Below are 230,686 nucleotides of genomic sequence, written 5' to 3' on the forward strand. Positions count from 1 at the left end.
GAAGTTGGAAAAGGAAGTAATTTTTGGTTTACTTTCGAAACCAAAATATCTGATGCTATCTCGCAAACAATTGATAAAGTTTTTGATAAAAGTAGAGATCAAAAGTTTAACCTTAATGTTCTATTGGTAGAAGATTCTGAAACAAACATCCTTGTTTCTAAACAAATCCTTAAATATCTAGGTTGCACAGCAGATGTCGCCGAAAACGGAAGAAAAGCTATAGAAATGTTTGAAGAAGGTGTGTACGACCTTATTTTGATGGATATAAATCTTCCGGAATTAGATGGAGTAGAAACTTGCAAATTGATCCGTAAAGGCTATAAAAAAGTACCTCCTGTTATTGCAATTACTTCTAACGCCTTACCCGGTGACGCAGAACGATTTATTGCAAAAGGACTAGATGATTATATAACTAAACCTTTTACTACAGAAATACTTAATATAAAACTTAAAAATTGGTTTGGTGATCATAGTGGATATCATTAAGATCAAAAAAATCCTTTCTTCAATATAAAAGAAAACACATAGTTATAAACACAACCGTTTTAAAACATCTTATTAAAGAAGCATAACATTTCTTTATAGAGAACAAGAAGGCTACCATATTAGCTCATTTTTAACTATTGTATCCTAAAAATCATCTGTAATTTTAGTATCTTGTATAATCGACATTCTACCTCAAAGATTAAAGAATGTAATTATTAATTGAATGAATCTGATATGGACAAGAAAAGTATTTTTTTACGTGAAAATTGTATCACATTTTTACTCTGTATATTCCTAATTATTGGATACTCTAATAGTCTACAAGCATTTAGCTTTTTTCAAGACACCGATATCCAGAACAGTGTAAATTATAATGAGTATAAAGGAATTGTAGTGGATAATAACACTAATGCCCCATTGGTATCAGCCACAATTTTATTGAATGGAACTAACATCTCGACGATCACCAATCGAGAAGGTGAATTTTTGTTAAAGGTGCCAAAAACTGCTACCGATGATAATATCACTGTGTCCTTTTTAGGATATAAAGATAAAGTAGTTTCACTTTCTTCCTTAAAAGGTGACGATACAAAAATCAAATTAGATGCAACAATAACAGAATTATCCGAAGTTAATATTGATCCCACAGACCCAGAAGCTCTTATCAAAGAGGTTATGAAACGACGTGGTGCAAACTACCAAAGCGATAACACCATTATGACAGCTTTTTATCGCGAAACTATTAAAAGAAGGAGAACCTACGTATCCCTTTCCGAAGCTGTAGTTGATGTATATAAAAAGCCTTATGTATCTGGTAAAACTGATATTATTAAGTTATATAAAGCAAGAAAAAGTGCAGATTATAAAAAGTTGGATACACTTACGTTAAAGCTTCAGGGAGGACCATCGAGTACGTTGTTTATTGATGTGATGAAAAATCCTGACCTTCTTTTTACAGAAGATATTTTAAAAATCTATGAGTTTAGTTTTGATAAATCTACTAAAATTAATGATCGGTATATTTACGTTCTTAATTTTAAGCAACGCCCTAATATAGAAGATCTTTATTATTATGGAAAATTATATATCGATTCTGAAACATTAGCATTAACAAAAGCAGTTTTTAGTTTAAATCTAGAAGATAGAAATAAAGCCAGTAAATTATTTGTTAGAAAAAAACCAACAAGAGCCAAGGTGTATCCTACAGTAGCTACCTATAACATGAACTATAGAGAATCTAATGGTAAATGGTATTATGGTTATGGGAAAATTGATCTGGTTTTTAAAGTAAATTGGAAAAAGAAATTATTTAATTCTACTTACAAATTAAATATCGAAATGGCTATCACCGATTGGAAAAAGAACCCGAATAATGAAAACGTAAGACCAAAGGATCGTTTAAAATCATCTGTGGTTATTAGTGACGAGGCTTCAGGGTTTTCTGATCCAGAATTTTGGGGAGAATACAATGTAATTGAACCCGATAAACCTATAGAATCTGCAATTCGTAAAATAAAGAAACAACTACGAAAATTGAATTGATCATATTTCAATTCGTTTTAAAAAAACAGGTGCTATAAAAAGCACCTGTTTTTTTGTTTATAATAATAACTACTTACCTCTATTTTATTACATTTACATCCAGAAAACAAGGGGTTGTCACATCTTTTCTTATAAAAAGTCTTTAAAGATTATATATTAATAATTATCACATGAACCGCATTTTGTGTATTGTAATTTCGATCATCACATCCACTACGCTATTTGCTCAGAAAAACCTAACACTTGAAAGGGCTCAGGAAGATTTTAAAATTTTTGAAAGCATATTAAAAAAAGGACATCCATCACTTTATGAATACATTAGCGAAGGTGATCTGGATTCTGTTATGAGTGTTACCAAAGAATCAATTACAGCAGATATTTCTGATATCGAGTTATTTAAGAAGATGCAACAGGTTACCGACCAGATTAGAGATGGTCATTTATTGCTTTTTGCACCTAATACGCTAAATACTACACAATATTATTTTCCTTTAATACTTAAGATTATACAAGGGGAGTTTTATACCGATACGGATGATTTTAAGATACCCGTTGGATCAAAAATCATTAAAATACAAGGTAAACCGATAGGGCAAATTCTGGAAGCATTAAAAAAATACACTCCTACTGACGGCTATAATCTTACCAGAAAATACAGAGACATCGAATTAAAGTTCGGCCTATTTTATACATACGAATACGGTCTACAAAAAAAATATACCGTTAATTATACGGAACCAAATGGCACAGAGAAAACAATCACACTAGCAGCGGAATCTTTTGTTAATGCAAAACATCGAAATATTAACCGAAACTCTTATTTTTCGAAATATCATCAAGAAAAAGACAAAGTAGCTTTTTTTTCAAAACATATCAATACGAAAGAACCCTTTGTATACTATAAAAAAGATCTTAAAACTGCTGTTTTGGTTGTCAACTCTTTTGGAGTAGATATCAGAGCATTTAAATCTCGTTTGATTAAACTCTTTAAGGAAATTAATAAAAAGAAAATAAAGCATCTCATTATTGACATACGAAACAACGATGGTGGTTTCAGACCTAATTCTGTGAATCTTTTTTCTTTTATTACAAACAAATTATACAAACAAAGAACGAGTGCTTTTGTTTCTTCACTAGAAGTTCCGGAACGAAAATATGTAACCAGAACATATGGCGAAAAAGAGTTTTTAAAAGATAAGTTCTATAATCATCCAAAATATGATGGATGGAAATTAGATTTTGATGATTTAGAAACAATGATGGTTCCTAATAGAGATAGATTTTATGGTAAAGTATATATATTAGCTGCTGGAACTACTTTTTCTGCAGGTTCTGCATTAGCGCTATTAGCTAAAAATGATCCGGATATCCTTTTAGTAGGAGAAGAAACTGGTGGTGGTTATTATTCTCATACAGGTCAATTTCCTGTGTATTATGAACTACCTAACACTAAGATTATTATGGTCATGTCTATGGAAAAAATCACCCATTATGTAAAAGACAAAACAGTTCCTAAAGGCTCTGGTGTGATTCCTGATCGCACAGTACAACTTTCTGTAGAAGATCTAATACAAGGAAAAGATAGTCAGTTAGACTATGTTTTGAGATTGATCAAAGGGTAAGAATCCATAAAAACACCTAACTACAAATACTACTTCTAAACCAGAATTTGGCTTTTAAAAAGATACTAGTCTAATGAATCTAACATCTGCTCATAATCATATTGCAGATCTTCATGTAATGTAGTTATGATTTTTTTGATACCGGCTATTTGTCGCTCATAAAGACCAGACAACACTTTATTGTTTTTAATAGAAGGACGCATATCTTTTAATTCTGAGCAAAAATGAAGTAATATTTCTACCTCTGTTTCTTTTTTACCAGAATATCGGATATACTTTTTACTAATCCGTAGGATTTTACGAACACTTTTTTTGATGTAATAATAACTACTAGTATTGATAAGGCCGAACTCATTGGTCATTTCTTGTCGTACTTCTGCTATATAATTATCTTCATCCGATGCTTCGTAAAGCAAGTAGGTAAGTAGTTCTTTGTTTTCTTTTTTGAACTTAGATAACCGTAAACAAAGTGCTACCAGTTCTTGTTGGGAACAATTGTTTAGTTCTAGTTTTAATTCTCTTACTGTAGCAGCTTTCATCGCAATGTAACAAGTTTATATCTATTGCGAACTTAGGAATAATAATTAAGATGAGTTTTTTATTTGTTATAAAGGCCATGTTCACCCATCGACTTCGCTAGGGTTCGGAATGAAACTGCAATTCGAAGACTGTACTTTGGCTGGCTCAACATGAGATGTAGCCGAAGGCCGATATGCCAAAGGTTCGAGAACACCCTGACAAGTTTTGTATACACTTTACCCTTTGGAATCATATAATGATAATGACCATACTTTAATACTACGCGAGGACTGAGGCTCTCTAAGTCCGTTAATTCAGAGTTCGAGGGCCTCACCCTTCGATAACTTGGATAGTACGGATTTAAGGAACATTTTCGCGCTATCATATCCGAGCGGTCGGGTTTCTCTCACAGCACACCTTCGAAGAGCTGGACTCTTTAAGTTGATTCATCTTTTAAAGAAACAAATAACCAACAATTATTTTCTTTCTTAAATTCAAACTCAACCCTTATACCATTATCTATCCCTAATTGATAATATATATAAGTGTCATTTTCTTTTTTCTCTATTTTTGCTCTAAATCTATCAATATCTCTGTTTGCAGCTTCACTATCGTTGCTTAAATTAAAAAATTGATAATCCTGTTGCTCTATATATTCTTCTTCAGGTGTTGTTGTGTCAGAACTATAAGCATCAAAATATGTCATTTTTAAAGGAAATTTAACTCTACTTTTTTGAAAAACACTATCCTTAGAAAACCTATTGAAAAAAGCTTCAAAATTTAATCCACAATTTTTTGGAACAATAGGATTATCTGAAATAGGTTCTTGCAGAGTATCTAAAACAGGTTCATTTGTTTTCTCCGCTTTAATATCTAAATCTTTACTGTTTGTTTCTTTTTTATCTACGCACCCTGTAGCAAAAGCTACTAAGACTATCAATAATGTTGTTTTAAATAAAGTATTCATTTTGCTCAAATTAAGTTTTAATCCCTAAATATCAGAGGGAGAGGTTTTGGTGCAGGTGTAGGTGCTGGATTTGGTATAGTTCCACCACCAGGAACCGGTTGTGGTGTTGGCAAAGGCGTAATATCATTCGGTGTTATTGGACTTACTGTACTTGCCTTAGGTAAAGCCGGTCTAGAAACTTCAACTTTAGGTGTGTATGTAACACCTGGAAATTTATAAAATGCCCAAAAATCATTATCATTATCATTATCATTATTACTAATACTATAATAAGATTCTGGCCAAGGACCAGCAGATATCCATGTTTGAGGATCTACTACGTTACTTGGAGTTTTAGCTTTACCTTCTGTTGGATTATACCAAGTATTATTTTTTCCTGTTTCAACAAAAGGGGCTTGTATTATACCGTAATGTAAATGAACTTGATATCCTCGTTCTTTTCCTCTACCTGAACCCCCAATAAGACCAATTGTTTGTCCTTCATCTATTTCATCACCTACTTCTACTAAAACAGAACTCATATGAAAATATCTAGTTTGAAATGAACCGTCTGGTGATTGCAAATATACATTTCTTCCAGAACCACTTAAAGTAGCTTTTACAGATACTACTCGACCAGAGTGTGTCGCTAATACAGGTGCTCCAAAATCAGTTGCGCCACCTCCATCAAAATTTATATCTAAACCTCTATGATTTTTACTACATCCTGAACAATTTCTTGGACCAAAATATGAGTCTATTCGTCTCCTCCAATTCTTAAACATTTCAGGAACTGGCCAAGGAATATTTCCTCCGCTATCACTAAAATAAATAGGATTATTAAATCCAAAATTATAAGGAGATTGAGATCTCATAAATTCAGCAAGTGGATCGATATTGAACCATCTTCCTAATTCTGGATTATAATTTCTTTCTCCAAAATCATAAGTAGTTAAACCAAGTTCGTTCTGTTCTTCTTTCCCACCAAAACCGTATTTATGTTCCGATACAATTAGATCATTGTATCCTTTATGTTGTAGTCCAAATGGATAATAATTCTTCTCTTGTAGTATTTCGTGAGCATAATCAGCATCTCCATCAGCATCTGCATTATTTCTCAGCACATCAATTTTTCCATCTTTATCCTTATCAGAAAATGAGAGTCTTATATTTCCCAGATGGTCTTTATATTGGTATACGTAATCAAACTCACCTTCTCCATTAGGTTCTATATACCCTTCTGCATGGTTAAAGAACTTAAGTTGTCCGTTTTCATACACATGGTTACCAGCGTATTCTACTATTAAAGAACTTCCTCCAGAGACAACTTTCTTTTGTTTCGCTCCAGTGGCATCGTAAATATAAGTAATATTTCCTGTTCCTTCACTATTAGAGATCGCAACAGTGTTAGGTAAGTTTAAATGATTATAACTAATACTAGATATTCCTTTATTATGATCCACAGTCATATTACCGTTAACATCATATTGATAATCATCTCCTGCAACTGTGGTATTCTTGGTAAATCCAAAAGGCATTGTTACCTCATCGGTAACTTTTAGTAATCTGTTCCCTGCATCATATTCATAGGCAAGATGATCCATCATGCCAAAATCACCAGATCTATTTCGATCAGGATTGGTAACAATCGCTCCAGTTCTTTGTAAGGTTTCGATATTTCCGTTTTTGTCATAGGATACATTACTTAAGTTATACCTACCATCACTACTCGTTCCGGCAAGAATTCTATTCAATGCATCATACTGGTATCCATAAGCCCGTTTGGTATTATCATTAGCAGTTTTCCAACTAGTTTCACTAATGTTTCCATTGAATAATGGATCAGCACCTAAGTTTTCGCTAGTGGTATTGTAATTAATTACAATACCAAATAAATCACCATTATCGGTAGTACCCTCATTAATTTCTTTTAACCAACCTCTCACATTATATGCGTAATCTACCTTTTGTAGTCCCCCTTCGGCTCCGCTCAAGGATCCTTGGGCACTGATCGACGCAGAAGTGCCTCCAACTGCTTTAGACTCCAATTGCCCTAATGCATCATAGGTGTTATATACGATTCGTTCTTCTGCTTGATTATTAATCGTTTGATTTTGATCTAATAATCTCCCCATATGATCGTAAGTAAAGGTATCAATGGTCACTATCGCAGCATTGCTGCCTTTGGTATGGGATGTTCGGGTTTTTAAAACCTTGCCCACAAAATCCAATTTATTTAAAATCCAATCTTCAGTACCGAGATAATCATTTTTTATATGCGTTTCCCAAGCTCTTCCCTTATTATCATAATAAGTAGCTGTTGTAATCCATTGATCAGTTCCTAACACTCTAACTTGGGATACCGTTGGTAAGCCTTTTACTTCAGCGGTTGCTGTCATACCTTCCCAGGTTCCGGAGCCATTAACTGGATTAAAAGTTACTAGATTTCCAACTTCATAATCATCATAGTAATTGATGGTTAATATTTCATCAAAGCTATTAGGATAAACACTCCCTTTATTATAATATATGGTTGTACCAATGTATATATTGGGTACTGTTGTTCTATTTACAAATTGAGAAGTTCTTTCATCAGCTTCTATTTGTATTTGACTTCTGGTTTTGGTATTATTTTTATCTTTTCCAGTATAAATTACTCTACCAAATGCATCATACGTGGTAAATAACCATTCATTTTTTGTTTTCTGATTTGCATCCTGAGTCATTATAGGTTGATCCAATTTGTTATATATAATATACTCCCATCCTTTTCCTGGTATTTTCTTTTCGATCAATCGGTTTCTGTAATCATATGTATATTGGTAGCACAGTTCGGCAAGTTCTTCTGGAGATACTCCATCTGTAGCACTTAATGTTACTTTTGGAGGAATGACATAGGTAAGATTCCCAAAATCATCGTATACATAATAGGTATCGTGTGCTCCGCCTGCGGCACCTCCCCCAGAGGGAGAGGAGTTAAAAGTACGCTTTAGAATGACTCTGCCAGATTTATCAGTGAATTCCTGTGTAGTGTGATTATCACCATCACCCGTCGTCCAATTCTCATCTTTGGTAATGTTTACAAAGAGTTCATTATCTGGATAATCCCCCACTTTTACCAAGCTAGGCGCTTCGGTATTGCCATCGGTAAAGTTTACTCTAAAATAGACCACATCATCTGCGGCATTATTAGCCCTTCTATCTAATTTTATAGTATGATCATCTCCTGTAGTTTTTGCAATCCAGTCTAATCCCGGTGCAGCCTGTTTTAAAGATCTACTTAATGGGGATTTCTCAAAAATAGTCTCTGAATAAGCATTGACATCAGCTTCTGCCATTCCGATAAAATCATTAGGATATTTTGTTTTATAATAGCTATTAATATCTGTAATAACATCAACGGTATTATAACTTCCTATAACTTCATTTTGTCTCTCGAAAGGCAAATACTGTTTTGCTTGTCTTCCATAAGTATCATATTCCATATAAGTTACAATATCCTTTTTATCAGAAGAGGCTTTAATTCCTATTTGTTGTGTAGCACGGCCTAATCCATCAAAATAGGTAATGCTTTCGATCACATCGCTATTATTGCTAACTTCAGAAAAACTGGTCTTCTCCTTTTGATACACTCGTGTGAATACATAATTCTCGTCAGTGCTTAATAATGGATTTACATAAGGATCTCCAGAAATCGTTGCAGAAAACACAGTTCCTGGTTGTATCCAGGTGGTTGGTTTAATGATAATTTTTTGACCTGCGCTTACATTAAGTAATGCCGGATCGCTAGATGCATTAATGGTTTCGTTTTCTATAATTACTGTATCTGCTCTTTGGGCAGTTACCACTATGCTTACTAAAACTAGCAAGACTGTAGCAATTTGTGTTACAATATTTTTCATCTATTACTAGTTTTTGTAGTTATACTCGTTTTCTGATATCAAATTACCATACTGATCTTTTACCGTTGATAATCGATTAAAACCATCATATTCATAATACATCGTATCTCCTCTGGGATCTGTTATACTAGTCACACCAATCTGTGGATTATAGGTATAACTAATTATTTCTGCATTGGCAAAGAATGTGTGGGATCTTAAGTCCTCGAACTTAGATCGCATAGTAATCTCTTCAGAAGCAGTATCCTCTGCATTAGAGATTGTTTTGATCTGATCAATCAAATCGATTACCTCTGTAGGCATTCCTGTATAGGTAGCGTTGTCAATTTTAGCAATCGGATATCTATCGTTGTATCCCCAAATAAATATAACTGGACTTCCTAAGGTCTGTACAACTTCTAATGGATGTCCTAGATTATCATAATCTACATATCGCATACGCTCTTCCAGCGTTGCATTTCCTTTACTGGTATACACAAATTCTGGAGATACGTGTTTTTCGGTACCCCATAATTTATAATCTGTTCTTTGTTTAGCCAGTAGGATGTTTTCAGTTCCTTGCTTGGTGTACTGCTCTACTTGTAAAGGCATTCCAATACGATGGGTATCTATCATTACATCAATAGCTTTGTTGGCATTAAGAGGTAAAGTACCGAGCGCTGCTCTATCCTGAGGATAATACATTTTAGAGATCCCTATTTCCCCATTGTTTTTGGTGGTTTGCGTACGCGTCATTTGTTTATGAGTATCGTTATCATAGAAGTATTCTGTTTTTTGCTCTATGAGCTGATCCTCAAAAAATTGTTTTTCTGTTTTTGCCTCTAATCGTGTCCATACAGGGGTTAAGCGGTACTTATTAGCAAAATACTTGGTATATGGCCCTAATTCTCCTCCTCCAAAACAACCGCCGACTATAGGGTCAGCAAGTGAGACAGAAATGGTATACGTACCATTTTCGTATATTTTTTTCTTACAGGCCTGGTGTGCAACTGCCTCTGGCATCAAAAAGACTCCGTTGTGTGGCATGGTAGTACTCAGGGTTTGTTGTGAGTACAGCTGTGAGCTTTGCTGCGCAATTTTTCTTTGATCGTTATAATGGATAATGGCTCTCAGTCTTCCGTTTAGATGGTATCTGGGGAAATAAGGGCGGTTTGCCACTGCTACGCCATCATCCTCATTATAAAAACTATAGACAGTATGTCCTTGATATTGATCATTTTTGAATCGTATTTCAGAAACATTCGTATAGGCGATATTGTATTTTGCTTTTGGAGCTAAATTATTGCTATAAAACTTATACAAATTCACATCAGGTACATTGACACCGTCACGCACAAGACCACTATGTATTTCTACATCAGAAAAGAATAGTTTTTGATGCACCACTCCGGAAGAAGCATAGTTACCTTCTATGATATCAGGAGTAATTGCTCCATTTTCAGGCAACGTATTATAATAATAATACTTAGTCAATACATCAGTAGCATTTTCTGAAGGTTTGTCTTCTGTTTTAACCAATCGTAAACCTCCTACCATATTGTTTCTGCTTATCTCCTGTTCTACTAACAAGTCATACTGAACATTCAAAGCTGTATTAGCATTTCCATTGACTAGTAAAATGCGATAATCTCCTTCTTCTAATTGTAAAATAAAATCACTGTCAGGAGTCGTACTGAAGTATACAATCTTTGGGTTGGTAGCAGGATTGCTGGTCATAATATCGCAATAAGTTAGTGGTGCTTCTCCATCATCACAAATCGTATAGGTATCACCCGATACGCTTGTAGAACATCCATTAGGTTGTAACCCAAGATCAGGACAAGGACGTGTCTCACACTGCCCTGTTCCTATTCGAGATTTATACACACAAACAAATGTTACTCCATTATCAGCTAATGGATTGCCGGGATCATAATTATTGAATGTGGCATCAAAAGCAATTGCTTTATTTGCATTTAAAGCATCAATGGTAAACTCCCCATTGGCAATATTCTGAAGATTGTTTAGATATGAAACATCATCAACATTAGGACAATCGTTTAGATCATTGGTACTGGCTATGGGGTTGTCACTTCCTCCCTGAACCGCAGTGGTGTATCTTTGTAGATTCGTATTGGTTTGTTCTTCTAAAGGACCACTATGTCCATTAAAAAAGAATTCCGTGCTTCCTCCAGTAGGATAGGTAATTTTTTGTAGCGTTCCATTGATGGCAAATTCCGGTTTAGATGTACGGTCAGACCCTGGGAAGTCATAATCTAATCGGCTCAATCCATATTGTTGGTTAAAAAGGAACCTGTTCCCCACCACATTGGTGATATGTGCTCCTCCACCATTATAATATCCCCAAAGATCCATATAATGAGAGCTTATGTGAGGAAGTTGTGTCGGGTTAAAATAATCAAAACTATGCGTTTTCTCTTTAGGAGTTGTAGGTGATGTATTAATAGTTCCTTGATTCTGAAACACCTCAATGTCACGAATTGCATCTAGTTTTAGACGTTTATCACCTGCTGGATATATCCCAGAACCGGATTCTGACACGAAATATGAATAATCAAATTCGAAGGCTTTTACAGTTTGCCCTAAAGTGTTGTAAGCATTGATACCGGTAATCGCAGACTGCCCAAGCAAATCTTCTCGCTGCAGACTACTTCCAAAATCTACTGCCAAGGTACCATTATGAAAAATAGCTGTTGGGTTAAATTGTTTGATCTTATAGATTGTTTGCTTATGTTGTTCTACAATTTCTTGTGTAAAAACTGAAGAATTCACGTTTTGATAAAATTGAACAATATGGTCTAAAGGCAACCGCTGATTCTCTGCATAGTAGGCTCCATTACCGTAGTAGTATACGATTGTATCTTCTTTATCAGCAGTTTCTATGTTGGTAACATACCAACTGGAGATATATTCTGCGGTATACTCATTCTGTTGGGTGCTATAGGATGTATGGGTAAATTCTGCTTTAGCAAACTCATAGCGTGTTCCCTGGGTATCCGTAATGATCCAATTGGTGATCTGATCCCCTAACAAGGTATAATCGATTTTGACTTCAGGGTTATCAATACAAAAAATTTGATATTTCCCATTTTCTATCACATCGTAGTTGATCCCAATGGTTCCCGATAGTCCATTAATAGAAAAACTAAAGGTATCTGCCTGGATATCGATATTGTTCATACTATAATTGGTTAATAAAGCATCAGCGGCATCCATCGCTTCTACGGTAGAAAAGGCTGTCATGTGCGCATTATTATATGCCGCATCAAGACCTGCTCGAGTGCCTGGATCGGTAATTTTAGCATAGGTTCCATCCGCTTGATCAGGAAGTCCATGTACCTGACGAGAAACTACCCCACCATAGTTTAGGTTCCACCCTAAACCAACCTTAGTAGCGAGTTGATTTACCTTAATCCCAGAAGCATCATAGGTCATACTAATCGGCATACTGATACTATTCCCTTTGATCTCACAAATCGGAATCGAAATATTAGGAGTACCTGTATATTGGTTTAATGGAACATTCCCATATTTAATAAAAGCAGCTGCTTCTGGAGAGTTAGGAATCGTAACTGCTCTGGAAAGCTCTGCTGTATAATCAAATGCAGTAGTGCCTCCACCGTCATCGCCAGTCTGTGCATATCCCAAACTTGTGATCAAAAAAAGTGTGAGAAATAATGAAATGTTTTTCATAAAAAATACTATTTAATAATTGTTGCCTTACTTAATTTTTTAAATGGATTACCCATCAATCTCTTAATGTGTTTAAGAATACTTCTGAGGTGAATTTTACTTTCCTACTTGTACGTGTCTTGGGAAAGAGAAATGTTACCTCTGTTTTTGATCTTTTTTTGTTTTTTTATTTCACAAAACAATGAAACATCAAAAAAAAGCGCACTAAAACACAAACAAATACTTAATCCAATACAGGAATTGTATTATATTTTAAAAAAAAAATCTGAAATAAAAAAGATCTACTGAGCTACTTCAGCAGGTGGACAGGTGTTCAAACATCCTCTCCCAACCTCTCCTTCAAAGGAGAGGATTACAAACTATTGAAACAGGAACAATTTTTGATGCTTTTTTAACGTATTAACTTTTACATTATGAAAAAATACTATTCAACATTCTTATTAGCTTTTGTCATTATCTTGACATCCTCTTGTTCTAATAGCAATAAAGAACCTTATCAAATTCCTGAAAATTCTACTGAGCTTATTGCTGGAACATCAGGTAAAATCTGGAAAATAGCAAAACGACATAATGATGGTACCAGAATGAATATGGCAGGTTGCTTTTTATCATATAGAACCACCTATAATCCCGATATGACGATGAAGGATAATAATGGTGAACAACATGATTGCGGCCCATCTCTTATTGCTGTTTGGGAAATCACACAAAATAAAGAAGGACACTACTTCATCAAACTAAAAAGTGATCAACTGCCTAAAATGATGAATATAGAAAAAGATTATAAGTATTTTCAGATTACGTATCTCAATAAAGACAGCCTGCAATTACGCTATAGGCATGCTCAATTTTCTGGTCAGGTTCGCACGATTGTAGATCTATATGTGCAAGAAGATGTTGTTGTTAAAAACAGGGATTTTCATAATAGATGATGTTATTTAGTTATCAGCGTTGGTTCCAGTTATAGGAATAAACAGTTTCGATTTTCTTGTAAAAACATCCTCTCCCAACCTCTCCTTCTAAGGAGAGGAGCTAAGAAGTTACTCTTTTGAAAACTTATATAGTATTCTTGCTAAATTGATTATATGTAATTACAACTACAACACTTAGAATCAAAAACATTTCGGCTCCACTCAATATAACAGCGCAGTATCAGGATGTAAAAAAATTCTTGAAATAGACGATCCTCGAGGCAGAGCCATAGAGCTATTTCGCCGATTTCATTTTGGCCTTAGGACCAAAAACCAAAATTTATTATTTTCCCCTCACCCCAGCCCTCTCCCCAAAAGGAGAGGGAGAAAACTGAAACCCCGAGGCACTGTGTCCGCCTATAGAGGAGAGCCTCGAGGAATTCTTCAGATTGAAATATTGATTTATAAAAAACAATAGTATTTGGTCATCTACGTTAGTACTAATAATAATAAGAAGAGTAAAAATCACACCTTCTAAGAAGGTGACTTTATAAAGCCCCTAAAAGGGGCAATGAGCAACATATAAAATTAGGTTCACATTAGGCCAGACCTGTCAGGTTTTGAAAACCTGACAGGTCTAAAACAGGCAAAGCCCCATAACCTGATCACCAGCTAAGCAGGTGGTTTTTTTATAAAAATATCCTCACCCAACCTTTCCTTCTAAGGAGAGAAACTAAGAAGTTACTGGAAAAATCATATAGTATTCTAAGAGGAAGATATAAAGAAATTTGGCATAATTGAACCGTTATAAACTACCCTAAACTACTTCTAAAATCATCTTCTCAAAACTATCTTTACCAGCGTCACATAATGCACATTGATAGGTTTCTGGTAAATCTACAAACTCAGTTCCTGCAGGAATACCTGATACAAGATCGCCTATAGATGGATCATATATCGTTTGGCAATCCTTACATTGAAATACTTCGATCTCCGTTTTCTCATTTTTAGCAGGAATTCCTGCAAAACTTTCTTCGTCTCCTTCTCCCAAATTCTGGAAATAAGCTTTTGTCAATTCTAATAATATTGCGGGCAAATCCATTTGGTCTATATCTTGCGCATATACAATATAATTTCGTGTATTAGGGTCGAATTTCTGAGCATACAGAACATTATAGGTGGGTCTTATAACAAAATCTTTTATAGCCTCTGGTGTTTTGTTTTCTTCTATAACAACCGACGTGAAATATCTTTTTTGATTGCGATTGATACTTATGGTAAACGTCATACCATAGGTACTTATATCATTTTGATCAAAATTCATGACCAAGAATTTTTTCAGATCCAGTGCCTTCTGATTAGCTACCGGCAAATGCCAATTTAACTCTAATGCAGAATGACGTACATTAATCCCTAACTGCCCCAAGAGTTTTTCCAGAGGTAATTTACATTCCTTCGGAATTCCTTTTATTATAAAAGATTTCCAAGGGGTTAAACACATTTTACCTATTCGATATTCTATACAAAACTCACAAAGTGCCTTAAGAAATTTTAGATCATATTGATTATTTCTCCAATACAGTCCTAACCAATATTGATTGATTCCCATTTTATTCATTCCTTCATAATACGGAAATGGCTTAAAACTAACACTTAGTGGCTTTTCTACAACTCGATTATTAGTATCAATACTCTCATTGAGAAACTGAAAAAGCTCATCAACATTATTTACTTTTTGATATATTTTTTCGATTTCCTGAGCTACTTTTGCGATATCCCAAGTAAATATTAAAACCGGGTAAAACACTTCTTCCCAGCCTGGTAATTTTAAGAATAAGTACCAATAATCTTCATTTGCAGAGGCAATAAAATTAAGATCTCCCGAGAATAATGACACCATTTGCTGTTGGGGATCTGATATATTAATTTTCAGCTTAGGTTTATACCTAAATTGCTCAAGAATGTATAAATATGTTGTACCACGCAACCAAACAGTAGAATTAAAAATATCTATAGAAACGTAAGAGCAACTTATATTCTGTTCCGTCTCCGGAGCAAAAAAGTCAGTATTGAATGATTCATGTTCAGTGACCAAATTCCCCTTAGCATCTTTAGATGGAAATATGATATCCTGTCTGGATCCAAAATGGAAAGTTTCTAACCCTAGATCCTCTGCATACCTAATGATTCGTTGCAATTCACTAGGTGATAAAATCCCCCCTTTGATATTTACTCTATGCATAAATTCTTCCATACCTAAGCTAATTGCAATACTTTATTAAATACTTCTTTTACTTCGGGCTTACAACTACCACAACCTAATCCTGCTCCTGTTTTAACACACAACTCTGAGAAATCTTCACAGCCAGATTTTATCGCTTCTTCTAGATTACCCTCACCCACCTGACTGCAAGAACAAATCAGTTTACCAAGCACAGGTTCATCGGGTTGTGATGACCTAAGTAATTCTTCTCTTTTTTCTGATAATTCTATTTTCTCCTCGATCAACCTTTTAAAATCTGCAAACTCGCTCTTATCACCCATCAAAATTGCTCCTACCAACCAATCGTTTTTAACAATACATCTCTTATAAAATCTCTTACCTACGTCCATGAAAACAACTTCTTCATAGGTGGGATCATCTTTTGGCATATCAATATTACCAATACTGCATAAATCCAAATCCTCAAATTTCAGGATATTCATAAATACAGAACCTCTATAAATCGCACTAAAATCTCCTAAAAGATACTTCGCTACTACATCAGCTTGTTGTTCTGCTGCAGCTGTAATTCCGAATAAATTACCTTCAAATTCAGCAATCTCTCCTACTGCAAAAATATCTGGATCACTAGATTGTAAATATTGATTTACTACAATTCCTCGACGACAATTGACACTTTCAGCTTTGGCTAAATCAATATTAGGAATGGTACCAATAGAATAAACAACGGCATTACAGCTAAATGATTTTCCTGATTTCAGGTTTACTAACAATGATCCAGAATCCTGATTAAATACTGTATCCACTTCATTATCAAAATGGATTTGTATTCCTTTTTCGCGTACATCCTCTGCTAACAAACGACTGGCTACAATGTCTAATTGACGTTCCATCAATCGATTTCCTCGCTGTATAATGGTAATTTTCACTTCCTTTTTACGCAGTGCTGCTGCCAGTTCCAGACCTAATAATCCACCTCCTACAATAGTTACATGTTGTTTATTTTCGGGCAAACCGGTATCATCGAGATATGTCTTTAGTTTATCTGCATCACTACGGTCCCTCATGGTAAATCTTCCTGGCAAATGAATCGGCACCTCTTTTGGTACAAAAGCTCGACTACCTGTAGCCATTAGCACCACATCATACTGATGTTTTTTTCCTTTACTATCGATAAGATACTTTTCTTCTCTATTAATCTTAGCAATTGGATTGCTTGTAGACAAGGTTACATTAAGAGATTCCATGCTGCCTTCTCGCATCTTTTGTAATTGCTCCCAAGTAAGTTCTTCACTCACATATTCTGGCAGTAAAACACGGTTATAAAAAGGATACGGTTCTTTAGAAAACACAGTAATCTCATCTTCCATATTATGCTCTCTATACGTTTGTATAAAACGATATGCAGCAGTACCTGCACCAATGATACAAATCTTCTGTTTTTCTTTTACAAATTTTGAAACCTGTACTGCAGAAAACTTAAAATCAGGTTCTTTGGAAACGGGATCAACAATACTAGTTGTTAGATTATTAGCTCTTCCATAATCATTACCTAACACTTTACCCCAATGCATTGGCAGGAATACTACTCCCTTACGGATAGTATTGCTAACCTTTACCTTTACCTGTACTTTTCCTCGCTTACTTTCTACCACAGCAATATCACCATCTTTCATCTTTCTGAGAAAAGCATCTACTTGGTTCATTTCTAAGAAAGGATGTGGAATATGCGTTAATAACCTATTTACCTTTCCCGTTTTGGTTCTGGTATGCCATTGATCACGAACTCTACCAGTCGTTAAAATTAATGGATGCCTCTCTGTTAATAATTCTGAAGTTGGTTTGGTAAACCTTGGAACTATAAACTTTGCGTTACCAGTATCTGTATAAAAACGTTTATCCTCAAATAAGCGTGCAGTTCCCGAATGATTGCTTTCTGGTACTGGCCACTGAAAACTACCTTCATTTTTTAATCGTTCATAATTTAAACCAGCAATATCAATATTTGTATTTTTAGTCAATCGACAATGTTCTTTGTACACCTCTTCTACAGATGAGTAATCAAATCCCCTGTATCCCATTCTTTGTGCAAATTTCCAAAGTATTTCTGAATCAGATAATGCTTCTCCAGGAGGATCAACCACCTTATTCAAATACGTAATACGTCTTTCGCTATTAGTCATTGTACCTTCTTTTTCTGCCCAACCAGCAGCAGGCAAAACTAAATCGGCATACTCTAAGGTCTCGGAACGATGAGAAATATCCTGGACCACAACAAACTTGGCATTTTGTAAAGCTTTTTCTACCTTATTAGCATTAGGGAGACTTACTAAAGGATTTGTACAAATAATCCATACTGCTTTTAGTTTTCCACTTTCTAGAGCCTCAAACATCTCTGTAGCTGTCAATCCTGGTTTCTCAGAGATTTCTTTACCTCCCCAAAAATTAGCGACTTCTGTTCTATGTTCTTTATTACTTAAATCTTTATGGGCTGCCAGTAAGTTAGCCATTCCTCCTACTTCTCTTCCTCCCATCGCATTAGGTTGTCCTGTCAATGAAAAGGGACCAGATCCAGGTTTTCCGATATGCCCCGTAAGTAAGGATAGATTTAAAAGCGCATTATTTTTGTTTACTCCTATAGAACTTTGGTTTAACCCCATCGCCCAAAGCGTTATAAATCCTTTAGCATTACTTATATATGAAGCGGCTTTCTTAATATCAGCAACAGTTATTCCACATACTTTTGCAGCTTCTGTTAATGAAGTGGATTGCAAAGACTCTTTTAACGATTCATAATTATCTGTGTGGTTTGCTATAAAACTCTTATCGATTTTTCTTCGATCAATTAGTCGCTTAGCAATTGCATTAAACAATACCACATCTGTGCCTGGTATAATTTGTAAATGTAAATCTGCAATATCACAGGATTGCGTTTTTCTTGGATCAACTACAATGATTTTGGTATCTGGATTTTGTTCTTTATGTGCTTCAATTCTTCTATATAAAATAGGGTGACACCATGCAGGATTAGCTCCCGCAATCATAAAGCAATCTGCTAATTCTATATCATCATACGCAATCGGCACGCTATCTTCTCCTAACGCTTGTTTGTATCCCACAACTGCAGAACTCATACATAATCTAGAGTTGGTATCTACATTATTAGTACCAATAAATCCTTTGGTCAGTTTGTTTACCAGGTAATACTCTTCAGTAAGACATTGTCCTGAGACATAAAACCCGACACTATCCGGTCCATATTTATCAATAATGGTATTAAAAACTGCCGTTGCACGGTCAAAAGCCTGATCCCAAGATATCCGTTGACGTTCATGTCCTTTACTCCACCTCATCTCTGGGTATAAAACCCTATCACTCTTATCCTGAACTACATGGTGTAAATTCATCCCTTTAGAACATAACATTCCTTTATTCACAGGATGATCAGGATCTCCCTCTACAGTAATCACTCCTTTAGCATCTTTTTTAGCTATTATTCCACAACCAACACCACAATATGAACATGTAGTTTTATAAGATTTAAATGCCGTCATATATCAATTTAAAAATACTCAAGTTTACTCCCAAAACTAAGTATTAATACGTATTAAACATAACTTAAACATCCTTTTCTCTTGTAGATTGGAAAGAATTACGAATTCGATAAAATATCCATAGTTAAAAAATGATTGTAGGATTATAGGACTATAACTTTTATTAACTTACATAAACAAAAAAAGCCGGTTACGACTTCTCGTAACCGGCAACACAAGAAACACTTAAAGCTACTAGTCTTTAAGGTTTCAAACACTAAATTATTTAGAATAAATCCTATATATTTTTATAAATACCAATGTAAATATTGTCTCATAAAATGAGTATAAGTAATTTGTTTCTAGAAAGTATGATTCGTTCTTTAATGAGTTTAAAAAACCATAACTAAAGAAATAAGCTCTGTTTGCGCAAATATTGGACTAAATATACCAATATTCCACAAACAGAGCTTATAACTTATTCCTTTTTGGAAAAATTTATGAACTATAACGTTACAGCTTAAGCAGCCTTTTCAATTTTTCTCAATAAACCGATTTCTATATACTCTTTTATCTTATCCGCTTTTTTAATTTTTCCCGTATCAATAGGTAACCATCCATCAACTTTAATCATATCGTTAGGATTACTACTAAAAAACATTTCATACTCATACGCATCGGAGTTATTATTTACTCCATATGACTCTGGACTATTTTTAACCTTATTTGTGATTCGTTTTTTTACAATTTCGATTTTAGATGCAAAATTCAGGTTACCAGTATCTCCATTTACTTCCACTTCTAAAAACTCTGTAATAGCTTCGGTGATTAATTCATTTACTTTCATAATTCATTTTATTTTTGGGTTCATATTTTATCAACTAAATAAATTGGTTAAACAAACCATGTTATTAACTAAAAATCAATAACTAATGTTTGTTAGCTTAAAGAGCTTCCTATCCTTCTAAGCAATCCAATTTCAATATATTCATCTATTTTATCAGCTTTTTCAATTCTGCTCGTATCAATAGGAATCCATCCATCAATCTTGATCATATCATTAGGGTTACTACTAAAAAACATCTCATATTCATAACCTTCAAAACCATTTACCATACCATAAGCATCCGGACTATTTTTAACTTTATTAGTAATCCGCTTTTTTACAATTTCTATTTTGGATGAAAAATCCAGATTTCCCGTATCCCTATGCACCTCAACATCCAAAAATTCCGTAATTGACACCATTATCAACTCTTCTATATTCATACTCCTTTTTTTAATTCTTCACAAACAACTATCCCCTGTTTTTTTAGGGTTATTTCAATAAAAAAAATAATAAAATTAAAAATAACCCTATAAATATTATACAAATCTATACATAAAACATATAAAAATACAAATGACCCCTAAAAAATTAGGGGTTAAATACAAATTATTGCGTTTTAATAAAAAATATTTAAATAAATTACTTTTTCTGCAATTTGAATTAGTGAAATTTTGAGATTTAGTAAGCTTGGTAGTCAGAATATCATCTTATTTAAGCATTACTATCATAAACTTGAAAATAAAAACACCTTATATCGTCATTTATACCTAAACAACAATATAAGGTGTAATAAGAATTGAATATTTTTCTTTAAAAAACCCTAATGTTCCAGAAAATTTATCAAATGTTCCCTGTATTTATAATAGTCAGGATGTTCTAAAACATCTTTTCTTAAACGAGGGCGTTCAAAATCAATTTCCAATATATCTCCGACTTTAGCTCTCGGACCACTGGTCATCATTATTACTCGATCTGCTAAAAAAATAGACTCATCAACATCATGAGTAATCATAATAGCAGTAATTTTTTCTTGATTCCAAACCTCTATCAACACATCTTGCAATTCTCCCCTGGTAAGAGAATCTAACATCCCAAACGGCTCATCTAACAATAAGACCTTAGGCTTTAATGCAAATGCCCGAGCAATTCCAACACGTTGCTGCATTCCTTGAGATAGTTCTTTTGCCTTCTTATACATAGCATCTTCCAAACCTACTTTTGATAGATAATATTTTACAATATCATCTCTATCTTTTTTTGTTCCGTGTCCAAATACTTGTTTAACACCCAGCATCACATTATCATATGCAGTCATCCAAGGTAACAAACTAGGCGACTGAAATATAACTCCTCTATCAGGCCCAGGGCCTTTGATTGTTTGATTATTAGCTACAATTGTTCCTCTAGAAATAGGATTAAGTCCAGCGATCATAGTAAGTAATGTAGATTTACCACAACCAGAGTGGCCAATAATAGAGATAAACTCTTCATGTTTTACTTTTAAATCAAGATCATCTAAAACTACATAATCCCCTTTAGGAGTTGGATATATTTTAGTCAACTGAGAAATATCCAGCATATATTTATCCTCAAACAATCCATTATCCGATCTTCTTACCTCTTCTAATTCTTTTAATCCTTCCATTTTAGTCTATTTTAGTTAAAACTTATCCTTCTAAAAGGTGGTATTTTAACTATGGGTTTAATATCGGGTAACACGTGATTACTGTCTTTTTTAGAAGCTCTTTGTTCTCCTATTTGAATAAGATATTCCATAATACCATTACGGAGTAGCTTATAATCCTCATTATGATTAAGCGCAGCTTTATCTCTGGGGCGCGCCAGATTAACTTTATACTCAGGTCCAAGTGTAGCTTTAGGACCAGGTTTTAATGGTATAATCCGATCTGCCATTAAGATCCCTTCGTCTACATCATTAGTAATCAACAAAGCTGTTTTTTTATCCTTATTCCAAATATTGAGAATTTCTTGTTGTAAATTACCTCTAGTTAGTGCATCTAAAGCGCTTAAAGGCTCATCCATCAAAATCATATCCGGACTCATAGACAATGCTCTCGTAACAGAAACTCTTTGTCTCATTCCTCCAGAAAGCTCTTTTGGTAATTTACCAATAGCAGGCGAAAGGTTCACCATCTCTACATAATCCTCTACACGTTTATTTCTATCCTTTTTAGACATTTTTCTAAACGCCTCTTTCACTGCCATACCGACATTATTGCGAACATTTAACCAAGGTAGTAATGAATAATTCTGAAAAATAACTCCTCTTTCATGACTTGGTCCTGTTACCCGCTCTCCTTTAAATAAAACCTGACCTTCATCAGGCATTAACAAACCAGATATAAGATTTATCAAAGTAGTCTTCCCACTTCCAGTAAAACCAACAATAGCAACAAATTCCCCTTCTTCGATTTCTAAATTAATATTAGATAATACTTGTGTACGATCTTTTCCGGTTCCAAAAGATTTGGATACATTTCTTAATTCTATATATGCCATAATCTTCTATTTTAAGTTGTTGCTTCTTCAGTAAACGTTACAAACTTTTGTACTGTAAACATTAATTTATCTAACAAAAAGCCAATACCCCCTATTACAAACATTGCTGCAATAATTTTTGCATTAGAATCATTTGCTCCGTTCTGGAATTCTTCCCAAACAAAAGTCCCTAACCCAGGGCTTTGCGATAACAATTCTATTGCGATAAGCACCATCCAAGCTACCGAAACTGTAATTCTTAATCCCGTAAAAATCAAAGGGAAAGATGATGGTAAAATAATTTTAAACACTTTCTGACCTACCCCAAGATTTAACACCTTTGCCACGTTAATATAGTCTTTATCAACTGTAGAAACACCTAAAGTAGTATTCACTAATGTTGCCCACATCGCACACAAACCAACAGCTATAAAAGAGATAATAAAAGAAACATCCCCATCATATTCTAAAGTAAATGTTTTAACGATCATATATACTAGTAAAAACCACACTACTGGAGAAACCGGTTTAAAAATTTGGATTAACCAATTGAAAGAAGATCGTAAAGTACTACTTAACCCCAATACAACACCTATCGGAACCGCTAAAAACAATGCTAGAAAAAACCCAGCAAAAACCGTTTTTAAACTAGTAAATATCTGATCAACAAAAGATGGTCTTCCTGTATATTTTATTGGTTTTTTTTTCGCTGCTATTCCTTCTTTAATTTTATCAGCATTAACTCTATTAAATTCTAAATTCTTTTCATTTAATGGTGCTACTTTGAGAGCAAAAGCTTCTTTTTTTAAATTGATTTCTTTGTGATCTGCTAATAATGTTTTAAAAGCCCCTAAAACAGCAACAGGAGATGGTAAAGAATTAATAGACGATTCTCCTGTTTCAATTCTTTCTAACTCGGTAGTTACCCCACTATTTCCAGATGCTATTCTCGCAGTTTCAATTTTAAAATCTTTTTCTACGTTATACAAATAACTAGATCCAGCATGCCATAGAATCAAAAACAACCCTACTGCCAAAACAGGCAGTAATACCTTTTTAAACAAAGCAATCAAATTCTTCTTTGTTTCCTCTCCAGCTGCTAACCTTATAGCCGGTTCAAAAAAACCTAATCCCACAAAATTGAGAATATGTATAGACCTATCTTTCATTTTATTTCTTTTAAAAACTTATCCGCTCCAGTCGTCATTTTAAAACATATTGCTTCTACACTAGAGACATTAGATTAATTTTGTTCATTATTCACTTGAAGGGTAAACTAAAAGAGAATATTCTCTTTTTACTTCTCAATGCTTGAAACACCTTCTACATTCTCTTTATTCCCAATACCAAAACTGTTGATATACCCTATCGGATCTTTAGCATCATATTTATTACCATCAATAAAATCAGTAGTAGCTGGTTTATAACCATCTGTCTCAGGTAATTCTGAAGCCTCAAGATGACCTTCTTCCACTAACAAATTAGCTGCTTTTTTCCAAATATCAGGGCGATAGATATCTTTAATCGTTTTATCATACCACGCTGCAGGTTTACTATCTGGAATTTGTCCCCATCGTCTCATTTGAGTCAGAAACCATACACCATCAGAGTAAAAAGGATAGGTGGCATCATGCCTGTAGAACACATTAAAGTCAGGCATTTCTCTTTTATCCCCTTTTTCGAACTCAAAAGTCCCTGTCATAGAATTAGCCAATACCACTTCATCCGCTCCAACATATTCTGGCATCGATAGTATTTTTACTGCTTCTGGGCGGTTACCAGGTGCATCCAACCATTTACCTGCTCTAATCAACGCTTTGGTTACAGCAGTAGCTGTATTTGGATATTGTTCTACAAATTTCTTAGTCATCACAAAAACTTTCTCTGGATTATTTTTCCAGATATCATAATTCGTAACTACAGGAACACCTATTCCTTTAAAAACAGCTTGTTGGTTCCAAGGCTCACCTACACAGTATCCATAAATTGTACCTGATTCTAACGTTGCTGGCATTTGTGGTGGTGGAGTTACTGACAACAATACATCCGCATCAATTTGTCCCTGAATATTATTCTTAGAATACATACCTGGATTGATCCCTGCTGCAGCTAACCAATACCTTATTTCATAGTTATGTGTAGACACAGGAAATACCATACCCATTTTGAAAGCTTTTCCATCATTTTTATAAGATTCTATAACTGGCTTCAATGCATCCGCAGAAATAGGATGGATTGGCTTTCCGTCTTCTCCTTTTGGAACGTTAGGCTTCATTTTAGACCAAACATCATTAGAAACGGTTATGCCATTACCATTCAAATCCATAGAAAAAGGAGTTACCAATTCTGCTTGTCTACCAAAACCAGCTCCAGCCGCAATAGGCTGTCCTGCTAACATATGAGAACCATCCAGCTGCCCATCAATAACACGATCTAATACATTTTTCCAATTTGACTGCGCCTCTACTGAAACGAACAATCCTTCATCTTCAAAAAAGCCCTTTTCCTTAGCTATTGCTAAAGGAGCCATATCTGTTAACTTTATAAATCCGAAAGTTAGTTGTGGTTTTTCTATCGTTAGCTTAGACGTTTCTTCTTTTATACTTGCATCACTTGACGCTAGTTCTTTTTTCTTCTCTCCTCCGCAAGATGAAAAAATCATTACGGTTAAAAGCATCCATATTTTAAGATTCATTGTTTTCATAAATTTAATTTTTGAAAGTTTAGCTAATAGAACATTACAAAACTAAGTATTATTACTTATTAACGAATAATAATACACGAAAAAATACGTACTAAAGTAGTTAATTACGTATTCAACAATTTAAGAAGTAACTAATTAGATAATCGATAAAAGAATCTATTGAAAATAGAGATATACAAAATAGTTTGTTAAAAAAAAGCTTAAACAATTGTTAAACAACATTATAACTTTTTTAACGTACTCTTAATATGTGTTTTCCATACTCTTCTAAAAAGACCTTAAAAGAGATTCTAAAACTACGTATCAAATATTTGGTTTTGTCGAAAAAAAATAAGTATTTTGGAAAACGTACCCCGATAAACGTAGATATTTTCTTCATAATTAACCTGTATTAGATCGGCATTTAATACCATCAATCCCAATAAATAATCCAATTATAATGTAAAAACTTACTTATGAAAAAGAAGAGAACCAAAATTTTATTAACTATTTGTGTCATACTTTTTACGTATAATCTTGTAACCTCGCAATCAAATAACTTTGGCGCTATAACTTATGGAAAAGCAATAAATATATCAGGAAAGCAACGAATGTTATCCCAAAAAATGTCTAAAGCTTATTTATTAATTGCAAAAGGAATAAGTGATGCAGCGATAAAGAAAGAATTAAATTCTAGTAAATTTATTTTTGAAAAACAACTGCAAATATTAACCAAAAATGCATCAAGCTCATCAGTTAAGTTATCTATAAAGAAAGTGGAGGAATTATGGGTAGATTTTAAACAGGTTGTTACAAGCACCCCAAATCCTCAAAATTGCTTAAGAATAATGAAAATGAATACATCTTTATTAAAAGCCTGTAATGATGTCGTTGTCAGTATTGAAAATAATTTCAATTATAATAATCAATTTTTCCAAAACAAAAACAAGGAATTGGTAAACACGATAAATGTGTCAGGAAAGCAACGAATGCTTTCTCAAAGACTATGTTTATATTACACAGCCTCTACAATGTTTACACAGGAGAGCACTGAGTATAAAAAAGTATTAAATAGTGTATATACAGAATTTGATACTGTAATAGGAAATTTATTAATTAGTAGTTATAACAGCACTGAAATCGAGGAAGAATTAGGATCTATTATGGCTTTATGGGAGAAATTTCAAACCAATCCGAAAGGCCTATTTAATGGAGACTTTCAATTACAAGAAATATTTGCTACTACTAACCAGCTGACCAAGTCATTCAATAAAATTACTGGTTTATACGAAGGTATTTCTAACAACTAAACACAAAATAATAAGGTCAGGAAATCATATTATATTTTCTGGCTTTTTTACTTAGTTCCAGTACATTTTTAACTACCATTTTCTTCATTAAATTAAATCGATGCACTTCTGTTGTTCGCTTACTAATATTCAATTCTGCTGCAATATCCTTATTAGTCATACCAGAAACAGCTAACTTTAGTACTTGATTTTCTCTTTTTGTAAGATCAAATGGGTTATGAATTAGGTTTTTGCTCTCTGTAGTTTGTTTAACTATTTTTTCTTCACTCCTCTTCTCTGTGCCCTTATTGATCAAATTCTTAACCAATATAGAAGATACATCTCCACTAAAATATTTATTTCCTTTACTTACAGTTGACAATGCTTTAAGAAATTCTTCTTTACCTGCATCCTTCAATAAATACCCATCAGCTCCTGCATTTATGGATTGCAAAATATATTCATCAGAATCGTGCATCGACAACATAATGGTTTTAGACGACACCGATAAAGCTGTAAGCTGCTCTACTGTTTCAATACCAGACATTTCTGGCATTCTTATATCACAAATTACAATATCGGGTTGCAGCACTTGAATCACATCAATAGCTTCTCGCCCATTGGATGCTTCCCCAATCACTTCATATTCTTTTTCATCTTCCAAAAGCGAACGAATACCATCTCTTACTAAAAAATGATCGTCAACCAATACAATACTAACCATATTTCCTAATACCTAATTAAACCGATCTCTCCACTAAAGTTGTTAATCCACCAAATATATGAATAATTCAAAAATAGCTCCATAAAATTAATAATCTTAAAATTATAATTAAGTATTTTTATTTAAAAAAACATTTTAAAATACGTATTAATACTTAGATTTGTTACTCAATTAGTACATAGCTAATAGAACTGATTGAAAAGAACATAGCAATAGTGTAGGTAGGACACTTACACAACAAATGAAAAACTTAAGAGATGAAAAACAAGTTACATTATACTATACTATTATTATTAGTATTAGTATCTAAAGGGAAAGCTCAGGAATTAAGTATTGATTTAGATTTTAGAGATCGATTTGAATATCGTCATGGGTTCAATAACATAGTTCCTCAAGGAGCAGATCCCGCAGCTCTTGTACAACAGAGAGCCAGATTAAAATTTGGATACACTTCAGAAAAGTTCAAAGCACATTTTAGTCTTCAGGATGTAAGAGTATGGGGAGATACTAGACAAATTTTGGATAATGATGCTAATAATAATTTACAAATAGCAGAAGCCTGGGCTTCTTTGGCATTTGGAAAAGGTTGGTCTACTAAAGTAGGTCGACAAATGATCTCATATGATGATCAGAGAATCTTAGGTGGTTTAGACTGGGCATTACAAGGTCGTTTTCACGATCTAGCGTTAATAAAATATGGAAACGAAAAGATCAAATTGGATCTTGGTTTTGCATTTAGTCAAAATGATCTAGATGCACTTCCCAATAATCAATCGGGTACTATTTATAATGTTACTGGTTTTTTTAGTTATAAAGCCATGGAGTATGCACATTTAACCTGGAAGGCTTCAGAAAAAGCTACGCTTAGCTTTTTGGCACTAAATAATACATTTCAGAATATAATAAATGGAACTCCCACAGATGGATTCTATCACACTCATACAATAGGTACACATTCTAAGTTTAAATTTGGAGGAGTCGGTCTCGCTTTAAACGCATACTTGCAAGCTGGTGAAGGACCTGCGGGACCTCCTGAAACACCTTCTACAGATCTTTCTGCATATTTAGTAGGTTTAGAAGTAAATGGAAAAATAGGATCTACCGGAATTGGAGGAGGTTTTGAAATTCAAAGTGGCACAGATCAGAACGAAACAGATGGAAAAAACTATTCTTTCTTTCCTCTCTATGGAACCAATCATAAATTTAACGGATATATGGATTATTTTTATGTTGGAAATCATGCAAACTCTGTTGGTTTAACTGATATATATGCCAAAGCGAATTTTAAACTTGGAAAATCCTCAAGTCTTCTTGTCAAAGGACATTATTTCTCATCAGCAGCTACTCTTATAGATGATACAGATGGATCAGAAGCTGACAAATACCTTGGAACGGAAATGGATATTGTATTTACACAAAAATTACTTCCCTATGCTTCAATAAAAGTTGGATATTCTCAAATGTTCGCTGGAGAAGGAATGGAGTTTCTGAAAAATCAACCCAATCCAAGTGGATTACAAAACTGGGGATGGGTTCAGTTAGTAATTAAACCTAATTTACTTAAATGGAGTCCTAAACCCATACAGTAATCTTCAACTCGCTTTATGTAATAGAAAATCTATTCCACAAAAAAAGTTCAACGTTATATTTCTAAAACCTGCGAAACTAATTTTGCAGGTTTTTTTTGTGAATTATTTTAAAATTCTCAATTTCTAATAGCCATAATTACGTAATTCTTATCAATTAAATACGTATTAATACTTAATTTTGAATTAACAAATACGTAACTCATGAAGAAGGTAGTAGTAATAGGTAATGGAATGGTAGGTTATAAGTTCTGTGAGAAGTTTGTGACTTCAGAAAAATTCAATAATTATAAACTTATAGTTTTTGGCGAAGAACCCAGACGGGCATATGACAGAGTGCATCTAAGTGAATTTTATGATGGCAAAACTGCCGAAGATTTAAGTATGTCATCTGCAAGCTGGTATGAAGATAATAACATCAATCTTCATACATCAGAAATGATTACAGAGATTAATAGAGAAAATAAAACTGTTGCTAATCATCGCGGAGATACATATACTTACGATTATTTAGTATTAGCAACTGGATCTTCTGCATTCGTACCTCCTATTCAGGGCGTTGATAAGGAAGGGGTTTTTGTTTATAGAACTATCGAAGATTTAGAAGCAACAGAAGCTTACGCTAAAAAATTAAAAGCTGCAGGAAAAACTGAAGCAGCAGTGCTTGGAGGCGGATTGTTAGGTTTAGAAGCTGCAAATGCGGTTAAAAATTTAGGATTAAACGCTCATGTTGTAGAATTTGCTCCAAGACTTATGCCCAGACAATTAGATAAAGGCGCGAGCGATATGCTGCAAGCTAAAATAGAAGGTTTAGGATTAAAGGTTCACCTTTCAAAACAAACACAATTTCTGCAAGGAGAAAATTCTATTGAAGGGTTACAATATGTTGATGATACGGAGTTGAAGGTTGACATGCTTGTCGTTTCTGCAGGTATTCGACCTCGTGATGAAGTAGCAAAAGAATGTGGATTAGAAGTTGGAACTCGGGGGGGTATTCTCGTAAATCAGAAAATGCAAACCTCTGATGATAATATTTATGCTATTGGAGAATGTGCTTTACTAAATAAAATGATATATGGTCTAGTTGCTCCCGGATATGACATGGCAGAAGTTGCTGTACAACAAATCATCGGCGGTGATGCCGAAATGCCAGAATCTATAGATATGTCAACTCAATTAAAACTTATCGGTACCGAAGTAGCTAGTTTTGGAGATGCTCTTAACGAAGCCAAAGAAGAAATAGATGAAATAACGTACGAAAATAAACGTAATGGAATTTATAAAAAAATAAACGTTTCTAAAGATGGTAAAAAACTTCTAGGTGGAATTTTAATTGGCGATTCATCTGATTATAATTCTTTATTCCAAATTTATAGTAACGGAATGAAACTTCCAGAAGAACCAGAAGACCTTATATTAGGCAGTCGTGGAGGTGACCAAGGAGGTTTATTAGGTGATGTAATGGATTTGCCAGATGGAGCTCAAATCTGCTCTTGTGAAAGCGTTACTAAAGGGCAAATTTGTAGTGTTATTGAAAATGGAGAAGTTACAGATGTAGCAGGGGTTATTGGCTGTACCAAAGCCGGTACTGGATGTGGTGGTTGCAAACCTATGGTTACAGATTTAACCAATGCAACCTTAAAATCTTTAGGTATTGAAGTTAAAGAAGGGGTTTGTGAACATTTTGATCTAAGTAGACAAGATTTATATAAAATCATTCAGGTAAAAGGATATACAAAATTTAATGAAGTACTAGATAATCACGGAAATAGTGGTCACGGTTGCGAATTATGTAAGCCACTTGTCGCTTCCTTAATGGCTACTATTCATGCCGACACTGCTAATAAAGAATATGCTATTCAGGATTCTAATGATCGTTTCTTAGCAAACATACAAAGAAATGGGACCTATTCTGTTGTTCCTAGAGTTCCTGGAGGAGAAATTACACCTGATAAATTAATTGCACTAGGAGAAATTGCTAAAAAATATGACTTATATACTAAAGTAACTGGTGGTGTCCGTATCGATTTATTTGGCGCCACAGTAAATCAATTACCTTTAATATGGAAAGATCTAATTGACAACGGTTTCGAAAGTGGTCATGCTTATGGAAAATCATTGCGTACTGTAAAAACCTGTGTAGGATCTACTTGGTGTCGCTACGGAATGGACGAAAGCGTAAGTTTTGGTATTGAACTAGAAAATCGATACCGAGGAATTCGCGCTCCGCATAAAATTAAAGGTGGAGTTTCTGGATGTATCCGTGAATGCGCTGAAGCCCGCGGAAAAGATTTTGGTTTAATTGCTGTAGAAGGCGGATGGAACTTATACGTTGGTGGAAATGGTGGGGCCACACCAAGACATGCTGAATTATTTGCAGAGCAAATTAATAACGAAACTGTAATTAAATATTTAGACCGTTACCTCATGTTTTATATGCGTACAGCAAAACCTTTACAAAGAACAGCGGCTTGGCAAGAACGTTTAGAAGGTGGGTTAAATTATTTGAAAGAAGTTATTATTGATGACAAGTTAGGGATTGCTATGGATTTAGAAGAAGAAATGAAAACTTTAGTTAACAAGTTTGAATGCGAATGGACTCAAGCTATTAACGACCCTGAAATAATGAAACGATTTAATCATTTTGTTAATAGCGACGAAGAGGATGATAACATTGCTTTTGTGCCTCTGAGAGAACAAAAAATGCCAGAACCGTGGAAATAACAAAACAGCTTATAATCTAAAATAAAATGGAAGAAATTCTCACAAAATACAAAACTACCAAATTAGAAAATGTAAAAGTTTGGTTTAAAGCTGCATCCGTTAATGCATTTCCAAAAGATGGAGGAGCTTGCATTAAATACAAAGATTTACAAATTGCTGTATTTAATTTCAGTAGACTGAACAAATGGTACGCAAGCCAAAACTTATCACCTGAAAAAAATGAAATGGTACTTAGTAGAGGTATGATTGGCGATCATAACGGAATACCTAAGGTTGCTTGTCCTCTTCATAAAAAAACTTTTTCACTAGAAACTGGTGAAAATCTGAATGGAAACCTTGCAGCAATCGCAACGTATCCTATAAAAATAGAAGATGGTATTGTATATATTGGTTTCGAAGAATAATACCTTTTATTGCTAAAAACCTTAAATTAGCACGTATTATAACATCATTCCTTTTATGCCAACCACAAAATTAACCAAAGCATTTTCTTTTTTTGACAAAGAAAATGCAAAAGACCCTAATAAAGAGGTCGTTAGCGGAGAATCTATTCCGAAAGAATTGATCTACGGTCAACGAATGAGTCAAACTCTTACTAAGTACACCTCTGAAGCGTCAGAAGCATTACAATTGGCAACAAGAGCTCAACATTTATGTAGATGGGAAATTCCTCGAGATACCTACCCAATGGATCGAGTCGGATACTTAAAATGGAGAGAAGAGTTAAAAAAGTTTCACGCAGAAAAGGCTTCAGGGATACTTCAGAAAGTAGGATATAACAAAGAAACTATAAATAGAGTTTCTTTTCTTATACAAAAGAAAAAATTAAAAAAAGACGAAGACACTCAAATATTGGAAGATGTCATCTGCCTTGTATTTTTGGAATTTTATTACTCGGAATTCTATGAAAAACACACCTCTGAAAAAGTGATTGATATTTTACAAAAAACCTGGAGAAAAATGTCTAAGAAAGGTCATCAAGCGGCACTAAAACTATCATATACAAAAAGAGGGCTAGAATTGATTAAACAAGCTATTGCATAATTTATTTGCATTGAACAAATTAACATCACTAGATCATCAAACTTTTAATCGCCTAAGTAAAATTTACATTATTGCTTTAGGAGCTATCGCTTTATTTACTATTGGAGCGCAATTTTTTATTCAGCAATATCTAAGTTCCCAAATTGATGATTCTAAAATTATCAATATTTCAGGTAGGCAACGAATGCTTAGTCAGAAACTGTCTAAAGAAATTTTATTCCTTTCCTATATTAAAAATGACAAATCAAAAAAACGATATCTATCAGAATTAGAAACAACAATAAGCCTTTGGAAATCATCTCATGAAAGACTTAAAAGATACAATGATTCAATACCAAAAGGGAAAAATGATAGCACAGAGATAAAACGAATGTTTTTGGTTTTACAGCCTTACTTCGAAACCATATATGAAAATAGCTTACAAATACTGGCGATCGCAAAAAATGACTCTGTTAATCCTAAAATTCTAAAACCCCATCTTGAAAGTGTAATTTTCAACGAACCTTTTTTTCTTAAACAGATGGATGCCATTGTGTTTAGATATGAAAAAGATGCTCAAGAAAAAATATCTAGGCTTAAAAAGATCGAGTATATCTTGTTTTGTTTAATTATTTTAATTCTGATTTTTGAATTTTTCCTTCTATTCAGACCTGTAGCATTAAGTATCAAAAAAAACATATCTGATCTTCTTTTATCACAAAAAGAAGCTACAGATATGGCTTCTAATGCTGAAAAACTAAGAAAAATTCAGAATAAAAATGTACAAGAATTAGTATCACTCACTAAAGCTTTAGATCAAACTTTATTGTATGCTAGAGTTAATGAACTTGGCATGGTAAAAAGTCTAGGGGAACGTTTTGGAAAAGTACTGCATTTAAACCAAGAATACGATTCAAAAAATCTGGCTGAGTTAATGAATTTAAGTGAACTACAAACAAATAGATTATTACATCTGATTTCTCAAAACAAAGGAGGTGTTTTTAATGAAGAATTTGAATTCACTCCTAATGATGGTAAAAAAATGTGGTTAGACATTTCGATACTGAATGTGTTTAAAGAGTCTGGCAACTCAGAAAGATTAGTACTTTGCTCTGACATCTCTAAAAGAAAAGAAGCCCAACAAGAAATTCAACGATTAAATGACTTAGAATATCAACAAAAGGAGGAATTACAGAAGTCGAACGCAAGTATGATTGTTGAAGCTCAGGAAGAAGAACGAAAACGAATTGCAAAAGAGATCCATGATAGTATCGGACAAATGCTCACAGCCTTAAAGTTCAATATTGAATCCATCAACACCAACAATATTGAAAAGACAAATCAAAAAATTGAAGGCCTTAAAAAGTTATCAAAGGACCTGATATTAGGCATAAGAACAGCCACATTTAATCTCACTCCTCCAGAATTAAAAGATTATGGAATTAGCATTGCACTTCAAAAACTGGCAAAAGAATTGTCTAAATTAACAGGTAAAAATATTGTTTTTGAAAACAAATCCGATGTTGAACCTCGTTTTGATTCTCTAGTAGAGACAAATTTATATCGAGTAACGCAAGAAGCTGTGAACAATGCTATTAAATATGCTAAATCAGATTATATTCTTATTTCCATAAATAGTTCAGAATCAATCTTAAGCATTACAGTAGATGACAATGGTCAGGGATTCAATCTTGATAACATTCCAACTAAACCGAAAAATAATGCAGAGGGCGGAATGGGACTGTTCTTTATGAAAGAACGTATGAATTATATAAATGGTAGAATTTTTATAAGTTCTACTCTCGGCAAAGGCACAAGAATTACTCTAAATTACACCTTATAATACGTAAAATTATATATTTTTGCCGGATTACATCCCCCAAAAAAGTAACGTGAAAACACATAAGGAAAATACAAAATATCTAATGAACTGGGATTCTAAAAAAATCTGGAAAGAAGAAGTCATTAGTAAAAAGTTTATTAAATACCTCAAGGAGGCAGAAGTTAATGAACTTATAAAAAACAAGGATACTCAACTCGGGATTATTTCAGAACGGGATATTATCGATTGGCTCGAAAAAGGAGAAAATGATAATTTCTGGAATAACAAAATGAAGCAGCATATCTGCGAGAAGATCATCAAGGATGATGATGATTATTTCGTAGGTTGTGACTATGAAGATTTCAAGGGAAGATACTTTTTTGTGGCTAGTTTATGGAAAATGGAAAAAGGAGATAACCTGATAATATTAGAACATTATCATTAATTACTCCTTTGTTTTTTTTAAATCTAAACGTTATTTGGTTTCTTTTTCAGTACATCATTTCGATAATAATCGATAATACCATCAATAGGCCTTCTTACAATATTTCCGACAGTTAAATGATATGGCCATACTGCTGCTCTTATAATATCTTCACTAAAATGTGCTATAGATCCAATAAAGTGAACCGGGACGTTCTGAGCTTCAGGAAAACACAACACTCTTGTTTCTACAAATTCCTGAATACCTTCTGTAATAATTTTATAGAAATAACCATTACGTTCGCTAGTAAAAATAAACTCAGCAAAGGATGCCAGATAGGTGTTTGGATTTTCTTTTTTATATAAATTCTCCTTTATAGAATCTGAAGAAAGATCAAAACGTTTCTCGAATTCTCCAGCAACTTCTGGAGGCATTCTCTTGTAGTAGTAATCTCTGATTAAGCGTTTTCCAAAATAGTTACCACTAGCTTCATCCATTAAGATATATCCTAATGAATCTACTGTCATCTTTATTTCATCACCATCAAAATAACAACTATTAGATCCAGTACCCAAAATACACACAATACCAGGTTCGGTAGTAGCGGCATATACTGCTGCGACCATATCTTCTCTTACAAGAATATCATTTGCATTGGTAAAATAGTCTTCAAAAATCTTAGCTAGCATTCTGGTTGGCTTATTGGTACCGCAACCAGCCCCATAAAAATGGACTCTGTCTATTTTATTTCGAAAAGAGGCAAGTTGTTCGTTATCCCTAAGTCTCTCTTCTAATAAAGATTTACTAAATACAGCAGGATTTAAACCTTCTGTACGAGTTTTAAATACAATTTCTCCTTCTTCATTAAGAAGAATCCAATCACATTTAGTAGAACCACCGTCAGCTATTAAAATCATTTGAAAGTTTATTTGTTGTGTGTGTTATCTAAAAAAAAGCCCCGATTTTTTTTATTCCAACCGGGGCAATATAATTTATTACTCTTTAATTATAGATTACCTACATAAGATGATAGGTCTACCAACTTAGAAGAATATCCATATTCGTTATCATACCAAGATACTAACTTAAAGAAGTTATCGTTTAATGCAATCCCTGCACCTGCATCAAAAGTAGAAGTATGAGCTTCTCCTACGAAATCCTGAGATACTACAGGTTCTTCTGTATATGCCAAAACTCCTTTTAATTCATTTTCTGAAGCTTTTTTAACTACCGCTTTAAGCTCATCATAAGATACGGATTTCTTAGTTTTTACAGTAAGATCTACTACAGAAACATCTGCTGTAGGCACTCTAAATGCCATACCAGTAAGTTTACCATTCAGTTCTGGTATTACTTTACCAACAGCCTTAGCTGCACCAGTAGATGAAGGTATAATATTATTTAGAGCAGAACGTCCACCTCTAAAATCTTTTTTTGATGGAGCATCTACTACTGCTTGTGTAGCCGTAGCTGCATGAACCGTAGTCATTAATCCTTCTTCGATTCCGAAGTTATCATTAATAACTTTAGCTAATGGAGCTAAACAGTTCGTTGTACAAGACGCATTAGAAACAACAGTATCAGTTGCTTTAGCATCCAAATGATTTACTCCCATAACAAACATTGGTGCATCTGCTGATGGTGCAGAGATAACAACTTTTTTAGCACCAGCTTTAAGGTGAGCTCCTGCTTTATCTAATGTTGTGAAAATACCTGTACAATCCATTACTACATCAACTCCAACTGCATCCCATTTTAATTCTTCAGGGTTTCTTTCTGCAGTAATACGGATTGCTTTACCATCTACTACAAGACTTCCATTTTCTACAGCTATAGTACCATCATATTTTCCGTGTACGGAATCATACTCTAATAAATAAGCTAAATGATTTACATCTAACAAATCGTTAATAGCTACTATTTCTACATTCTCGCGCTTAGAAGCAATTCTAAAAGCGATTCTTCCAATTCTACCGAAACCGTTAATTCCAATTTTTAACGTACTCATATTTAATAATTTAGTTGTTTTTTATTTAAAAACGTGGTTATATTTATACTGAAGTAATATCAGCAACTTTAATTAATCGATCGTGTTTGTGAGTTCTTTTCTCCAAAGCAGTAGTAAGAGGAACTATAGTCACAGTTTTATGAACAATTCCAATCATTACTTCACTTTTTCCTTCTAATAGCGTTTCTACGGCTCCCACACCTAATTTACTGGCTAATACTCTATCATAACAGCTTGGAGCTCCTCCTCTTTGTATATGCCCCAATACAGACACTCTAACTTCATAATCTTCTAAGTTCTCCTCTACATATTCTCCTAATTCGAAAATATTCTTACCAGATTTATCACCTTCGGCAACGACAATAATACTAGAGGTTTTTCCTGTCTTCTTACTTTTTTTAAGAGATTCTATAAGCCTATCAACTCCCATATCTTCTTCAGGAATTAAGATCTCTTCTGCTCCCGCTCCAATTCCGGCATTTAAAGCGATATCTCCTGCATCTCTTCCCATTACTTCAATAAGAAATAAACGGTTATGAGAACTTGCTGTATCTCTAATCTTATCTATAGCTTCTACTACAGTATTTAATGCAGTGTCATAACCTATCGTATAATCAGTACCATTAATGTCATTATCAATCGTACCAGGGATTCCTACTACCGGAAAGTTATACTCTTCGGAAAGTTTTAATGCTCCGGTAAAACTACCATCTCCTCCAATCACAATAAGAGCATCTATATTATTCTTGATTAAATTATCATAAGCTTTCTTTCTTCCTTCCTCGGTGCGAAAATCTTTGGAACGAGCAGATTTCAGAAAAGTCCCTCCCTTATTTATAATATTTCTTACCGAACGCGCATTTAACTTTTCCATTTCATTATGTATAAGACCTTCATAACCTTTATACACACCAAAACAATCTACTTCATAATAACTACACGCACGAACTACTGCTCTTATAGCGGCGTTCATTCCAGGAGCATCACCTCCTGAGGTAAGTACAGCGATATTTTTAACTTTTTTTGTCATTGAAGCCAAATCTATTGTTATTGACCACAATAACCTAATTTACCAAAAATCTAAAACGTTTTCGGTTAATAAATTCAGTAATTGCTGACAAAAAATGTATGGTTTTAACACATTTTCATGAAATAAGTTAAGAAAAACGTATTATCACAAAATAGTTTATTCCTGATTTTGGTATTCTCAAAACTTAACTTAACCGTATAACATTACTAAGATAGTTTAATACAAACATAAGCTTGATTCATATTTAGTATCTTTGTAGACACAAAATAGTCATAATTCACCCAAATTAATTTCATTATTGATATGAAAAAAAAAACACTAACCATAGCTTTGTCAATGGTAATTTTCATTTCGTTCAAAGTTTATTCTCAGAATCAAAATAACTTAATAGACGCTCCAGGTGATATTGCTTTTGTAGCTTTTCACACGGATAATGGAGGCGCAGACCAGGAAGATGGATTTTCTTTTATTTTATTAGATGATGCCATTGATGGCACTACCATAACATTTATAGATGAAGAATGGAATGGTACTCAATTTTCAAGCCCTGTAAATGAAGGAGATTTAATCTGGACCAATAATACCGGTAGTACTATCGATGCTGGAACGGTAGTTAATGTTACTGATGCAGATGGAAACACAGAAATGGCTTCTATAGGTATTGTTGATGAAATCAATGATGGATTTGATTTAGTAGCTGCAGAAGATATCGTTGCGGTAACCGGAACAAGAACAAGTCCTGGTGTTTTTCTTACTGCAATTGATGGAGACAATGGTTTTCCATTTAATAGTACAAATACAGGATTATCCAGTGCTCAGATCTTACTGATTTCTGATCAAGGTATTTATACTGGCTCAACTACTTGTGATAGTACGATAGGTGATTGCCTAGTTCAGATATATGATTCCACAAACAATTGGAGTTTTGGAAATTATACACATCCCGATAATGTAACTGGAAATTTTACAGGAAATGCTTTTTTAGGAGACCTAACATCCCCTACGGTTACTATTAGTTTGTCAGATACCAGTCTTACAATGGGAGATACTTCTACTATTACCTTTACTTTTAGCGAAGTTCCTGTGGGATTTACAGCAGCTGATGTTACCGTACAGAATGGAACTTTATCTGGATTTATGGTTACAGCCGATCTAACTATATATACTGGATTATTTACTCCTACCCCAAACATACAGGATGCTACAAATATTATTAGTGTAGGAACAGGTTACTCGGATGCTGCTGGAAACCCAGGAATTGCGGTAGATTCTAACAATTACACTATAGATACTACCACTCCTAATTCTGTCCCAAGTTTTTCTATACCTACCAGTCCTGATCAAAACATTGTAGAAGATTCAGGAGTGCAGACTGTAAATGGATTTGCATCTGCTATTGATGATGGAGATGGAAACACGCAAACTCTTACTTTTAATGTAATAAATGATAATAATGCTTTATTCAGTAGTCAACCTGCAATTGATGGAATCACTGGAAATCTTACCTATGCTCCTGCTGCAAACGTTTCTGGAAGCATAATCGTTACCGTAAACCTTTCTGATGATGGAGGAACTGCAAATGGGGGAATTGATACTTCTGCAGATCAAACATTTATGATTACTATTAATGAAGTAAATGATGTACCAAGTTTTTCTATACCTGCCAGTCCTGATCAAAACATTGTAGAAGATTCAGGAGTGCAGACTGTAAATGGATTTGCAGCTGCTATTAATGATGGAGATGGAAATACGCAAACTCTTACTTTTAATGTAATAAATGATAATAATGCTTTATTCAGTAGTCAACCTGTAATTGATGGAATCACTGGAAATCTTACCTATGCTCCTGCTGCAAACGTTTCTGGAAGCATAATCGTTACCGTAAACCTTTCTGATGACGGAGGAACTGCAAACGGGGGAATTGATACTTCCGCAGATCAAACATTTATGATTACTATTAATGAAGTAAATGATGTACCAAGTTTTTCTATACCTGCCAGTCCTGATCAAAACATTGTAGAAGATTCAGGAGTGCAGACTGTAAATGGATTTGCATCTGCTATTAATGATGGAGATGCAAATACACAAACTCTTACTTTTAATGTAACAAATGATAATAATGCTTTATTCAGTAGTCAACCTGCAATTGATGGAATCACTGGAAATCTCACCTATACTCCTGCGGCAAATGCAATTGGTATGACTACCGTTACCGTAAATCTTTCTGACAGTGGCGGAACCGTCAATGGAGGAATTGATACCTCTGCAGATCAGACATTTACTATAACAATTACAAGCGCTAATGATGAACCAACTGTAATTATTACTTCTACAGAAAGTTCTCCAACAGACGCCAATCCTATTCCCGTAATTATAACATTTTCAGAAAGTGTCCTCAATTTTGATATAAATGATATTATTATTACAAATGGATCTCTTACTAATTTTTCTGGTTCAGGTGCTATATATACAGTAGAGGCTATTCCTGCTGCAACTGGAGTAATTACAATAAATATTGATGCAAATATCGCAACTAATGCATCTGGTGATGGAAATTTACCTGCTATAGAATTCAATATTATATACGAAGAATTACTTAGTACTGATGAGTTTGATAATGATACGTTTACTATATATCCAAACCCTACAAAAGGCAATGTATATATAAGCATTCTAATAGATAAAGTGACTGTTTTTGATTATACTGGCAAAAAAGTACTTGAGACTACTAAAAACACTCTTGATTTATCAAGATTAGAATCAGGTATTTATATATTCAATTTACAAACCAAGGAAAAGCAGACTATAAAACGAATAATAAAACTATAAAGATATTATTCGATCGATATTGTTTTACGCTTAAAACTTAAAGAAAAATAAAAAAACGACCTATTTTTATAGGTCGTTTTTAAAATTCAAATACCAAAATTGTATATCTAGCTATAGCGCTATTTTATAAACTGTTTAGTAATCATTTCGCCATTCTTCATATATGTTTTTAATATGTAATTTCCTTTTGGAAATTTTTCAATATTAATAGTATTATTATAATAGCTACCCAACAATCTCGAGTTTAGGTCATAAACTTCATACTTATTTACCTCACCCTTTGATTCTACTTTAATTACTTTATTACCTGGAATAGGAAATATTTTTAAATCATTTTCAGAATGGTTACCTATTCCGTTTTCTATATTATCTTCTGATAATTTATCTCCTTCAGGTCCGAAAGCACCAGAAAATACTTTACTCAATTCGTTATTTTCTAATCTAGAAGAGCTACAATCTTGCATTTCAATAGCTGTCCAACGGATCACCCAATCTCGATCTGTAGCTGTGCTTGCCCTAAGAGGGTTTGGAAAATTTAAAGACCCTACCGTTGATAAATCACTAGGAGCATCCGTCCATCTTAAATACACTCTGAAACCTGTGGAAGTAGGGTTATAAACGGAAGGTGCACCCGAAATATACCAATGAAATCCTTTATTGCTAATAGATTCTAATGTAACCAAATAGTGAGGGGTCGTCGTAAACTCACAAGATTTTGTATCAACATCAACATATATACCTGTAGTATTGTAATCTACCCAATCAGTTGGTGAAGTAACCCCTTGACCAATTTTTATTTGAGCATTGGAAATTGAATAACCTAAAATCAATAAAAAAGATAATAAAAAAGTTTTCATAATTGTGTGGTTTTAAAATTAATTTTAATTAATAAAATATAGATTTAACTAAATTTTTATTCTTTAAAGTTATATAAATCGTCACATATTTACTTATGGAAACACCGTTTAATTAAGGGAATATTCCCTTAATTAACATAGAAATAACATTAAAATAAAAGTTATATCTTTTTATAACCTTCAATTAAAACTCAGTTACCTTACTCATACCCTAAGATTAATCAAATAACCTTTTCACAACTATTTTATAAAAAACAAAAGCAACATATAGTTTTATATATTGCTTTTTGAAATTAAAAATTCTTGAAGTATTTTTATTCCTGAATCAAGATCATATACTGCCAAGGATTTAGCTCATACTCTGTCCCTTTGCTTCTATCAATATACTCTCCTGAAAGGTAGTCTTTAAATTTTCCGTCGTAGTCTGCGGTAAACTTTACGGATTCTTTAGTCATATTGGCAACGAAAACAACTTTATTACTTTCTTTTTCTCTTTTGAACATCAAAACTTTATCATCTGCCGAGGTCTTGATTCTATCATAAGAAGCTGCATTCTTACCTCCATGTAAAGCAGGATTCTCATTTTTTAGCTTTCCTAGTTTCTCATACAACGGAAAGAATACTCCTTTCTTCTTAATAATAGTATCTTTTTCGAAAAAAAGTAATCGCTTATCCATATCATATTCTTGTCCAGAATAAATCAATGGCATTCCCGGTGCTACATACGATAATGCTGCAAATAGTTCTTTAGAATCTCCCATTCTTTCCTGCACTGTACCATTCCAAGAGTTTTCATCATGGTTTGAAGTAAAATTCATTAAAATATCATCGGTAGCATACATTGAATCTATCTGAATCATTCTTTTATCCCAATCTGCTACGGTATTTTCTCCTTTTGCAATATGATTCATTACATGATGTGTATCCCATCCGTATCCCATATCAAATGCGTTCTCCATTAATTCCGGTTCCCAACCTTCAGCCAGCATAAAAACAGGTTTTATTTTCTTAAGTTCGGATGCAGTAGTATCCCAAAAATCAACAGGGACCATTCCTGCTACATCACAACGAAATCCATCAACACCTTCTTCTGTAACCCAATACTTCATAGCATCAAGCATTTCTTTTCTCATATTCTCATTATCGTAGTTAAGATCCGCTACATCAGTCCAATCTGTTCCTACTGTATGTGTAATTTCTCCTTTATCATCCTTAGTATAAAACTCTGGATGTTCTTTTAACCAAACGTGATCCCATCCAGTATGATTTGCAACCCAATCTAATACCACATAAATCCCATTATCATGTGCTGTTTTTACTAATTCCCTGAAATCCTCTATAGTTCCAAATTCTGGATTTACTTTAGTATAGTCTGAAATTGCATAATAACTACCTAGCGACCCCTTACTTTTGGTAGTAGAAATTGGATATATAGGCATCACCCAAAGCACTTTTACTCCCAAATTTTTCAATATAGGAATATCTTTAGTAAACGCTTTGAAAGACCCTTCTTCAGAATACTGACGAATATTTGCTTCGTAAATCACAGCGTTCTCCATCATAGTTCCGCTTACTGGAAGTAATTCTTTACTTACTTCTTCAATAACAGTTTCTACCTTTGCAACTGTTTCTTCTTTTTTTGTCTTTCCGCAGGAAAATACAGCACCCGCTAAAGCAAGACAGAAAATTATTTTTTTCATTATTTTATAATTTAGTTTTTAGTTTTTAGTTTATTGTAATGATATAATCATTGATGTTCTGGCTGGAACTATCATATCCTCAGTGACATCAATTGTACTGTCAGTAAGGATATCTTTTCCTACTTTAAAATCCTTTAACCCTTCTTTAAAACGATTAACATCTAGCTCTTGATCTTCTGAGTTATTATTAATAACAACCATTACACGTTCTTTTTCTGTATATCTAAAATATATGTAGACATTATTAAAAGGTATATATTGTAATAATTTTCCATTATGAACAGCATCACTGTTCTTCCTCCAATTCAGTACTTTTTTAGTAAATCCGTGAAACGCTTCTTCATCTTTAGTTCTTCCTCCAACTTTACTCGAAGCTCCTTCTGTAACAAAAGCACTTCTTTTATCATCAGGCCATCCTCCAGGAAAATCTCTACGAATATCACCATCACCTTTTTTATCACGGTTGCCTAACATTCCTATTTCATCTCCATAATACATTTGCGGAATTCCTCTTGTAGTGAATATCAAGGTCATTGCCATTTTATATTTACTAATATCACTTTGATAGATCTCATTAATCCTATTTGTATCGTGATTACCAGCAAACAGTAGTATATTATTAATATCTGGATACAAGAAGTCATTTGTGAAATTCTCATAAGCTCTAATCATTCCTTTATTCCAAGAATTACCTTCTTCATTAAACATTACCATTACTGCGTCATGCAACGTAAAATCCATCACTGAAGGTAAATGGGAATTATAGTTATCAATAGCTCCAATTTTGCTGTCTTTTTGCCAGTATGCCATTTGTGCTTGGTCATGCATCCACACCTCTCCTACAATATTAAAATTTGGATATTCATCCATAATTGCCTTTGTCCATTTAGCAATTCCATCCTTATCATTATATGAGTATGTATCAACTCTAAAACCATCAAGATCCGCATATTCTACCCACCATATTGCATTCTGTGTAATATAATTAAGAAGTAAAGGATTGCTTTGATTCATATCGGGCATAGTAGTATCAAACCATCCATTCATACACCCTTTAGTATCTATAATTGAAGCGTTTATATCGAATTGTGTTGTCATACGGTAGTTACTTCTTCTAAATCCTTCAGGCCACTGATGTATCCAATCTTTTGTTGGCAGGTCTTTGATCATCCAGTGCTTAGAACCCCAATGATTAGTTACATAATCCATAATTAGTTTCATATCTAATTTATGCATCTCTGAAGCTAATCTTTTATAATCCTCATTGGTACCATATCGTGAATCTATCTTGTAAAGATCGCTTTGTGCATAGGTATGATAAGAATATACGGGTTCGTTATCTTCTAATAAGGGTGTACTCCAAAGTGCAGTCGCTCCCAAATCATTCAAATAATCTAGATGATCAATTACACCCTGAATGTCCCCTCCGTGACGTCCTCCTGGATTAGATCGATCAACTTTTTCTACTGTATCTTCATGAGAATCGTTTGCCATATTACCATTAGCAAAACGGTCTGGCATAATTAAGTACATAACATCACTACTATCGAATCCTTTTCGTTGTGCAGAGCCTTCTTTTCTAGTTTTAAACTCATATGGTTGAGAAAAAACTATTTCATCATTTTCCTTAAAATTTATAACAACTGTTCCTGGCTGAACATCTTCAGTGTCAAGAGTCAAAAAAACATAATTAGGATTCTCTGTCTTAGTTACATCACTAATTGCCATACTATCTATTTCTATATCATACTTGCCTATTTCCTTTCCATAACACATCAATTGTAATTGATTAGATTGCATACCACTCCACCAAAACGGAGGTTCTATTTTATCTATCTGCCCGTAGGTTAATGAAACAAATAACCCAAAAAGCACTATTAACATACTCTTCATAGATCTAATTTTGATTTGTATAATTCGTATTGAACTTTATATTAATTGTATTGAATTAAACACCCCAAAAACAGGAGCTTTTGGGGTGTTTAGTGTCCTATCTGTAAAATGAATTAAACGGTCATTAAACTATTAGGTGAGATCGTAAATTCTTTACCATCTACATATATCAATAACTCGTGTTCACCTTCTAAGTTAAAAGTAGTTCCATCCTGGGAAACATTCACTTTTAGTATACTATTCCTGAAGTTAACATTGAACGTATATCCCTTCCATTCTTTAGGAATTTTAGGAGTAAAAGACAATGCATTATTTTTGACTCTCAAACCTCCGAAACCTTCTACAATACTCATCCAAGTTCCAGCCATACTAGTAATATGAAGACCTTCCTCTACTTCTTTATTATAATCATCAAGATCTAATCTTGAGGTTCTTAGATAAAAAGTATATGCTTGATCCATTCTGTCCAAAGTAGCTGCCTGAATACTATGCACACATGGAGAGAGAGAGGATTCATGAACTGTAAATGGTTCATAAAAATCAAAATGGCGTTCTAATTCTTTTCTAGTAAATTGATCTTCGAACATGTAGAAACCTTGTAAGGTATCAGCTTGCTTTATATATGGAGATCTTAAAATCCTATCCCAACTCCATTTTTGATTAATAGGACGCTGAGAAGCATCGAGATCATCAACTTTAATTAATTCTTTATCTAAAAAACCATCTTGCTGAAGATACACCTGATGTTTTTCTGAATAAGGAAAATACATCTTTTCTGCAACCTCTAGCATTGCACTAATTTCTTTTTGATCTAGTTTAGTCTTTTCTATGATCCTATCATAATCAGCTTTATACTCTGACTTAACTTTTTCTATATTTTCAACACAATAGTCAATACACCACTTTGCTAAATAGTTAGTGTACCAGTTATTGTTAATATTATTTTCATATTCATTAGGTCCCGTAACCCCTAGAATAACGTACTTTTCTTTGTCTGTTGAGAATGTTGCTCTTTGATGCCAAAAACGAGCAATAGCAATCATCACTTCTAATCCCATCTCTGGAATATAGCTGTAATCACCGGTATAGCGCAGATAATTATAAATAGCAAATGTCATCGCACCATTTCGGTGAATTTCTTCGAAGGTAATCTCCCATTCATTATGGCACTCTTCTCCATTCATAGTTACCATTGGATAAAGTGCAGCTCCATTGGTAAATCCTAGTTTTTCAGCATTTTCTATAGCTTTCTCTAAGTGATTATAACGATATTGTAATAAGCTTCGTGCTACGTTTTGGTTTTTGGTAGCCATATAAAAAGGAATACAATATGCTTCGGTATCCCAATAGGTACTTCCTCCATATTTCTCACCGGTAAATCCTTTTGGACCAATATTTAATCTAGCATCTTTACCTAAATAGGTTTGATTTAATTGAAAGATATTAAAACGAATACCTTGCTGTGCCTTTACGTCTCCATCAATCGCTATATCCGCCATTTCCCAGATCTTAGACCAAGCTTTCTTTTGAAGATCTAATAATGCTTCAAAACCTGATTCTGATGCTTGCTTTAATACGGCTGCGTTAGCAGATGCAATATCTTCTTGTTTATGGTTTAGTGAAACGGTATATCCTCCAAACTTATGAATTGCAGCGGTTTTTCCTTTTGCAACTTCTACCTCATAACCAAGACCTGCATAGGTTTTGTTCGTTTCAACCGTTGGGTAAACATCTTGTAATTTTTCGTCGAGATATAATTGATTCAACATTCCTGTACATACATGAAATTCTGTCTTCATTGTTTTAGAAGATATATATGCAGAATTACCTTTATGTGATACTTCGTATGTATCCCAGAATTTATCATCCCAGTTCGTATCCTCATTGGTAATTCCAGAATCTAAATACGGCGTAAATTGAACTACAGCATCTTTATTCACCGGAGTCACTTCATACTTAATAGCACCAACTTCATCTAAATCTAAGCTTAAAAACCTTGTTGATGTAACATTCACTTCGATGTTATTTTGTAAAACTGCATTAAAAGAGCGCTGATACCAACCTTCTTTCATATTAAGTTCCCTACGGAAACTGGATACTGTTTTACATTTATGTAAGTTTAATTTTTCTCCATTAATCTCTACATTAATTCCAATCCAATTAGGAGCATTAAGTACTTTGGCAAAATACTCTGGATACCCATTTTTCCACCAACCTACTCTGGTTTTGTCAGGATAATATACTCCTGCAATATAACTTCCCTGGAAAGTAGGGCCTGTATACGTCTCTTCAAAATTTGCACGCTGCCCCATTGCACCGTTACCTATACTAAAAAGACTTTCTGAGGACTTAACTCTTTCTACATCAAATCCTTCTTCAATTATAGACCAGTTATCTGGTTTAATATAATCCTGATTCATCGGTTCTCTTTTTTTTATTTTTAGTTGTTAGAGGGACTGACCTAAGTATTAAATATTGTATTTACTTAGGTAGTCCTCTATTATTCTCAAACTTTTTCGGTTATCACTAATTGGTTAATAAACTCTTCTGTAATTTCTGTAAAATTATTAAATACATAATCTGCTTCGTGTAAGACATTACCATCTCCGATACCAATACTTACCATATTAGCAATATTAGCAGCCTGAATACCCGCTACAGAATCTTCAAAAACGACACAATCTTTAGGAGCTACTCCTAATTTTTGTGCTCCGATTAAAAACACTTCGGGATCCGGTTTTGCCTTTGAAACATCTGTACCATCTACAATGGTGTGGAATTTCTCTTTCAGTAGTACTTTATCCAAAATAACTCGAGCATTCTTACTAGCAGAACCTAGCGCTATAGCCTGCTCTTTCGTTAAAAGATACTCTAAGATTCTCGGTACGTCTGGAAGAATTTCAGATGTATCCATAGTTTCAATATAATTCAGGTATTCTTCATTCTTTTTAGCCATTAGGGAGGTGAACTCTTCTTTTGAAATGGTTTTATTTCCCCATTCTAAAATTTTCTCTAAAGATCGTATTCGGCTAACTCCTTTTAGTTGTTCATTTTGCGCTTCAGAAAAAGATATATCCAGATCATTGGCTAAATTTTGCCAAGCTAAAAAATGGTATTTTGCTGTGTCTACTATGACACCATCTAGGTCAAATATGAATGCTTTTTTTGTCATTCTAAATTTATTTTGGGTTATATGTTATGGCATCTTTGTTAGTAATCAACAAGTTACAAAAACCTGCAATTATCAAACTAATTCCTGCCACAATCATTGCGTTAATTGTTTCTTCTCCAATGAGCTTATATGCAAAATTAACACCGCCGATGGCGGCTATAATTTGTGGAATTACAATGAACATGTTAAATATCCCCATAATAACTCCCATTTTTTTAGGATCCACTGAGCTCGATAGCATTGCATAAGGCATAGATAAAATACTACCCCAAGCAAAACCTATTAATGTAAAAGAAAGTGCCAACCATTCTGGAGAAGGCACAAAGTACATTGAAATAAATCCGAAACCTCCCAGAATAAGAGATCCCATATGGACAAACTTTCTGTTTATTCTCTTTCTAGATGTATAAAAGGTGAGTATTAAAGCAAATGCCATAGATGACAGTCCATATGTTCCCATATATCTACCTACATCATTTGATGATTTCTGAAAAGCTGTATTTGCCAATTTAAAAGCATTTACAGACTCAGAAACATCCATATTATAAGATGACTCAACAGGTACAGGTGTTTTAAAAACGTGCTCAGTAAGTGCTGGATTCGCTAAACTCCACATGGTAAAAAAAGCAAACCAGCTAAAAAACTGTATCAGTCCTAACTTCTTCATAGTCAAAGGCATATTACCTATATTATTCAAAATATCAGGAATAAACTGATTTTTCTTCTGTTTTTCTCTTTCAAACTCTTCCATATCCTCAGGAGGATATTCAGTAGTAGTAAAAACTGTATACAGAATACTTATTAAAAACACAAAAGCACCTATTGCAAATGCAACTTTCACCGACATTGGGATGACCCCACTAGGAGCAGAATCACTAATCCCCATCTCAGAAACCATCCAAGGTAAATTACTTGCTACCCAGGTACCAATACCTATAATAAGCGTTTGGGTAACAAACCCATACGATCTTTGAGATTCTGGCAACTTATCTGCTACCAAAGCTCTAAAAGGCTCCATTGAAACATTAATAGAAGCGTCAAGGATCCATAAAAACCCAGCCGCAACCCATAAAGCGGGTGAATGAGGAACAATAAATAGAGCAATAGAACTAAGAATGGCTCCAATTAAAAAATACGGTCTTCTTCTTCCCCATCTAGAACTCCAAGTTCTGTCACTCAGATAACCAATTACAGGCTGTACTAATAACCCAGTAAGAGGAGCAGCAATCCATAATAAAGGAATTGCATCCTTTTCTGCACCTAAAGTTTGAAAAATTCTAGACATAAATCCGCCTTGCAGTGCAAAACCGAATTGTATCCCTAGGAAACCGAAACTCATGTTCCATATTTCCCAGAAACTTAGCTTACGCTTGTTCATTAAGTAAATATTTGATTATTACTTGATAAGCGCGTACACTCATCAAAACTTATTTTAGTAGAAAGTGAAAATATAAGTTCTGATAGGGGTCAAATATATTATATTATTTTAAATAAAATAATTTTAGTGTGTTATTTTTTTGTGGATTGTCTTTGGATCAAGCTAGTATCTATAATTACCGTTTTATATTCTTCAGGAACATCTTCTTCTCCTTCAAGCTTATCTATAAGAAGCTTTGCCGCTCTTACACCCATTTCTTCTCCATGCTGACTAATAGTTGTTAAACTAGGGATAAAATGCTTGGATAATATACCATCTGTAAACCCTACAATAGACACATCATCAGGTATTTTTTTACCTTGTTCATTTAAAACTCTTGCAGCTGTTACTGCAAACAATTCATTTACGGCAAAAATAGCATCCACATCCTTATCTTCCAGAAAATCTGAAATTTCCGATTCACAATTATCAATATCCTCTATTTTTAGAATATAGTCTTCGCTAGCAGTAATATCGTAAGCTCTTAGCGCTCTTAAATATCCATTAGTTCGAAGCTTCCCTACACTTATGTAGTCTACAGTAGTAAGAATAGCAATCTTTTTACACCCTAAAGACAATAGATGATTGGTAGCGGTCTGGGCGCCTTTTCCGTCATCAATAATCACCTTGTCACATACAAGTTCATCGATAATCCTATCAAAAAGTACGACAGGCATTCCTTGACTCATAGTCTCTTCTATATGATGATAATCTTTCTTTTGTTGTGTTTCCTTAGCCACAGATAAAATAAAACCATCTGCGCTTCCGCTGGCTAACATTTCCAAGTTAATTACTTCTTTATCAAAGGAATTGTTCGAAGAGCATATAATAACATTATAGCCTTTTTCATTGGCAACCTTCTCTACACCTCCAATTACCGTAGTAAAAAAATGATGGACAATTTCAGGAATTATAACTCCAATCGTTTTTGTTTTTCTGTTTTTCAGGCTAAGTGCAATGTTGTTAGGCTTATAGTTATACAACTTAGCGAAAGCTTTGACCTTTTGTCGAGTATCCAAACTTATCTCTACACTATCCTTTAATGCTTTTGATACGGTTGAGATAGATACATCTAGTTCTTTTGCTATTTGCTTTAACGTAACTTTTTGCTTCATTTCCCTTGAATTTTAATTAAAAGTTAAATTTTGATGCGAAAATATGCGATATGATCACAAATCCCCTTAAAATTTTAACAGAATTTTAAAAGTTATTCACACGCAAACGTTTTCGTAAGGTTACGGCTACACCGTAGCTCAAATTTAACATAGATTTTACATACATTGGCTTTCAGAAAGTGAGAATATAAGGCTAAAAACAATTAAAAACTAATTTAAATTTATATGAAAACATTTACTAAAAGCGCATTGTTTTTATTGTGGTTGATACCAATGAGCTTTTTTGCACAGTCATCAGTAAGTGGTACTGTTACTGATGCTGGAAATGGTCAACCGATTCCCGGTGTTAATATCATTATAAAGGGAACAACAAACGGAACTTCATCAGATTTTGATGGAAATTACGTTTTAAACGGAGTGAACAATGGAGACATTGTTGAGTTTTCTTATGTGGGTTTTATACCTCAAGAATTTACGTATTCCGGAAACGAGAGAATTGATGTTGCATTGCAAGAAGATTCAGCAGAACTAGAACAGGTAGTAGTCATTGGTTATGGTGCTGCCAGAAAGAAGGACTTAACAGGTTCTGTAAGTACAGTAACTGCTGATGATTTTAACAGTGGTAATATTGTGTCCCCAGAAAACCTTTTAAATGGTCGTGTGGCTGGTTTAGTCATTAACACACCAGGAGATCCAGGAGGAAATTCTAATATTCGTATTAGAGGTGGAGGTTCATTAAATGCTTCTAACGATCCACTTATCGTAGTAGATGGTCTTCCGTTAAGTAATGAAAATGCGAAAGGAGCAAGATCTATACTCTCAACAATTAATCCAAATAACATTAAATCTTTTACGGTATTAAAAGATGCATCTGCAACTGCTATCTACGGAAATAGAGCTTCTGCAGGGGTTATTATTATTGAAACTATCAAAGGGAGTAAAGGATTAAAAGTAGATTACAACTTCCAGAGTGGTTTATTTACCTTGCCTAAAACTATAGATGTTTTTTCTGCAGATGAGTACCGAGCTTTAATAGCAGAAAGAAGACCTCAGGATATTGGGCTATTAGGTAATGCCAACACAGATTGGCAAGAAGAAATATATAAAAGCGTAGTTTCTACGGACAATAATCTCTCTGTTAGAGGATCACTATTCGATGTTCTTCCTGTAAGATTATCTCTTGGGCATTTAGACCAGCCAGGATTAAGGTTAACGAGTGAGTTCGAAAGAAGTTCAGCTTCTTTAGTTCTGAACCCAACATTACTTAACGGTAGTTTAAAAATAAACTTGAATGCTAATGCTTCTTGGGAGAAAAACAGATTCGCAGGTGGTCAAGAAAGAGCTGCTATCCGTTTTAACCCAACACTACCTGTGTATGATCCAACTTCGCCTTTTGGAGGTTTTACGGAATATTTTACCGACGATGGTAGTGGTAATATAACTCCTCTTAATGGAACTAGAAACCCGGTTGCTGCTTTATTACAACGAGAGAATCGTAGTGAAGTTCAACGAATTTACGGTAACTTTAAAGTAAGTTATGCTTTGCCTTCATTCCCAGAATTAACCGGTACGGTTAATGTTGGTTTTGACGAAACAGATAGTGAAGAATTTAATGAGTTATCCAGAAAAAGTATTGGGGGTCAACAATTAAATGATAATACATTTGATGGGTCGAGAACAGATGAAACTCAATATAGAAAAAACACTCTTTTTGATGGGTTTCTAAACTATAAGAAAGATATAGGTAGTCTTGGTTTAGATGTAACCGGTGGTTACTCCTATCAAAAATTCGAAGTAGAAGGATTTAACACTTTTGAGCAAAGAGGTGATAATGCTGGTAATACTCCAGATGTATCCACAGATCCTAATCTGGTGCTTCTAGCTTTCTTTGGTAGAGCCAATTTCTCTATAAATGACAAGTATTTACTTACGTTATCGTATAGAAGAGATGGTACTTCTAGATTTAGTGAAGAAAATAGATGGGGTAATTTCCCAGCAGCGGCATTTGCCTGGAACATTTCTGACGAAAACTTTATGGCCGACTCTAACTTATTTAGTAATCTTAAACTACGATTAGGATATGGTGTTACAGGACAGCAGGATATAGGTGGTAGTAAACTATCGTTTGCTTCTAGTGTGGTAAACGGTCAACCTACCTCTCAATACATTATTAATGGTCAATTAGTAACTGTTACAGTGCCTACTGGTATAAATCCTAATTTAACCTGGGAAACTGCTACAACCTATAATGCAGGTCTTGATTTTGGTTTTTTTAACGGAAGAATCAATGGATCTATAGATGTGTTTAAGAAAGAAACTACTGATCTTTTAGTAGATGCTCCTGTAGCTGATGGTAGTAACTTTACGAATGCTATCGAACAAAATGTAGGAGACTTACTAACAGAAGGAATTGAATTCTCTGTAGATGCAGCCATTATTGACAGAAAAAATTTTTCCTGGAATATAAACTATAATATTGCGTATCTAGATCAAGAAATAGAGTCATTAGCACTTGGTGCAGATATCCTAGTGGGTGGTATCGGTGGTGGAACAGGAGGTAATGCTCAAGTACATCGTGAAGGTTTTGCTCCTAATTCATTTTTTGCATTCAAACAAGTCTATGATGCTAATGGAGCTCCGATAGAAGGTGCTTTTGTAGATCTAAATGGAGATAATGTCATCAATGATTTGGATAGATATATTTATAGAAACCCCGTTGCAGATGTTACTATGGGTTTTCAATCAAATTTAAATTATAAAGGGTTTGATTTTTCTTTTAACTTAAGAGCAAGTCTAGGAAATTATCTATATAATAATGTAGACTCTTCGTTAGGTCAGTTTAACCTGTTATCAGATGAAACTCAAATAGGTAATTTACCAACTTCAGTATTAAATAACAACTTTAATAGTACTGCAGGAAACAACATTGTATCAGACATATTTATAGAAAACGCTTCATTTTTAAGAATGGATAACGTAACTTTAGGATATACCTTCAATAAATTTTTAGGAGAGACTTCTTCTTTTAGGCTATGGACAGGAGTACAAAATGTATTTGTTATAACAGAATACAGTGGTCTTGATCCTGAAGTATTTAACGGAATTGACGATACAATCTATCCAAGACCACGAACATTCCTAATGGGTGCTAATGTAAAATTTTAATGCTATGAAAATGAATTTTAAAACAAATTATTTCAAGCATCTTGTATTGATGGCAGCTGTTATCTTTATGAATGCTTGTACGGATGACCTGAATCAATCATTACTTGATGACGATTCTTCTGCAACTGAAGATTTTTATGCAGATCCGGCATCTTATCAGCAAGCTTTGGCTGGTATTTATGGAAACTTAACACTCACAGGTTCTAATGGACCTACATCTTCTAACCTAGATGGAGTTGATGCTGGTACGAGTCAATATGGACGTGGTTTAATGAATCTAAATACGTTTTCTACTGATGAAATCGTTTGGTCTTACATCAACGATGAAGCAGGAAATGTACACGAAATTCAGATACACAGATGGTCAGCGCAAAACACCATTGTAAGAGGGTTCTTTAGTAGAGTTATGTTCTCTGTTGCGTTAGTAAACGATTACCTTCGTCAGACTACGGATGCTCAATTGGATGCTAGAGGAGTTTCTAGTGAGTTAAAAGCTGAGATTGCTACATTTAGAAGTGAAGCTCGATTATTAAGAGCACTTGCCTACTATCATATGTTAGACACTTTCGGAAAAGCACCGTTTATTACAGAAAATGATCCTATTGGAAATTTTGCAGCTCCTCAATATGATAACAACCAACTTTTTACATTTATAGAAACGGAATTAAATGAGATTGAATCTAGTTTAGTGGAGCCAAGACAAAATGTAATCGGAAGAGCTGATAAAGCTCTGGCATGGATGATTCTTGCCAAAATGTATTTGAACTCTGAAGTTTATATTAGCGTTAATAATTATAATAAGTGTATTGATTATACCAATCAAATTATTAGTAGCGGATACACCTTAGCGGATAATTACAAAAACCTTTTTAGAGGCGATAACGATGTAAATCAAGCAGCGAACGAAATTATATTTTCAATTATTTCTGATGGACAGTTTGTACAAAACTTTGGTCCTACCACAGTAATGACCAATGGTGCTGTAGGAAGTATCGAACAAAACGGTGATAACCTTGGTGTAACTACCGGTGGATGGTCTGGAGCCATTAGAATATCTCCTCAGTTTGCTGAAAAATTTGATGGTGATGACTTCATAGATGATGACAGAAATACCATTATTAAAGATCGTAGAACTGCCAACATACTAGATGTAGAAAACAGAGATCAAGGGTATGTATTGGAAAAATACTCTAACCTTACATCTACTGGTGAACCAGGGTCTGACCTTACGTTCTCCGATGTCGATTTCCCTATGTTTAGGTTAGGTGATGTGTATTTAATGTATGCAGAAGCTACCCTAAGAGGTGGTGGAGGTGATGATATGACTGCCTTAGGATATATTAATGATTTGAGAGATAGAGCAAATGCTCCAAATATAGCTTTAGGAGACATGACCTTGGATTTTATCATCGATGAAAGAGCAAGAGAATTATATTGGGAACTTCATAGAAGACAGGATTTAAGAAGATTCGGCCTTTACAGTGGAGGGGCATATAACTGGTCTCTAAAAGGGAATTCCCCAAGCGGAATCGCAATACCAGCGTTTAGAGAATTATATCCTATACCTTTTGCCAGTTTATCCGCAAATCCAAATCTTACCCAGAACGAAGGGTATTAATAAACACATTCTAAAAAAAATCATAAAGTAAAATAGTTACAAAATGAAAAAAATATCAATATTATTATTAGCATTTGTTACTGTAATCAGTTTCAATGCTTGTACAGACGACGATCAATTAGTATTCACTGCACAACCTGATCCAGAAGGAGTTAGTTTTATTAATACATTTTCTTCTCAATATGTATTAACTGATGAAACAGCTAGTAATCTTGCAGAAAGATTTGTTTGGGAATCTCCAGACTTTGGCGCAGATACTCCAGTTACTTATGAATTACAAGGTTCTATTACTTCTACTTTTGATGACATTCAGGTTTTAGGGAGTACACAAGAAAACAACATACCTATTACTGTGTCTAGAATGATTGAATTCGCTAATTCTGCAGGATTAGATAACGACCCAGAAACATCTACTATAGATGAAAATGGAGATCCAGTATTAGATTCAGATGGAGAGCCAATTCCTAATAATGCAGGAGAGCTTTTCCTAAGATTAAGAGCTACTGTTGGATCACAGGGTGGAGAAGAAATTCTTTCTGATGTTCAATCCATCGTTGTTTCTCTACCAGAACCTGTAGTAGAGGAAGTAGAATTTCCTAAATTATATGTAGTTGGAAGCTTCTTAGAAGCAAGTGGATATGGTCCGAACTGGACTGCTTCTGAAAATGCACCAGCTATTATGGCTAGAGACGAAGTAGACACGCAGTATGAAGGTTTTGTCTTCTTTAACGATGCAGCTGCTAATTATAAATTCTTACCTACTACAACTAGTTTTGATGGAGATTATGGTGATGCTGGAGCTAGTGGTGGATCTTACACTGAAATTTTAGTTCAAGAAGGTGAAGTAGATTGTGGTTTACCTGCTGGTTCTGTTGCTGGGTATTATTTAGTAAAAGCCGATCTTACTGATGAGATGAATATTACTTATAGCGTAGAACCTGCAGAATGGGCAATTGTTGGTGGTGCTACTCCACTTGGATGGCCTGCTGGCGGAACCGAAGGTGTGCCTGGAAACGACCATGATATGACTTATGATGCTGCAACACAAGTATGGACGATCACCATTAATCTTACTGCTGGAGAATTTAAATTTAGAGCAAATGATGATTGGGCATTGAACTTAGGAGGAGATGCTGGAAATGATGGGTCTATGGACTTTAACGGACCTAATTTATCCGTTGATGCTGATGGTACGTACGTGGTTACTCTTGATTTAAGTAGTCCAAGAGGATATTCTTATTCCGCAGTATTACAATAATCAAAAACAAATATGAAAAGGCTGTTATTAGATATAACAGCCTTTTTGCTTTAAATACATAACGTCATGAAAAAATTTACTTTAATGTTTCTGTTCTTTCTAGGACTGATGATATCCAATGCACAACAGCAAAATGCGACTTTTACCATTGACCCTCCCGCGTTTAATGAGGGGGATGAGATTACTATTACTGTATCTGGTGTAGATCTTAGTATTTGGGGAACAACAGATCTGTATTTATGGGCTTGGTACTTTGATAGTCCAACGGCAACAGCCGCTATCAATTCTCCTAATAATGGAGATTGGACAGATTCGTCGAATAGTGCTCAACCACAAATATTTACCGATAACGGAAACGGCACATATTCTATTACCTTAACACCGACAACTTTTTATGGTGCTACAGGAATTGATCGAATCGGCATGTTAGCCAAAGCTCAGGATGGTACAGGAGATAATAAAACTCAAGACAATATAGTCGACGTTGGTATCTTTCAGCTGACTTTAGATGCACCTACAGAATCTGTAACTATTATTGATAGTGGAAACGACTTAACAATTACTGCGACTACAACCTTAAATGCAGACTTCGAGCTTTTTGCTAACGGTGCTTCTGTTGATATACAATCTGGTATTACTAACTACACTACTAACTATACTATTACCGAAGGTGTAAGTTTCGAACTTATGGCAACAGAATCAGGAACTTCTAATTCTTTATCAGAGACTTTCTCTGCTATTACAACTCCTGTTAATAATGAAGCGCCTTTACCAATGGGGATGAAAGACGGACTAAATCTAGATGGAACTTCTGCTACTTTAGTGCTGTATGCACCTGGAAAAAACTTTGTCCATGTAAAAGGAAATTTTAACGGAAATGACTGGTCTCTTGATAATACGTATCTGTTAAATAAAGATAGTGCCCAAGATCGATTCTGGATTACATTAGACAACTTGACAAACAATACCGATATATTATATCAATATGTGGTGGATGCATCTATTTCTGTTGCTGACCCCTACTCTACCCTAATATTATCAGAATTTAATGATGGTTTTATTGACGATACTACATTTCCTAACTTACCAGACTATCCTACAGGTAAAACTAATGATGCGGTATCCTGGTTTAAAACTGGTGAAGCTGAATACGTATGGCAAACAACGAATTTCCAAAGACCTGAAGTTACTGATTTAGTAATTTATGAATTATTGATTCGTGATTTTGACGCTTTACATTCATTTGATGCAATGAAAGCAAGACTTGATTATTTACAAGATTTAGGGATTAATGCTATCGAATTAATGCCAGTTTCAGAATTTGATGGAAACAATAGCTGGGGTTACAATCCTTCTTTCCATATGGCATTAGATAAATATTATGGTACTCCTACAGCGTTTAAACAATTTGTAGATGAATGTCACGCTAGAGGAATTGCCGTAATACTCGATGTGGTATATAATCACGCTACGGGTCAAAATCCATACTATAGAATGTGGAACGACTGTAATGGGTGTTATAATGGTCAAGCAACTGCGGCAAATCCTATATTTAGGCAAACTGATTCCAATCCAACTTTTTCGTTCTTTAATGACATCGATCACGAATCTACAGCTACAGAAGATTATATAGACAGGTTGAATGAATACTGGCTAACCGAATACAATGTAGATGGATACAGATTTGATTTTACCAAAGGATTTACAAATACCATTGGTGATGGAGGTGGTTTTGATCAGAGTCGTATCGATATATTAACCCGAATGAATACAGCTATACAAGCTGTAGACCCCAGTGCTTATGTAATTTTAGAACATTTCGCCCCTAATACCGAAGAAACTTTGCTAATTAATGAAGGTATGCTCGTTTGGGGAAATAGCAACTTTAATTATAATCAGGCGACTATGGGTTATGGTGATTCTAATTTCCAATCAGTGTCCTATCTATCACGTGGTTGGACGACTCCATCTAATGTTAGTTATATGGAAAGCCATGATGAAGAACGATTAATGTACAAAAATGTTCAGTTTGGTAATGACACTAGCGCACCAACTTATGATGTAACAAATTTATCTACTGCATTAGACAGAGTAGAACTTGCAGGAGCATTTTATTTCACAATTCCTGGTCCAAAAATGATCTGGCAATTTGGTGAATTAGGATATGGGTTTAGTATCAATAGATGCGAAGATAGTACTATTGATGAATCATGTAGAACTAGTCCTAAACCTATTCGTTGGGATTATCTAAATGTTACTGATAGAACTGATATATATGATGTATATACTAAATTGATTAGATTAAAGTTGAATGAGAAGATATTTAAAACCAATAATTTTACATTATCTGTAGCTTCTGCTACTTCAAAAAAGATTCAACTTACAGATGATTCAGCGACAGGAGATGAAGTTAAGTATGTTACAATTATCGGTAATTTTGATGTTGAACCTATTGATATCAATCCTACTTTCCAAGAAACTGGTACTTGGTATGATTTATTAAGTGACACTGGTGAATCAATCACTGTAACGGATGTAAATGCTCTTATTACATTACAACCAGGTGAATTTAAGGTGTTCGGAAATCAAGAATCTGTTACTTTAGGTGTTCAGGATTTTATTAAGGGTAATAGCTTTAATGCATATCCCAATCCAGCACAAACGGCTTTTAGTATTGATGAATCCGTACAAAAGGTATCCGTATATACGATTACAGGATCCTTAGCCAAAAAATTCGAAGGTGATTTCCAACCAGGAACAACTTTTGAAATCGGAGAACTATCTAGGGGCTTGTACTTGGTACAAATCCAAAACGAAAAAGGAATAGCCACTACTAAACTTAGTTTGAACTAAAGTGTTATAACTTTAGTTATTCTTTTATTTAAAGGGAGTATTCTTTAGAATACTCCCTTTTTTCTTTTTATAAATTTCAAATTATTAAGTTTAGTTTTATAATATATCGGAGAACTTCTAATTATCTGAATCTAAAAAAAAGCTTACTATTTTAAACATTAAATAATATTTAGTAAAGAGTCTTCATAGTTCTAATCATAGGCTTCAATTAGATCTGAAACTAAACAGAGAATTTATTCTTAAATAAAACATAAAATAAATGTTTTATCAACACTACAACGTTGTAGCTGATGCAATCTTGATGATCAAACCTGTAGATTAACTATCTTATTAAAAATCTTAAAATCCTAATAAAATGAAAAAAGACATTTTAAAAAACATCAGAAAAATTGTCCTAACCAAAAAAGAAAAACAAACAATTATAGGTGGTTATAGTGGCCCTTTTACAGGTAATTGCTCTTTTATTTGTTGTGGAGGAAGTCAAAATCAATTGAATCGAATTTCAAATCCTTGCGACTCTAGACCATTGTATGTTTATAGACCTAATCCTAGTTTACATTGCGTATCCACCTGTTAGATTATTTATCAACTAAAAGTATTAAAGGCTGTTTATAATAATCAGCCTTTTTTGTTTCTTTTTTATGAGAATACAAAGCTATTGTTTCTTATACAATGATGATAAATCTAAAGTCGAAATATTATTAATCGTATGATAAAAACCTTCAAAAATTTATTCAATAAAAAAAGATATAGCCCAATACAACCAAATGATGTTATTATTGGAAATAATAACATCATTGAAAAACAAAGCGATTATCTATTTCATCTTAATATTACCATAAATGGCAACGACAATAAAATATTGATAAGAAAGGATTGTAATATTTCTAATATCGTTATTAATATTCAAGGGGATAATCATTACTTAGAAATAGGATCAGGATGTAGAATAAGTGGAGGGATGTTTTGGTTAGAACATACTAATTGCAAAATTATCATAGGAGCAAAAACCACTATTGAATGGGCTCATCTCGCAGCTACAGAAGATAATAGCTGTATTATAATTGGAGAAGATTGTATGCTCTCTGATAACATCTCCATACGCACTAGCGATTCGCATAGCATAATTGATCTAGAGAGCAACAAAAGAATTAATAAAGCAAAAAACGTTAGCATAGGAGATCATGTATGGCTTGGAGCACATGTCAAAATCCTTAAAGGTGTAAACATAGGTAATAACAGTGTTATAAGCATGGGAGCAATAGTCACAAAAGATATTTCTAATAATTCAATAGCAACGGGGATTCCTGCTAGAGTTATCAAAAAAAACACTAATTGGATGAGGGAATTACTATAATTTTATTAAAAAAATCACAAAGTGATATTTATTATCAACACTACAACGTTTACGTGATATTTCCCCACACAACATATTACGGTTTAATCGTATTATAGAGTAATAGTTTGTTATACAAATCATTATTAATTTTAAAAACAATGTTATTATGAAAAAAGACATTTTGAAAAAGATCAAAGCGTCAGTACTTTCTAAGAAAGAAACTAAAACCATCGTAGGAGGATATGACGGATCCTTTGGTGCAGGAAATTGTTCATTTATCATCTGTGGAGGTAATCAAAACAAAGCTGGACGTGCCTACAAACCTGGTTGCCCTACCTCCAACGGAAGCTGGAGCCTTTATGTGTACAGACCAAATCCATCTTTATACTGTTGGGGATAATTAAAATGTATCAAAAAGCAAAGACTCTTCTGTTGAAGGGTCTTTAGTTTTTAAAAAAGATAAAAGTCTACAAACATCAGCAAGAAAATAAAAAAATGAAGGTAATACAAAGTTTCTGGTCAAAACCAAGTAATAATAAATCTGAAGATCCTAACTCTAGATATAAAGGTGGGTGGCTACATCAAAAATATGCCTTTTACAGTCAAGCGCTAAGCTGTCTTACCTTTAAACAATTTTACGATCAAGTAGAGTTGTATACTGATACAGACGGTAAACACTTACTAATAGATATTTTAGGCATTCCATATACCAATGTACATATTACTCTTAATCAAATAGATAAATACAATTCTAAACTATGGGCTTTAGGAAAAATATTTACTTACGCAGAACAGAATGAACCTTTTATGCATTGTGATTCTGATGTATTTATCTGGAAAAAATTACCGGAAACTCTTACTACTTCGCCCCTTTTTGCTCAAAATGTTGAAATAAATTTCCCAGCATATGAAGAAGCTCTCAATGATGTTTTTATCAATTTTGATTGGATACCCACAGAATTAATCAATTCATTATATAAAAATAAAGAAATACACGCGCTCAACGCAGGAATAATTGGAGGACAAGAAATTAACTTTTTTAAAAAACTAAAGGAACAAGTCTTTCAATTCATAGAAAAAAATGAACATCTGCTTGACAAAATTGATGTGGGGATTTTCAATACGATATTCGAACAACAATTAGCGCTCGCTATTGCTGAAAAAAATAGTATTCCAATATCATATTATTTAGAAAATGTAGATTCTGATTTCTCAAAAGTTATCAATTTCCATACTGTACCTTTTCAATCTCAATATGTACATTGTATTGGATACGCTAAAAAATCAATTTTTGCTTGTGAACAAGTTGAGGCTAGATTAAAATATCATTTTCCCGAGTTTTACAGAGCACTTAATAATAGACTCCTTAAATATTTTGATGAAAACTCTTTTAAGAGTGATATAAGTCCTAAAAGAATGGATTTTCTATTTAATATGTATGATTGGTTGTCTAATAAATCTGTTGATGATATTAGTAATACGACTTTTAAACTGAACCCTTCTTGTAAAATAATTGAAGAAAATAACTCCTATTTCTTAGAACATATAGTGCCACAAACAAATAATTTACAAAGAGAAGAGCTTAAAGATTGGAGCATCATCTTGTTGTACTTTGAAGAACCCACAACTATTAATCAGCTATATAGAGATTTATCCGAAGACCAATCTTTCCTTGAAAATACTAATAAAGAAGAATTGAAAGAAAAACTTATTTCTTTTGTTATGGATAAAACAATATTATTAGAAATTCTAATACCTAACATATAAGTAATTCATAAATATTAGTCATCAAATTAAAACAATTGCTTATTGTGAAAGACGCGGTCATACATCTACTATACAAATTCTTAAAAAAACATAAGGTTTCTATAGATGAACAGGAAATTAGATTTCAACTACTAAGTCATCCCACTTATCCCAGTTTACACGCAATTACTGGTGTCTTAGATCATTTTGCTATTGATAATATTCCAGCTACGGTAGCAACAGACCAAGAAACATTATCTCAACTTGGGGCCTATTTTTTTACTCAAATTCAAAATGATACTGGAGAACATTTTGTGATTTTCGAAAAAAAAAAGGAACAAATACATTTAGTTTTTAGTAAAGAATATACCCAAACACTTAAAGTAGAAGAGTTTTTGAAAATTTGGACAGGTGTAATTCTTATTTTAGATACTGAAGAAACGCTTGAAGAGGTTTCTATTAAAAATTTCAATTTAAAAACTTTAGGTATATTTATATTAGGCTGTATTTTCTTAGTAAGTCTAATTATTAAAAGACCGTTGTTATCAGAGATTATATATTTGGTTTCTACATTATTAGGACTCCTAATAAGTATCTTCATAGTTATTAAAGATCTAGGGTTTCATTCTAATTCTTTAGATCGTTTTTGTTCATACGTCCATAAAACTAATAGCTGTGATACCGTATTAAAATCTAATGGAGGCACCTTATTTACAAAGATAAAACCAAGTGATGCGGGGTTCATTTATTTTAACTCCTTACTACTATCATCTGCTTTCTTATTATTGACCGACAAATCATTTTCCATACTATATCTTATCAGTCTCATAGTCATACCTATTACCATATACTCTATAATTTATCAATATCTTGTTATCAAAAATTGGTGTTTTTTATGTATTGGAATTATAGCGACTATCTGGTTACAACTAATACCCTTTTTATTAGAAAGAGTGAGTATATCAAATATTCATATCTCAGAAATTACCATAATAACAACTTGTTTTTTAATTCTATCGTTACTATGGATGCACATAAAAACTTTGATAAAAAAACAAAATGAACTACATAATATAAAAATCGAACACTTAAAGTTTAAAAGAAATTATACTCTTTTTAACACACTGCTTTCGGAGTCTGAAATACTACCAACTAAACTTTTAGATAAAAAAGAAATAATTCTGGGTAACAAAACTGAAAAATCGAAACTATCAATTGTAATAATCACAAATCCTTTATGTGGTCATTGCAAAGAAGTCCATCAATTAATCGATAATATATTGAAGAGCTATAAAAAAGAAGTACAAGTTATCATACGTTTTAATATACCGAACATTGATCCAGACAATGAAAGTACAAAAATAGCTGCACGTCTTACTGAAGTATTTAACGACGAAGGAGAAGAAAGATGCAAACTTGCTATGAACGAGATTTACACTTCTAGTTCACCTAATGATTGGCTAAAAACGTATGGAAATTTCAATAACGATAATTACTTAAGCTTGCTTAAAATACAGCATCAATGGTGTGTAACCTATGATAAAAACTTTACTCCTGAGATATTATTAAACGGGAAATCTTATCCTAATGCGTATAATAGAAAAGAATTACTTTACTTTGTAGAAGATCTTATTACACAAAATTAAAACTCTGAATGCCAAAATTTCCTTTTTATAAACAAGCTGAATCCAAAGATTGTGGACCCACTTGTATTAAAATCATAGCTAAACATTACGGAAAAGTACTGAACACGCAGAAGCTTAGATCTCTAAGTGAAACGACCAGAGAAGGAAGTTCATTACTTGGTTTAAGTGAAGCAGTAGAAAGTATTGGGTTTAGATCATTAGGTGTAAAGTTATCTTTAGATCAATTACTAGAAGTCCCTCTCCCCTGTATTGTTCACTGGAACAAAGTACATTATGTAGTGGTTTATAAAATCAAAACTACCAGAAAAGGTAGTATGACGATTTATGTATCAGATCCTGCCCATGGTCTGATCACTTATACTAAAGAGGAATTTATAAAAGCCTGGATCGGTAACAATGCTGATCAAACCACAGAAGAAGGAGTTGCATTATTGGTAGAACCTACTCCAAAGTTCTATAATGACAACCTAGATGAAAAAGATGAAGAATTTGGATTTAAATTTATCTCTAAATACGTTTTTAAATACAAAAAATTCATCATTCAACTTATACTAGGATTAACAGCTGGTAGTTTATTACAACTTATTACTCCATTTCTAACCCAAAGTATCGTTGATGTAGGTATAGCAAATGAAGATATTGACTTTGTATATTTGGTATTAATTGCACAGTTATCATTGTTTGTAGGACGAACATTAATTGATGTTTTAAGAAGCTGGATTTTGTTGCATTTAAGTACCAGAATTAACATCTCGTTAATTTCTGATTTTTTTATCAAATTAATGAACCTACCTATCTCCTACTTTGATGTAAAAATGACTGGGGATTTATTACAGCGGATAAATGATCACAAAAGAATCGAGCAGATTTTAACGATGTCATCATTAAACGTTTTGTTTTCGATGGTAAACCTAATAGTATTTAGTATTGTTCTGATCTACTATAGCTTCTCCATATTTGCTGTTTTTGCTATTGGTAGTGCATTCTACTTTGCTTGGATTTTAATATTCTTCAAAAAACGTAAAAAACTTGATTATAAGCGTTTCTCTCAGATTAGTGAAGAACAAAGTAAAGTTATTGAATTGGTTAATGGTATGCAGGAAATTAAACTCCATAATGCAGAAAAAAGAAAACGATGGAATTGGGAGTTTGTACAGGCTAAACTCTTTAAAATATCGATAGAAAATCTTGCTTTAGAACAATATCAGAGTGTTGGTTCGGCTTTTATAAATGAACTAAAAAACATATTGATTACTGTTCTTTCTGCCGTACTTGTGATTGATGGAGAAATCACATTAGGTATGATGTTAGCGATTACCTCCATCGTAGGACAACTAAATGCTCCTATAACGCAATTGATTAATTTTCTAAGAGAATTACAAGATGCGCAAATCTCATTAGAACGTCTTGGAGAGATTCATAACAAAGAAGATGAAGAAAAAGCGGGTGATGAAAAACTAAGAGATATTCCGGGAAATTCTGGTTTTGATATCAAAAATCTTAGTTTCAGATATGTAGGATCTGATAAGCCTGTATTACAAAATCTAGATTTGTTGATTCCTGCGAACAAAATAACAGCAGTTGTAGGAGTTAGTGGAAGCGGAAAAACTACACTTATGAAACTCTTATTAAAGTTTTATGAGCCAGATGATGGACAAATATTTATTGGTTCTCATGATTTGCAGAACGTATCGCAAAAAGCCTGGAGAGATCAATTTGGAGTTGTTATGCAAGAAGGATACATATTTAATGATACAATTGCTAATAACATTGCAGTAGGAGAAGATTACGTTGATAAGAAAAAGTTAGCGCACGCAGTCGATGTGGCCAACATTAAAGAATTTGTTGAGTCATTACCTTTATCTTATAATACCAAAATCGGAATGGAAGGTGTAGGACTTAGTACAGGTCAAAAACAACGATTATTTATTGCCAGAGCTGTATACAAAAATCCTAAGTTTTTATTCTTTGATGAAGCCACCTCAGCATTGGATGCTAATAATGAAAAGGTAATTATGGAGAAACTAGACACCTTCTTCAAAGACAAAACTGTTATGGTAATAGCGCATAGATTAAGTACCGTAAAAAATGCAGATCAAATTGTGGTGTTAGATAGAGGGGAAATTATAGAAGTTGGAAATCATGAATCGCTAATTAAAGAAAAAGGAAGTTATTATAATTTGGTTAAAAATCAATTAGAACTAGGTAAATAATATTTAATTAAGAATTAGTGATTACGAATTATCGCCTAAATGAAAAAAGAAAATATTGTTCAGACAAAGAGCTATGATTTTGCTTTATCAGGCATTGAATTATTTAAAAAATTGACAAAAGAACAACACAAATATATTTTATCAAAACAAGTTTTAAGAAGTGATACCTCTATAGGGGCTAATATTGAAGAAGCTATTGGAGAGCAAAGTACTAGAGATTTTTTATCAAAAAAGGCTATTTCATATAAAGAAGCAAGAGAAACTCATTATTGGTTAAGACTGCTAAGAGATAGTAATTATAATAGTAGAGAGGAAAGTAAAAGTCTGATTGAACAATGTGAAGAATTACTTAGAATTATTGGTTCAATACAAAAAACCACTAAATTGAAAACTCGTAATTAATAATTTAAAATTCGTAATTACACAAACCATGCCAGATAATTTAGACGACATACAATTAAGGAGTGAAGAGGTTCAGGAAATTCTTACACGTGTACCACATTGGATGATTAGATGGGGTAACTTACTTATATTAGGACTTATACTACTCTTACTATTTCTATCATGGATGCTTAAATACCCAGATACAATCCCAGCGCAGGCAATCATCACAACTGATATGCCTTTGCAAAAGGAACAGGCAAATGTTAGTGAAAAGATAGAAGCAATTTTAGTAAAAGAAGGAGATACGGTTCCTGAAGGAACTCCCTTAGCTATTCTTCGCAATACAGCAAACTATCTCGACGTTTTTAGCCTTAAAAGAGTAATCGATACTATTACTATTAATAATCGTAGGATTGAATTTCCCTTTAATCAAATGCCGCCAATATTAGAACTAGGAGATATCCAAACAAGTTATGCTACTTTTGAGAACAGTTATATAGAATACACTTTAAACAGAGAGTTAAAACCATTTTCTGATGAAAATATAGCCAATCAGATATCCTTATCAGAACTTTACAGAAGGCAAGAAGGTATTTTAAGTCAGAGAAAAATTGAAGGAAGTGCATTAAACTTTAAGAAAAAGGATTTTGCAAGGCAACAAGAGTTGTATGATAAGGGTAGTATTTCTCAACAAGAATACGAACAAGCAAAAATTGAGTACTTGCAGTTTGAGAATAACTATAAAAACTATGATACCCAACTTTCTCAGATTAAGGAGAGTATTAGTAATGCGCAGAAAACATCCAAAGGAACTGAATTTAATCAGCAAAGAGAAGAAATAAGTCTACGTAATAAAGTGATACAGTCTTTTGATCAATTGAAAAAAAGTATAAAAGATTGGGAATTAAGATATCTATTACAATCGGATATAGAAGGAAGAGTTTCTTTTTCTAATTATCGTTTTGAAAATGAAAATGTAACTGCTGGCGATATTGTTTTTATAGTAATTCCAATACAAGAATCCTCTTCATATGTTGCCAAAATAAAGGCCCCAACGCAGAATTCTGGGAAAATAAAAATAGGACAAAAAGCTAACATTAAATTAGAGAACTTTCCGGACAATGAATTTGGTATGCTACAAGGTACTGTAGATTATATATCAATGTTACCAGATAAAGATGGATTATACCTTATTGACGTAAAACTACCTAAAAGACTAATTACAACATATAATAAAGAAATCCCTTTTCAACAAGAAATGAGAGGTTCTGTAGAAATTATTACAGAAAATCTAAGACTTATAGAAAGATTCTTTTATCAATTTAGAAGTTTGATGGATAAATAAAATTATGCTGCCTTAGGCAGGAAAATAAAAAAGGTGCTGCCTTTTCCAAGAATACTTTCTACCTTTATTTCTCCTTGATTGAGTTCTATTAATTCTTTACATATTCTAAGTCCAAGACCAGTACCTGTTTCATTTTCCGTTCCATTAGTCGTAAAAGTGTCTTCTGCAAATAGTTTATTTAGGTTAGATGGATCAATACCAATTCCAGTATCTTCAAAACAGATTTCATAATGATTTTCTTTTTCTCTGGATATTAAGGCAATAGAATCACCAGGATTACAAAACTTAATGGCATTAGCAATTAGATTCTGAGCTACAATCCCAAACATATCTTTGTCTGCAAAAATCATCGTAGGATCCAACTTGTTAATCAGTCTAATATCTTTCTTCTCAGCTTTAGGTTTAAAAAAAGTAAATTTATTACTGATTACCTCTGTTATATCAAAAGTAGTTGGCTTAGCATTTAGCTCTTTCATTTGTGATTTTGACCAATTCAGTAAGTTATTCAACAAAATAGAAGTTTGATGGGTTCTATTAGCTAATAATGGGACTATTTCTCTAAACTCTTCTGTAGAAATTACATCTTCTTTCATTAAGTTTAGACTACCTTCTAATCCGTGTATTTCGTTTTTTAGATCGTGAGAAATAATAGAAAATAATTTATTCTTAATCTGATTTGATTCGTTAAGCTCTTTTATATACCTCTTTCTCTCTTTTCTGGTTTTAATAAAAAGAATCATAAAAACCAGTATAACAGCGATTATGGCTAAACTAACAAAGGTTAACAATCTATACCTGAACAATTCTTCCTTAGTTATTTGTTCTCGCTTTTCTTGCTCATCAATTAACTTTAGCTGTTTTAATTCTGCTTCGTACCTTGACTTAGCATTTTCAACCTTCTGTGTGGTACTTTCATACATTCTCTTATCCGAAAGTTCTTGATATTCTTTCTGCCATTTTATAGCATTAAGTAGATTACCTCTAGTAGAATCCAGTTTAAAAGAATATTTATAGTTTTTTAATATTAGTGATATCACATTAGCCTTGACAATTTCTTTTCTTGCTTTTTTTAATAACCTTTCTGCTTTTTGGTACTCCCCCTCTTCTAATGCAATAATTCCCAATTGTTGTTTTGCATTTACTACTATTAACTTATAATTAGCTTGGTTTCCTACGCATAATGTAGTGTCATAATATTTTTTTGCTTTCTCATACTCCTTACCATACATTGTGGCCTTTGCCATAATACTATATGATTGGGCAGCATGTCTTAAATCATTTTCTGCTTTGTTAATTTTTAAGGCTTCTCGTAGAATTTTCTTTGCTTCAGAAAGCTTCCCTCCTTCTGTATATAACAAGGCTAAATTATTCATGACCATACCTACACCGTCAATTTTTAGGTTTTTGCGAGTATAAATAGATTTCAAATAAAACTTTTCCGCATTTGGTATATCTTTAAGCTCCTTATAAATGATTGCTAAGTTATTATAGGTTCCGGATAAACCAACACTATCATTTAGCTGTTCCATATATAGTTTGGCTTCCATAAGGTAGGCAGCAGCTTTTTCTAGGTTTCCTTTATTCTGTTCAATTATGAATCTATCATTACTTACAGATGCTAAACCATCTTTATCATCGATTTTTTTGAAATTATATATTGCCTTTTCAAAATTTTTACTAGACTCTATATTTCTTTGAGCCTGATTACAGATAACTCCTTTTAGTCTATAGACAAGACCTAATCCTCTGGTATAACCAATATCGCCTGCCAATTTTATGAGCTGATCAACCATAGGTTCTGCTCTATCAAATTGGTCCTCGTTTACAAACTGTTGCAAATCATTAATTGAATTATTAAACCGTACCGAATCTTTAAGTGTTCTTATTTTAGAAAGATCAACTCCTGATAATCGACTTTGTGAAAAACTAAAGAAGTTCATCAAACAGAGAACTAATAATATATAGTTTGTTTTGTTCATATGTTTTATTTTGGGGATTAAAACAGATAAAAAATATAATTTGATCCACAAAATACATAATTTTAATCAAATTAATATAAATATGTAGTCATATTCTTACTTTTATCTATGGATTTACCATAAATAATCCTCAATTCAGGCTATAAAAAAAGCCTTTCAAATAATGAAAGGCATATAGTATCTATAAATTATTACTAACTAAAGAACTCTATTATGAAGAACTTTCTTCAATTTTAGTAGAATTATTTTTTAATTCTACCCATTCATTCACTAGATCTTCTAAAATAGTAAGTGGCACCGCCCCATTAGTTAAAATAACATCGTGGAATTCTCTAATATCAAACAATTCATTACCAAGTTCCAATCTAGCTTTTTCTCTTAATTCCAAAATCTTATTCATTCCTATTTTATAAGCCGTAGCTTGACCAGGCATAACGATATGTCTCTCTACCATTTTTATAGCATCACTCTCCGCATTTGGTGTATTATCAGTATAATATTTAATTCCCTCTTCTCTTGTCCATTTTTTAACATGAATCCCTGTATCCACAACCAATCTACATGCTCGCCATAGCTCCATCGCTAATCTCCCAAAATCCGAATACGGGCTATTATAAAGTCCTATTTCTTTTGGTAAAAACTCATTATACAATCCCCATCCTTCTACATAAGCTTGGTATCCTCCAAATTTTCTAAACTTCGGTATATCCTCTAACTCTTGCGCAATAGAAAGTTGCATATGATGTCCTGGTATTCCTTCATGATATGCTAGCGCTTCCATTTGATATTTTGGCATAGCTTTCATATCATACAAATTAGCATAATAAGTTCCTGGTCTGGAACCATCCGGAGTCCCTTTCTGATAAAAAGCTTTTCCCGCACTCTTTTCTCTAAAAGGTTCTACCGCTTTTACTACGATATCCGCTTTTGGTTTTGTTATAAAAAGCTCATCTATTCTGGATTTCATATTATCTATTAATCCTACTGCTCTTTCAAGATAAGCTGCTTTACCTTTTTCATCATTTGGATAGTAAAACCTTTCATCTTCTTTCATAAACTTAAAGAAATCCTGAAGGGTCCCTTCATACTTCAGCTCGGTCATGATATCCTTCATTTCCTTATGAATTCTTGCGACCTCATCTAGCCCTAGTTGATGAATTTCTTCTGCAGTCATGCCTGTTGTTGTTGTACGCTTTAAAGCATTATTATAAAATGCACTTCCTTTTGGAAATTTCCAGGCACCATCATCTACTGTAGCTCTTTGTTGTTGATCCTCCAGTATTTCGATTAATTTATCATATCCCGGTTTTACGGATTCCAGTAGTGCTTTTTCAGCTTGAGAGACCAATACTTTTTTTTCTTCATCAGAAAGTTCTAGCTTTTCAACTTTTCCTTTAAAATCAGCTAACAACGTGCTTTCTTTATTCGATTCATCAAAAGGCTTTCCGGTTATTAAATTCCGGCTATCATTGAGCACTTTAGCAAAAACAAACTTAGGAGGAACAATACCGTTCTTCTCTCTGATTTTTACGTTTTCAACTAGTTGTACGAACAATTCATCCATCCCTTCTAGTCTTGAAATATAAGCCTTAGCATCACTTTTGCTTTCAATACGATGCATATTTATCAAAAACGCCGGAATCTCTGACTGCGTTCCGTGCATTTGATTTACAGGATAATTATAAAAACGATATTGAAAATCTTGTATGGTATTTTCTAAATCCATTTTCATTAGCTTAAAGCTTAACAAAGTAGCTTTATTAAGCTTAGAGACTTTAATAGAATCCTTTAAGTACCTAAGTCTTTTTTTTGCTTTTTCCAGATCTTGAACTTCTTTTTTAGACGAAATATTATCCCATTTACTATAATCTTCTGTCTTTATTCCTAAATAGGTCTGCATCATAGGAGAGCCATCAACTTCTTCTTGAAACTGGGCTTCAAACCAATCATTAAGTTTCTTTGAATGTACTTCTATTTGTTCTTCATTAGAAATAATAGTTTCGCTTATTTTATTCTCCTCTTTACAACTAAAAAATATAAGTAGAGAAAAAATAAATACGATGTTTAATTTTACATTATTCATCTTTTTCAGGGTATTAAGGTTTGTTAGATTATTTCAAGACAGAAATTTCGATTGATGAGTCATCAAATACTTTATGGGTCTGCTTTTTAAAATCAGATGCTTTTGCTTTAAAAATATTAGGAACAAATGTTTGTGGATTCAAATCTATATAAGGAAACCAAGTACTCTGCACCTGAATCTGGATTTTATGCCCTTTCATAAACGTATGGTGTATATCCTGAAGTTTAATAGTTACATCTGTTTTCTGATTTGGCTCGAACGGCTCAGGATTACTGAAACTATTTCTAAATCTACCTCGTAATACTTCACTTCGAACCATCATATGGTAATTAGACATTTTTAGATATTCCTGTGTTTCCTCTGTATCTTCCGCATCGGGAGGATACACATCAATTAATTTCACAACCCAATCAGAAGCTGTACCAGTGGTAGCTACTTTTAGTTTTGCTAAAACTTCACCAGAAAGCGTCATATCTTCTGTGAGTACAGAAGTTTCATACACTAATACATCAGGACGTCTTGCAGCAAAACGTTGATCATCTGTCATATACTTTCTTGGTGTAAATACCATTTTTATATCTTCCGAATATGGAACAGGCTTTTTAGGATCACTAATAAATTCTGAAAACCCTTTTCCTGCTGTTTCTGTTAAGTCATCACCTGATAAATACATTGTTTTCTTTTCTACATTTTTCGGTGGCCAGCTATCATAGGTATTCCATTCCTTTTTTCCTGTATCAAAGATCTGCACTTCAGAAAGTCCTGTGTTCTTATCACCATCTCCTTTGAGGAAATTATTAAAGAATTTTGTTTCTATATTTTTTTGAAAATTGAGAGAAATATCGTCTCCAAAATATACATTCCCAATTGCCTGACGTTTTTTATTTCTCGCCCAATCTCCATGACTCCAAGGTCCAAAGACCATAATATTATAGTTCTCACTATATTTTTCTATTTTCTCATACGTTTCGAAAGGTCCATACAGGTCCTCTGCATCAAACAACCCTCCTACTACCATTACTGCAGGCTTAATATCTTTAAGGTGCTGTATGATTCCTCTTTTTTGCCAAAAGTCATCATAATTAGGGTGTTCCTTTAATTGTGTCCAGAAAACATTATCATCTTTATAATATTGATCTAACGAACTAAGCGGACCTGCATCTAGGAAAAATTGATATTGATCTTTAGTTTCCAATTCTGGAAAGGTGTACCAACTTTCTTTTAATGGCGCTGTTTTTTCATAACCAAATACTGCTGTAGCTCTCCAATAACTCAATAAGTATGCTCCATTGTGATGAAAATCATCAAAAAAGAAATCTCCAATACAAGCTTGTGGAGAAACAGCTTTTAATGCAGGATGTGAATCCAGTAAAGAATAGGTAGCATAAAAACCTGGATATGATATCCCCCAAATTCCTACTTTCTTATTTGTATTTTCTACATTATTAACCAACCATTCGATAGTATCATACGTATCACTTGATTCATCAAATTGCTTATCTTTTTTATTAGGAATATACGCTCGCATATTATCATATACTCCCTCACTCATCCAACGTCCGCGAACATCTTGATACACAACGATATTTCCTTCTTTCATCAAGAATTCATTAGGACCTATTTTAGAACGAAACTCATCATTTCCGTATGGTCTGGAACTATAAGGAGTTCTCTGCATTAAAATCGGATATTCTTTACTCGTATCTTTGGGAGAATAAATTGTGGTATGGAGTTTCGTTCCATCTCTCATTACAATATCAACTTCCTGTTTGGTATAATGTTCTTTTACTTGATAAGCATCCTTTTCTTCAGTTACTTTATCCGTTTTTTCTATCTGTGTTTCAGTAGACACCTCTCCTTTTTTAGCGCATGAGGTGATAAAAATCAAAAAGCTAAAAAGAGATAATAATAGTATTCTAGTTGATCGCATTTGTTAGAGTTTAGTTGAATGCTGAAGATAAAAAAATGGAATGCTGACAAGCTTCCTTTTAAGGAGATTTTAACAATCTAGCTTGTATCCAACTAAAAAAAAGTTAACCTTCAGCATTGACTGAAGGTTATTTGATAATAAAATATATGTTATTTGCTTTCGTCTAAATATGCTAAAAACTAAATGAATTTTTTAACACTTGTTTTTTAGCATGATTCTTTAAGCCTTTTTTTAACCATTTTAAATATTCATTCTCATTGGGAGTATAAGATGTAGTAGTATTTAAGAGATTCATTTCTGAGTCTATTAATACGTAGTATGGTTGAGAATTGTTTTCAAAATTTAATGTTTGAAAAGTGGCCCATTTGTCACCAATAGTTTTAATAGATTTTATTTTCCCGGAGGACTTAAAGAATTTAAATTGATCTTCTTCTGCAAGCTTTTCTCGATCATCCACATAAAGTGAGATCAAAATATAATCGTCCTTTAGAATTTTAGCAATTTCTGGATTACTCCAAACCTGTTCTTCCATCTTTCTGCAATTAACACAAGCCCAACCTGTAAAATCGATCATTATTGGTTTGTTTTCCCGCTTAGCGGCTGTTACTCCTTTTTCAAAATCAGTGTACGCATTTAATCCTAAAGGTCCGTGCGTTTCTTTCTCATAGATACTATAAAATAAAGGAGGTGGAAAACCACTTAACAATTTAAGGTTTGCATATGGGGTATTAGTAAGACCCGGAATTAGATATATCACAAAAGCAAGTGTTAGAATTCCAGTTGTGACTCTTACTTTCCCTAACTTTTTAATTGGGCTATCGTGTGGAAAACGAATTTTTCCAAATAGATATAATGTTAATCCTATTCCTATAACAATCCAAATTCCAATAAATATTTCGCGTTTCAGAAATCCCCAATGCTCTACTAAATCTGCATTGGATAAAAATTTAAACGCCAATGCTAATTCAATAAATCCTAAAATCACTTTTACTGCATTAAGCCATCCTCCACTTTTGGGTAGGTTATTTAACCAATTAGGAAATAAGGCAAAAAGCCCGAAAGGTAGTGCTAATGCTAAACCAAATCCTCCCATACCGAAACTTAATTGCATGGCTCCTCCGTCACTACTTAACGAACCTCCTAATAAAGAACCTAAAATTGGACCTGTACAGGAAAATGACACCAATGCTAATGTAAGTGCCATAAAAAATACTCCTAGAATTCCTCCTACACTTGTTGCCTTACTATCCATTTTATTACTCCAGGATGCAGGTAAGGTAATCTCAAAATATCCAAAAAACGATATTGCAAATACTATGAATACAATAAAAAAGATAATATTCAGTGTTACATTAGTCGATATATTGTTAAGAATTTCTGGGTCAAGAGAGTCTAAAAGATGAAACGGAAGACTTAATAAAACATAAATCGCGAATATAAATAGGCCATAAAGTATTGCATTCATCATTCCTTTTCTACGATCCTTAGCTCCTTTTGTGAAAAAAGATACCGTAAGCGGAATCATAGGGAATACGCAAGGTGTAAGCAAGGCAATCAATCCACCTAAGAAGCCTAGCACGAATATTTTTAGATAGCTTTGACTTTTTACATCTTCTTTCGGAAACTTATCCCAGCCTTTGATTCCCGCATCTAATACTTTGGATTTGTTAACATCCTCTGGTGTAATTCCAGCCGCAACGGATTCACCCAAATTTCCTCCAGATAAATTTAGATTAAACTCTACTATATCTGGTGCTAAACATTTTTCTTCATCACATACCCCAAAGAACACTTCTGCTTTAATAGTTTCCAGAGAAGTATCTAATCGCTTTACTTTTTGAGTAAATACAACATTGTCTTCAAAATACTTGATATCCATTTCAAAAACTTTGTCAAACTTCTGGATGCCTTCAGGCTCTGCTGTATTCCCTATTAGCTCATATGCTTTATCTTCATTGTAAAAAGTAAATTCTGTAGCTGTTGGTGCTATTTCATCCGTTTCCACCTCTAGCTGAGAATAGATGTGCCACCCTTTTTCTAAGGTCGCCTCAAAATATAATGTATAGACATTTTCTGATTCTTCCTTGACACTACTTTTCCATTTTATAGGTTCAAATATTTGTGAAAACAAAGTAGTGGAAAACAACAGTGTTGTTACTAGTACTAGAATATTCCTCATTAGGTTATCGTTACTTTTAGTAATTGTTTTGTTTTGGGACTTATTTTAAATCTGTTATCTGCTCTGTAATTTATGATCCAAACAATATCATCTTCAGAACATAATAACCATACTCTTTCTTTGGCCAGCAAAGATAGTTTTTCATCTTTAAAGTATTTGCTCAACTTCTTTTTGCCTTTCATTCCTAAAGGATAAAAATAGTCGCCTTCTCTCCATTTCCTTACAATTAATGGATACTTTAACTTTTCTTTATCTACATAAATTGTTTTCAGATCAGTATTTGATAATTCTGAAGCCTCTTTAAGCGCTATCATTCCTGAAGGGATTATAATCATGTTTTCTTCTTCTGGAATTTTGTAAACACGATCAGAAACCTCTTCAACTATTGGGCAGAGTAATAAATACCCTCTATTTTTCACTAACCTATGAGTGAGCGAAAAAACTTGTTTCCCTGATTGTGCAGTTAGCATTTGTACAATATCATCCCAAGCAGTAAATCCATATTCTTTTAATAAAAAGTATAAATACGTTTTTGGTTCATCGTATTGTTGTAGTTTATGAATAGGTATTTTTATTGTATCAAGTTCTGAATATTCGAACACATCATTTCTAACCTTATCCACTTGGTTTTTAACAAATGTACTGGTCTGTTTCAAATGAGTTAAAGTAGTTTCGAAGTTTTGTAAAAACTGGGGATTTAACGCCAAAAGTTCCGGGATCACATCGTGTCTCAGTTTATTTCTAATGTATTTTGTACTGCGATTACTACTATCTTCTCTCCAGTTAATGGTATTCTTTTCTGCAAACTCTAAAATTTGATTTCTAGAAAATGGTAATAATGGTCGTACATAAATATCATTTATTTCTGGGATACCTGTAAGTCCATCAATTCCAGTACCTCGAGATAGGTTTATCAAAAAAGTCTCTAAGTTATCATCCTTATGATGAGCAGTTAGCACGTAATCATATTGATATTCCAAAACCAACTCCCGAAACCAGTTATACCTTAATTCCCTTGCTGCCATCTGAATAGAAAGCTTATTACTTTTTGCATATTCCTCTGTTGCAAAGTTTGTAATAAAAAAAGGAACTGTCATCTTATTAGCTAATTCCGAAACGAATTCTTCATCACCTTCACTTTCTGTTCCTCGTAATTTAAAATTACAATGTGCAATACCAAAATCTAAACCAAGTAAATGACACATGTGAGTTAACACAATACTATCCAATCCACCACTACAGGCAATAAGCAATTTCTTTTCTCTAAGAAAAGGTAATTTATCCTCGATATGAACTTTAAACTTTCGTGTCAATGCTTTTAAATATTTGTCTTTACAGGTTTCAAATATACGATTTTGTAAAAGTAGACCAACCTTTCCTTTAGCAGTCTTTATGATTTGATTTTCAGGTTTTTAACATAAAAACTGAATCCTTTTTGTTATTTTTAAGCAACTCTTAAAAATTTTGATATTATGAATATGATAGACGAAAAGCCAAAACACCGTGAAGATGATCATAAAAAAGAGTTTAGTAAAAAACTACTATCCGTAGTTCCACATCTACACCCTTATGTTAAACATAGAATATATATTGCAGAAAGCACAGGTATTTTACCTCGAAATATGTATTGTTCTAATGGTATTATTGACGATGCTATTGTACAACTATATGATGAAGATCATCTAGATATAGATATGGACAAGTTATCTCTGGAATTAAAACTTTTTAGGATTGCAGATCATTTAATTGATGAATTATATATTAATGAAGGTTGGCATCAGCGATGTATAAGTACCAATTATTTTTTAAGTGAGGAGCTAAATAAGTTGGAAGAAAACTATACTTCTGAGGCAGATAACGAATTGATTATGAATGAAGAGTTAAACGATATATCCTATCATCAAAACTCGGAAAAAAAGCAATTATTTATTTATGATGATGCAGATTCCGTTATTCTTAAGGTTATTGAATCCGAAGAATCTTCAGAAAACAAAAAACAAAAACTACTAGGCAAATTTTATAGTTGGTTGCCTCTGGAAACTTCTAAAATTATAGATCTCTTCGTTTTCGGGAAATTAAATTTTGAAGAAATAGCAAGAGTTAAAGGTATTACTACACAGGATGTAAAAGCAACCATTATTGATGTTAGAAAAAGTTTTAGAAAGAATCTTATTTAACTGAGTAGTGAGTAGTGAGTAGTGAGTAGTGGAAATTACTAAACTCTAATTTATCAACATACGTACTTATTGTTTAATCAAAATATTTTTAGTATCTGAGTTTCGAAGCTTTCATTTTTTTACATTTCTTGTTGCTACTTTATCTTTATAATTAGTACGCTGTACTTAATACTTTTTACTTCATGAAACTACAATCCTTCTAACACCTCTCTCATTGCCTTTGCCTTAATCAAGCATTCCTCATATTCTTTATCAGGGTCAGATTTAGCTGTAATTGCTCCACCCACTGTATAAGAAACATATTGCTTTCTCTCATTATACAAAATACTTCTGATCACTACATTAAAATCAAAATCTCCTTCCGGTGTAAAATATCCTACTGCCCCACTATATAAACCTCTTTTAGACTCCTCTAAATCTTCTATAATTTGCATAGCAGAAATTTTGGGAGCACCTGTCATACTACCCATCGGAAAAGTCGTTCTGATAACATCCACTGGTGAAACCTCTGAATCAATCTCCGAAACTACTGTAGATATCATCTGATGCACCTGTTTAAATGTATACACCTTGCATAGCTCTTCTACATTGACAGTACCTTTTAATGCCGTCCTAGAAAGATCATTTCTAACCAAATCTACTATCATCACATTTTCTGATTGTTCTTTTGGGTCTTGCTCCAAAATAGAAACTAACTTTTTATCATCCTTAAATATAGTTGATCGTTTTGCAGTTCCTTTTATGGGCTGAGAAATAATTTTGTTCCCTTCTTTTCTCAAGTATCTTTCTGGTGATGCTGACAGCATGTACTGATCATTCATTCTGAAAAATGCAGCAAATGGTGGTTTCGATATTTGATTAAGATGATGATAGGTTTCTAAAGGAGCAATACAACTATTCTCTGCAAAAAACTCCTGACAGAAATTTGCTTCATAAATATCTCCTCGATGAATATGAGTAAGCACTTGTTGGATTTTTTCCTTGTAAACATCCTTGGTTATTCGTAAACTTATTTTAACCTTACCACAATGAGAATTTTCACTAGAAACGGCTATTGAGGATGGAAAATTTTCAATCAATTGGTAATCTTCATCCATTTCATCATCTACCATTCTTAGATATTGAACTTCTAATTTATTATCTTTAAGAAGGAATATTTTCTTAGGTTGAAAAAAATATAAATCTGGAAAATCAAGGTTATCGGTATTTTCGGAAGACAATTTTTCTACATCATTTTTTAAATCATAAGATAAATACCCAAAAATCCAATCTGCAGTTTGTTCCTGGTATTCTTTTAATTTATCGAAAGCAGTATAGTAATCTGTTTTTATCGAGGTAAAAGCATCAACCGCTAGAATTGCATCATAGCTAGAATACTTCTGAGAATATGCATTGGAATCCAGCCATAAGATATCATCAAATTGTTGTGCCCATTGTAATAATTTGATTTTAAATTCTGAAGAATTATCTAAAGTATATGTTCTGGTACTTCGCACGAGCTATTTAATCTGATGCGCAAAAGTACTTAGAACTTCCTTCAATCCCAACAAAAGTGTCTCATCAGTAACCACTTTATCTTCTGAAGAAAAATTTATATGAAATGAAGGAAAACTAAAACTCTCTATAATCTCTCCTCCAAATCTTGGCAAAACATTTTTTGCAAATTCTAAAGAACTTACTCCACCTCGCTGGCCAGGAGAAGTACTCATTAATAATATTTTTTTTCCCTCCAGAAAATTACGATCCAACCTGGATAACCAATCAATGACATTTTTGAAAAAAGCACTCCAACTACCATTATGTTCATTAACCGAAATAATCAAAGCGTCTGCTTCTGATATCTCTTGTTTTAGACCTAATGCCATTCCAGGAAAGCCATTCTCCTTTTCGACATCTTCACTATACATTGGCATTTGGTAATTAGCCAATTTCAGAACTTTAATTTTATGATCCTTTATTTCTGAAGCAACATATTCTACAAGTTTATGATTAATTGAAGAATTACTATTAGAACCAGCAAAGGCTAGAATATTTTTCATTATCAATAATTTTACCGCCAAAAGTAACTAAAATGGAAGCAGCTACAAAAAACATTAATCATTGGATTAAAGTGATCAGATTCAATTTGTCTTTATTTATTCAAAAAAAATGTAAATATTATAGAAAACAAATTTTCTCTAATTGGAATAGTCAATTTTTAAGACAAGGAATTAAAGTGTAAATTTTATACTGTATATATAAAAAAATCTAGAAGGAAATTTAGCTCATCTTACACCTAATTATGATGAGTCGTTAGTTCTTATCTCTAAATATAAAGAATCTACAAACTCTTCAGTACCTATAAATTTAATTACGAGTGTTTATCTTAAATCAAAAAATCCAACCACTTGAGTGATTGGATTTTTTTGTCGGGGTGGCAGGATTCGAACCTGCGACCTCCTCGTCCCAAACGAGGCGCGATAACCGGGCTACGCTACACCCCGAAATAGTTATCCTTTTTGCGGGTGCAAATATAAGCAAACTCTTTTGTTAAAACCTATTATTTATTTAAAGATTTTATTTCAATATTCGTTTTAACTGAAGTTCTAATAAATACCCCAACTTATCATAGCATTCTCTAACTCTTTCTATATCTCCAAATTCTCCGTAAGCATAATTCCCAATTACCTTAGGCGTTTGTGTACTGTATACATATGAATCTGGCTGAGCCGTTTTTACAAATTTTAATGTTACTTCAAGCTTGCCTTCTTCTCTACCCACACTTGAACTACCTCCATATCCTGTATAAATCCAATCTGCTTCAATAATTAATGTATAGTTCGTTTCTTCTTCTATAGTTACGAATTTTAAATCGCTATACCTACTTAGTTTTTCGCTTACTCCTTCAATAAAAGCATTTCGCCAAGTTTCTTTCTTAGCAAACTCGTACGTCTCTAACCATTTTTCACCTTTACGTTTATCAATTTTACCATACTTATTCTTCATGTTTTCAATAAACTCTTTTTCGGGATGAAGACTGTAAACAACAAGATCTTCAGGGAAAGTAAGTTTTACTGCAATCTTTGTTTCATTTTTTAAAAACTCCAGTTTTTTCTTATCGATTTTAATTCTTTGTGCAAAAGAAATTGTACTTACAAAAAGCAGAAAAAGGAAAATTATTTTTCTAAACATTGGATAACATATATAATTGGATTCGATTTTTGATCAGATTACAATTATAAGTTATTTTTAAGAATCGATACCTAATTAGTTTACGATATTTGAGCAAAATTTTACCTTTTGAAAAAAATAATAGTAGTCTTTTTCTTTTTTATCAATTATGTCACCAACGCCCAGTTTAACATTTCTGGATCAGTTATCGACAATACCACATTGACCCCTATAAAAAATGTTACTATAATAGATATAAAGACAGGAAATAAAACAATTTCTAATAATAATGGGAGTTTTAAACTTATAGGTACCGGAACTATTGAAATTTCTTTTTCAGGATATCAAACTAAAAAAATTATAGCCACTAATGGTCAAAACGTTACCATATACCTCATTCCAGACATAAACCTATTACAAGAGGTAATAATCAACAGTCAATCCATTCCATTACAGGAGAAATATGCAACAGGTGCAGTTGCTATTGTAAAAAAACAAGAAATTGAACGCGGTAATACTATTGAGTTATACCCTATTCTAAATAAAGTCCCCGGAGTTTTCATGCAAAACGGTACACTTAATACCAATCGGATTACCATACGAGGAATCGGTGCAAGAAATTTGTTCGGTACAGCAAACATCAGAACATACTTTGGAGATATACCGCTAACCGATGGGAATGGAGAATCATCTATTGAAGATCTGGAACTAGCTTCAATTTCAAGAATTGATATTCATAAAGGACCTTCGTCCAGCAATCATGGCGTTGGTTTAGGAGGAACTATCTTGTTGAAACCGGAATTTATAGATCGCCAAGCTACAGAGGCTTTCTTTTCTAGCTCTTTAGGAAGTTACGGATTAAGCAGAAATATTGCAAAAATTGCTGTTGGAGGAAAAAAATCGACCGTTAATATCATTTATAGTAATAATCATTTTGATGGATATCGAGATAACAACACTTACAATAGAAATACAGTTACAGCTACTTCTTCCATAGATTTAGGAGAAAAAAATAACTTTTCCATTATTGCTAGTTATGTTGATTTAAAGGCGGGGATACCAAGCTCTTTGGATCAGGAAGATTTTGATAATAATCCACGACAAGCTGCATTTACTTGGGGTAGATCCCAAGCATTTGAAGATGTTATCTATGGAGTTTTGGGACTGACCTGGAAACATAACTACAATACTTCTTTTTCTCATCATACCAGTATATTTACTTCTTTTAGAAATAACTATGAACCAAGACCATTCAATATTTTAAAAGAAAAATCCAATACGGTTGGTATTAGAAGTAGAGTTGTTGGTAGTTCCACGCTATTCAAAAAAAACTGGAATTGGACAGCTGGCGGTGAACTTTTTTTAGACTTTTACAATAGTAAAACTTTTGATAATCTATATGAAGATTTTCCTGTCGGCACTGGTAGTGTTTTAGGTAATCAAAGCTCTGATCTTGATGAAAAAAGGAATTATTATAATCTTTTTGTAGAAACTAATGTAAAACTAAGTGATAGACTTCGATTTAATTTTGGAATACATCTAAACCAAACATTTTTTGATATTGATGATGAATTTTTAGATGATGGTAATGATAGTTCTGGAAACTTTGATTTTGATCCAATTCTCTCTCCAAAAGTTGGAGCGAATTACCAATTAAACAATAATTTCATTCTTTTCGGAAACGTAGCTCACGGGTTCTCCACTCCTACTACTTCAGAAACTTTATTACCAGATGGCGAATTCAATCCAGACATACAACCAGAAATCGGATGGAACTATGAAATTGGTACTCGTTATAATTTTTTTAAACACAAATTATACGGCTCCATTGCTGCATACTCCCTGAGAGTTAAAGATTTATTAGTAGCAAGAAGAACTGAAGAAGATAATTTCTTTGCAATAAATGCTGGAAAAACAATTCATAACGGAATAGAAGGAACACTAAACTACAACCTACTTAAATCCAATCAAACACAGCTTAATTTATTTATAAATGCATCTATCAATAATTATAAATTTAATAATTTTATAGACCTAGACTCGGATTTTTCTGGTAACGATATTACTGGTGTTCCTTCTCATACTATTAATTTAGGAATTGACCTGATCACTAAAAAAGGAATTTATGGGAATCTTAATTTTCAGACTGTTGGTAAAATTCCTGCAAATGATCAGAATACTGTATTTAATGACCATTATGAATTATTACACGGCAAGATAGGATACAAAAAAAATATTAGTAAATACATCTCCTATGATATCTTTTTAGGCGCTAATAATATTTTGGACACAAAGTACGCATCACAACTACAGATTAATGCCAGAGGCTTTGGAAGCAATGCTCCTAGGTATTTTTATCCAGGGATACCTTTTAATATATATGGAGGCATTAACATAAAATATAGATTATAAAAAAATTTTATTTGTAATTTTCAGAAGTAAACTCAATGATCACAATGAAGAATTTTGTATTTCTAAAAATAGTACTATTAAGCACCCTACTTTCTTGCGCCCAAGAAAAGAAAAATGATATCCAAATAGATGCTGATCCCAAAAATTATACTACCGAAATTATTGTTCCTGATTTACAAATTCCATGGGGCATGGCCTGGTTACCAGACGGAAGTATACTAATTACAGAAAAAAGTGGTGAATTAATTCATTATAAAGATGGAACAAAAACTCAAATTGGTAACGTACCTGAAGTTTATAATCGTAATCAAGGTGGATTATTAGATATTGAACTTCATCCAAAATACAGTGAAAATGGATGGTTATATCTTACATATTCTTCTAAAGAAGGGACGGAAAAAGGAGGACACACTGCATTAATAAGAGCAAAACTCCAAAATAATCAATTAACTTCTATAGAAAAATTATATAAGGGAACTCCCAATACAACTCGCGGACACCATTTTGGATCAAGAATAGAATTTGATAATGAAGGTTATCTTTATTTTAGTATTGGAGATCGGGGAAATAGAGACGAAAATCCACAAAATATCACCAGAGATGGTGGAAAAGTATATAGATTAAACGATGATGGAAGCATTCCCGATGACAATCCTTTCGTTAACGAAAATGGAGCCAAAAAAGCAATCTTCTCTTATGGACATAGAAACCCTCAAGGCATGGCGATCAATCCTATAGATGGTAGAATATGGGTTCACGAGCACGGTCCAAAAGGAGGAGATGAAATTAATATTGTTAAAAAAGGAATAAACTACGGATGGCCCATTATTACATATGGAATTAATTATAGCGGATCTTCTATTACGGACATAACCAATAAAGAAGGTATGGAACAACCTATATATTACTGGACTCCTTCTATTGCTCCAAGCGGAATGGACTTTATAACTAGTGACAAATATACTGATTGGAAAAATGATCTATTGGTTGGTTCATTAAAATTTCAATATTTGGAATTAGTAGAACTTGATAAAGATCAAGTAATCGGCAGAAAAAAAATAATGAAAGATATTGGCCGAGTACGTAATGTGCGTCAAGGTCCAGATGGGTATATTTATGTTGCTGTAGAAAACAAAGGAATTCTAAAAATTATCCCAAAATCATAATTGATGTTTGTAAAATTAAAGATGAGAAAACGTTTAAAACAAATATTAATCCTAGAAGTTATTTCTATTATATTCTGTATTTCGGTATTAGCAAGACAAGGAAAACCAAACACCGAGTATATTGCGATTCTTCAATCGGGTGATCAAGAAACTGAACTTTCTAAGAGTATCGTTCGTGGTGAAGAGATTTATATTGATTTCTGTATGCAATGTCATTTACACGACGGTAAAGGAACTCCGAAGGTTTTTCCTCCTTTAGCAGGATCAGATTGGTTAGTAAACAAACGTAAAGAAAGTATTCATTCTATAAAATATGGGTTGAATGGCCCTATAACGGTTAACGGAGAATCATATAATAGTGCAATGACACCCTTAGGACTAGAAGACGAAGAAATTGCGGATGTCATGAACTACATTATGAACAGTTGGGGCAACAAACAAAAAAAGATGGTTACTACCGAAGAAGTTACTGCCATTAAGAAATAGTCATAACGACACTTCATTTCTATACTTTTCTCCTATCACATATCTATTGGATCAAAAAAGAGACGTAACAATTGATACATACTTTACGTTATCGTTTATATATTTGTAAAAAACGAAGAAAATTAGTGTGAACTGAGTTTTATGAAATGGTTGCTATTTATTGTTTTATTCTCTATTAGTTATACGGCTTATAATCAGCAAACGGATTATGAATCACCTAACAGATATAGATTTAAATATAAATCCGTTGTATACAAGGGATCTAAAATGGATATAACAGCTCAGCTTAGAAAAATAAAAAACAGTCCTAAATTTTCTGGAATTCCAGAAGAGATACAAACTGGACTTAATGAACTTTTTAAAGACGCTAAAAGTCAATTTTTTCCAAGAGTATATCGGAAAAAGGCAATCATATTCCTTAATGCTTTATATGATTATGAGGAGTTTGTAATTATGTATAACGGAGCTCTTTATGATGTTGTTGAAAAATTAAAAAGAGATATGAAACGTATTGATTTTAAACTTGAAAGGCAATACATCAAAGCAAAAACAGTAGTAGATAGGGCAAAAAAGAAAAACTCCAGAAACACAGAAGAAATTGATTCCTTAGACACTGAACGACAAAAAAGTCTAATAAGATTGGCAAGTCATCGTTGGATGAAGAAAAAATTTGACGGGTATAAAGGCATAAATATTGTTGAAAATCCAGATGAACTTATTACAGAATTCAAAAAAGCTGAAGCTGCATATATATATTCCTTATTTCGAAAAAAAAGTGTAGATGAAATTAAGAAATATCTAGAAAGTGAGATTATTGATTTTTACTACAAAAAAGCAATAGTTGAGATTGATCCAGAAAAACTTGACCTTCAATACATCAATAAATATAACTAAGTAAAAGAATATTGTTAAAAATATTTTACTAGTTTGCATTCATAAATGGCTATCTCTACTAAAACATATAAAATAATAGGATTAATGTCCGGAACCTCATTAGATGGTCTGGATATTGCCTATTGTGAAATAGAAAAACGGCAAGATTCCTGGACTTTTTCTATAGCTAAAACTAAGAACCTAGATTATGACTCAGAACTTAAAAATAAGTTAAAGAATACAATACATCTTGACCCTATTAACTTACTTGTCTTTCATAATCAATATGGAGTCTGGCTGGGTTCTCAGGTGAAACAATTTCTTGAGGAAAACAATTTGAAAATAGATTTCGTTTCGAGTCACGGTCATACAGTTTATCATCAGCCAGAAATAGGATTAACCTATCAGATTGGCTCTGGTCAACATATCGCTAATTCATGTAATCAAAAAGTTATTTGTGACTTTAGAACTAATGATGTTGCACTTGGTGGTCAAGGAGCCCCCTTAGTTCCCATCGGAGACCAGTTGCTATTTAGTAATTATGATTTTTGCCTCAACTTGGGTGGTATCAGTAATATTTCTTTCGAACTTAATAATAAAAGAATTGCTTATGATATTTCTCCAGCTAATATGTTACTAAATCTTATTTGCTCCAAAATAAATCTTGAATATGATGATCGAGGAAAATTAGCCAAAACCGGAACATTAAACAAAAAAGTATTAGAAGATTTAGATGAATTGACATATTACAAAGAACCATATCCCAAATCACTTGGATACGAATGGTTTGCTGAAAAAGTCGTTCCAATTATCAAAAACGCCAATGATTCTATTGAAAATTTATTATACACATCTGTTCATCATATTGCATCGCAAATCTCTAATGCAATAAAAGAAACTGGTAAAAAAAATTCGTCACTCCTCATCACTGGTGGTGGTGCCAAAAATGACTTTTTGATAGAAATTTTACAACAAAAACTGCAAAAATTCTCTACAGTTGTTATACCTGGTACAAAAATCATTGATTATAAAGAGGCTTTAATTTTTGCATTCATGGGAGTATTAAGAGATAGAAATGAGGTGAACTCCTTAAAATCTGTTACTGGCGCAAAAAAAGATTCTTCGTCAGGAGTTATCTACTATCCACATTAATGTTTCAACCCATTCAAACTTTTTATAAAAAACTCTATCGATCAAAAAACTCGATAACTCAATAACTATTTCTAAATTTGTCAAAAAAATAATTGGGAATGCTTATTATTGGTATAGCTGGAGGAACAGGTTGTGGAAAAACTACTGTCGTTAATCAAATTGTTAATGAATTACCTGAAAATGAAGTATGTGTTATTTCACAGGATTCATATTATAAAGACACTAGTCATCTTAGATACGAGGAAAGAACTAAAATCAACTTTGATCATCCACAATCTATAGATTTTGAGCTTTTAGGAGAACATCTTAATGCTTTAAGAAAAGGAGAAACTATTGAGCAACCTGTGTATTCATTTGTCGAACACAATCGAACTAAGGAAACCATAAAAACTGAACCTAGCAAAGTAATTATCGTAGAAGGAATTTTGATCCTTACAAATCCTAAGATTCGTGATATGTTTGACATCAAAATATATGTTCAAACAGATAGTGATGAGCGTCTAATTAGACGATTAAAACGAGATATTGCAGAAAGAGGTCGAGACATGGAAGAAGTTTTAGATCGATACCAAAACACCTTAAAACCTATGCATCAGCAATTTATAGATCCCACGAAGGAGTTTGCTGATTTGATTATTCCAAATAATAATTACAATAATGTTGCCATCGATATTGTTCGTACCATTGTAAAAGAACGCTTGAATTAACTTTTGTACCTTTATAAACTAAAAATTATTTGATTTAAATTGAAGCCAAAACGCTATTTCGAAAAGCTAAAGAACACTCCTGCTCTAATACCTGTTTTTGCCATATTTTTTAATAAATATGTGTTGATAATATTGGTATTTGTGGTATGGATCCTTTTTTTGGATACAAATTCGTGGCTTATTCATAGAGAATTAGATCAGGAAATCAAAGAATTAAACGATAACAAAGAATATTATAAAAAGGAAATTATAAAGGATCAAAAAGATATAAAAATTCTAAAAGACAGTAGTGAACTAGAAAAGTTTGCCAGAGAAGAATATTTTATGAAGCGCGATAATGAGGAGATCTACATTATTGAATACGAAGACAGTATTCCTAAAAAAGAAAAAGATGACTAAAACTTTGTTTGATGGTTTTGATGAAATTTCTGCAAAAGAATGGAAGCAAAAAATTCAATTCGATTTAAAAGGAGCTGATTATAATGAAGCTCTAATATATAAATCATATGAAGGAATTGATGTAAAACCTTTTTATAACGCTGAAGATATTGCCGAGGTGGATAATAACAACTCTCACCCTTCTACGTGGAAAAATTCTCTAAAAATTAAAGTTGACGATGCTATTGCTGGAAATAGTGCCGCCTTAAATGCTATTAAAAAGGGAGCGGAAAGTATTTATTTCATTATCGGGACAGAGAATATAGAACCGCATATACTTTTATCTGATATCTCCCCAGAAATACCTGTCTATATTGAAACTTTATTTTTATCCTCTAATTATACCCAAAAGATAAATACTTATGCTAGTAAATCGATGATTTCTATTCATTTACTAACAGACATCATTGGTAATTTAGCAAAAACTGGAAATTGGTTTAAAAATTTAAAAGAAGACCATCAGGTACTAGAAAATATTGCAAAAGAAACCAGTAATATAAACAACATTATCAGTGTAGACCTTGGTATGCTTCAAAATGCGGGAGCTACTATGATCCAACAATTAGCTTATGGATTAGCTCACGCAAATGAATATCTTAATCACTTTGAAAATCGACAAAATAATCCATTTCAGGAGAAAGCAATAATCTTTAAGGTTGCTATTGGGGGAAATTACTTCTTTGAAATTGCTAAACTAAGAGCTTTAAGGATATTATGGGATTCTTTGTCAGGAGAATATAAAATGTTAAAAAAATGTTATATATTTGCGCATCCTTCACACAGAAATAAAACCATTTTAGATTATAATGTAAATATGCTTCGTACTACCACTGAGTGCATGAGTGCTATATTAGGTGGAGCAGATACGATTCATAATTTGAGATATGATGATGTATATAATCTCGAAAATGATTTCGGAACAAGAATAGCAATCAATCAATTGCTAATTTTGAAAAACGAGAGTTCTTTTGATATTGTAAACAATCCTGCATCTGGATCTTATTATATCGAAAGCTTAACAAATCAGCTGGCTGAAAAAGCGCTGTCCCTATTTAAAAACATTGAAGAAGGCGGAGGCTATTTGAAACAATTAAAATCTGGAATCATTCAGAAAAAAATAAAAGAAAGTTCAGAGAAAGAACAAGAGCTTTTTGACAAAGAAGAAGTTATTTTAACAGGAGCTAATACCTACAGAAATCCTGAAGAAGTAACACCTTCGATGCAGAAAAATCCCTTTCTTGAAAAGAAAGTAAGAAAAACTTTGGTTAGTCCAATTATCAAAAGAAGATTGTGTGAAAAAATCGAGAAAAACAGTATATAACGGAAATAATTCATAATTTATTGTTAACTTTCCAAAAAAAATTAACATTTAACAACAAATAATTAACAAAACTAAATCTTAATCGATGCCCCAAATGATTAGATCTAGAATCATCATAGTAACTTTATTGCTTTTAACATCAATTTGCTACTCTCAAAAAGGTATTAATTGCCTGAGCGTTGATAGTAGTGGACTCTACACTAAAGCATTCAATTCTTTCGAAAAAGACTTATTCGAATACTACAAATTTGGAAATGATTCTATAAAAACATACCGTACATTCTTGGCAGAAGTAGCGAGTTTATCGCTAGATTTGAGAAAATTACCATCGGACAACTCTATCCAATTAGCACGCGTTTTTAAAAAGAAATCGAATGATCCTAATTCTATTTGGGTAAAACTTAGCGAATACGAAAATCACGAAGCAAGTAAAAAACCATCACCATATACGCATCCTTCTAAAAAAGAAGAAGAAGAAATTCTAATTTTTAATTATAGAGGAGGACTTATTCAATGTCTAAAAAATAATAGTGATAGTGATGACTTCCAAAATATCATTAGCACACTTGAACAGGATGGAAATGTAAGCACATCGTTAATCGCACAAAGAATTTATTATATTCCAGACAAAAAATTTCGTTCCTCAGAGATAAAAAAGTTTATTGCTTTTGATATTTATTTCTCTATTCTTATGGTTATCGAAAAAGCATTTGGTTGATCATTATTGCAATATTCTTTATTAACTGACTAACATAATTTATATTTTCTAAAATAGATCACTAATAAAACCGTAATTTTACGTTTTTATTAATGTTTTCTTCAATGAGAATAAAACTATATCTTCTTATTGGTTCGTTATTGATCTTAATTTCGTGTAATACTGTTTTACAGGAAACCCAAAGTTGGATAGAAAAATCAAATAATAATACCAACCAAATATTAGAAGGGAATTACTTTCACCTAGAAAATGGATTGATTAAAACATTTCTTCCCAAAGGATTTAAACAACTCTCATTAGAAAATTATAAATCTATACTTGACTCCTCTATTACCAAGACACAGTTGAGTAATGAAATGAGAAGATTAGAAAGTATGAGGGATATGGAGGGGGATTTTTACTTATTCTTTGACTCTTATGCAAGATCTACATATACTTTAAACACGCTTCCTTATATGAATTTTAGTAAACAAAATGCTGCTATGTTGCTTTCTATTATCAAACAAAAGAACAATCAAGTAAGCCTTGTTACTGATCTAAACTTTAAAAAACTCACTGCTGCTTATGCAAAAAACAAGGATTTTACAATGTTTAGATCTATATTTCAGGTTGATAATTTTGTAGAAAATATTCGGATGTTTAGTAATTTTTACATTATTACAGCTGACAAACAGACATTTATGATCAATCTTACAACTCCGTTTGAAGTAAATTTTGATGGATATATTGAACAAATGAAATTTTAAAAATGACCAGAAAAAATATTCAACATATTACGTTGCGTCCAGAGAGTAAAGCTTCCCATTCATCTTCTGAGAAAGAAATATTTACTACTTCGGAAGGAATTGAAATAAAATCTGAATATAGCAAAGACGATATAAAAAATCTTACCCATCTTAATTTCGTAGCTGGAATACCTCCCTATTTGAGAGGCCCCTACTCTACCATGTATGTCAGAAGACCTTGGACTATTAGACAATATGCCGGATTCTCTACTGCAGAAGAAAGTAACGCATTTTATCGTAGAAATCTTGCGGCAGGTCAAAAAGGACTCTCTGTTGCTTTTGACCTCGCTACACATCGTGGATACGATAGTGATCATGAGAGAGTATTTGGAGATGTGGGCATGGCTGGAGTAGCAATAGACACGGTAGAAGATATGAAAGTACTCTTTGACCAGATACCATTAGATAAAATGTCTGTCTCTATGACAATGAATGGAGCGGTTTTACCAATAATGGCTTTTTATATTGTAGCAGCAGAAGAGCAAGGAGTAGATAAAAAATTATTATCAGGAACTATTCAAAATGATATCCTGAAGGAATTTATGGTACGTAACACCTATATTTATCCTCCTACTCCATCAATGAGAATCATTAGCGATATTTTTAAATATTGTTCTAAAAACATGCCTAAATTTAATCCGATAAGTATTTCCGGATACCATATGCAAGAAGCGGGAGCGACTTGTGATATTGAATTGGCATATACATTAGCAGATGGATTAGAATATATAAGAAAAGGAATCGAAGCAGGTTTGGATGTTGATTCATTTGCTCCTCGTTTATCATTTTTCTGGGCAATAGGAATGAATCACTTTATGGAAATTGCCAAAATGAGGGCTGCGCGTATGCTTTGGGCAAAACTTATTAGACAATTCAATCCTAAAAACCCAAAATCACTGATGCTCAGGACTCACTGTCAGACCAGTGGATGGAGTTTAACTGCACAGGATCCCTTTAACAATGTAGCCAGAACCTGTATAGAAGCAAGTGCAGCAGCTTTTGGAGGTACCCAAAGTTTGCATACCAATGCATTGGATGAAGCTATTGCATTACCCACAGACTTCTCTGCTAGAATAGCCAGGAACACGCAAATATACCTTCAGGAAGAAACTCAGATAACGCGTACTGTTGATCCATGGGCTGGAAGCTATTATGTAGAATCTTTAACAAATGACATAGCAGAAAAAGCCTGGAAACTTATAGAAGAGGTCAAAGAATTAGGAGGAATGACTAAGGCGATAGAAGCTGGAATTCCTAAAATGCGCATAGAAGAAGCTGCAGCTCGTAAGCAAGCTAGAATTGATAGTCAACAAGATTTAATTATCGGGGTTAATAAATTTCAACTAGAAGAAGAAGAATATATCGCTACTCTGAAAGTAGACAATAATGCCGTAAGAAAGCAACAAATTGACGGATTAAAGAAAGTTAAAAATTCTAGAGATGAAAAAGCGGTGCAACAAGCACTACTTAATTTAACAAAAGCAACAAAAGATGATGAGAAAAATTTATTAGCTTTAGCCGTGGATGCTTCACGATTAAGAGCTACCTTAGGAGAAATTAGTGATGCTCTTGAAAAAGAATTTGGAAGATATAAAGCAGAAATTAAATCATTTACAGGAGTGTATGCCAAAGAGATAAAAAATGATAAGTCTTTTGCCAAAGCAAGAGAATTAGCTAACCAATATGCAGATCTCGAAGGTCGAAGACCTAGAATAATGATTGCAAAAATGGGACAAGACGGCCACGATCGTGGAGCTAAAGTAGTCGCTACTAGTTATGCTGATGTAGGTTTTGATGTAGATATAGGTCCCTTATTCCAAACTCCAGAAGAAGCTGCAAAACAAGCTGTAGAAAATGATGTACATATTGTTGGTGTTTCATCGTTAGCTGGAGGACATAAAACTTTGGTTCCTCAGATTATTGCAGAATTAAAAAAATACGAAAGAGAAGACATTATGGTTATTGTAGGCGGAGTCATTCCACCTGATGATTATGAATTTCTATTTCAGGAAGGAGCTGTTGCGATATTTGGTCCAGGAACTAAAATAAGTGACGCAGCCATTACTATTCTAGAAATTTTAATTTCGACATTAGAATAACACTAAAATACTATGCATGCATAGTATTTTAAATATAAATTGTAACTTTCACAAAAATAACGTACGATATTAATACAAAACATATGAGTTATACTGATAAAATGCTTCGTGATGGAGCTTTGGAAGGAAAAAACATTGTAGTTACCGGTGGCGGTAGTGGATTGGGTAAATCAATGACTAAGTACTTTATGGAACTTGGTGCCAAAGTAGCTATTACCTCACGTAATCTCGAAAAACTCCAAGGTACTGTAAAAGAACTTGAAGAAGAAACAGGAGGAACCTGTATACCTGTACAATGTGATGTAAGGCATTATGATCAAGTAGAATCAATGAGAGATCAAGTTCTCGAAGCCTTTGGATCGGTAGATATATTACTAAACAATGCTGCAGGAAACTTTATCTCCCCAACCGAACGATTATCAGCTAATGCCTTTGACACTATAATCGATATCGTATTAAAGGGAACTAAAAACTGTACACTTGCTTTTGGAAAACATTGGATAGATACCAAGTACGAAAATACTAATGTTCTAAATATAGTAACAACATATGCCTGGACAGGTTCTGCTTATGTAGTGCCAAGTGCCACTGCTAAAGCAGGTGTATTAGCTATGACACGATCACTAGCGGTAGAATGGGCTAAATACGGAATGCGATTTAATGCGATTGCTCCTGGACCTTTTCCTACTAAAGGTGCTTGGGATCGACTTTTACCTGGAGATATGAAAGATAAATTTGACCTTTCTAAGAAAGTACCTCTACAACGTTTAGGAGAACATCAAGAATTAGCAAACTTAGCAGCATACCTTGTTTCGGATTTTTCTGCATATGTTAACGGTGAAGTCATCACATTAGATGGAGGAGAATGGCTAAAAGGAGCTGGGCAATTCAACCTGTTGGATCAAGTTCCTGAGCAAATGTGGGATATGCTAGAAGCTGCAATTCGAGCTAAAAAGAGCAAGTAAAAAATCTCTGTTAAAATATTATTACAACTGAATACCAGCTTTTCTGGTATTCAGTTTTTTTTTGAAAATTTTATATAAAAATAGTACCCAGATTACATTTGTATATAAAACAAAAACAACTATAAATTCATAAGAATATTAATCAAACGAATCATCTAGCTAGAAAAGATTTAGTTTGTATTACAAATAAAGCTACATTCAACCAATACTCAACTAAAAAAACAGTTGAATACCTGATTTTTAACTACTTTTAGACTTTATTATATTCAAAAACAAGTTTACACTAATAATTCATCAATGATGATAAAAACAATTTCTAACACACTTATTGGAGCTTTTTTATGTAGTATCCCATTTACTGCAATTGCTCAAACAACTAACAAAGAACTTGAAGTATCTACTAGTTTAGAAAATGAGGCTAAAATCCCAATAGACCCTAACGTAAAAATCGGGAAACTAGATAATGGTCTCACCTATTACATCAGAAATAATGGAAAACCAGAAGATAAAGTAGAGTTACGACTAGTAGTAAATGCAGGATCCATTTTAGAAAATGAAAATCAATTAGGGCTTGCTCATTTTATGGAGCATATGAACTTTAATGGCACAAAGAATTTTAAAAAGAATGATCTGGTTGATTATCTACAGACTATCGGAGTTAAATTTGGTGCTGACTTAAATGCATATACCAGCTTTGATCAAACTGTGTATATTTTACCTATCCCTAGTGATGATCCTGAAAAATTAGAAAAAGGATTCCAAATTATAGAAGATTGGGCTCATAATGCGGAACTTACAGAAGAAGGTATTGATGGAGAAAGAGGTGTCGTGCTAGAAGAATATCGAATAGGTAAAGGTGCTAATGAAAGAATGCTTCAAAAATACTTACCTATAATTGCCTATAATTCTAAATATTCTGAACGTTTGCCTATAGGTACAAAAGAAAATCTAGAAAACTTTAAATATGAAGATGTAAGAAGCTTTTATAAAGATTGGTACAGACCAGATCTAATGTCAGTAATTGCTGTTGGGGATCTAGATGTTGCAACTTTAGAACAAAAGATAAAAAATCATTTCAGTGGTATCCAAATGCCAGAAAATCCTAAAAAAAGAGAAACATATGATACACCAAATCATGAGGAAATTCTTATTGCTGTAGTTTCAGACAAAGAAGCATCCAACTCTATTGTAAGATTAATGTATAAAGACAGAGAGGTTTCAGAACCAATGACTACGATAGGTGATTACAGAAAAGATATTGTAGAGGGCGTTTTTACCCAAATGATGAATAACCGCCTTAATGAACTAAGAAACAAGCCTAATCCACCTTTCGTATTTGCGGGAAGCGGCCACAGTGGTGTTTTTGCAAGAAATAAAAAAGCATATCAGTCATTTGCTTTGACTTCTGAAACTGGGCAACTTAATGCTTTAAAAGTAATTCTACAAGAGAATAAAAGAGTACAACAGTATGGATTCAAAAAAGGAGAACTAGATCGAGCAAAAAAAGATGTTACTGCAAGATGGGAAAAGTTATTCAAGGATAAGGATAAAAGAGAATCTAATAGAATCATAGGACAGTATATTAACAATTATCTGGAACAGGAACCTATTCCAGGAATCGAATGGGAATATCAATATACCATGTCACAATTACCAACTATTAATCTAGAAGAAGTAAATAAATTAATTAAGACCTTTTTACACGATGATAATCGTGCAGTAATAATGACTGGACCAGAAAAAGATGAACTAAAACAGGTAACGAAAGAAGAAATTCTTTCCGTATTAAAAGCAGTAGAAACTACTGAAATAGAAGATTACAAAGATACAGAAGTTCGTAAAAATCTAATCGTGAACATGCCAACTCCTGGAAAAATTCTTTCTTCTAAAACTAATAAAAAATTAGGCTATACGGTTTTAGAATTAAGCAACGGAGCAAAAATCACTTATAAAAAAACTGATTTTAAAAACGATGAAATTTTATTTTCTGCATTTAGCTTTGGAGGAAATTCTTTGTATACCGATGAAGAATATATGCAAATTGCTTTTGGAAGAGGAAGTGTTTCGCAAACTGGTTTAGGTGGACTATCACGTAATGATATGAACAAAGTAATGTCTGGTAAAATCGTAGCATTAAGCCCTTACATCATTAATATTTCTGAAGGCTTTAATGGTTTTACTACGCCTAAAGATATGGAAATACTATTCCAACAACTATACTTATACTTTACGGATGTAAATGAAGATGAAAAAGCATTTAGAACAGAGCTGGAAAAACAAAAAGGGTTTTTAGCGAATTATCTTTCTAATCCACAAAATTATTTCAATGAAGAGTTTAATAAATTTCAATATGGAGAAAGCCCGAGATATACTGGTTTTCCTACCTCAGAAAAATTAGACGCTGTTAACTACGAACTCGCATATCAGAAGTATAAAGAGCGATTTGCAGGTGCGGGTGGTTTCAATTTTTATCTAGTAGGGAATATTGATGATGCTAAACTAAAAGAATATGCAGAAAAGTATATTGCTAGTTTACCTGACACAGGTAAAGAAGAAACCTATAAAGTTTCTGATTTTAGGCCAATATTCGGAGCTCATGAAAAGATAGTATATAAAGGTAAAGATCCTAAAAGCTCTGTTAATATTATTTGGAGAGGCGAAACAGAATACAACAAATCCGAAGATTTGGCCATAAAAGCCCTAGGAGAAATCCTTTCTATTAAATTAATTGAAAAATTGAGAGAAGAGGAAAGTGGTGTATATGGCGTTGGTGCCAGAGGAAAACTGAACAAACTCCCTTATGGAAGTTATAACTTTAGTATTAGTTTTCCTTGTGGACCGGAAAACGTAAAAAAATTAACTGATGCCGCTATTGCCGAATTAAAAAGGATCATAAAAGATGGACCAACCGATAAGGATCTTGCTAAAATTAAAGAATCTAGACTATTAGATTATAAAGAAAAAAGTAAACAAAACTCCTTTTGGTTGAGCAATCTTCAGAGTGCTGATTATAATCAAACACCAATGCAACAAGAAGAAACCTATACTGAAGCTATTACAAAGTTATCCAAACAAGATATTCAGAATGTGGCAAAAAAATACGTAGACACGGGATATATTTTGGGTGTATTAATGCCAGAAAAAGAATAATTTACACTTATTATTCATCCCGAAGGCCATCAGTTTCAGCTAATGGCCTTTTTTATTAAACACTGTTAATATTTTTCATTTTTATAATGTATAATTAATTGTATTTTTATCGCTTAAATCCAAATCTCCCCACATGGGTAAAATAATAGCGATTGCCAATCAAAAAGGTGGTGTTGGTAAAACAACCACTTCTGTAAATTTAGCAGCTTCTCTAGGAGTATTAGAGAAAAAAGTACTACTTATAGATGCAGACCCTCAAGCCAATGCGACTTCAGGACTAGGACTAGATGTAGAAAGTATTGAAAAAGGAACCTATCAGATTCTGGAACATACTATTAAACCTGAAGAGGCAATATTAGAGACTAATTCTCCTAATGTAGATATTATACCAGCACATATTGATCTGGTAGCTATAGAGATTGAACTAGTAGATAAAGACGAACGAGAATATATGCTAAAGAAGGCTATTGAGCATCTTAAATCAGCATATGATTATATTTTAATCGATTGTGCGCCATCACTTGGACTGTTAACACTTAATGCGCTTACAGCATCAGATTCAGTAATTATTCCTATTCAATGCGAATACTTTGCACTTGAAGGATTAGGTAAATTATTAAATACAATAAAAAGTGTTCAGAAAATCCACAATCAACATCTCGATATCGAAGGGTTGTTATTAACAATGTATGATTCAAGATTGCGATTATCCAATCAAGTTGTCGAAGAAGTACAAAAACATTTTAATGAAATGGTTTTCAAAACAATCATTCAACGAAATATCCGTTTAAGCGAAGCACCTAGTTATGGTGAAAGTATAATAAATTACGATGCTTCTAGTAAAGGTGCTAGCAATTACCTAAGTTTGGCGCACGAGATTATAAAGAAAAATAGTTAAGGATTCATGGCGAAGGCAACAAAAAAACAAGCTTTAGGCAGAGGGCTATCGGCTTTACTGAAAGACCCGGAAAATGATATCAAATCGGCAGAGGATAAAAACGCTGATAAAGTGGTTGGAAACATTATAGAATTGGATCTCAATAGTATTGAAGTAAATCCTTTTCAGCCCCGTACAAGTTTTAACGATGAGACACTTCAAGAACTTGCTACTTCTATAAAAGAAATAGGTGTAATTCAACCGATTACAGTTCGTAAATTAGATTTTGACAAGTATCAGCTAGTAAGTGGAGAAAGACGATTTAGAGCTTCTAAATTAGTTGGGTTAAAAACCATCCCTGCGTATATTCGTATTGCTAATGATCAGGAATCGTTGACAATGGCACTGGTAGAAAACATCCAACGTCAGGATCTAGACCCTATAGAAATTTCATTATCGTATCAGAGATTAATTGATGAGATTCAATTAACTCAAGAACAATTAAGTGATCGTGTAGGTAAAAAAAGATCTACAATCGCTAATTACTTAAGATTATTAAAATTAGATCCTATTGTACAAACTGGTATTCGAGATGGGTTTATCACGATGGGTCACGGAAGAGCATTGATTAACATCCAGGATCAGCAACAACAACTGGATATTTACGAAAAAATTATTGGAGATTCGTTATCCGTTCGTAACACTGAAAAATTAGTTAGGTCTTTAAACAATAAAGAAGAAAAACCTACTACTGAAAAATCGGAAAGTAAAGCTCCCCAATATATATTAAAAGGAATCAAAGATTTCTCGGAATATTTTGGAGCAAAGATTGACGTAAAGGTTTCCAGTAACGGACGTGGGAAATTGATTATCCCGTTTTCTTCAGAAGAAGATTTTAAACGCCTAAAGAAACTCATTGACAGTGAAAATTAAGTCCTTTTATATTATTTTATTCTTATTTTTTTGTATTCATCCTATTTTTTCTCAAGAGGAAAATGAAAACGAAGAACTAAAAGTGGTTACAGAAGAAGTAGCTGTTAAAAAGAAGAAAAAAAAGAAGAAAAAAATAATTCCTTATGAACCCTTAGCTCCTGCGAGAGCGGCTTTTTATTCAGCTATCTTACCAGGATTGGGACAAGCACATACCGGAAAATATTGGAAAATACCTATTGTTTATGGTGCGCTAGGAGCCGGAATATACTATTATAAATTTAATAATGATTTGTATATTGAAGCTCGTGACTTTTACAAAGGAAGATTAGCAGGTCTTCCCGACGGAGACAATAGATTATCTATTCTTGATAATGAACAATTAATAGATCGACAACGACGCTTTAGAAAAGATCAGGAATTATCAATAATGATTACGGTAGGTCTGTATGTATTAAATATCATTGATGCAAACGTAACTGCTCATTTACAGCAATTTAACGTTTCTAAAGACTTAACTTTTGAACCAAAAATAAATTTTAACGAATTAGGCGGCAAACCAAATTACGGTATGTCACTAAATTATAGTTTCTAAATTTTATAACCACCATCACCAAAAATATGAAGATTGCGCTACTAGGATATGGCAGAATGGGCAAAACCATAGAAAAAATTGCAACCGACAGAGGTCATACTATTGTACTCACCGTAGACAAAGACGATACAGCATATGATGTATCTGTGGCTGATGTAGCTATTGATTTTAGTATTCCTTCCGCAGCAGTAAATAATATTACTAACTGCTTTAATGCTCATGTGCCTATTGTATCTGGAACTACAGGTTGGTTAGATCATTATGATCATATCATATCATTATGCGAAGAAAAAAAAGGGGGGTTTATTTACGCATCAAATTATAGTTTAGGGGTTAATTTGTTTTTTGAATTAAACAAAAAATTAGCCAAAATGATGAATCCAATAGAAGGATATAACATTCACATGGAAGAAATTCATCATACTCAGAAATTGGATGCTCCTAGCGGAACCGCAATTACCTTAGCAGAAGGTATTATAGAAAACACTGATAAAGATGCTTGGCAATTAGACAAAGGAAACGATAATGAGATTCCTATTGTAGCAAAAAGAATAGAAAACGTTCCGGGTACTCATACTGTTACCTATACATCAGCAGTAGATGATATAGAAATTAAGCATACTGCACATAATCGTCAGGGATTCGCTCTTGGTGCTGTTGTAGCTGCAGAATGGTTATCTGGTAAAACAGGAGTTTTCGGGATGAAAGACGTTTTAGGTCTATAACTAAAAAAAGAAAAAGTGTAACACTTTTGATGTTACTTACACTTATACTAAAAACATATATAGAATGACACTATCAGAATGGTTTATATTTTTCGTGGCGGTACAAGTAATACATTTCTTAGGAACTTGGAAATTATACGTTAAAGCAGGAAGAAAAGCTTGGGAAGCAGGAGTACCAGTATACAATGCAGTAGTATTAATGAAAATAATTAATCGTCCGTGGTGGTGGGTTATATTATTGTTTATCCCTGTGATCAATGTAATCATGCTTCCTGTAATATGGGTAGAAACCATTAGAAGTTTTGGAAAAAACACCACAACAGATACTATACTTGTAATCGTAACATTAGGATTCTATATCTACTATGTAAACTATATGCTAGATGTTAAACACATAGAAGATAGAGATCTAAAACCGAAAACTGGTACTGGAGAATGGATAAGCTCTATTCTTTTTGCAGTAGTTGCAGCTACGCTAGTGCACACATACTTTATGCAACCATATACCATACCAACGGGGTCTTTAGAAAGAACGCTATTAGTTGGTGATTTCTTATTTGTAAGTAAATTTCATTATGGAGCTAGAACACCTATGACTGCGGTTTCTTTTCCTATGGTTCACGATACTATTCCGTTAGTTAGGACTAAATCATATAATAGCGATATACAATATCCATATTTCAGATTACCCGGTTTTCAAAAAATAAAGCGTAATGATATTGTAGTATTTAGCTGGCCAGTGGATACCGTACGCTTTTTTAGAGACCCATCTGGAATCAATGTCTATAAACCTATCGATAAAAAATCAAATTATGTAAAACGTTGCGTAGGTATACCAGGCGACTCCTTATCAGTAGTAGATGGATATGTTCATATTAATGGGAAACAAACCGAATTACCAGATAGAGCCCAATTACAATTTTCATATAGTGGAACTACAAAAGGAAGTCGATTTAATCCTCAAACATTATATGATAGATACAAAATAAAAGCAAAAAACCCTCAAGAATTCGGATATAACGAGGAACGATTTTTTATTAAAGGTATCACTAAGGAATCCGCAAATAAATTTAAAAACCATCCAAACGTTGCTTCTATAAAAAGAGATATTGCTCCTAAAGGGGAAAAAGCTTATGGGGTTTTTCCTAACAACGGAAAAGTAAACTGGAATTATGATAATTTTGGTGCTATTTATATTCCTGAAGAGGGAAAAACAGTAAAAATGGATCTAAAAAGTTTTTCATTATATCGAAGAGTTATCGAAGTATATGAAGGTTCAGAAATGGGAATTGACAATAAGTTATCTGTAAATGGAACTCAGGTATTATTAAATGGAAATCCTATTGATACTTATACCTTTAAGCAAGATTACTACTGGATGATGGGTGATAATCGTCATAATAGTGAAGATAGTCGTGCTTGGGGATATGTACCAGCAAATCACGTTGTTGGAAAACCTGTTTTTATATGGATGAGTTGGGATACCGATGCCAAAGGGCTTTTTAATAAAATAAGATGGGAACGTTTATTTACTACTGTTGGTGGTAGCGGCAAACCAGTATCGTATTTCTATTACTTCTTGATCGCACTGATTGGTTATATAGTTTTCAGTAAATATCGTAAGAGAAAGAAATCAGCGTAATTCATGAACAGAAATGGAAAAATACTTATTGGTGCTAGTATCATAGTAATTGGTTTTTTTCTATTCATAGTTTATGGAACGGATTTATGTCGATATTATCAGAACGCTAGTACTGCAAATGCTCCTACATTACCTATAGGAAGTAGAATGTTAGTTTCATCACTGGTAAAACCTAATCGATTAGATTTTGTAACCTTTAAAATAGGAGATTCTTCGTTTGGAAGAGGCAGAATAATTCAAAGATTAGTTGGCATTCCTAATGATACTTTAGAAATAAAAAATGGAGATTTACATGTCAATGGGGATAATATAGATATTTCTATTAATTTAGCCCACAGGTATAGAATTCCTTTAAAAACAGCTGAATTAATTAAAGAAGATTTATTGTATATGTATGATGGATCACCATATTATTATCCAAATAATGACACTGTCATTTTATTTATTCCAAAGAATATCGCAGCTAGTAATAATCTAGAAAATTATCGTGTTATTGAGAATAAAGATAATTTTGATAGCCACATCTTTTCTGTTTATAATCAGAAATGGAATAAAGATAATTTTGGTCCTCTAATATTGAAAGAGAATGAATATTTTGTTTTGGGAGATAACAGAGATAATTCTAACGATTCTAGATACACTGGACCAATTCTTCAAGAGCAAATTGTAGGAAAAGCTGTTAGATTCTAAACACCATGAAAACCACCCTACTCCATCCTATGTATTTTGGATCCATTGAGCAATATGTTACAATGGCTCAATCAGATTCGATTGTTTTTGAAAATGAAGATAACTATCAAAAACAAACCTATCGCAATAGAACTTACATCTATGGAGCTAATGGTAAACTCTTATTAACCATACCCATAAAACATATAGGTAATGGAACGAAACAATTATATAAGAATGTCCGTATAGAAAATGAATTCCCTTGGCAATTACACCATTGGAAATCCCTTCAGTCTGCTTATAGAACCTCTCCTTTTTTTGAATATTATGAAGATGAATTAATTCATCTTTTCGAAAAAAGAAAAGATTTTTTACTGGATTTTAATTACGAATGTATGGAGGTTATTTTTGATTGCCTTCAATCAAGCACTTCATACTCCAAAACAAGAGATTATCAAAAAGATCATGAAGATCGCAATGATATGAGAATCTTAGTCAGTTCTAAAAAAGAAGATACGTACGAATTAGATACATACATTCAGGTATTTTCGGACAAACATGGTTTTATTCCTAATCTTTCTATTTTGGACCTTTTATTTAATGAAGGAACAAATACACTTACTTATCTAGAAAATCAATCAATTTCTTGATGTTTCGACTAATTATACATTACGGATTTCATTTTTTAATCCCTTTAGCTATTGCTTTACTTTTTTTTCCTAAACATTGGAAAAAAGTATACCTCATTTTTCTTGGAGCCATGTTGATTGATATAGATCACCTCTTAGCAGATCCAATTTTTGATCCAAATCGATGTAGTATTGGATTTCACATTTTACACGGTTTGTATGCCATAATCATATATACTCTTTTATTATTTCCTAAAAAAACAAGAGTTGTGGGTATAGCACTACTTTGGCATATTATTACAGATCAATTAGACTGTTGGATGATGTAAATGTGCTTATTTAGAAAATATTCTTTACATTTAGTACAAAACTAGTTGTACATATTTCTTTTTTAATCCTCTTTACTTATGAATAGATTTCTACTTTTTATCATTTTAATAAGCTTTTTCTCTTGTGGAAAACAAACTAAAGAATCAAAAGAATATTCTAAAAATCAAGCAGAAAATATTAAAGTATTACCCATACAAAAACATGCTTCAATACCAATGGACACAACATTGGCTAGAAAACTTTCTAAAAAAGAGATGAATACTATTTTCTCTAATAGGAGACAAATTCAATTGGGTGTTTCTAACCCATTATATCAAGCATATAATTATAAAGATAGTTCTGGCGAATATTATTTATTACTAACTGATCATAAAAATGTTGTAAACGAAGAAAAAGACACTTTATATGATAATATATATGCATTAAACTTAAGAGTAGAAAAAAATCAGTTTAAGAAAAGATCAACAATCAAAGATGAAATTGATCAAGAATGGGAAGCTTCAATCGGTTTTTGGAATCAATACTCGCAATTATCAGATCTTGATGGTGATGGTGAAATAGATCCTATAATTATCTACGGTACCACGACGCATAGTATGTATGAAGATGGTAGATTGAAAATCGTAGCTTATTATAAAAAAAGTAGAGTAACTATTAAACATCAGAACAGTGAAATTCCCGATGGGAGACTTACAAAAATTAATAAAAAACTCTACACTTTTCCAGTACAAATACAAGAAGCTGTAATAGAAAAAATGAAGTTAATGACGAAAAATGGTCATGCAGTTTTTGCCGAAGACTGGGAGAAAAACATAAAAAACAAAGCTACTCGTTTAGAAAACAAATAATACTATAAAAAACTATAGTTTAATTCTTGAAAATATAGGATAATGATCAGAAAGTTCTTTATCAAAGCTTTTAAAAGCTACTACTTCTGAATCTTCTGGTACTAAAATAAAATCGATTCTGGCAGGAAATAGCTCAAAATTAAAGGTTTTCCCAAACCCTTTCCCTGCCTCTTTAAAGGTGTCCTGAAGGTTTTCTGATTTGATCTTATCATATATATAAGAATACGCTGTATTATTAAAATCACCCATTACAATATTGCGATATGGTGATGATTTCATATGTGCGATAAGCTGTTCTACTTGGCTTTGTTGTTTTTTGAAAGAAACCTGTATCCGTTTGAATAATTTTTGCGAATCTGCTTTTGCTAAATCATCAGTTTTGGTACTAATTCCGTGAGATTGTAGATGAACATTGTACACTCTTATTGTGTCTGAAGATACAGCAATATCTGCGAAAATTACATTATTAGCAGTATTCTCAAAGCTTAAAGAACCTTTATTTACAAAAGGATATTTAGAAAGAATAACCAATGCCAGTTCTTGACTACGGTGATGAAAATGTTCATACTTATGTTCGTATTGGCTAAAATCTATATCTGAATTATTATAAAACTCTTGCGCACAAAATACATCAGGGTTTTCATCTTTTACCAATTTAGAAATTTCCTTTGGTATAACGTCAGAATCAATCCATTTAAACCGATTAAAAGCATGTACATTAAAACTAAACAATGAAAGTGTACCATCAACTGCATCAGAAGATTTTCCTCTTAATTTATACAAGGAAGATACATGAGAAATTCCAAGAACTAGTACAATTAATGACAATAGCATCTTACGTTTTAGGAGTATTGCCCAATACAATAGAAACAGTACATTAATAAGAATTAAAACGGGTACTGTAAGGCTCAACACGGATAACAATGGAAATGTTTGCGGAGAAATATATGGCAATAGATATGACATCAACAAGGCGAAAGCCACTAAAGAATTGATAAAAAATATAATCTTATTAACCAGTTTTCTCATGACTAATCTTTGCCCGCTTTAAACAAAAAGTCTTTTTCTTGTTTGGTTAAACTATCATAGCCGCTTTTACTAATTTTATCAAGTATCGCATCTATCTGAGCTTGATTAGGGTTTTTAGTTGCTGATAAAGTTGTTTTTCTAGTAGTGTTTTTTGATTTCTTAGCTTTATGAACTGTTTTTAAAGGACTTTTCTTTCTAGGCTTAAAAAGACTTATCACTGCATCCATCAATTTCTCAAACCAACTTCCTATATCATTTCCTTTCTTTAGTTGACTAGCATATAAATATCCAAATAATGCTCCTCCAAGATGGGCAATATGTCCTCCCGAATTGTTAGCGGGTATTTGGATTAGATCCATTATTACAAAGAAAGCTGCTATCCACCAGAACTTAATACTACCAATAAACATCAATCTAATGCTCATATTAGGTATATACGTCGCAGTGGCTATTAGTATTGCCATTACTGAAGCTGAAGCTCCTAACAATACAGAATCACCAATATCAGAAAACGCTGGGAACAAATTATACGACAACATATAAAGTAAAGCACCAAAAATTGCTCCTAAAAAATAAACCGTTAACACTCGCTTTCCTGTAAGATAAGAGACAAAATATCTCCCAGAAAAGTACAGAATAATCATATTCGAAGCTATATGCCAAAGACCACTATGTAAAAAAGCATAGGTTATAATTGACCAAGGTTGTGTCAAAAAGCTACCAAACTCTTTTGGGAAAACGAACCAATCCATCAAAAAACCACTGGAAGCATTAAACAAAAATGCGAACGTATTCAGTAGGTAAAAAGATACAAATACAACAATATTGATCACTATTAATTTCTCTACAATAGTAAATCTCTTAAACTTCAATTTTAAATCGTCTATCTGTGACATTAATTCCAACGATTTTGATTAAACGAATTCTTTTTCCAATACCACATAGTAATAAATCCAATTACTGCCCCACCTATATGTGCCCAGTGAGCAATGTTTGTAGCTCCATAAATACTTTGTCCAGTAATTCCACCAAATAAATCTAATACAAAATACCCAGCTACTAAATATTTTGCCTTAATAGGGATAGGAATAAACATTAAATATAATGGTAAATTAGGGTATAAAACTGCAAAAGCCGCTATGACTCCTGCAATCGCTCCAGAAGCACCAACCATTGGAATTGCATACGAATCTATTAATGATTCGGTAACATTTACTGGTACAGATTTGTATGAATAATAAACTCTATTGATAGTTGCCTCATCCAACATTTCAAGGATACTACTCAACGGTATACCTGATTGTAAATGAGCCTCAAGAGCAGGCTTAAATTGAATATAATGAAAAAGCAACTGTAATCCTGCTGCCCCCAATCCAGCAGAAAAATATAAAAACAAGAACTTCTTTTGACCTATTGAATTTTCCAGATGACTACCGAACATGTATAAAACAAACATATTAAAGAAAATATGTGTTCCATTTCCGTGCATAAACATGTGCGTAATAACTTGCCATATTTGGAAATTTTTATTTTCCGGATACCATAAAGCAAATAATTGATCAGATGCGTATCCTCCAATACCCAATGCCCCAACAAAGACTATAACGTTAATTATCAATAAAACCTTTACTGTATCTGTAATTCTACCCATTTATTTTTAAAATTTTTTATCTATATCATCTACTGTTAACGTGATGAAAGTTGGCTTATTATCTGGTGTTATTGTTGGTTCTGTGCAGGCAAAAAGACTATTCACTATATGTTGTTGTTGCTCTTTAGCCAAATCCACTCCTGTTCTCACTGCGATACTCCCTGAAATAGATCTTGCCAATAAATCAGTTAAAGAAAATCCACTATCCGGTACTTCCTGTTCTATATCACTAACCAATTTCTCCAAGAGCACAGAAACTTCACTCTCTGTAGTTACTGTAGGTATCCCCGAAATAGATATTTCTTCTCCCGAAATCTCTCCAAAAACGAAACCGGTATTTTCCAACTGTTCACGTACTGATTTTAACAATTCTATTTCTTGTTTAGAAAACAATAATTTTAGAGGAAATAATAACTGCTGACTCACAGCACTAGCCATGGTGATATTTCTTAATACTTCTTCATACAAGATCCTCTGATGGGCTCTGTGTTGATTAATAATTACCATACCACTTTTAATGGTAGTCACAATATATTTTCGTCTTAACTGATATGTAGTATTATGTTCTAGCGCAGCCTGTTGATCTCCATTAAATAAAGAACCAGTTACCTCTGCACTTTCAAACTGCATAGAAGAGAACTCACTTTCGGTAGATTTAGATGGTATTTCTGTAGTATCCAAACCAGCATATAGATTTTCCCAGCTACCCGTAGATTCCTTTTTAAAACTCGAATAACTTTTAGTAGAAGAGAATGATGAATCTTCTTTCTTTTCATCTTTAAAAGGATTAAAACTCCTATCAACCTCTATGGTTGGAGTTTTTACCATTTTGCTTTTATACTCATATGGAGTATCCATAGATGAATCTCTGTTAAAATCTAATACAGGTGCTACATTAAACTGTCCTAAACTATGTTTTATCGTAGATCTTAACATTGCATATAATGCATGTTCATCATCAAATTTAATTTCAGTTTTTGTAGGGTGAATATTAATATCAATTGATGTTGGATCTACTGTTAGGTAAATAAAATAACTAGGATGTGTTTTTTCTTTTAGTAATCCTTCGAATGCCGAATTAACTCCGTGATTAAGATAGGCACTTTTTATAAATCTATTATTTACAAAAAAGAACTGCTCTCCTCGAGTTCGTTTTGCATACTCAGGTTTACAGACAAATCCTGTGATACTCACCAAATCAGTTTCTTCATCAACTGGAACCAGCTTTTCATTAGTTTTTCCTCCAAAAATATGTACAATTCGCTGTCGACAATTAGAAATTGGTAAACTAAAAACTTCACTCCCGTTATGATAAAAATCAAATTTAATATCAGCGTGCACCATCGCTACTCTATGAAATTCATCAATAATATGACGAAGCTCTACTGCATTTGATTTTAAAAAATTGCGACGTGCGGGAATGTTATAAAACAAATTCTTAACACTAATAGAAGTTCCTTTGGGAGTAACGCAAACTTCTTGAGCAACAACTTCGCTACCTTCTATTTTAATCTCTGTTCCAACCTCATCATCTTCTTGCTTGGTTTTTAACTCTACATGAGCAATCGCCGCAATAGATGCAAGTGCTTCTCCTCTAAACCCTTTGGTATTAAGTTGAAAAAGATCTTCTGCTGTTTTTATTTTGGAAGTCGCGTGTCTTTCAAAACTGAGTCGTGCATCTGTGACACTCATGCCTGCACCATCGTCAATCACTTGGATAAGTGTTTTTCCAGCTTCTTTAACAATTAATTTTATATGAGTAGCTTTGGCATCAATCGCGTTTTCTAATAGTTCTTTAACTACAGAAGCTGGTCTCTGCACTACCTCTCCGGCAGCTATTTGATTGGCTACGTGATCCGGTAATAGTTGGATGATATCTGACATTTATTGTCGGGCAGTAAATATGGATAAATCAAAATCAATTAAATACAAAAAGATAAAGATTAACACAAACACAATATAAATAACTCTCTTGTTGATTTCTCGGTTTCCTCTATTACGGCTTGATTTCCGATCTTCACTCCACTGAGAACCAAAGTCTATTGCATTTCTAGTTTCGCGATATTTAGTAATTCTATTTTCGAAATCGTAGATATTTCCTTTACTCTTTCCTTCATAATACCTTGGAGTATAGTTATATCTTCGATTTGTTTTTCTCTTAGGGATACTTAATTTCACGTGCTGCTCCTTTCTTTTATATTATCCAAATATACTTAAAATGCATAGTAATCTAAAGCTTTTAGCATTACAATAACATTGAAAATATTAACAGCAAGTATAATGCCATTTTTCAGATTCTTGAAAAGTGAACGTGGTATAGAAAACGTACAATATAGTTTCTTAGAACTTAGCGTCTTTACGAAGTTGCGCCATTTTTATCGCAGCGATAGCAGCTTCTGTTCCTTTATTACCGTGTTTACCACCTGATCTATCTATCGATTGCTGCATATTATTATCGGTAAGAACGCAGAAGATAACAGGAATATCATTTTGGATATTTAAATCTTTAATTCCCTGAGTAACTCCATCGCATACAAAGTCAAAATGCTTAGTTTCTCCCTCAATAACACTACCAATAGCAATTACTGCATCCAGCATATCATAGGATTCCTGCATCTTTTTGCAACCATAGATTAACTCAAAACTTCCTGGAACATTCCATCTTACAATGTTATCCTTGATAGCTCCACAATCAATTAGAGCATCAAAAGCCCCCTGAAAAAGACCTTCTGTTATAGTGTCATTCCATTCTGAAACAACAATCCCAAACCGAAAATTTTTCGAGTTTGGGATTGTAGCTTTATCGTATTGAGATAAATTTTTATTTTCTGTAGCCATATTTGGTTGACCGTTTATTGTTAGTAGTTGATAATTTCTATGACTTTGTTTTAAAAACTAAGAACTAAAAACCAACAACTGTAAACTACTTAAGCATTCCTTGAGCTCTTCCTAAATGCACATCAGCCTGATTAGCTTCTACACTTTTAGAAAACTCTTCTTTTATTCTTTCTAGGTATGTAATCGCCGCTTCTGGTTTTCCTAATGAAATTGCAGTGATCGCAGATTTTAATAAAAACTTAGGAGTGGTAAATTCATTATTCTTAGCTTTTACAGCTTTTTCGTAATAAGATAAAGCTTCACCCATTTGATCTAACTGGGCAAAAGCATCACCGATTCCTCCTAATGCCAAAGGGCCAAGCATTTCGTCATCACTCTTAAACTTATCAAGATAGTCAATTGCTTCTTGATACTTATTCATGTTAAGATATGAAAAACCAGCATAATAATTAGCAAGATTAGATGCCTTTGTTCCACTATAATTTTCTATAATTTCTAAAAATCCATATTTACCTTCTCCTCCGTTAAGAGCTAATGTATATAATGAATCACTAATAGTGGTATTACCATTTACTGCATTATCAAAATATTGTTGCGCTTTAAACATCTCATTAGATGCTTCTAATTCTTTTGGCTCCTGGACATATTTCTGATATCCAAGATATCCTAAAACTACAACAGCGACAGCACCAACAATGATAAATATATATTTTTGATTAGCAGCAACCCATTCTTCAGTTCGGGAAGCACCTTCATCCAAAGTATTAAATACTTCAGCGGTTGTAGAATTGTCTTCCAATTCCTCTACCTCTTCTGCTTTATTTTTTGGTTTGTATCCTCGTTTCTTATAAGTTGCCATAAGTTGATTTTAATGAATCGCAAAAATAAAATTTTTATTCATAATTAAAAGCGAAAATATTTGTTATTTTTCAATATTTTGCACTTCCTATTTGAGAATTTCTAAAAAGTCGCGACTGGCTGACGATCAATATTTTATGATTCTAAAATCACTTTCTTTAATTAATTACAAAAATTTTGAATCCGTCAATTTCGAATTTGATGACAAGATTAATTGCCTTGTTGGCCACAATGGAGTAGGAAAAACTAATATTCTAGATGCCATTTATCATTTATCTTTTGGGAAAAGCTATTTCAACCCAATTACTGGTCAAAACATAAAACATGACACTGATTTTTTTGTAGTTGAAGGGTTATACGAAAAATTAGATCGAGAAGAAAAAGTAATTGTTAGTGCTAAAAGGGGACAAAAAAAAGTAATAAAACGAAATGGCAAAGCCTATGACACTTTTAGTGAACATATTGGTTTTCTTCCACTGGTTATTATTTCTCCTGCCGATAGAGACTTGATTACAGATGGAAGTGACACCCGTCGTAAATTTATAGATGGTGTGATTTCTCAGAGCGACACAGCGTATCTTTCTACTTTATTAAAGTACGCTAAAGTTATTTCTCAGCGTAATTCTCTTTTAAAGTATTTTGCTGCTAACAACACATTTGATTCAACTACCTTAGAAATTTACAATCAACAAATGGATGAATTTGGTAATATCATTCATAAAAAAAGGACTACTTTTCTCGAAACATTTATACCTATTTTTATAAATCGTTATGAAGCTATTAGTTCTGGAAAAGAGTCTGTTGCGCTAAGTTATCAAAGTAAATTATCGGAAAATGATTTATTAACACTTTTGGAACAAAACTTAGCAAAAGATCGCATGTTACAATACACAAGCGTAGGAGTTCATAAGGATGACTTATCTTTTGAGATAGAAGGACATCCAATAAAAAAGTTTGGGAGTCAAGGACAACAAAAATCATTTTTGATAGCATTAAAGCTTGCTCAATTCGATTTTATCAAAAAACAAAGTAAGGTAAATCCTTTATTACTATTAGATGACATTTTTGATAAGCTTGATGAAAAAAGGGTAGAACACATAATTCAGCTTGTAGATGATCAGAATTTTGGTCAGCTTTTTATTAGTGACACTCATGCAGATCGAACAGAAAATGTAGTCAAAAAAATATCTCAATCTTATAAGATCATTAAGCTTGGGCTCGATTAAAAAATAGAATTTATGTCAAAAAATATTATATACTCTATAACACTCCTACTAATTTCATGTTCAAAACCAAATCCGGAAACATTTATTAAACATATTAATGGATATTGGGAAATTGAAAAGGTGATTACTTCTGATGGTATTGAAAAGCAGTACAATTTTAATCAAAACATTGACTTCTTTGAAGTAGATAACCTGAAAGGAATTCGTAAAAAAGTACAACCACAATTAAACGGTAATTTTATCACGACCAGAGATAGCGAAACATTTACTATAGTAATCGAAAATGACAGTCTAAGAATGTATTATAAAACTCCACTATCAATCTGGAAAGAAACATTGATTTCTGCAAAAGAAAACCAGATGATCATAAGGAATGATACAGGAAATCTTTACTTTTACAAACCATATACAAAGATTGAATTATAAATGGCAAGGCGACAAAATGATCTTCAGAGTATAAACAATGTTCTCAAAGATTTTGTGAACGAAAACAAACTTCAGAAAGGTCTGGATAAGGTAGAAGTGCGCGATGTTTGGGAGCAAATCATGGGGCCTGCTATTAACAAATATACCAGGAATATTAAACTGGATCGAGAAACATTATATATAGAACTTACTTCTTCGGTACTTAGAGAAGAACTAAGCTATGGAAAAGAAAAAATTATCGCTAATCTTAATGAATGCCTGGAAAGAGAATTGATTAAGAAATTGATTTTGCGTTAGATTAATTATTAAAATTGCGACAAACCTGAAACTTGGTATTATGATATGCCTTTGGAATGTGACGTACATAATGTTGGTTAATCAAAATAACAAAAAATAAACAGAAGTTATCAAAGAAAGACAACTCTGTTTACTGATAAGTTCTAATCTAGTTTTCTCTATATTCTAATCATTCCAACCTTTTTAGTTAATTAAGAATAAATAAACGATATCCTACTAGTTTTGCGCTAATCTATCTTTTACAAATTCGATTTTTGTTTTTCCGTGTGAAGCAGGTTTCCCATTTTTATCCAAATATACCATAGTAATGTTGTCTACTTTAATGATCGTTTTTCGAGTTAATTTGTTACGAACTTCGCATTTGAGTATTAAAGAAGAGTTACCAAATTTAACCACATCCATTCCTATTTCTACAATATCGCCCTGCATTGCAGAACTAACAAAATTAATCTCGGACATATACTTGGTTACAACACGGTTACTTTCTAACTGAATCACTGCATATAATGCAGCTTCCTCGTCAATCCATTCTAACATTCGTCCTCCAAACAGAGTATTGTTTGGATTTAAATCTCCCGGCTTCACTAGTTTTCTTGTATGATATCTCATATTCCTTTACTTTTTTACAAAGTTACTGAAACACCCTATTTTTTCTATAAATTAAGTCCCTTCAAGGAAAGAATTATCTTATTCGAAATTTCACGAAAGGATTACTATTAAATTAGAAAATTTGAATACGGAATATTACTACTTACACACTTTAATGCCTTCTAAAAACGTGACTTACTCAATTACTAGTTGCTCACAAAACTCGGCTCCATCTGGACAAGTATCCGTTTCTGCTCTAATACAAATTTCATAGGTTCCTGGATCAAATTGGAAAAAGAACATATTATCCCCCTCTTGTCCGCCATCCTGTTCTATAATATCCCCATTTATTTCCCATTGGTAGGTTACAGTATCAATATTTTCGAAATTTGCTGTAAAATTATAACTGGGAGTGTTTCCTTCTTGTTCTATTGTAAAAAACAAATTAGGACAAATCGGCTCAACGATTATCTCTTTACAAAACTCAGCTCCGTTAGGACAAGAAGGAGTTTCTGTTCTAATGCAAACCACGTGTTCTCCTGGCGATAAATTAGAAAACAACATATTATCTCCATTAGCTCCTCCATCATTTTCTATAAGCTCATTATCTATATACCATTGATAATTTAACTCCTCCATATTCGAAAAACTTGATGTAAAAGTATATCCTAATGTTCCTTGTTCTTGTTCAAAATCAAAAAACAATTCTGGACAAAAAGCAGTAACTTCTATCTGTTTACAAAACGTTATACCCTCAGGGCAATCAGCAGTTTCAGCTTTTATACAAACTTCATAAGTACCTGGTGAATCAAAATTACGTATCAATACATTATCACCTTGATTATTGGGTCCATCACTCTCTATAAATTGACCACCTACAAACCAATCATAAACCCCTACTTCTTCTATATCAGGAAAATCTGCAGTAAACTGATACCCTAAATTAAATTGATCTGTGAGATCAGAAGTAAAACTTAGGCTCGGACATCTACTTTCGCAAGATTCTATTAGTCTATAAAAACCAAAATATGTTTCTATTGTGTTACTTTCAAAATTCGGAGATACTAATACATTAACTGGAAATTTAAAACTGGGCTGATAAGCTGTTCCTTGCTCTTGATAAAAAATTCTAAACGCATCATCTGTTGTAATTTCAGTTTCTTCTCCAGTCATATTAAAAAAAGTTATTGGATAATCAAACTTAAAGCACCCATTAAAAAATTGGTCAAAGTCATCTCTGATTGTATCGAACTGGCATTCGCTTAAGACAGTTAACAAAGCTACCTCATTCGAAATAGATAGCATCGTATCTGTATTTCTAAAAATTATATTAATTGGAAATTCTAATCCTGTGACATTAAAATTAGCTCCTTGGCTTGAAATCACATCTACTAATCCATCATAACTTTCAATCTTTATGGTAGAATCTGTATTATACCCAAGTGTAATAGGATATACAAATCTAAAACATTGTTCATTTTCTGAGAGAAAAGTTGTGGTAGTATCAAAGTTATTAAGAACCGTTACTAGAGCGGCACTTGATATAACATTACCTGTGTTTTCTTCAGGAAAGAACGAGTCATCAGTAACACAACTACTAAAGAATGATAACATTATCAGTAATGCGTATAACGGTATATATGTGTTGAAATTCTTCAAAATAATTTGCATTTATATAAGTAAAACGTCTGAAAATCAGTCTACCCTACCTTAAATCAAAATAAATTTTTCAATCTATTTCAATTCACAATCTAATACATCTTACTGGTATAACCAAAATTCCCTGGAAGAATGGCAATGCTTCCAGGGAATTAACCTAATTAATCTAACCTAACAAAAGTTGTTTATTCGATCACTAATGTTTTACAAAATGTAGTTCCATTAGGACAGTTTGGTGTTTCTGCGGTAATACAGATTTCGTATGTCCCTGATCCGAATTGATAGTATAAATAATCATCTCTATCGTTACTACCGATAATTTCTGAGTTTACAACGTCTCCATTGATTGTCCATTCATATGAAACATCATTCATCCCCCCAAATTCTGCCCAGAAATTATATCCAGGAGTATTTCCTTCTTGTTCAATATTGAAGAATAAATCAGGACAATCATTTTCTGATCCTTCGATTTCTATTACTTTACAAAATGTTACTCCTTCTGGACATTCTGGAGTTTCTACAGAAAGACATACCTCAAAACTACCTGCACTAAATTGGTAATAAAAAGGATCGTTATGACCTGAACTTGTTCCTATATAATCACCGTTAACAGACCACTCTAATGTTACATCATCGATACCTTGAAAAGCGTTTGGATAAAAATAATACGCTAGATTATCACCATCTTGTTCTGCTTCAAAGAATAATTCTGGACACACAGTAGTATCTCCTTCAATTTCAATAATTTTACAGTAAGATGTTCCTTCTGGACATTCTGGAGTTTCTGTCTTTAAACACACTTCATATCTTCCAGGAGCAAACTGATAATACAATCTATTGTTATCTCCATTATTTGAATCTTCTACTAATTCTCCATCAATAAACCATCCTAACCACTCGAATTGATCTGCTCCTTCAAACTCTACTTGAAAATAATATGCTGGATTATCTCCATCTTGTTCAGCAATAAAAAATAATTCAGGACATCCTTCATCTACGTCTGCTTCTGCTATCTCAATAATCTTACAATAAGAAGTTCCGTTAGGACAATCTGGTGTCTCTGTTTTAATACATACTTCGTAACTACCTGGCTCATTAAATTCCCAAAACAAATAATTATTCTCATTTTGGTTATCATTATCTACTACCTCTCCATCTATAAACCACTCATAACGAGTTTCTTCAATTTCTGGAAAGTCTGCTATAAACTTATATTTATTTAATCTTTCATATTGTCTTGCTTCAAAAAATAGGTCAGGGCAAGGATCTGTTTCATCAATATCAACCTCAATCTCTTTACATACTTCTATAGGGCATGTATCGCTTGCTACTTTTACACAAACAGTATATGTTCCTTCTTCGAATTGATATTCGAAAATCTGATTGGCTATATCATTTAGATTACCAGTATCTATTTCTTCTCCATCAATAGACCAAGTAAGCCTTACATCCTCGATACCATCAAATTGAGCTGCAAATCGATACACTGCGCTACCAGAAACATTGTCTACATTAATAGTAACATCTGGACAATTTTCTAATTCTTCAATCTCTTCACAAGAAATAAATCCTAACAGTAATGCAAAGATCATTACATACCAAATACTAAGTTTTTTCATCTTTCTAATTTTTAGGGGTTGTCAATAATTAATTGTTTGAGAACTTTTTTATAAGTCCTACAATAATGAAACGCAGTTGAGAAAAAACACCCTACCCTTTCCTTCAAAAAAAATGTTAATTCTACTACTTTTTTTCCTAAAAAAATTAAATAAAATAAGGTCATACATCCATATGACCTTATTAATAATATTTGAAAAAAAATTGTTTGTTCCTATAAATCTACATTTGATAATCTATCTGAATGCACTTCTCTAAATTACCACAAGTTTGAGAAACTGCTTTATAACAGATTTCATATGTCCCTGATTGATTTACATGATCTATAAGCCTTAATACGCGAGGAGTTATAGGCGTAGTAGATGTTCCATTGATTGTCCATACTACAGAATTCGGATCAATATCCGTTATAGATAATGCTGTTGCTATAGCAATCTTATCCTCATAGTTTATTACATCAAAAACCGAGCAATCAATACTTTGCGGTTCTGGTACTACAATACTTGCACAATATTCTGTTCCATTAGGACATTCGTTAGTTTCTGCTTTTATACAAACAGTATATGTCCCAGGGTTATAAGAACTTAAATCTAACATATCGTCTCTGTCCTGACTCTGTAAACTTTCTGTTTCTACTAATGTACCATCAACGAACCATTCATACACATCTAATTGATCAATTCCAGGAAAACTAGCGAACATTAAAGTTCCTTCTTCTATAAATGATACATCTGGACAGTCATCTCCTCCATTATTATCATCTGTTACCTGAACTGATACACACGCCTCGATTCCTTGAGAACAATCGTTAGAACTAAATTTTACACAAACTTCATAAGAACCTGGATTGTAATCGCTCAAATCTAATGTCACAACACTACCTTGAACCTGCAAGTCTTCAGCCGCTACAAGTTGGTTATTCACATACCATTTAAATAAATCGATATCATCGGTACCACTAATTGTAGCAATAACAATGTCTCCTTCTGAACTAACCGAAAGATCAGGGCAAGCATCCTGTCCATCTCCATCGATAGTAATCTCTTCGCAATATTCTGTACTAGTACAAGTTGGGCTTTCTGAAATTAAACAAATACTATATGTTCCTTCTTCTAAATTAGCAAGAGAAAATTTATTATCTCCTTGGTTATCGGTTCCTTCATTCTCAATAATAGTTTCATTACCAAGAGTTTCTCCAGAAACTTGCCAAGCATAAAATTCTAATGTATCCATACCTTCAAAATCAGCTATTAGGTAATCCCCATCTCTTGTGAATTTTAATTCTGGACAACCTTCCATATCTTCTCCTATAACTATCTCTTTACAAAACGCTATACCTGCAGGACAATCTGGTGTTTCTGCTTTGATACAAATAGTATAAGTACCAGGATTATATTCTGAAATATCTAATACATTATCACGTTGATTTTCTAAGCTTTCAGTTTCTACCAATTCATCGTTTACAAACCACTCGTAAACGTCTAAACTGTTTATTTCTTCAAAATTTGCAATTAATTTTCCACCATCTCTTTCAAAAGATAATTCTGGACACTCTGTATTCGAATCGCTATCATCGCTTTCTTCGCAAGAAATAAATGTTAGCATAAGCCCTAGCATAAGTAGGCTAAGAATTTTAAGATTTTTCATTTTAAGATTTTAATTAAAGATTAAGTAAAACTCAATTGAGATATTTTGTGCGTTATAACACTAGTAAAACGTTAATCAATTGCCCTACCCCACCCCAACTTTTATTTTTTTTATAATTTATTTTTTTTGGTATCAGAAAAAAATCTAGTTTTGACACTAAATTAATCCCCCAAATGTCTGACAGTAAAAACTCTACTTGTGATGAACAAGCCTTTAATCAATTTTTCAAAAGTCATGCTAAACTTTTGAGGAGTTATCTATACTATAAATTTGGAGATCTTGATCAGGCGGAAGATATCGTGCAAGATTCTTTTATTAAATTATGGAATAATTGTGCAAAGGTCCCTTTAGACAAAGCAAAAAGTTATGTATATACGATTGCTACTAATTTGGGAATTAGTATTGCAAGACATCAACAAGTAAAGTTTAAACATCAAAAATATATTACACAAAGAAAAAGTGATGTAACTAATGAATCTCCAGAGTTTGTTATGCTTGAAAAAGAATACATGGAGAAGCTAAAAAATGCTATAGCTGATTTACCCGATAGACAACGTGAAGTTTTTTTACTAAGTAGAATTGATAAAAAAACATATAGAGAAATTGCCGAGTTATCGAATGTATCGGTAAAAGCAATAGAAAAACTAATGCACAAAGCTTTAGTGACTTTAAGAAAAAAAATTGGAAATATTTAAAACAAAGGTAGGGTAATAACCAACTTAAACGTTTCTATTATATATAAGCAGATTATGTTTGACGATAAAAAAGATGATATATTCTTATCTAGATGGGTTAATGGAGATCTTTCTCCTGAGGAACTTAATGAGTTTCAGTCTCATCCGGAATACGAATATTATATGAAGATTTTAGCTGGTGCCGATACTTTAGATTTAACGGAGTATGATGTAGATACTGCTTTACGTAACATAAAATCAAATAAACAAACTTCTTCCAATAAAACCTCTAAACCGGTTATTAAACTTTGGCCCTATTTAGCTGTAGCGGCTTCTATTGCAATTATATTTGGTTTATTTTTATTCAATACTAATGACTCTTTTGCGACTTCTTATGGCGAACAATTAACAGTAATATTACCGGATGGTTCTGAAATGATACTAAATGCTAAGTCTGAGGCAAGTTTCGATAAAAACAATTGGGATGCCAATCGAAACATATCCTTAGAGGGCGAAGCTTATTTTAAGGTAAAAAAAGGAAGTAAATTTACTGTTACTACTAAAAATGGGGATGTCTCTGTATTAGGAACTCAATTTAATGTGCAATCACAAGCTTCATTTTTTGAAGCAGTTTGCTATGAAGGTAAGGTGAGTGTTACAAGTAAACAAGAGAATACAATTCTTACTGCCGGAAAAGCATACAGAAACATTACAAATACACCCCCTGAACATTGGACATTTGTAGCACAAGAACCTTCCTGGATTACTAACACTAGTTCGTTTAGAAGTGTGCCTTTACATTATGTTTTTAAAGAGCTAGAAGATCAATACAACATCTCCATAAATATAAAGAATCCAGATATAAATATCAACACAATTTATACTGGAACTTTTCCTAATAATGACATGAACATTGCTCTTAAAACAGTTTTTAGTACCTTAGGTTTGCAATACCAACTATTGCAAAATGGTAAGACCGTGGTAGTAGAAAATTAAGAGCATGACTAGATTCTTTTGTGTATGCATATTTTTGTGGAATATAGCTGTTTTTTCACAGGAAAAAGCAACTATAATTGATGCAAAAAACTATCCCTTATCACAAATAATTCCATCTTTAGAAAAACAATTCAATGTAAAGTTCTCATATATTGATGTAACTATCATTAATAAATTAGTCTCTTTACAGACTAATACCGAAACTAGTATAAAAGATGTTCTTGATAGTCTGGAACAACAATCCAAATTAAAGTTTGAAGTCACGGGAGAAAATTTTATTACCATTAGAAAATATTCTAAAAAGGATACTGTTACTGTCTGTGGTTATATTTATAATGAAAACTCAGAACCACTAGAAAAAATTCGTGTTTTTTTTAAAGCTTCCAGAACCAATATTACTACAAACGAAAAAGGGTATTTTGAGAATGAAGAAATACCTTTTAATTCAGCAATTTTGATAAGTGCTCCAGGCTTTCGGCAGAAAGTATTAAACACTTCAGAATTTGTTAGTAAAAACAATTGTATAAAGATCTACCTTACGAATACAATTGAAACACTGGATGAAGTGGTTATCCAAGAATACCTTACCAAAGGGATTACTCAAAACAAAAAAGTAGTAAATATTGATCTAAAAGATATTGAGATACTACCAGGTCTTACGGAACCAGATATTTTGCAAAGTGTTCAATTGACCCCCGGTGTTAATAGTCCGTTCGAGACAGCATCTGGATTATACGTCCGTGGTAGCACTCCTAATCAAAACTTAGTCCTTTGGAACGGTATCAAAACATACCATCAGGGTCATTTCTTCGGAATGCTATCTGCATTTAACCCTTATGTGGTTAAAGAAATAGATTTTTCTAAAAGTGGTGTAAGTGCTAAATACGGAGATAGGATCTCAGGTGTGATAGATATCAAAACTGAAAATGAAGTTGCAGAACATTTTACAGGAGGAGCCGGTTTTAATATGATCAATGCAGATGCTGTTGTTCACGCTCCTATTATAAAGGATAAAGTGTCATTACAAGTCTCTGGAAGAAGATCATATACAGATCTTTTAGAAACATTTACCTATAAAAAATTTGCAGATCGTGTTTTTCAGAACACAACTATCGCAGAAACTAACCCGCTTAATGAAGCTACAAATGATTTTTTTTATGGTGATTATAATGCTAACCTAATTGCCAATATTTCTGATTTTGATAAAATTGAAGCGAATGCTTTATACAGCAAAAATGATCTCGACTTTAAGCGAAGTGATGATCTTATGTCTTTTAATGATCATTTAATTACTGAAAATGAAGGATATAACCTTAGTTGGAAACATAAATCAAATAATGGACTTAAGATTAAAACCAGTGGGTATTATACAAGATATTTATTAAACTATCAGTTTATTACTGGAGCGTCTGGAAGTACTATAGAAACAGAAAGTAAGAAAAATAGTGTAAAAGACTTAGGAGCAGCCTTAGACCTCACTTATTCGTTATCTGATAATCATACTGTTCTGGGAGGATATCAATTTTCCAACAATACTATCAAGTATGCATTTGTAACGACTACACCAACCTATGAATTAATTCTGGATCAAGATGATCGTCTTCTAAATACACACGCAATCTATGGTGAATACAAATACGAGGCTCCTCAAAACTTTTATCTTTCTGTCGGACTACGCTTGAATAACTACGCTGAATTAGATAAATCATTTGTAGAACCTAGAGTTTTTGTACAAAAAAACTTATCAAAGTATTGGGAAGTTAATGCCACAGGAGAATATCGAAGTCAAGCTGTTAGCCAAATTAGAGAATCCGTTGTTAGTGATCTATCCTTAGAAAATCAAGTTTGGACATTAGCTAACAAAGAACAATTTCCTGTAATCACTAGTTATCAATTTACTTTGGGAAGTAGTTTTAAAAAAAATAAATGGTATTTTGATGTAGACACCTATTATAAGCAAATAGATGATATTACATCACTTACAGCAGGTTTTATTAATCCAATTGATAACACCTATCATAATGGTGAAAGCAGGGTTTATGGAATTGATTTTTTTCTAAAGAAGCATTTTAAAAACTATAAAACTTGGGTTAGCTATTCATACATCAATACTAAAAATAAATTTGATGGTATCAACAATAACGAATCTTTTCCTGGCAACTGGAATATAGAGCATACAGTAAAATGGTCTCATTTTTATAAGATCAATAATTTTCAGTTTTCTTTAGGTTGGCTTTGGCATACCGGTAAAGCGTTCACCAATGTTGCTGGAGTTGATGAAAGTGGGAATCTGGTATTATTAGATTTCGGAGAAATCAACGGGAATAATTTACCCATTTATCATAGGTTGGACTTCTCCGCTATTTATGATTTTAAAATAAAATCAACTTCTAATATTAAATATCGATTAGGGCTTTCTGTTCTGAATCTATATGATAGAGAAAACTTACTTAATAGAGAATTCAGAACTACTAATTCATTAAATAATCGTTTTGTAAATTCGGATATTGTTGCTTTGGGAATTACTCCTAATATCAGTTTTAGAGTATTTTGGTAGTCTCTTGTCAAAACAGAGATTTTTTCTTACCTCATAACATACTAAAAAAGTATTATTCCATCTGATTTAGAAAAATCACGGTAATCTTAAACTTATTTACTGCCTTGTACTTTATTTTTTTTTAGTAAAAAAAGTAAAATTATATGGTAACAAATATTGGTTTCACGTCACTTAAAAGAAACCACAATTACTTTTTCAATTAAAAACTTATGAAAAACACATTTATAGTACTTACTTTATCTTTCTTTTTTCTCTCTTGCAGTTCTGACGATGACCAAGGTTTCGATCCTGGAGAGCCTATAAATCTGGAGTACACTCAAGAAGAAAAAGATGCAGAATTGCAATGGATAGAAAACTATATATCAGACAATAACATTTCTGCTACAACAACGAATTCAGGATTATCTTATACTGTAATTAGTGAAGGTAATGGATTAACTCCAATAGACGATGACACTGTGATATTTCACTTTAAAACTAGCATTGCAGAAACAGGTGAAGTTGTTGGAGAGTCCAATAAAGAAAATAATGATTACGGAATCGCTGCACCAATGAGATCTCTTTTAGCAGGTGTTAGAGAAGGTTTTAAACAAGTTAATGAAGGTTCTAAAATTATTATAATTGTACCTTCTTACTTAGCCTATGGAAAACTCGGTAGTTTTGATGGTTCTATACCACCAGAGACTATTATGATTTATGATATGGAATTAAATATTGTACTGAAAAATTAAAGAATTAATAAGATCTATTAAAACAAAAAAGCCATTCGCCTGAGACGGATGGCTTTGAACACTATTATAGTATAATTTTTCTTAGAACTGCTCTCTTCCTGAAAAATGAAAAGCACCCTCTATGGCTGCATTATCGTCACTATCACTTCCGTGAACAGCATTTTCACTAATAGAAGTAGCAAACTTCTTACGAATAGTTCCTTCTGCAGCTTCTTCTGGATTTGTAGCACCGATTAAGGTTCTAAAATCTTCTACAGCATTTTCTTTTTCAAGAATAGCTGCCACGATTGGACCACTAGTCATATATTCTACTAATTCTCCATAAAAAGGACGCTCACTGTGCACAGCATAAAATGCTTTAGCATCATTAGTAGTTAATTGAGTTAATTTCATTGCTACAATTCTAAAACCTGAAGCAGTAATTTGTTCAAGAATCGCACCGATGTAGCCTTTTCTTACCGCATCTGGCTTAAGCATTGTAAAAGTTCTATTTGTTGCCATTTTTAAAATTTGGTTTTTATCTTATTTCCTTTTAAAGGGAAACTTTATTCTTTAAATGTTTTTTTGACCATTTTGGCCAAATGCAAAATTTTGTGCAAAAGTATAGATAAAAGCATCAAAAACAAGAAATTTCCTCAGAAAGTACTGTCTTTTCCGAAATCCAAATAGAAAAATTCTAATTTTTAGGATATTGCTGTATTATTTCCTGTAAAATGGCATTGTTTTCACCACGCATCTGCATAGTTACTTCTTGAGTATCAAAATTAAATTTCAAAATCCCAAAACTTGGAATAAAAATTACTTCTCCTAGTCTATATTTATTAGGTTCTCCTGAATACTTGGTATACGCGTGTGTCAATCCACTAGATGTAAAATCAACTAATGGATATGATAATTCTGATAAATTTATTTTTGAAAATTCCGAAATATGACGATCACCACTCAGTATAATAGCATTTTTAACATCATTATTTATAATCAATTGGTGTAAACGTTCCATCTCATCAGGAAAATTGGCCCAACACTCCCAACCATGTTCTCCTGATAAAAATTGCACACTACTTACTACAATATTAAAATCTGCTTTACTTGACTTTAATTCATTTTCTAACCATAACCATTGTGTTTCTCCTAACATGGTTCCTTTACCGTTTTTATAAGGAAGATATCGTTTTTTACCTATACTATCTTTTAGGAGTGGAGATCTAAAATATCGAGTATCCAGTGCAATCACTTTGATACTACCCTTTAATGTTTCAAAAACTCTAGAGGTATATATCCCTTCTTGCTTTCTTCTTTTATCCTCTTCGGAAACTCCAAGAAAATCTAAAAACAATCGCTGACTTTCTTTTTTCATCTTCCATTCTACTCCTGCATCGTTTTTGCCATAATCATGATCATCCCAGGTAGCGAGAATCGGAACTTCCTTTTTTAGTTCTTGATAGCCTACATTGTCATTTTGAATTTTATAATCGTTTGCAATTTTAACCATATTCTCAGAGTCACCATAAATATTATCACCTCCCCAAATAAACATATCAGGATTGTTTTTTAAGATCTCTTTCCAAAAAGGTTGAGGACTATTTTGTTTATTACAACTTCCAAAAGCAATAATGAAATCAGAAGTTTCGTTTTGTGGTATTGTTTGACAAATACTGCAATGAACCGTAAAAAATAAAGCAAAAAATAAACTATTTTGAATTTTCATTTTAGAATAAATTAGAACTCTGTAAAATTAAGAATTCCTTTATTACCATATTATTAATAAATAGTATATTCGCTGATCTATGAATACGAGTGAGATTAAAGAAATAAAAGTGCTTTTGAGCACTCCAAAAAAAATTGTTATTATTCCCCATAAAAATCCAGATGGAGATGCTATTGGATCTACCTTAGCACTACATCATTACTTATCTGGATTAGGACATCATTCTTCTGTTATTACGCCTAATGATTACCCGAATTTTTTAAAATGGATTCCAGGAGAGAGTTCGATTATCAAACATGATAGTGATACTAATTTGGCAGTATCTAAAATTAAAGAAGCAGATATTATTTTCACTTTAGATTTTAATCATTTCTCCAGAACTGGAAATATGGAAAATGTTTTGATCCAAACTGATACTACATTTATTATGATTGATCATCACCAGCAACCGGATGATTATGCAACATATACTTACAGTGATGTTGGTATGAGTTCTACTTGTCAAATGATATATCATTTTATAGAAAAATTAGATGATCTCGATAAAATCAATGCTGATATCGCTACTTGTATTTATATTGGTATCATGACGGATACGGGTTCATTTCGGTTTAGATCCACAACCAGTACCACACATAGAGTAATTGCAGATCTAATTGATCGCGGAGCTGACAATACTAGAATCCACGAAGATATTTATGATACCAACTCGCACTCCAGATTACAATTACAAGGAGTAGCGTTAAAAAATCTAAAAGTACTTCCGGAATACAAAACCGCTTATATTACTTTATCTCAAAAAGAATTAGATGATCATAATTTTAAGAAAGGAGATACAGAAGCATTCGTTAACATGGGGCTATCTCTAGAAGGAATAGTTTTTGCATTGATTTTTATTGAAAATAGAGGTGAAAACATTATAAAAATATCGCTGCGTTCTAAAGGTGATTTTTCTGTAAATGAGTTCTCCCGAAATCATTTTGAAGGAGGAGGGCATCACAACGCTGCAGGGGGGAAAAGCAATCTTTCTCTTAAGGAAACTGTTGAGAAATTTATTAGTATATTACCCTCTTATAAAAACGCACTAAATCCATGAGATATTTCCTTCTATTCTTAAGTGTTTTAACACTGCTTTTTTCTTGTAAAGCGCCAGAAGCAAGGAAACCGATTAGCATTTCATCAGGGTCATTTATTAATGAATCAATAAATAGAAATAAAGAGCTCACTGCCAGAGAAGAAGCCAGGATTCAAAAAATTATTAAAGAAGATTCATTAAATAATTATATTTCATCAGATGGTGGTTTCTGGTATTATTATGAGAAAAAAGACACCATTTCTTCTATTACACCTAAGTTTGGTGATATTGTAAACTTCAATTACGATGTAAAAAACCTAAATGGTACTATCATCTACAATCAAAAAGAACTAGATACTGTAAATTATTCTATTGATCAGGAAGATCTTTTTTTTGGATTAAGAGAAGGTTTGAAACTAATGAAAGAAGGAGAAATAGCAACTTTTTTGTTCCCATCTTATCAAGCTTACGGTTATTATGGCGATGATCATAAGATTGGGACAAATATTCCGTTAATATCAAGAGTAACACTTAATAAAATCACAAAACAATCAACAAAAGAAAATTAAACCTTAACAAAAAAATGAAAAAATTAAGTCTTTTATTTTTAGCACTTATCGCCATTACTTTTACTAATTGCGAAGAAAAATACCCAGAACTTGGAGATGGAATCTATGCAGAAATTATTACCAATAAAGGAACTGCTATTGCTAAATTACACCACGAAGCAACACCATTAACCGTAGCTAATTTTGTTTCTCTAGCAGAGGGAACTAATACTTTGGTAGATAGTTTATATAAAGGAAAAAAATATTATAACGGCATCATATTCCATAGAATTATAAAAGATTTTATGATTCAGACAGGAGATCCTCTAGGAACCGGAACTGGAGATCCAGGATATAAATTCCCAGATGAAATTGTAGACTCATTGACTCACAAGTCTAAAGGTATCTTATCTATGGCTAATTCTGGTCCAGCTACAAACGGAAGTCAATTTTTTATAACTCTTAAAGAAACACCATGGTTAAATGGTAAGCATACCGTATTCGGAGAAATCGTTTCTGGACAAGATCTGATAGATAGCCTCGGAGTTGTAGAGACAAAGAAGCCAGGAGACAAACCAGTTTCTGAAGTAAGAATGGAACAGGTAAATATTATTAGAAAAGGAAAGAGTGCTAAATCATTTGATGCCAATGCAGTTTTTGAAGGAAAACTAAAAGCATTAGAAGAAGAGAAATTAGAAAAGGAAAGAATTAAAAAAGAACAGAGTATTAAAACCGCTGCTAGATTTACTGAATTAAAAGAAAAAGCAACAAAACTAGAAAGTGGTTTAGAAATATATTTCATTAATAAAGGAGATGGAACACAACCTAAACAAGGACAAATAGTGAATCTCAATTATCAAGGATACTTTACTGATGGAAGAATATTTGATACAAATATGGAAGAAGTAGCAAAAAAAACAGGAACGTGGGATAAGCGTCGTGCAGATCACCCAAAAGGATATGTTCCGATGGAGATGGCTTATTCTGCAGATGCTAAAATGATAGCTGGTTTTAAAGAAGGAGTACAACAAATGAAAACTGGAGATAAAGCTGTTATATTTATTCCTTCTCATTTAGGATATGGAGAAAGAGGCAGAAACCCTATTCCTCCGAATACAGATTTGATTTTTGAACTTGATTTACTTGAAATCCAAGGAGGAGAGAAATAGAATTAAATAACTAATAAAATAAAGAGGCATCTCATTTGAAAATGAGATGCCTCTTTATTTTTGTAGAAATCCAAAAATTACTTCAATGGAATATTTTGTAAAATTTCCTTTACAAAACCCCAATATTTTTGAGCGGAAGAAATACTAGCTCGCTCATCAGGAGAATGCGCACCTAAAATAGTAGGCCCAAAAGATATCATATCCATATTAGGATAATTTTGCCCTAAGATACCACATTCCAATCCTGCGTGACAAGCAGCAATATGAGCCTTTTCTCCATTTATTTTTTGGTACAATTCATCTAGCACCGTTAATATAGCAGAATTCATATTTGGCGCCCAACCTGGATAATCTCCATCAGTTATAACCTCACATCCTATTAATTCGAAAGTTGCTCTTAATTTATTAACCAGATCTAATTTTGTAGATTCTACACTACTTCTCGTCAAACATTCAATCTTAATATTACCACTACCAATAGTTACTTTAGCAATATTATTAGAAGTTTCTACTAAATCAGGAATAGACAAACTCATTACATACACTCCGTTATGAGCTGCATACAAAGATTTCAGAACACCTTCCTGAACTCCTAATTCCATAACTTTATTTGGTAAATCCACAGGATTTAACTCAATTGACAAATTTGTATCAACCAAAGAGAGTTCTTTTTTTATAGTAGTAATTAATTCACCTACTTCAAATTCAAACGCTTTTGACTGTATCGAATCAACTACAATCGTAGCAAAACTTTCTCTTGGAATTGCATTTCGAAGACTACCTCCTTTAATTTCATGAATTCTAAGTCCAAAGTTCTCAAAACCATCAAACAACAACCTATTCATTATCCTATTAGCATTACCTAATCCTTTATGAATATCCATCCCAGAGTGTCCTCCATTAAGACCTGTTACCGAGATTGTATACGCTGTTTTTCCTTCTGGGACTTCCTCTTCTCTGTATGTTCTTTCTGCAGTTACATCCACTCCTCCTGCGCAACCTACACCGATTTCATCATCTTCCTCTGTATCCAAGTTTAAAAGAATATCTCCTTGTAGCCAATTTGGTTTTAAGCCCATCGCTCCAGTCATTCCTGTTTCTTCATCAATAGTAAACAAAGCTTCAATGGCAGGATGAGAAATATCATTTGATTCTAAAATAGCCATAATCGTTGCTACACCTAATCCATTATCAGCTCCTAAAGTAGTTCCTTTAGCCCTTACCCAATCACCATCAACATACATTTCTATTCCTTGTGTATCAAAATTAAAAACGGTGTCCGCATTTTTTTGATGCACCATATCCAAATGAGACTGTATTACCACAGTTTTTCGATCCTCCATTCCAGATGTAGCTGGTTTACTAATCAAAACATTACCAACGTCATCTACTTCTACAGGTAATCCCAAAGAATTCCCAAAATCCTTCATAAAAGCAATTACGCGTTCTTCTTTTTTAGAAGGTCTCGGAACCGCATTAAGATCTGCAAATTTATTCCAGAGTTCTTTAGGCTCCAGATTTCTTATTTCTGAATTCATATATGTATTGTGTTTTTGGCAAATGTACATTATGAAATGTGCATAATCAAGGATTTATGAATTAACCAAAATGTTTATTTATCGAATTCTATTTGACCTTCATATAATTTAAGAATGAAGAAATAAAAATCTTAATTCATAGGATATATTAAATGTTGTAGTTTTACATTAGATTTAATTATATGCAATCCAAAACAAAATTATACCTTACTATTCTGCTTCCTATACAGGTTATAATTATTAAGATATTATCTTTCTTTCCAGAATTTGTTGATCAGTTTTATAGTAATGGTTTATTTGTTTACACTTCTAAAGCTTTACGTTATGCTTTTGGGTGGCTTCCGTTTTCTTTTGGTGATATTGGATATAGTATTTTAATTATACTACTGATCAGATTTCTATTTAAAAAAGTCTTTCGAAAAAAAATACAATGGAAATCAGTGTTACTAGATACAGGAGCTACTTTATCTATTGTTTATGGTTGCTTCCATATCCTATGGGGAATGAATTACTACAGGTTACCGATGCATGAAATATTAGAGATCAATGACCAATATAGCGAAGATGAACTTTTTTTAGTTTCAGAAAAATTAATAGACAAAGCCAATTTAATCCATACTAGCTTAGAACCTAATGATTCGTTATCCGTAGTGATGCCTTATAGTAAAGATGAAATATTCGAAAAAACAATTCCAGCATATCAGCAACTTAATAAGATCTTTCCAACGCTTAATTATTCTCCAAAAAGTATTAAGAAATCTCTATTAAGTTTACCTCTTACATATATGGGATTTAGTGGTTATCTTAATCCAATTACAAATGAAGCACAAGTAAATGGATTAATTCTTAATTATAAAACTCCAACTACTAGTTGTCATGAAGAAGCACATCAATTAGGCTTTGCTAAGGAAAATGAAGCTAATTTTATAGCAGCTTTAACTACAATGAATTATGATGATCCTTATTTTAACTACAGTGGAACGACATTTGCGTTAAAGTTTTGTTTAAATGATCTATATCTTAGAGATGAGCAAAAAGCTTTTTGTTTAATAGAAAAGTTAAGACCAGGAATTAGAAAAAATTATCAAGAAGTAAATGAATTCTGGATGAGTTATCAAAATCCATTAGAACCAATTTTTAAAAGCACCTACGACACGTACTTAAAAGCAAATAACCAACCTAAAGGTATGGAAACCTATAGCTATGTAGTTGCTTTATTAGTAAACTACTATAAAGACAAGTTATAGTTCTACAAACTATCTCTTGCTTACAATAGTAAATGAAGTTGTTAAAAAATTATTAATTCTTAAGGTCTTTCTATTGCAACGGTTATCTTTAAAACCAATTCATCTTTACACAAACTCTTATGAAAAAACTATTATTATCACTCTTTGTGATATTTATGGGATTTACTCTTAATGCTCAAGAATATTTCCCAAAAAATGATGGCGTAAAAACGTCTAACTCGAATTACACTGTTTTTACCAATGCGATAATTCATACATCTCCAGAAACAGAGATAAAAAATGGTACATTGATCATTCAAAAAGGAAAGATCAAACAGGTCGGGACTGCTCTAACTATTCCAAAAAATAGTGTAGTTATTGATTTAAAAGAAAAACATATATATGCTTCTTTTATTGACCCTTATACCAATTTCGGTATTGAAAAACCAAAAACAAAAGGTAACTCTTTTAGAAGAAACCCTCAATACGATGCTTCTCGAGAAGGATATTATTGGAATGACCATATTCGTCCTGAAACAAATCCACTCGAAGAATTCAAATATGATAACAAGAAAGCGGATGCCTTTATTAAGGAAGGGTATGGAGCACTAAACACTCACATGGCTGATGGAATCATTAGAGGAACTGGTTTTCTGGTAGCTCTTAATAATAAGGGTTCTGAAGGTGAACGTTTACTATCTGATGCGTCATCACAATTACTTTCTTTTACCAAAAGCAAAAAAAGTAATCAAGGATATCCTACCTCCTTAATGGGAGCTATGGCTTTATTGAGACAAGTTTATCTTGATGCCAGTTGGTATGCTAACGGAAATACCGATAACAGAGATTTATCTTTAGAAGCCTTAAACAGAAATAAAAAATTACCTCAAATTTTTGAAGCTGGAAGTAGAATCAACGGTTTTAGAGCGGATAAAATAGGAGACGAATTTAATATACAATACATTATCGTTGGTGGTGGGGATGAATATGCAAGAATCGATAAAGTAAAAGCTACAAATGCTACTTACATTCTTCCACTAGATTTCCCAGAAGCTTATGATGTATCTGATCCATATATGTCAAATCTAGTAAGCCTTGGAGATATGCGTCATTGGAATCAAGCCCCATCTAATCCCTCTGTACTTGCTAAAAATGGGATACGATTTTCATTAACTACCCATAAATTAAAAAAGATAGCTGATCTTAAAACTAGGATAGAAAAAGCAATAGCATATGGTCTGGACAAGAAAACTGTGTTAGCTTCCTTAACTACAATTCCGGCAGAAATCCTAGGTAAAAGCGATGTGCTTGGTAGTTTAAAAAAAGGAGCGTATGCAAACTTCTTAATTACCAGTCAAGAATTGTTCTCTAAAGACAATATTATTTACGAAAACTGGGTACAGGGACATAAAAATATTGTTAACGACATGGATACTGTTAACATTAATGGCACATATGAACTTACCATAGCTGGAAAAACATATGACCTATCCATATCCGGAAAATCCTCAACACCTAAGGCCGAAATAAAATTAGGAGAAACCAAATTAGGAAGTAAGATAAATTATAAAGATGATTGGGTATCTATAACATTTACTGATGCAGATACTACAAAAACACAATATACCAGAATCGTTACCGCAATAAACAATAATCCGAAATTTTGGAGTGGAAAAGCGATTCTTTCTAATGGTGTCGAAACAACTTTTATAGCAAAACAAAAACCAAAAGAAGGCACCAAAAAGAATAAAAAGAAACCAGAAGATAAAAAGGAAGTCCCAAAAGTACTTCCTGTTACGTATCCAAATATTGCCTACGGAACTAGTAAATTACCTATATCCGAAAATCTCTTAATTAAAAACGCTACCGTTTGGACAAATGAATCTGACGGAATCCTAACCGAAACCGATATATTGGTTAAAAACGGGAAAATTGCAGCAATTGGGAAAAACCTTAATATTGGAAATGCAAAAGTTATAGATGCTACAGGAAAGCACTTAACTAGTGGTATTATAGACGAACACTCACATATTGCAGCGGCGGCTATAAATGAAGCTGGTCACAACTCTACTGCCGAAGTAACGATAGAGGATGTTGTAGCTCCTGATGACATTAATATCTATCGTAACCTAGCGGGTGGAGTAACATCTATACAGATTCTTCATGGTTCTGCTAATCCAATTGGTGGTAGATCCGCCATTATAAAGCTAAAATGGGGAGAAAGTGCAGAAAACTTAATATATAATAACTCTCCAAAGTTCATCAAATTCGCCTTGGGAGAAAATGTAAAACAAAGTAATTGGGGTGACGCGGAAAGAATACGTTTCCCACAAACCCGTATGGGAGTAGAACAATTATATGTTGATTATTTTACTCGCGCCAAAGAATATGAAATATTAAAAAATAGTGGAAAAGTATATCGAAAGGATTTAGAAATGGAAACATTAGTGGAAATCCTTAATAGTAAGCGTTTTATTAGTTGTCACTCTTACGTTCAAAGTGAAATTAACATGTTAATAAAAGTCGCAGAGAAGTTTAATTTCAGAATAAATACATTCACACATATTTTAGAAGGATATAAAGTTGCTGATAAAATGGCTACTCACGGAGTTGGTGGATCAACTTTTTCTGACTGGTGGGCATATAAGTATGAAGTAAATGATGCGATTCCATATAATGCAACCATTATGCATAATCAAGGAATAACAGTAGCTATTAATAGTGATGATGGCGAAATGTCTAGAAGATTAAACCAAGAAGCTGCAAAGTCCGTAAAATACGGAGGAGTAAGCGAAGAAGATGCCTGGAAGTTTGTAACACTTAATCCAGCAAAACTTTTACATATTGATGACCGTGTCGGAAGTATTAAAGTAGGAAAAGATGCAGATCTAGTATTATGGACAGATCATCCACTATCTATTTATGCAAAAGCTGAAAAAACAATTATTGAAGGAGCAATATATTTTGATCTTGAAAAAGACAAAGCAATGAGAAAAACTATTGCTCAAGAAAAGAATCAGCTTTCTACTATGTTACTAAAGGCAAAAAACAATGGTTTGAAAACACAACCTCCTAAGAAAAAAGAGAAACAACAATTTCATTGTGAAACTTTAGAAACAATACACTAAAATTAATGAATCAAGACATGAAAAATATATCATACATATTGTTGTTACTACTATTTTCCTCAGGAAATATAATAGCACAGCAAACTCCTGCTAAGTCTCAAAATGAAGCAATTACAATTACAGGTGCAACGGCACACATAGGTAATGGTGAAGTTATAGAGAATAGTATCATTATTTTTGAAAACGGAAAAATAACCAATATTGGTGTTAATGGAAGTACTACTGCTAAAGGAAAAGTAATAGATGCCTCTAGCAAACACGTATATCCTGGATTTATAGCTCCTAATTCGACTTTAGGGCTTGTAGAAATTGGAGCGGTAAGAGCAACTGACGATGATAGCGAAATAGGCGGTTTCAATCCACATATACGAAGTATTGTTGCCTACAATGCCGAAAGTAAAATTGTAGAAAGCATGAGGCCTAATGGTGTTTTAATTGCCCAAACCACACCTCGCGGAGGATCTATTTCTGGAACTTCTTCTATAGTTCAATTAGATGCGTGGAACTGGGAAGACGCTAGTCTAAAAACGGATGATGGCATACATCTTAATTGGCCAAGTCCTTTTACTAGAGGAAGATGGTGGCTAGGAGAAGATCCGGGATTTAAACCAAATAAAAAATACACCGAGCAGGTTGCAAAGATTAATGATTTCATAAATCAAGCAAAAGCTACCGTTCAATCAAATTCAGGTAAAAAAAACTTACCTCATTTGGCAATGAAAAAAATCTTTGATGGCTCTCAAACATTATTTGTCCATGTTAGCCCAGAAAAATCAATTCTTGATGTTCTTAGTTTTACCAAAAAACATGGAATACAAAAAGTGGTCTTAGTACATGCAGATGAAGCTTACAAAGTAGCGAATCAGTTAAAACAGCATAATATCCCTGTATTATTAACAAGAACTCATTCTACCCCTAATTATGAAGATGATGACTATGATCTACCGTACAAAAGTGCTAAGACACTAATGGATGCAGGAGTGTTAGTTGCATTAGAAAATAGTGGTCAGATGGAGCGTGCTAATGCTCGTAATCTTCCTTTTCAGGCAGGAACTGTAGCTGCTCACGGATTGGATAAAGAAAAAGCCCTGCAATTAATTACAGGCAATACTGCCAAAATATTAGGCATTGATGACATGGTAGGTACATTAGAGGTAGGAAAAGATGCTACCTTGTTTATTAGTATCGGTGACGCTTTAGATATGCGAACAAATCAATTAGAAAAAGCTTTTATACAAGGTCGTGATATCAGTTTGGAAAGTCACCAGACTAAACTCTGGAAACGATACAGCAATAAATACAGTAAATAATTGAGTATACTGACATACTAAATAAAAAAGAGGCGCTTTTATCAAGCGCCTCTTTCTATTTAAATTCCCAGCTTTACCATTTGGTGCTCACTTTTGTATTTGAGGGCTACCGTAACTCTTACCGATTCATATATTTCATCTCCTCCTTTTGATCTCCAAACTGCTTTAACACCTTCTTTTATCAACCAGGATAATGAAGGCGTGTATGTTGGTCTAGGTACAAAATGCATTGCGTTTGAAGCCTCTAGCGCTTCTGCATACATTTCTGCCGCTAAATCTCCTAAATCATCAGTTACATCATATTCTGAAATTGTACTATTAGGATAAAAAAAATTTAAGATTTCCGCAACCATAAGGTCATCGTGTAGTTTACTCATCGAATAAGGTTTTAAGAGATTAAAAAAAGATTAACTATTTCGTGTATACAAATTTTGCGAATTTAAATCTCAAATTTCACCCTGTTTTCAGTGAAATGTTACTCCCTATTTTCCAGCATATTAACTTTTAAACTCCTTCATATCCTGAAGTGCACTAACCAACATATTCACATGATTTGGTGTGCAACTTTCACCCATTATACCTATACGCCATATTTTACCAGCAAAAGCTCCTAAACCACCTCCTACTTCAATATTGTAATCATTCAATAATCTTTTTCTTAGCAAAGCTTCATCATTTCCTTCAGGTAAAAAAACTGCATTTAAATTAGGCAACCTATATTGTTCTTCAACCAAATATCTAAATCCTAAATTCTCCAGTTTGGTTTTTAAAACCTGATGAACATCTTGATGTCTCTTCCATCTATTTTCTAGTCCTTCTTCCAAAACAATCCTAAGAGATTCCCTTAACGCATATACTGAAGAAACTGGTGCAGTATGATGATATGCACGTTTGGCACCAGCCCAATAGTTTTTTACTAAACTTAAATCCAAAAACCAGCTTTGCACTTTTGTTTTTCTATTTTCCAAAGCCTTTAATGCATTATCAGAAAAACTAACTGGAGATAGTCCTGGAGGTGCACTTAGATTTTTTTGTGTTCCGGTATATATTGCATCAATATTCCAATCATCAACTCTTAGTTCCATTCCACAGTATGACGTCACTGCATCTACCATTAACAATCCACCTGCATTATGTACTAAGTCGCTTATTTCTTTTATTGGTTGTAATGCGCCTGTAGATGTTTCTGCATGAACTAATGCTACTAATTTTGGTTTTTTACATACATCCAATGCTTTTTTAATATCTTCTGGAGTAATTACAGTTCCCCAATCTACCTCAACTTTATGAACTTTAGCACCACATCTTTCTGCTATATCAGCCATTCTTCCTCCAAACACTCCATTAATACAAATAATTGCCTCATCTCCTGGTTCTAATAAATTAACCAAACAAGTTTCCATACCTGCACTTCCCGGAGCAGAAACGACAAATGTCATATTATTTTGAGTCATAAATGTATCTTGTACCATTGTTTTGACTTCATCCATAATAGTTACAAATTCGGGATCTAAATGACCTATTAATGGAGTGGACATTGCTTTTAGTACTCTAGGATGTGCATCCGATGGTCCCGGCCCCATAAGTATCCTATTGCTTGTAGTAAGTTCTGTATACATAAAATTAGTTTTGCGTGTGTTACTATATCGTTTTCGTAAATAGAATTAGATAAAAGATATAAAATTAGTTAATTCTAAAAATGTACTCAAAGTGACTTTATTGTATTCCTGTTAAAAAGCCCATCAACAATGATTATTTCGCAATAAAAGAGTAGATTTTTTTCTTTAAATTATCAAATCCTAAAAATTGCATATATATTTTTATCAAAAAAGTTTTCGTTTTACTAATAAAGTAAAGAGCTCCACCAGTTTTTGACTAGTAGAGCTCTTTACACTTATAAAAGCTTATATTTTATATAAGATTTATTTTTCTTCTTTTGGTTTACTGAATATAGATGAATTCATTTTCTCTGTGCTTGCCGAAGCATTTACAAAATTTCTTTCGCTTTTAATTTCGCCAACAACTCCATCTTCATATGTTCTCCATTTTAAGGTTTCAGGAAGTAATAAGCCATTAACGTCACTCCAATTAGTGTATTCTATCAAACTTATCTTTTCGCTACTTTCTTTACTAAAAAACGTTACTGTATATCCTAAATATTTCATCTTATAAGAATCCGCTTCATAATACAAGAAATAGTTGTCTTTTGGAGAATCACCAATCGCTTCTCCATAAGATATTTTATAACCTGGATACGACGCATCGCCTACTTTAAGATCATCAACTTTTTCATAAGAAATACCTTCATCTCCCAACACAAAAGGCATTGCATAAAAATAAAACATAAGATTATGATAAAAACGAGGGTTTCCTTTAAAATAAGTAGAATCTTGTTCAATCCAGGCTTCTTCCCCATCAAAACCTAATACAAATTTATCTGTTTCTATACGAGCATGTCTAGTCTTTAGGTCAGTAATATGTTTTTCATTACCCTCTGGGTTAGAAAGTTCAAAAACAAGTGTGTTCTGTTCATCAAAAGCTTTAATTCCGCCATGAGCTTTAAGAACAGCGGCTATATCTGTTGGGAAATCTTTAGAACGATTAGGAGTAATTACTTCTACTTTCTCTTCTACAACAATTTCTTTTTCTTCTTTAAGAGTTTCTTTACAAGAAAACAAAACACCTAAAATTACAGTGAATAATGTTATTTTTTTCATTTTTGAATGGTTAAGGTTATAGTATAATTGACCATAGTCGTATTGTTTTCGTAACCTTACAAGAAAAATAAATTAAGTTTTCTGTTTCTTCTTTTTTGCAGCAGGAAATAGTACGTTATTAAGAATCAAACGATATCCAGGAGAATTAGGATGTAATTCTAATTCCGTTTTTGGATCTCCTACTCTATGTTGATAATCTTCAGGGTCGTGACCTCCATAAAAAGTAAAAAAACCTTTTCCTTTTATTCCATGAATGTATCTAGCTTCATTATTAGTTCTATTTTCTCCCAATACTAATACATTGGATTTAATTTCGCTAGGATCATATGCAGTGGTTTGTCCCATAAATCCTTTCACCAACGCAGTGTGATTCTGACAAAGCATTGTAGGAATTGGATCCCATTTTGCCGAAAAATCCATTAGTGTAAAATAATCAGTGGTTTTAGAAATACGACGTTTCCTAGTCATATCAATAGAAGAAAACTCATAAACATTAGGACTACGTTCTAATGTAAAATCTTTAAACGCAAAGGTGTTATTATAATTAATTTTAGATTGGTATCCAGGCTCACTCGGATCTCCATCAAACATTGGTTCACATATGTCTACTCCTTCTGCCGCTAATGCTATCTCAAAACTATCTGTTGCGCTACACATAGCAAACATAAACCCACCTCCCACAACATAATCTCTAATTTTTAAAGCAACGCCTAATTTTTCCTGAGAAACTTTTTGATATCCTAAATCACTTGCTAACTTTTCTGCTTGAGCCTTTTCTCTTATGTACCAAGGAGCTGCTCTATATGAAGAATAAAACTTACCATACTGTCCGGTAAAATCTTCGTGATGTAGATGTAACCAATCAAATAATATTAAATTATCTTCTAATACTTCTTTATCATATACCGTTTCATAAGGGATTTCTGCAAAAGTAAGTACCATGGTTACTGCATCATCCCAAGGTTGATTTCCTTTTGGAGAATATACCGCTATCTTTGGAGCTTTTTCTAATATAACCGCTTCCATATTCTTAGATGGGCTGCTAATTTCTGCTAGAATTTCCTCTGTATTGGAATCACTTAACACTTCATACGAAACTCCTCTGATCGTACATTCTTTTCTAATATCTTCTGTATCAGGCAAAAGAAAAGATCCACCTCTATAATTAAGTAACCATTTTACTTTAAGATCTTTACTTAATGTCCAATAGGTAATTCCATAAGCTTTTAAGTGATTTTGTTGACTTTCAGCATCCATGGGTATTAATACATACGAAGCATATGATTGGAATGAAAGAAAAAACAAAAAAATACAAATCGAAAACTTATACAGGTTTCTAGAAAGGAACGTCATCATCATTATTAGAATCATTTATGCTACTCCCAAAAGCTTCATCGGCACTAGGAAGATGCTTTGCACTAAAAGGGTCTTCTTCTTGCTCTTTACCATCGTTCATTTTAGAATGAAACTCAAAAGGAGTACTAAAGTCATCTAAGTTATCAAATTTACCTAAGTGACCAATGAACTTTAACCTAATATTTTCTAAACCACCATTACGGTGTTTCGCTACAATAAACTCTCCTTGTCCTTGTGTGGGAGATCTTTCTTCATCATCCCATTCGTCTATCTTATAATATTCTGGTCTAAATATAAATGCTACAATATCTGCATCTTGCTCAATTGCTCCAGATTCCCTCAGGTCACTTAATAACGGTCGTTTACTCCCTCCACGAGTTTCTACTGCACGTGATAACTGTGATAATGCAATAACTGGTATATTTAATTCTTTTGCTAACGCTTTGAGGTTACGAGAAATTGTTGAAATTTCTTGTTCACGATTTCCGTTCTTACCGCTTCCACCAGCAGTCATCAACTGTAAATAATCTATTACAATCATTCGTATTCCATGCTGCGAAGCCAAACGTCTTGCCTTTGCCCTTAAATCAAATATAGAAAGAGAAGGTGTGTCATCTATAAACAGTGGTGCCTTTTCTAAATCTTTTACCTTTACATTAAGTTGTTCCCATTCATGTTTTTCTAACTTACCAGTACGCAATTTTTCAGAAGAAAGTCCCGTTTCAGAAGATATCAAACGTGTGATTAACTGTACAGAAGACATCTCTAATGAGAAGAACGCAACAGGAATATTAGCCCCAACAGACATATTTCGTGCCATCGATAATGTCAAAGCCGTTTTTCCCATACCCGGACGTGCTGCAACGATTATTAAATCACTGGGTTGCCAACCGGAAGTAAGTTTATCTAACTTATCAAACCCAGAAGGCACTCCACTCATTCCTTCTTTATTAGATATTTCCTGGATTTTTTTCTTAGCTTGGATTACCAAATTCTGGGCAGTCTCCGTGGATCTTTTAATATTTCCTTGGGTTACTTCATATAATCTAGATTCTGCCATATCCAAGAGATCAAAAACATCAGTTGTCTCGTCATAGGACTCTTCTATAATTTCATTTGATATTTTAATGAGACTACGCTGAATATATTTCTGCAAAATTATACGTGCATGAAACTCGATATGTGCAGAAGATGCTACCTTTTGGGTTAATTGTATAAGATAAAATTCCCCACCCGCTAATTCTAGTTTTGCATCCTTCTTAAGTTGACTAGAAACCGTTAATAAGTCTATTGGTTCTGAATTTTCGAAGAGTTTGTAAATCGCTTCAAAAATGTGTTTATGAGACTCTCTGTAAAAAACATCAGGATTAAGAATGTCAATTATTTCATCAACTCCTTTCTTATCAATCATCATTGCCCCAAGCACAACCTCCTCTAAATCAGTTGCTTGAGGAGGTATTTTTCCTTTTTCTAACGAAATTACGTTCCCCCGACCATAATTAGATTGCTTCCCTTCCTGTACTTTTTCCATAACCACGAATGTAAAAAAATTGTAAAGAGATGGACCCTATACAACGATAATGAATGTCCACCGGTCATCAACAATTGAACTGTTGATAACTTAATTATATTGTTAATAAGCATAAAAAAATCCGAAGTCAAAAACTTCAGATTTTTGTGTCAAGTGATTTATTAGGGGTTAGCCTTTAAAGACTCCCATATTTGCATATTTATCCATACGTTTTTCCACCAATTCTTCTGGTGATAAGTTTTTCATCTCATCAAAAGACGATAAAATTTTGTCTCGTACTGTTTTAAATGTTTTTTCACGGTCATTATGTGCCCCACCAATTGGTTCTCTTACGATTTCGTCTACAACTTTAAGTTTAGCACTATCTTTTGCAGTTAATTTTAAAGCTTCTGCTGCAATTTCTTTTTGCTCCCAACTCCTCCATAATATAGAAGAACAGTTTTCTGGAGAAATAACAGAATACCAAGAATTCTCTAACATCAATACTTTATCACCTACTCCTATACCTAATGCTCCACCACTAGCACCTTCTCCAATAATAATAACAGTGATAGGTACTTTAAGACGAGTCATTTCAAGAATATTTCTAGCAATAGCTTCGCCTTGTCCTCTTTCTTCTGCTTCTAAACCTGGATAGGCTCCAGGTGTATCTATAAAACTTACTACAGGAATATTAAATTTCTCTGCACTTTTCATTAATCGAAGTGCTTTTCTATAGCCTTCTGGATTAGCCATACCGAAGTTACGATATTGTCTTGTTTTCGTATTATACCCTTTTTGCTGGCCAATAAACATGAAGGTTTGGTCTCCGATTTTACCAAGACCTCCTATCATTGCCTTATCATCTTTAACATTACGATCTCCGTGTAACTCTAAAAAAGAATCACCACAGATTGCATTAATGTAATCCAAGGTATACGGTCTAGATGGATGTCTGGACAATTGTACTCTCTGCCAAGCAGTAAGGTTTTTATAAATTTCCTTTTTTGTCTCGTTTAACTTCTTTTCGATTTGCTTGCAGGTGTCAGTAACATCAACGTCACTTTCCGCTCCTATAGCACAAGCTTTCTCAAATTGTTCCTCGAGTTCTTTTATGGGGAGTTCAAATTCTAAATATTCCATATCAAGAATATGTTTTTAGGTTTAACTAGGGTTAGCAGGCAAATATAAAACAATACTTGTTAAACTAGTATTAAGACCTTTGTCTTTTTATTTTTTTAATATTTTTAAATATTCCGTTTAACACGACAGTGCTTAGTATAATAAGGGCTCCGTAGTAAAATTCAGGATTCATTTTTTCTGAATCTCCAAAAATTAAATACGCCAATACTATTCCATAAATTGGTTCCAGATTGATGGTTAACATTACTGTATAAGGACTTAAGTATTTCATTACCTGAACAGAACCAATAAAAGCATAAGCTGTACAAAAAGATGCCAAAATAATGAGATACACCCAATCCGAAGTTGACAATTGAAAAAAAGCTACTGAAAAACCGTCATTACCGTTTCCTAAAAAAGAAGCTCCCATTAAATAAATAGTTACAAAACCAACACCACTTAATAATTCGTAAAAAGAAATCATCGATGGCGAATATTGCTGAGCTATCTTTCCGTTAATCAATGAAAAAACTGAAGACAGAAAAGCCGAACATATTGCATATATAATACCCAAAAAATAATCTCCTTCTACATTAAAAATAATATAAAGTCCACAAATTACCATAAGACCAAATACAACTTCATACCATATCAGCTTACGTTTATAGAAAATAGGCTCCAAAATTGAAGTAAAAAACGCTCCTGTAGATAGTACAGCTAAAGTTATAGAAACATTAGATGCTTTTATTGCCGCAAAAAATGTAATCCAATGTAGCGCTATGATTGCTCCTGCAAAACATAAGGTTACAAGAAGTTTTGCGGAAATGTTTAAAGAAATTTTTCTTAAATAAATATAGATATAAATAAATCCTGAAGCCATTAACATTCGATACCATACTAAAGGTAATGCATCAATAGAAATTAATTCTCCAAGTATTGCAGTAAACCCCCATACAAATACGATAAAATGAAAATGCAGGTAATTTTGAAGCTTAACGTTTGGCATTATACAATAGATAAATTGCTAAAATCCCGAAAGAAACATTAGGAAACCATACTGCCACTAAAGGTGGAAAATCAGATTGATTTGCCATCGTACCTAGTACTTTATCAAAAAAGATAAAAACAAAGGCTAATGAAATACCGACTGCAAGATTCACTCCCATTCCTCCTCTTCTTTTCATAGAAGAAACGGCAACTCCTATAACCGTTAGAATAAATGCCGAAACTGGAATACTCCATCTTTTATAAGCTACCACTTTGTAACGATTAATATCTGATGATCCTCGTTTACTTTCTTTTTCTATAAACTCACTTAGTTCTACGTAATTAAGCGTTTCTGCTACGTAAGTCACTGGTGTAAATTCATCAATATTAAAAGGTAATACAGTATCTTTTTTTCTAGCTTTCTCAATTATATCTTCATTTTCTAAAACTGTTCGTTTTACAAAATCTCTTAGCTCATAAATACTATCCTTAAAGGTTATTGTTCTTGCAGAAATTTTGGTTACCAACTTATTACCATCAAAATACTCTAATGTGAAATTAGTAGCAGATTTTTTAAGCGGTTTAAAATCATTTGCATACAAAAATATACTATCATTTAATTGTCTATATACATTCCTGGTTTCTTGTACTTTTTTACCTTTCTTTAAATAAGTATATTTAAATTCATTAAACCCCTGACTTGCTCTAGGTGCTAAAAACAAACCCATGGCCAAAGCTCCAGCACAAATTAAAATAGCTCCTATCATATAAGGTCTAAGAAATCTCCAAAACGAAACACCGGAACTTAAAAAGGCTATAATCTCTGTTTTATTTGCCAATTTAGAAGTAAACCAAATCACGGAAAGAAATACAAATAACGGGAATAATAGGTTTGCGAAATATATCGTAAAATCAAGATAATAAGATGCGACCGCAGCAAATGGTGCTTTGTGTTCTAATATATTATCAATTTTTTCTGAAAGGTCTACTATGATACCGATTGGAATAAACATGAGAATCATTGTAAAAAATGTCCCCAAATATCTTTTAAGTATGTACCAGTCTAATATTTTCAAATTATAATCTTTTATCCATTTGTTTAACCATCATATTTTTCCAAGAATAAAAATCTCCCGCTAAGATATGTTTTCTTGCTTCTCGAGTCAACCATAAATAAAATCCTAAATTATGAATGGTGGCTATTTGTTTTCCTAATAATTCATTTACCGAAAAAAGATGCTTTAAATATGCCTTAGAATATTCGGTATCTACAAACGTAATTCCCATTTCATCAATGGGTGAAAAATCATCTTCCCATTTTTTATTTTTCATATTAATAGTACCGTGAGCTGTAAAAAGCATTCCATTACGAGCATTACGAGTAGGCATAACACAATCAAACATATCAATACCCAGTGCAATATTCTCTAAAATATTGATAGGTGTACCTACACCCATTAAATACCTAGGCTTATCTTCTGGTAAAATTTCTGTTACTACTTCTGTCATTGCATACATCTCTTCAGCTGGCTCACCTACAGATAAACCTCCTATTGCATTTCCTTCTGCACCTGCGTTTGCTATATATTCTGCTGACTGTCTTCTTAGGTCTTTATAAGTACTTCCTTGCACAATTGGAAAAAAAGTCTGATCATATCCATATTTAACAGGAATTTTTTCTAGATGTTGCATACATCTATCTAACCATCTGTGTGTCATATGCATACTCCTTTTTGCATATCCATAATCACACGGATATGGAGTACATTCATCAAAAGCCATTATAATATCTGCTCCTATAGTACGCTGTATTTCCATCACATTCTCTGGAGTAAAAACATGATAAGAACCATCTATATGGGATTTAAATTTAACCCCTTCCTCCTTGATTTTTCGATTTGCTGATAAAGAATATACCTGATAACCTCCACTATCCGTAAGGATATTTCGATCCCAATTCATGAATTTATGCAAGCCTCCAGCTTTCTCTAAAATAGGAGTTTGTGGTCTTAGGTATAAATGATAGGTATTTCCTAAAATAATATCAGGGTTGATATCATTCTTTAGCTCTCTCTGATGAACTCCTTTAACAGTCCCTACTGTACCAACTGGCATGAAAATTGGAGTCTCAATAACTCCGTGATCAGTGGTTATTTTTCCAGCTCTAGCTTTACTTTGAGGATCTGTAGATAATAGGTCGAATTGCATAATTTTTATTTCGTAGAGCGCAAAGATAACTAACTAAAACTACTTTGATAAAATGAAGTTTCCGAAAACTTTTCGTTATTAACAATAGGATCTTAATTAAAAGGTGTTCAGACATTTTGCCACGGTAATCAAAACCTGTATTTTTGCGCCTTAATCATTAAGCCAATTAGCATTACAATGCCAAAAACACAACAATTAGAAGATTTTGTAACTCAGGTTCGTAGAGATATACTACGACAAGTTCACAAAGTAAACTCAGGACATCCAGGTGGTTCTCTGGGATGTACAGAATTTTTTGTAGCTCTTTATCAAGAAATTCTAGAAAGAAAAGATGGATTTGATATGGATGGAAAAGAAGAAGATCTTTTTTTCTTATCTAATGGTCATATTTCTCCCGTTTTTTATAGTGTATTAGCAAGAAGCGGATATTTTCCTGTAGAAGAGCTAAATACTTTTAGACTAATTAATAGCAGACTTCAAGGACACCCTACGACACACGAAGGTCTTCCTGGTATTAGAATTGCATCGGGATCTTTAGGTCAAGGAATGTCTGTAGCTATTGGAGCAGCACAAGCTAAAAAATTAAACAATGACGATCACATTGTATATAGTCTTCACGGAGATGGAGAATTACAAGAAGGTCAGATTTGGGAAGCAGCTATGTATGCATCTGGAAAAAAAGTAGATAATCTTATTTCTACTATAGATCTTAACGGACAACAAATTGACGGATCTACAGATGATGTTTTACCATTAGGTAGTCTAAGAGCTAAATTTGAAGCTTTTGGCTGGGATGTTATGGAAATCACAGAAGGAAACAATATTACTTCTGTTATAGAAGGTCTTAAAGAAGCAAAAACCAGAACAGGAAAAGGAAAACCCGTTTGTATTTTGATGCATACTGTTATGGGAAATGGAGTAGACTTCATGATGCATACTCATGCATGGCACGGTAAAGCTCCAAATGACGAGCAATTAGAAATAGGTTTAGCACAAAATCCTGAAACTTTAGGAGACTATTAGGTCATAAAAAGAGATTTCTGCTTTACAGAAATCATTGAAAAAAAAGATACATGAAAAAATATATAGATACAGGAAAAAAAGATACACGCTCTGGTTTTGGAGTAGGTCTTGAAGTACTTGGAAAAACAAACGAAAATGTTGTAGCACTTTGTGCAGATCTTATTGGTTCTCTAAAAATGGATGCTTTTATAGCAAATAATCCAGATCGTTTTTTTCAGATCGGAATTGCTGAAGCCAATATGATGGGTATTGCCGCAGGATTAACTATCGGAGGAAAGATTCCTTTTACAGGAACTTTTGCGAATTTTTCTACAGGTCGTGTTTATGATCAAATACGTCAGTCCATTGCATACAGTGGAAAGAATGTAAAAATATGTGCCTCTCATGCAGGTTTAACTCTTGGAGAAGATGGGGCTACTCATCAAATTTTAGAAGACATTGGATTAATGAAAATGTTACCAGGAATGGTAGTCATCAATCCTTGTGATTATAATCAAACGAAAGCAGCTACAATTGCAATAGCAGATTACGAAGGACCAGTATACTTGCGTTTTGGAAGACCTAAAGTAGCTAACTTTACTCCAGAAGATCAAAAGTTTGAAATCGGAAAGGCAGTTCATTTACAAGAAGGTACAGATGTTACAATTGTAGCCACAGGACACTTGGTATGGGAAGCATTACTAGCTGCAGAAGCTTTACAGGAAAAAGGAATTAGCGCTGAAGTAATTAATATTCATACGATTAAACCTCTCGATAACGAAGCTATTTTAAACTCTGTTAAAAAGACAGGTTGTATAGTTACTGCAGAAGAGCATAACTTTTTAGGAGGACTAGGAGAAAGTGTATCCAGAGTATTGAGTCAAAACCATCCTACTCCACAAGAATTCATTGCTACTAATGATACTTTTGGAGAAAGTGGAACTCCTGATCAACTGATGGAAAAATATGGATTAAATGCTGAATCCATAACTAACGCAGCAGAAAAAGTTATAAAGAGAAAATAATATTCTGCTCCTTAAATTAAATAAATATCTAAAGTCTTCTGTAAAATAACAGAAGGCTTTTTTATTACGCCTTAGAATAATCTGGAACCATTTTCGTTATAAAGAAAACACTAACCACCAAAAAAATAGTTTAATTATTTATTCATCTTTTAAAACGTATTTAAAATGAAAAATGTATTAGTGTTTTTAATTCTCTTCAACTCCTTAGGGCTTATCGCACAAGAAAAAGGAATAAACTTCGGTGTGAAAGCTGGTCTTAATTATGGGGATAATGGTAAAATTGAATTCAATGACGTCACAAATGCTGGAGGTAATCTGCTATCCGAAAATGCGGATGATCGTGTAGGATATCACATTGGAATTTTCTTAAGAGGAGATATTACTGATAGTTTTTATCTAAAACCAGAACTACAATATACTCAGAATAGTAGCTCGTATTCGTTTGACAATAGAAAACTAGATTATAATATAAAGAAACTAGATTTACCTATTTTGGCAGGAATATACCTTTTAGGACCTTTGCACGTATTTGGTGGCCCTTCTTTGCAATACATTATAGATAATGACTTAGAAGATGTACAACTAAGTGAGGTGAAAAATGAATTTACTGTTGGTCTTCAATTTGGAGTTGGGTTACAAATAAGGCGTCTTAATATAGACCTAAGGTATGAAAGAGGAATTACCGAAAATCAAGCTCAAACAATTGATCAAAATACGGGTCAAACAATTAGAGTAGATTCCAGACCAAATCAATTTATAATAAGTTTAGCTTTAGATTTATAGTTTTCCTAAAACTTGACTAGTCCTAAATAATCTGTATCGATTATTTAGGACTAGTCATCATTTACAAAAACTCTCTCGATGTGGAGTCATCAGTATCAAGATAATTTGGTATACCATCTCCATCTGTATCATCATTGGTTGGGTCTCCATCACCTATATCGTTAGTAGGGTCTCCATCACCATCTCGATCAACAGTTAAATCCTCATCAGGCTCTAAATCTTCATTTATAGTCAGTGTTCCATCACCATCATCATCTGGATCGAAAAAATTAGGAAAATTATCTGAATCCGTATCATCATTGGTTGGATCACGATCCCCGATATCATTAGTTGCGTCACCATCACCATCTCTATCAACACTTAAATCCGAATCAAGCTCTAAATCTTCTAAATACGAAGGTATACCGTCATTATCGTGATCAGATTCTACACTTCTATATAACTGGATACTAAATATAAGGGGTGAATATTGAGGGATACCCGTTTGTATTTCATCGAAATAAGCTAGTCCGGACGGCATAAATACTGTGAAATCACCAAAATCCATATTATAATCCACAGTGCCATTATCATCATTTTCAATAAATCCTGACGCACCACTAACTTCTACTGTACCTTCTCTAAATCCCGGTAAAACCCCATTCAAATCAAACCATACTGGAGTGACAGCACTATCAAAAACTCTTCTATCAGGATTATTATTATCCACCTGATCATTTTCATCTATAATCCCATCTCCATCACTATCTAATGAATCAGGATTATTATCAATATCAGAATCATCGGCAATTCCATCTCCATCACTATCCGTTTTAGTTTCAGAATCACTTAAAGCATCAGGCTCGTTATCTCCATCTGCATCCACATCTGCATTATCAGGAATACCATCTCCATCCTGATCTACATTATCATAAAAAATCTCTCCTTTATATGTTACAAAAACTGAATCTGCAAAGGTTGGTTGACGCTCGGATGTCGCTCCAATATTTCGTTTCAAAAGATATAAAGTATAATCCACATCATTACGAGTAATCGTTTTCGTCTCAAGAAGCCCAGAATCCCAAATAGAAGTCTGACCACTATTATCACCTGCAATAGTATCAAATTGTATGTTTTGATAATCAGGGTTCGCACTATTATCTACTAAAGTAAAAAAATGCGTCCTTAAGTAACTTTGTATTATAGGCTCTTCATCTTCTTGCTGTTCCGTCACATCCCTTGGCGGAATACTAACAAAACCATCATCATCATTACTACAGGCATAAAAGGCCGAAACAACAACTCCTATGGCAAAAATATAACTTCTTACTTTCATCTGATTGCTTTTTTGAAGGCGCAAGATACAATTTTCTTGTACTTTTGCTGAACTATTATTAGAGATAAAACGCATTTTTTAATCATTTTTTTATGCGAGTTGATAAATATTTATGGTGTATCAGATATTTCAAGACACGTAGTATTGCTACAAAGGCTTGTAAGGACGGTAAAATTCGTGTAAACGGAGATATTGTAAAACCATCTAGAGAAATATACCCTACCGATAAAATTACTGTTCGTAAAAACCAACTTAATTACGAACTAGTTGTTTTAGACACACCAAAAAGCCGACTTGGTGCTAAACTAGTCGACATATACCGTAAAGACGTAACTCCTGTCGAAGCGTTGCAAAAATTAGATCTTTTAAATTACTCCAAAGACTATTATAGAAAAAAAGGTACTGGTAGGCCAACTAAAAAAGACAGAAGGGATATTGATGATTGGTTTGAAGAACCTGGTGATAAGGATAGCGAAGAATGAAATTAGATGCGTATTTCTGGAGTAATAAATACAAACTACATCAAACGGGTTGGGATATTGGGCATGCCTCTCCTCCAATCTCATCATATTTTGATCAATTAGATGATAAAGATCTTAAAATATTAATTCCTGGATGTGGAAATGCTTATGAAGCAATACTTTTATTTGAAAGAGGATTTAAAAACTTATATATATTAGATTTTGTAAAAGAAATACTTAATAAATTTGAAGAAAAACAACCTAATTTTCCTAAATCTCAAATATTAAATGAAGATTTTTTTAGCTTAGACGATCAATTCGATATTATTGTAGAACAAACATTTTTCTGCGCCTTATCACCTGATCAAAGAACAGCTTATGTTTCTAAAATGAAATCTCTATTAAAACCCGAAGGAAAACTAGTTGGTTTATTTTTTGATTATGATTTCAAAAAAACTGGCCCTCCATTTGGCGGAAATCAACAGAAATATTTAACACTATTTTCTTCATCTTTCAAAATTAAAACATTGGAAAAATGTTATAATTCCATTCCTCCACGTATGGATAACGAACTCTTTTTTATCTTTGAGAATAATTGAAAAAAAATTAACACTGTTTATATATGCAAGCTAAAGACAATATCATTCTTACTCATCAACAAATTCAGCATAAGATTAAGCGAATAGCTTATCAGATTTATGAAACTAATGTAAATGAAAAAGAGATCGTTATTGCCGGTATTGCAGAAAACGGATACATTTTTGCTCAAAGATTAAAAGATATTTTAGAAGATATTTCTAGTATTAGTGTTACACTTTGTGAGGTAACAATGGATAAATCTTCTCCGCAAAACACAGTTCAAACCTCGATCTCATCATCAGCATATGAAAACAAATCTCTTATCCTAGCCGATGATGTTCTTAATTCAGGAACAGCCTTGGCATATGGAGTAAAACATTTTTTAGATGTTCCACTAACAAGATTTAAAACAGCAGTTCTAGTGAATCGGAATCATAAAAAATATCCCATTAAGGCTGATTTTAAAGGAATTTCTTTATCTACCTCCCTACATGAGCATGTAAATGTAACTTTTGGCAAAAACGATCTTGCCATACTAGAGTAAAGTATTTTTTATCTCTGTTGCTATTTCTGCAACAGTTTTGTCATCTGTAGAAATGATATATTTAGCCTGATTATAATAAAATGAACGTTCAAAAAGGTGTTTTCTAATAAAATCCTTCAGATCATCTTTAGAAGATATGTGCGATATTAAAGGTCGTTTTTCTTTTTCTAAAAACAATCTATTTACTAATTCTTGTAACGATGTTTTTAAATAGACGCTTTTAGCATTTTCCATATTTTTTATAATTTCCAGATTCCCTGCAAAACAAGGCGTTCCTCCACCGAGAGAAATTATAGTATTTGTATACCTTTCTAAGGCCTCTTTTAAATATTGATTTTCTTTTTTTCTAAAATATATTTCTCCTTTATCTTTAAAAATTTGATTTACTGATTTTTTTTCTTGAGACTCAATGTAATCGTCAAGGTCAAGACATTCCATTTCTAATTTAGAAGCTAAATCCTTGCCAATCGATGATTTACCACATCCCATATACCCTAATAAAATAATATTCATAAACTAAAATTTAGGTTATTTATGCCAGAAAAAAAGGGCATTTAAAATAAAATGTAAATTTATATTAAATTCTTCTTGAAAAATAAATTAATGATAGTATATTTGCACCCGCATTCAAGGAAAAAAGAATGTATGACCTGGTAGCTCAGTTGGTAGAGCATCTCCCTTTTAAGGAGAGGGTCCTGGGTTCGAGCCCCAGCCCGGTCACAACAATGAATAATAGTTATTTAGAAATATTATTCGACTTAGAGTTCTTTAAAATATTTGATAATTAATTATCAATGACCTGGTAGCTCAGTTGGTAGAGCATCTCCCTTTTAAGGAGAGGGTCCTGGGTTCGAGCCCCAGCCCGGTCACTAAAAAGTATCGCAATTATCTTGTGATACTTTTTTAGTTTTACACTATATTGTAATACAAGCATCTTCATTTACCCGGATGCTGGAATTGGTAGACAGGCATGGTTGAGGGCCATGTGTCCATTAGGGCGTGTGGGTTCGACTCCCATTCCGGGTACTTTTATCTTCATTAACTACAGTGTTTATAGGTGTTCAATTTTCAAGCGTATAGAGTTGTGGACAGTAGTAAGGTTTTAAAAGATATTTATTAGCTTCTCATTAAAAGCTAATTCTGGATAATCAACCTTTTTAATGATATATTCAAAATTACTTTCTTTTTTAGGGGAATAGAGATTTCGACTAACAGGATAACAGCTTAATGAAGAATCATCATAAGGAAGATTGATAAGTTCCATTATACCTTTTTCAGAAAGATCACAATCTTATCTCAATTCACACACAACTTTTAGGAATGATCCAAATCTATGACTATAAAAATAGTTTTATTACTATATTTATAGTTTTATTACTAAAAATATAGTTATATTCGTAATATGAAAGATTTAACAAAGGCAGAAGAACAGATTATGAGATATCTCTGGAAGCTAGAAAAAGCATTTCTAAAAGATATTGTAGAACAATTCCCTGAACCTAGACCTGCTTATACAACCATATCAACAGTCATTAGAACTTTGGTAACAAAAAACTTTATAAGTTTTAATACGTACGGAAGAATTAAAGAATACTATCCTTTAATATCTAAAGATATATATTTCAAAAATCATTTTAAAGGAGTGGTCAAAAACTTCTTCAGTGGATCGATAAGCAAGTTTGCTATGTTTTTCACCAATGATGAAGATTTAAATGTATCAGAATTAGAAAAAATGAAGCAGTTAATTGAAGAAAAAATCGATAAACTAAAGAAAGAAAATGAATAACTTTTTTATATACTTAATACAAGCTAGTTTTTGTTTGGCTGTTTTATACAGTTCGTATTATATTTTCTTTAGAAAATTGACTTTTCATAAAATCAATAGAATCTTATTATTGTGTTTATTACCAATATCTATATGCCTTCCATTCTTAAATCAAATAGAACTTATAATTCCAAATCAGATCATTATTATACCAGATTTTGATGATATTTTACTTAGAAAGAATGCTACTAAGGATATTCTTTTAGAACCTGTAAAACACTCAGAAAAAGATCGGAGTTCGATTCATTTACTATGGCTTGTTTATAGTATTGGTATGTTTATATGCTTACTAAGGTTATTATCGTCCATTACACAATTACATAAACTAAAGAAACGGTCTGAAACTTTCATTAAAGACGGGTATTCTTTTATTGCAGCAGACATACCTACTGTATTTTCGTGTTTTCGTTGGATTTTTATTCCAAAAAATGAAAAAAATAAAATCGATGCATCCATATTAGAACACGAAAAAGTCCACATAAAACTTGGCCATACCGTCGATCTAATAGTAACAGAAATATACCTAGTTGTATTCTGGTTTAACCCTTTCTCTTACCTATTTAGAAAATCCATTAAGTCCATTCACGAGTATCAAGCGGATCAGTCTGTAATTAACGGCCAAATTAAAAAATCAAATTACCTAAAACTCTTAGTAAAAAATCTGGGAACAAACCAAAGCATAAAATTATATAGTTATTTCAATCATTCATTAATCGAAAAACGAATAGACATGATCACAAAAACCAATTCCAATCAAAAAAATCTTATCCGATACATTTTGCTTATTCCTTTACTGGCAGTGCTTTTTATGGCATTTATAAAACCAAAGTCTAATACTCATCATAGTATAGAGCAGGTATTGACAGAGGAAATTGTTACAGAAACTCCACCTTCTATTTTCCCAATCCAAAATGGATCAAAAAATGATATTACAGCTGTTTATGGTAAAAACTTTAACCATCCGATACGAAAAAAGAAAGTATTCCATGGCGGTATAGATATCAGAGCAAAAATAGGAACTCCAATCATTGCCACTGCAAATGGGACTATTACGCTTGCCAAAAGCCAAGGTGATTGGGGAAACCTAATTGTCATCTCCCACGCCGATGGTTATGAAACTTGGTATGCACATCTGGAAAACTTCAATATTAAGAAAGATCAACAAATCCAAAAAGGCCAAGTTATAGGTTATAGCGGAAATACTGGACTTTCTACTGGACCTCATCTTCATTATGAAGTAAAACGTAATGGAAAAAGATTAAATCCTATAGATTATTTTTAATAGCATAGTTTAAAAACAGGCAAAGATAAAAAAAGATGTCCTTGCCTGTTTTTCATTAGTAGTTACATCAAAAAAAGCTTCACCTTCCAAATGCACTATTCTGTTTTTTTTACTGAAGGCCCAAAATGTTGCGGGAATTTTAAGGTACTTGCTGCGTTTAACCAGACTTTGGTTTTATCGATATTTTTAATTATTAACTGATATTTCCTTTTTTTTCACCAATTATAGCTCCACTTGCATTAACCAAATTTTTTTTATCATCAAAATCCATATAGGTTATTGTGCCGTCTACTTGAGAGATTTTAATCTTATCTTCTGATATCATATCAACCTCTACTACATCCAAGTTAGTTCTGTTGACAGATATGTCTGATTTAGTATAATAATAAACACCCAACACTACTCCAACTAAAACCGCAGCATAAGAAATGGCCCTTAGCAAAGGTGTTAATGATATTATTTTTGTTTCCTTGTGATCAATTGTATCTACAAAACGTTTATATGCCTTTTCTGAGTTCATTGGTAACTCTTCTTTTTCTGAATTCCAATTCTTTACTTCTTTTTTGAAAAACATTTCATTCTCAGGGATTTCACAATCCATTGTCTCAATTTTTTTTCTGAATTAGAAAGTTCACCTTCCAGATATTTTTTAATTATTGTTAAATAATGATTCATTTTTTTCTTTTTCTACATACATGATGCAAGAATCTCATTAATCCCCTACTTTATTCTAATTTTTATAATTTAGCAAGTGATTGTCATTATGAAAAGTAACTACCCTGACATAGAAAAATTACTGATTGAAGGATTAATAGCCGGAAATCAAAAAAGTTATAAAGTCATATTTAACCAATATTACCAATGGTTATGTACCTACGTTTATAAACTCTCTAATAATACTGCTTTCTCTGAAGATCTGGTGCGAAATGCTATGTTACGACTTTGGGAAAAAAATCATCTTTTTCGTTCCTGTCATAATGAATTTTTGATGCATTTACGCAAACTAAAGAAGGAAATTGATTTATTAGATGAATTAAAATGGAAAGCACTTTTCGAACTTTATACTGAAAAAGAAGAAAGACAGCAAGAAGCTAATTGGTTAAAACTAGAAAATTCGATTGAGCAGCTTCCTGAAAAATGTAGAGAGGTCTTTAAACTAAGTAGATTAGAACAAAAAAGACACAAAGAAATTGCTAAAATTCTTGGTATTTCTACGAAAACCGTGGAGGTACATATTACTAGAGCCTTACGTTTCTTAAAAACTAATATTTCTGGATTTTTCTTTTGAAAGAGAAAAATAGAACATCGGCTAAAGAATACTAATATTTAATAGTTCTAACTCTTCTTTTGTAAATCTTTTTAACAATTATCGTTAATAATTTAACAAGAACTACCTATTGATTTCTTTCTTTTTTATTTACATTTGTTTAACCTTTATTCAAAAAGAGTGAACAACGTTAAGCAAAATTTCAGTATTAAAGATCTTGAAAATTTATGTGGTGTAAAAGCTCATACTATCAGAATATGGGAAAAAAGATATAATCTCTTATCCCCAGATCGTACTGAAACCAATATACGTACTTATAGTTTAAAAAGTCTACAGAAGTTGCTTAATGTTACTTATCTTGTTAACAGTGGCTATAAAATCTCTAGAGTTTCTAAACTTAATAATGAAGAGATTGATGAATATGTAAGAAGGATAGTGTCTGACAAAAGCACTAAAAATCAAGCAATTAATTCACTTAAAATATCCATGCTTAATTACGATTTACAATTGTTTTTGGGTACATATGAACAACTTTCAGAAAAAAGAACTTTTAGACAGATCTTTACTGATGTTTTTATTCCGCTTTTAACTGAGATAGGGTTATTATGGCAAACAAATACGATTAGTCCTTCTCACGAGCATTTTATTACAAACCTTATTAAACAGAAACTATTAATTAATATAGAGAAACTGCAGTACTCTAAATCCACAAAAACGGATAAAGCTTTTATTCTGTATCTCCCAGAAAATGAAATACATGAATTAGGATTACTCTATATTAATTATGAAATTTTATTAAAAGGATACAAAGCCATTTATCTCGGTCCAAGTATACCCTTAGACAGCCTGCCTAATATGTTGTCATTTCATGAGAACACAGTTTTTCTTTCATATTTCACTGTAAGACCAGAAAAAGATAAAATAGGGGAATATGTTCAAAAATTTAATGAAATAGTGTGCTCCAAAAGAGAAAGCGAATTCTGGATGCTTGGTAAGCAAACTATGCATGTTTCTGGTAGCAGTGGATCTAATCATCGTTACTTTTTATCCATAACTGACCTTCTTAAAGAATTATAGTAGATTTTTAAATAAACCTTATGTCCCACAAAAAAGTAGTAATCATCGGTTCTGGCTTTTCATCCCTTTCTGCCTCTTGTTATCTGGCAAAATTAGGATATGATGTTACTGTATATGAAAAAAATGATACTGTCGGCGGTAGAGCGAGACAACTAAAGAAAGAAGGATTTACATTTGATATCGGTCCATCTTGGTATTGGATGCCAGATGTATTTGAGAAGTTTTTTAATGATTTTAATACTTCGGCTTCTGAATTTTATACATTGGATAAATTAAATCCAGCGTACAAAGTATTCTTTGAAAATAAAGAAAGTATCACTATCGAAGATACCTTAGAAAAAATCTATGCAGCTTTCGAAAAAGAAGAAAAAGGAAGTTCTAATAAATTAAAGAAGTTTATATCTGCTGCAAAAAGCAATTATGATATAGCTATTAAAGAATTAGTTTATAGACCAGGGGTTTCCCCCATAGAATTAGTAACGAAAGAAACTATTAAGAAAATAGGGCAATTTTTTAGCACTATTTCCAAAGAAGTAAGAAAAGAATTTAAGAATAAAAAATTAATTCAGATTCTAGAATTTCCAGTATTATTTCTTGGAGCAAAACCAAGCGATACCCCTGCTTTTTATAGTTTTATGAATTACGCAGATTTCGGATTAGGAACTTGGCATCCACAAGGAGGAATGTATCAGGTTATCTTAGGGATGAAAAAATTAGCTGAATCCTTAGGAGTTCAGTTTTTCATTAACGCTCCTGTTGATAAAATTTTGGTTGAGAATGGTATTGCCAAAGGGATTGTTGTTAATAATGCTGAAATCAAAGCGGATATTGTATTATGTGGTGCAGATTATCATCACGGGGAAACCTTATTAGATCAGAAATATCGACAGTATTCCGAATCCTATTGGGAACGCAAAACGTTTGCTCCTTCTTCTCTTCTCTTTTATGTTGGATTTGATAAAAAACTAAAAAACATACACCATCATAATTTATTCTTTGATACGGATTTTGACCTACACGCAAAAGATATTTATGATGAGCCTAAATGGCCTGACGAGCCTCTTTTTTATGCCAACTTTACTTCTGTTACGGATTCAGGTTCTGCTCCAGCTGGAAAAGAAAATGGTTTTTTCTTAATTCCTTTAGCTCCCGGTATTGAAGACACACCTGAACTAAGAGAGACATATTTTAATAAAATCATAACTCGTTTTGAGAATTTAACAGAACAAAATGTTCAAAATAATATTATATTTAAAGAGTCTTTTTGTGTGAAAGATTTTATAAAAGAATACAATTCATATAAAGGGAATGCCTATGGAATGGCTAACACGTTATTACAAACGGCATTTTTAAGACCTAAGTTGAAAAGTAAAAAGGTACAACACCTATTTTTTACGGGTCAACTTACTGTTCCAGGACCAGGAGTACCACCATCATTAATTTCTGGAAAACTAGTAGCTGGACTAATAGAATCAAAATTTAATTTATCTAGTAAACCTAAATTGCAGACTGTGTGATGTAAGAATGCATCCTACTATATTATGCAATAGACCTAACATTAATTTAAGGATTAAATCCACAAAAATTAAACCTTAACTAAAATCGAACTGATGAAAGCTTTATTTGACTCCGTTTCTTATAGTTGTAGCAAACTTGTTACTAACTCTTACAGTACTTCATTTTCTTTAGCATCCAAAATGTTATCAGATTCTATTCGTCAGGACATCTATAATATTTATGGATTCGTAAGATTTGCCGATGAAATTGTAGATAGCTTTCACGACTATGATAAGGAAAAATTATTCAATGATTTTGAAACTGAAATGTATAAAGCCATCGATTATAAGATTAGCCTAAACCCTATTCTTAATTCATTTCAGCAAACGGTTCATCAGTATAATATACAACCAGAACTGTATGAAGCTTTTATGAAGAGTATGCGATTAGATCTTCATAAAAAGAACTATTTAACTGATATTGAGTATAAAGAATATATTTATGGCTCTGCAGATGTTGTTGGACTTATGTGTCTTAAGGTATTTGTAAACGGAGATGATAAGCAGTATGATGAATTGAAGGAAAGTGCTAAGCATTTAGGTTCTGCTTTTCAGAAAGTAAATTTTTTACGTGATCTAAAAGCGGATTTTGAAGACCTGAGTCGTACATATTTTCCAGATACTGATTTAAGACAATTAGACGAGGATTCTAAACTTAGAATTATAGAAGAGATTCAAGAAGATTTTGATAAAAGTTTTGAAGGTATTATGAAATTACCAGTTGAAGCAAAATTTGGGGTATACACGGCGTATATATACTATAAAAAATTACTTAACAAACTAAAAGCTACGCCTTCTGTAGAAATTAAAAACACTAGAATCCGAGTACCTAATTATCAAAAGTTTGGACTGCTTGCTAAATCATATTTTGATTACAGATTGAATCTAATTTAATAATGCATTTAACGAAATTTATCTAAAATGAATGTTCTAATTTGGATATTGATTTTTATAGTCACATTCTGTTTTATGGAATTCATGGCATGGTTTACTCATAAATATATCATGCACGGTTTTCTATGGTCTTTACACAAAGATCACCACCACAAGAATCACAGTAGTTGGTGGGAACGTAATGATTTATTCTTTGTGTTTTATGCAGTAATAAGCATGACTTCTATCCTGCTCCATGATCCTATAACTTTCTGGGCAGGAGAATCGATAGGTTTTGGAATTCTAGCCTACGGTATTGCCTATTTTTTCGTTCATGATATATTTATACACCAACGATTCAAGCTATTCCGAAATGCAAATCATTGGTATGCTAAAGGTGTTAGAAGAGCTCACAAAATACACCACAAACACTTAAATAAAAGTAAAGGAAAATGTTTTGGAATGCTATTTGTTCCTTTTAAGTATTTTAGAAGTTAGGAATTTACTCCGCCAATAATTGATCTATAGCGGTTCTCACCTTATCAGTATTCCAGTCAGCTGCACCAATTTTATGAATTACTATATTTCCCTTCTTGTCGATAAGATATGTACCAGGAATAGGCTTATGGACAAAAGGCTTAGGATGCTCTGATAGCGCCCTATAAATTGGATAATTATAACTTTTATCATCCATAAATTTATTTAGTTCCGGGTCATCATCTTCAGTCAAAAACACAAATACTACTTTATCTTTATAATCATTATACAACTCTTGTAATGATGGCATTTCTGCAATACAAGGTGGACACCAAGTTGCCCAATAATTTAGTAACACTACTTTACCTTCAGCCGTATCAAAATTCATTGATTCCGTATTTACTCCGTGAAGTTTCCAATTATAAGAGGATACCTGAGTTCGTTCCTCTATATCCACTAAGTTAGGGCTAAAAGAAAATATTCTGGTAAGAAAAATCTGCATCATTCCCCTAGTATTCGGAATAAAAAAAAGCAGTAAAATAACTACAAAAATCAGGTTAGATATATTCTTTTTATTGAATTTCATAAAAGATTTTCTATTATATAGGTAATTAAATTTGTCGGTAAAAAAATGTTTCCTTGCAAAAGTATATATAATCTGCGATAAAAGATTATCTAACAATTAGTAAAATGTATTTAATAGTTATCGAAATGTAAATTTCGAAATGTAAATCTTAGTCTTCATTAAGATAAGCTCAGCTATATATTTTGAATGTCTCGTTGATACAAATTTTCAAAATAAAGTTTCGCTAAATTAATAAAGCGCAACCTTTGGTTGCGCTTTAAAACTAACAAAAAAACAATAATGAACTATTGTGTTATACTCCCCGTGAGATAGGAAGCTACGTTAAGTTCACATTATCATTAATCATCATTATTTTCTTTTTCATTATAAGATAAACCTCTTTTAGTTATTGTCTTGTTACCTGAATAGAATTAGATAAACTAAAACAACCTTTCAGATCACTTGTGTTCATATCCATTGCCAATCCTTCTACTCCATTCTCGTATCTTAAGTACCAGATAAAACATACTCCTGCTCCTGCTGCATCAAAATCCACTCCTTCTACCATAGCTAATGTTCCTGGTAATCCTAAAATTTTTCCTTGATCATCGGTAATAACCCAAGTGCTATTTGGGCCCGTAGCATTAGAGCTATCTAATGTTATTCCACTTACCATATCAGGAGTTCCGTCAACCATAAAAGTAAAAGGACCTCCGGATAATACTCCTGAACTTGTGTTACAATTTCTGGTAACTGTAATTGGATTAGAAAGATCAAACATTCCTGTAACATCATTAGCATTCATACCCATTTCTAATCCTGTAACCGTTCCATTATACCTTGCATACCAAATTAAACAAACACCTAGACCTGCAGCGTCAAAATCTACACCTTCTACAGCCATTAGTGTTGGTGGTAATCCAAGTATATTTCCTTGATCATCCGTAACAATCCAAGTACTATTATCTCCAAAAGTATTAGCATCATCTAACGTGATTCCTGAAACCATATCGGCAGTTCCATCTACATCAAACTCAAAAGGGCCACCAGCAATAGTTCCTGCATTTACTACTTGATTACGCTCTACTGTAATTGAATTAGAAAGATCAAAATCTCCAGTAACATCATTAGCATTCATCCCCATTTCCAATCCTGTTACAGATCCACTATATCTTGCATACCAAATTAGACAAGTTCCTGCTCCTGCTTCGTCAAAGTTCACACCTTCTACTGCCATTAATGTTGGTGGTAATCCAAGAATATTCCCTTGATCATCAGTTACTATCCAAGTACTATTATCTCCAAAAGCGTTGGTATCATCTAATGTAATTCCTGATACCATATCCGCTTCTCCATCAACATCAAACTCAAAAGGTCCTCCAGAAATAGTTCCTGCATTTACTACTTGATTACGATCTACTGTAATTGAATTAGAAAGATCAAAATCACCTGTTACATCATTGGCATTCATTCCCATTTCTAATCCTGATATCGTACCTTCATAACGTGCATACCAAATCAGACAAGTTCCTGCTCCAGCTTCGTCAAAGTTTACACCTTCTACTGCCATTATTGTTGGCGGTAATCCAAGAATATTTCCTTGATCATCTGTAACAATCCAAGTACTACCAGAACCAAATGCATTAGTATCATCTAATGTGATTCCGGATACCATGTCTGCTTCCCCATCTACATCAAATTCGAATGGACCACCAGAAATAACCCCAGCATTTGCAACTTGATTTCTGATTACGGTAATAGAGTTAGAAAGATCAAAATCACCTGTTACATCATTGGCATTCATATCCATTTCTAAACCGGTAATCGTTCCATTGTATCTAGCATACCATATTAAACAGGTTCCTGTACCAGCTTCATCAAAGTTTACTCCTTCTACTGCAGTTAATGTAGGTGGTAATCCAAGAATATTCCCTTGATCATCAGTTACTATCCAAGTACTACTTGTACCAAATGCATTAGTATCATCTAATGTAATTCCAGATACCATGTCTGCTTCCCCATCTACATCAAATTCGAATGGACCACCAGAAATTTCTCCGGCATTAGCGACAGATATTGTATCGTCATCATCCTTACAGGAAACTGCGATTAATCCTATCGCAAGCATTCCTATCATTAATTTTTTAAACATTGCCTTTTGTTTTATGATTATTATTACTGTAAAAGTAAATTCATAAAACTTTTTAAAATGTTAGGTAGCTAACACTAAGCAACAATTTTTAAACGAATTTCTCTTCTATTAAAATCAATTTGCTTGGATTCTTTTAATTCGTTCATAATGATATTTAATGTTGGACGGGATGTACCAATAAGATTAGCAATATCTCTTTGTGTATATGGATGTTGTATCACTGTATCTCCTGTATTTGGGCAGCAATATCCAAAATCTTCTTTGAGTTCATCAAAGAATTCTAATAATCTAGTTTTAGTGTCTTTAAATAGTAGTAACTGTAATCTTCTTTCGAGACGTTTAAAACGTAAACCAATAAACTTATAAACCTTGAGGCTAAAAGTCTGATTATCGCGCATAAGATCATGCATAGTTTGAACTCCAATTGGACAAATAGAAGTCGTATTATCAACAGATTGAGCAAATTCAGTTCTTCTATCTTCTCCAAGAATTGCCTTTTCTCCAAAAAGCTCTCCTCGGGTTAAGATAGCTTTTACGACTTCCTTGCCATCTTCAGAATAATAACCAATTTTCACTTTCCCTTTTTCGATTAGGTATATTTTATTGGCTGAGTCTTCTTCAAAATAGATGTAATCGCTTTTTTTGTAAGCATCTAAATCGTGATCCTTTTTGTACTTTTTAAATTTATGAGGACATAATACTCTGAAGAGATTTGCATCTTCGAAAAACCAGATTGCACTCATGACGTTTGTGTTTTATTAAGTTAGTTAGATATCAAACTAATGATACTAAGAAGAGTGTCGTAATCCTTGTAGAATTCTTACAAAAAAATTAACAATATTTCTTATTAAGAACGGAATACAGCATCTACGTATTATAATAACAGTTTTCGTAAAGAAAACCCTATATATGTATGCGAAAAACTCCCAAAAGATCAATTTTGAGAGTTTTCATTAATACGCATTATTATTTATGCCAAAATTCGTTTTCGTATAACAGACAGACTTTCATCATTGACCAATTTCCCATCTTTAAAAACTGTCCGAAACAAGCCCTGTTTTTCTTCTTCTAAAGTACATTGATCTTTTAGCGTAATTTCGCCATTAGACTCGTAAAGTTGCATCAATCCTTTTGCAGATTTTTTGGTTCCATCATCCGTAATAGGATCTTTAAAAATTTCTCTTCCCTCTCCATTTACCTCAACATAAGTTGCCTTCATAGCAAATCCAAAAGTATCTCTAGTATTATATTGATAAGTAAAACTTCCTATTCCAAGTACCACATTAGTAGATGCAAAACCTTTTTGTTTTAGTCGTTCACATATCTGTGTAGCTCTATCCATAGTAATACTATCTCCATAGATTGCTCCAATTTTTGGGTTTAGTACTTTGTATCCTTGTTCATTAATGGTTCCTCCAAATTCATCCCAAAGTAATTCGATTACTCCTTTTGCAATTACAGGGTCTTTATGATCGCATCCACATATGATATCTACCGGATCACCAGAATCTGGTCTGATCACTAGTTTACCTTCGCGTTGCATAATTTCATTTTTTAACTTGGGAAGATATTCTGTCAACACCTTCCAGAGATCCCAGGTATCAGAAACCACAGATAATATTCCTGTAGGATATGTCTCTAATAATCTTCTAAAAGTACCAATCTCATCATCTTTACTACCGGCACACATTACACTATGCTCTGTGGCATTAACACTGCCAATTACTAATTCTTTGGTAACATCAGCATTATAATACATTTCATACGCTTTTGCTACTGGTAATGTATCGCTACCTGAAAAAGAAAGTGCGTGACCCATACCACTAAGTATTGCAGATTCTGTACCAGACATTCCTCTCATAGAGAAATCATGACCTTGCCAGGTAATAAATTCCAGATTTTCTTTATCCGTTTCTAAAGCGTACTTACTAAGGATTTTTTGATATTGTTTAGCGATGGTTGCAGAGGTACACGGTTGCCATATGATACTAGAAAGTAAAGTTTCTAAATAATTTGTCAACCAAAAGAATTCTGATTTTGTATTTACTAAGGTAAACATTGGCACTCTTATCGGCACCTCTGTACCTTCTGGCAACGCTTTTATCTCAATTGGTAAAAAGCCTAAATCATGTAATTCTAAAATGTGTTGAATATCATAATCTACACCCAAATAATGATCTACATATTTTTTATATTCTGAAACAACTTCTTCTTTTGGGAGGTCAAAAAAACTTTCATTAAATCTCTTAATCAAATATTCTTTTACAAAATACTGCAACCCAAAAAACACTACATTATCAATTCCTTCTATCCTACTTTTTCTTGGAGTCCAATTAGAATACACTAAGGTAGTTCCATCTGGGTATTGTTCTTTGTGACCTAATTTATAACCGTCTGTTAATAGTAGTGGATTCATATATTTATTATTTTGCGTTAATTATACGCAAATATAATTTTTATTTTGAAATTTAAAAAACAATTAAACCAATTTCTTTTGGATATCTATATATTTTAGTCCTTTTTTATGTTTTTCAGATACTTTTTAAACACTTCCTGAAAACTAACAAGATCTATCTTTTCTTTTTTGACTTCGTTACTGCCGTTATATTCTTCATAATATGAATCGACTTCTTTCTCAAAAAACCGTATCCCTTTTATCACCTCACTATTGTCTCCCGTGATGATGTATCCTCTATATATCTCTGGCTCTTTTGGGCGAACACCCTCTTCTCGCTTCATCTCCATTATAGAAGCCTCTACTAAAGCTTTGAAAAATACTTGTATATTTTCAGAGGTAAATGTTTTAGGCTTATCAAAATAAAAACCTAACAAATCTATTAAATCTAATCTAGAAGGATATTCAATAAAATCACTAGTGCCATAACTATATATATCATTATTTTGATCATATATAAATAACGTACTATTTATTGGTAAGCTTTTGGGTTCACCATTTACAAAATATTTAGACCCTATATGGTTTCCATTTATATCATAAGCAGCCACCCAACCATTGTCTTTTCTTGATAATCGAACTTGCAATTTTTCTCCCACAGTAGCTAATGTAGGTGATCCTATTAGAATAGTATCCGCTACTAAAACCATAGAAGTCCTCTGATAATAGTGCATTGCAAATAAATCAATATGTAATTCTGTAATTTTATAATTCTCTATTTTCTTAGAAAACATTGTAGAAGATTCTTCTTCGTATTCATATCCATTTATTATTTGACCATTTTCATAAACGGACTTGATATTTAATTTTGGTTTATATAAATCTTTCGTATAGGCCTCATAGTATTCTTCATTCATTACCTCTCCGTCTTTTTCTTGAAAACCTTCTTTTTCTGTGTTTTCTACTCCCAATGTCATTTGATAGATGTCAAGAGAATATTGAAATTTTGCTTCTCCATTCTCATAATAATCAACTCTAGGAAACTCTTTATTTCCTTTTGAAAAATATCCTTGATAAGGTTTGCCCTCCTTATAAATACCTTTATAGGTTTTCTGAGGTTTCTCGATAATAACAAAAGAATCATATTCAATAAAATCTTCCATGTTTTGAGAATTTACAGGATTAGAGAAAAGAATGTAGAATACTAAAAGAAAAGGAATTTTGATATAATAATTGATTGTATATCCTAATGGAAATTTCACAGTTTTTATTTTTAGTGTTTCGAATCACAAAAATCGTCACTTTTATCTATAAAAATCACCCTGTTTTCAGGTAAATACAAATGGTTAGTTTCGTCCTTTTTCATTAGAATATAAAGTAGGTAGTGGATCACTTTGCCAGAATTCTTTGCTATCAATATCTAGTATAGTTAGTTTTCCTTTAAAAGCTGCTCCGGTATCGATATTCCATAGGTTATGTGCTTTTATTGGTGTCGATATTTTATATTCTGTAGTTGGGGTATGACCTATATAAATTTCTTTATAATGATTAAATCGTTTTGGAGAAGTAAGCATATCCTCTAAAGTTTTTTCTTCTACTTTATCCGCCAATAACGCTGCTTCCCATAAAGTTCTGTCCCAATAATAGTTTGATTCATATTCTTCTTTTCCAACTCCATGCATAGAAGTAAATCCGGCATGTATGAAGAGTCTATTTTCTGAATCTATATAGTAATTCTGTAGTTCTTTAAAAAATTGCTTGTGTTCATTACTAGTTAGCAACCCAGATTGAATATAACTATCTATTGTTTCTTTCCCTCCGTGAGCTAACCAAACTGGATTGGTAGCTCCATCATCTAGCCATAAACCACACCACAAATCATGATTTCCTCTAATAAAAATACACTCATTGGATATTGAAAGATCTATTAATTTCTGAATGGTTTCTGCAGATTCACTCCATCCATCAACATAATCTCCAAGAAAGATCAACGCGTCCTCTGGGGTTACTTTAGCTCTCTCCAAGATCTGCATTAATGCTTTGTAGCCTCCGTGAATATCTCCAATTACTAGTGTTCTCATTATTAAAGTATTTTTTCTGCTAACCTCTTCACATGAGTATTTAACCAATCATATTCTGGTAACTTCTCCAATTTTTCTTTGAACAAAAAGGGTATTTCATCTATCCCTAAGTAGGCTCCACAGATTTGTCCAGTAATAGAACAGTTAGTATCTGTATCTCCTTCACTTTCTATGATCTCATCAAAAATAAAACTGATATGTTTATTTTTAATTTTGCTAGCTGCGAAAATGCAGAAAGGAACAGAATTTACAACATAACCATTGTTTCCGAACTTATTTGCAGCTTCTATTATGGAAATATTATTTTCTAAATCACTTAACTCAAAAATCCGTTCACGAACATTTGAGCTAGGAAGTCGATCCGCAACCAATCTGAGTAAACTAGTATTATTTAACCAATTTCCATTTAGAATAGTTTTAATTGAAATAATTATTGCAAGTGCTCCAATATATGCTTCTGAATTGTTATGTGTAATTGAGCAAATTTCTTCTATTTTATTTCTTGTAATAGTATCAAAAAACGCCAGAGGAGCAATTCGCATTGCCGCTCCATTTCCCGCAGCGTACTCACCTCTTCTTCCTGTTTGACTCCAATCCATACCTATTTGGAGCTCTTGAAAAGCCTTCAAAGTAGAAGCTCCTATGCCCCGAATTATTCCTTTTGAAAAATAATCAATAAAATACTTAGATAATAATTCTGGTTTTAATTCCTGATTTTTTAATAATGCCTCACAAGTTATTATCGTTAATTGTGTGTCATCAGTAATTCTCCATTCCGGTAGTTTAAACTTTGGTTTTCCAAACGGATAGAAAGTTTTATCATCTAATGGGTTTTTTGAAATATTTTCAAATCCACTTCCCATAGCATCCCCAATTGCACCCAAAAACATAGACCCCAGAAACCTCTCTTTTTTAGTAATCATAGGCATTTGATATTTTATTGATCAACAGTTTTCATAAACAATACACCAATTACCAGTGTTCTCATTCGGCCAATTTATATATAATATCAGTTCTCAATACATACTTTGTTCCTGATACTATCGGTTTTCCTTCATGACGTAACGGATGATGAAACACTAGGGCATCACCTAGTTTAGGTATGATTGTTACTCCGTTTTCAAAAAAAGTCTCTCCACCTTCAAAATTTTCATTGAGATATATCAAAAACGAGAAGAAACTACATTCCTTTTCATTTCTTTCATAACTACCATCTTTATGCATTTTAAAACGCTGTCCTTCTTCGTACTTGTAAATCCGAAACATTTCATTTAAGTCATTCGCTTTGTAAGCTCCAAAATCTAATAGTATATAAGGCTTAATTTTATCCCAAATTTTATCTGCCAATCTTTGATCTTTAAACATGATTCGCTGATTATTCCGAATCCCTTTGACTTTAACCTGTCGTCCATCAATAGAAACTTTAGCTTCTTCGAATGAAACTTGTTCTCCTTTCTCTATAAAATGATCACACATTTCTTTTGAAAGAAAATTCTCAATTAAAAATATTTCTGGATGTAGTATATTTTTGATCATTTGATTTCTTTAACTGTATATGAAGACCTGTCAGGTTTTGAAAACCTGACAGGTCTAACTCCGTTATCCTTTAAATTCAATATATTCTGGAGCTACAGTATCTGTTAACCAAACTCCATTATCCGATTGATAAAACTCAATACCGTTACGATTCATATCTCCAGATCGAACCGTGAGTATTATTGGCACTCCTCTTCTGGAGCCTACTTTCATCGCTGTTTCTAATTCTTCACTAAGATGTACATGATGTCTACTCATTTTTAGCAAACCTTTTCTTCGTATATCTTCTCTAAATTTACCTACCGTACCGTGATATAAAAATTCTGGTGGGTGAACAGCAGTATACTCCAAATCCACTTTTATAGAATGTCCTTGATTCGCTCTTATTTTGGTTTTGTCTTCATTAAATGCAAAACGCTTTTTGTCATTAGTAGCAACAACTTCTTTTAGCGTTTCTAACGTTAGTTTATTACGATGTTTATTCGCTTTACTTATTAGTTCATTTACATCTGCCCAACCGTTTTCATCTAATTGTAATCCAATCTTTCCTGGATTGTGCCTAAGAATTAGGCTTAAAAATTTACTTATTTGTTTAGTATTTGTTTTCATTTTCTTTAATAATTCTTTTCAATTCGTCATAATCCGAAAGAACCATAAATAAGTTGTGTTCATATTTCGGTATGATATTTAATTTTAATGAATCGACGATTGTATTCCAAAAATCACCTATAAAATATACTTTAGGTCTATTAGTTACCTCTTCTTTTCTAATAATATCTAATGTCAAAAACACTTCTGATAATGTTCCTATACCTCCTTTTTGAATAATAAAAAGATCTGTTTTATCAATTAATATTTTTAATCTTTGATAAAGATTTTCTGTTACGATTGTTTCAGTTAGAAAATCATTCCCTTTTACAGAACCTACCTGTTTACAAGTAATTCCAACGGCTTTCCCCCCTACACCAGTAATACCTTTAGACACGGCTTCCATCATGCCTCCGTATCCACCATTCTTTACCACATACCCTCTTTCACCTAATAAAGCACCTATTTTTATGGTTTCTTTATATTCTTTACTATTACGATCCTTACCTGATCCTCCAAATAATGCTGCATATTTTATCTCTTTCATATCCTTAATAATTTATCATACAGATTATAATTCTCTTCATCAAAGCAAACAAAAATTACTTCTTCTATTTGCTCTTGATTAAAACTCCTAACTGTTTCAATAGCAATCTTAGCTGCTAATTTTTTTGGAAACTTATAGATTCTTGTACTAATATTCGGAAAAGCAATTGTTTTAATATCGTTTTCAATTGCTAATCTTAAAGCATTGGTATAACAATTAGCTAACAGACTTTCTTTATCTTCTCCTCTATTATTCCATACAGGTCCTACTGTATGAATTACATATTTAGTAGGAAGATTTCCTGCTGTAGTAATAACTGCTTTACCTGGATTACATTTTCCTTGAGTAGCTCTAATTTTTCTACACGCTTCTAAAATTTCTGAACCACCTTTTCTATGAATCGCACCATCAACTCCACCACCGCCTAATAAAGAAGTATTAGCTGCATTGACGATAACATCTACTTTTATTGTAGTAATATCAGATTTAAGTACTTTTAGTTTCATTTTAACTTTAAATATGTATTCAACTTCTCATTCTTCAGAATCAATGGCTGTTCTAAAGGTGTTACTAGTTCTTCTAAGTTATTAGATTTTACCAATGCATATTGTTCTTTCACAAATTGTGAGATATCTTCTATCTCCAATATATCTTCGGACGCATACGATTTTATAAATTCCTTCCTTAATCCTATCTGAATTGCTCTTCTTTCCAATTTAGCTCCATAGGGATCGTGATCAGGATCCCATTGCAGCCTTACATCAGAATTAGTAACATCCTCTTGCCAAGCTTCATAAGATGTATATAATTCAGGTTTAAATGAAGAGTACACCGCGTTACTTAGGTAACTTTCGAAAGCCTCACGCTTTAGATGTATTGCTAACACGACCTCTTGTCCTTCTTTGGTTCCCCATCCATTGCGATACATCATCCAAAGAAAATTAGGCTTAATCCAAGTCATTCTTTCTAAACTAAATGGGCTTCCAAAAAATTGATTTTGAGCTGCAAAATTTCCAATAGCAGGTCTATATGATTGATATACCACTATTTTATCATCATCATATTGCGCCATAATATGGTATCCTTGTTGTGGCCAGTTTTCTTCTTGTTCTTTATAGTTTGTTATTTCTAGTTTCATTTTAAATAATTTTTAAATGTCCATCAAGGACTCAACATATCCCTCACTTCCATCAGGGCAAAACCTAATAAGTTTTGGCCTCTCCATAAATTGGGATTTTGCGCTTTTTCGTTTGCTTGTCCCATTCCTATTCCCCATATGCGATCTCTTGGACTTGCTTCTACAATAATTCTTTTCTTTGTATTCAACAAAAACTGTTTCTGTTCTTCATCTTGAGAAAACTTATGATAGTTTCCTTTTTTAACAATCTCATATTTATGAGCATCCCATATCTTAGGATCAAAGTTTTTAACCTTTCTTCCTAATTGTTTAGCTTCCATTGGGTGATTGCAGTCAATAACCTCTCTTTCTATTAAAGGATCTTTAAACAGTCTTGCTTTTTCTGCCATCATCCAATGTTCTGCTGTTTTGTAGATAACTCCTTCTACTTCGAAGGATTGATTCCACCATTGACTAAAACAGCTTTTACCTATACTACCATCCTTATTAGGTGTATGTCCCCAGAAGAACATATATTTCAAAGTCTTTCCTCTATTAAATTGTTCTTGTATGTTTTGTAATGTGTATTTCATTTTTTCTTTTTTATTCTTCTTTTCTTTTTTGCATTGCCCAAAAAAGAAACATAAAAGTCTAGTCTTATGATATTTCAACTAAAAATATCGCTCTCTTCTCTAAATTAAATTAAAACGTCTTTGTATTGCTGAGCAATTTGTTTTCAGAGAAAAAAGACAGCTTTCAAATTAACTTTCAAATCATCACAAATTTAATTTTACGTTTCGTTCACTTCATTTTTTACGTTGAAATTTCAGTAGGACGTTTCAGTAATTTCTTGATTAATTCAAACTTTCATTAAATCGTTCTATCAAATCTTCAATATCCTCGAATCTTGCCAACTGAAATCTCCATGTTTCCGGAATAGTTTCATACCCAAAATACAACCCTGCCAATCCACCCGTTACAGCAGCTGTTGTATCTGTATCTTCTCCTAGATTAACTGCTTTTAAAACTGCTTCTTCATAAGATTCTGAATTAAGTAAACACCAAAAAGAAGCTTCTAAGGTTCTCAATACATATCCGGTTCCTTTGATATTAAATCTGTCTTGTTTACTAATATCTTCTTCCAAAATTCTTGCAAAAAGGCTTACCTCTTTAGGATTAAAATCATTTTCAATCGCAAAATCTAATATTGGTTTTTTAATAGCTTCATAGGCTTCAAATTTATCTTTACCATTTAAAAGTAATAAGGCATATTCCACATAAATAAAACAAGAAAAAACAGACCTTAGATGACCATGTGTTATTGACGAAACTCTTTTGACAAGATCATATCTAACATTAATATCGCCTTCATCTTTTAGAAAATATATCAATGGTAATATCCTCATCAAAGATCCATTTCCATTAGAGTATTCATCTAAACCGCCACATAAATCAGGTGTCATCCCTCTTTTATATTGATAAATTGCATTTTTGGTTGTTATCCCAATATCAAAAACAAATCCTCTTGGCGTCCATAGGTTTTCATAAAACCAAGCTGCAAATTTAGAAGCGATATCCTCCAAATCATATCCATCACATAAACTATCTATCAGACAAAAAGTTAATGAACTATCATCAGACCAAGTTCCTTCTGGTTGATTATGTGTGCCATACCCGATCATATCCTGAGCAGGTCTTTTATCCATTTGATCTCTATCCAAAAACTCGTATGGGACTCCTAATGCATCTCCAACCGCTACACCGAATATTCCTCCTTTTATTTGTTCTAATAAATTTTTCATTCCAATCTCTTCTTTACCTCATTAATCAAATCTTCTAAACCAATAACTTGTTGTACTTCATATCGCTCACAAACTACATCTACATTTCCTTTTCTCCAGAATCCATCTGGACAACAAACAATTAGTTTTCTACTTCTAGCAAATAACCCCAATTCTAAAAGTGTAATGGGTGACTTGGTATTTTTATCAAAGTACATTATGACCATATCAGATTTTTCTAATGCTTCTAATTCCCAATTCACCTGTTCTTTAAAAACAGGATTGCCTATTTCTTGCTTCCAACTAACATCCCAACTTGCCCTTCTAGGGTTTAGTAAGGTTATGTTTTCTTCTGATAGTACTTTGATAATTTTATTCTGCCATCTTTCTGCAACACCTACTTCAATACTTCCTGCTAAAAAAACACTTACATTTTTATCTAGTTCTATTTTTGTTGGTGCTGTGATTACTTTCATTGTTTTATTATTTTATCACTGAAAACTGTACAACTTTTTCCTCTTTTATATCTCTAAAAGAATTCGTAGTAAACACAATATCAAATGACTTGTTTAATTCCTCAAAGCCTTTACTAAAAATCCCGTGGCTTACCACTAAACTTAACTTTCCGGCATTCTTTTCTTTTAGTGCTGTTGCTAACCCTAAAAATGTTCCTCCTCCATCACAAATATCATCTACAATTACACAGTGTTTTCCTTTCAGATCTTCTTCATACACTCTAAACCCCGAGAGTTTTCCTGTTTTCACATCTCTCTTTTTAGAACATTCTACTACTTCTATTCCTCCTAAATATTCTGATACTTTATAGATTTTCTTTAGAGCTCCACCATCTGGAGATATTAACACCACCGCTTCATTAATCTGATCTAAACATTCTTTTACATATTCATAATTTTCAATCACTTTTACATTATTCAACAAAGCTGGAGTCACCTCTGAGTGCGGATCAAAAACCATCACCTGATTGTATTTTTGGGCATTTATAACATCAGCATACACTTTTACACTTAAAGACTCTCCACTAACCATTACTCTATCTTGCCTAGCAGCAGGAAAATATGGAATCAACACATTAATTAATTTCACATCCATTCTACGCAATGCATCTGTAGCAACTAATAATAAACCGACATCATTAAATGAATTCAATCTATGTGTAATTGTCACTTCTTTTCCTATAGACTTCTCAGAGATTTTGATGTGTGGCTCACCACCATTAAAAACAAAAGAGGCAAACGCGATTGATTTATTAAAAGGAGTGAATGACGGATCTAAATGTAAATACTGCATAATTGTGTTATTTTTACGCAAATATAAAACAGATCAATATACTGACAAAACATTTTGCGTAAAAAACACATTAAAAAATTAATTTAATAAATTTCTAATAGGTAGAATTATTTAACCCAGTCATCTTTCTAAAACAAGATTGCCTTAGAAAACAACCTTCCTTTACAAAGAAAGAAAGCGCTATTCTAGTTATTATTATCTGTGGATGGCTACTTTATATCAAAAAGAAAACCTTCTTCTTTAAGCTTAAAGTATTGTTTTTGATTAAATTTGAACAGATTTGCTGGCCTTCCTCTTCCTTCGGAGATTTTTTCTTTTAGCTCTTCTAAAATTCCAAAACTTAGAATTTTTTTTCTAAAATTTCTTCGATCGATTTGCTTATCGAGAATCGTCATATATAGTTTCTCTAAATCTGAAAACAGAAATTTATCTGCCAACAAATCAAAACCTATAGGTTCATAAGTCAGTTTATCACGTAACCTCTTCTTAGCGATATCTAGTATTGCGGCATGATCAAAAGCTAACTCAGGAAGTTCATTGATATCAAACCAAGCAACATCATTAGCATCAGTATCTGCTTTTATAGTATGATGTTCAGGTTTAACTAAACCAAAATACGTAATACTGACCACTCTGTTTCTCGGATCTCTGCCAGGTTTACCAAAAGAATATAATTGTTCTAAATAATCCGCAGTAACATTTGTCTCCTCTTTAAGCTCACGCTGTACAGCATCTTCCAGACTTTCATTTTCTAACACCAAACCACCTGGTAAGGCCCAAGAATTCTTAAACGGCTCTATATCTCTTTTAATTAAAAGCACATGTAGTGCTTTATCTCTATATCCAAAGACTACTGCATCTACCGCTACTTTAATATTTTGGCGTATCATATACGCAAATTTACGAAATTCTAATTTTTAACAAAACAAAAACTCCTGAAGAATAGTCTTCAGGAGTTTTCTAATAATTTATCTTTTCTATGTAAAGCTTAAGCGTTTTGCTTTTTGATTAAATTTAAAGCAGAACCTTCTTTAAACCATTCTATTTGAGAATCGTTATACGTATGATTTACTTCGATCACATCTTTAGAACCATCCACGTGAACAAATTCGATACTCAATGTTTTTCCTGGCGCAAAAGCATTTAAATCCAAGAAATTGATCGTATCATCTTCCTGAATTTTATCATAATCTGATTCATTAACAAACGTTAATCCTAACATACCTTGCTTCTTAAGGTTCGTTTCATGTATACGAGCAAATGACTTAACAATTACTGCAACCACTCCTAAGTGTCTTGGTTCCATTGCTGCGTGCTCACGAGAAGAACCTTCTCCATAATTATGATCACCAACTACTATTGTAGGAATACCTGCTGCTTTATAAGCTCTTGCAGTATCCGGCACACCACCAAATTCTCCATCTAATTGATTTTTAACAAAGTTTGTCTTTTTTCCAAAAGCATTAACAGCCCCTATTAAACAGTTATTGGATATATTATCTAAATGCCCTCTATAACGCAACCAAGGACCTGCCATAGAAATGTGATCTGTAGTACATTTTCCAAAAGCTTTGATTAACAGCTTTGCTCCTTTTATTTCATCACCTATTGGCTCAAAAGGAGTTAATAACTGAAGCCTTTCTGATGTTGGGCTTACATTAATCTGTACTCCACTACCATCTTCTACCGGTGCTAAATATCCCGCATCTTCTACTTCAAAACCTTTGGGAGGTAATTCCCATCCAGTTGGCTCATCAAACATCACTTCTTCTCCATCTTCATTAAGCAATTTATCTGTTAAAGGATTAAAGTCTAAACGTCCAGAAACAGCAATAGCAGCAGTTAATTCTGGAGATGCTACAAAAGCATGTGTATTAGGATTTCCATCCGCGCGTTTCGCAAAGTTTCTATTAAAAGAGTGAACGATACTATTTTTCGGAGCATTTTTAGGATCACTGTATCGAGCCCATTGACCAATACAAGGTCCACAAGCATTGGTAAATATCTTGGCATCTAATTTTTCGAATATCCCAAGAATACCATCTCTCTCTGCTGTGTATCTCACTTGTTCAGAACCCGGATTAATTCCTAGCTCTGATTTCATTTTTAGGCCTTTATCAAGTGCTTGTTGTGCAATGGAAGAGGCACGTGATAAATCTTCATAAGAAGAATTCGTACATGAACCAATTAATCCCCATTCCACCTGCAACGGCCAGTCATTAGCTTTTGCTTTCTCCGTCATACTAGTACCAACCTCTGTTGATAGATCTGGAGTAAATGGTCCATTTAATAACGGCCCAAGTTCTGATAAATTAATTTCTATCACCTGATCAAAATATTGTTCAGGATTTGCATATACTTCTGGATCTGCTGTTAAATGTTCTTTTACTTTGTTAGCAGCGTCTGCTACTTCAGCTCTTTCCGTAGCTCGTAAATAACGTTCCATGGATTCATCATAACCAAATGTAGATGTTGTTGCGCCAATTTCAGCTCCCATATTACAAATAGTTCCTTTTCCAGTGCAAGACATTGAAGTTGCTCCTGGTCCAAAATATTCTACAATAGCATCGGTCCCACCTTTAACTGTAAGAATTTCTGCTACTTTTAAAATCACATCTTTTGGTGCTGTCCAACCAGATAGTTCACCTGTTAATTTTACACCTATCAATTTAGGAAATTTTAATTCCCAGGGCATTCCTGCCATTACATCCACAGCATCAGCTCCACCTACACCAATTGCGACCATTCCTAATCCTCCTGCATTTACAGTATGAGAATCTGTACCAATCATCATACCTCCCGGAAATGCATAATTTTCTAATACTACCTGATGTATAATACCTGCTCCTGGTTTCCAAAACCCAATTCCATATTTATCAGATACGGATTCCAAGAAATTAAATACTTCACTACTGGTATTCATAGCAGATTGTAAATCTTTATCAGCACCAACTTTGGCTTGAATTAAATGATCACAGTGCACTGTAGTTGGAACTGCAACCTTCTTTTTTCCAGCTTGCATAAATTGCAATAACGCCATCTGAGCAGTTGCATCCTGACACGCAATTCGGTCTGGTGCAAAATCAACATAATCTTTACCCCTTGTAAACGCTTTTTTACTTTTACCATCCCAAAGATGTGAGTACAAAATTTTCTCTGCTAATGTTAAAGGTTTTCCAGTTACTTCGCGAGCAGCGTCTACTCTTTCGGCAACTTGAGCATACACCTTTTTTATCATATCGATATCGAATGCCATATAGTTGTATTTTATGTATTTTCGTTATTCTTTATTTAAGTATTCCAAGATACGAAATATCGAATGACTACGAAAAGAGTATCGAGAATATAGAATGATTATAAAAAGTATTCTATATTGTTAAAAATGAATAGCATGCAAACTAAAAAAATCTACACTTGATATTAAGAGAAAGTAATTAATTTTAAGATTGGTTATTGTAACAAACTATTCCATATCAAAAAGTTTATTTCAGAACTCAAAATACCCTTCGTTAAAGCCACAAAAAAAAGCCTTAGTACAAATTATACTAAGGCTTTTAAACTACTATATATTTTAATTACATAACCAACTGTTTCTGAGACGGTTTAAACTTAGTTAACACAATACCATCAACAGCAGCTTCATATTCTTCCATGGTTGGTGTTCTACCTAAAATTGTAGATAACACTACTACTGGTGTAGAAGACAATAAAGATTCTCCTTTTTTACCATCAGTATCTCTAACAACTCTTCCTTGGAATAAACGTGTAGAAGTAGCCATCACCGTGTCTCCTGGTTCAGCTTTTTCCTGGTTACCCATACATAAGTTACATCCAGGACGTTCTAAGTATAGCATATTCTCATACTTCGTACGTGCTAAACCTTTTGGTGCATTATCATCAAACTCAAAACCAGAATATTTCACTAAAACATCCCAATCACCTTCTGCTTTTAACTCATCTACAATATTATATGTTGGAGGAGCAACAACTAAAGGTGCATTGAACACAACTTCTCCTTGTTTTTTCTCAATGTTTTTTAACATTTGAGCTAAAATTTTCATATCTCCTTTATGAATCATACAAGAACCGATAAAACCTAAGTCAACTTTTTTAGTTCCTCGGTAAAAAGATAATGGTTGAATGTTATCGTGCGTATAACGCTTAGACACATCTTCATTATTTACATCTGGATCAGCAATCATTGGCTCAACAATCTTATCTAGATCAATAACAACTTCAGCATAATATTTAGCGTCTGAATCTGGTTTTAATGCTGTTTTAGTTCCTGTTTTAATTTCAATGATACGGTTATTTGCTTTATCAACTAATCCTTTAAGATCTTGCTTTGGGTTATCCATACCCTTATCAATCATAATTTGAATACGATCTCTTGAGATTTCTAATGACTCGATTAACGTATCATCTTCTGAAATACAGATAGATGCTTTTGCTTTCATTTCAGCAGTCCAATCTGTAAACGTAAATGCTTGATCAGAAGTTAATGTACCAATATGTACTTCTATAATTTTTCCTTGGAAAACATTTTCACCTTCAAACTGATTTAACATCTGCTCTTGAGTAGCGTGAACCACATCACGGAAATCCATATAAGATTTCATTTCCCCTTTAAAAGTAACCTTTACAGACTCTGGAATTGGCATAGTAGCCTCTCCTGTAGCTAATGCTAAAGCAACTGTTCCTGAATCAGCTCCAAAGGCAACACCTTTTGCCATACGTGTGTGTGAATCTCCACCTATGATTACGTCCCAATCATCAACTGCAATATCATTTAATACTTTATGAATTACATCTGTCATTGCATGATATTTCCCTTCAGGGTGACGCGCAGTAACTAATCCGAAGTCATTCATAAACTTCATTAATCTAGGAATGTTAGCTTTTGACTTATCATCCCATACAGAAGCCGTATGACATCCTGACTGATACCCTGTATCTACAATTGGAGAAATAACTGTAGCAGCCATCATCTCTAATTCTTGAGAAGTCATTAAACCTGTAGTATCCTGAGAACCTACAATATTTACTTCAACTCTAACATTAGAACCTGCATGTAATGTTTTACCTGGTGTAGTTCCGACTGCATTCCTGTTAAAAATTTTCTCAACAGCAGTTAATCCTTGTCCTTCTATAGAAACTTCTTTTGAAGTAGCGTACACTTGAGGAACATTTATTCCTAAAACTTTACAAGCAAATGTTTGTAATTTCTTTCCAAAAACAACAGCATAAGAACCTCCTGCTTTTATAAACTCCATTTTTGGTGGCGTTAAAGCTGTAGAGATATCTTTCAATTCTTTGTCTCCGTTATACAATTTCTTAGTTTTTGTATTTATAGTAAGTACAGTACCTGTAGCTACAGAATACTCTTCTTTTAATATGGCTTCTCCATCTTCATCAACAATAGTATTTCCTTCAGCATCTTTTTGCTTGACCCAGTTCTTTAAGTCAATACCAATACCACCAGTTACTCCAACTGTTGTTAAGAAAATTGGTGCAATTCCATTGGTACCAGCAATTACTGGAGCAAAATTAATAAATGGCACATATTTACTAAAAGGAACACCTGTCCATAATGCCACGTTATTCACACCAGACATTCTAGAAGATCCTACTCCCATAGTTCCTTTATCGGCAATTAACATTACACGCTTGTTAGGGTGTTTTTCTTTTAATACCAATAATTCATTCTGCATATCTTTGTTATGCTCAAACATACATTGACCGTGTAACTCACGATCTGATCTTGAATGCGCATCTGCTCCCGGAGATAATAAATCTGTAGAAATATCACCGACACCTGCAACAAAAGTTACAATTTCTATTTCTTCATCAACATCTGGTAGCTTTGTAAAGAATTCTGCTTGCGCATAACTCTCCATTAATTCTTTTGCAATAGCGTTACCTGCTTTGTAAGCTTTTTCTAATTTCTCTGTGTCTGCCTCATATAAAAACACCTGTGTTTTTAACACTTTAGCAGCTTCATTAGCTATATAAGTATCATTTCCTAAAGCTAAATCTAATAACACTTCAACGGAAGGACCACCTTTCATGTGAGACAATTGCTCAAAAGCAAAAGCAGGGGTAACTTCTTCAACTACAGTTTCACCAAGAATAATCTCTTTTAAGAATTTCGCCTTTACACCAGCTGCGCTGGTTGTTCCAGGTAAAACATTATAGATAAAAAAGTTAAGAGAGTCATCACGATATGCATTATTGTTATCTTTAATTTGCGAAATAATTTCGCTTAATAACTCAGCTCCATCGATTGGCTTAGGGTGTAACCCAAGGGATTTTCTTTCTTCGATCTCCCTGATGTAATCATTGTAAGTGTTCATAGTACGTAATAGAATTCTTTCCTGGTTTAATATAAATGTTTGGAAAACGATAAATTTCTCCTACTTGTCAATAATAGAAAAAGCCTTATTTTTTTGTTACATAATGACAAGCTATACATTATGTAGTGAAATTATGGTAGTCCTTACATCTTTTCAACATTCTTATTTACTTCGAATTTTAAAAAAATATCACTATAATTTTCTATAATCATAGTAATAGTATATTCTCGATTAAGCAACAGTATTTGAGTTTCTATAACTTAGACTCAGACCTTCTTAATATATCCATATTGAGAGCAATATTGCTTTATAATATGTATTGAAAAGTCTGACGAAAATACAAATTATAAAGGATTTTATTAAATGAATAGGGTTAATAATCCTTTTTTACATATTTAAAAAAAATATTGTATTTATTTGTAGAAATCATCAAATATAGAACGTATAAAATAGTAATCGTATAAAAAAATATCTAATATTTTAACTGCCTTCCTTAAGAATTACGAAAACGTTATAGTGATTTATTAAATTATTCAATCAAAAACATTCATTTTTTGTAGTAAAACATAAAAAAAGTGAAGTTTTATCAACATCACTTTTAATAAACGTGGTAAACTATATTTACTAATCCTTTTTATTTCCTTTCTCAGATCCAGAACCTCTCTTCTTCTTTTTTCTCTTTATTTCTGAATATTTTTTTAGTTGTTCATTACTAAGAGATGCTTCGAATTTGCTTTTCTCAGCCTTCATTTTCTCTTTTTGTGATTTTTTCATTTCTTTCTGAGCATCACTTAAAGTTGACTTTAACGCTTTATGCTTTCCTTTTCTAGAAAGATCTTCATTTTGAACAATTGCTAATTGCTCTTCCGTGTAGGTCGCTTTCCACGTTTCTTTATGTTCAGTGCGTAACTGTCTTTGATATTCTAATTGTGCTTTTTGATCTTCCGAAAGACTTTCGTTAAACTCTTTCCTTAATTCTCTTTTTTGCTTGTGACCTTCTCTTCTATCGCTTACATCATCTGATTGGGCTGATACCGTCATAACTCCCAAAAACATGATCATTATGTATATTATACTATATTTCATTTATCTATTTTTCTAAATTATTCAACTTTGTTTTTAATGAACGTTCAATACTAAGACTGATCTAAATAAAAAAGGTTTAATTGAGAAATAAAAATATATTAAGATGTTGTATTTCGTACAATCCTACATACACATTACATTCAGACTACTCTATTGAAATGAAAACATTTAACTCAGGCTTTACAATTTCCTTACAAACCCTTAAAACTGAATTAAAGAAATGTTAAAAATGGGGTTATTTCCCCTTATCCTCTTATTTTCGCCAACTGAAAATTGAAAATATCTGGTGATGATTTTCCCCAAGTATTCATTACCTAAAAATTCAATTGTTCATAATTGCAAAAGCCCATTTCCTACTTAAATGGGCTTTTATTTTTATTTCGATATATATTTTAGAAATGATTTTCTTAAACTAAAGGAAGAAAATAATTAAAATAAGCTCTGAATGATATCTTCAATACTAACTCCTTCTGCTTCTGCTTTGTAGTTTTTGATCATACGATGGCGCAGTATTCCCATCGCTACTGCTTGTACGTCTTCTATATCCGGAGAAAATTTTCCTTTAATAGCAGCATTTGCTTTTGCTGCTAAAATTAAGTTCTGGGAAGCCCTTGGACCGGCACCCCAATCAATATAACTTTTAACTAAATCCGTTGCTGATTCTCCATTAGGTCTCGTTTTAGAAACCATTCCTACGGCATATTCGACTACGTTATCAGCAACTGGAATACGACGAATCAAATGCTGGAAATCTATAATTTCTTGTGAAGTAAATAACGGGTTAATCGTTGCAGACGTGTCTCCAGTAGTGCTTTTCACAACTTCTACTTCTTCCTGAAAACTAGGGTATTTTAATTCTATTGCAAACATAAACCTATCTAATTGCGCTTCTGGCAAAGGATATGTTCCTTCTTGTTCAATAGGGTTTTGAGTTGCCAATACAAAATAAGGCAAATCTAACTTATAATTGTGACCTGCTACAGTTACTGATCTTTCCTGCATTGCTTCTAATAACGCAGCTTGAGTTTTAGGTGGTGTTCTGTTAATCTCATCCGCTAGAATGATATTAGAAAACACAGGTCCTTTTATAAATTTAAAATGTCTTGACTCGTCTAAGATTTCACTTCCTAAAATATCACTTGGCATTAAATCAGGTGTAAACTGAATCCTTTTAAAATCCAATCCCAAAGCCTTAGCAATGGTATTTACCATTAAGGTCTTTGCTAATCCAGGAACTCCAATAAGTAAAGCATGGCCTCCAGAAAAAACAGAAATCAGTATCTGATCGATTACTTCTTCCTGACCTATGATTATTTTAGAAATTTCTTTTTTGAGTTCGGTATGTTTGCTTACCAGTTTTTCTACTGCTGCAACGTCAGACATATTATTTTTCTTTTTTTAACCAGTTACCACTAAACTCACAGTCCCTGTACTCTCCATTAATTTTTATGTAGGTATCATTAATTTTTTCTTCCTGCCACTTACGTATTGCTTCAATTTGTTTTTTCCTAAGAGCTAATTCTTGTATTTTCAAATAGTCTTTAGAATAGTCTGCAATATGTTCATCAAAACGGTTAAGCACCGTAATTAGTTTAAACTTTTTACGACCTTGGCGATCTTGATCAGGAATTACTAATGAAACTTCATTAGTTTTCAATTTTGATACTTGATCGTACAATATAGGATCAATTTTGGTAAGTTCAAAACGCGTATCTCCCGTTGTCGGATTTAATAACTGTCCTCCATCTTCTTTCGTTTCCTTTTCGTTACTAAACTTTCGTGCAGCCTCTTTAAAACCAATAGTTCCATTAACTACTTCTGCTCGCACAGAATCTACAAGTTTTTGAGCTACTTCTACGCTTTCTCTAGTAACATCTGGAATTAAAAGAATATGTCTTACATCAATTTCTTCTCCTCTAACTTTATCCAGTTGAATAATATGCCATCCAAAATCAGTTTTAAAGGGCTCACTAACTTCTGCAACTTGCAAACTAAATGCTACATCTTTAAATTCTTTAGCAAACGGCGTCTGACGGTTCAATGTATATTTCCCTCCTTTTGATTTGGATCCCGGATCCTGAGAATATAACACCGCTTTTGTCGCAAAGCTACTACCATTCTCCAAAATATCTGTTCTAAACTGTTTTAGTCTATCAATCACTTTTTGTTCTTCTTCATCAGGTATTTTAGGATCGATTACAATTTGTGCCAGCTCTAATTCTGTACCAAAAAGTGGTCTTTCATCTTCTGGAATTTCATCAAAAAACTCTCTTACTTCTTCTGGTGTAACCTCTACGTCTTCCACTATTTTAGAACGCATTTGTTCTGCCAGTCTATTTCCTTTATTTATTTCGAAAAGCTCTTTTCTAAAATCTTCTTCACTTTCTTTTCTATAAAATTTAAGCACTTTATCTAGCGTTCCAAGTTCTCTGGTCATATAACTTAATTGTTGATCGACCATAGAATTCACCTCTGCATCTGTAACGAGAACACTATCTTGTACTGCATGATGTGCATATAACTTATTTTCGAATAAACTTCCAGCCAATTCACAACGGCTTACATCAGTAGCAGAAACCCCTTCACTTATTAATTGCTTATACGCAATAGTAACATCGCTATCCAGTATTACATACTCTCCTATAACAGCAGCAACCCCATCTATCTTAATCCTATCAGATGGCTTTACAGAATCTTCTTTTTTCTCTACCTTCTTCTGTACATCTTCAATGATTTCCTGAGCATATATCTGAGCACCTGCTCCAAATAGCAATAATGCAACAAGACAAGTAGCATTCTTAATTATAGATTTCAAATTGTTTGTTTTTAATAGCATCTTTTGTAATATCCTTTTCTAATTTTTTTATAAGCTCTCGCTTCCTCTTACTTAATATAATCTGTCGTATTGTTGGTTTTATATATTCTAAAGGTGCTGTTTCGTTTTTCTTTAGCACTTCTTTAATCTTAATCATATATACTCCCAAAGAATCACGTAATTGTACATACTTCCCCTTTTTCAATACTTTATTTCTATCCTCGGTCTTAAGAACTGGTATCTTATTTAACACCTGATCAAATTGAACCCAAACAGAATCACTAAAAGAAAAAGTAACAAATTCTAACTTTTTTGTCAGCAAATCTTCTTCATCCTCATCTTTAAAACGATTAAAACGTGTTTGCGTTGCAACAATATTATTATAATCAGGTGGCAAATGTAAGTAACGTAACTTTACTAATTCTTCATTAAGATTAAAATTTTCTAAATTTTCTGAATAATAAGAACTCATATCTTCTTCTGTAATCTCCATATTAATGGATTTATTAATCACAGCATCTTTATATGCATTAATATACAAGGTACTCTTATAATCCTCTACAAGGTTATCAAATTCCTGGAGTTCTGTTTCGTTTAAGTTACGTTTAGACTGATCTATAAACAACTGTCTCGTTGCCCAAATATTAATATAGCTGTTTACCACATTAGTACTATCCTCTTTTGCAGTCCCATCGGGCACGAGATTTTTAATATCGTCTTTATAAAGATATGTTTCGTTTACTCGTGCAACGACTTCTCTATTCCCTTGGCGATTTATATTACTGCAAGAAATAAACAAAAGAAACAGTACTGTGATTGAGAGGTATCGCATTTATATGGACAGGTCTTTTTTAATTTTTTTTAAGGTCTTTTTGTTTAACTCTACAGAATATTTCTTTCTAAGTTCATTTAACCATTTTTTTTCCAAGTCTTCCTGAAAATCATTAATTACTTTCCCCTTAGTTTCTTCAAAAGTTTTGATTCTAGCGGGCGTTACCTCTTCTACTTTTACAAGTGTTATATAATTATTTTCATTAACACTAACAATTTGCCCTTTCTCTCCAGTAAAACTGCTAGCAATAGGGGTTTCACCTTTAGTTAACTCCTCTTCAGAGAAAAACACTTTATCTGTATCTGATGTATTCACTTCTTTTTTAATTTCTTCGGTAGATTTTCCTTTTTCAATAAGAACCTTCACTTTTTCTATTAATTCTTGATTAGAAGAAGATGCTTTTATAACCGTATATGTTTCCTCTAGAAGATATGTATCTTTTCTGGATTCATAGAACTTTTTAAGTCCAACAGAATCCGTCTTTGCCGCGTTCCATATTTTAGACTCCATAAGGTCAAACAACAACAATCCGTCTCTATACTCCGAAATCACATTTGCAAATTCCTGATTATCTTCTTCCAGATGCTCTTCATAATATTGAAGCAACTGAGCAGACTCGTATTCATCATACATTGTTTCTACATAAACAGAAACATCTGAAATCCCAGTTTTACCAGCATCTCTTTGTTGTATAAACTTGGCAAAATCTAAATACAAATAACCTTGATCGCCTATTGAAAAAATAGATTTCTCCATCATCGGGTCATTGGTAGGAACTTCCCATTTTTCCTTAAAAATAGTAGACGGCACAATTTTTTTAAAATACGTTATCGTTTCTTCGTTTCTTTTTAAAACATACTTTTCTTTAAGAGAATTTATAAACGACTTAGTAATTAACTGTGATCTACTATCTTTTTTTATTTTTTGAGTAAGTTCTCCTTTTAGCTCTTCAAAAGTTTTGGGAGAATGTTTTTCTAATAATTTTATAATATGCCAGCCATATTTTGTTTTAACAGGCGCAGAAACTTCTCCTGACACTTGTAAAGCAAAAGCAGCTTTCTCAAAATTCTCAGAATTTAAAGCTCCTTGTCCAAAACGATTTATTTTACCTTCATTGACGGCTGTATTACGATCGTCACTATATTGTTTTGCTAAAGATTCAAAAGAAGCATTTTGTTTTAATTGTGAACTAATTTCCTTAATTCTTTCTTCTGCTTGCGTTTCTGTTCTTTCTTTATTGAAAGCCACCATTATATGAGCTACTGTAACTTCTCCTAATGCTTTTTGTTTATCATTAACCTTTACAATATGATAACCAAAACGTGTTTTGAATGGTTCCGAAACGTCTCCTACTTTGGTTGTAAAAGCTGCTTGTTCAAAAGCATATACCATTCTAAATGCTGAAAACCAACCTAAATTACCACCATTTTTATTTACAGAAGGATCTTGACTATACTGAACCGCTATTTCTTTAAAATCTGCTCCACTACTAATTTTATTTCTAGCTTCAGTGATCCTCTGATATGCCGCTAGGGTATCTTTAGGAGATGCTCCAGATTGAACCTGCACTAAGATATGACTTGCATTTACTCTTTCCTGCAAACGGTCATATGCCTCTTTCACCAATGCGTCTGAAGCTTTTGTATCAGTAAGATATCCTGAAGATAATTGTTTTTTATACCCTTCAAGTTCTTTGATATACGATTCTTTTTTATTCAGCCCTTGTTCTTTAGCTTCCGCTAACTTTAACTTATAGTTGATAAAAAGTTCTAAATATTCATCGATATCCTTTTGAGATTCATCTTTTACCAGATCAATATTCTTAAGATATACCCGCTTAAACTCTGATGTATAAACAGGTGAATTATTAATCATTAAAAGTACAGGGTCTTTTTGTTGACCATATACAAGGGAGCAAAATATTACTCCTAAAAAAAGTACAATAGATTTTTTGTGCATAGTTCTCTTTAATAAAGTCCCCAATCGGACAAAAATAACAATATTAATGCGTTTTGCAAGCTCTTTCTTTTAACGAAAGATATTGGTAATATAGTATTAAATACCTTTTAAAATTTTACTAATCTCCTTATCTTGTAATTTTATATCACTTTGCTAATACCTAAAACAATTAATAATATACATTGGAAAGAAAACTAAAACTCCTTTGGGATTTCAGAGGTCCCGCAGCAAGTAAAACAGCAGAGCATCACGAAATCCATCTAAAAGAATATATCATTTCAGAAAAATTATCTATGAATCTTACTGGTTATCAAGACATCAACGAAATGCATAGCATTGCTTTCATGGTTGTTTTAGATTCTGAAATGAAAGCTATAAGAGATGCTTTAAAACCTCATCGTGGTCAACTATATGAAGAATAGATTTTTAAAAAATAATTTTCTTGGCACGTATATTGTCTTAGACCTTATATATTTGCAAAAATTTTTAAATCAAGAATTAAAAAAACCACAATGAAGAACATACTATTTCCGATTTTATTATTGATCATTAGTGCACAAACGATTGCACAATCTAAAGTAGGAACAATCGATAGCGAATTTATTCTATCCAAATTGCCTGAACTCACTAAAGTACAAGAAGAGTTAAAAGCATATAATACTAAGTTAGAAGCTGATCTAAAAGTAAAAGTCGATGATTACCAGACAAAAGTAAAAGCGTACCAAGAAGGTGTCGCAACAATGACTGAACCTTTGAAAAAAACTAAGCAGGAAGAGATTATCACTTTAGAAAATGATATTACGAAATTCCGCCAGAATGGATCTCAATTAGTTCAGATAGAACAAAACAGACTCTTACAGCCTTTGTACACAAAAATAGGAAAAGCACTAGAAGAAGTTGCTAAAGCTGAAGGATACACGCAAGTACTAACAATTACTACTAGCGGATTAGCATATATAGATCCAAAATTTGATCTTACAAAAACAGTAATGACTAAACTAGGTATCCCTTTACAGTAAAGATACTTATAACACATAAAAAAAAACGCTTCAAAATAACTTGAAGCGTTTTTTCTACTCCTCTATTTTCTTGATTTTATCTTCTATTTGCATTAGGTATATCTCATTATACACTTCTTTATAAGGGTCGGATTTTTTATATCCTTGGGATACCAATTCTTTTGCTTTTTTAATACAAGTAAGAGCTTCCTTTTTTTACCAACCTCTAATAATGTAATTCCTTTATAGTAATACGAGAGTGATGATTTATCATAAACCTTAATAACTAAATCAAAATCGGCAATTGCTATATCATATTTTTTTAATGCAGCATAACTGATTCCTCTGTATGGAAAAGCAGAAGGATCTATATAATCTATCCCTTCTTCATCTATAGCTTTTGCAAATTCTATGATCGCTTCTTCATGTCTTCCCAACGCCTGTAAAACCTCGCCTTTTAAAAAGTTTATATTATTCCCCCAAGCATAATCCACTTTTCCAGGAGTATACTCATCATATTGATTAAGATATTTTATTGCACGATCATAATCTTTATACAAATCTGTCATGAGCCAAGATGTATAATATAATGTTTCTTTAGGATCTAATTCCATTGCTTTCTTTAGTAAAGGAAAAGATATATGATAATCTCCTATTTTACTATGTGCTATTGACTTTCCTTGATAATACCCAGCATTTTTTGGATTTAGCGCAATTAAAGAGTCTGTATATGCTTGACGAAACAAACTGGCTTGATAGTGAAACTTTCTTTCATATTCCAGTTCTTTTGTCTTTAAAACTTTTTCTTCTACCGTTAAGCTTTCATAGTTTATCTTTTTGTTTTCCTGACACGAATAAAAAGTCAAGAGTAAAAAGCAATTAAGGATATATACGTATGATTTTTCCATCTTTTATTCTAAAACTTAAATATTTATAGGTGTCAATAATTTGATCTGTTTTTGAATGTCTCCCTGGAATCCAATTTTGCAATCCTTTGGCTATTTCGAAAATCTGATCTGTTATCTCCGTTGAAAACTCCTTGAGGTTATAGTCATAATCAAAAGCCTGGTGATCAAATATCCCTGCTTTACCTTCGCAATTCACCACAAATCTTACTTGAAAAATTCCAAATTCTTCAGAGTTTTTAGGTGCTTTATACTGCCGATCGAAAATTTTCCTGATATGATATAAACCACCATTATAAGTCGTTCCTTTGTAATAATAGCGATCTGATGGATTATTTATATTTATGTATGCATTACACAATTGAAAAGTAACCGGCTTGACATCTCCCTGTATTTCTACAGTTTGGTAGTGTATATTTTTAAAGGTACCGTCGACAAATCCAAAGGTTATCATCTCTTTATCAGAGATAGAGATAATCTGTTCTATGAATTGTTTATCTCTATTACATCCTATTCGATTTCCTTTTTTCCGTAAAAAAACGGCACTTTTATAGGATAAGGTTTCGTAACAATACTTATAATATTCTTCGGTTTCTTTGGGAATAAACTTTACACTATTTTCTTTTTTTGTGAATTAAAAAACTCCTTTGTCTGTTTTCCAATCATGGGAAATCAAAATATCTTCTGCTTTTTTAGTATTGATTGGGTCAGTATAAATAATTTTATGAGCTACATTTCTAAAATAATGCAAATCATCATCGATAATTTTAAAATGATGTAATGAGTATTGAATAGTATCTACTCCTAGTGAATCCTTAGTATAAATCTATTTCCTTTTTGCCAATAGTTTTTCATTATTAATATCTTTTATACGTAGACTATCATCTTAGAATTCCATAAGATATGCATTGGGTTTATAATAATCTTTATCCATATGAATAGCTTGCACTAACCATTCACCTTGAGTACTTTTTTTATTAAAAGATGTAGATTGTTCATTAGAGAAACTTAAACAGATGCAGCTCAAAAGAAAAATAACGGATAATATTTTCACAGATAAGATTTTAAGAGACAAGTAAACATATAAAAAAAGCAATATGATATCATATTGCTTTCAGTTTTTCTTAGTATTAAATCTACTTTAAAATCATTTTTGAAACTAAAGTATTATTTAATATAATTATAAAGTTGTTTTTACCTACTATAATTAGGTGCTTCTTTGGTTATGGTAACGTCATGTGGATGACTTTCATTGATTCCACTTGCCGTAATTTTCACAAAGCGTCCAGTTTCTTTAAGGGTTGCTATATCTTTTGATCCACAGTATCCCATTCCTGCCCGTAAACCTCCTACGAACTGATGAATACTTTCATAAAGTTCTCCTTTATAAGCTACACGACCTACTATTCCTTCTGGAACTAATTTTTTAATATCATCTTCCACATCTTGGAAATACCTATCTTTTGATCCTTGCTTCATGGCTTCTACAGATCCCATTCCTCTATAAGACTTAAATTTTCTACCTTCATAGATGATAGTTTCTCCTGGAGATTCTTTGGTTCCTGCTAATAAAGAGCCTAACATCACGGTATCTGCTCCTGCAGCAATGGCCTTAGGTATATCACCGGTATATCTTATACCTCCATCCGCAATAACCGGAACACCAGATCCTTTGATCGCTGCCGCCACCTCTAATACCGCAGAAAACTGAGGAAAACCAACCCCTGCAACCACTCTGGTGGTACATATAGATCCTGGCCCAATTCCTACTTTTACTGCATCTGCTCCAGCTTCTACCAAATACTTAGCTGCCTCGGCAGTAGCTATATTCCCAACTACTACATCCAGATCCGGAAACTTCTTTTTCACTTCTTTAAGAACAGAAACTACTCCTTTGGTATGTCCGTGTGCTGTATCAATTATTACTGCATCTACTCCTGCCTTTACTAAAGCTTCAGCACGATCTACAGCATCACCGGTTACACCAATCGCAGCGGCTACACGAAGACGTCCAAAACTATCTTTATTAGCACTTGGTTTCAGTGTGAGTTTTGTGATATCTCTAAACGTTATTAAACCTACCAGCATATTTTTATCATTTACTACTGGCAGCTTTTCTATTTTGTTATTTTGTAAAATAACTTCTGCTTCTTGCAAAGATGTCCCTTCTGCTACTGTTACCAAATTTTCAGAAGTCATTACTTCTGATATAGGTCTTTCATTATTTTTTTCAAAACGTAAATCTCTATTGGTAACAATTCCTAATAATTTATGATTATCATCAACTATAGGAATCCCACCAATACTATGCTCTCGCATATTATTTTTTGCATCAGCTACTTTTGCATCTAATGGTAAGGTAACAGGATCTATGATCATTCCGCTCTCTGCTCTTTTAACCTTACGTACCTTCATTGCCTGTTCTTGAATAGTCATGTTTTTATGTAACACACCTATACCTCCTTCTTGCGCCATAGCAATAGCCATACGACTTTCTGTAACCGTATCCATAGCTGCAGAAACTATAGGAACATTAATGGTAATATTTCTAGTAAATTTTGTTCGGATACTTACTTCTCGTGGTAACACTTCAGAAAATGCAGGGACTAAAAGTACGTCATCATAGGTAAGACCTTCTCCAACGATTTTGGATTCGTGTGCTGTCATCGCAATTAAGATTTAATTGCGTGCAAATATAAGCCTTTTTTAAAGGAATCCTACTAAAACAACAAGAGTAATATCCTTTTTGTTTTAAGATAAATGGAAACAAAAGGATCTTGAATTAGATTTACTTCTAGAAAAGACTTGAAACAAGTTTAAACACTGGATTTAAACCTGTTAAAGCAATTCTAAGTAATGTGTTTTTTGAAAAAAATTGATAAAATATCCATTTTTTTAACATTAATTTAATATTTAAATAGTATATTTCATTTAGGTAGATCCCAAATCACCTGTAGCCCAAAAAAGAATAACCTATGAGAATTAGTATTAGCCTGCTATTGGTATGCTTTTGTATCAATATTATGAATGCCCAGTTTACAGAAACCCCGCTTTCCAAAGTCCAATTCAAAACTTCAAAACAAACCGAACGTAAGAAATCTAAAAAAAGTTTATTTACTAAAAGAATAATACCGATTACCCTAATTGCTTCTGGGATTCTTCTTTCAACCAGTGATTTTGAGAAATCCTTACAAAAGGATATTAGAGGTTCTATGGGAAATGATTTTTATTTTGGGCTTGATGATTATACTAGATATGCCCCAATTGTTCAGATGTATGCCGCGGATATTTTTGGAGTTGAGTCTAGAAATCATTGGTTTGATCAGACTAAAAATCTTTTGATATCATCTTTAATAACAAGTGCTGCCACTACCATCTTAAAACGAGAAGTGGATAAACCGCGACCAGGAGATCCATCAAAACTAAACTCTTTTCCTTCTGGACATACTTCTATGGCTTTTGTTTCTGCAGCTGTGTTATACGAAGAATTTATAGATACTAGCCCACTTTTAGCATACAGCGGATATTTTTTTGCAGTTACTACTGGTAGTCTGAGAATGATGAATAACAAACACTACTTATCTGATGTACTGGTTGGTGCGGGTATTGGAATCTTGACAACTAGATTAGTATATCATTATGAGCATCTTATCTCATGGAATCCTTTTAAAAATTCGGAAGATATTGCTTTTGCACCTCAGTTTACGGGTGATAGCCTAGGATTATACTTTTCTAAATCCTTTTAATTTCAATGAATTACACACCTTCTGCATAAGAGAAGTTTTCTTTAGAGGTATATTTTAAATAGTCTAGTTTTAATCTTGTAATTTGGTCAAAATGTAGGTAGTCATGCGCCAACCAATTAGCCAGAAATTGAGAAGCACTCATTGTTCCTAGATCAGAATGGTTTGCTATATTTTCCCATTTTGGATTAATTAGAGATGTTAACCAATTTATTGATGCTTGTCGTTCTTCTAAAAAATGATGTAACACTTTTTCATAGTCTTGTTCTATATATCTTCGTTCCACAACCCAGCCTTCGGGATCGATTGGTTCAAATTGCTGATCAGGAGTATCAAATATATGTTTTGTTCTTTTTCTAAAATCTTCTCGTTCTTCATCATACAGATGACTAACAACCTCTAACAAACACCATCTGTTTGGCCTATCTTTCCACTTGTACTCTTCTTCGGAAATACCCTGCAAAAGCTGTTTAAAAACGAATTTGTTTCTTTGTAGACCTTTAATTATTAGTTTATAGTTCATGATTCTTATTACATTATGATTTCTAAATTACCTCGTAGCTAAATATATGTTTTAAAAAATAAAAAGGTTCTCATTTGATCCTTCCATAACGCTTGTCATTCTATTTTTTTCAATTATTTATCATTTTCACAAATAGATCTAACCAAAAATATTTTCCCCCTAAGAGAAAAGGGTAACAAACCCCTATTAAAATCAGTTATTTCACTCTTTAAACATATGGTAGTATAATTTACTTTTGAAAAAAAAACAATATTGAAGTTCTTATAATTATTTGAGTTAGCCAAATTCAATATATGTAATAAACAAAAAGCCTAAGAAACTGTAACGCCAAAAACTCTCTCTTTGAGTATGGGCCAGTCAGAACCGAGGGTAAGAAAAAACTAGATAAATGTAATTGTATATATTTCTGACAACAGTGGAAGTATTCAAAACTAAGTGGTAATTATTTTTTTAGGCTTTTTTGTGATATTCTATTTCGAACTATTGAAAACATGAATCGATTATAACAAATCTTTTCTTTTACACAACCAACAGATGCTAATTCTAAATCAAAAATCCTATAATAATGATCATCATTAATTCTAAAAGAATTACGAGCTTTTTAATAGTGCTTGCCATTTCGTTTCTTGGAGTTACTTGCGGAAAAGAAAAATGTACAAAACCGGATCCAGAAAACATTAAAGCAACGATTACTATAGCTGCTGGGGGACTAGCCATTAGTGGCAATGTCGGATCTGCAAAACCAAGAGCTACTGTAGCAATTACCGATGCTACAGGTATATCTACCACAGTTACTAGCAACAATGATGGAAGCTTTTTTGCTCCTTTTGGTCAGTCTAATGCTAGACTAGGAGATTCATTATCTATTACTCAAAAAACCAACAATTGCGCAGAAAGTAGTAAGGCAGATATAACAATACAACAACCTTAATAACCAACCGCAAAAGGGTTGGCAAATATTTAATAGTACGCTGACCCTTTTTAAATTAATTTAGTTGTTATAAGAATCCATTATATTAATAGGTTTGTGTCCTTGTTCTTCTTTAAGTTGTTTTTTATTAAAACTCCCTTCGAATTCGTTTGAGTATATATTTCCTGTATCATATAAGCTTTGCGTCTTTCCTATATATAACTTAAATCTGAATTTCGACTTAATTTTTCCTTCTGTACAAGGAGCAATAAAATTCCAGTATTCTTTTGGATTGATATATACCGAATGATAACTATTTCCACACCAACTACTTGGCAGATATTCTATGTCTTGCCATTTATTATTATGAAAAACTTGTCGAATAACAGAAAGTCTACTATCCTGAGCTGATAGCTTAATAATGGAGTCGGTATTATTGATGAGAAATACTTTAAACCCTTTCACTCCTTTCTGAAATTCCGCAATAGAGTCTACCTTGACGACTAGTTGAAAATCTGAAGTCTTCCCTATTTCCTTTATAAGTTGATTATTTTTGATAGGTTTATTATTTGCCTGATAAAAACCTCCTGGAGCATCTATATCACTCTTGCTGGTTCCTGCATAAAAATATCCTCTGAGCTTATATTGGATATTAAGACATTTTAACTCCTGAGCCTTGGTGAATCCAAAGCATAATATTAACAAAGCGGTACGTATACTATTTTTCATGTCAAAAGATCTTCAAAACTTATACCAAAACTAGTGATTGCTGCACCTAACAAAAACTGATATTTTGCTAAACCATCTTTTGACCGAGTTAACCAATTGGTTCACTTAGTTAACATACTTTAAAAACTATGCTGTTTTAATTTCTATTACAAAGTATAAAGCAAAAAACTGTCCCGAAATAATCGCGAGACAGTAAATTTATCTTTAATAACCTTGTTCTTTAGAGACTTCGTTTATCTAATCTAACGTAATCAACATACATATAGGTATTCCACAAAATATTTATTCTAGAATTATTAAAAATACCTGTATCCGAACCTACATTCAAATTAAATATAATATTATGATCATTAAAATTTTCTAACTTTAAGTCATTATCCACACTATTAGTATAGTTGGCAACACGATTACCATCTACATAAATCTGGACTGTTACCGACCCGTTTCTATTGATCCACCTTTGTTGATAGGTGTGCCAACCCTCTCCTACATTGTAACCTCTTTCTGCATTGGTTCCTAGTTGATTTTGTAAATAGTTTTGACCATAGAATAGGTTACTGGCAAACCTTGCTGAATTACCAAAGGAATATCCTTCCATAATATCAATTTCTCCACGAGTAGGCCAAGTATTACTTCTTTCATTCACCGTCCAAAATGCAGGCCACGCGCCATACGTTTCCGCAAATCCTTTATAATTATTCCCTTCTCTAGCGATTAATTTAATTCTTGCAGTCAACCTATATTCTTCATTTCTTCCAAGATGAAAATCAAAATTAGACTTTACATGCCCAGATTCATAGGAGTCACTACCCGATTTATAGGCTTGCAAACGTAAACAACTGCGCCCATCGAGACTTGCAATTTCTGCATTCCAGTTTCTGTAAGTACAACGGCTAGAATTATAATCTGCTCTATTATGAGTTCTTTCCCATTTATTTAAATTACCATTAGTATTAAAATTATCTGTAAACTGTCTACTCCAAGGCCCAGCCTTTTCGATTGATTCATCTGTACTTTCTATATCATTAGAAGATTCCTCGAGGGTCACATCTTCTGTTTCACAGGCAGATGCAAAATAAATTAATAACAAAACTCCAAAAGATTTGACTAACATTTTCATACTATTATTTTTTCGTTAATGATTATGTTGCCAAATTAAGAACGATATTACCGATTTGTTAAATAAACACCTTAAACTATATTGAATATTTTATTTTAACATCAATTTATTGTAAATAATTTAAAAAAAAATACTCCTGAAATTAAGATTTAACAAGGAGTTAGCTGCGTTTTAACAACGCAAACGTTTGCGTTGTCAAAATTCAATTTTTTATGATAAAATTTAAAAACATAAGAAAAATTTAAGATGTTTCATGACAGATAAGTATTTTAAAACTTATTTTCAAACTAATTTTTTCCTTTAAAAAGATATATTCATAAGAATAGTACTCAAAAGCTAGTGGATTTTAAATGGCACAAGGTTTTTATTTTCTATAATTTCTTTTTCTAACTGAGAACACTAATTTACTAGAAAAGTTATCAAAGAAATCAATTCAATACCTGAATGATTTCTAATTAAATTTCTTTACAAGAAATTATTAAAGATAAAACGATCAATCCCAAATGAATTATGGATAGAGACCCTCCCGTATTTATTTAGATACATATAAATACTTGTATATGATGAAAAACATTTCAATCACTCCCCTATATCCTCATTCCAGATTTCGGGTTTATTTTTGATAAATATATTCATCAAATCTTTGCATTCTTGATTATCAAGAACAATTACCTCTACTCCATTTTCTTTTAGGAGAGCTTCGGAGCCCAAAAACGTTGTATTCTCACCAATAACAACTTTAGGTATTCTATATAATAGAATAGCTCCTGTACACATAGAGCAAGGTGATAAGGTAGTATATAATGTACATTTCTTATAAACAGAAGCTGGTTGTCTACCTGCATTCTCAAACGCATCCATTTCTCCATGAAGTACTACACTGCCTTCTTGCACTCTTTTATTATGACCTCTCCCTAGGATCTCATCTCCATGTACAATAACAGACCCAATAGGTACACCACCTTCTCTAAGTCCTTTTTTTGCTTCTTCTATCGTAGCTAGCATAAATTTATCCATAAGTTTATAATTTGGAAATTTTCAATTCTTCTTTTTTAATATTAAAAGCGTCAATTACCCTATATGGCGTACTCCTTTCGTTTCTCAAAACGGTGTATAAAAGTTCTGGAAAACGTTTGATGGCGAATAATCAAATAATATTTGATTCCTATTTTTTTAATTCCTAGTGAAGAATACGTTCTATCCTCTAGACACTTTATTAATAACTTGAATACAGCAAAACTTCCGTTTTCCATGAATTTATTCAATGTAACAATTCTTGAATTTTTACTGAAATGGAACCACGTTCACCTATTCTGACAACTCCTAATATAACCCCTGCAATAAATCCCGGGTTAGTAATTATTAAAGCTTTTTGCGCTACTTTTTGATCTCTTTGTTCGATTAAAAATTTTAATTGATCGTTTGGAATAGCAGCTACTTCTTTGGCAAATTTCCAGGCTCCATCTCTCGCTAACTCCATACTAAAGTCAACGAGAAAGTTATCTACATTACGAGTGAATTTTAGAATCTTTTTTAGTGTTGGCCAGATATTCGCCAAATCATTTTCGACCTCTGTAACTAAATATGAAAGAATTTCATTGATTTTATCAAAATCTCCTTTTAAATCTTCTATATTTTTTCCTTTAGAAACTTCTGCCGCCGCAATGCCCAAATCCAAATTAATATGTGCATTCATTCCAATTAATAAATGCTGTAGTACAATCGGCCAATAGTCTTTAGATACATCAAAAGCAATTTTCCAAGAATCCGTTACTGGCTTGTTTTCCTGATATTCAAAATACGCATCCAGATATCTACTAGCAAAAATTACATCAAGCTTTTCCATTCTTGGTCCATCATCAAAAAAATTATTCTCTATACCTTCCTTAACTTTTAGAGTCACTCTTCTGTATAAGGCAGCAAAATATCCTAATGGATCATTATTGGTTTCTGACTTTAGAATAATATCATCTAAAGAAGCGATGACCTCATTGATGGTTCTCATTGTTTTCTTAATGTAGTTTTATACTATTAATTACCTCTAATGTAGTAATAATTCTCTAGGAGTATATTGATGATTTTGGAAATAAGTAACAGGCTTACTTAACATTCTGATTTATTTAAGATTCTATTTCTCTTAATTTAATTTTTAGTAAATTTAATAAGATACTGATTTTCAATGAAAAAAGTAGTTTTATTATCAGCATTAATATTCGGATACACTTCGTTTTGGGCTCAATCAGACCCTACTTTTTATGGTATAAAATCGCATTACGGTTTTATTATAGCACACTCACCAGAATTAAAACCTATCTCGCAAACCAATCCTTATGGAATACAACTAGAATACAGTTGGCTAAAAACTAGTGATAAGGCCTGGAAAACCTGTTTTTGTTATGGGCGGACAGGGTTTGCTTTTGCGTATTATAATTATGCGAATCCTAATGTATTAGGTAGCTCCTATAACTTGATTTACTTTGTAGAACCTTATTTCACATATCGAGGTCCATTAAAGTTTTCTCTCAGAGGTTCTGTAGGAGGCACATATCTGAATAAAAAGTTTGATGAAGAGACAAACCCTGATAACTTATTATTCAGTACACATTTTAGCTTTTATCTAGCCTTGTCACTTAATCTAAACTACCATATTAATAACAATTATTCCATCAATCTATCCGCAAACTACAATCACATTTCCAATGGAGGCCAAAAACAACCTAACAAGGGAATGAACTTTCCGACGCTTTCCATAGGTGTGGACAAAGTCATCAACAATACGCCATTAAAACGAAAAACCAAATCCTTGCGTTCTTATGATACATCCCTAGATTATTATATGGGTACATTTGCTAGTCTAAGATCATCCGATAGAGATGCAGAAGCAACTAATCATCTTTTGATCGGATTCACGGGTGGAATTCTTAAACCGGTATCTGGCATCAATGGTTTAAATACCGGTATTGAATTTTGGTACGATTACTCTGACCGAGAAATAGCAAGACAACAAGGAATTAATGATTCCGCTTTTTCCTCAGCCATTACTACCGGGCATCATTTCTCAATTGGTAACTTTTATTTCTTACAACAGTTTGGTTTTTATTTAACACGCCCAAAAAATATTCAAGGAAATTGGTTGTACCAGCGATATTCTTTTTGGTACAGTATAGGCTCCTCTAAACGCTGGACTATTGGGGCGTCTCTAATAGCTTATGGTAAGGTTGCTGACCATATGGATGGTAGATTGATATATCTTATTGATTAGTTTATTATTTACATTATATAACATCATCCGTCATTTTCTTTTTTAACTCAATGATTTCTAACAAAATCTTTATTTCTTTCTTAATGTTTTTTCGAACGGCAACAAAGGGGATTATCGCACCGATGATGTATGAAACATCTATTAAAATTATTTGCCAAGTTTCAAAATACAAACTAAACTCTGGAGTAATAATGTAAAAACCTATGGTATACAAAGCTATGATTCCAATAGTTACAGGTCCGTGAATGGTTTTTCTAAAATTATAAAAAGAAATCGTATCATTTGTTGTCTGTAAAGCGTCATCCAACATATTGATCTTTTTTGCTTTAGATACACTAATGATCTCAATAATAATTCTTACTAACAATCCACCGACCATCAATCCTACACCTACTCTACTTAATAGTTCCTGCACCGGAGCTACAAAATAGAAAAAAGTAATTATTCCGATCAACACTATGGATAACACCAAGATATTTCCATAATGAAAACGCGTACTCCAGCTTTTCTTTTTTCTTATTGATGAAAACAGGTCTTCCATATCATATGGCGCACTCTCAATACCGCTTTTGTCCTTTTGCCATTGATTCTGTAATGCTTCAAATTCGTTATTCATTATCTAATATTTTTTTAAGTCTTTTTTTAATCCGATGGATCTTTACTCTTACGTTGGTTGGTTTTACTCCCATAACTTCTGAGATCGTATCGTAATCCTGTCCGTCTAAAACCATCATAATTAATAATCGATCCAATTCTTCTAAGGCTCCTATAGCAAGGTACAGGCTCTGATTTTGATCCGAAGTTGATTCTGAAAACTCTTCAATCAGTGCATATTCCACTTTTTCTATAGGTATCTTTGTCTTCCTTTTTTCTTTTCTGATATGCTGTAAGCAAGTATTTACCGTAATTCGATACACCCAAGTTTTATGACTGGATTTACCCATAAAGCTGCCCATTGCATTCCATATGTTGATAAAAACTTCTTGAGACAAATCATTGGCTAAGTCATGATCCCCTTTCATGTATCCCAGACACATTTGTGATACCATTGGATAGCATTGTCTATAAATTGTTTCGAAAAGTTGCTGGTTCTTTTTACTCATTTATCAAAAAAGCATTTACTTTTTCATAAAATAATTCTGGTTGATCGAACATAATAAAATGCTTACTATCGGGTATCATTTCTATGGTTTTATCGGATAGCGTAGCATATTGTTTTTCATAATTTGTTTTTGCCATTTCAATAGTAGGAAAAGCAGCTCCTAAAATTAAAGTTTTTGCGGTAACTTTATCTAGCACTCTTCTAAGATCTAATTTTAAAAGATCTGTATATCCATACACATATGTTTCTCTATCGGCTTTTAAGATCCAATTAAGTAAAGTATCTACTTTATCCTTTTTATTCGTCATGTTTTGAGCCATCATCATGGCAGTTTGTCTAAACTGATCATCATTCATTGCTAACATCTGTTTATTATATGGGGTTTCATACTGAATATGGCTTTCAGGAACGCCTGGCATCATTAATTCGCGCATACAAGGGATTGAATCTACAAGTATGAGATTCTTTATAGTATCAGGTAAAGCCGCAGCAATATCTATCGCTAGATTCCCTCCCATACTATGTCCAATAATAGTAACATTCATCAACTCATTTTCTTTAATATAATCAATCAATTCTTTCTTAATCGTATCATACCAGGGCATAGCAATAGGTGCATTACCATCAAACCCAGCATATGATATTAAGTGATGTTGTTGCTCACCTTGTAGATGAGTGACAGTCTGATCCCAGATTGATCCAGGGTTAGTAAAACCAGGTAAAAATAAAATCGGACTTCCGTTTCCAGAAACTTCTGCAGAGATAGCAGGAACTTGACTAAAAGTCAAATTAACAATTGTAAATAATAAAAGGGTAATTTTTAAATTTCTCATGATGTTTTGCTTATGATTTCTCCTTTGATGCGAAAGATTACAAATTGTTACACCACACTCTAAAAAATAAAAAAACTTTACACTTTAGAGTAGTTTAAGAAGCATCTATCACAATTGACTATAGATATTCAATAATATAATCCACAAAAAAAGCCTATCAAAATTGATAGGCTCGTGTTTTAAAAAAGTTATGTAGTATATATTAAATTACTTTTACATTTACTGCGTTTAAACCCTTTTTACCTTCTTGTAGATCAAATTCAACTTCATCGCCTTCACGAATTTCGTCTACTAATCCTGAAATGTGTACAAAATGTTCTTTGTTTGAACCTTCCTCTGTTATGAATCCAAATCCTTTGGCGTCATTGAAGAATTTTACTGTTCCTTTGTTCATTGTTAAAATTTAAATTAATTACTTATTGATTTACAAAGATGATGCCAAACATGAGTTTTGATAATTTGTCACATCTTCCTTATGGTAAAGCTACGAATAATAATTTTATATTGGTTATGGTAATACCATTGATTGTTTGTTAAATTATCATATAATACACTTCATTAATAATAAATTAAATTTCAAAAACCGAACAATTTATAATACGAATCCCTAATTCCCCATCGCCCAAATAAAATTAAAGAAGGTAACAAAATGGTACTGTCTTTGATATATAAATACTAAAGTAAATAGGTTGTGAATTGATCACATCTATTTGAAAAACAATAAAATTAACCTAACTTTATTCGTTAACAAGGGAAAATATTACACAAATACAATCTATCAAAATCATGAAAAAAACTCCAATTATATTGATCCTATCATTACTTTTTTCTTTTGTTGTAAAAGGACAATCTCCTATTGAAGGGGGATATATACAACTTACTATTGATGACTATAATGAGCTTGTAGAGGTTAATCAAGAAAATGAGCTTAATGGCAAATATTATGTAAGAGAATTTAAGGATAAGAAACTCATAGGCATTCACAAAATAGAATATAGAAAAGGGAAAAAGCACGGAGAATGGTTGCATTTTCTGATTTTTAGAGAAAGAGGATCCTTAGATTTATCAACAATAGAAAATTATGAAGATGATCAGAGAAACGGTTATTATTATAATTCTGACAATAGCTTTACTTTTACTGAAGAAGGAAATTATGAAAAAGGAAAAAAAGAAGGTTTATGGTATATTACAAAAGGTGGATCTAAAGAAAAGATTAATTATAAGAATGGAAAAAAGCACGGTGATTATTGGCGTCAGGATGCATCCGGTGTTATTGTGAAAGGCGCTTATAAAAAAGGAGAGAAACTTGATGATTGGACAATCGAAGACCTTTCTGGAAATATCAAAACAGAAGTAGAAAATACGAGCACTAACTTGAATTCTACAACTCCTGCTAGCACTACCGGAATACAAACAATTGAAGGCGAAATTCAGAAACCAGATGGGGCTATTGTACCCATTGCTGTTGTAAAACTACAGGTATCTGATACTTCCTGCGCATATTCTTTTTCAGATTATGATGGTAAATTCAGTATAGAAATTGATACTAATAACATTACTTCGGATAGTTATTTTGAAATAGTTATAGAAGGTTTTCCTAAAAAAACAATTCCTTTTTCCGAATTCTCTAATCAGGATATTATTGTCTTGGAAAAGGGCAGAAAAAAAGTAAGCTATGATGAGTATCGTAGTTATTATGAATCTATGAAGGATTGTCATTTGTAAGCTCTAGAAAGACATTTTTTGTTATACATTCTGAAATAAGGATAACTAATCCATTTAGTAGAAACAACAGCGCGGTAGGGTATCACCTACAATTAAGCGTTATATACTAAAGGGAATGTTATGATATTTTTAAAAACACATTTAAGATTCAGTTTTAAACTGGTAATGAATTTTCTAAGAGAATTACCTTCTTCTTGCGGGTATGCCATGCGAAAATAATTTTTATGATAAGCTACTCTATGAGGAACTTCATCATATTATCGAATCAAAAAATGGCCTCTGTTAAATTAAATAACAGAGGCTAAATTCTAATTATTTGACACATACTATCATGAAAATCTCAGAAAAGCTATAACCTCCTGATGATTAAATTTTTTCAACAAAATCCGAAAAAACTTTTTTGTGAAGTTCAAGGTTCATATTAGGAGAAAGTGCCACACGGGCTATATAATCTTTATCTCCTTCTTTAGTTGTCCCTTGAGTAGATGTTGCTGGTATTGTCCAATAACATCCTTTTAGCTGACCATAACTCACGCAGTATTTACTTTCATTGGGAATTTCTGTGATCATCAAATTGATTAATTTATGATTTAATGCTCGCTTATAAGATTCTTTTTCTTCATCAGTAGTACCTTTAGTTGGAAGATCTAATGAAAATACCGATGGAGTAAATCCTTGCTTTGCCAATGCTGACGAAACAAAATTGATTTTCGCCTCTGGTAAAATATCATGGATAAAATTCACATATTCACGTGTATTCTTATAGGCATCATTAATTCTTTGATTCATTGAAGGCAACTGCTTGGCTAATATCTCATATTGTAGCGCTGTTGCCTCATTATCACAAAGATCTAGGTGTAATCCTATTTTCTCCATTAAGAGGTCTGTTTTTTTATTCCCTACAACATAGCCAGCCGTGCATTGTCCTCCACTTGGAAATTTTGATCCACTAGCGTACGAAATAGCACGAACCGTCGAGAGTATTTCTCCTTCACCCAAAAAGAGCACATTAGGACAAAATGTTTGATCTAAAATAAAAACAGGATCAATAGCAACTTCACCTTTACTCGTTTTACGTACTTTACTTAAAACATTTTTTAATTGTATTAGATCTGGAACTTCAACTCTAGGATTTGTTGGGATTTCAGCAATGATATAAGGGATTGCATCTTCGTTAGCAATTTTATCCAAAACTATATCTATACTCTGCACCATATCATTATCACCATCTACTGGTAAGTCCATCACTTCGACATTATCAATACTAGCTGCAACTCGTCTTGCTTGATCATTTGTACCACCATAACAATTTGGCGGGACAACAAATTTGATAGCCTTTCCTGTATGCTTTTCTAATGCATCATGAACTAACCCCATCATAATAGCATACTGAATAGATAGGCCACTAGAACCAACTAGTGGTTTTATATTGGTACCAGTAATTGATTCAATTGAATCTAAGACACGTGTTTTGTTTGTCTCGATAGCACTCTTTTCTGTATCAAAAGAAGACTTATTTATTAGCGCATGTAATGCCATAAGACAATTGGCTGGTGTCATAGCAATAGTTTCTCTTCTTCTTACATGTTGAATTTCTGAGATGTAATTTTCATGTTTTTCGCCATTTACTAATAAAACACTTCCTAAACCATCATAAACATTGATAAAAAAATCAATATTTGGATGAAGATCCATAGTAGTAATTTCATCTTGCTCAGAAATTAGAATGGTACTCCCGTTAAACTCAGGAATAGCTGATACTTCCTCTACATGCTTTAAATCAAATTTATAACCATAAACATTCTTTAATATTTCGGCATTAAAGAAATGAGGTAATTTATCCGTATAAATGATTTGGGTATTTTTATTATCAAATAAATTTTTCCTTAGAATTGCCAACACAGGAATTGTCTTTGAAGAAAAACTAATTACACTTTCTGATTTTAGATAATGTAAGTTAGCAATTCCCCATTCTAGTACACAAGATAATGGATGACCTAATCTAATATAGTCGTAGGCAGTTGGTAATTCAGTTAGTGCGGATGATTTAGAATTATTATTATCAAATAAGATTTCAAATTGTTCTAAAAATTGAGTTTTAGCCAATTTTTCATCATAAATATCTAGTCGATGAGTAGTTAGATTCAACCAGTCAGTTGGCATGTTATCTAGTACATCTTTAATATAATTTAGCATTTTATTTACTTCCATAACTTTCACCTTTAGATAGGCTGTCAATATACATTAATTAGGCTTTTTTTTTAAGCGTTGCTTAACTCTTTGTTAGCGTTTCATATAGTACAACACCGAACAATAAATCTGTCGGTTTTGGAAATATTTCTTACACTAATCCTTGAGTTAAACCTTTAAAATTTCATCAATATTCAGTCCTGTCAGTTTTCGAATCCCATTTTCTAAAAACTTTTAACGCTTCATCACGTAGTCCATTAGTAAACTCTATTTGTCTATTATCAATACCTACCGCGATCTCATCATAAATTAATTGATCATCAAACTCTATATCAGCCGCATCTTCACGTGTACAACCGTAAAAAACTTTTTTAGGTCTTGCCCAATAAATGGCTCCCAGACACATAGGACAGGGTTCGCAGGAGGTATAAATAATGCAATCTTCTAACTGAAAAGTGTTTAATTTTTTACAAGCTGTACGGATGGCATCTACTTCGGCGTGAGCCGTTGGATCATTTTGTGATGTAACTTTATTACATCCTTCCGCGATTATTTCTCCATTCTTTACAATCACCGCTCCAAAAGGACCTCCAGTATTAGTATCCATACCATTTTCTGCAAGTTCAATTGCACGCCTCATAAATTTCTTATCCTCTTCTGTCATTTCTATTAATTTATTGTTTTTCATTTGTCTCTTCAACCGCGAATTAAAATCGGATAGAAATGTATCTTTTTTAGATTAAGAAACAAAATATATTATTGATTCGTGTTTTTGACTTTAATAACCTCAGCAGCAATACTTACTGCTATTTCATGAGGAGTCTGGCTTTTTATAGCTAGTCCTATAGGGGCGTGTACGGTGTCTAATTGAGCCATTGTAATATCTTCTTTTTGTAAAACCTCCCACATTGTTTCCAATTTTGCAGTGCTTCCGAGTACACCTATATATGCGTAGTTATTGCTAATAAGTTTGCTCAGTACTAATTTATCATCAGTGTATTTATTGGTCATGATTGCAACATAACTCTCTGAACCTGCTGAAATGTAATTCGCTATTTCATTAAAATCAATTATTAATTTTTGGTGTGCACTTGTGTTTAATTCAATCGTATTTAGATGTTCTCGATTGTCAAAAACCACCACATGAAATCCAAGATCAACAAATAATTCGGAAACTGCAACACTTACATGTCCTCCACCAACGATATATAGTGTACTTCTAAATCCTATATATTCTTTAAAAAACCAATCTTGAGATGAATTGATCTTGTATTCGAATTTATCTTCTAGTAACTCATTAGAAAAATCGATTAAAGAAGTTGATAATGTTAATGTTCCCTTGGCATTAGCCTGCAAACAATCCAAAACTCCTTCAATAACTGAGACATGACTTGTATCTAAAGGATAAAAGACAACAGTCTGCTCTCCGGAGCAAATCATTCCGGAGCCATCTTGCTTGTGACCTTGATGTATTTGTTTTTTCAAGAATATTTTCAAATCACCATCTCGCAGCAATTTTTTCGCCTCTTCGACCAACGAAAATTCCATCACACCGCCACCAATAGAACCAAAAATAAAATCATCTTCAGCTACTAACATTTTAAATCCTTTTCTACCCGGAGAACTACCAATATTTTCTATAACGGTTAGTAGATATACGTTTTGATTATCTTGTAATTTTGATAAAAGATGTTGCCAGAACTTCATACATTTTATTAAGAAGTGATTTATATTTTTTTCAATTTGTAATAAAAATGCCTTTTTCTACTCAATTTTTGTCTTTTCTTACTTCATAGCCCAACTGTGAAGTTAAAAAAACACTTCTAATTAAAAATAACTTCACTTAATGCATAATAAATAGCCATTAAAGCAGAGAAGATAGCACTCGCCAGAAATCGCCAATGTAAGTTTACCTTATTCTGAATTAAATAATTAGCTACAAAGGATATAGGGATATTGACCAAAAATGACAATCCTGCTATTTTTAGCAAATTTAAGTCGATTTGATTAAAATTTCCTGAGAAAATTTTGATAAATAACAAATGACGAGCAATCCATAACGGATTAAAATAAAGTATCGCTAATCCTGTTTTAAGAAGTGTTTTTTTTGTTCCTATTATATTCTTTGTTCTAACCTCTATCCAAGCAAAATAATTTGGAATTTCTAAAGCATATAATGTCGCTCCTAATAGGATCATCCCTACCAGTCTATATATGGAAAATTCTCCTAATAACATTGAAGCGATCAAATCCCCTGAACTATAAATAATAGCCCCTCTTAGGATATTAACTTTGGTGTATTGCAGTTTTATGGTTTTGCTCAAGGCTATTACTTTTCGTACAATCCTATTAATACTTTTTCTGGTGTAAACGGCGAGTCAAACTTTGGTTTATAATTTTTATTGAATGCTTTTACGGCCTGTTGGATAGCAAAATATGCACCTATCCCATACATTAAAGGAGGTTCGCCAACGGCTTTGGATTTATGGATCGCCATATCATTTCCTTCCGTTTTTGCTGGTATAGTTTCGATTATTTTTGGTGCCGAAAATATGTCTGGCACCTTATAAGTTGACAATGCGTTTGACAATAATCGTCCATCGTTATTATATGAAATTTCCTCCATAGTCATCCATCCAATTCCTTGTGCGAGCGCACCTTCTACCTGACCAATATCTACACCTAGATTCATGCTTTTTCCGAAATCGTGTACAATTTTTACAGCGTCTATTTCATAGGTTCCTCTTAGACAATCAAGGGTAATTGAGGTAATTGCAGTGCCATAAACGTGATATGCAAAAGGATGTCCTTTTTCTTTTGTTTTATCAAAATGGATGGTAGGTGTTGCATAATGCGCATTTTCTGATAAAGCAATTCGTTCTGCCATGGCCTGAGCTATAATCGCTTCCCAAGTTATATTTGATTTTTTACCGTCTACAAAAACATAATCTTCTCGAAAAGAAATTTTAGACGTCTGTGCTGCTAACATTCTAGCAGCTACTTTTGTCAATCTTTCTATTAATGCAGTACATGCCTTTAATACAGCTTTTCCATTTAAATCTGCTGTAGCACTTGCTGCAGATGGAGAGGTATTCGCAACACGAGTCGTATTGGTTGTTTCTAATTTTACTTTATTTGCAGAAATACCTAATGCATTTTGAGCAACTTGTAACATTTTTGTATTAACACTCTGTCCCATTTCTACCGCTCCTGTACTCACACCAATGCTACCATCCTGGTAGATATGAATCAACGCTCTTGCATGATTCATCATTGTATTGGTAAACGAAATCCCGAAGGTAACTGGCATTAAAGAAATTCCTTTTTTGGAATGAGCATTATTAGCATTAAAGTCAATAATTTCTTTCTCTAGTGCATCAAGCTCAAACTTTTCTTTTGCAGCAAACCAGGTATTTTGAGCTTCAACTTTGGTGGCGATTTGCCCGTAAGAGAATTCATCATTTTCTGCTAGTAAATTAGCTTCCTGAATTTTCCGTCTGTCAATCCCCATTTCATCTGCTGCTTTGGCAATAGCAGATTCAATAACAAACATTCCTTGAGGACCACCAAAACCTCTAAATGCCGTATTGGGCGGTAAGTTTGTTTTACAACTATACACTGTTGTACTAACATTAGGAACAAAATAACTGTTAGTGGCATGAAATAATGTTCTCTCAGCTATTGCAGGTGATAAGTCTGCTGCTGCTCCAGAGTTCTGTAAAAATTCTGCTTCAAAAGCAATTATTTTTAAACTCTTATCGAGCCCTATTTTAAAAAAAGAGGAATACGGATGACGCTTTCCTGTCATACGCATATCGTCATGACGGTTTAGGATGTATTTTACAGGTTTATTTAAATATTGTACGGCAACTGCCGCCATAACAGACCAAGGTGTAGCTTGATCTTCTTTACCTCCAAACCCTCCACCTAATCGGATAACATCTATTTCTATCTTATGCATAGGTACTCCCAAAACCTTAGCAGCGGTTTTTTGAACTGCTGTCGGGCCTTGTGTAGATGATGTAATCTTTATACTTCCATTTTCTTGGGGAACAGCATAACAACCTTGTGTTTCTAGATATAGGTGTTCTTGACCATTAGAAAACGTTTCCCCTTCTATTACATAATCACAATCCAAAAAAGCAGCATCTGTATCTCCTAACGTAAAGGAACGTGGTGCATTGATAAAACTTTGTTTTTCTTTAGCTTCTTTTGCGGTGGTAATTACAGGTAATTCTTCAATTTCTATTTCAATAAGCAGACGTGCTTTTTTTGCAATGGCTTCAGATTCTGCAACGATAAATGCGATTGGTTGTCCCCAAAAATGAACTTCATCTTCTGCCCACAAAGGCTCATCTGGAATAATTCCACCGATTTGATTTTCACCCAAAATATCTTTGTATGTGAAAACTTTCACAACACCTTCTACTTGTTCTGCTTTGGTATAGTCTACATGTTTTATTTTCCCGTGTGCTTTTGATGAATCGAATACCAGTCCATACAACGTATCTTGTCTGGTTATCAAATCATCTACAAATAATGATTCTCCTCGTACATGCGTAAAACTGTCAATATTTTTCATTGTCTTCATCATGCTATCAGTGTTTGAAGTTGAACCTTTGTTGGAAATAATTCAATAAAATGTGCAAAGAACAATTGCCTAGCTAATAAGCGCTTATAATCTGATGACCCTCTTACGTCACTAATGGGTGCAATTTCGGATTGTAAGATAGTTTCTGCTTCTTTTACGGTTTCTGAATCAATTGTTTTTCCTATGAAAAAATTACTGGTATCGAATAAATATTTTGGAACCGGAGCAGTTCCTCCCATAGATACATGTGCTGCCTTTACTACATCATTTTCCAAAGTGATTCTTATAGCAGTATTTACACTTGCTATATCTAAATGTGTTCGTTTACTTACCTTTTCAAAATTATAGGAATCTCCATTCTCAAGAACATCAAAAGAAATACATTTCAAAATTTCTCCTTTTTGTAAATCATAGCTTTTATACCCTTTATAAAATTCATTGAAAGCTATTTGTCTTTCAGATCTTGTTTCAGACTGAATGGTTAAGGTTGCATTAAGTGCTAAAAAGAAAATTGTCATATCTCCGATTGGAGAAGCATTGACAAAATTCCCTCCCAAAGTTCCCATATTTCGTATAGGTTCGGAGGAAACTAGTTTCAAAAAAGATTTTAATTTAGGAAATAGTAATTGTAATTGTTCATTTTCTATTAACTCTGTAACTGTAGTATTAGCACCTATCGTACAAGTTGAGTCTGTAAACTTAATTCCTGTCAAGGTTTTATGACCTGCAATTAAATGAACTTGTTCCTCAGCAAGTTGATCTGCATTATGCACATATAGATCTGTTCCACTAGCAACTATTTTTCCTTCGCTAGTCATAGATTTTGACTCTAGGTTTTTCAATTTTTGCGGTATAGTTTCAAAATAATCAGGAATAAATTCCTCTTTGATCAACCAAGCCATGGTATCATTAGTATCTTTTTCTCGCAGTTTCTCTTCTATAAGCAATCCAGCTTTCTCGATCGATTTATAACCGGTACATCTACAAATATTACCACTTATGGCATCATTGCAAGAATGCAGACTATCTTCACTTTTTTCTATAGCATATCCAGTCATAGAAACCACAAAACCCGGTGTACAAAACCCACATTGGGTAGCATAGTTGTCGGTCATGGCTTGTTGTACTGTATTCAATGCTTTAGATAAATTAATCCCTTCGATAGTTACTATATGTTTTCCATTTGCATTTCCAAGGGGTGAAATACAGGACGTAATACTTTGATAAGAGACCTTATCATCATTTAGTTCTCCAACTAAAACTGTACAAGCACCACAATCTCCTTCACGACAACCAATTTTTGTCCCTTTTAATTGCTTGTGTTCTCTTATAAAATCTAGAAGCGTTATTCCTGCATTAGCAGTTGTGCGAATAATCTTATTATTTAAAATAAATTGAATCATATGTAAAGGGCAAGGTACTAAAAAGTTATACTAAATTTTAAAAATCAAAAATCAATTGTCAGCTTCATGAGTGCGAACTGCTTGTATCTTTTTTCCGTTTTCATAGGTTTCCGTTAGCAATAACATCCCTTTATCATTGTAGATTTTCCATGCTCCGTCTTCTCTACCTTCTATTTTTTCTCCAGTTTTATATATCTGACCGTTTTTATAAAAATCGGTCCATAAACCGTGTGGCTTGCCTTTTTGATAATTTTCCACAGAAGCTAATTCACCAGAATCATAATAACTTTTCCATTCTCCTGTACTGCCTTCTGCATTATAATGTTTAATATACTTAAGGGTTCCATCATCCAAATAATGTTTCCAAGTTCCAATTTTGGCATTATTTAGATGTGCTCCATCCATATATAATTTTCCAGTTGGGTGAAAGACCTTCCAAGTACCTTCCAATTTTCCATCTTGGTAGTTTTCTATTTTTGACAGCTCTCCGTTTTTGAAATAACGAGTCCATTCTCCTGTCTTTTTCTCATCTTCATACTGCCCAGACACAAGTAATTCTCCGCTTTCATAATAGTCCTTAAAGACTTTTATACTTTTTTCATAACTGACATTTATACTATTGCCACTTGACTGATCAGAGTTTTGCTTACAAGCGAAAAGCAAGCACACTATGAGAAGAAGTAATATGCGTGGACTTTTTTCCATCTTTTGTAGTATTTTATTTAATGATAATGGTTTTCGTAGTGCCCTTATTTTACACTTTCGAATATTGTGTAATCGACATTCTCGAACGAAGGTATTGTAAAGTCAATATTTTCGGTTATTGTATTTTTACCTCCGTTTGTAAACGCTATCACTTTTATTCCTGCTTTATTAGCAGCTATAATTCCTGAATTTGAATCTTCTATTACAATACAATTATCTGCCTTTTCATTTAGTTTTTGTAAAGTACTCAAGTAAATATATGGTTCTGGCTTTCCTTTTTTCTCAAATTCTGCAGATGATATTATTTCGAAATCCTTAATAATGTTCATTTTATTTAAGACTTTTGGAATTATTTTATAAGGTGAATTTGTTGCTAGGCCTAACTTAAACCCTCTGGATTTAAGTTCTTTGATTGTATCTACTACCCCCGGAATTATACAATTTTCTAATTCGATCAATTCTATTACTCGATCAATTACCATGGTTTCAACTTCTTCAATCTCTTTGTTTTTCCAAGGATTTCTTTCAAACCAAAACCTTGTAACCTCATTAGTAGTCATTTTCTGGGTTATCTGACATAATTCGTCTGTCATCTCTACCCCTAAAGATGTAAAAACTTCTGTCTCGGCTTTCTGCCAAAAAGGTTCAGAGTCTACAATTACTCCATCCATATCAAAAATCACTGCATTTATCAATTTCTCTTTTAATTTTATTAATTATTTTTATTTTTTTATTGTACACAATATCAAATATATGAATCATAGCTAGGCAAACATAACCTAACCAATAGATTTATCTGCGCATTTTTATTTCTTATTGAATTATAAAAATTTAGAGTCACAGTAAAAGGAAATGATTTTTCTACATTATATTAAATTGATTTGATTTCATATATGATGCCGTAACTAATCATTTTTTATTAATTGTAATTTCTTCTACATCTTCAATTTCATATTTACTATAAGATCTTTCATCCCAACATTTGTTTTCTTTAAATTGGTCTGAAATACGTATTGATTTTGGAACATTCCTGAAGTTTTTTATACTAAAATCAAAATAAAAAAAGCAATCACAATCAGCCAATGGATAAGATTCTTCAATCTCATATTCAATGATATCGGTTTTTAGCGTATCTATTCTCAAAGTATCAATGTCGTGCGGCCTTTCTAACTCAATTAGTAAAGTATCATTTTTATTAATTATGCTCTTTAAATATCCACTTTCCCAAGAACAATTAACGATATAACCTAGTCTTACAAATAAATCTCCATTACTAATTTTATTTGTTCTAATACCGATTGAATCAATTCCACAATCTTCTCTGCACTCAGAAACCTTAAAATTTTCAGTTCTTTCGTAAAGAGATATTTGTTTGCGTTTAGAGCAACCTATAATTAGTAAAATAATAACTATACCATTACCTATAATTTTCATTTCTGATTTTCACTATTTAGATTATACCTACATTCTATCTAAAATTTATTTTACACATTTTCAATATCCCTCATTCAATCATTTTTGAAACCTCCAATCAGCAATTTTCTAATTCTCATCATTCTATCGGCTAATTCAGGGTTTATGAGCACCTAAATTGATCAAAACCCTTGGAACGTTTAACTCCAATATCGTTTAGTCCAACAACTAATTTCATATATGATATTGTAAAGCGTATTACAACGTAATATTATGTACTCTACCTTTCAGTGTACGCCTATTAAAATCACTCACACGAGTTTGATCTTGTTTATTGATAACTGCATAGGCGAAAATTGGAATGAGTAAAAAACCGCCAATAATATAAATTACATAATGATTCCGACTTCCTGTGAAGATAGGGTTAATCCCAAAAAACATAAGTGGCGTTCCGACAAACAGTATCAAACCAGCAATTAATTGAGCAATTTTGGATTGTTTTGCGTACAGCTTATCAACGTGATATTCTGTATCTGTTCCACAATTCTTACAATTCAGAGCCTTTGTTTCTCCATCTTGCATTGCAAATTCCACTCGGGTATTAGCATTCGTTGAGTATTTATTTTCAGTCTCACAACTTTTACATTTCCCGTAAACTTTCATTTATTTCTCGGTTTTAATTTTGTATGTAATATAACGTTCAATATAAGGGCCTTTGTAGGGCAAAATGTTACCATGCTTTTCGGTGCATTGGTTGCTATCTTTTACTTTTAAAAGTATTGCGATATTGCAAATAAATATAGGCATTTCGATTAAACACTAATTACTCCAATTTTATATATAATTTATTCCTCTATTTCAGGATTCATTGGTGAGAGGAAAACATCATTCATTTCAACTACTTTTCCTTTTTTCAAAGACCACACTTTAAATTTATTTTCATTCCCTTTTTCAATGTCTTCATCATCATGAACATATAAAATTCCGTAAGATCCTTTAGAAATTTCTGAAATCCATTTAAAAAATTCAATCACATGTTCAGTCCGATGGTTATGATTTGCCATAATTGATAAATGATAAGTTCCGTTCAAATATTTTAATGAGTAGAATTCATTTCCAGAATCCATTTCGATTATTTTTAAATTGATCTGATTGATAATTGAATTCAGAAGTTTTTCACTTTCACCTTCTTCATTAAAGGATTCTCTAATTATTGCCCATCCATTAAATTCTATCATTTTAAATTTCGTTTCTCAAATTACACTCAACAATTCAATATAGTTATCGTGGTAACTACATTTCGTGTTTCCTAAAGAAATAGAAAATTTGTTACATAAAAAAACTTTAAAAACAGTGGTAACAATTCTAATACTTACTACGCTTCACAATAAGTCACAACACTCAATATCAATACATTAAATAAAAATGAGGATATTAATAATAACCATTAAAAATCCAAAAATTATATGGAGTAGCATCCAGATTGGATATCAAGGTTTTTGGATAAAGAATAATTTGATAAAGATTATTTAGCACGCACCTAGGTAGAAGATCGTGCACAAATGCTAGAAAACTTTAGTCAGCATTTGATTGATACCAAAACCTTTCTCGATCAAGACAATTACCCAATGCGTTAAGTTTCTACCTTATGATGGTGCTTTATCTGGCTGGCGAGAACGAGCTTGGTGCAAAAACAGAGTATAATGATATGAAAGTATTGTTTAACAAAAACACCACTCCTTCTAACAATGGTAGTGAAGAAAAAGAGTGATGACTACTAAGGATTCTATTAATGTCAACATTGATGGAATTCTTATTTTATACCATTTTACGAATCATCGTATCCCGATTACCCCTATTCATAGTCCTTTTACCCATCTAATGTATCCTTATAAGGATCATTAAGGCATTTCTAACTATCTTTTTTAGGCTCAAGACCCCTAATTTTTGGGCAAACATCCCTTAAAAATGGGGTCGCAGCCCTAAAACTTAGTCTAATGAGCCATATAGTGACCCAAATAAACCTCATCATAAGCTTTATAAAGGTGTCGATGAGCCTTATAAATACCTTTCTAAGGGCTCGAAGGGAGCAGTGTAACGGCTTATAACCTATTTGTAGTTTTTATTATACCTTCTAAAGCTTAAGGGTGATTTGTATTTTTTTGATAGTATGGCTGTTTTTTATCTGTATGTATTATTGATCAATCCGGTAATGGCATACTATTGATAGCGAGGAGCTTATTTAATTACTCACTTAACCTCAAATTCCGTTTTTGCTATTTTGATGTTATTCTGATGGAATTGATTCATTATAATAGGAAACTTGTATTGACTAAATAATTTAGTTTCATCGAATTCTTTTTGCTCGACAATGGAATTCACTAATTCAAAAATATAAGTATTTGAATCTTTAATCCTTTTTAGCATTTCTTCCAAATCGGTAGTAAAATCTCCATGTCCTGAAACTAAAAATTTAATTGAATTTTGGCTTATGATATTCTCTAATTTCGAAAGAGTATCTATATAATCCGAAACACTATAATAAATATACAAAGACCTTTCGATTTAGCACTAAACAGCTATGAACACATATATAGTGTTAGTAGTTTTTTATTTTTTCTAATCCAATCCATTCGTGTTCAATGTTTTTCATTAAAAGTGCGTTGTCAAATTTCACAGAATCTTTTGGAAAAATATTTTCATTCTCGAAAAAACTAGATTGAACTTTTTTCACATCTAAGAGAGATACTTTCCAGTTATAAGCTTTGAGTTCTAATCCGTCAAAGTCATTTTTGTCAGGAGAATATCCGATTGATCCATTCTTAAAGAAATCCGAAACACAATTTAGGTTTTCAAATATACTTTCTTCATTCCAATTGTCGGTTTCACTAGCCTCAATTGATAAAGAGGTTTCATCATCGCTAACAAATGCCACGTTATAATTCCCGTCAGATTCATTAACCGTAAATTCTGCAAGATGATGAATTCCTGGAAAAACAGTTCCTCCAGCTAAAGAGTTTAATTTCGAAGAAGTATCTCTTCTCGGAATATAGACACCTTCTTTTAGCTGTCCATTTTCGTGCCATTCTACAGCAATTCTGTGAGCTCCGTTCTCAGAGGAGATTCCAATTTGTTTTGGTAACCCTTTAGGTCTAATTTCTTTTAGTCTGATTAAACATATTCCAGCAATACCTTTTCCATTAACAAGCTTAGGTTTAAATGGTTTTGGTAAATAATTTTCCAGAACTTCCTTATCAACTTGATAGTTAATAAGAATTCGTCTGTCAATTATTCCTTTTATTTTCGGTATTTTCATTTTTGGGTATGTTCGTTAAGGGACATGGTTTAATATATCTATCGTAGCAGGGCAAATTATCAATATTTTTCCGGATTAAGCAACTAATTATTTATGAGCTACATACGTTGATTTGCTTAGTGTTTTATTTCCAAATCTAATTGTTTTCCATGGTCTTTTAATTTATTGTCCATCATTGTTCCAATTGCTATTCCAATACCAAATCCAATTGGTATTCCAATTCCGATAAAAGCCATATTACCTGTAATTGAACCAATAATAACTCCGATTGGTACTCCAATAGCACCAACTCCCAAAGCTAACCAAATGTTTCTATAATGGTTTTTAGTTGCTAATTTATGTTGTTTTTCAATTACTTTTAAAATTTTTGATTGAGCGCTTTTCAGTCGTTTAGAAAATTGATTATCCAAATTTGAAATGGAATTGATAGAGTTAATGTTATTATTTATGACAAGTACAACCTCATCATTTAACGCCTTATTACTCAATTCGAAAATTAGCTTTTGAAATTGAGCATACTTTTTCCCCAATCGACTATTTTCGTCAAAGTCAGGTCTATCATTTAAATTTTGGATTTTCATTTCCTTACAATTTTAAATTATTAAACTCTATCTACCATTGACATTGTGTTAAGTACGCAATGAGCAATAATTAAAGGCCATAAATTTCTTCCAAATTTCACATAGGCGATCCCCATTATTAGACCAATAAGACCAACTCTAATAGACCTATCTGACAAATCGTAAGAATGCCTAAACCCAAAAATTAAGGCTTGTAGTATTACTGCAAGAATTGTGGCTATTGTGGTTTGAGAAAATAATTTCTCAAACCAGTTTATTAAGAAACCTCTGTCTAATAATTCTTCCAACATCGATTCAAGTAAAACCGCTGGCATAATTGTGAAAAATAGTAACCAATTTCCTTTAAGATTTCCAAATTTAGATGCTGAATTTTCAGAATAATTTTTTTGCTCCAATGAAAAGGGTAGGTAGTCTTTAATCATCTCGAATGCCATTATCGAAAGAACAATCGCTATTAAAATACCAATAGCGACGAATAAAGTTTTCTTGAAACTTTCAGGTTTGCACAGTCCTAAATCTTTCCAAGAAACATTGCGGACTTTCATTCGCCAAGTAGCAATGATTAAAGTTGTTAATGACCAAAAAAGTCCGTTGATTATAAAACCTACACTTGGAAAATAAATTTCCCTAATTAGAAACATTACAGAAATGTATATAATCAGGTCAAATAAAAAACCTCTGTGATTAATTCGCTTGGTTAAATCATACGAAATTTGTTTCTGTTCAGCTTTCATTAAGTTAATCCATATTCGGTTGGTGCCTATACGACGATACTCACGAAAAAAGGTTACAAGATTTTATTAATAATTTCATTGCAAACATTCCTTAACTAAATGGAACTAGTAATTCTTGGTAGTTTGTATATGTTCGTAAAGGGACATGGTTTACACAAGTTAAAGATTAGGGTTTACACTAAATTAGTTTCTATTCTGAACATTAGGGCTATCACATTTAAACTTTATACTATTATTTTGAATTCTGGTCCTTAGTTTAGTCTGAGCCAAGTCGAAGGGTCAGAATATCAAAATTTTACCTGTTTTTTTTTAGTTTTGCTGTCATTATAGCGTAGACTGGAATCTATTTTTAGTAACAATCTAACTACAATTTCAATCAAAACTAGCTTTTAGAAAGTTTTACCTTTTTTGAATGTAATTCTTCTATTCTAGACACCTTACTATCTTATTATGTAATAATTGTTGCTCTGGCTTGGATTGAGTAAGTTGCATTGCTTGTTGATAATATTCAACAGCTTTACCGGTCTGTATCAAACGCTCATGGATTTCTCCCATAATCGCATAATACAGATAATAGGTATGTATTATTTTATGATCTTTAATCTCTTCTATAGCCAATAATGCCTCTTCAGGTCCGTGTAGTTCTAACAAAATTAAACATCTATTTAAAGAAACAATAGGATCATTATCTATGTTTGACAACAGATCGTAATACTTAAGGATTTCTTTCCAATTAGTGCCTTCATAATTTAAAGCTGTGCAATGCTGATAAGCAATCGCTGCTTCCAGATGGTATGTAGTTAGTGTTTCGCCAAATGCAGCTTGATTAAGATAATTACCTCCTAATGCTATGAGTTCTGTATCCCACAAACTTCTATCCTGATCGCTTAGCAATATCAAGGCTCCTTCTTCTGTGATTCGGCTATCAACTCTGGCTGTATGAAAACACATCAGTGCCATCAAGGCGTATACTTCTGGCAATTGTGTGCGCTTGCTATCCAATAAGGATTTGCACAACCACATGGCTTGTGAGATCAAATCTTTTCTGATCAGTTGATCATCATGGGTAGAATTGTACCCTTCGTTAAATATCAAATAAATGGCACTTAACACGGCGGTAGTTCTTGTGTCAATTTCTTCTGGATACGGTATGCTTGGTCGTATCTTATGTTTTCTGAAATATGCTTTAGTACGATATAATCGTTTAGAGATTGTATCTTCTGTGGTGAGAAAGGATCGTGCCACCTCTTTGGTACTAAATCCACAAAGGGATTTAAGAATAAAGGTAATCTGATTTTCTGGCGAAATATTAGGGTGACAGCAGGCATACATCATTCCCAGAAAGTCGTCTTGGATGTGCTCCTCTTTCCAAAAATTGTCCATTGTATTGGCTAATGTGTATTCTGAGGTCAATAGTTTACGTTCGGGATCGGAAAAATCTATAGTTTTACTATGCTTTTTTCTGCGGATAATATCTATTGCTTTGTTACGTGCTGTACGATACAACCATGCTTTGGGGTTATCCGGTATTCCTCTAAACTTCCAGGTTTCTAATGCACTCACCAATGCATCTTGCACTACATCTTCTGCCAATTCTATGTTTTCTGTACCGAAGATTTTGATCAAAACGGCAACCATCTTTCCAGACTCTTGTCTAAAAAGATGGTTTATTGTACTATCTATATGATCTTTAGGCTCCAATATGATCGTTTAATCCATCGGTGCTATTTCACGAAGCTCTACACTACAATCATACTCAAAACTAGGACAGTCTTTTGCGATCTTTGTAGCTTGCGTTAGAGAACCTGCCTTAATAAGCAGGTATCCTCCTACCAATTCTTTGCCTTCTGCAAAGGGGCGATCAATAACTTTCTTTCCTCCTTCTGTCAAGGTACTTCCTTCATTCATTAAAGGTTGTCCTCCTACTAATTTATCTTCTAGTGCCAAGTTACTCATCCATTGTTGCCAATGTTCCATATGCTTTTGCATACCTTCTGGAGATACCGAATTGTATTTTTCCTGTCCGCCGCGTATCAACATTAAAAATTCTTTCATCGTCTATAATTTTTAATTACACTTGTGATTAAACCTCGTCTGGCCAAACTTCCCTAACTTCTACAGAAGATTCCCATTGCAGTCCAGGACATCCTTTTGCCATGTCTGTTGCTTCTTCAAATGTTTCCGCTTTCACAGTAATATAACCTCCTACCAATTCTTTAGCTTCAGCAAAAGATCTATCAGTAACTTTTTTACCTCCAGGATGAATGGTTTTTACAGCGGGATAAAGACGTTCACCTCCTACATATTTTTCTTCTTCTGCCATTTTCCCAATCCATTGCATCCACTTTTCCATGTGCGCACCTTGTTCTTCCTCGGATTTAGCATCCCAAACGTCGTCTCCACCTTTAAAAAGGAACATAAATTGTTTCATAATTCTATTTATTTATGGTTTATATGGTTCTATGACGAAGTGGTTTTTAGTATTTGGACACATTACTTGATTTTTTGTTCGACGCACGTCTTCACCAAATAATTCTCATATGGTTGGAAGCTTTATTTCTTTTTCATCATCATCAGTGTAAAACCTCCTAATAATGCTATAATAACACCCATTACTGCCCACAGCCAGATTTTATTTTCAAAAAGTGGAGAAACCACCTTCTTTCCTTTCTTCTCAATACCTTCTTCTGCTCCCAATACTATTGTTTTCAATTTCTCTGGAACTATATTTGACATATATTGCAAATCATAAGAAGGTTTACCAATTCTAGCATTTCCATAGACAAGGTAATAGGCTGCAGGTGTTGTAAATCGCGTGATTAATTCATGTGTATATCCTTTTATCTGGATAGCACCGATGGTGAGCGGTTCATTATCCTGATTGTCGATAATTACTCTTAATTTATTTGTAATTGTACTACTCGATCTAAATTCGTTTTCCTCTATAGAATTAAGGATTCCAGAGCTAAGGTTTTGATACGTATAACGCCATCCTTTTTCTGTTTGTATACTATCTCTAAGGTATTCTATACGTACCGATCGATAATAATCAAAATTATTAGCTCCTTCTATTTTTATATAGCTTACTGGAACTGCTGTTTGTAAATCGATATCAATTACCGTACTGCGGTTTTGTTTATCCTCTTGGGTACGCATCGATTTAATTGCATGCATCTTATAATCCCCTTTTGTTGTTTCCTGTAAGGTGATCTGAGCATTCTTTAAAGCTGGTGCCTTAGTTCCTTTTATAAAAAGTCGATAATATTGATACTTAGAATCAGGAAGCTTAAGATTTGTGAATGTATACGCCGTTAGTTCATTTTTAATCGAAAGGATACGATAGCTATCTACAATCGAGTACCATTCTTTGAGGTTTTGACTTCCTTCTAGGTTGACTAACCTATCAAAATTATTTTCTTTAAAGAATAGTTTGATCTGATTAATTGCCTGATCAGATGATATTTTGAATGTTATAAAAGATCCTTTACCGGTCGTTGCCCTATTTATAATTTCGAAATTAACCTGTTTACTAGACCTTTTCTCTTGATTTTGTTTCAAAATATAAGGAGCTTCTACCGTATCGCGTTCTTTTGTAATCCCATAAATTCTAATATCCGAAAGATCAGATGATACATTTTTAAATAGTTCATCAGGCAACATAACCCGATGCCAGCTATCGGTAATGCCTTTTAGTTCTCTTTTATATTCATATCTATCAATCTGTCCGTATGTAATAGAACAGATTAAAAAAAGTATACAACCTAGTATATTAATCTTTAACCTCATCTGTAATGATATGTTTGTATTTATTATATAAGAACGAAATAACCAATAATAACAGCCCTAAGGATACAAATACGATGGTTTTAGAAATCGTATTAAGGTGCGAAATATCATAGAGGAATAATTTTATCAACGTAATTCCAAAAAGCGTAAAAGCAATAATTCGTATATGCTTTATATTTTTCCAAAATCCTAAAACAATCAATAACAATGAATATAAGCCCCAAAGAATACTCAATCCAAGTTTATCTGAAGATGCATAGCCAGCCATATCTAACCAATGAATCAACTCACTACTAATCATATAAAGAATAGCTATCTGTAAGATAATATCAAAGGCTATCTTAAATGTTCTTCCTAGAAACTCTTGTCTCACATATTGATAACAGGCTACCAATAACCCAATACCAAAAAACAATGAAATATATCGAATCCCAATGTGATAAAAACCTACTTCGCCAGATTCGAGAAGTGTTGGGTCTAGATAACTTTCTCGCAATTCACTGAGTATATACAATCCATTTGTCAAGAAAATGATTAAGATGAATAGATTAAGAAATATATTAATATATCCAAAAACCATATTTTTGATTTTCTTGATATTTATAAAAGATAGGAGCGTTAAGAAAATTAGCGTGTAATTTATCAACCAGATACCTCTAAACTCTGATCTATTAGCCTCAAAAGCATTCCAATATTCTATAATTTCTAAGAAAAAAGTCATATACAAAATGAACAAAAACATTGCCGAAATCCATAAAGAGATTAACTGATACCATGTTTTGTAATTCGGCCAAGGAAATGGATGTTTATCACTACGATGTAAATAAAGAATATATCCAAATGAGCCTGCGCATAGTAAAGATGTAAGCACAGAAATATTAAAAAATGGAATCATTCCTGTTTCTGGTTCTAATGAAGCATACGAGTATTCTATATAATAAAACCACCAATCCTGAATCAAGCTGAAAAATGTTAATGCAACAACTGGATATGCTAGTTTTTCATAAATAGTAACTTTTTTAGTTCTACCAATCCAAAATAATAAGGCGACTTCTAAAGCCCATAATAAAGTCACCCAATTGCCATCTAATTGCACCGGGAATGCAATACTGATAAAAACCAATACCATTCCTGACGTGAAATAAAACAGATTTCGATCTGCTAATTTTAATTTATAAATAATAACGCTTACCGTAAAATGTATGATCGCATTGACTAGTGTAAATACGCCTAATAATTGTTCTCCAACAGGATGTTCTTGTAGTATAGAAAAACCAATTCCATAAAAAACGAATGCATTAATTAATTGTAGTATCACATCTCCTGTACCAAACTTCTCCTTTTTTCTGAGTTTATATACTAAAAATATAGAATAAAATGTAGCAAAAAACACTAATAAAAAGATAAATGCCAGTTCGAAATGAATATCAATTTCATAATCTGAAGCATACCAACCAAAGTAAATCAACCAGGTAAGGAAAAAAGAAGAATAATATAATGGTTTCCAATATCGCTGCAACGCTATAAACAGAATTCCTAAATTAATGATTACCATATAGCTGAATAATACTGCAACTTGTCCTGATCCATCACTTAATAAAAATGGAACAGCATAAGCACCTACTAATCCTATATGAGCAATTACCTGTTTATTATATTGTATCGCCGCAAATACTGTAAAAATAGTAAATAAGACCATTAACATAAATGCAAATAACTGTGGAAAGAGATCATATAAGCTATACGCCAAAAAGGTGATAAAATATAATATAGCCACAGCACCACTAACTAAAACTGCACTAAAATTATGATACTTCTTTTTTAGCTTCATCCCAACCGCTATCAGACCAACCCCAGTAAGATATCCAAGTATAATCCTTGTTAACGGGCTTATTAAATCATTATCAATAGAGTATTTCGCTCCTATGGCTACACCAATTATTAAGATAATCACTCCTATTTTACTAATCAGATTTTCTCCTATGAATTTTTCTAGATTAGATTTCCCTTTTGGTTTAACAACTCTTTTAACCGTCGGTTTCGAAACGGGTATCACAGGTTGTTTCTGTATTGCCGGTTCAATGGGCTTAGCTATATCTTCGGTTGTTTTTAGAACCGGTTGAGCAATAGGTAAAATTGTTTTTTCTTCTACAATTGGTGTCTCTTTTTGCTCTTCAGAGGTCTTAAATTGATGAATTTCGTGTTTTAAGTCTAGTATTTCTCTACGAAAAACTTCTTGTTTTTTCGAAAGAATCTCCAGCTTTTGAAGAAGCTCATTGATGTACTGTTGATTGTCGGCCATTATTTTTTCAATATAAAAAATGAATATACGATCTTGATATTCATTATAGAAATATAGGTAAAAAAAAGAGTCTTCTTAAAATCTAAAAACATCTTTTACTTTTTTGATACTCAAAAATATCATTAAAAAAAACCAATTACCCCCCTGAAAAAAGGGTATTAACCGAGTGGTTTGTAGTGTTTAGAGATATTAAAAATCCGTAGTAAATAAATTTCTAGCTCCTCTAATACCACATTTTTGATATTTATGGTAAGATTGAGCAGCTCTTTCATCAATCTGATTTCCTGATTCATTCCTAACCCATCCATCGATTGCAGCTTTTAATGTATACGCTTCGGGAGCCATAAGATGTGTTGTCCATAATATCGGATTGGCTTTTGCTTTTTTAATCTCAGGAGAAAAATAACTTTTACTGTAGCAAGCTAGAATAATGACATCTATCTGTTTGGCAACGGATTCTTTATAAGAAATACTCACCTCAAAATCCATTAAACCATCGTGCCCTACATATGCTAATAAATCTGATCCCCCACCAAAACTCAATACACTCTCTTTTTCTTTTATCTCTATCGGAGCCTGACCATTAGATGATTTCAAAAAATCTTCTATACTTGTTTTGATTTTAGCCCCATCATATGCATCTGCTAACATATAAACATCTTTAGTGACATGTTTAAACAACAATCTTTCCAACACATTAGAGTCTTTAGAAGGAATGTTCCTTACCAATTCCCAATCTCTGGTTTTAACTTTAAAAAAAGTCTTTACACCATATCCAGCTCCCCAATATAAATTATTTTTAGGATCCTGACCGTTTCCTATGCTCTTCGGAACCGGAACAATACCCTGATTTATATTATCACATAAAGCAACAAAAACATGAATAGTTTTTGTCTGACCAAAAGATACTTTTGAAATTAAAATGAATATAAGTATTCCTATTATCCTCATTTTTTTATACTTAAAATCAATTCTACATTCTTTTTTTCTATTTCTGTCAACTTGCTAATAGCATCGTCATCTGAGGGCATATACCAAGATTTTGATTCAAAAAAATCTTGCCACTTTTCTTTTGTAAACATATACCCATGTGAAGCGAAAATCTCATTTTTTATAACCGCCAATTCCTCTTCAGTCCTCTGATTAAGTTCTCCTGGAGTAAAGACCCTATGAGAATATATATAGTTATCTCGTTCAATTGCTTTCAGATCCGTGTACGGTTTTGAGAACGCACCATTTTCTTTTATAGGTTGAAACTCTAACCATTCTTTTATCCCAATCTGCTTGCCGTCTCCTAAACAATCCAATTTTTCTCTTGTCTCTTTAAAAACCAATAAATCGTTAGATATAAAAGCCGACTCTCTTTTATCGTCAAAAGAACAATCGGCCATTTTTCTCTCATAAGCTATAGTATCAATTCTTTCGCCCTTATAACTAAATGAGGTTAACGAGGATTGCTCACAACTGCCTCCTGCACTACATTCTAAAACAGTAGATAAAACAATGTACTCATTTGCCCTAACAAGAATTTTTCCTGTAAACAGCGCATTGGCTCTTTCTGTGGGTGTAAAATCAAAATATTTTAATGCTAAATCTTCCGGAATTTGTTTTTTAGATTCAGTAAAAAAATCTAGTAACTTATTAAATTCAGTTTCCTGTGCATAGTTTTTAGAAGAAAGAAAAACAACTATGATTAACAAATATCTTATCATAAACGATAGTACTTTTTTTTAAATTGATACAATACCATTTTAACTTTTAAACAACATATAAGTTAAATTGATATAAAGGTTAATCACTAGAAGAAGGGAGGGTTTAGTACAAATCTAAAAAAAGGTTATCAAAAATTAACGGGCTTTATGTTTTTTTTTGAATAATATTAAATTATCATTTCTATCTAATAGTAATAGACAACAGAATTCACTAGTATTTCTACCGATATTGATTGATAATAAAAGCATCAACCCAATAAATATCCTGATTACTAGTATAGAAAAAGTATTTCCCATCTTTGGTAACAAAGGGGCATAATTCATGTCCTTTAGTATTAATAGATGCTCCCATATTTTTAGCTGTAGTCCAGCTATCATCTTCATTTTTAAAACTGATATATAAATCTCCTCTCCCCAGTCCTTCCTTTCGTATTGCACAAAAGATCACATAAGATTCATCTGGAGCAACAAATACGTCTGCTTCATAACTTTTGGTATTTATCGCGTCACTTAATTTTTCTGGCTTCTGAAACTCCCCATTTATCTGCTTTGAGGCATAAATATCAAAATCATGATCATTATTTTTTTCTGAAAGAACATTAGAACTAAAATACATTGTGCCATTATTAGTAAATGACATATAATATTCATTACCTGCAGAATTAATATTTGCTCCCGCATTTATGGGTTTAGACCAACCATAAGGTCTTTTTTTAGAGTACCAGATATCATGATCTTTCTTGTCTCCTTTTCCTTTGATTGACCTATCTGATATGTAATACAATCTATTTTCATCTGGTGACAAAAACGGATCATTAAAACCAAAATTTGAATCAGATATAATGGTTTCAGGTGTTGTCCAAGAATCTTTTACTAATCTGGTGTATCTAATTTCTGATTTACCATTTATAACCACTCCGTAAAAAAACTCTTTTCCGTCTTTAGAAAAGACAGACCCAAACTCTGATTCAGATGGTTTAGAAATTATACTAGGTGCAAAAACTACTGGCTGTAATCCAGGAGGCTTTTGATCTAAATACAGAAGAGACTCTTCATTATTTTGGGTATATCCTGATATAGATAGTATTAGAAATAAGAAGAAGGCTTTTATCGTTATGAATTTCATTATATATTTAATTTTGATAGTTCTTAAAATGTTATTAATAATACTTCTCAATCCTGCCGAAACAAAGTGCTTCTTCTACAGTTTCATTATAGAGAATATAAAACTTTCTAGAAGGTTTGGTATTCTTTACATTTCAATCAAAAAACGTTCTATTTGCCTTCTATGTCTTAATACATGTACAATCGCATGCTCTATTAATTGTTCGACATCATAAAGCTGTCCCCATCGTGTTAGCATCTTTTTCTTATTATCGTATTCTTCTATTTTTAAATTTGGATATTCTTCAAATAGTTGTTCGTTATAGGCAAACATTACACTTAGTGTTTTTTTATATTCTTCTATTGAATTAAGCAGTTTTCCATCCATAAAATCAATTTCTTCTCCCAGAGATTTTCTTATCTGAATAGCATATCCATATCCGGCTCTTATCACATGTGATAAAATTGTTTGAATAGATCTACAGTCAGGATCACTAGTTTTATGATCTATAATTACTACTAACTTCTTATCTGTTAAGCTACTGATTGTTTCTTGCAATTCTAAAACTGCTTTTTCGTATTCATCCAATAAAGCTGCAATGGCTCCATTGTTTCGAATTTTTTTCATGTGTGTTTATAAATTAAAACCTGCGAGCATCTACTATATAATACCAACTAAAACTAAAAATGTTACACATCGCCTCGTTCTTTATCTAAAAAAAAGAATATTGACTCCCAATAATACATTATAAATTGAAATTGGATAGATTATTTTTTATCGTGTAGTTTTTTGTAAAAAACTTTACTAACAATTTTCCATTCGTCATCGATTTTTAGCAAATTCATATAATCTATAAATGTAAAAGTAGCGTACTCTATCTCTAATCTGGCACTAGCAGCATGACCCGAAACATCAATACTTGCAATATTAGTTTTTCTGTTTTGTTTAGGACCAGGTTTCATTACTTTTTTAAAAAAATTGATTGCATTGACTTCCTGATAACCATTGTTGATGTATTTCATGCTAGCCGTTTTATGAAACGCTCTTTTGAGTGTTTCAAAATCATTATTTGTCCCTCCTTCTAGGTAATAATTTACGGTTTGCTCTATCAAATTTCGATCAGATTCTTGGGCTACGGTAGCAGTGATTGTTAGTAGCAAAAACAACATTAGAAAATTTTTCATGATTGATGATTTTAAAGTGATTGTGATGTATTCTTAATATCTCAATATCCATAAGTATTTATAATCCATACTATTAAAACACTAATCTATAAAATCATTTTTGTAATCTATCCTAATAAACTCTTAATCCATTACAAAATTAAATCTACCAGATGCGGCATTTATAGTTTGTTTATTTTAAAAAACAAACTCCTCATAAGCGTGTGATTACACGCTTATGAGGAGTTTGTTCTATAAATTTAATTTAACACGTTATAACTTAGGACATCTTTTACAATTACTTTTGCCTTTCTTTTTATATTTCTTACAACATTTTTTCTTTTTCCCACCGCAGCTAACTTCGCAATTCATTGCTGCACATGGGGAATATAAAGAGGTCATTCCAGAATTTTGCACTAGTATCTAATTTTTATTGAATCTAAATAAAGAACAAAAGTATAAAAAAAAGATTCTCAAAAAAAGAATCTTTTAATTTTATTTAGTTACTTATTAACAACCAGTTATCTACTCCTGTTGCGAATTGCTTATCTGAAAGGTATTTATATCTCGATCGAATAAATAGTGTCCTGATTTATCATCACCGATAATTTTTAATTTATCTAATAAAGTTCTCGCTACTGCTTCTTCTTCTAATTGCTCTGCTACATACCACTGCATAAAATTATGTACATTATAATCTTTATGTTCTAGACATTGAAAAATAACATTATTAATCTGCGCAGTTACAAACTCTTCACTTTCTAAGAAAATTTCGAATAATTCTCTTAATGACTTAAAATCATCTCTTGGTTTATCAATAGCAGGTATTACAGCTTGTCCATTTCTTTCATTAATGAATTTGACTAGTTTAGTCATATGAACACGCTCTTCTTCAGACTGCGTATAAAAAAAGTCTGCTATTCCATTGTAACCATTTACATCAGCCCAACATGCCATAGAAAGATATTGTGCAGATGCTGTCGCCTCATATCGTACTTGTTCATTTAACGATTTCTCTATTTCAGGTATCATATTTACTTAATTTCTGGTATTTATACTATTGCTTAAATTAAAAAAAAGGAACTTCACAATAATCATCTTTGATGTGTATCAAAAGTTTTATTGTAACTCGTTTCATTTTAATCAATTAAAAATACATAATTTATAGTCTTTTGAATAGTTTTAATTAGTGTTTCACTCTAATTTAAAATAAGACTATTTAACAATCAACATTCTAAAAATTGTTATTAGCTCATCTCCTGATACGAATAATTAACCAACCCTATTTACGCGTGTATTGTGTAATTATCTCAGAATGATTTGGATATTGATTTACCAGAACATCTCTACTAGCTAATTCAAAATCAGCAAAATCAAAACCAGGCGATACTGTACAGCCTACAAAAGAATACCCTTTCGCATCTTTTACGCTGGAAGCAAACCAACAACCAGCAGGAACTACCAATTGAGGAGATTGTCCTTGATCCAGACTCATCCCTATGGCATATCTCGTATATACTCCTTCTGGAGTAATCACATGAACATACAAGGAGTTTCCTCCATAAAAATGCCACATCTCATCTTGTTTAATACGATGAAACGCTGAAAAGTTTTCTGAAGTAAGTAGAAAATAAATTCCTGTACAATAATTACGATCTCCAGAGAATTCTTCTTTTAAAACTGCTTTCGGTATAACTCCTTTACTTCTGTAAGTCTCTTTATAAAAACCACCTTCAGGATGTGGTATCATATTGAGGTTAGTAACTATTTCTTCTACTTTTTTATCCATATAAATAATCTTTGATAAAAAAAGAAGCGACCCAATGTTATGGGTCGCTTCAAATATTATAAATCTATGTTAGATATTATGCTAGTACTGCTTGCACTTTATCTGCAGCTTCCTGAAACTGTACAGCACTCTGTACATCCAATCCACTGTTATCGATTAATTCTTTAGCGATATCCGCATTAGTTCCTTGTAAACGTACAATAATAGGAACATTAATAGCGTCTCCCATATTTTTATACGCATCCACTACACCTTGAGCAACTCGATCACAACGAACAATTCCTCCAAAAATATTGATTAGAATTGCTTTTACGTTCTTATCTTTAAGGATAATTCTAAATGCTTCTTCCACACGCTTAGCATCTGCAGTACCTCCTACATCAAGGAAGTTAGCAGGTTCTCCTCCAGCTTGTTTGATTAAATCCATTGTTGCCATCGCAAGACCAGCACCATTTACCATACACCCTACATTACCATCTAGATCCACATAGTTAAGCCCTACTTCATTCGCTTCGACCTCTATTGGATTTTCTTCGCGGATATCTCTCATATCCACATAATTCTTATGACGGTATAATGCATTATCATCAATTGTCACCTTAGCATCAACTGCCATGATCTTATCATCACTTGTTTTTAAAACAGGATTGATCTCAAACATTGAAGAATCAGATTTTACATATGCAGTATATAATGCCATTACGAATTTAGTCATCTCTTTAAATGCACCACCGCTTAATCCTAAGTTAAAAGCAACACGTCTTGCCTGAAAAGGTAATAATCCTACAGAAGGATCAATTTCTTCTGTAAATATTAAATGCGGAGTTTCTTCTGCTACCGTTTCTATATCCATTCCACCTTCTGTAGAATACATAACCATATTCC

At 32.8% G+C, this 230,686-nt stretch carries 203 protein-coding genes and 4 tRNA genes (2 of these 207 only partly in view); 83 read left to right on the forward strand and 124 right to left on the reverse strand.

The window, feature by feature from the left end:
• The 3 genes from Q0921_RS22070 to Q0921_RS22080 form a co-directional block, all read left to right on the forward strand.
• Positions 1 to 486 carry the final stretch of an ATP-binding protein gene (locus tag Q0921_RS22070; RefSeq protein WP_299260839.1) on the forward strand. It extends 918 nt beyond the left edge of the window, so only the last 486 of its 1,404 coding nucleotides appear in the window; its start codon lies off the left edge, out of view; the stop codon is at positions 484 to 486.
• A gap of 234 nt (positions 487 to 720) precedes the next feature.
• Complete coding sequence (locus Q0921_RS22075) at positions 721 to 2,028, forward strand: carboxypeptidase-like regulatory domain-containing protein (protein ID WP_299260841.1); 1,308 nt, start codon at positions 721 to 723, stop codon at positions 2,026 to 2,028.
• Between the two features lie 170 nt (positions 2,029 to 2,198).
• Positions 2,199 to 3,650, forward strand: coding sequence for a S41 family peptidase (locus Q0921_RS22080; RefSeq protein ID WP_299260843.1), 1,452 nt, complete (start codon positions 2,199 to 2,201; stop codon positions 3,648 to 3,650).
• A gap of 65 nt (positions 3,651 to 3,715) precedes the next feature.
• On the opposite strand, the gene Q0921_RS22085 is transcribed toward Q0921_RS22080, so the two are convergent.
• From Q0921_RS22085 to Q0921_RS22100, 4 genes are all read right to left on the reverse strand, one after another.
• Positions 3,716 to 4,189: a hypothetical protein gene (locus Q0921_RS22085; RefSeq protein WP_299260846.1), complete on the reverse strand. Its 474-nt coding sequence runs from the start codon at positions 4,187 to 4,189 to the stop codon at positions 3,716 to 3,718.
• Positions 4,190 to 4,605: 416 nt separating this feature from the next.
• Entirely contained in the window at positions 4,606 to 5,136 is a 531-nt protein-coding gene (locus tag Q0921_RS22090; protein WP_299260848.1) for a DUF4348 domain-containing protein, read from the reverse strand.
• Between the two features lie 17 nt (positions 5,137 to 5,153).
• The gene (locus Q0921_RS22095; RefSeq protein WP_299260850.1) at positions 5,154 to 9,017 is read right to left on the reverse strand and encodes a DUF6443 domain-containing protein; all 3,864 of its coding nucleotides are present in this window, start codon (positions 9,015 to 9,017) and stop codon (positions 5,154 to 5,156) included.
• Between the two features lie 6 nt (positions 9,018 to 9,023).
• Positions 9,024 to 12,710, reverse strand: a complete 3,687-nt coding sequence (locus tag Q0921_RS22100) for a hypothetical protein (protein WP_299260852.1) — start codon at positions 12,708 to 12,710, stop codon at positions 9,024 to 9,026.
• A 413-nt stretch (positions 12,711 to 13,123) separates the two neighbouring features.
• Here Q0921_RS22100 and Q0921_RS22105 point away from each other — a divergent pair, with 413 nt between their 5' ends.
• Positions 13,124 to 13,642: a lipocalin family protein gene (locus Q0921_RS22105; RefSeq protein WP_299260854.1), complete on the forward strand. Its 519-nt coding sequence runs from the start codon at positions 13,124 to 13,126 to the stop codon at positions 13,640 to 13,642.
• Between the two features lie 796 nt (positions 13,643 to 14,438).
• Here the strand turns inward: Q0921_RS22105 and Q0921_RS22110 are convergent.
• The 8 genes from Q0921_RS22110 to Q0921_RS22145 all read right to left on the reverse strand — a co-directional run bounded on the left by Q0921_RS22110 (position 14,439) and on the right by Q0921_RS22145 (position 25,410).
• The gene (locus Q0921_RS22110) at positions 14,439 to 15,875 is read right to left on the reverse strand and encodes a rubredoxin (protein ID WP_299260856.1); all 1,437 of its coding nucleotides are present in this window, start codon (positions 15,873 to 15,875) and stop codon (positions 14,439 to 14,441) included.
• Between the two features lie 2 nt (positions 15,876 to 15,877).
• On the reverse strand, positions 15,878 to 19,399 hold the full coding sequence (locus Q0921_RS22115; RefSeq protein ID WP_299260858.1) for a nitrate reductase: 3,522 nt from the start codon (positions 19,397 to 19,399) through the stop codon (positions 15,878 to 15,880).
• A gap of 499 nt (positions 19,400 to 19,898) precedes the next feature.
• Complete coding sequence (locus Q0921_RS22120) at positions 19,899 to 20,225, reverse strand: hypothetical protein (protein WP_299260860.1); 327 nt, start codon at positions 20,223 to 20,225, stop codon at positions 19,899 to 19,901.
• A gap of 92 nt (positions 20,226 to 20,317) precedes the next feature.
• Entirely contained in the window at positions 20,318 to 20,647 is a 330-nt protein-coding gene (locus Q0921_RS22125; protein ID WP_299260862.1) for a hypothetical protein, read from the reverse strand.
• 380 nt (positions 20,648 to 21,027) lie between these two features.
• Complete coding sequence (locus Q0921_RS22130) at positions 21,028 to 21,852, reverse strand: ABC transporter ATP-binding protein (RefSeq protein WP_299260864.1); 825 nt, start codon at positions 21,850 to 21,852, stop codon at positions 21,028 to 21,030.
• Between the two features lie 11 nt (positions 21,853 to 21,863).
• Positions 21,864 to 22,727, reverse strand: a complete 864-nt coding sequence (locus Q0921_RS22135) for an ABC transporter ATP-binding protein (protein WP_299260866.1) — start codon at positions 22,725 to 22,727, stop codon at positions 21,864 to 21,866.
• Positions 22,728 to 22,738: 11 nt separating this feature from the next.
• On the reverse strand, positions 22,739 to 23,875 hold the full coding sequence (locus Q0921_RS22140; protein ID WP_299260868.1) for an ABC transporter permease: 1,137 nt from the start codon (positions 23,873 to 23,875) through the stop codon (positions 22,739 to 22,741).
• 128 nt (positions 23,876 to 24,003) lie between these two features.
• Positions 24,004 to 25,410 (reverse strand): CmpA/NrtA family ABC transporter substrate-binding protein, encoded by a 1,407-nt coding sequence (locus Q0921_RS22145; protein ID WP_299260870.1) that lies wholly within the window; start codon positions 25,408 to 25,410, stop codon positions 24,004 to 24,006.
• 455 nt (positions 25,411 to 25,865) lie between these two features.
• Between Q0921_RS22145 and Q0921_RS22150 the strand changes: the two genes are divergently transcribed.
• On the forward strand, positions 25,866 to 26,699 hold the full coding sequence (locus Q0921_RS22150) for a type IV pili methyl-accepting chemotaxis transducer N-terminal domain-containing protein (RefSeq protein ID WP_299260872.1): 834 nt from the start codon (positions 25,866 to 25,868) through the stop codon (positions 26,697 to 26,699).
• 16 nt (positions 26,700 to 26,715) lie between these two features.
• Here the strand turns inward: Q0921_RS22150 and Q0921_RS22155 are convergent, their stop codons facing one another.
• Positions 26,716 to 27,402 carry a response regulator transcription factor gene (locus Q0921_RS22155; RefSeq protein ID WP_299260873.1) on the reverse strand — a complete coding sequence of 229 codons (687 nt, stop codon included), beginning with the start codon at positions 27,400 to 27,402 and terminating at the stop codon, positions 26,716 to 26,718.
• A 257-nt stretch (positions 27,403 to 27,659) separates the two neighbouring features.
• On the opposite strand from Q0921_RS22155, the gene Q0921_RS22160 reads away from it, so the two are divergent.
• The 6 genes from Q0921_RS22160 (at position 27,660) to Q0921_RS22185 (ending at position 35,002) form a co-directional block, all read left to right on the forward strand.
• Positions 27,660 to 28,991, forward strand: coding sequence for an alginate export family protein (locus tag Q0921_RS22160; RefSeq protein WP_299260875.1), 1,332 nt, complete (start codon positions 27,660 to 27,662; stop codon positions 28,989 to 28,991).
• Positions 28,992 to 29,192: 201 nt separating this feature from the next.
• Positions 29,193 to 31,712 (forward strand): nitrite reductase large subunit NirB, encoded by a 2,520-nt coding sequence (gene nirB, locus Q0921_RS22165; protein WP_299260877.1) that lies wholly within the window; start codon positions 29,193 to 29,195, stop codon positions 31,710 to 31,712.
• 26 nt (positions 31,713 to 31,738) lie between these two features.
• On the forward strand, positions 31,739 to 32,116 hold the full coding sequence (nirD, locus tag Q0921_RS22170; RefSeq protein ID WP_299260879.1) for a nitrite reductase small subunit NirD: 378 nt from the start codon (positions 31,739 to 31,741) through the stop codon (positions 32,114 to 32,116).
• A 55-nt stretch (positions 32,117 to 32,171) separates the two neighbouring features.
• Positions 32,172 to 32,756 (forward strand): DUF4202 domain-containing protein, encoded by a 585-nt coding sequence (locus tag Q0921_RS22175; protein WP_299260881.1) that lies wholly within the window; start codon positions 32,172 to 32,174, stop codon positions 32,754 to 32,756.
• Positions 32,757 to 32,766: 10 nt separating this feature from the next.
• Positions 32,767 to 34,578, forward strand: a complete 1,812-nt coding sequence (locus Q0921_RS22180; RefSeq protein ID WP_299260883.1) for an ATP-binding protein — start codon at positions 32,767 to 32,769, stop codon at positions 34,576 to 34,578.
• Positions 34,579 to 34,627: 49 nt separating this feature from the next.
• Complete coding sequence (locus Q0921_RS22185; RefSeq protein ID WP_299260885.1) at positions 34,628 to 35,002, forward strand: hypothetical protein; 375 nt, start codon at positions 34,628 to 34,630, stop codon at positions 35,000 to 35,002.
• 23 nt (positions 35,003 to 35,025) lie between these two features.
• Here the strand turns inward: Q0921_RS22185 and Q0921_RS22190 are convergent, their stop codons facing one another.
• From Q0921_RS22190 to pfkA, 3 genes are all read right to left on the reverse strand, one after another.
• The gene (locus Q0921_RS22190; protein WP_299260887.1) at positions 35,026 to 35,898 is read right to left on the reverse strand and encodes a BadF/BadG/BcrA/BcrD ATPase family protein; all 873 of its coding nucleotides are present in this window, start codon (positions 35,896 to 35,898) and stop codon (positions 35,026 to 35,028) included.
• An 89-nt stretch (positions 35,899 to 35,987) separates the two neighbouring features.
• On the reverse strand, positions 35,988 to 36,989 hold the full coding sequence (gap, locus tag Q0921_RS22195) for a type I glyceraldehyde-3-phosphate dehydrogenase (protein ID WP_299260889.1): 1,002 nt from the start codon (positions 36,987 to 36,989) through the stop codon (positions 35,988 to 35,990).
• 43 nt (positions 36,990 to 37,032) lie between these two features.
• Positions 37,033 to 38,019: a 6-phosphofructokinase gene (pfkA, locus tag Q0921_RS22200; RefSeq protein ID WP_299260891.1), complete on the reverse strand. Its 987-nt coding sequence runs from the start codon at positions 38,017 to 38,019 to the stop codon at positions 37,033 to 37,035.
• A 303-nt stretch (positions 38,020 to 38,322) separates the two neighbouring features.
• Between pfkA and Q0921_RS22205 the strand changes: the two genes are divergently transcribed.
• Positions 38,323 to 40,848, forward strand: coding sequence for an Ig-like domain-containing protein (locus tag Q0921_RS22205; RefSeq protein ID WP_299260893.1), 2,526 nt, complete (start codon positions 38,323 to 38,325; stop codon positions 40,846 to 40,848).
• A gap of 119 nt (positions 40,849 to 40,967) precedes the next feature.
• Here the strand turns inward: Q0921_RS22205 and Q0921_RS22210 are convergent, their stop codons facing one another.
• From Q0921_RS22210 to Q0921_RS22240, 7 genes are all read right to left on the reverse strand, one after another.
• Complete coding sequence (locus Q0921_RS22210; protein WP_299260895.1) at positions 40,968 to 41,705, reverse strand: T9SS type A sorting domain-containing protein; 738 nt, start codon at positions 41,703 to 41,705, stop codon at positions 40,968 to 40,970.
• 314 nt (positions 41,706 to 42,019) lie between these two features.
• Positions 42,020 to 43,405 carry an alpha-amylase family glycosyl hydrolase gene (locus tag Q0921_RS22215; protein WP_299260897.1) on the reverse strand — a complete coding sequence of 462 codons (1,386 nt, stop codon included), beginning with the start codon at positions 43,403 to 43,405 and terminating at the stop codon, positions 42,020 to 42,022.
• A 30-nt stretch (positions 43,406 to 43,435) separates the two neighbouring features.
• Positions 43,436 to 45,298, reverse strand: coding sequence for a glycoside hydrolase family 13 protein (locus Q0921_RS22220; protein ID WP_299260899.1), 1,863 nt, complete (start codon positions 45,296 to 45,298; stop codon positions 43,436 to 43,438).
• Positions 45,299 to 45,411: 113 nt separating this feature from the next.
• Positions 45,412 to 47,718: a glycoside hydrolase family 65 protein gene (locus tag Q0921_RS22225; RefSeq protein ID WP_299260901.1), complete on the reverse strand. Its 2,307-nt coding sequence runs from the start codon at positions 47,716 to 47,718 to the stop codon at positions 45,412 to 45,414.
• An 86-nt stretch (positions 47,719 to 47,804) separates the two neighbouring features.
• Positions 47,805 to 48,470: a beta-phosphoglucomutase gene (gene pgmB / locus Q0921_RS22230; RefSeq protein WP_299260903.1), complete on the reverse strand. Its 666-nt coding sequence runs from the start codon at positions 48,468 to 48,470 to the stop codon at positions 47,805 to 47,807.
• A gap of 7 nt (positions 48,471 to 48,477) precedes the next feature.
• Positions 48,478 to 49,848 (reverse strand): MFS transporter, encoded by a 1,371-nt coding sequence (locus Q0921_RS22235; protein WP_299260905.1) that lies wholly within the window; start codon positions 49,846 to 49,848, stop codon positions 48,478 to 48,480.
• A gap of 131 nt (positions 49,849 to 49,979) precedes the next feature.
• Entirely contained in the window at positions 49,980 to 51,002 is a 1,023-nt protein-coding gene (locus tag Q0921_RS22240; RefSeq protein ID WP_299260907.1) for a LacI family DNA-binding transcriptional regulator, read from the reverse strand.
• 225 nt (positions 51,003 to 51,227) lie between these two features.
• On the opposite strand from Q0921_RS22240, the gene Q0921_RS22245 reads away from it, so the two are divergent.
• The 12 genes from Q0921_RS22245 to Q0921_RS22300 all read left to right on the forward strand — a co-directional run bounded on the left by Q0921_RS22245 (position 51,228) and on the right by Q0921_RS22300 (position 68,569).
• Complete coding sequence (locus Q0921_RS22245; RefSeq protein ID WP_299260909.1) at positions 51,228 to 54,167, forward strand: SusC/RagA family TonB-linked outer membrane protein; 2,940 nt, start codon at positions 51,228 to 51,230, stop codon at positions 54,165 to 54,167.
• 4 nt (positions 54,168 to 54,171) lie between these two features.
• Positions 54,172 to 55,785 carry a RagB/SusD family nutrient uptake outer membrane protein gene (locus Q0921_RS22250; protein WP_299260911.1) on the forward strand — a complete coding sequence of 538 codons (1,614 nt, stop codon included), beginning with the start codon at positions 54,172 to 54,174 and terminating at the stop codon, positions 55,783 to 55,785.
• Between the two features lie 43 nt (positions 55,786 to 55,828).
• Positions 55,829 to 57,043 (forward strand): SusE domain-containing protein, encoded by a 1,215-nt coding sequence (locus Q0921_RS22255; RefSeq protein WP_299260912.1) that lies wholly within the window; start codon positions 55,829 to 55,831, stop codon positions 57,041 to 57,043.
• A gap of 66 nt (positions 57,044 to 57,109) precedes the next feature.
• Positions 57,110 to 59,896, forward strand: coding sequence for an alpha-amylase family glycosyl hydrolase (locus Q0921_RS22260; protein ID WP_299260913.1), 2,787 nt, complete (start codon positions 57,110 to 57,112; stop codon positions 59,894 to 59,896).
• 355 nt (positions 59,897 to 60,251) lie between these two features.
• Positions 60,252 to 60,473, forward strand: coding sequence for a hypothetical protein (locus Q0921_RS22265; RefSeq protein ID WP_299260914.1), 222 nt, complete (start codon positions 60,252 to 60,254; stop codon positions 60,471 to 60,473).
• A gap of 132 nt (positions 60,474 to 60,605) precedes the next feature.
• Positions 60,606 to 61,253 carry a DapH/DapD/GlmU-related protein gene (locus Q0921_RS22270; RefSeq protein WP_299260915.1) on the forward strand — a complete coding sequence of 216 codons (648 nt, stop codon included), beginning with the start codon at positions 60,606 to 60,608 and terminating at the stop codon, positions 61,251 to 61,253.
• Positions 61,254 to 61,401: 148 nt separating this feature from the next.
• The gene (locus tag Q0921_RS22275) at positions 61,402 to 61,635 is read left to right on the forward strand and encodes a hypothetical protein (protein ID WP_299260916.1); all 234 of its coding nucleotides are present in this window, start codon (positions 61,402 to 61,404) and stop codon (positions 61,633 to 61,635) included.
• A gap of 95 nt (positions 61,636 to 61,730) precedes the next feature.
• Positions 61,731 to 63,002, forward strand: a complete 1,272-nt coding sequence (locus tag Q0921_RS22280) for a DUF6734 family protein (protein ID WP_299260917.1) — start codon at positions 61,731 to 61,733, stop codon at positions 63,000 to 63,002.
• A gap of 44 nt (positions 63,003 to 63,046) precedes the next feature.
• Entirely contained in the window at positions 63,047 to 64,627 is a 1,581-nt protein-coding gene (locus Q0921_RS22285) for a vitamin K epoxide reductase family protein (RefSeq protein WP_299260919.1), read from the forward strand.
• Positions 64,628 to 64,635: 8 nt separating this feature from the next.
• Positions 64,636 to 66,840 (forward strand): peptidase domain-containing ABC transporter, encoded by a 2,205-nt coding sequence (locus tag Q0921_RS22290; protein WP_299260921.1) that lies wholly within the window; start codon positions 64,636 to 64,638, stop codon positions 66,838 to 66,840.
• A gap of 39 nt (positions 66,841 to 66,879) precedes the next feature.
• A complete protein-coding gene (locus Q0921_RS22295; protein ID WP_299260923.1) occupies positions 66,880 to 67,242 on the forward strand; it encodes a four helix bundle protein in 363 nt (120 codons plus the stop codon).
• A gap of 28 nt (positions 67,243 to 67,270) precedes the next feature.
• Complete coding sequence (locus tag Q0921_RS22300; RefSeq protein ID WP_299260925.1) at positions 67,271 to 68,569, forward strand: HlyD family efflux transporter periplasmic adaptor subunit; 1,299 nt, start codon at positions 67,271 to 67,273, stop codon at positions 68,567 to 68,569.
• Positions 68,570 to 68,571: 2 nt separating this feature from the next.
• Here Q0921_RS22300 and Q0921_RS22305 read toward each other — a convergent pair whose 3' ends face one another.
• From Q0921_RS22305 to tilS, 5 genes are all read right to left on the reverse strand, one after another.
• On the reverse strand, positions 68,572 to 70,548 hold the full coding sequence (locus Q0921_RS22305; protein ID WP_299260927.1) for an ATP-binding protein: 1,977 nt from the start codon (positions 70,546 to 70,548) through the stop codon (positions 68,572 to 68,574).
• Between the two features lie 211 nt (positions 70,549 to 70,759).
• Positions 70,760 to 72,631, reverse strand: coding sequence for a DUF885 family protein (locus tag Q0921_RS22310; RefSeq protein WP_299260929.1), 1,872 nt, complete (start codon positions 72,629 to 72,631; stop codon positions 70,760 to 70,762).
• A 28-nt stretch (positions 72,632 to 72,659) separates the two neighbouring features.
• The gene (locus Q0921_RS22315) at positions 72,660 to 74,561 is read right to left on the reverse strand and encodes a CocE/NonD family hydrolase (RefSeq protein WP_299260931.1); all 1,902 of its coding nucleotides are present in this window, start codon (positions 74,559 to 74,561) and stop codon (positions 72,660 to 72,662) included.
• A gap of 172 nt (positions 74,562 to 74,733) precedes the next feature.
• Complete coding sequence (locus Q0921_RS22320; RefSeq protein ID WP_299260933.1) at positions 74,734 to 76,740, reverse strand: thioredoxin family protein; 2,007 nt, start codon at positions 76,738 to 76,740, stop codon at positions 74,734 to 74,736.
• On the reverse strand, positions 76,740 to 78,053 hold the full coding sequence (tilS, locus tag Q0921_RS22325; protein ID WP_299260936.1) for a tRNA lysidine(34) synthetase TilS: 1,314 nt from the start codon (positions 78,051 to 78,053) through the stop codon (positions 76,740 to 76,742). The genes Q0921_RS22320 and tilS overlap by 1 nt, the downstream gene beginning before the upstream one ends.
• 159 nt (positions 78,054 to 78,212) lie before the next feature.
• Here tilS and Q0921_RS22330 point away from each other — a divergent pair, with 159 nt between their 5' ends.
• The gene (locus tag Q0921_RS22330; protein ID WP_299260937.1) at positions 78,213 to 78,917 is read left to right on the forward strand and encodes a hypothetical protein; all 705 of its coding nucleotides are present in this window, start codon (positions 78,213 to 78,215) and stop codon (positions 78,915 to 78,917) included.
• A gap of 188 nt (positions 78,918 to 79,105) precedes the next feature.
• Here Q0921_RS22330 and pabB read toward each other — a convergent pair whose 3' ends face one another.
• The 4 genes from pabB to Q0921_RS22350 all read right to left on the reverse strand — a co-directional run bounded on the left by pabB (position 79,106) and on the right by Q0921_RS22350 (position 82,088).
• On the reverse strand, positions 79,106 to 80,413 hold the full coding sequence (pabB, locus tag Q0921_RS22335; protein WP_299260939.1) for an aminodeoxychorismate synthase component I: 1,308 nt from the start codon (positions 80,411 to 80,413) through the stop codon (positions 79,106 to 79,108).
• 3 nt (positions 80,414 to 80,416) lie between these two features.
• On the reverse strand, positions 80,417 to 80,956 hold the full coding sequence (locus Q0921_RS22340) for an NADPH-dependent FMN reductase (protein WP_299260941.1): 540 nt from the start codon (positions 80,954 to 80,956) through the stop codon (positions 80,417 to 80,419).
• Positions 80,957 to 81,325: 369 nt separating this feature from the next.
• Positions 81,326 to 81,400 (reverse strand) — tRNA-Pro (locus Q0921_RS22345).
• A gap of 73 nt (positions 81,401 to 81,473) precedes the next feature.
• Complete coding sequence (locus Q0921_RS22350) at positions 81,474 to 82,088, reverse strand: hypothetical protein (protein WP_299260943.1); 615 nt, start codon at positions 82,086 to 82,088, stop codon at positions 81,474 to 81,476.
• 108 nt (positions 82,089 to 82,196) lie between these two features.
• Here Q0921_RS22350 and Q0921_RS22355 point away from each other — a divergent pair, with 108 nt between their 5' ends.
• From Q0921_RS22355 to Q0921_RS22460, 22 genes are all read left to right on the forward strand, one after another.
• Positions 82,197 to 84,479 carry a TonB-dependent receptor gene (locus tag Q0921_RS22355; protein ID WP_299260945.1) on the forward strand — a complete coding sequence of 761 codons (2,283 nt, stop codon included), beginning with the start codon at positions 82,197 to 82,199 and terminating at the stop codon, positions 84,477 to 84,479.
• Positions 84,480 to 84,523: 44 nt separating this feature from the next.
• A complete protein-coding gene (locus Q0921_RS22360) occupies positions 84,524 to 85,645 on the forward strand; it encodes a PQQ-dependent sugar dehydrogenase (RefSeq protein ID WP_299260947.1) in 1,122 nt (373 codons plus the stop codon).
• 21 nt (positions 85,646 to 85,666) lie between these two features.
• Positions 85,667 to 86,131, forward strand: a complete 465-nt coding sequence (locus Q0921_RS22365; protein ID WP_299260949.1) for a cytochrome c — start codon at positions 85,667 to 85,669, stop codon at positions 86,129 to 86,131.
• Positions 86,132 to 86,272: 141 nt separating this feature from the next.
• Positions 86,273 to 87,025: a hypothetical protein gene (locus Q0921_RS22370; protein WP_299260951.1), complete on the forward strand. Its 753-nt coding sequence runs from the start codon at positions 86,273 to 86,275 to the stop codon at positions 87,023 to 87,025.
• Between the two features lie 45 nt (positions 87,026 to 87,070).
• Entirely contained in the window at positions 87,071 to 88,156 is a 1,086-nt protein-coding gene (locus Q0921_RS22375; RefSeq protein WP_299260953.1) for an anhydro-N-acetylmuramic acid kinase, read from the forward strand.
• A 98-nt stretch (positions 88,157 to 88,254) separates the two neighbouring features.
• On the forward strand, positions 88,255 to 88,863 hold the full coding sequence (gene udk, locus Q0921_RS22380; RefSeq protein WP_299260955.1) for a uridine kinase: 609 nt from the start codon (positions 88,255 to 88,257) through the stop codon (positions 88,861 to 88,863).
• Positions 88,864 to 88,950: 87 nt separating this feature from the next.
• A complete protein-coding gene (locus tag Q0921_RS22385) occupies positions 88,951 to 89,262 on the forward strand; it encodes a septum formation initiator family protein (RefSeq protein WP_299261403.1) in 312 nt (103 codons plus the stop codon).
• Complete coding sequence (locus Q0921_RS22390; RefSeq protein ID WP_299260957.1) at positions 89,255 to 90,622, forward strand: methylmalonyl-CoA mutase subunit beta; 1,368 nt, start codon at positions 89,255 to 89,257, stop codon at positions 90,620 to 90,622. The genes Q0921_RS22385 and Q0921_RS22390 overlap by 8 nt, the downstream gene beginning before the upstream one ends.
• 94 nt (positions 90,623 to 90,716) lie before the next feature.
• Complete coding sequence (locus tag Q0921_RS22395) at positions 90,717 to 91,340, forward strand: hypothetical protein (protein ID WP_299260959.1); 624 nt, start codon at positions 90,717 to 90,719, stop codon at positions 91,338 to 91,340.
• Positions 91,341 to 91,444: 104 nt separating this feature from the next.
• Positions 91,445 to 92,086 (forward strand): hypothetical protein, encoded by a 642-nt coding sequence (locus Q0921_RS22400; RefSeq protein ID WP_299260961.1) that lies wholly within the window; start codon positions 91,445 to 91,447, stop codon positions 92,084 to 92,086.
• Positions 92,087 to 92,088: 2 nt separating this feature from the next.
• Positions 92,089 to 94,224: a methylmalonyl-CoA mutase gene (scpA, locus tag Q0921_RS22405; protein ID WP_299260962.1), complete on the forward strand. Its 2,136-nt coding sequence runs from the start codon at positions 92,089 to 92,091 to the stop codon at positions 94,222 to 94,224.
• Between the two features lie 83 nt (positions 94,225 to 94,307).
• Complete coding sequence (locus tag Q0921_RS22410; RefSeq protein WP_299260964.1) at positions 94,308 to 95,189, forward strand: SDR family oxidoreductase; 882 nt, start codon at positions 94,308 to 94,310, stop codon at positions 95,187 to 95,189.
• Between the two features lie 297 nt (positions 95,190 to 95,486).
• Positions 95,487 to 98,339 (forward strand): pitrilysin family protein, encoded by a 2,853-nt coding sequence (locus Q0921_RS22415; RefSeq protein WP_299260966.1) that lies wholly within the window; start codon positions 95,487 to 95,489, stop codon positions 98,337 to 98,339.
• A 133-nt stretch (positions 98,340 to 98,472) separates the two neighbouring features.
• Positions 98,473 to 99,237 (forward strand): AAA family ATPase, encoded by a 765-nt coding sequence (locus Q0921_RS22420; RefSeq protein ID WP_118462167.1) that lies wholly within the window; start codon positions 98,473 to 98,475, stop codon positions 99,235 to 99,237.
• A gap of 6 nt (positions 99,238 to 99,243) precedes the next feature.
• Positions 99,244 to 100,149, forward strand: a complete 906-nt coding sequence (locus tag Q0921_RS22425; protein WP_299260968.1) for a ParB/RepB/Spo0J family partition protein — start codon at positions 99,244 to 99,246, stop codon at positions 100,147 to 100,149.
• Entirely contained in the window at positions 100,139 to 100,741 is a 603-nt protein-coding gene (locus tag Q0921_RS22430; RefSeq protein ID WP_299260970.1) for a DUF5683 domain-containing protein, read from the forward strand. Before Q0921_RS22425 ends, Q0921_RS22430 begins: the two co-directional genes overlap by 11 nt.
• A 26-nt stretch (positions 100,742 to 100,767) precedes the next feature.
• The gene (dapB, locus tag Q0921_RS22435) at positions 100,768 to 101,466 is read left to right on the forward strand and encodes a 4-hydroxy-tetrahydrodipicolinate reductase (protein ID WP_299260972.1); all 699 of its coding nucleotides are present in this window, start codon (positions 100,768 to 100,770) and stop codon (positions 101,464 to 101,466) included.
• A 64-nt stretch (positions 101,467 to 101,530) separates the two neighbouring features.
• The gene (lepB, locus tag Q0921_RS22440) at positions 101,531 to 103,108 is read left to right on the forward strand and encodes a signal peptidase I (RefSeq protein WP_299260974.1); all 1,578 of its coding nucleotides are present in this window, start codon (positions 101,531 to 101,533) and stop codon (positions 103,106 to 103,108) included.
• Between the two features lie 3 nt (positions 103,109 to 103,111).
• Positions 103,112 to 103,798: a signal peptidase I gene (lepB, locus tag Q0921_RS22445; protein ID WP_299260976.1), complete on the forward strand. Its 687-nt coding sequence runs from the start codon at positions 103,112 to 103,114 to the stop codon at positions 103,796 to 103,798.
• Between the two features lie 5 nt (positions 103,799 to 103,803).
• Entirely contained in the window at positions 103,804 to 104,427 is a 624-nt protein-coding gene (locus Q0921_RS22450) for a WbqC family protein (RefSeq protein ID WP_299260979.1), read from the forward strand.
• Positions 104,427 to 104,735, forward strand: coding sequence for a DUF6122 family protein (locus tag Q0921_RS22455; RefSeq protein ID WP_299260981.1), 309 nt, complete (start codon positions 104,427 to 104,429; stop codon positions 104,733 to 104,735). The genes Q0921_RS22450 and Q0921_RS22455 overlap by 1 nt, the downstream gene beginning before the upstream one ends.
• 78 nt (positions 104,736 to 104,813) lie before the next feature.
• Positions 104,814 to 105,584, forward strand: coding sequence for a M949_RS01915 family surface polysaccharide biosynthesis protein (locus Q0921_RS22460; RefSeq protein WP_299260982.1), 771 nt, complete (start codon positions 104,814 to 104,816; stop codon positions 105,582 to 105,584).
• Positions 105,585 to 105,596: 12 nt separating this feature from the next.
• On the opposite strand, the gene Q0921_RS22465 is transcribed toward Q0921_RS22460, so the two are convergent.
• From Q0921_RS22465 to Q0921_RS22495, 7 genes are all read right to left on the reverse strand, one after another.
• Positions 105,597 to 106,613 (reverse strand): endonuclease/exonuclease/phosphatase family protein, encoded by a 1,017-nt coding sequence (locus tag Q0921_RS22465; RefSeq protein ID WP_299260984.1) that lies wholly within the window; start codon positions 106,611 to 106,613, stop codon positions 105,597 to 105,599.
• Between the two features lie 2 nt (positions 106,614 to 106,615).
• Positions 106,616 to 107,509 carry a rhomboid family intramembrane serine protease gene (locus tag Q0921_RS22470; protein WP_299260987.1) on the reverse strand — a complete coding sequence of 298 codons (894 nt, stop codon included), beginning with the start codon at positions 107,507 to 107,509 and terminating at the stop codon, positions 106,616 to 106,618.
• Positions 107,509 to 108,264 carry a rhomboid family intramembrane serine protease gene (locus Q0921_RS22475; RefSeq protein ID WP_299260989.1) on the reverse strand — a complete coding sequence of 252 codons (756 nt, stop codon included), beginning with the start codon at positions 108,262 to 108,264 and terminating at the stop codon, positions 107,509 to 107,511. Before Q0921_RS22475 ends, Q0921_RS22470 begins: the two co-directional genes overlap by 1 nt.
• A 6-nt stretch (positions 108,265 to 108,270) precedes the next feature.
• Positions 108,271 to 110,148 carry a DNA mismatch repair endonuclease MutL gene (gene mutL / locus Q0921_RS22480; RefSeq protein ID WP_299260991.1) on the reverse strand — a complete coding sequence of 626 codons (1,878 nt, stop codon included), beginning with the start codon at positions 110,146 to 110,148 and terminating at the stop codon, positions 108,271 to 108,273.
• Positions 110,149 to 110,442 carry a hypothetical protein gene (locus Q0921_RS22485; protein WP_299260993.1) on the reverse strand — a complete coding sequence of 98 codons (294 nt, stop codon included), beginning with the start codon at positions 110,440 to 110,442 and terminating at the stop codon, positions 110,149 to 110,151.
• A gap of 162 nt (positions 110,443 to 110,604) precedes the next feature.
• Positions 110,605 to 111,102 (reverse strand): 6,7-dimethyl-8-ribityllumazine synthase, encoded by a 498-nt coding sequence (gene ribH / locus Q0921_RS22490; RefSeq protein ID WP_299260995.1) that lies wholly within the window; start codon positions 111,100 to 111,102, stop codon positions 110,605 to 110,607.
• An 85-nt stretch (positions 111,103 to 111,187) separates the two neighbouring features.
• On the reverse strand, positions 111,188 to 111,961 hold the full coding sequence (locus Q0921_RS22495; protein WP_299260996.1) for a tetratricopeptide repeat protein: 774 nt from the start codon (positions 111,959 to 111,961) through the stop codon (positions 111,188 to 111,190).
• Between the two features lie 136 nt (positions 111,962 to 112,097).
• Between Q0921_RS22495 and Q0921_RS22500 the strand changes: the two genes are divergently transcribed.
• Genes Q0921_RS22500 through Q0921_RS22510 form a run of 3 tightly spaced genes read left to right on the forward strand, consistent with a single transcriptional unit; the run spans position 112,098 to position 113,909 of the window.
• Positions 112,098 to 113,186, forward strand: coding sequence for a DNA replication/repair protein RecF (locus Q0921_RS22500; protein WP_299260997.1), 1,089 nt, complete (start codon positions 112,098 to 112,100; stop codon positions 113,184 to 113,186).
• Between the two features lie 12 nt (positions 113,187 to 113,198).
• Positions 113,199 to 113,612 (forward strand): lipocalin family protein, encoded by a 414-nt coding sequence (locus tag Q0921_RS22505; RefSeq protein WP_299260998.1) that lies wholly within the window; start codon positions 113,199 to 113,201, stop codon positions 113,610 to 113,612.
• Complete coding sequence (locus Q0921_RS22510) at positions 113,613 to 113,909, forward strand: DUF721 domain-containing protein (protein WP_299261000.1); 297 nt, start codon at positions 113,613 to 113,615, stop codon at positions 113,907 to 113,909. It begins immediately after the preceding gene.
• Between the two features lie 216 nt (positions 113,910 to 114,125).
• Here Q0921_RS22510 and Q0921_RS22515 read toward each other — a convergent pair whose 3' ends face one another.
• From Q0921_RS22515 to Q0921_RS22530, 4 genes are all read right to left on the reverse strand, one after another.
• Positions 114,126 to 114,518 carry a hotdog domain-containing protein gene (locus Q0921_RS22515; RefSeq protein ID WP_299261002.1) on the reverse strand — a complete coding sequence of 131 codons (393 nt, stop codon included), beginning with the start codon at positions 114,516 to 114,518 and terminating at the stop codon, positions 114,126 to 114,128.
• Between the two features lie 174 nt (positions 114,519 to 114,692).
• Positions 114,693 to 116,156 (reverse strand): hypothetical protein, encoded by a 1,464-nt coding sequence (locus Q0921_RS22520; RefSeq protein ID WP_299261004.1) that lies wholly within the window; start codon positions 116,154 to 116,156, stop codon positions 114,693 to 114,695.
• Positions 116,157 to 116,341: 185 nt separating this feature from the next.
• On the reverse strand, positions 116,342 to 117,775 hold the full coding sequence (locus Q0921_RS22525; protein WP_299261006.1) for a hypothetical protein: 1,434 nt from the start codon (positions 117,773 to 117,775) through the stop codon (positions 116,342 to 116,344).
• Positions 117,776 to 117,995: 220 nt separating this feature from the next.
• On the reverse strand, positions 117,996 to 119,420 hold the full coding sequence (locus Q0921_RS22530) for a hypothetical protein (RefSeq protein WP_299261008.1): 1,425 nt from the start codon (positions 119,418 to 119,420) through the stop codon (positions 117,996 to 117,998).
• Between the two features lie 173 nt (positions 119,421 to 119,593).
• On the opposite strand from Q0921_RS22530, the gene Q0921_RS22535 reads away from it, so the two are divergent.
• The 4 genes from Q0921_RS22535 (at position 119,594) to Q0921_RS22550 (ending at position 124,378) form a co-directional block, all read left to right on the forward strand.
• Positions 119,594 to 120,115, forward strand: coding sequence for an RNA polymerase sigma factor (locus tag Q0921_RS22535; protein ID WP_299261010.1), 522 nt, complete (start codon positions 119,594 to 119,596; stop codon positions 120,113 to 120,115).
• A 54-nt stretch (positions 120,116 to 120,169) separates the two neighbouring features.
• Positions 120,170 to 121,090 carry a FecR family protein gene (locus Q0921_RS22540; RefSeq protein WP_299261012.1) on the forward strand — a complete coding sequence of 307 codons (921 nt, stop codon included), beginning with the start codon at positions 120,170 to 120,172 and terminating at the stop codon, positions 121,088 to 121,090.
• A gap of 4 nt (positions 121,091 to 121,094) precedes the next feature.
• Positions 121,095 to 123,647: a TonB-dependent receptor gene (locus Q0921_RS22545; RefSeq protein ID WP_299261014.1), complete on the forward strand. Its 2,553-nt coding sequence runs from the start codon at positions 121,095 to 121,097 to the stop codon at positions 123,645 to 123,647.
• 209 nt (positions 123,648 to 123,856) lie between these two features.
• Positions 123,857 to 124,378 (forward strand): FKBP-type peptidyl-prolyl cis-trans isomerase, encoded by a 522-nt coding sequence (locus Q0921_RS22550; RefSeq protein ID WP_299261016.1) that lies wholly within the window; start codon positions 123,857 to 123,859, stop codon positions 124,376 to 124,378.
• An 81-nt stretch (positions 124,379 to 124,459) separates the two neighbouring features.
• On the opposite strand, the gene Q0921_RS22555 is transcribed toward Q0921_RS22550, so the two are convergent.
• Positions 124,460 to 124,879: a nucleoside-diphosphate kinase gene (locus Q0921_RS22555; protein WP_299261018.1), complete on the reverse strand. Its 420-nt coding sequence runs from the start codon at positions 124,877 to 124,879 to the stop codon at positions 124,460 to 124,462.
• 175 nt (positions 124,880 to 125,054) lie between these two features.
• Positions 125,055 to 126,086 carry an alkaline phosphatase D family protein gene (locus Q0921_RS22560; protein ID WP_299261020.1) on the reverse strand — a complete coding sequence of 344 codons (1,032 nt, stop codon included), beginning with the start codon at positions 126,084 to 126,086 and terminating at the stop codon, positions 125,055 to 125,057.
• Between the two features lie 79 nt (positions 126,087 to 126,165).
• Here Q0921_RS22560 and Q0921_RS22565 point away from each other — a divergent pair, with 79 nt between their 5' ends.
• From Q0921_RS22565 to Q0921_RS22575, 3 genes are read left to right on the forward strand one after another with little or no spacing between them, the layout of a single operon-like run.
• On the forward strand, positions 126,166 to 127,182 hold the full coding sequence (locus Q0921_RS22565; protein WP_299261022.1) for a DHH family phosphoesterase: 1,017 nt from the start codon (positions 126,166 to 126,168) through the stop codon (positions 127,180 to 127,182).
• Positions 127,179 to 127,730 (forward strand): gliding motility-associated peptidyl-prolyl isomerase GldI, encoded by a 552-nt coding sequence (gldI, locus tag Q0921_RS22570; RefSeq protein WP_299261024.1) that lies wholly within the window; start codon positions 127,179 to 127,181, stop codon positions 127,728 to 127,730. Before Q0921_RS22565 ends, gldI begins: the two co-directional genes overlap by 4 nt.
• Positions 127,731 to 127,744: 14 nt before the next feature.
• A complete protein-coding gene (locus Q0921_RS22575) occupies positions 127,745 to 128,878 on the forward strand; it encodes a peptidylprolyl isomerase (protein WP_299261025.1) in 1,134 nt (377 codons plus the stop codon).
• A gap of 77 nt (positions 128,879 to 128,955) precedes the next feature.
• Here the strand turns inward: Q0921_RS22575 and Q0921_RS22580 are convergent, their stop codons facing one another.
• Positions 128,956 to 130,416, reverse strand: coding sequence for an aminoacyl-histidine dipeptidase (locus Q0921_RS22580; protein ID WP_299261026.1), 1,461 nt, complete (start codon positions 130,414 to 130,416; stop codon positions 128,956 to 128,958).
• Between the two features lie 182 nt (positions 130,417 to 130,598).
• Here Q0921_RS22580 and Q0921_RS22585 point away from each other — a divergent pair, with 182 nt between their 5' ends.
• From Q0921_RS22585 to Q0921_RS22595, 3 genes are all read left to right on the forward strand, one after another.
• Positions 130,599 to 131,663, forward strand: coding sequence for a DUF3810 domain-containing protein (locus Q0921_RS22585; RefSeq protein ID WP_299261027.1), 1,065 nt, complete (start codon positions 130,599 to 130,601; stop codon positions 131,661 to 131,663).
• 119 nt (positions 131,664 to 131,782) lie between these two features.
• Positions 131,783 to 134,770: an amidohydrolase family protein gene (locus Q0921_RS22590; RefSeq protein ID WP_299261029.1), complete on the forward strand. Its 2,988-nt coding sequence runs from the start codon at positions 131,783 to 131,785 to the stop codon at positions 134,768 to 134,770.
• A 17-nt stretch (positions 134,771 to 134,787) separates the two neighbouring features.
• A complete protein-coding gene (locus Q0921_RS22595) occupies positions 134,788 to 136,080 on the forward strand; it encodes an amidohydrolase family protein (RefSeq protein WP_299261031.1) in 1,293 nt (430 codons plus the stop codon).
• 59 nt (positions 136,081 to 136,139) lie between these two features.
• Here the strand turns inward: Q0921_RS22595 and Q0921_RS22600 are convergent, their stop codons facing one another.
• The 9 genes from Q0921_RS22600 to tgt all read right to left on the reverse strand — a co-directional run bounded on the left by Q0921_RS22600 (position 136,140) and on the right by tgt (position 145,980).
• Positions 136,140 to 136,457 (reverse strand): hypothetical protein, encoded by a 318-nt coding sequence (locus Q0921_RS22600; RefSeq protein WP_299261033.1) that lies wholly within the window; start codon positions 136,455 to 136,457, stop codon positions 136,140 to 136,142.
• Between the two features lie 120 nt (positions 136,458 to 136,577).
• The gene (locus Q0921_RS22605) at positions 136,578 to 137,699 is read right to left on the reverse strand and encodes an alanine--glyoxylate aminotransferase family protein (protein WP_299261035.1); all 1,122 of its coding nucleotides are present in this window, start codon (positions 137,697 to 137,699) and stop codon (positions 136,578 to 136,580) included.
• 303 nt (positions 137,700 to 138,002) lie between these two features.
• Entirely contained in the window at positions 138,003 to 138,797 is a 795-nt protein-coding gene (locus tag Q0921_RS22610; protein ID WP_299261037.1) for a DUF6503 family protein, read from the reverse strand.
• A gap of 72 nt (positions 138,798 to 138,869) precedes the next feature.
• Positions 138,870 to 140,054: an asparagine synthetase B gene (locus tag Q0921_RS22615; protein WP_299261039.1), complete on the reverse strand. Its 1,185-nt coding sequence runs from the start codon at positions 140,052 to 140,054 to the stop codon at positions 138,870 to 138,872.
• Between the two features lie 79 nt (positions 140,055 to 140,133).
• Complete coding sequence (gene dnaB, locus Q0921_RS22620) at positions 140,134 to 141,684, reverse strand: replicative DNA helicase (RefSeq protein ID WP_299261041.1); 1,551 nt, start codon at positions 141,682 to 141,684, stop codon at positions 140,134 to 140,136.
• Positions 141,685 to 141,852: 168 nt separating this feature from the next.
• Positions 141,853 to 142,806 (reverse strand): acetyl-CoA carboxylase carboxyltransferase subunit alpha, encoded by a 954-nt coding sequence (locus Q0921_RS22625; protein ID WP_299261043.1) that lies wholly within the window; start codon positions 142,804 to 142,806, stop codon positions 141,853 to 141,855.
• A gap of 70 nt (positions 142,807 to 142,876) precedes the next feature.
• Positions 142,877 to 143,791, reverse strand: a complete 915-nt coding sequence (locus Q0921_RS22630) for a DMT family transporter (protein WP_299261045.1) — start codon at positions 143,789 to 143,791, stop codon at positions 142,877 to 142,879.
• A complete protein-coding gene (locus tag Q0921_RS22635; protein ID WP_299261047.1) occupies positions 143,778 to 144,848 on the reverse strand; it encodes an LptF/LptG family permease in 1,071 nt (356 codons plus the stop codon). The genes Q0921_RS22630 and Q0921_RS22635 overlap by 14 nt, the downstream gene beginning before the upstream one ends.
• A gap of 1 nt (position 144,849) precedes the next feature.
• Positions 144,850 to 145,980 (reverse strand): tRNA guanosine(34) transglycosylase Tgt, encoded by a 1,131-nt coding sequence (tgt, locus tag Q0921_RS22640; RefSeq protein WP_299261049.1) that lies wholly within the window; start codon positions 145,978 to 145,980, stop codon positions 144,850 to 144,852.
• Between the two features lie 177 nt (positions 145,981 to 146,157).
• Here tgt and Q0921_RS22645 point away from each other — a divergent pair, with 177 nt between their 5' ends.
• The 3 genes from Q0921_RS22645 to Q0921_RS22655 all read left to right on the forward strand — a co-directional run bounded on the left by Q0921_RS22645 (position 146,158) and on the right by Q0921_RS22655 (position 148,790).
• A complete protein-coding gene (locus tag Q0921_RS22645) occupies positions 146,158 to 147,003 on the forward strand; it encodes a transketolase (RefSeq protein WP_299261051.1) in 846 nt (281 codons plus the stop codon).
• Positions 147,004 to 147,053: 50 nt separating this feature from the next.
• Positions 147,054 to 148,007 (forward strand): transketolase family protein, encoded by a 954-nt coding sequence (locus Q0921_RS22650; protein WP_299261053.1) that lies wholly within the window; start codon positions 147,054 to 147,056, stop codon positions 148,005 to 148,007.
• A gap of 165 nt (positions 148,008 to 148,172) precedes the next feature.
• The gene (locus Q0921_RS22655) at positions 148,173 to 148,790 is read left to right on the forward strand and encodes a porin family protein (protein WP_299261055.1); all 618 of its coding nucleotides are present in this window, start codon (positions 148,173 to 148,175) and stop codon (positions 148,788 to 148,790) included.
• Positions 148,791 to 148,851: 61 nt separating this feature from the next.
• Here Q0921_RS22655 and Q0921_RS22660 read toward each other — a convergent pair whose 3' ends face one another.
• Entirely contained in the window at positions 148,852 to 150,105 is a 1,254-nt protein-coding gene (locus Q0921_RS22660; RefSeq protein WP_299261057.1) for a hypothetical protein, read from the reverse strand.
• 92 nt (positions 150,106 to 150,197) lie between these two features.
• Between Q0921_RS22660 and Q0921_RS22665 the strand changes: the two genes are divergently transcribed.
• From Q0921_RS22665 to Q0921_RS22675, 3 genes are read left to right on the forward strand one after another with little or no spacing between them, the layout of a single operon-like run.
• Positions 150,198 to 150,587, forward strand: coding sequence for a S4 domain-containing protein (locus tag Q0921_RS22665; RefSeq protein ID WP_299261059.1), 390 nt, complete (start codon positions 150,198 to 150,200; stop codon positions 150,585 to 150,587).
• A complete protein-coding gene (locus tag Q0921_RS22670; RefSeq protein ID WP_299261061.1) occupies positions 150,584 to 151,165 on the forward strand; it encodes a methyltransferase domain-containing protein in 582 nt (193 codons plus the stop codon). Before Q0921_RS22665 ends, Q0921_RS22670 begins: the two co-directional genes overlap by 4 nt.
• 23 nt (positions 151,166 to 151,188) lie before the next feature.
• Positions 151,189 to 151,689 carry a phosphoribosyltransferase family protein gene (locus Q0921_RS22675; protein WP_299261063.1) on the forward strand — a complete coding sequence of 167 codons (501 nt, stop codon included), beginning with the start codon at positions 151,189 to 151,191 and terminating at the stop codon, positions 151,687 to 151,689.
• On the opposite strand, the gene Q0921_RS22680 is transcribed toward Q0921_RS22675, so the two are convergent.
• On the reverse strand, positions 151,681 to 152,202 hold the full coding sequence (locus tag Q0921_RS22680; protein WP_299261065.1) for a shikimate kinase: 522 nt from the start codon (positions 152,200 to 152,202) through the stop codon (positions 151,681 to 151,683). The genes Q0921_RS22675 and Q0921_RS22680 overlap by 9 nt on opposite strands.
• 134 nt (positions 152,203 to 152,336) lie before the next feature.
• Between Q0921_RS22680 and Q0921_RS22685 the strand changes: the two genes are divergently transcribed.
• The 3 genes from Q0921_RS22685 to Q0921_RS22695 all read left to right on the forward strand — a co-directional run bounded on the left by Q0921_RS22685 (position 152,337) and on the right by Q0921_RS22695 (position 152,715).
• A tRNA-Lys gene (locus Q0921_RS22685) sits at positions 152,337 to 152,409 on the forward strand.
• A 76-nt stretch (positions 152,410 to 152,485) separates the two neighbouring features.
• Positions 152,486 to 152,558 (forward strand) — tRNA-Lys (locus Q0921_RS22690).
• A gap of 73 nt (positions 152,559 to 152,631) precedes the next feature.
• A tRNA-Leu gene (locus Q0921_RS22695) sits at positions 152,632 to 152,715 on the forward strand.
• A 76-nt stretch (positions 152,716 to 152,791) separates the two neighbouring features.
• Here the strand turns inward: Q0921_RS22695 and Q0921_RS22700 are convergent.
• Positions 152,792 to 152,953: a hypothetical protein gene (locus Q0921_RS22700; protein WP_299261067.1), complete on the reverse strand. Its 162-nt coding sequence runs from the start codon at positions 152,951 to 152,953 to the stop codon at positions 152,792 to 152,794.
• A 138-nt stretch (positions 152,954 to 153,091) separates the two neighbouring features.
• Here Q0921_RS22700 and Q0921_RS22705 point away from each other — a divergent pair, with 138 nt between their 5' ends.
• Positions 153,092 to 153,475 (forward strand): BlaI/MecI/CopY family transcriptional regulator, encoded by a 384-nt coding sequence (locus tag Q0921_RS22705; protein ID WP_299261069.1) that lies wholly within the window; start codon positions 153,092 to 153,094, stop codon positions 153,473 to 153,475.
• Positions 153,468 to 154,796, forward strand: a complete 1,329-nt coding sequence (locus tag Q0921_RS22710) for a M23/M56 family metallopeptidase (protein WP_299261071.1) — start codon at positions 153,468 to 153,470, stop codon at positions 154,794 to 154,796. Before Q0921_RS22705 ends, Q0921_RS22710 begins: the two co-directional genes overlap by 8 nt.
• Before the next feature lie 193 nt (positions 154,797 to 154,989).
• Here Q0921_RS22710 and Q0921_RS22715 read toward each other — a convergent pair whose 3' ends face one another.
• A complete protein-coding gene (locus tag Q0921_RS22715) occupies positions 154,990 to 155,397 on the reverse strand; it encodes a hypothetical protein (protein ID WP_299261073.1) in 408 nt (135 codons plus the stop codon).
• 162 nt (positions 155,398 to 155,559) lie between these two features.
• Between Q0921_RS22715 and Q0921_RS22720 the strand changes: the two genes are divergently transcribed.
• The 5 genes from Q0921_RS22720 (at position 155,560) to Q0921_RS22740 (ending at position 160,067) form a co-directional block, all read left to right on the forward strand.
• Positions 155,560 to 156,084 carry a sigma-70 family RNA polymerase sigma factor gene (locus Q0921_RS22720; RefSeq protein WP_299261074.1) on the forward strand — a complete coding sequence of 175 codons (525 nt, stop codon included), beginning with the start codon at positions 155,560 to 155,562 and terminating at the stop codon, positions 156,082 to 156,084.
• Positions 156,085 to 156,243: 159 nt separating this feature from the next.
• Positions 156,244 to 157,140, forward strand: coding sequence for a MerR family transcriptional regulator (locus Q0921_RS22725; protein ID WP_299261075.1), 897 nt, complete (start codon positions 156,244 to 156,246; stop codon positions 157,138 to 157,140).
• 20 nt (positions 157,141 to 157,160) lie between these two features.
• On the forward strand, positions 157,161 to 158,657 hold the full coding sequence (locus tag Q0921_RS22730; protein ID WP_299261076.1) for an NAD(P)/FAD-dependent oxidoreductase: 1,497 nt from the start codon (positions 157,161 to 157,163) through the stop codon (positions 158,655 to 158,657).
• Between the two features lie 93 nt (positions 158,658 to 158,750).
• Entirely contained in the window at positions 158,751 to 159,590 is an 840-nt protein-coding gene (locus Q0921_RS22735) for a phytoene/squalene synthase family protein (RefSeq protein WP_299261078.1), read from the forward strand.
• A 27-nt stretch (positions 159,591 to 159,617) separates the two neighbouring features.
• Entirely contained in the window at positions 159,618 to 160,067 is a 450-nt protein-coding gene (locus tag Q0921_RS22740; protein WP_299261081.1) for a sterol desaturase family protein, read from the forward strand.
• 4 nt (positions 160,068 to 160,071) lie between these two features.
• On the opposite strand, the gene Q0921_RS22745 is transcribed toward Q0921_RS22740, so the two are convergent.
• From Q0921_RS22745 to Q0921_RS22860, 24 genes are all read right to left on the reverse strand, one after another.
• Positions 160,072 to 160,632: a thioredoxin family protein gene (locus tag Q0921_RS22745; protein WP_299261083.1), complete on the reverse strand. Its 561-nt coding sequence runs from the start codon at positions 160,630 to 160,632 to the stop codon at positions 160,072 to 160,074.
• 385 nt (positions 160,633 to 161,017) lie between these two features.
• Positions 161,018 to 162,763: a hypothetical protein gene (locus Q0921_RS22750; protein ID WP_299261085.1), complete on the reverse strand. Its 1,746-nt coding sequence runs from the start codon at positions 162,761 to 162,763 to the stop codon at positions 161,018 to 161,020.
• 74 nt (positions 162,764 to 162,837) lie between these two features.
• A complete protein-coding gene (locus tag Q0921_RS22755) occupies positions 162,838 to 163,506 on the reverse strand; it encodes a Crp/Fnr family transcriptional regulator (RefSeq protein ID WP_299261087.1) in 669 nt (222 codons plus the stop codon).
• 227 nt (positions 163,507 to 163,733) lie between these two features.
• The gene (locus tag Q0921_RS22760; protein ID WP_299261089.1) at positions 163,734 to 165,179 is read right to left on the reverse strand and encodes a nicotinate phosphoribosyltransferase; all 1,446 of its coding nucleotides are present in this window, start codon (positions 165,177 to 165,179) and stop codon (positions 163,734 to 163,736) included.
• 95 nt (positions 165,180 to 165,274) lie between these two features.
• Positions 165,275 to 166,420 (reverse strand): hypothetical protein, encoded by a 1,146-nt coding sequence (locus tag Q0921_RS22765; RefSeq protein ID WP_299261091.1) that lies wholly within the window; start codon positions 166,418 to 166,420, stop codon positions 165,275 to 165,277.
• An 84-nt stretch (positions 166,421 to 166,504) separates the two neighbouring features.
• Positions 166,505 to 167,239 carry a metallophosphoesterase family protein gene (locus tag Q0921_RS22770; RefSeq protein ID WP_299261093.1) on the reverse strand — a complete coding sequence of 245 codons (735 nt, stop codon included), beginning with the start codon at positions 167,237 to 167,239 and terminating at the stop codon, positions 166,505 to 166,507.
• A gap of 2 nt (positions 167,240 to 167,241) precedes the next feature.
• Positions 167,242 to 168,162: an ADP-ribosylglycohydrolase family protein gene (locus Q0921_RS22775; RefSeq protein ID WP_299261095.1), complete on the reverse strand. Its 921-nt coding sequence runs from the start codon at positions 168,160 to 168,162 to the stop codon at positions 167,242 to 167,244.
• Positions 168,163 to 168,223: 61 nt separating this feature from the next.
• On the reverse strand, positions 168,224 to 168,775 hold the full coding sequence (locus Q0921_RS22780; protein WP_299261096.1) for a 2OG-Fe(II) oxygenase: 552 nt from the start codon (positions 168,773 to 168,775) through the stop codon (positions 168,224 to 168,226).
• A gap of 63 nt (positions 168,776 to 168,838) precedes the next feature.
• Positions 168,839 to 169,384 (reverse strand): RNA 2'-phosphotransferase, encoded by a 546-nt coding sequence (locus tag Q0921_RS22785; RefSeq protein ID WP_299261098.1) that lies wholly within the window; start codon positions 169,382 to 169,384, stop codon positions 168,839 to 168,841.
• Positions 169,368 to 169,910, reverse strand: coding sequence for an LOG family protein (locus Q0921_RS22790; RefSeq protein WP_299261100.1), 543 nt, complete (start codon positions 169,908 to 169,910; stop codon positions 169,368 to 169,370). Before Q0921_RS22790 ends, Q0921_RS22785 begins: the two co-directional genes overlap by 17 nt.
• The gene (locus tag Q0921_RS22795) at positions 169,907 to 170,416 is read right to left on the reverse strand and encodes an O-acetyl-ADP-ribose deacetylase (protein ID WP_299261102.1); all 510 of its coding nucleotides are present in this window, start codon (positions 170,414 to 170,416) and stop codon (positions 169,907 to 169,909) included. Before Q0921_RS22795 ends, Q0921_RS22790 begins: the two co-directional genes overlap by 4 nt.
• The gene (locus Q0921_RS22800) at positions 170,413 to 171,048 is read right to left on the reverse strand and encodes a DUF4291 domain-containing protein (RefSeq protein ID WP_299261104.1); all 636 of its coding nucleotides are present in this window, start codon (positions 171,046 to 171,048) and stop codon (positions 170,413 to 170,415) included. The genes Q0921_RS22795 and Q0921_RS22800 overlap by 4 nt, the downstream gene beginning before the upstream one ends.
• Before the next feature lie 23 nt (positions 171,049 to 171,071).
• Entirely contained in the window at positions 171,072 to 171,620 is a 549-nt protein-coding gene (locus Q0921_RS22805; RefSeq protein ID WP_299261106.1) for an NADAR family protein, read from the reverse strand.
• 261 nt (positions 171,621 to 171,881) lie between these two features.
• Positions 171,882 to 172,829, reverse strand: coding sequence for an ADP-ribosylglycohydrolase family protein (locus Q0921_RS22810; RefSeq protein WP_299261108.1), 948 nt, complete (start codon positions 172,827 to 172,829; stop codon positions 171,882 to 171,884).
• A complete protein-coding gene (locus tag Q0921_RS22815; protein WP_299261110.1) occupies positions 172,826 to 173,284 on the reverse strand; it encodes a nucleoside 2-deoxyribosyltransferase domain-containing protein in 459 nt (152 codons plus the stop codon). The genes Q0921_RS22810 and Q0921_RS22815 overlap by 4 nt, the downstream gene beginning before the upstream one ends.
• 7 nt (positions 173,285 to 173,291) lie before the next feature.
• The gene (prs, locus tag Q0921_RS22820; protein WP_299261112.1) at positions 173,292 to 174,116 is read right to left on the reverse strand and encodes a ribose-phosphate diphosphokinase; all 825 of its coding nucleotides are present in this window, start codon (positions 174,114 to 174,116) and stop codon (positions 173,292 to 173,294) included.
• A gap of 209 nt (positions 174,117 to 174,325) precedes the next feature.
• The gene (locus tag Q0921_RS22825; protein ID WP_299261114.1) at positions 174,326 to 175,006 is read right to left on the reverse strand and encodes an NUDIX domain-containing protein; all 681 of its coding nucleotides are present in this window, start codon (positions 175,004 to 175,006) and stop codon (positions 174,326 to 174,328) included.
• A gap of 98 nt (positions 175,007 to 175,104) precedes the next feature.
• Positions 175,105 to 177,372 carry an aconitate hydratase gene (locus tag Q0921_RS22830; protein ID WP_299261116.1) on the reverse strand — a complete coding sequence of 756 codons (2,268 nt, stop codon included), beginning with the start codon at positions 177,370 to 177,372 and terminating at the stop codon, positions 175,105 to 175,107.
• A gap of 319 nt (positions 177,373 to 177,691) precedes the next feature.
• On the reverse strand, positions 177,692 to 180,469 hold the full coding sequence (locus Q0921_RS22835; RefSeq protein ID WP_299261118.1) for a bifunctional aconitate hydratase 2/2-methylisocitrate dehydratase: 2,778 nt from the start codon (positions 180,467 to 180,469) through the stop codon (positions 177,692 to 177,694).
• Between the two features lie 624 nt (positions 180,470 to 181,093).
• On the reverse strand, positions 181,094 to 181,555 hold the full coding sequence (locus Q0921_RS22840; protein WP_299261120.1) for a hypothetical protein: 462 nt from the start codon (positions 181,553 to 181,555) through the stop codon (positions 181,094 to 181,096).
• Between the two features lie 429 nt (positions 181,556 to 181,984).
• The gene (locus Q0921_RS22845) at positions 181,985 to 182,938 is read right to left on the reverse strand and encodes a MoxR family ATPase (RefSeq protein WP_299261122.1); all 954 of its coding nucleotides are present in this window, start codon (positions 182,936 to 182,938) and stop codon (positions 181,985 to 181,987) included.
• A 1-nt stretch (position 182,939) separates the two neighbouring features.
• Positions 182,940 to 184,370, reverse strand: coding sequence for a peptidylprolyl isomerase (locus tag Q0921_RS22850; protein ID WP_366520035.1), 1,431 nt, complete (start codon positions 184,368 to 184,370; stop codon positions 182,940 to 182,942).
• Positions 184,354 to 185,202, reverse strand: coding sequence for a peptidyl-prolyl cis-trans isomerase (locus Q0921_RS22855; RefSeq protein ID WP_299261126.1), 849 nt, complete (start codon positions 185,200 to 185,202; stop codon positions 184,354 to 184,356). The genes Q0921_RS22850 and Q0921_RS22855 overlap by 17 nt, the downstream gene beginning before the upstream one ends.
• Positions 185,203 to 187,077, reverse strand: coding sequence for a peptidylprolyl isomerase (locus tag Q0921_RS22860; RefSeq protein WP_299261128.1), 1,875 nt, complete (start codon positions 187,075 to 187,077; stop codon positions 185,203 to 185,205).
• A 266-nt stretch (positions 187,078 to 187,343) separates the two neighbouring features.
• On the opposite strand from Q0921_RS22860, the gene Q0921_RS22865 reads away from it, so the two are divergent.
• The gene (locus Q0921_RS22865; protein WP_299261130.1) at positions 187,344 to 187,583 is read left to right on the forward strand and encodes a hypothetical protein; all 240 of its coding nucleotides are present in this window, start codon (positions 187,344 to 187,346) and stop codon (positions 187,581 to 187,583) included.
• Between the two features lie 90 nt (positions 187,584 to 187,673).
• The gene (locus Q0921_RS22870; RefSeq protein WP_299261132.1) at positions 187,674 to 188,180 is read left to right on the forward strand and encodes an OmpH family outer membrane protein; all 507 of its coding nucleotides are present in this window, start codon (positions 187,674 to 187,676) and stop codon (positions 188,178 to 188,180) included.
• A gap of 92 nt (positions 188,181 to 188,272) precedes the next feature.
• Here Q0921_RS22870 and Q0921_RS22875 read toward each other — a convergent pair whose 3' ends face one another.
• The 4 genes from Q0921_RS22875 to guaB form a co-directional block, all read right to left on the reverse strand.
• Positions 188,273 to 189,067 carry a hypothetical protein gene (locus tag Q0921_RS22875; protein WP_299261133.1) on the reverse strand — a complete coding sequence of 265 codons (795 nt, stop codon included), beginning with the start codon at positions 189,065 to 189,067 and terminating at the stop codon, positions 188,273 to 188,275.
• Entirely contained in the window at positions 189,039 to 189,518 is a 480-nt protein-coding gene (locus tag Q0921_RS22880) for a hypothetical protein (protein WP_299261134.1), read from the reverse strand. Before Q0921_RS22880 ends, Q0921_RS22875 begins: the two co-directional genes overlap by 29 nt.
• A 432-nt stretch (positions 189,519 to 189,950) precedes the next feature.
• Positions 189,951 to 190,118 carry a hypothetical protein gene (locus tag Q0921_RS22885; protein ID WP_299261136.1) on the reverse strand — a complete coding sequence of 56 codons (168 nt, stop codon included), beginning with the start codon at positions 190,116 to 190,118 and terminating at the stop codon, positions 189,951 to 189,953.
• 140 nt (positions 190,119 to 190,258) lie between these two features.
• The gene (gene guaB, locus Q0921_RS22890; RefSeq protein WP_299261138.1) at positions 190,259 to 191,731 is read right to left on the reverse strand and encodes an IMP dehydrogenase; all 1,473 of its coding nucleotides are present in this window, start codon (positions 191,729 to 191,731) and stop codon (positions 190,259 to 190,261) included.
• Positions 191,732 to 192,039: 308 nt separating this feature from the next.
• On the opposite strand from guaB, the gene Q0921_RS22895 reads away from it, so the two are divergent.
• Positions 192,040 to 192,810, forward strand: a complete 771-nt coding sequence (locus Q0921_RS22895; protein WP_299261140.1) for a phosphatase PAP2 family protein — start codon at positions 192,040 to 192,042, stop codon at positions 192,808 to 192,810.
• Between the two features lie 10 nt (positions 192,811 to 192,820).
• Here Q0921_RS22895 and Q0921_RS22900 read toward each other — a convergent pair whose 3' ends face one another.
• Complete coding sequence (locus Q0921_RS22900; protein ID WP_299261142.1) at positions 192,821 to 193,330, reverse strand: DinB family protein; 510 nt, start codon at positions 193,328 to 193,330, stop codon at positions 192,821 to 192,823.
• Positions 193,331 to 193,895: 565 nt separating this feature from the next.
• Here Q0921_RS22900 and Q0921_RS22905 point away from each other — a divergent pair.
• Positions 193,896 to 194,261 carry a hypothetical protein gene (locus tag Q0921_RS22905; protein ID WP_299261144.1) on the forward strand — a complete coding sequence of 122 codons (366 nt, stop codon included), beginning with the start codon at positions 193,896 to 193,898 and terminating at the stop codon, positions 194,259 to 194,261.
• A 60-nt stretch (positions 194,262 to 194,321) separates the two neighbouring features.
• Here the strand turns inward: Q0921_RS22905 and Q0921_RS22910 are convergent, their stop codons facing one another.
• From Q0921_RS22910 to Q0921_RS22925, 4 genes are all read right to left on the reverse strand, one after another.
• Positions 194,322 to 194,969, reverse strand: a complete 648-nt coding sequence (locus tag Q0921_RS22910) for a hypothetical protein (RefSeq protein WP_299261146.1) — start codon at positions 194,967 to 194,969, stop codon at positions 194,322 to 194,324.
• Between the two features lie 220 nt (positions 194,970 to 195,189).
• A complete protein-coding gene (locus Q0921_RS22915; RefSeq protein ID WP_299261147.1) occupies positions 195,190 to 196,089 on the reverse strand; it encodes a glycoside hydrolase family 16 protein in 900 nt (299 codons plus the stop codon).
• A 579-nt stretch (positions 196,090 to 196,668) separates the two neighbouring features.
• A complete protein-coding gene (locus tag Q0921_RS22920; protein WP_299261148.1) occupies positions 196,669 to 197,106 on the reverse strand; it encodes a nucleoside deaminase in 438 nt (145 codons plus the stop codon).
• Between the two features lie 244 nt (positions 197,107 to 197,350).
• Positions 197,351 to 198,094, reverse strand: coding sequence for a DUF5995 family protein (locus Q0921_RS22925; protein WP_299261149.1), 744 nt, complete (start codon positions 198,092 to 198,094; stop codon positions 197,351 to 197,353).
• Between the two features lie 174 nt (positions 198,095 to 198,268).
• Here Q0921_RS22925 and Q0921_RS22930 point away from each other — a divergent pair, with 174 nt between their 5' ends.
• Entirely contained in the window at positions 198,269 to 199,351 is a 1,083-nt protein-coding gene (locus Q0921_RS22930; protein WP_299261151.1) for an acyloxyacyl hydrolase, read from the forward strand.
• A gap of 13 nt (positions 199,352 to 199,364) precedes the next feature.
• On the opposite strand, the gene Q0921_RS22935 is transcribed toward Q0921_RS22930, so the two are convergent.
• From Q0921_RS22935 to Q0921_RS22950, 4 genes are all read right to left on the reverse strand, one after another.
• On the reverse strand, positions 199,365 to 199,967 hold the full coding sequence (locus Q0921_RS22935) for a hypothetical protein (RefSeq protein WP_299261153.1): 603 nt from the start codon (positions 199,965 to 199,967) through the stop codon (positions 199,365 to 199,367).
• On the reverse strand, positions 199,960 to 200,454 hold the full coding sequence (locus Q0921_RS22940) for an RNA polymerase sigma factor (protein WP_299261155.1): 495 nt from the start codon (positions 200,452 to 200,454) through the stop codon (positions 199,960 to 199,962). The genes Q0921_RS22935 and Q0921_RS22940 overlap by 8 nt, the downstream gene beginning before the upstream one ends.
• Entirely contained in the window at positions 200,447 to 201,286 is an 840-nt protein-coding gene (locus tag Q0921_RS22945; RefSeq protein ID WP_299261157.1) for an alpha/beta hydrolase, read from the reverse strand. Before Q0921_RS22945 ends, Q0921_RS22940 begins: the two co-directional genes overlap by 8 nt.
• Positions 201,287 to 201,488: 202 nt before the next feature.
• Positions 201,489 to 201,680: a cold shock domain-containing protein gene (locus tag Q0921_RS22950; protein WP_299261159.1), complete on the reverse strand. Its 192-nt coding sequence runs from the start codon at positions 201,678 to 201,680 to the stop codon at positions 201,489 to 201,491.
• Positions 201,681 to 202,072: 392 nt separating this feature from the next.
• Here Q0921_RS22950 and Q0921_RS22955 point away from each other — a divergent pair, with 392 nt between their 5' ends.
• A complete protein-coding gene (locus Q0921_RS22955) occupies positions 202,073 to 203,011 on the forward strand; it encodes a hypothetical protein (RefSeq protein ID WP_299261161.1) in 939 nt (312 codons plus the stop codon).
• Positions 203,012 to 203,377: 366 nt separating this feature from the next.
• On the opposite strand, the gene Q0921_RS22960 is transcribed toward Q0921_RS22955, so the two are convergent.
• From Q0921_RS22960 to Q0921_RS23010, 11 genes are all read right to left on the reverse strand, one after another.
• Positions 203,378 to 205,222, reverse strand: coding sequence for a cystathionine beta-synthase (locus tag Q0921_RS22960; RefSeq protein ID WP_299261163.1), 1,845 nt, complete (start codon positions 205,220 to 205,222; stop codon positions 203,378 to 203,380).
• Positions 205,223 to 205,388: 166 nt separating this feature from the next.
• Complete coding sequence (locus Q0921_RS22965) at positions 205,389 to 205,889, reverse strand: nucleoside deaminase (protein ID WP_299261164.1); 501 nt, start codon at positions 205,887 to 205,889, stop codon at positions 205,389 to 205,391.
• Positions 205,890 to 205,957: 68 nt separating this feature from the next.
• Positions 205,958 to 206,908, reverse strand: a complete 951-nt coding sequence (locus Q0921_RS22970) for an XdhC family protein (RefSeq protein WP_299261166.1) — start codon at positions 206,906 to 206,908, stop codon at positions 205,958 to 205,960.
• A 116-nt stretch (positions 206,909 to 207,024) separates the two neighbouring features.
• On the reverse strand, positions 207,025 to 207,525 hold the full coding sequence (locus Q0921_RS22975) for a hypothetical protein (protein WP_299261168.1): 501 nt from the start codon (positions 207,523 to 207,525) through the stop codon (positions 207,025 to 207,027).
• 5 nt (positions 207,526 to 207,530) lie between these two features.
• A complete protein-coding gene (locus Q0921_RS22980) occupies positions 207,531 to 209,795 on the reverse strand; it encodes a molybdopterin cofactor-binding domain-containing protein (RefSeq protein ID WP_299261170.1) in 2,265 nt (754 codons plus the stop codon).
• Entirely contained in the window at positions 209,792 to 211,195 is a 1,404-nt protein-coding gene (locus Q0921_RS22985; RefSeq protein ID WP_299261172.1) for an FAD binding domain-containing protein, read from the reverse strand. The genes Q0921_RS22980 and Q0921_RS22985 overlap by 4 nt, the downstream gene beginning before the upstream one ends.
• Positions 211,196 to 211,246: 51 nt before the next feature.
• Complete coding sequence (locus Q0921_RS22990; protein WP_299261174.1) at positions 211,247 to 211,900, reverse strand: toxin-antitoxin system YwqK family antitoxin; 654 nt, start codon at positions 211,898 to 211,900, stop codon at positions 211,247 to 211,249.
• 44 nt (positions 211,901 to 211,944) lie between these two features.
• Positions 211,945 to 212,595, reverse strand: a complete 651-nt coding sequence (hxpB, locus tag Q0921_RS22995) for a hexitol phosphatase HxpB (protein WP_299261176.1) — start codon at positions 212,593 to 212,595, stop codon at positions 211,945 to 211,947.
• A gap of 214 nt (positions 212,596 to 212,809) precedes the next feature.
• The gene (locus tag Q0921_RS23000) at positions 212,810 to 213,334 is read right to left on the reverse strand and encodes a hypothetical protein (RefSeq protein ID WP_299261178.1); all 525 of its coding nucleotides are present in this window, start codon (positions 213,332 to 213,334) and stop codon (positions 212,810 to 212,812) included.
• A gap of 237 nt (positions 213,335 to 213,571) precedes the next feature.
• Complete coding sequence (locus tag Q0921_RS23005; RefSeq protein ID WP_299261180.1) at positions 213,572 to 213,976, reverse strand: hypothetical protein; 405 nt, start codon at positions 213,974 to 213,976, stop codon at positions 213,572 to 213,574.
• Positions 213,977 to 214,158: 182 nt separating this feature from the next.
• Positions 214,159 to 214,551 (reverse strand): Imm7 family immunity protein, encoded by a 393-nt coding sequence (locus Q0921_RS23010; RefSeq protein WP_299261182.1) that lies wholly within the window; start codon positions 214,549 to 214,551, stop codon positions 214,159 to 214,161.
• Between the two features lie 410 nt (positions 214,552 to 214,961).
• Here Q0921_RS23010 and Q0921_RS23015 point away from each other — a divergent pair, with 410 nt between their 5' ends.
• Positions 214,962 to 215,084 carry a hypothetical protein gene (locus Q0921_RS23015; RefSeq protein WP_299261184.1) on the forward strand — a complete coding sequence of 41 codons (123 nt, stop codon included), beginning with the start codon at positions 214,962 to 214,964 and terminating at the stop codon, positions 215,082 to 215,084.
• A gap of 479 nt (positions 215,085 to 215,563) precedes the next feature.
• Here the strand turns inward: Q0921_RS23015 and Q0921_RS23020 are convergent, their stop codons facing one another.
• From Q0921_RS23020 to sucC, 17 genes are all read right to left on the reverse strand, one after another.
• Entirely contained in the window at positions 215,564 to 215,866 is a 303-nt protein-coding gene (locus Q0921_RS23020; RefSeq protein WP_299261186.1) for a hypothetical protein, read from the reverse strand.
• A 46-nt stretch (positions 215,867 to 215,912) separates the two neighbouring features.
• Positions 215,913 to 216,629 (reverse strand): DUF2071 domain-containing protein, encoded by a 717-nt coding sequence (locus tag Q0921_RS23025; RefSeq protein ID WP_299261188.1) that lies wholly within the window; start codon positions 216,627 to 216,629, stop codon positions 215,913 to 215,915.
• A gap of 116 nt (positions 216,630 to 216,745) precedes the next feature.
• On the reverse strand, positions 216,746 to 217,210 hold the full coding sequence (locus tag Q0921_RS23030) for a hypothetical protein (RefSeq protein WP_299261190.1): 465 nt from the start codon (positions 217,208 to 217,210) through the stop codon (positions 216,746 to 216,748).
• Between the two features lie 20 nt (positions 217,211 to 217,230).
• Entirely contained in the window at positions 217,231 to 217,944 is a 714-nt protein-coding gene (locus Q0921_RS23035) for a CPBP family intramembrane glutamic endopeptidase (protein ID WP_299261192.1), read from the reverse strand.
• A gap of 423 nt (positions 217,945 to 218,367) precedes the next feature.
• Positions 218,368 to 219,645 (reverse strand): sigma-70 family RNA polymerase sigma factor, encoded by a 1,278-nt coding sequence (locus Q0921_RS23040; RefSeq protein WP_299261194.1) that lies wholly within the window; start codon positions 219,643 to 219,645, stop codon positions 218,368 to 218,370.
• 9 nt (positions 219,646 to 219,654) lie between these two features.
• Positions 219,655 to 219,999: a YciI family protein gene (locus Q0921_RS23045; RefSeq protein ID WP_299261196.1), complete on the reverse strand. Its 345-nt coding sequence runs from the start codon at positions 219,997 to 219,999 to the stop codon at positions 219,655 to 219,657.
• Between the two features lie 28 nt (positions 220,000 to 220,027).
• The gene (locus Q0921_RS23050) at positions 220,028 to 220,375 is read right to left on the reverse strand and encodes a YciI family protein (RefSeq protein WP_299261198.1); all 348 of its coding nucleotides are present in this window, start codon (positions 220,373 to 220,375) and stop codon (positions 220,028 to 220,030) included.
• Positions 220,376 to 220,497: 122 nt separating this feature from the next.
• A complete protein-coding gene (locus Q0921_RS23055) occupies positions 220,498 to 221,730 on the reverse strand; it encodes a DUF3999 family protein (RefSeq protein WP_299261200.1) in 1,233 nt (410 codons plus the stop codon).
• Positions 221,714 to 224,032 (reverse strand): DUF2339 domain-containing protein, encoded by a 2,319-nt coding sequence (locus Q0921_RS23060; RefSeq protein ID WP_299261202.1) that lies wholly within the window; start codon positions 224,030 to 224,032, stop codon positions 221,714 to 221,716. The genes Q0921_RS23055 and Q0921_RS23060 overlap by 17 nt, the downstream gene beginning before the upstream one ends.
• 189 nt (positions 224,033 to 224,221) lie before the next feature.
• Positions 224,222 to 224,983 (reverse strand): hypothetical protein, encoded by a 762-nt coding sequence (locus Q0921_RS23065; RefSeq protein ID WP_299261204.1) that lies wholly within the window; start codon positions 224,981 to 224,983, stop codon positions 224,222 to 224,224.
• Positions 224,980 to 225,744, reverse strand: coding sequence for a YARHG domain-containing protein (locus Q0921_RS23070; protein WP_299261206.1), 765 nt, complete (start codon positions 225,742 to 225,744; stop codon positions 224,980 to 224,982). The genes Q0921_RS23065 and Q0921_RS23070 overlap by 4 nt, the downstream gene beginning before the upstream one ends.
• Before the next feature lie 220 nt (positions 225,745 to 225,964).
• Entirely contained in the window at positions 225,965 to 226,870 is a 906-nt protein-coding gene (locus tag Q0921_RS23075; protein WP_299261208.1) for a hypothetical protein, read from the reverse strand.
• Between the two features lie 126 nt (positions 226,871 to 226,996).
• On the reverse strand, positions 226,997 to 227,476 hold the full coding sequence (locus Q0921_RS23080) for a DinB family protein (protein ID WP_299261210.1): 480 nt from the start codon (positions 227,474 to 227,476) through the stop codon (positions 226,997 to 226,999).
• Between the two features lie 140 nt (positions 227,477 to 227,616).
• Complete coding sequence (locus Q0921_RS23085) at positions 227,617 to 228,033, reverse strand: nuclear transport factor 2 family protein (RefSeq protein ID WP_299261212.1); 417 nt, start codon at positions 228,031 to 228,033, stop codon at positions 227,617 to 227,619.
• Between the two features lie 504 nt (positions 228,034 to 228,537).
• Complete coding sequence (locus Q0921_RS23090; protein WP_299261214.1) at positions 228,538 to 229,044, reverse strand: ferritin; 507 nt, start codon at positions 229,042 to 229,044, stop codon at positions 228,538 to 228,540.
• A gap of 250 nt (positions 229,045 to 229,294) precedes the next feature.
• Positions 229,295 to 229,801, reverse strand: coding sequence for a cupin domain-containing protein (locus tag Q0921_RS23095; RefSeq protein WP_299261216.1), 507 nt, complete (start codon positions 229,799 to 229,801; stop codon positions 229,295 to 229,297).
• Between the two features lie 76 nt (positions 229,802 to 229,877).
• On the reverse strand, positions 229,878 to 230,686 hold the 3' portion of the coding sequence (sucC, locus tag Q0921_RS23100) for an ADP-forming succinate--CoA ligase subunit beta (protein ID WP_299261218.1). The gene runs 385 nt beyond the window's last position; only the last 809 of its 1,194 coding nucleotides appear in the window; the start codon falls outside the window, past its right edge; its stop codon occupies positions 229,878 to 229,880.

Origin of the sequence: uncultured Aquimarina sp., from assembly GCF_947496855.1 — a bacterium.
Classification (GTDB): domain Bacteria; phylum Bacteroidota; class Bacteroidia; order Flavobacteriales; family Flavobacteriaceae; genus Aquimarina.

What these genes read in the sequence shown, in the direction of transcription:
- Q0921_RS22375 (WP_299260953.1), top strand. Translation starts at nt 87,071, where the DNA reads ATGGCTATCTCTACTAAAACATATAAAATAATAGGATTAATGTCCGGA.
- pfkA (WP_299260891.1), bottom strand. Translation starts at nt 38,019, where the DNA reads ATGACAAAAAAAGTTAAAAATATCGCTGTACTTACCTCAGGAGGTGAT.
- Q0921_RS22660 (WP_299261057.1), bottom strand. Translation starts at nt 150,105, where the DNA reads ATGAAAGTAAGAAGTTATATTTTTGCCATAGGAGTTGTTGTTTCGGCC.
- Q0921_RS22250 (WP_299260911.1), top strand. Translation starts at nt 54,172, where the DNA reads ATGAAAATGAATTTTAAAACAAATTATTTCAAGCATCTTGTATTGATG.
- Q0921_RS22880 (WP_299261134.1), bottom strand. Translation starts at nt 189,518, where the DNA reads ATGATAACCTTTGGATTTGTCGACGGTACCTTTAAAAATATACACTAC.
- Q0921_RS22160 (WP_299260875.1), top strand. Translation starts at nt 27,660, where the DNA reads ATGAAAAACAAGTTACATTATACTATACTATTATTATTAGTATTAGTA.
- Q0921_RS22680 (WP_299261065.1), bottom strand. Translation starts at nt 152,202, where the DNA reads ATGAATATTATTTTATTAGGGTATATGGGATGTGGTAAATCATCGATT.
- Q0921_RS22845 (WP_299261122.1), bottom strand. Translation starts at nt 182,938, where the DNA reads ATGTCTGACGTTGCAGCAGTAGAAAAACTGGTAAGCAAACATACCGAA.
- Q0921_RS22535 (WP_299261010.1), top strand. Translation starts at nt 119,594, where the DNA reads ATGTCTGACAGTAAAAACTCTACTTGTGATGAACAAGCCTTTAATCAA.
- Q0921_RS22475 (WP_299260989.1), bottom strand. Translation starts at nt 108,264, where the DNA reads ATGGGTAGAATTACAGATACAGTAAAGGTTTTATTGATAATTAACGTT.
- Q0921_RS23000 (WP_299261178.1), bottom strand. Translation starts at nt 213,334, where the DNA reads ATGAAAATTATAGGTAATGGTATAGTTATTATTTTACTAATTATAGGT.
- Q0921_RS23085 (WP_299261212.1), bottom strand. Translation starts at nt 228,033, where the DNA reads ATGAAAAATTTTCTAATGTTGTTTTTGCTACTAACAATCACTGCTACC.
- Q0921_RS22935 (WP_299261153.1), bottom strand. Translation starts at nt 199,967, where the DNA reads ATGAATAACGAATTTGAAGCATTACAGAATCAATGGCAAAAGGACAAA.
- Q0921_RS22700 (WP_299261067.1), bottom strand. Translation starts at nt 152,953, where the DNA reads ATGGAACTTATCAATCTTCCTTATGATGATTCTTCATTAAGCTGTTAT.
- Q0921_RS22210 (WP_299260895.1), bottom strand. Translation starts at nt 41,705, where the DNA reads ATGAAAACTTTTTTATTATCTTTTTTATTGATTTTAGGTTATTCAATT.
- Q0921_RS22510 (WP_299261000.1), top strand. Translation starts at nt 113,613, where the DNA reads ATGGCAAGGCGACAAAATGATCTTCAGAGTATAAACAATGTTCTCAAA.
- Q0921_RS22615 (WP_299261039.1), bottom strand. Translation starts at nt 140,054, where the DNA reads ATGGATGCTGAAAGTCAACAAAATCACTTAAAAGCTTATGGAATTACC.
- Q0921_RS22075 (WP_299260841.1), top strand. Translation starts at nt 721, where the DNA reads ATGGACAAGAAAAGTATTTTTTTACGTGAAAATTGTATCACATTTTTA.
- Q0921_RS22155 (WP_299260873.1), bottom strand. Translation starts at nt 27,402, where the DNA reads ATGGTTAGTATTGTATTGGTTGACGATCATTTTTTAGTAAGAGATGGT.
- Q0921_RS22970 (WP_299261166.1), bottom strand. Translation starts at nt 206,908, where the DNA reads ATGAAGTTCTGGCAACATCTTTTATCAAAATTACAAGATAATCAAAAC.
- guaB (WP_299261138.1), bottom strand. Translation starts at nt 191,731, where the DNA reads ATGACAGCACACGAATCCAAAATCGTTGGAGAAGGTCTTACCTATGAT.
- lepB (WP_299260974.1), top strand. Translation starts at nt 101,531, where the DNA reads ATGACACTATCAGAATGGTTTATATTTTTCGTGGCGGTACAAGTAATA.
- Q0921_RS22810 (WP_299261108.1), bottom strand. Translation starts at nt 172,829, where the DNA reads ATGAAAAATTTATTAGAACAAATAAAAGGAGGAATATTCGGTGTAGCG.
- Q0921_RS22920 (WP_299261148.1), bottom strand. Translation starts at nt 197,106, where the DNA reads ATGGATAAATTTATGCTAGCTACGATAGAAGAAGCAAAAAAAGGACTT.
- Q0921_RS22650 (WP_299261053.1), top strand. Translation starts at nt 147,054, where the DNA reads ATGAAAAAATATATAGATACAGGAAAAAAAGATACACGCTCTGGTTTT.
- Q0921_RS22575 (WP_299261025.1), top strand. Translation starts at nt 127,745, where the DNA reads ATGAAAAAATTAAGTCTTTTATTTTTAGCACTTATCGCCATTACTTTT.
- Q0921_RS22855 (WP_299261126.1), bottom strand. Translation starts at nt 185,202, where the DNA reads ATGCGATACCTCTCAATCACAGTACTGTTTCTTTTGTTTATTTCTTGC.
- Q0921_RS22080 (WP_299260843.1), top strand. Translation starts at nt 2,199, where the DNA reads ATGAACCGCATTTTGTGTATTGTAATTTCGATCATCACATCCACTACG.
- Q0921_RS22875 (WP_299261133.1), bottom strand. Translation starts at nt 189,067, where the DNA reads ATGGAAAAATCATACGTATATATCCTTAATTGCTTTTTACTCTTGACT.
- gldI (WP_299261024.1), top strand. Translation starts at nt 127,179, where the DNA reads ATGAGATATTTCCTTCTATTCTTAAGTGTTTTAACACTGCTTTTTTCT.
- Q0921_RS22515 (WP_299261002.1), bottom strand. Translation starts at nt 114,518, where the DNA reads ATGAGATATCATACAAGAAAACTAGTGAAGCCGGGAGATTTAAATCCA.
- Q0921_RS22245 (WP_299260909.1), top strand. Translation starts at nt 51,228, where the DNA reads ATGAAAACATTTACTAAAAGCGCATTGTTTTTATTGTGGTTGATACCA.
- Q0921_RS23005 (WP_299261180.1), bottom strand. Translation starts at nt 213,976, where the DNA reads ATGAAAGTTTACGGGAAATGTAAAAGTTGTGAGACTGAAAATAAATAC.
- Q0921_RS22550 (WP_299261016.1), top strand. Translation starts at nt 123,857, where the DNA reads ATGAAAAACACATTTATAGTACTTACTTTATCTTTCTTTTTTCTCTCT.
- Q0921_RS22275 (WP_299260916.1), top strand. Translation starts at nt 61,402, where the DNA reads ATGAAAAAAGACATTTTGAAAAAGATCAAAGCGTCAGTACTTTCTAAG.
- Q0921_RS22115 (WP_299260858.1), bottom strand. Translation starts at nt 19,399, where the DNA reads ATGACGGCATTTAAATCTTATAAAACTACATGTTCATATTGTGGTGTT.
- Q0921_RS22455 (WP_299260981.1), top strand. Translation starts at nt 104,427, where the DNA reads ATGTTTCGACTAATTATACATTACGGATTTCATTTTTTAATCCCTTTA.
- Q0921_RS22900 (WP_299261142.1), bottom strand. Translation starts at nt 193,330, where the DNA reads ATGAACTATAAACTAATAATTAAAGGTCTACAAAGAAACAAATTCGTT.
- nirD (WP_299260879.1), top strand. Translation starts at nt 31,739, where the DNA reads ATGGAAGAAATTCTCACAAAATACAAAACTACCAAATTAGAAAATGTA.
- Q0921_RS22420 (WP_118462167.1), top strand. Translation starts at nt 98,473, where the DNA reads ATGGGTAAAATAATAGCGATTGCCAATCAAAAAGGTGGTGTTGGTAAA.
- Q0921_RS22390 (WP_299260957.1), top strand. Translation starts at nt 89,255, where the DNA reads ATGACTAAAACTTTGTTTGATGGTTTTGATGAAATTTCTGCAAAAGAA.
- Q0921_RS22895 (WP_299261140.1), top strand. Translation starts at nt 192,040, where the DNA reads ATGAGAATTAGTATTAGCCTGCTATTGGTATGCTTTTGTATCAATATT.
- Q0921_RS22870 (WP_299261132.1), top strand. Translation starts at nt 187,674, where the DNA reads ATGAAGAACATACTATTTCCGATTTTATTATTGATCATTAGTGCACAA.
- Q0921_RS22905 (WP_299261144.1), top strand. Translation starts at nt 193,896, where the DNA reads ATGATCATCATTAATTCTAAAAGAATTACGAGCTTTTTAATAGTGCTT.
- Q0921_RS22310 (WP_299260929.1), bottom strand. Translation starts at nt 72,631, where the DNA reads ATGAATAATGTAAAATTAAACATCGTATTTATTTTTTCTCTACTTATA.
- Q0921_RS23080 (WP_299261210.1), bottom strand. Translation starts at nt 227,476, where the DNA reads ATGAAAAAAATTCGAAACAATGGAGCCATTGCAGCTTTATTGGATGAA.
- Q0921_RS22925 (WP_299261149.1), bottom strand. Translation starts at nt 198,094, where the DNA reads ATGAGAACCATCAATGAGGTCATCGCTTCTTTAGATGATATTATTCTA.
- Q0921_RS22085 (WP_299260846.1), bottom strand. Translation starts at nt 4,189, where the DNA reads ATGAAAGCTGCTACAGTAAGAGAATTAAAACTAGAACTAAACAATTGT.
- Q0921_RS23065 (WP_299261204.1), bottom strand. Translation starts at nt 224,983, where the DNA reads ATGAGGATAATAGGAATACTTATATTCATTTTAATTTCAAAAGTATCT.
- Q0921_RS22960 (WP_299261163.1), bottom strand. Translation starts at nt 205,222, where the DNA reads ATGGAAGTAAATAAAATGCTAAATTATATTAAAGATGTACTAGATAAC.
- Q0921_RS22265 (WP_299260914.1), top strand. Translation starts at nt 60,252, where the DNA reads ATGAAAAAAGACATTTTAAAAAACATCAGAAAAATTGTCCTAACCAAA.
- Q0921_RS22595 (WP_299261031.1), top strand. Translation starts at nt 134,788, where the DNA reads ATGAAAAATATATCATACATATTGTTGTTACTACTATTTTCCTCAGGA.
- Q0921_RS22980 (WP_299261170.1), bottom strand. Translation starts at nt 209,795, where the DNA reads ATGATGAAGACAATGAAAAATATTGACAGTTTTACGCATGTACGAGGA.
- Q0921_RS22555 (WP_299261018.1), bottom strand. Translation starts at nt 124,879, where the DNA reads ATGGCAACAAATAGAACTTTTACAATGCTTAAGCCAGATGCGGTAAGA.
- gap (WP_299260889.1), bottom strand. Translation starts at nt 36,989, where the DNA reads ATGAGTACGTTAAAAATTGGAATTAACGGTTTCGGTAGAATTGGAAGA.
- Q0921_RS22745 (WP_299261083.1), bottom strand. Translation starts at nt 160,632, where the DNA reads ATGAAATTCAATAAAAAGAATATATCTAACCTGATTTTTGTAGTTATT.
- Q0921_RS22120 (WP_299260860.1), bottom strand. Translation starts at nt 20,225, where the DNA reads ATGAAAGTAAATGAATTAATCACCGAAGCTATTACAGAGTTTTTAGAA.
- Q0921_RS22100 (WP_299260852.1), bottom strand. Translation starts at nt 12,710, where the DNA reads ATGAAAAACATTTCATTATTTCTCACACTTTTTTTGATCACAAGTTTG.
- Q0921_RS22930 (WP_299261151.1), top strand. Translation starts at nt 198,269, where the DNA reads ATGAAAAAAGTAGTTTTATTATCAGCATTAATATTCGGATACACTTCG.
- Q0921_RS22715 (WP_299261073.1), bottom strand. Translation starts at nt 155,397, where the DNA reads ATGGATTGTGAAATCCCTGAGAATGAAATGTTTTTCAAAAAAGAAGTA.
- Q0921_RS22940 (WP_299261155.1), bottom strand. Translation starts at nt 200,454, where the DNA reads ATGAGTAAAAAGAACCAGCAACTTTTCGAAACAATTTATAGACAATGC.
- Q0921_RS22560 (WP_299261020.1), bottom strand. Translation starts at nt 126,086, where the DNA reads ATGAAAATTCAAAATAGTTTATTTTTTGCTTTATTTTTTACGGTTCAT.
- Q0921_RS22540 (WP_299261012.1), top strand. Translation starts at nt 120,170, where the DNA reads ATGTTTGACGATAAAAAAGATGATATATTCTTATCTAGATGGGTTAAT.
- Q0921_RS22815 (WP_299261110.1), bottom strand. Translation starts at nt 173,284, where the DNA reads ATGAAAGTAATCACAGCACCAACAAAAATAGAACTAGATAAAAATGTA.
- Q0921_RS22710 (WP_299261071.1), top strand. Translation starts at nt 153,468, where the DNA reads ATGAATAACTTTTTTATATACTTAATACAAGCTAGTTTTTGTTTGGCT.
- Q0921_RS22565 (WP_299261022.1), top strand. Translation starts at nt 126,166, where the DNA reads ATGAATACGAGTGAGATTAAAGAAATAAAAGTGCTTTTGAGCACTCCA.
- Q0921_RS22740 (WP_299261081.1), top strand. Translation starts at nt 159,618, where the DNA reads ATGAATGTTCTAATTTGGATATTGATTTTTATAGTCACATTCTGTTTT.
- Q0921_RS22145 (WP_299260870.1), bottom strand. Translation starts at nt 25,410, where the DNA reads ATGAAAACAATGAATCTTAAAATATGGATGCTTTTAACCGTAATGATT.
- Q0921_RS22805 (WP_299261106.1), bottom strand. Translation starts at nt 171,620, where the DNA reads ATGAAATACACATTACAAAACATACAAGAACAATTTAATAGAGGAAAG.
- Q0921_RS22800 (WP_299261104.1), bottom strand. Translation starts at nt 171,048, where the DNA reads ATGAAACTAGAAATAACAAACTATAAAGAACAAGAAGAAAACTGGCCA.
- Q0921_RS22220 (WP_299260899.1), bottom strand. Translation starts at nt 45,298, where the DNA reads ATGAAGAGTATGTTAATAGTGCTTTTTGGGTTATTTGTTTCATTAACC.
- Q0921_RS22090 (WP_299260848.1), bottom strand. Translation starts at nt 5,136, where the DNA reads ATGAATACTTTATTTAAAACAACATTATTGATAGTCTTAGTAGCTTTT.
- Q0921_RS22950 (WP_299261159.1), bottom strand. Translation starts at nt 201,680, where the DNA reads ATGAACAAAGGAACAGTAAAATTCTTCAATGACGCCAAAGGATTTGGA.
- Q0921_RS22835 (WP_299261118.1), bottom strand. Translation starts at nt 180,469, where the DNA reads ATGAACACTTACAATGATTACATCAGGGAGATCGAAGAAAGAAAATCC.
- Q0921_RS22860 (WP_299261128.1), bottom strand. Translation starts at nt 187,077, where the DNA reads ATGATTAATAATTCACCTGTTTATACATCAGAGTTTAAGCGGGTATAT.
- Q0921_RS22760 (WP_299261089.1), bottom strand. Translation starts at nt 165,179, where the DNA reads ATGAATCCACTACTATTAACAGACGGTTATAAATTAGGTCACAAAGAA.
- Q0921_RS22450 (WP_299260979.1), top strand. Translation starts at nt 103,804, where the DNA reads ATGAAAACCACCCTACTCCATCCTATGTATTTTGGATCCATTGAGCAA.
- Q0921_RS22915 (WP_299261147.1), bottom strand. Translation starts at nt 196,089, where the DNA reads ATGAAAATGTTAGTCAAATCTTTTGGAGTTTTGTTATTAATTTATTTT.
- pgmB (WP_299260903.1), bottom strand. Translation starts at nt 48,470, where the DNA reads ATGACAAAAAAAGCATTCATATTTGACCTAGATGGTGTCATAGTAGAC.
- Q0921_RS22955 (WP_299261161.1), top strand. Translation starts at nt 202,073, where the DNA reads ATGAAAAAAACTCCAATTATATTGATCCTATCATTACTTTTTTCTTTT.
- Q0921_RS22495 (WP_299260996.1), bottom strand. Translation starts at nt 111,961, where the DNA reads ATGGCAACTTATAAGAAACGAGGATACAAACCAAAAAATAAAGCAGAA.
- Q0921_RS22315 (WP_299260931.1), bottom strand. Translation starts at nt 74,561, where the DNA reads ATGCGATCAACTAGAATACTATTATTATCTCTTTTTAGCTTTTTGATT.
- Q0921_RS23050 (WP_299261198.1), bottom strand. Translation starts at nt 220,375, where the DNA reads ATGAAACAATTTATGTTCCTTTTTAAAGGTGGAGACGACGTTTGGGAT.
- Q0921_RS22150 (WP_299260872.1), top strand. Translation starts at nt 25,866, where the DNA reads ATGAAAAAGAAGAGAACCAAAATTTTATTAACTATTTGTGTCATACTT.
- Q0921_RS22215 (WP_299260897.1), bottom strand. Translation starts at nt 43,405, where the DNA reads ATGAAAAAAATAATTTTCTGTCTTGCTTTAGCGGGTGCTGTATTTTCC.
- Q0921_RS23055 (WP_299261200.1), bottom strand. Translation starts at nt 221,730, where the DNA reads ATGAGGTTAAAGATTAATATACTAGGTTGTATACTTTTTTTAATCTGT.
- Q0921_RS22750 (WP_299261085.1), bottom strand. Translation starts at nt 162,763, where the DNA reads ATGTTTAAAAAATTAATGATAGGAATGCTTGCGATAGGATTAATCGCA.
- scpA (WP_299260962.1), top strand. Translation starts at nt 92,089, where the DNA reads ATGACCAGAAAAAATATTCAACATATTACGTTGCGTCCAGAGAGTAAA.
- Q0921_RS22370 (WP_299260951.1), top strand. Translation starts at nt 86,273, where the DNA reads ATGAAATGGTTGCTATTTATTGTTTTATTCTCTATTAGTTATACGGCT.
- Q0921_RS23025 (WP_299261188.1), bottom strand. Translation starts at nt 216,629, where the DNA reads ATGAAAATACCGAAAATAAAAGGAATAATTGACAGACGAATTCTTATT.
- Q0921_RS22360 (WP_299260947.1), top strand. Translation starts at nt 84,524, where the DNA reads ATGAAGAATTTTGTATTTCTAAAAATAGTACTATTAAGCACCCTACTT.
- Q0921_RS22410 (WP_299260964.1), top strand. Translation starts at nt 94,308, where the DNA reads ATGAGTTATACTGATAAAATGCTTCGTGATGGAGCTTTGGAAGGAAAA.
- udk (WP_299260955.1), top strand. Translation starts at nt 88,255, where the DNA reads ATGCTTATTATTGGTATAGCTGGAGGAACAGGTTGTGGAAAAACTACT.
- Q0921_RS22240 (WP_299260907.1), bottom strand. Translation starts at nt 51,002, where the DNA reads ATGAAGCAAAAAGTTACGTTAAAGCAAATAGCAAAAGAACTAGATGTA.
- Q0921_RS22105 (WP_299260854.1), top strand. Translation starts at nt 13,124, where the DNA reads ATGAAAAAATACTATTCAACATTCTTATTAGCTTTTGTCATTATCTTG.
- Q0921_RS22545 (WP_299261014.1), top strand. Translation starts at nt 121,095, where the DNA reads ATGACTAGATTCTTTTGTGTATGCATATTTTTGTGGAATATAGCTGTT.
- Q0921_RS22790 (WP_299261100.1), bottom strand. Translation starts at nt 169,910, where the DNA reads ATGAAAGAGATAAAATATGCAGCATTATTTGGAGGATCAGGTAAGGAT.
- Q0921_RS22670 (WP_299261061.1), top strand. Translation starts at nt 150,584, where the DNA reads ATGAAATTAGATGCGTATTTCTGGAGTAATAAATACAAACTACATCAA.
- Q0921_RS23090 (WP_299261214.1), bottom strand. Translation starts at nt 229,044, where the DNA reads ATGATACCTGAAATAGAGAAATCGTTAAATGAACAAGTACGATATGAG.
- Q0921_RS22415 (WP_299260966.1), top strand. Translation starts at nt 95,487, where the DNA reads ATGATGATAAAAACAATTTCTAACACACTTATTGGAGCTTTTTTATGT.
- Q0921_RS22585 (WP_299261027.1), top strand. Translation starts at nt 130,599, where the DNA reads ATGCAATCCAAAACAAAATTATACCTTACTATTCTGCTTCCTATACAG.
- Q0921_RS22910 (WP_299261146.1), bottom strand. Translation starts at nt 194,969, where the DNA reads ATGAAAAATAGTATACGTACCGCTTTGTTAATATTATGCTTTGGATTC.
- lepB (WP_299260976.1), top strand. Translation starts at nt 103,112, where the DNA reads ATGAACAGAAATGGAAAAATACTTATTGGTGCTAGTATCATAGTAATT.
- Q0921_RS22775 (WP_299261095.1), bottom strand. Translation starts at nt 168,162, where the DNA reads ATGATTACTAAAAAAGAGAGGTTTCTGGGGTCTATGTTTTTGGGTGCA.
- Q0921_RS22465 (WP_299260984.1), bottom strand. Translation starts at nt 106,613, where the DNA reads ATGAGAAAACTGGTTAATAAGATTATATTTTTTATCAATTCTTTAGTG.
- Q0921_RS22655 (WP_299261055.1), top strand. Translation starts at nt 148,173, where the DNA reads ATGAAAAATGTATTAGTGTTTTTAATTCTCTTCAACTCCTTAGGGCTT.
- Q0921_RS22130 (WP_299260864.1), bottom strand. Translation starts at nt 21,852, where the DNA reads ATGGAAGGATTAAAAGAATTAGAAGAGGTAAGAAGATCGGATAATGGA.
- Q0921_RS22295 (WP_299260923.1), top strand. Translation starts at nt 66,880, where the DNA reads ATGAAAAAAGAAAATATTGTTCAGACAAAGAGCTATGATTTTGCTTTA.
- Q0921_RS22235 (WP_299260905.1), bottom strand. Translation starts at nt 49,848, where the DNA reads ATGAACAAGCGTAAGCTAAGTTTCTGGGAAATATGGAACATGAGTTTC.
- Q0921_RS22780 (WP_299261096.1), bottom strand. Translation starts at nt 168,775, where the DNA reads ATGATCAAAAATATACTACATCCAGAAATATTTTTAATTGAGAATTTT.
- Q0921_RS22730 (WP_299261076.1), top strand. Translation starts at nt 157,161, where the DNA reads ATGTCCCACAAAAAAGTAGTAATCATCGGTTCTGGCTTTTCATCCCTT.
- Q0921_RS22205 (WP_299260893.1), top strand. Translation starts at nt 38,323, where the DNA reads ATGAAAAAAAAAACACTAACCATAGCTTTGTCAATGGTAATTTTCATT.
- nirB (WP_299260877.1), top strand. Translation starts at nt 29,193, where the DNA reads ATGAAGAAGGTAGTAGTAATAGGTAATGGAATGGTAGGTTATAAGTTC.
- Q0921_RS22395 (WP_299260959.1), top strand. Translation starts at nt 90,717, where the DNA reads ATGATTAGATCTAGAATCATCATAGTAACTTTATTGCTTTTAACATCA.
- Q0921_RS22755 (WP_299261087.1), bottom strand. Translation starts at nt 163,506, where the DNA reads ATGAGTGCAATCTGGTTTTTCGAAGATGCAAATCTCTTCAGAGTATTA.
- Q0921_RS22340 (WP_299260941.1), bottom strand. Translation starts at nt 80,956, where the DNA reads ATGAAAAATATTCTAGCCTTTGCTGGTTCTAATAGTAATTCTTCAATT.
- Q0921_RS22110 (WP_299260856.1), bottom strand. Translation starts at nt 15,875, where the DNA reads ATGGAAGAATTTATGCATAGAGTAAATATCAAAGGGGGGATTTTATCA.
- Q0921_RS22125 (WP_299260862.1), bottom strand. Translation starts at nt 20,647, where the DNA reads ATGAATATAGAAGAGTTGATAATGGTGTCAATTACGGAATTTTTGGAT.
- Q0921_RS22140 (WP_299260868.1), bottom strand. Translation starts at nt 23,875, where the DNA reads ATGAAAGATAGGTCTATACATATTCTCAATTTTGTGGGATTAGGTTTT.
- Q0921_RS22365 (WP_299260949.1), top strand. Translation starts at nt 85,667, where the DNA reads ATGAGAAAACGTTTAAAACAAATATTAATCCTAGAAGTTATTTCTATT.
- tgt (WP_299261049.1), bottom strand. Translation starts at nt 145,980, where the DNA reads ATGCAATTCGACCTATTATCTACAGATCCTCAAAGTAAAGCTAGAGCT.
- Q0921_RS22320 (WP_299260933.1), bottom strand. Translation starts at nt 76,740, where the DNA reads ATGAGGAATATTCTAGTACTAGTAACAACACTGTTGTTTTCCACTACT.
- Q0921_RS22350 (WP_299260943.1), bottom strand. Translation starts at nt 82,088, where the DNA reads ATGTTTAGAAAAATAATTTTCCTTTTTCTGCTTTTTGTAAGTACAATT.
- Q0921_RS22260 (WP_299260913.1), top strand. Translation starts at nt 57,110, where the DNA reads ATGAAAAAATTTACTTTAATGTTTCTGTTCTTTCTAGGACTGATGATA.
- Q0921_RS22135 (WP_299260866.1), bottom strand. Translation starts at nt 22,727, where the DNA reads ATGGCATATATAGAATTAAGAAATGTATCCAAATCTTTTGGAACCGGA.
- Q0921_RS23030 (WP_299261190.1), bottom strand. Translation starts at nt 217,210, where the DNA reads ATGAAAATCCAAAATTTAAATGATAGACCTGACTTTGACGAAAATAGT.
- Q0921_RS23015 (WP_299261184.1), top strand. Translation starts at nt 214,962, where the DNA reads ATGATGGTGCTTTATCTGGCTGGCGAGAACGAGCTTGGTGCAAAAACA.
- Q0921_RS22255 (WP_299260912.1), top strand. Translation starts at nt 55,829, where the DNA reads ATGAAAAAAATATCAATATTATTATTAGCATTTGTTACTGTAATCAGT.
- Q0921_RS22665 (WP_299261059.1), top strand. Translation starts at nt 150,198, where the DNA reads ATGCGAGTTGATAAATATTTATGGTGTATCAGATATTTCAAGACACGT.
- Q0921_RS22225 (WP_299260901.1), bottom strand. Translation starts at nt 47,718, where the DNA reads ATGAATCAGGATTATATTAAACCAGATAACTGGTCTATAATTGAAGAA.
- mutL (WP_299260991.1), bottom strand. Translation starts at nt 110,148, where the DNA reads ATGTCAGATATCATCCAACTATTACCGGATCACGTAGCCAATCAAATA.
- Q0921_RS22630 (WP_299261045.1), bottom strand. Translation starts at nt 143,791, where the DNA reads ATGCCAAACGTTAAGCTTCAAAATTACCTGCATTTTCATTTTATCGTA.
- Q0921_RS23070 (WP_299261206.1), bottom strand. Translation starts at nt 225,744, where the DNA reads ATGATAAGATATTTGTTAATCATAGTTGTTTTTCTTTCTTCTAAAAAC.
- Q0921_RS23010 (WP_299261182.1), bottom strand. Translation starts at nt 214,551, where the DNA reads ATGATAGAATTTAATGGATGGGCAATAATTAGAGAATCCTTTAATGAA.
- Q0921_RS22175 (WP_299260881.1), top strand. Translation starts at nt 32,172, where the DNA reads ATGCCAACCACAAAATTAACCAAAGCATTTTCTTTTTTTGACAAAGAA.
- Q0921_RS22770 (WP_299261093.1), bottom strand. Translation starts at nt 167,239, where the DNA reads ATGAGAACACTAGTAATTGGAGATATTCACGGAGGCTACAAAGCATTA.
- Q0921_RS22840 (WP_299261120.1), bottom strand. Translation starts at nt 181,555, where the DNA reads ATGAAATATAGTATAATATACATAATGATCATGTTTTTGGGAGTTATG.
- Q0921_RS22965 (WP_299261164.1), bottom strand. Translation starts at nt 205,889, where the DNA reads ATGAAAAACAATAAATTAATAGAAATGACAGAAGAGGATAAGAAATTT.
- Q0921_RS22985 (WP_299261172.1), bottom strand. Translation starts at nt 211,195, where the DNA reads ATGATTCAATTTATTTTAAATAATAAGATTATTCGCACAACTGCTAAT.
- Q0921_RS23095 (WP_299261216.1), bottom strand. Translation starts at nt 229,801, where the DNA reads ATGGATAAAAAAGTAGAAGAAATAGTTACTAACCTCAATATGATACCA.
- Q0921_RS22705 (WP_299261069.1), top strand. Translation starts at nt 153,092, where the DNA reads ATGAAAGATTTAACAAAGGCAGAAGAACAGATTATGAGATATCTCTGG.
- Q0921_RS22190 (WP_299260887.1), bottom strand. Translation starts at nt 35,898, where the DNA reads ATGATTTTAATAGCTGACGGTGGTTCTACTAAATGTGATTGGATTCTT.
- Q0921_RS22280 (WP_299260917.1), top strand. Translation starts at nt 61,731, where the DNA reads ATGAAGGTAATACAAAGTTTCTGGTCAAAACCAAGTAATAATAAATCT.
- Q0921_RS23075 (WP_299261208.1), bottom strand. Translation starts at nt 226,870, where the DNA reads ATGAAATTCATAACGATAAAAGCCTTCTTCTTATTTCTAATACTATCT.
- Q0921_RS22825 (WP_299261114.1), bottom strand. Translation starts at nt 175,006, where the DNA reads ATGATACGCCAAAATATTAAAGTAGCGGTAGATGCAGTAGTCTTTGGA.
- Q0921_RS22330 (WP_299260937.1), top strand. Translation starts at nt 78,213, where the DNA reads ATGAATATGATAGACGAAAAGCCAAAACACCGTGAAGATGATCATAAA.
- Q0921_RS22795 (WP_299261102.1), bottom strand. Translation starts at nt 170,416, where the DNA reads ATGAAACTAAAAGTACTTAAATCTGATATTACTACAATAAAAGTAGAT.
- Q0921_RS22580 (WP_299261026.1), bottom strand. Translation starts at nt 130,416, where the DNA reads ATGAATTCAGAAATAAGAAATCTGGAGCCTAAAGAACTCTGGAATAAA.
- Q0921_RS23060 (WP_299261202.1), bottom strand. Translation starts at nt 224,032, where the DNA reads ATGGCCGACAATCAACAGTACATCAATGAGCTTCTTCAAAAGCTGGAG.
- Q0921_RS22290 (WP_299260921.1), top strand. Translation starts at nt 64,636, where the DNA reads ATGCCAAAATTTCCTTTTTATAAACAAGCTGAATCCAAAGATTGTGGA.
- Q0921_RS22605 (WP_299261035.1), bottom strand. Translation starts at nt 137,699, where the DNA reads ATGTATACAGAACTTACTACAAGCAATAGGATACTTATGGGGCCGGGA.
- Q0921_RS22830 (WP_299261116.1), bottom strand. Translation starts at nt 177,372, where the DNA reads ATGGCATTCGATATCGATATGATAAAAAAGGTGTATGCTCAAGTTGCC.
- Q0921_RS22990 (WP_299261174.1), bottom strand. Translation starts at nt 211,900, where the DNA reads ATGGAAAAAAGTCCACGCATATTACTTCTTCTCATAGTGTGCTTGCTT.
- Q0921_RS22095 (WP_299260850.1), bottom strand. Translation starts at nt 9,017, where the DNA reads ATGAAAAATATTGTAACACAAATTGCTACAGTCTTGCTAGTTTTAGTA.
- Q0921_RS22610 (WP_299261037.1), bottom strand. Translation starts at nt 138,797, where the DNA reads ATGAAAAAAATAACATTATTCACTGTAATTTTAGGTGTTTTGTTTTCT.
- ribH (WP_299260995.1), bottom strand. Translation starts at nt 111,102, where the DNA reads ATGGCTACAGAAAATAAAAATTTATCTCAATACGATAAAGCTACAATC.
- Q0921_RS22500 (WP_299260997.1), top strand. Translation starts at nt 112,098, where the DNA reads ATGATTCTAAAATCACTTTCTTTAATTAATTACAAAAATTTTGAATCC.
- Q0921_RS22305 (WP_299260927.1), bottom strand. Translation starts at nt 70,548, where the DNA reads ATGAACAAAACAAACTATATATTATTAGTTCTCTGTTTGATGAACTTC.
- Q0921_RS22785 (WP_299261098.1), bottom strand. Translation starts at nt 169,384, where the DNA reads ATGAAAACAAATACTAAACAAATAAGTAAATTTTTAAGCCTAATTCTT.
- Q0921_RS22300 (WP_299260925.1), top strand. Translation starts at nt 67,271, where the DNA reads ATGCCAGATAATTTAGACGACATACAATTAAGGAGTGAAGAGGTTCAG.
- dapB (WP_299260972.1), top strand. Translation starts at nt 100,768, where the DNA reads ATGAAGATTGCGCTACTAGGATATGGCAGAATGGGCAAAACCATAGAA.
- Q0921_RS22675 (WP_299261063.1), top strand. Translation starts at nt 151,189, where the DNA reads ATGCAAGCTAAAGACAATATCATTCTTACTCATCAACAAATTCAGCAT.
- Q0921_RS23045 (WP_299261196.1), bottom strand. Translation starts at nt 219,999, where the DNA reads ATGAAAGAATTTTTAATGTTGATACGCGGCGGACAGGAAAAATACAAT.
- Q0921_RS22270 (WP_299260915.1), top strand. Translation starts at nt 60,606, where the DNA reads ATGATAAAAACCTTCAAAAATTTATTCAATAAAAAAAGATATAGCCCA.
- Q0921_RS22600 (WP_299261033.1), bottom strand. Translation starts at nt 136,457, where the DNA reads ATGAGTAAACTACACGATGACCTTATGGTTGCGGAAATCTTAAATTTT.
- dnaB (WP_299261041.1), bottom strand. Translation starts at nt 141,684, where the DNA reads ATGGAAAAAGTACAGGAAGGGAAGCAATCTAATTATGGTCGGGGGAAC.
- Q0921_RS22400 (WP_299260961.1), top strand. Translation starts at nt 91,445, where the DNA reads ATGAGAATAAAACTATATCTTCTTATTGGTTCGTTATTGATCTTAATT.
- Q0921_RS22590 (WP_299261029.1), top strand. Translation starts at nt 131,783, where the DNA reads ATGAAAAAACTATTATTATCACTCTTTGTGATATTTATGGGATTTACT.
- Q0921_RS22470 (WP_299260987.1), bottom strand. Translation starts at nt 107,509, where the DNA reads ATGTCACAGATAGACGATTTAAAATTGAAGTTTAAGAGATTTACTATT.
- prs (WP_299261112.1), bottom strand. Translation starts at nt 174,116, where the DNA reads ATGCAGTATTTACATTTAGATCCGTCATTCACTCCTTTTAATAAATCA.
- Q0921_RS22735 (WP_299261078.1), top strand. Translation starts at nt 158,751, where the DNA reads ATGAAAGCTTTATTTGACTCCGTTTCTTATAGTTGTAGCAAACTTGTT.
- Q0921_RS22625 (WP_299261043.1), bottom strand. Translation starts at nt 142,806, where the DNA reads ATGGAATATTTAGAATTTGAACTCCCCATAAAAGAACTCGAGGAACAA.
- Q0921_RS22645 (WP_299261051.1), top strand. Translation starts at nt 146,158, where the DNA reads ATGCCAAAAACACAACAATTAGAAGATTTTGTAACTCAGGTTCGTAGA.
- Q0921_RS22425 (WP_299260968.1), top strand. Translation starts at nt 99,244, where the DNA reads ATGGCGAAGGCAACAAAAAAACAAGCTTTAGGCAGAGGGCTATCGGCT.
- Q0921_RS22525 (WP_299261006.1), bottom strand. Translation starts at nt 117,775, where the DNA reads ATGAAAAAACTTAGTATTTGGTATGTAATGATCTTTGCATTACTGTTA.
- Q0921_RS22460 (WP_299260982.1), top strand. Translation starts at nt 104,814, where the DNA reads ATGAATAGATTTCTACTTTTTATCATTTTAATAAGCTTTTTCTCTTGT.
- Q0921_RS23035 (WP_299261192.1), bottom strand. Translation starts at nt 217,944, where the DNA reads ATGAAAGCTGAACAGAAACAAATTTCGTATGATTTAACCAAGCGAATT.
- Q0921_RS22530 (WP_299261008.1), bottom strand. Translation starts at nt 119,420, where the DNA reads ATGAAAAATCTTAAAATTCTTAGCCTACTTATGCTAGGGCTTATGCTA.
- Q0921_RS22720 (WP_299261074.1), top strand. Translation starts at nt 155,560, where the DNA reads ATGAAAAGTAACTACCCTGACATAGAAAAATTACTGATTGAAGGATTA.
- Q0921_RS22505 (WP_299260998.1), top strand. Translation starts at nt 113,199, where the DNA reads ATGTCAAAAAATATTATATACTCTATAACACTCCTACTAATTTCATGT.
- Q0921_RS22945 (WP_299261157.1), bottom strand. Translation starts at nt 201,286, where the DNA reads ATGAGAAATTTAAAAATTACCCTTTTATTATTTACAATTGTTAATTTG.